This window comes from Bradyrhizobium sp. 1, assembly GCF_023073315.1.
Taxonomy (GTDB): Bacteria; Pseudomonadota; Alphaproteobacteria; order Rhizobiales; family Xanthobacteraceae; genus Bradyrhizobium.
Map to the genome: position 1 here is coordinate 1 of NZ_JADPJH010000033.1, position 194,121 is coordinate 194,121.

Here is a 194,121-nt window from a genome sequence, read left to right on the forward strand (position 1 = left end):
CCTAAGGCCGCCAACGACCAATTCTTGCTCAGCCTCGACGGGCAACGCAACGACTTGTAGCCCTTACAGCTTCGCCGCGGCAAAGATGCCCGAGATCCAGTCCAGGAACACGCGCAGGCGCAGCGCGAGCTGGCGGTTTTGCGGATACAGTGCGGAGAGCGGCGTTGGCGACGGCGGATAGTCGGCGAGCACCTCGACCAGCGCGCCGCTGGCGAGATCGTCCGCGAAACGATAGCGCGGCGCCTGTGCGAGGCCGAAGCCGAGCCGTGCCAGATCGGCCATGGTGTCGGAATTGTTGACGCGCACCCGGCTCGGCAGCACGACGTGCCGCAGCGCGCGTGCGACGGAAAATTCCAGCGGCAACACATCGCCGGTGCGCGAGGAGAGGAAGGCGACCATCTGATGCCCATCGAGCGCATCGGGCGCCACGGGCATGCCGTGGCTGGCGATATAGGCCGGGCTCGCCACCGTGATCTCCGCGATCGTGCCCAGTCGGCGCAAGATCATCCCGCTGTCTTCGGGCTCGCCCGAGCGGATCACGCAATCGATGCCCTCGCGCACGAGATCGACCAGGCGGTCGCCCTGCCCGATCTGTAATTCGAGCTGCGGATAGCGCGCCAGAAATTCCGGCAGATGCGGTAGGATGAAGGTGCGGGTCAGCAAGGGATGCGCGTCGATGCGCAGCAGGCCGCGCGGCTGCGCATCGCGCATCGCGGCTTCCGCTTCCTCGACCTCCGCCAGGATGGCGACGCAGCGGCGGTAATAGTCCTCGCCGTCGAGCGTCGGCGTGACATGCCGCGTCGTCCGTTCGAGCAGACGCGCGCCGAGACGCGCCTCGAGACCGCGCAGCACCTCGCTCGCCGTCGAGCGGGGAATGCCGAGATCAGCCGCCGCAGCCGTAAAACTCTGCCGCTCGACGAGGCGGATGAACAGGCGCATGGCGTCAAAGCGGTCCATGGCCAATTGTTCACCACAGCCGACAAGTGATGGCAAGTCCTGGGCGATTATCCGGACACAACGATCAGGTATCTCTCGGTCAGACCACACCTGAGGAGAGCTGCCATGACCAACCAATCCCAGCGCGCGGCCATCGTGACCGGCGGCTCCCGCGGCATTGGCGCTGCCATCGCCCGCCGGCTGGCGCAGGATGGAATTGCGGTTGCGATCAACTATGCCAGCGGCCGCGACGCTGCCGAGGCGCTCGTTGCCGAGATCGAAACCGCGGGCGGACGCGCCGTCGCCGTGCAGGCCGATCTTGCCGATCCGGCAACCTCGGCGCGGCTGTTCGATGCGGCCGAGCAGGCCTTCGGCGGCGTCGACATCCTCGTCAACAATGCCGGCGTGATGGAGCTCGCCCCGCTCGCCGAGGTGACCGACGAAGCGTTCGCGCGGCAGACCTCGATCAACCTCGACAGCGTGTTCCGGTCCTTGCGCGAAGCCGCGCGGCGGCTCCGCGACGGCGGACGCATCGTCAATTTCTCCTCGAGTGTCATCGGCCTCTATCAGCCCGGCTATGGCGCCTACGCCGCGACCAAGGCCGCGGTCGAAGCCATGACGCACATCCTTGCCAAGGAGCTCGGCAACCGGCGTATCACCGTCAACGCGGTGGCGCCCGGGCCGGTCGAAACCCGGCTGTTCCTCGAAGGCAAGAGCGAGCAGCAGGTGCGCGCCATCGCCGCCATGAATCCGTTCGGCCGCCTCGGCCAGCCCGACGACATCGCTGGAATCGTCGCCTTCCTCGCCGGACGAGACAGCGGCTGGGTCAACGGCCAGGTCATCCGCGCCAATGGCGGCGTGGTCTGACACACCGCACGACACTTCAACACGGAGAAAACCATCATGCCTTTCGCCAACATCAAGATCCCGCAGGCCGCGCTGTCGCGCAGCCAGAAGGCGGAGATCGTGCATAACCTCACCGCGCTGTTCGTCCACTATTTCGGCGAAGCAGCGCGGCCGCACACGATGGTGCTGATCGAGGAAGTGCCCGATGGCGGCTATGGCCGCGCCGACGAGGTGTTCGTGGTTCCCGACGCCTATCGCGCCAGCGACGCGGCCTGACGGCTCACCTCACCTTGAGCGACAGCTCCGTGCCGCCCTTGAGCCGCCCGCAGCAACCCACAACTCCGTGATCGGGTACCTCTGCGCGACCCTTCCGGGGCCAATGCCGGCGGGCGCAGCGCTACTCGGCGGCTTCGCTGTGGGGCACGCCCTGCTCGACTTCGAGCTGGAGAATGTCGTTGAAGCGGTTGAACGCGCCGCACAGCGCGATGCGCCATGTCAGCTCCACGATCTGCGCTTCCGAGAAATGCGCGCGCAGGCGGGCAAAGATTTCGTCGCGGGTCTTGTTCCAGTTGTTGGTGACGGCAATGGAATATTCGACGACGAGCCTGTCGAGCTCATCGAGCTCAGGGTGATCCTTGTAGTCGACGAGGCGCGCGGCGCCCTCCTCCGACACGCCCTGGATTGCCAGCTTCGGCGCGTGGTGCGAGACGCAATAGTCGCATTTGTTGAGCAGCGAGACCGTGACCAGCGCCAGCTCGAGATGGCGCTTCGACACCTTGCCTTCCTGGGCGAGATCGACGAGCAGCGACCACATGTGCTTGAAGATCGGCGCGCGATGCGCCATGACGCCGGCCTGGTTCTCGAACGCACCGTAGGTCGTCATCTTGTCCCACAGCGGCCTCAGCGCCTCCGGCAGATCGTCCCTGGTCTTGATCGAAACCCGCGACATGGCAATTCATCCCTGGTTGGCAAGCGTATGCTGCCATAAAGATGAGCCTTGCGTCTCGGGTGCGATCGCATGACACCCAAGACATTCGAAACGCGCTGCCTGCGCCTGCCCGCCGCCACCAAGGTGGTGCAGTGGGAAGGCACCTCCGTGTTCAAGGTCGGCGGCAAGATGTTCGCGCTCGGCGGCGGCTTTGCCGCAAGCTCCGGCGGCTACATGTTCAAGGTCTCGGACATGGCCTATGCGATGCTGATCGAGCACGGCGTTGCGCGGCCGGCACCGTATCTGGCACGCGCCAAATGGGTGCAGCTCGTCGGCAACAACGCGCTGCCCGATGCGGAGCTGACCGCCTATCTCGCGCAGGCCCATGCCCTGATCGTCGCAAAACTCACGCGCAAATCGCGCTGGGCGCTGGGGCTCGACTGAGTGGGAGCACCCGGGGCCGCGTGAGCCGGCGGGCGACCGGGCTTGTTCCCTCTCCACAACGTGATGAAATGGTCCTCATCCTCCCACTGGCATCATGCTGCACTGCAACTAGCTCAATGGAAAGTTCATTCCAGTTGGAGATTTCCCATGAGCAAGTTCAGCACTGCATCCACCAAGACCCATCGCTACGAACTGGTGCACGGCGAAGGCGCCGACTTCGTCGCCTATCAGCGCCGCCGCGAGGACGGCCTGTGGCAGACCTTTGCGACGTGGATGATTCCGCACGCCATCTGCAACTAGCGCGCGCTCATCCTTCGCTTGTGAAGTGAACATGCATTGACTGGGGACAATATCTGACTAAAGTCAGGTATATGCTCGACCCCGTCTCCCGCGTCCGCCGCTTCAACCGTGCCGTCACCTCCGCCGTCGGCGCGCTCGACACCTCGTTCCTCGGGCGCGGCCGGCCCCTTGGGGCGGCGCGCGTGCTCAATGCGATCGGGCACGGACGCTCGGACGTGGCCGAGATCCGCGACTATCTCGCTCTCGATTCCGGCCTGATGAGCCGCCTGCTGCGCAGCCTCGAGGACGAAGGCGTGGTCGAGACCATCGCGCACGAAGACGATGCGCGGCGCCGTGTGGCAAAGCTGACGCGCGCGGGCCGGCGCGAGTTCGCGGCCTATGAGGCGCTGTCCAACACGCAGGCCGAGAGCTTCCTTGCGCAGCATTCGCAGCGCGAGACGCTGCTGGCGGCAATGGACCTGATCGCCTCGGCGCTGACGCGCGAGCGCGTCGCGCTCGCCGAGATGGATCCGCAGAGCGAGAAGGCCCGCTACTGCCTCGGCGAGTATTATGCCGAGCTCGGCCGCCGCTTCAAACAGGGGTTTGACGTTTCTCTTTCAAGAGACCCGGATGCCAAGGACATGCGCCGTCCGCGCGGCGCCTTCATCGTCGCGATCTCGGACGCGCTGCCGATCGGCTGTGTGGGCTTGAAGGGAACCGATCACGGCTACGCCGAGATCAAGCGGCTCTGGGTCGCCCCTGCGGCACGCGGATTGCGGCTCGGCCGGCGCCTGATGGACGCAGCCGAGGATGCAGCGCGCGGGCTCGGCATGGCGCTGCTGCGGCTCGACACCAACAGCGCGCTGCCCGAGGCCGGCCAGCTCTACCGCACCACAGGCTGGATCGAGATTCCGCGCTTCAACGACGATCCCTATCCGGATTTGTTCTTCGAGAAGCGCCTGTGAGCTGAGCCCACTTCCCTTCTTCCGCGTTGTCACCGAAGCCTTGGGAGCTTCGATATGGCCAGAGACGATCTCGCCGACATCTACCGCGATTACATCGCCTGCCTGAACCGGCAGGATTGGCCGACGCTTGGACGCTTCGTCCATGATGACGTCGCCCACAACGCGCGGCCGCTTGGCCTCGCCGGCTATCGCGCGATGCTGGAGCACGATTTTCGCAAGATTCCAGACCTGCGTTTCAACATCGAGCTGCTGATCGCCGATCAGTCCAACATCGCGGCACGGTTGAAGTTCTGTTGCGCGCCGGTCGGGACATTTTTGGGACTCGCCGTGAACGGCAGGCGCGTCTCCTTCTGCGAAAACGTGTTCTATGAATTTCGCGATGGAAAGATTTGGCAGGTGTGGTCGGTCATCGACAAGGCGGCGATCGAGGCGCAGCTCTGACGCCGCGCCTCGATCGTCGCATTCACGCCGTCGCGGGTGCCGCTGCCTCGCCTTGCGGCTTGGCAAATGGCCGGAAATTCATCGCCATCAGGAACGCACCCAGGCCCATCGCCCAGGAGGCGATATAGAGCCAGGCGTAGCTGGAGAACGCGTCGTAGATCAGGCCGCCGGCAAGCGGACCGGTCGCCATGCCCAGGCTGCCGGCCATCGCGGTGCCGCCGATCACGGTGCCCATCATCCGAAGCGGAAAGTTTTCGCGGATCAGCACGGCATAGAGCGGCATGGTCCCGGCATAGATGAAGCCGAATACGGCCCCGACCGCGTAGAACGTCGCGAGTTGATGCGCGAAGACATAACCGAGCGCGCCAAACGCCTGCAGCAGGAGCCCCGAGACCAGCACGCGCTTGGCGCCGAAGCGGTCACCCATCAGACCGAAGGCGATGCGTCCGCCGAGGCCGGCAAAGCCCTCGATGCTGTAGATCGTCACCGCCGCGACCAGCGGAATGCCGCAGCTCACGGCATAGCTGACGGTGTGGATGATCGGTCCGGAATGGGTGGCGCAGCAGAAGAAGTTTGTCGCGAGCAGGATGAGGAACTGCGGCGAGCGCAGCGCCTCGCTCATCGACATCTCGCCTTGCGGCGCGCCCTTGCCCGTTGGTGCGGCCACGGCCTGCGCGAGCGCCGGCGGGCGCCGCACCAGGAACGAGACCGGGATCATGATCGCGCCGACCACCAGCGCCACGATCTGCATCGCGGTGCGCCAGTCATGGTTGGAAACAAGCCACGCCGCGAGCGGCGCCATCGTCATCGGCGCCACACCCATGCCGGCCGATACCAGCGACACGGCCAGGCTGCGATGCGTATCGAACCAGCCGGTGACGGTCGCCATCATCGGGGCGAAGATCGCCGCGCAGGAGGCGCCGACCAGGAGGCCAAACACGAACTGGAACGCCAGCAGCGAGCTCGCATGGCTCGCCGCGAACAGGCTCAAGGCCAGCACGCAAGATCCCGTCAGCACAACCGGCCGCGGCCCGAAACGATCCGTCAGCGTGCCCCAAGCCATGCTGGTGAAGGCCATTGCCAGAAAGCCGATCGTCATCGCGCTGGAAATGCCGGTCACCGACCATCCGGTGTCCTTGGCAATCGGCTGCAAGAACACCGGCAGCGAGAACATGCCGCCAATCGCGACGCAGCCGAGCAAGCCGCCGGCGGCGACGATCACCCAGCGATAGGAGGAAGCGTTCATTTTGGTCTCCCGTCAGGTCTGTCTGGGTGGAAGACGAATGGGAACGGCGCGGGCCGACATGACGACCGTACTTTAATTTTCCCGCCGGCGCACCGCCACCCGGCTGTTCCGCCATCACCGCCTCTGGTGCACTGCGCCCGCACCACATAACTTCGAGCGCAAAATTCCGGGGAACAGCTCATGCCAAAGATCGACATCGCTGCCGTCCCGGCCCGCAAGGGCTCCGGCTATCCCGCGCCCTTCGCCGCTCCTTGCACTGATCGTATCCGCAAGCGGCTCGGCAATGCCGGAGGCCTCTCGGATTTCGGCGTCAATCTGATGCGACTGCCGCCGGGCAACTGGTCGAGCCAGCGGCACTGGCACTCGCATGAGGACGAGTTCGTCTATGTGCTCGAAGGCGAAGTGACGCTGATCGAGGACGGCGGCGAAACCGTGCTGCGCGCGGGCGACTGCGCCGCCTTCCCGAAGGGCAGCGGCAACGACCATCACATGATCAACCGCTCGGATGCGACGGCCGTCTATCTCGAAGTCGGCTCGCGCGCTGCCGACGACCTCACGACGTGCTCCGACATCGACATGATGAGCGCCAATTCCGATGGAAGGTTCGTGCACAAGGACGGCACGCCCTATCCGGACTAATTCGCCAGCCCCTGCTTCCCGATCCAGTCGTTGACGAGCCGCGCGACGTCGTCCGAGTTGCGGTCCATCATCATCATGTGGGTGTTGCCCTTGATGCCCATCTTGGGAAGCTCGAACGTATCGACCTTGCCGCCCGCGGCCGCAACCGCCTGCCCCCATCTGGTCGGGTTGACCACGAGTTTCGACCACACCGGGACCTTGTCGAGGAAATCGCCCCAGACGATCAGATGCGGCACGCCCTTGAGTTTTGCCGCATCGGCCTTCGCCGGATCCGGCGCGCCCGAAGGTTCGATGGTGATCAGCGCCTTCACCTTGTCAGGCGCATTGAGCGCGGCGGTGAAGCCGAAATTGCCGCCCTGGCTGTGGACCAGGATGATGCACGGGCACACTTTCTGCACCAGCGCGTCATAGGCTTTTTGCGTGGCCGCGTCGTTCGTGGCCCAGCGCGGAATGCCCTGCTTGGCAAACTGGTCGAAAGCCTCGATCGGGAATTGCTCGCCCTCGAACGCCTCGCGCTTGCCGCCGACCTCGTAAGCAGGCCCGATCCGGAACAGCTCCCACGCCTCCTTCTTGGGCCGGAAGAACGGCTCGCTCTTGAAGATCTCGGGATAGCGCGCCCAGGACGCACGTCCGCGCTCGACCGCATCGGAGACGTAGACGTCATAGCCGGCATTGAGGAAGAACTGCTGCCAGCCCGGCTTGCCGTCGGGCTTGGTCTCCCATGTCACCCCCGAGAGCCCGCCGCCATGCCACAGCAGCAGCGGCAGCTTGGATTTCGGCGCGGCCTGCCTGACGAACTGGACGTACATCTGCTCGACCTCGAACTCGCCGTTCGGATCGACCTTGATCGGCGGGGCGCCCGGCGAGAACACGATCTCCTTGGATGCAAGTCCGCTCAAGGTTTCGGTGTGACCGCCGATGTGAAAGCTGCCGACTTCCTTGACGAGATAGTCGGCAGCGGCCGGCGTTGCCGCTGCGATGGTTGCCGCCAGTGCGATTGCGATCCTGCGCATGAAGTTTCCTCCGACTCTTGTTGTTGGCGGCATTGTTGCCAACAACAATCTCGAAAACAACCCCATGCCATCGCATCATCCCAACTGCGCCCGCCTGGCGCGCTGGCGCCATGCGCTGACGGTGAGCCACACCGCCGAAACCAGGAAGTAGACCGCACCAACTGCGGCATAGCCCGCGACGTCAGCGATCGTCGGAGACATCGGCGTCGTGGCCTGGAAGATAAAGAAGCCGCCGGCGAGCGCTGACTGGCCGCCGCTGAGCACCATCGCCCACTGCGCGCCAAAACTCTTCCAGCGCCGGATGGCCGTCCCGAGCTGAAGCAACCCTGATAGTATCGCCCAGGCGCCGAACACGCCGAGCACCAGGTTCATGCTCATCTGCAAGGCGACGAGAACGGCGACGGTGGTCGCGAGGCTGACCACGACGTTCAGCGCCTGCGTGCGGTTTTGAGTGAGTCCGCCGCTGCGCAAGCCATCCACGAAGTTCGCTGCGGCGTCCCATGAGGGATAGAGCACGAGCAAGGCGCCGGCGATCACGGGAGACGATGCCCCGACAGCAAATGCAGCAATGACCCAGGCGACGGAGAACGCCGCCCGGATGAAGTAGTATTGTTTCAGCCATTGCTCGCGATCGGTACGAACGGGGTCCAATTGATAATGCGACACGGCACTTTCTCCTTTACCTACTGGTTGGTAGTTTGCGCGCAGCGAGCTGCGCTCACCCACGCCTGCCTGCGGGATGTCGTGATCGTCTCGCCGATGTCTCTCAGTGTTTTGTGGACAGCCGCTCCAGCAACGGGGCGGTGATCACACCGAACATTTTTGGATCGCCATAGGCGCGTGCCGACAGCATCGCGCCGTGAACGGTCGCCATGAATCCTTCCGCCTCGACCTTCGCCGTGCTGGATAGATACAGCCGCCCCTTCCGTCTGCCGCGCTCCATCACCGACGTCAGCCAGGATGCGAGTGAACGGAAATGCGCACGAACTTCGAGCGCGACTTCCTCCGGCAAAATCGGAAGCTCGCTGGCCAGCAGTGCGCAGACGCAGAAAGGCGCCGACGCATCCGCGATGCACGCCTCCCAATAGCCGACATAGCTTTTGAGCTGGTCGCGCGGATCCGGAATGTTGCGCTCGAGTGCGGCCAGTCCCGCTTCGGCTTCCTCGCGGTAGCGCGACACGAGGGTGCGGACCAGATCGACCTTGCTGGCGAAATGGTGGTGGATACTCGGTTTGCGGATGCCGACGATTTCGGCGATGTCGGCGTAGCTGAAGCCGTTGTAGCCGCCCGCAATGATCAGGGTGCGCGCGCAGGCCAGGATGTGGTCGGCGGTCGAGGAAACGTTGGTCATGACCATTAACTACCTTCCAGTTGGTAGGCCGTCAAGAATGGGGTGCTTCAACCATCCGTGAGTGGTAGGAGCCCCGCATGACCATTCGCCCGATCGTCCGCTATCCCGACCGCCGGCTCGCGATGCCGGCCCGCCCCGTCACGGTCTTCGACGACAGCTTGCGCGAGCTCGCAACGGACCTGCTCGATACCATGCGCGCCGCCCCCGGCATCGGCATCACCGCGTCGCACATCGGCGTGCCCTTGCGGGTCGTCGTGCTGGAACTCGACGCCAAGGACGGCCCGCAGACCTACGTCAATCCTGAGATCAGTTGGGCCTCGCCCGAGATGATCCTGCACAAGGAAGGCAGCGTCTCGATGCCCGGGGTCAACGACGAGGTCCAGCGCCATACGCGCGTGCGGATCAGCTATCGGGATCTCGACGGCAACATGCAAAGCGAGGAGTCCGACGGCTTGCGCGCCGTGTGCCACCAACACGAGATCGACCAGCTCGACGGCCTATTCTGGATCCAGCGGCTGTCGCGGCTGAAGCGCGAGCGGCTGGTGAAGAAGTACGAGAAGATGGGGCGCGGCGTGTAAACAGCGTACGGCGAATTGGTAGTCCGCGGCTGCGCGAAGCGCAGTCCGCTGGCGTAATCCATCTTTCATCGCGCCCTGTTGACCGATGGCGGATTACGCTTCGCTAATCCGCCCTACGCGCTCGAACCACAAGGCCGGGCAGATTCGCTCGTCACCGCACCGCACCGATCCCCGCCAGGATCAAATCGATGCCCGCAAGAAACTGCGCACGGTCGTCGTGATCGCGGAGCTGCGTCGCCATCTGACGTACGAAGGGATATTTCGCGGGATCGAGTGCCGCCCACTTGCCGGCGACACCTGCGAGAAAGGTCGATCGGTCCGTCCCGGGTGCAACAAGGCGGGCGTTGGCGGCGTTCTGTCCGGCGACGCCGAGGATGTAGTGCACGAGCGCGGACGCGGAGTCGAACAATGCGGCCGACGACACGCCGAGCGCCTGGAGGCGTCCGCCGACGCTCTCGATGATCTCCAGCGTTGCGGGCCGCCATGGCTCGCGGAAGAGCTGGGCACCGACCCAGGGATGGGCGTCGATCGCGTCGAACACCCCGAGTGCAACCGCACGGATCGCCTCGCGCGGCGCCGTATCACCCGCCACTTTGGACATGACACGGGCGATGACCTCGTCGGTTGCCGCGGCGAGCAACTCGCTCTTGTCGGCGACGTGCCAATAAATCGCGCCGCTGCCGGTCGCGAGATGCGCCGCAAGCGCACGGACTGTCAGCGCGCCCTCGCCGCCGCTGTCGAGGATTTCGATCGCAGCAGCGATGATGCGCTCCCTCGATAACGCGTCGGTGCGCCGTTCAATCCGATGAGCCTTCTTTGCCATGGACGTCATCTTGACATGAATGGAACGTTGCTCCAATACCATGGAACGGCGTTCCAATGGGTATGATGAAGGGTTTCCGATGGCGACTCCGGTCACGATTGTCGGTGCAGGCCTCGGCGGCCTCACCCTCGCCCGCGTGCTCCACCTGCATGGCATTCCCGTTCATGTCTACGAGGCCGAAGCCTCGGCGATGGAGCGGACGCAGGGCGGGATGCTCGATATCCACGACGACAGCGGACAGCTCGCCCTCAAGGCCGCAGGCCTGTTCGAGCAATTTCGTAAACTCATCCACGCCGGTGGCCAGGCCTCGCGCGTGCTCGACCGGAATGGCAAGGTGCTGCTCGATGAGCCCGACGACGGCACAGGCGGTCGGCCCGAAGTGAACAGGGGAGCCCTGCGGGGCATCCTGCTGGATTCCCTTCCGCCAGCGACGATTCAATGGGGCAAGAAGCTCGCGAGCGCCGTCGCGCGCGGCGACGGGCGGCACAAGCTGACTTTTGCCGACGGGTCCAGCACAAGCACGGAAATTCTCGTAGGTGCTGACGGCGCGTGGTCGAAGGTGCGGCCGCTGCTGTCCGACGCGGTGCCACGCTATGTCGGCACGTCGTTCATCGAGGCTTATCTGCGCGACGCCGACATCAGGCACGCCGCGACAGCCGAAGCGGTCGGCGGCGGTGGGCTGTTCGCGCTCGCGCCCGGCAAGGGCATTTTGGCGCACCGCGAGCCCGAGAGCGTGCTTCACGCCTACATCGCACTGAACCGCTCCGCCGAATGGTTTGCCGCCATCGACTTCAGCGATGGCGGCGCAGCAGTCGCGCGCATCGCGGCCGAATTCGACGGCTGGGCGCCTGATCTCACCGCGCTGATCACCGAGGCCGATATGCCGCCGGTGCTGCGCATGCTCCACACGCTGCCGAACGGCCATCGCTGGGATCGTGCACTCGGGGTGACACTTTTGGGCGACGCCGCGCATTTGATGCCGCCGGCCGGCGACGGCGCCAACCTCGCGATGCTCGATGGCGCCGAGCTCGGCCAGGCCATCGCTGCCAGCCCCGATGACGTCGAGACTGCGTTCGCGGCTTACGAAGATGCGATGTTTCCCCGCAGCCAATCAGCCGCGGTGGGCGCGCATCAGATTCTCGAACTCTGCCTCGGCGAGCGCGCGCCGTTCAGTCTGGTGGAATTCTTTACCGGCATGCGCGGTTCGTAGGCGGATTAGCCGCAAGGCGTAATCCGCCATCTCTCATCAGGGCGGCGGTCAAGATGGCGGATTACTTCAGCGGCAGAAAAACGTCCGCCACCGTCTCGTGCTCCGGCACTTCCGGGAAGAAGCTCAGCCGCTGGCAATAGATCGGGAAGTCGCGCACCTCCTCGCCGCTGGCCGGTAGCCAGTCGCGATAGAGATAGAGCGCGGCGGGCTCGAGATTGTCGGTGTAGCCGACGACACGCAGCACCGCGCAGCGGCCGCCCGGGATCTCGCCGGGCTTGATCCCCTCGCCGTTCGCCGCGATCGGCTGGTCGGTCCCGACACAAAGGTCGATGCGATAAACGGCAGGCGGGACGGGACGCCGCTCGGAATGCCAGACATTGAAGGTCGGATTTGTTTTGGGGTGCAGGCCGGCGGCCTTGCGCCACGCGATGAACCGCTGGATGGTGGCACGAAGCGTCTCGGGGCTGCCCCGATGCTCCATGATCGCGACCTTTGTGGTGGACACGTCGCGGATCGTCACGTCGTCGGTGGTAAAGGTTGTCTTCATGAGCTTGCTCCTCGCGTTGTCGAGAGGCCCGAAGGCCGCAAGCCACGGCTCCCAGTCCGGCGATTTCCGGAACGACGACGGCGATTGCCCGACCCGTTGCCGAAAGGCGCGGGCAAAGGCGTCAGGCGCGTCGTAACCGGCATCCATCGCGATATCGGTGACGCTTTGGGCGTCACTGTAGGCCAGCTGATGCGAAGCACGCTTCAGACGGACCAACTGAACATAGCGATGCACTGATAACCCGAAGGTCGCCGTGAACTGCCGGTGGAAATGAAATTTCGAGAAGGACGCAACGGCGCTGACCGTGTCCAGGTCCAGATCAGCGTCGAGATGCCGGTCGATATGGTCCAGCACCCGCCGCATCCGGGCCTGATAGTTTTGCAGCGCCGCCTTCATCGTCCTTCCTCCGTGGCGGCTCCAATTAGGCGCCGATAGCGATGACGCGCTCGACCGATCTTGCGGTTTGGCATGGATCCCATCGACCTCATTCGTGAGCGTGACAGGCAACTACGCAAGGATCAAGACGGCGGCCACTCGGCAGGGATGACGCAAACGAAGTGTGTTGACATCGCCAATAGTGTGTAATAGTGATGGTTACACACAAACGAGATTGTCATGCCGACCAGCACCCGCTTCGCCGTCGCCGTCCATATCCTCACCGCTCTTGCCGTCAGCGACGGAAAGCCGCTTCGGTCGGAGGATATCGCCTATTCAGCCAACACCGGTGCCGTCGTCATCCGCGGGCTGTTGTCGCGTCTGAGCGATGCCGGGCTGACGCGTTCGCAACTCGGAGCGGGTGGCGGCTCCTTGCTGGCCAAACCGGCAAGGAAGATTCGGCTGCTCGATGTCTATGCGGCGGTCGAGGACACCGAGCTGTTTTCGCTGCACCGGACACCGCCTTGCGAGAGCTGCGCGGTCGGCGGCAACATCCTCGAAGCGATACAGCCGGTTCTGGACCGGGCGCGCAAAGCGCTTGAGGCTGAACTCGCGAAAGCGACGGTGGCGGATGTTGCGGCCGAGGTCGCGCGGCTGGGCAAGTTCTCCATCCCGCTCGTCTGGTAATAGATCTTGCGTTTAAATGTCGTCATGTCATTGACACATAATCATTCGGTATCGACCGACGTCGATCAGCGAACGGCCGACCAGCCTTCGGGGCGCTGGCGGTTTTTCTTTTCAAGCCCCTCACCTCACAGGAGTCCATCTTGAGTATTGGTATCATCGGTTCTGGCGCCCTCGGCTCAAACCTCGCACGTGCCTTGGCCAAAAAAGGAATCTCGGCCACGATTTCCAACAGCCGCGGACCGGAATCCTTGGCGTCGCTGGTCCAGGAATTCGGCCCTTCGATCAAGGCCGGCACCGTGGAAGCGGCAGCAAGTGCTGATATCGTCATCGCCGCCGTGCGCTGGGTCGATGTGGAAAAGGTGTTCAGCCGCTTGTCGGCCTGGAACGGACGCATCGTCGTCGACGCCACCAACCCGGTGGAATTCCTCGATCCCAATTCGCCGGATGCGAAGGACCCGAGCAATCCGCTGGCGGCCTACGGCATCAAGGCCGTCGATCTCGGCGACAAGCATTCGAGCCAAGTCTTCAGCCAGTTCGTTCCGGGCGCCCGCGTGGTCAAGGCGTTCAACCATAACGACGTCGCGGCGCTGTCCGAGCCGGACGTGGCGGGTGGCCAGCGCGTGCTGTTCTATTCGGGCGATGACGCGGCCGCAAAGGTGGAGCTTCGCAAGCTCATCGAAGGCACCGGCTTCTTCCCGGTGGATCTGGGCTCGCTCAACGTCGGCGGACGATTGGCAACACTGCCCTTCGGCGCGCTGGCCGCGCACAACTTCATCAAGATCTAGCAGGCGCCGGAACGAAAAAGGGGAGCCCGCATGTCGCGGGCTCCCTCTCGTATATACCGACGTCAGCCGGCTGTCAGTGGCCGGCAGGCTCCAACGCCTTCTGCACCATCGCGGTGTCGACATATTGGGTCATGCTGGCGATCTTGCCGTCCTTCACCAGATAGAGATGCGCGAACGCGGCGCGCATGGATTTGCCCGTTGCCTTGTAGGTCCCGGAGTAGACGCCGAAGGCGGCGACGCGGTGGCCGTCTTCGAGGTAGGTGTGAACCTCGGCGCGGTAGCCGATCCATTCAGCGGCGAGACGCCGGAACACGCCTGATATGATCGCGTCGGGTCCGACATAGGTGCCCGCATACGGAAACCCTTCCGCTTCGGTCCACGCGGCGTCGGGAGCGAGAGCGGCCAACAGGTTGCGGCCGTTCTCTTCCGACGACGATCCCTCATAGGTGGCGCGGATCAGGTCGAGGTTCGCCCCCATCTCAACCCCATTTCATCTCGCCGGTGGCGACCTTGGCGCCGATGTCGAGCGCAACGCCCATGCCAAGGCCGGGGAAACGCGCTTCCATCGCCGCCTTGAGCGCGGCGGAATCCTTGGCCTTGGCCAGCTCTTCGTCGAACGCCTTGAGGTAGGCGATGGTGTGCTCGACACCGGACAGGTCGGTCTTCGCATCCACCGACAAATGGCCGGGCACGACGATCGCCGGCTTGCGCGCCGCGATCTTTTCGAGATTGGCGATCCAGGCGGCGCGCTGCTCCTTGGTCGGCGTGTCGGCGGTCCAAACATGGACGCCGGAGAAGATCAGTACGCCGCCGAACACCGCGTTGAGCGAGGGCACGAACAGATAGCGCCGGTTGACCAGCCCCTCTGCGCTGACGATCTCGATGGTCTCGCCGTCCACGCTGAGCGTCTTGCCGTCGAATGCTTCGGGGATGACCACGTCGGCCAACACCTGCGGGCCGTTCTCCTTGAGTTGCGGCCCCCAGACGGCAAGCTTCTTTTCGACGCTGGCGTTAATGGCCGCCAATGTTGCCGGGGCCGCGATCACGCGGGCCTCGGGGAAGACCGCCTTGATGGCGCGGAGGCTGAAATAATAATCCGGGTCCGACTGGCTGATGTAGATCGTGGTGAGCTTCTTGCCGGTTGACTTGATCGCGTCGGCGACAGCCTTGCCGTCGGGCAGCGTGAAGCCGCCATCGATCAGCACGGCTTCGCTCGGCCCGGACACCAGAACGGGAGCCCGGAAGAAGCCTTTCTGTCCGGCTGGAAAATGCTTCCAGGTGAGCCCGCCGGCGGCATGGCCGAAGCCCGCGGGTGCGAAGACGGCCGCGGCGCCCGCGGCGAGAGTGGTTTTCATGATGGTTCTCCTTGTCTGCATGTTGGTCTCCTGGTGCTGGTCTGCGATCGCGAAATTCAAATGGGATGGTCTCGACTGTGTTGATCGCTGCGCTCAGGCCGCCTTCAGTCCGTCGATCAGGACGTCCAGGCTGCCGAACAGCGCGCTCGCCTCCACAAGGCGGCGATCATTGCCGGTCCCAACGATCAGGGCTGGGACGCCGTTAGCGCCAAGCCGGCGCATCTCGGCACGCGCGGCCTCAAGGCGCGCGCGGTAGGCGACGATCAATGCGGCGTCGGGTGTCGCCATGCGCGCGGCGACCTCCGGCAAATTGGTCGCGCGCAGCACATCCGACAGAACGGCCATGTCCGTGCTGTCGCGGCCTTCGATATAGCGGACCAGCTGAAAGGCTTTCAGCGCCTCGAACTCCCGATCAGGCGCCCTGAGCGCAACTGCCGTGAGCGCCAATGTTGCCGGGCCGGAATCGAACAGGCGCGTGCGGTCGCCCAGCACATCGCGGCGATAGGCTTCGCTGAAAGACTGGCCGCTCAAGCGCGAAATCCGCTGGTCGTTGCTCCAGGCGTAGGCCGCAAAACCATCGTCCATCGGACGGGCGCCCTCGCCGGCGAACAGGCCTGTCGGCGCAAGTTCGACTGCGAAATCGGCTCGGGCGACGAGCTGTTCGAGCAGCGGGGCGGCGCCGTAGCACCAGCCGCAGAGCGGATCGAACAGGTAGGTGACGGGAATGGGCGCGGACATGGCGATCTCCTTCAATCGCAATGTGGCACGCGCACATTGGTAGATAAATATCAACAAAATAGACAGAATGTATGTTATAGACTAACAATTGAACTGACCGGGCTAGCCCATGAACCTGAACCGACTGGCCTATTTCGCAGCCGTCGTGGACACCGGATCGTTCACCCGGGCAGCCGAGCGGCTCGGCATCACCAAGGCCGTGGTGAGCCAGCAGGTGGCGCAGCTGGAGCGCGACCTCGGCACCAGCCTTCTGGTGCGCACGACGCGCCGGGTTCATCCGACCGAGGCGGGCCGGACGTTTCATGCGCGCTGCGTCATGATCCTGCGCGAAGCGGAGGATGCCTTCGACGAGCTCGCCCAGGCGGCCGCCGAGCCGACCGGCACATTGCGGATCACGGCGCCCAATGACTACGGCACGACCGTCGTCGTCGCCGTCGTCACGGCCTACGCCGCCCGCTATCCCAGCTGCCGGGTGGAGTTGACGCTCGAAGATCAGACGGTCGACCTCGCCTCGGGCCAGATCGACATGGCGATCCGTGTCGGCTGGCTGGTCGATTCCAGCCTGCAAGCGCGCAAGATCGGATCGTTCCGGCAAATTCTGGTCGGCGCTCCCGCATTCGCGGATCGGATCGCCGCCGCGCGCGATCCCGACGATCTCGTGACGTTTCCGTTCATCGCCAACATGGCGCTGCGCGAGCCGCTGCTGTGGCAGTTCTCGCGCGGCGATCTCGATCGACGCGCCGTGCGCCTGCAGGCGAGCATCGCCATCGACACGACGCCGGGGGTGCTCGCGGCCGTGCTCGCCGGCGGCGGCCTGTCGGTGCTGCCGGATTTCCTGGTGGCAGACGATCTGGCGGCGGGGCGCCTCATTCACATCCTGCCGCCATGGCAACTGCCATCCGGCGGCATCCACACGGTGTACCCAGCGGCCCGCTTTCGTCCGCCCAAGGTGACCGCGTTCGTGGAGATGCTGATCGCGGCTCAGCGACGGGCGGGTTCGATCTTATGAGCCGTATGGCTTTGCTTATTGTTTGAAGCAATGCTCTCGGTGCCACTTCAAGAAGTGCGGATGCGGCCGATCTGATGCCCGGCGCGGCGCAAGAGCGCGCCCCGTCTTGTTGATGATCGATCGCACTCCATCCAGATCGTTTGTCTGGCGCGAGATCAATATCTCCAAATTATCCGCGAAACCGATGAGACCACGATCAAACATCCAATGTGCGGTGCCCGAAAGAGCAACCCCATTGCTGATGATATCCGGCCCGTTTGCCTCCACCGGTCGTATGTGAGCCGCCTCGACCTCCGCGCGCCCCATTCCATTGATGAGCTTGAGGCCGGTGACGGCGCAACGCTCGTCATAGGCGCGGAGGACGACCCGGCGAAAAACTCGATCGCGCAGAATTCTCGAGATCGTCACGCTAACACGGTCGCGCTGCTGCTCAGCCGCGAACGGCACCTGCAGCCGGTCGTTAAGCTCGAGCGATGGAGTGTCGCCGTCGCGCCGCGGCAGCACCGGCGCGTTCTCCGCGAAACCAAGCTCGCATATTCTATTGAAATCGTCCGGAGAAATTGGGCGGACTGCGGACTGAGCGCGTCCTGAGATACGTCCCTGCTCGTTGAGGACGCCGCGCTCTACTGGACCTGTCGGTCCGTTGAAAGGGACGGGATTGGCAAAATCGAGATAGCTTCCTGGTTCAATTAAAGCGAGATACATCCCGGAAGTACCGGGATCGGGAATAACCTGCTGAACCCGTGCAATTGCAAAGTAACCGCGCGTTTCAGCGACCTTGCTCGGTTCGTAATATATTATCCAATCGCCGACGCAGGCTTCAACGCGATGGAGATACTGACTGGGAAATTGGTACTGCTCAGCGGGGCTGTCATCGTAGATCGAGTCCAATCGATGGATGAATACCCCAAATCCCATGACCTAAGCGGCGTTGCCTATCCAGGAAACAACACCCAGCGATGTTGGACCAATAGCCGTCACTACCCTACTCCCAGTCGATTGTTCTGAAGCACGATAACGCATCGATCTGTCGAGGCCAATCTTTCCTCCCGCGACCCGCCAGCGTCAGTCGCGCGAGATGGACAGCCCCGCGAGAAGCGGCGCGTACGCGGCAAGCCTGCGGGATACGAACTCCGTGAAGAGCCGCACGCGCTTGGTCTTGCGCGTCTCGCCCTGGGTGAGAAGCCAGAGCGTACCGTACATGTGCAAGTCTGTGCCCGGCACTCTCACCAGCAGCGGGTCGGCATCTCCGACGAAGCACGGCAGTGTCGTGATGCCGAGCCCTTGCCGGACGGCTGCAATCTGCGCCCCGGCGTCCGAGGTCCTGAATGGAACACCGGTGGTGCGAACCTCGCCCTCGCCGGCCCAGTCCGGGATGCCATGCATGCTGATGACGATCCAGCGGATCGGATCAGGCGCGCCGGCACGCCACGCGGCCAGTCGATCCCGGGACATGTAGACGGCGCCGAACAGCTCCGGTCCTTTCACGCCGTGAAGATTGAGCGGCAGGGTCTTGCGGTCGTAGACGACGCGGATCGCAACGTCGGCCTCCCGGTTGGTCAGATTTGCCAGCTCGCCGAACGACAGGATGTCCATCTCGATATCAGGATGCAGGCGCGCGAAATCGGCGAAATCAGGCATCAGCAGGTGCGTCACCAGCGGCGGCGCCAGCGTCACCCGCAGACGCCCGCGCACGCTCTGGTCACGCCCGAACACGCGCGTCTCCAGCTGGTGCGACGATGCTTCCATCTGGTCCGCGAACTCGAGGACCTCCTCGCCCGCGGCCGTCAGGCGGTAGCCCGAAGGCAGCTTTTCGAACATGTGGACCCCGAGGCGCTCCTCGAGCTGGGCGATGCGTCGCAGCACGGTCGCGTGGTTCACGCCGAGTTGCTCGGCGGCAGCCCGCACCGAGCCTCCACGCGCGACGGCCAGAAAGTAGCGAACGTCATCCCAGTCGATCATGGTGCAATCCCGCACCACGCGGTGCGCCTTCCAAAGCCCGTATCTGATGCATCTAACAGCAGTACGGCGATCATCATAGCCAGTTCCGACCAGAACGGCCCAATTCCGAACGGCGCACACTAATCGTCGCGGCCGACCTCAGTCGTCCTGCCGGATCGATTTCGCACCACCGATGTGCGCGCATCCGCACTCAACGCCTGACGCCGGCGGACCTATGTCGGGGACCTCGGGGACAGATGCTGTCCCGACACCACGACAGGAGAAATTATGGGAAAGCTTGACGGCAAGGTTGCGGTCATCACGGGTGGCGCTACCGGCATCGGCCGCGCCGCGGCCAAGCGCTTCATCGAGGACGGCGCCTTCGTCTTCATCTTCGGCCGCAGGCAGCAAGCGCTCGACGCGGCTGTCGCCGCCCTCGGGCCCAATGCCCGCGCGGTGAAGGGCTCGGTCTCGGATGAGGCCGACCTCGACCGCCTCTATGCGGCGGTGAAGGCCGAGCGCGGAACCCTCGATATCGTCTTCGCCAATGCCGGAGCGGGAAGCCAGCTTGCGCTCGGCAAGATCACTGCCGCGCACATCGACGAAACCTTCGACACCAATGTGAAGGGTACGATCTTCACGGTCCAGAAGGCGCTGCCGCTGATGAGCCGGGGCGGTTCGATCATCCTGACAGGATCGAGCGCCGGCACCACCGGCGCGCCGGCCATGAGCGCCTACAGCGCCAGCAAGGCGGCCGTGCGCAACCTCGCCCGGACCTGGGCGGAAGACCTGAAGGGCAGCGGCATCCGGGTCAACGTGCTGTCGCCCGGGGCGACCGCGACCGAACTCGCGAAGGAAGCGCTTGGCGAGGAAGGCCAGAAGGTCTTCGCCGCGATGACCCCGCTCCAGCGCATGGCCGATCCCTCGGAGATCGGGGCCGTGGCTGCCTTTCTCGCCTCGTCGGACAGCAGCTTCATGACAGCCAGCGAAGTCGCCGTCGACGGCGGCCTGGCGCAACTCTGACGCCGGCGCGATCCCGCGCCTGGCCCACACACAACGCAGGATCAAACATCATGAAAAAACTAGAAGGCAAGATCGCAATCATCACCGGCGGCAGCAGCGGGATCGGGTTGGCCACAGCCCAGCGTTTCGTGGACGAAGGTGCGCACGTGGTGATCACCGGGCGGCGCGAGAAAGAGCTGAAGGAGGCCGCGGTCTTCATCAAGACAAACGTAACGACGGTCATCGGCGACGTGTCGCGCCTGGAAGACCTGGACCGGCTCTATGCCGTCGTGAAAGAGAAACATGGTCACATCGACATCCTCTTTGCGAACGCGGGCGCGGGAACGATCGCACCGCTCGCGCTAGCGACCGAGGCCCATTTTGACCAGACCTTCGACGTCAACGTGAAGGGGCTGTTCTTTACGGTGCAGAAGGCCCTTCCCCTCTTTAGGGATGGCGGTTCGATTATCCTGAACTCTTCGGTCTCGAACGTGAAGGGGCTGCCAGGGTTCAGCGTCTACGCCGCGAGCAAGGCGGCGGTGCGCAGCTTCTCGCGCGCGTGGACGTTGGAGCTGAAAGACCGCAAAATCCGCGTCAATACGATGAGCCCCGGACCGACCGAGACTCCCGCCCTGGAAACGACGACGGGCCTGACCCGCGAGCAAGCCGAGCAAGCCGCCGCCGGATTTGCTTCACAGGTCCCGATGGGTCGCAGGGGCAAGCCGGAGGAAATCGCGGCTGCCGTCACGTTCCTCGCCTCCGATGAAAGTTCTTACATCACCGGCGTGGATCTCGCCGTCGATGGCGGCATGGCGCAGGTCTGACCCGGCATCAACACAGAATCGGAGACACATCATGAGCTACGCAATCATCGGCTTCGGCAAGATCGGCCAGGCTCTTGCCAAGGCGTTTGCGCGCAACGGCATCGAAGTATCCGTTGCAACCACGCGCGATCCGGAAAGCTTTGCAGCCGATGCGGCCGCGATCGGATCCACGATCATTCCCAAAAAGCTCGCGGACGCCGTCAAGGCGGACGTCGTCTTTTTGGCCGTCCGTTTCGAGTCGCACCAGGATGTCGCGAAGGCGCTGTCGACCTGGCAGAGGAAGACGATCGTCGATGTGACCAACGCCTACGGCGTGCCCCCTGAGACACTGGGGGGACAACCTTCTTCCAAGGCCGTCGCGCAAGCCTTCACCGGCGGACGACTGGTCAAGGGCTTCAATCATCTGGGTGCTGCCGTCCTCGGCCAAGATCCGACCGTCCAAGGTGGCAGGCGCGTCGTGTTCCTGGCGAGCGACGATGACGACGCCGCAGCGGAGATTGGCGCGCTTGCGGAAAAGCTCGGCTTCGCGCCGATCAAACTTGGGGGGCTTTCGGAAGGCGGACTGCTTGTGCAGGCGCGCGGAAATAGCTGGGGTCACCTGATCTTCAAGGATCTGGTCAAGTTCGACTGAACAACACGACGCGCCCCACCGTTGGGGATACGACGCACGCGATCGGATCGAGCGCGATCCGATCGGACTAAATGGAGAAACGACCATGAGCACCCAGGCAAACGTGCAGACCGTGAAGGACTTCTTCGCCGCGATCGGCCGCGGCGACAAAGAGGGTCTGCTGGCGCTGGTCGCCGAAGACATCGAGTGGATCATCCCCGGCGAGGACTGGCCACTGGCCGGCACGCACCGCGGGCACGCGGGATTGGCGGCTGTGCTTCAGAAGGCGTCCGAAGAGGTGGAAACGTCCACGGAACCCCGGGAGTTCGTAGCGCAAGGCGACCGGGTCCTGGTCGTCGGCTTCGCGAAGGGAAAGATCCAAGCCACGAACAAGACGTTCGAGGACGACTGGATCTTCGCCATCACCGTCCGCGACGGCAAGCTGACGAACATCCGGGAGTACATCGACACGCAGGCACTGGCGCGGGCCTCGCGCGCGTCGAATGCCCAGCGGTAACGGAGATCGCCAATGTACGACCAATCCAAATTATCCGAGTTGATCCGGTTCGCACGAATAGAAGCGGGCTCCACCGTCATCGACGTCTACCCGGGCGACGGCGACTGGACCCGTCTCTTCTCCGAGATCGTGGGAGGCGAAGGACGGGTCTACAGCTTCGTGCCGGCTGAGGTCGCCCACTTCAAGAACGGTCCGGTCGGCCTCATGCGGACGCTTGCAAAGGAGCCGGGCCGAGACAACGTCGAAGCCGTCTCGGCGGACCTCGTGGCGATGCCGCAGGCCACGCCACCAGCGGATGTCCTGTGGCTGCATTTGTTCTACCACGATCTCCACACCGCGCTGATGCAAGCCACGGGCGCGACGGCGGCTCACTTCAATCGCGCCGTCTACGAGCGGCTGAAGCCCGGCGGGTCCTACATCATCATAGACCATGCCGCCGCCGTCGGGGCGGGCACGAGCGACGCCCAGTCGCTGCATCGAATCGAGCCTGCCTCCGTTCGCGCGGAGGTGGAGGCGGCCGGCTTCGTGCTGGACGCGGAAAGCACCCTGCTCGCGAACAAGGACGATCCGCACGCGATCAAGGTTTTCGATCCCTCGATCAAGGGCAACACCGATCGCTTCGCCTATCGGTTCGTGAAGCCCTGACAGGGTCCGAGGCCGGGCGTTCGCCGGCGCAGCTCTGCGCTATGGCGCGCCGATTTCGGCAAGCCCTCGCATGAGGTTCGGCGTCGACCAACTCGCGACGCCAGTCCCCGCAAAATCGCGGTCGGTCGTCCAAACGTCGGCATCGACACTCCAGGCCAGCGCCAGCACGTGCGCATCGCGCACTGATCCGTTGCGGCTCGGCACCGCCTCGCGAAGGGCCTCTTCGCAGCGGGGAACAACAGGCTCCAGTGCGGCGACAGGAACCACCGTGAGCAGCTCAGCGAGATCGTCGAGGATGGAGAGCAGTTCCGGGCGTTTCAACCCGAGTTCGATGCGCCGACGTGCTTCCTGAACGACACGGTCCGTCGTGACCAGGATCGCGCTCCCGGCGGCTTTCAGCATTGCGCCAGAACTTCGACCGCGCACGGCGGCTATCAAGATAGCCGCATCGACGACCATCGTCGTGGAGGGCCGCTTCACGCCTTCAACTTGCGGGACTTGCCGGGCTTGCCCGTCAGGGCGTTCACGGCGGCCACCGACCAGTCAACCGGATCGACCTCGCCGAATGGCGCCAGCGCCGTGTCATCCGCGGCCGCGTCGCGCCCCTTGGCCAGTGCTTCGGCCCGCTTCAGGACGGCGGCAAGGCGAGCCGGATCGGCCGACTTCAGCGGGATCAGCAAGCCCACCGTCCGATCACCGGATTTCACCGGCGTCGGGCCGGGCAACGCACCGATGGCTTCGCCGGAAATCTTCTGGAGATCGCGGATGCTGATGTGGGCCATAGGGATTACATACGCTTATATGTAATTGATTGCAAGATTCGTGGATCGACCCAGGCGAAGAACACGCACTGTCACCGGATCACTTGTTAGTCGTGCCCTCAGATGGCTGCGCTGCCGACCCGCCGATTTTCTTCGAGACCAAATAGACGTCGACGCCGCTCATCGAGCATTCCTCGCTTGATGCCTGGCTGTTCGTGATGACCTCGATCGTCTTGCCATCCCTGGTGTGAAACGTGATCTCGTAGACCTGCTGGTGGAGGTCCTTGCCGATCTTTTCGGATGCGAGACGAACGGCCTTGGTCTGCGCCTCGATCACTGACGGGATATCAATCAGGCCGGCGTTCTTGAGGTGCACGAGGGCCATGTTGGTGGGCCAACTCGCGCAGTCCGGAGACTTCGCCAGAGCCACCGCAGCCGGCATGGCAAATATTGCGGCCATCACCACTTTCAACGCGGCGCGCATCAATGCACCACCTTGCTGGTGTGGTCGCCACTTTGCCGGATCTGCTTGCGCCTGTTGATGGGCAGGACGGCAATAGACATGCCGTCGCGGTCGCCGCGCCTGTCAAGCGTCTCGCCAGGCTTGAGCTTCTGAAGTCCCGCATCGGTCAACAAGGTCTTCTCCGTTCGATTCGCCGCCAGATACCATCATGGGACAGAACCGACCGAAACGGAGCCCCTAAAAACGTGCCCAAGCGTTGGCAGCCTCTTCGCGGAAAGAACTGTTTGACGTTGGGCAAGATAAAGGTGGTTCTCAGACACCTCAGCATCTCGATGCCGCTGCCTACTCCTCGGCGTCGAGCGCTAGCTGAACCGCAGGCCTGGCCATGACCCGCTCGGCGTGCGCGACGATGTTGGGAAACGGCGAGAGATCGAAGCCAGTGAACGCTCCCCATCGCTGGATCACGAAAAGATAGGCGTCGGGGAGAGTGAAGGCCGAACCGGTCAGGAACGCCCCTCCATCGGCGAGCTCCTGCTCGATCAGCGCAAACCTGCGATTCAGGTAGGCTATGGTCGAGGCACGGGCGTCAGGGGTCAGCGCTGGATCGAACAGCCGCCCGAACGGCTTGTGCAACTCGGTGCTGATATAGGTCAAATAGCTGTTGATCCGTGCCCGCTCGATCGTGCCGGAGAGCGGCGCGAGTGTGCCAGGCGCGTATCTGTCGACGAGATACTGCGTAATCGCAGGACCTTCGGTGAGAACCTCCCCGTCATCGAGCTCCAGCGCGGGCACGTAGCCCTTCGGATTGATCGTCAGATAGTCGTTTCCCGACTCGGTTCGCTTGGTCACGGGATCGACGCGGTCGAGCGTAAAGGGCAGATCGAGTTCGCGCAGCACGAGGTGCGGCGACAAAGAGCATGAGGAGGGAGAGTAGAACAGCTTCATTGGATGTACCTTCGAAAGAGAGAGTAGATCAGCTTCATGAAATCGGCTGCCCTGCGAGATCGGCGAACACCAGCGCTTGGCGCCATCCGGCAGGGCTCGTCCTCATGGCCTGGCGGAACGCGTCGGCCATCGTCTCTGCCAGCCACGCCGCGGCCAGCCCCCCGAGATCAACCGCGGCCAGCCCGGCACCCGCCGCCAGCGCGGCAGCCACCCTCTTCGCTTCCGCGTCGTCGCCGGCGAGGAACACCTGCGCCCCTGACGCCGTCAGCCGCTCGGGGTTCTCCCTCAGCAACCGCATCACCACAGTATTGAACGCCTTCACCACGCGCGCCCGCGGTGCGGCCGCCTGCAGCTGCTCGGCGAAGCTTGGTCCCTCGGGACGCGGTGAGGCGTAATCGCCAGCCGAACCGGGCTCTCGGTTGTTCGGGTCGAGTACGATCTTCCCGGCGAGCATGTCCGGGTTGGCGGGCATGACGCCGCGCGGCGTCCACAAGACAACCTCGCCGAACGCCGCAGCCTGGTCCTGTGTGGTCGCTCGCGCACCGGCAAGTCCCAGCACCGCCTCGGCCGCCCGAGCCGGGTCGCGCGAGCCGAAGGCCACTTCGTGACCCGCCCGCGCCCAGATGGTCCCCAAGGTCTGCCCCACCGGCCCAATGCCCACGATTCCAATGCGCATCATCGTTCTCCAGCTTCCGATACTCCCAACGTAAGGGCGCGTGGCCGCGCAGGGCAGGACAAATGGTGTTGCGGCTGAAGCAACCAAATGTATTGAATAAAGCATGGACACTCTGCGCGCCGCCGTCGTCGTTCTCCGTGTTGCCGAGGCCGGCTCCTTCGCCGGGGCCGCGCGCGAGCTCGGCGTGACCCCGGCCGCAATTGCCCGCCTCGTCGGCCGCTTCGAGGCCACGCATGGTGCGCGCCTGTTCCGCCGCTCGACCCGCGCACTCTCCCTCACACCCGACGGTGAGCGCTTCCTCGCCGAGGTCCGAGGCCCGGCCCTCGCACTCGCGGCGGCCGCCAGCCGTCTCGGCGCACCAGTAGGGGTCGCGGGTACGGTGCGCGTGACCGCAGCCGCCTCCCTCGCTCCGCCCCTGCTGCGCGCCTTGGCCTCGCTTCTGGAGCGCTACCCGGCCCTGCGCGTGGAGTTGGCCCTCGATGACCACTTCGCCGACCTCGGCGGCGGCCGCTGGGATCTCGCGGTGCGGATCGCGCCCCGGATCGCCGACGCCAGTCTCCTCGCCCGGCGCCTTGCGCCGTTGCCGCTCGTCACCCTTGCCGCGCCCGCCTATCTCGCCAGGCACGGGATGCCTCTAACGCCTGATGATCTCGCAAAGCACCGGCTGATCGGCCTGCGTTTTCCGGCGACGGGACGGGTGATGCCCTGGCTGTTCCGCGCACCGGGCGGCACGCGTCGCCTCCAGCCCGATTTCGCACTGACCGTGGACGGTTCGGATGCCCTGCGCGCAGCGACGGTGCTTGGGGCCGGGATCGGGCAGGTTGGCTCGGAGGGAACGGCAGCCCTCCTCGGCGCGCGCGGTCTCGTGACGGTCCTCGACGCCTACGCACCGCCTCCTTGGGCCGTGTGGATGTTGCGCGCACCGGGGCCCGCAGGATCGGCGCTTGCCGCAGTCATGGACGCGTTCGTCACGGCGTTTCGGCGGAAGAAGAAATGACAACAGAGGCGATGGGCCGTGCCGGACGGGCGGACGCTTACCGGCCTTCCACTTTTCGTCATTCCACGGGCGGGCGGCCCACCGTGCTGCAGTGTTCAGTCAAGGGCAGTGCCACACGAGCCGGATGATGGACGGGACGGCAACGTACACGCCGTCGCGGTCGCCGCGCCCACCCGGTGCAGCACGTCGATGCTGTCGGTGGTCTCCTCCAGCATGTTTGCGAATGTCATGGGGCCACCCGTCCATCCATCATGGTCGAGATCGACGCGCCGATATCATACCACTCCCAGGGTAGCACCAATGCCCCGCCCCGAACATTCACGGTCGGCACCAGCTGGCCGATGTCGCTCAAGACCCAGCGGAGTTCGGGGAAGCTGCGGAAGGAGCCGTTCTGGAAGGTGATGGTGCGGTCCGGGGACGGCCGGAAGCCGCGCATTCAGCCGAGAGGCTCGGGATCGTGGAGGTGGAAAGTGGTTGGGTGGAGACGGCCGACATGGACACAGGCTCCGGAAAGGCAACGCCAAGTAGCACGGCGCAGCAGCCTGCGTCCAAATGGCGAAGCAGACAAATTAACGAACCACGTACGCTACCGCGCTTCCGCTTTTTTTCCCGAAGGCACTACTCATTGGTTGCAACAGCCTCTAATCTCACCCTGTGTCAGGCAAAAAAACGCAATTCGGTCAGTTCGTGCACTCCGCTCCAGCATTGGCAGGCGGAATCGGACTTACCCACGTTACTGATTGCGTAAACCTAAGCAGCGTACTGGATTCCGGCAAACTTGAGCCACGTCCTTGCGGCATGTTCAAGAAAGAACTTCTCTACCTTTTCTATGGTCGGCCAGCCTATCGCCGCAACTGGGATGGAGAAGCAACTTCAAATCTCGGCTATGCCCGCATTTGCTTTATCTTTCGTGAAGATGTCGCGCAAATGGCCAGCCGCATTTTTCCCTTTGACAGCGGCGGCTTTGAACGTTTCAAGCACGCGTTCCACGACACGCTTGAGATAGGAGATTTTGAGGTCGATCCCAGCGTTTCACCCCGTCAAGTCATTGCCGCGTTTTATGATGATTTCGTTGGATACTATTGGATGAAGCCTACCCAAGGCCGGACCTTTCCTTTGAGTCAGAATGTGGCTGAATCATATTACAAGCTGATCACGGGCAACCTGAAGGAACAGTTTGACGACCGTTGCGCGGCAATCGAGGTACAACTGGAACAACCCCTCCCTCTTGCTGATAAAGTCCTTGCTGTCATAGGCCCCAACCAAATGTTCGATGACGATACTCTAATGAAGCAATTGAAAGCATGGGGGGCCGAACCAAGAGGTTATAAGCTGCCAACACTATTCAATCCGGCAGAAATAGGAGGAAGATTGGTCGACGAAGTTGAGCGCTTTTTGCTTGAAAAGGGCTACCTATGACGGATGCCCCAAACACCGCCAAAGCAGTTGGCGGCTTCAATCTCACCGCGCAACCCCTGGGATTTCTTCAGCCGTTGTTTGCCGGTGATTACGGGGACAATAAAACGTACATCCAACGTCTCGATGATCTTACGACAATCTCTTGTTTCGATGCGGTTGCATGGCCGGAGCGTGACACCGTCGTATTTGATGATCCAGCATTTGGGACTGTGAACGAAGAGAGCCTGTGGTCTTTCGCATTCCCGAATGAACGCCCGCTTGTTCTACCTTGGACCAAATTCCGCGAGTTTATTGCTGAGCGCATTGAGACAAGTGCTTTCGCCGACCATCCACTGCTTCAATTTGACCTTGTCCAGACTCTCGACCTTAACGAAAGCAAACCGGCAATCTTCAGCCGCGCATTTCGTGCCTACTCCCGCGCGGGCGAAGATGTAGCCGAACGATGGCGAGATCGCGCAATAGCGGAGCCCGAGCTAATCCATGCACTTCGTGCCGCCGGCATCCACTCACCAGACCTAAAACGCTCGCTCAGGACAAGCATTGAGGGAGGGGTTGCGAGGATTGAGTTATCAAATTTAGAGCCGGCGGCGGCAGCACTTCTCGAAAAGGCGTACAGGGCCATTGCACAACGCTACGAACAAATATTTCCGAAGGTGCAGACAGTTGAGATACTACCAAGGCGCAGAAGCGAGAGTCTTCCAATTCGCGAAGATAAGCCGATTACCATTATTCTCATCGGCAAGCTAGGCGGCGGAGAGTTTGACGGTTCAGCCGTCTACGACCGAGAGATCGACGTCATCAGGGCCGATCATCTATCAAGCCATCTTCGTCGAAGAAAACCATCCTCGCTATTAATCGCGCTCGGCCGTCAAACAGATTGGCCGCAGATCGTGGATGTTGGGCACAGCATCAAGCACCTTCGTTCTCTGGCCGTAATCCTAAGCGCCGCGAACGAGCCGATGGCAAGCGACGGTGATCTCCAACTAGAGATAGCGATTCCATCTATATTAACCTTCGCCCTCGCTCCCAAATTTACCCGAAAGGCGACCCCACTCAAATCGATCAGACCGTTGCTTGATATCTTTTCTCTCTCGAGCCGACGATCGCGGACATCTTTCGAAATTGAGCGAATGCCCGCGAGGCACTGCCTGCTCTTACGCGAAGAGATTCGTCACGACATTGACGCCAATGAGATTGGGTGCCGACTAGCAGCACGAGCAATTAGAGGCGGGGTGCGCCCGGGAGCTCGTATTGAGGTCTTCGCTGACGAATCGCCAACGAAGACTAAGGTCGATGATTGGGAAAGCATCTTCGAACCCATATTTTTAACATCGTACCCTAGCGAGGGACCGCTACCCAAACATGGAGCCCAGTCCTATCTTACTTTGCTCGCTGATCGCTCGTTCTCAAAACCGATATCTCAAGCCGAGGCTCTGCGAGAGGGTATCGCAGAGCTTTTGATGATGAGAGGATGGCGCGTCAAAAGGGATGAGAAGCATCTCGATATCTCCGCCGAAAGCAGAGAGTTTTCTGCAATTATTGTTGAACGACGAGAGGACATACCGGCAGAAGGCCGCGCCTTGCAGCGCCCGTCGTTTGGTCGTTCACATCTTCTGGTTATCCACGTAAGCCCCAATCGAGAGGCACTCCTTATTGGCAATCGCGGGCAATATAGTCACATAACAATCGAGGACATTTCGCTGATGCGGCCGGACTCGCAATGGCTATGGCCCGTGCTCCGTCGGCAGTTAGATTCCCGTCCTGCTAAAGCTTCACTTGCGGCGCTGCGCTTAGCATCATCATTGGCTGTGGAAGCCATTAGCATGGAACGAATTGTATATTCTGCCAATCACCGGGACGGCTCACTTGATCAGCTTGTATCTCTTCTTGAAGCTGATGATTGCGAGCGTTTCGTCAGTTTTATTCCAAAAGGTTCCGATCGGGATGAAGGTTTGCGCCTTCTAGTGCGAGGCCGCGAATTGTCGACGACCATCGCTGTCGACCCAGAGTTGATCTTGAGCATTGAGGACGATGGCCCAGCGATCGTTCTCGACTGGTGAAACCTCGCGATCCAATTCCCTACTCCCACTCAATCGTCCCAGGCGGCTTGCTGGTCACGTCGTACACCACCCGGTTCACGCCCTTCACCTCGTTGATGATGCGCGTCGCGGTCTCGCCCAGGAATTTCATGTCGAACTGGTAGAAGTCCGCGGTCATGCCGTCGGTTGAGGTCACCGCGCGCAAGCCCACGACGAAGTCGTAGGTGCGGCCGTCGCCCATGACGCCGACGGTCTTGACCGGGAGCAGCACGGCAAAAGCCTGCCAGATGTCGTCGTAGAGGCCGTGCTTGCGGATCTGGTCGATGTAGACGGCATCGGCCTTGCGCAGGATGTCGAGTTTTTCGCGGGTGATGTCGCCGGGGCAGCGGATGGCAAGGCCCGGGCCCGGGAACGGGTGGCGGCCGACGAAGATTTCGGGCAGGCCGAGCTCGCGGCCGAGCTTGCGCACCTCGTCCTTGAACAGCTCGCGCAGGGGCTCGACGAGCTTCATGTTCATGCGCTCGGGAAGGCCGCCGACATTGTGGTGCGACTTGATCGTCACCGAGGGGCCGCCGGTGAAGGAGACGCTCTCGATCACGTCGGGGTAGAGCGTACCTTGCGCCAGGAAGTCCGCGCCGCCGATCTTCTTCGCCTCCGCCTCGAACACCTCGATGAAGAGGCGGCCGATGGTCTTGCGCTTGGTTTCGGGGTCGGTGACGCCTTCGAGCTCGCCGAGGAATTGCTTGGACGCATCCACATGCACGAGCGGGATGTTGTAGTGATGGCGGAACAGCTCGACCACGGTTTTGGCTTCATCAAGACGCAGCATGCCGTGATCGACGAACACGCAAGTGAGCTGGTCGCCGATCGCTTCGTGGATCAGCACGGCGGCCACGGCTGAATCGACGCCGCCGGAGAGGCCGCACAGCACCTTGCCCTTGCCGACCTGGGCGCGGATCTTTGCGATCTCCTCCTCGCGGAAGGCGCGCATGGTCCAGTCGCCGGAGAGGCCGGCGATCTTGCGGACGAAATTGCGGATCAGTTTTGCGCCGTCGGGCGTGTGCACCACTTCGGGATGGAACATCAGGCCGTAATACTTGCGCGTCTCGTCCTGGATGATCGCGAACGGCGCGTTCGGCGAGGTGCCGGCGACGGAGAAGCCCGGCGGCATTTTCGTGATGCGGTCGCCATGGCTCATCCAGACCTGATGTTTGCCACCGAGAGACCAAGTGTCCTCGAACAGCTTGCTCGGCGCCTTGACCTCGACATCGGCGCGGCCGAATTCGCGGTGATGGCCGCCCTCGACGGTGCCGCCGAGCTGCTCCGCCATGGCCATCTGGCCGTAGCAGATGCCGAGCACGGGCACGCCGGAGGCGAAGATCAATTGCGGCGCGCGGGGCGAGCCGGCCTCATGCACCGACTCGGGGCCGCCGGAGAGGATCACCGCTTTCGGCTTCATCTCGTTGAAGGCTTGTTCGGCCTTGTTGAACGGGACGATCTCGCAATAGACGCCGTCCTCGCGCACGCGACGCGCAATGAGCTGCGTCACCTGGCTGCCGAAGTCGACGATGAGAATCTTGTCATGCGCCGAGGCCACGGAGGGCGTCGACGCGGAGCGGTCGTGCTGTGCTGCTGTCATGGCAAGCAAATACGCGACGGGGGCTTTTCCCGCAACCGCGCGCGCCGCGCGCCCACATCCTTCTTTGGGCATGGACAAGTGGATATAGGTCAGTATTATTGACCTATATGTGCCAGACATCACATAGGCACAATCAGGGAGCCCATTTATGTCACTGCACCATCAGCCATCGACGCTTGCCGCGCTCGGCCGGACCTGGGTCGCGGCCTGGAATACGCGCGATCTCGAGCGTGTGCTCGCGCTCTATGCCGAGGACACCGTGATGACGTCCGACCGGATCCCGGAGTTGGGGTTCGATGCCAGCGGCACCGTGCGCGGCAAGGAGAGCTTACGGGCCTATTGGGGCAAGGGGCTCAAGCTGATCCCGAACCTGCATTTCACGATCATCGACGTGTACGTCAGCCCGGATAGCCTCGTGGTGTTTTACGAGAACGAGCGCGGCAAGAAGATCTGCGAGTATCTGCGGGTGAACGATGCCGGGCTGATCGTGCAGGGGTCGGCGAACCATCTGCCGCATTGATTTCGCGATCCCGGCTAAGGAAGGGCGGCGCGACTTCAGCGCTTGCGCGCGCCGGCCTTTCGCACCCGGGTCTCAGACCATGTCAGCGGCCGGCCGGTCCGCGACGGCAGCACCAGCTGCCCGACCGGCTGGCCCGCCTGATCGACCAGGTCGGAATGCGCTTCGCCGCGCGCGTAGAGATGTGCTTCGCCCCATTGGCGCAAGCCGACGATCACCGGAAACAGGTCCCGCCCCCGCTTCGTCAGCGCGTATTCCTGATAGGCGCTGCCGTCGGAGGCCGGAACCAGCTCGAGCACGTCCAGCTCCACCAGCTTCTGCAGACGCGCGCTGAGCATGCCCTTGGCAATGCCGAGGTTCTTCTGGAAGTCGCCGAACCGCCGCAGCCCGTCGAGGGCGTCCCGCACGATCAGCAGCGACCACCAGTCGCCGATGGCGTCCAGCCCACGCGCCACCGGGCAATCAGCTTTGGAAAAACCGGTCCTCTTCATACTCTCCTCCAGCCTGGTCCTAAAATAAGACTAGACAGGGCGGCACGCAACTGGTCCTATTATAAGACCAACCTGGACGTGCCGGAGACGACGCATGACAAGCAATGATCTCGCCAAAGGAGACCCGAAGACCATTGCCGGAGCGGCAGGGCGTGGGCTTTCCCCCGCGATGGCGCTGCTGTTCGCGCTGGCCTGCGGCCTCAGCGTCGCCAACATCTATTTTGCCCAGCCGCTGCTGGACGCGATCGCCCGCGACCTCGGCATCACCCCCGCCGCGATCGGCATGGTGGTGACCTTCACGCAGATCGGCTACGCGTTGGGCCTGATTTTGATCGTGCCGCTCGGCGACCTCTGGGATCGCCACCGCCTGATCGCCGGCCAGATCGCGCTGTCGGCGATCGGCCTCGTGATCGTCGGCACGGCCTCGCACGCCGCGGTGCTGCTCGCGGGACTGACCTTGGTCGGCGTGCTCGCCGTCGTCGTCCAAATCCTCGTCGCCTTTGCCGCGACGCTGGCGACGCCGCACGGGCGCGGTCGTGCCATCGGCACCGTCACCAGCGGCGTCGTCGGGGGAATTCTGCTGGCGCGCTTCGTCTCGGGCGCGCTGGCCGATATCGGCGGCTGGCGCATGGTCTATCTGGTCTCGGCCGGGTTCATGCTCGCCATGGCTGTATTGCTGCTGCGTATCCTGCCCCGCGAACCGCAAGCCACGCTGGCCGGCTCCTCGTATCTATCGCTGTTGCGGTCGATGGCGGCGCTGTTCGTTGCGGAACCGATCCTGCGCGAGCGCGCGCTGTTCGCGTTCCTGATCTTCGCCGATCTCAACGTGTTCTGGACCTCGATCGTGCTGCCGCTCTCGGCGCCCCCTTTCGCGCTGTCGCACACAACGATCGGGCTGCTCGGAATAGCAGGCTTCGCCGGAGCACTCGGGGCGCGCAATGCCGGGCGCCTTGCCGATCTTGGATGGGCCCAACGCACCACCGGACTGTCGCTGATGCTGATGCTCGCCGCCTGGGCCGCGATCGCCTGCCTGCACACCTCGCTCTGGTTCCTCATTGCCGGCGTGATCATGCTGGATCTCGGGCTCCAGGCTGTCCATGTGACCAGCCAGAGCCTGATCGTCGCCGCGCGTCCCGACGCGGCAAGCCGGCTGGTCGGGGGCTACATGGTGTTCTATTCGATCGGCAGTGCGGTCGGCGGACTGGCGTCGACAATGGTGTATGCCGCGGCCGGCTGGACCGGCGTCTGCGTGCTCGGTGCCGGGCTCAGCGCCGCCGCGCTGCTGGTCTGGGTGATCACCGCGAGCAGGATGCGAATGCCGGCGGGCTGCGCGCTGGCGCCTTAGCCGCGCCTGCAAGGGACAAGACTTGCGGTGGGCGCATGCGCTAACACTCCGTCCGCCGGCTCTGACACAGGATTCCCCATGAAACTCCCCACCTCCCCCTTCACCGTCACCGACTGGAGCAAGGTCGAGCCGACCACGCATGCGGGCGAAACCGGCCAAGCGCTGTGGCGCACGCTCAATATCGGCGAACTCCGGGTGCGGATGGTCGAGTATTCGCCGGGCTATCTCGCCGACCATTGGTGCGACCGCGGGCACGTGATCTACGTGGTCAAGGGCGAGCTCTGTTCGGAGCTGCGCGACGGGCGCAAGTTCAAGCTGAGGGCGGGGATGAGCTACCAGGTCTCGGACTTCGGCGATGCCGCGCACCGGTCCTCGACGGCGTCAGGCGCGACGCTTTTCATCGTCGATTGAGGCACGCGGAACGGTTAATTTGCACTGCAAAATAGCAAAGTCATCCGATGTACCGGGTGACGGGTGGTGCCTTGAAGTGGCCCAAAATCTCGCTATAATGTGATCATCGATACTTGGCCGAACGACTGGGCCGCTTCGCCTCGTCTAAGACAGGCGCGCACGCCAGATGACTTCTCCAAAACATCGACTCATCAGGGTTATGGGCGCAGTGGTGCGTACCGGCTCGCGTGCGTACCCTCATCTAACTAACTAAGGAAAATTCCCATGGCTATGGGCACCGTGAAGTGGTTCAACACCCAAAAGGGTTATGGTTTCATCCAGCCGGATGACGGCCAGAAAGACGTGTTCGTGCACATCAGCGCCGTCGAGCGCGCTGGCCTCTCCTCCCTCAACGAGGGTCAGAAGGTCTCGTTCGACATCGTCGCCGATCGTCGCAGCGGCAAGTCGTCGGCTGACAATCTCCGCGTCGGCTAATCGCCCGCGCCATGGCGTTCTGACCACGGACGTACCGGCAGAGCGCCAGATTTAGAAAGCCCCGCGAGCTTCGGTTCGCGGGGTTTTTGTTTGTGGGGATGGTGGCGCGTCATACGCGGTGCCGTAGGGTGGGCAAAGGCGCGTTCTTGGCGCCGTGCCCACCACTTTTCCACTGCGAATGGTGGGCACGCTACGCTTTGCCCACTCTACGGACCTACGCCTTCTTCAACATCGAGACAAAAAACCCGTCCGTCCCGGTGCGGCGCGGCGTCATCAGCCAGCCCTCCGCCGACTGCATCGCGGCTTGCGCAAAATCTTCCGCCTTGTCCCAGAGCACGCTCGCGGTCTGCTCGGGCGGCACGACCGCGAATTCCGGATGGCGGCCGATGAACGCCCTCACCTGCTCGCCGTTCTCCTCCGCCAGCACCGAGCAGGTGATGTAGGCGATGCGACCGCCGGTCTGCACCAGCGGCACCGCGCGCTCCAGCACCTCGACCTGGTCCCGCAGGCGGATCTCCAATGCGCCCGGACGCATGCGCCATTTGGCGTCGGGGTTGCGGCGCCAGGTTCCGGTTCCCGTGCAGGGCGCGTCGATCACGACGAGGTCGGCTGAAGCACGAATGTCGGCCAGCGGATCGGCATCGCCCTTGGGCGTGCGGACATCGGCATTGTGGACGCCGGCGCGCGACAGGCGTTCGTGGATCGGTACGAGCTGCCGCTTGTCGCTGTCGGTCGCGATCAGGCGGCCCTTGCCCTGCATCATCGCCGCGAGCGCCAATGTCTTGCCGCCGGCACCGGCGCAGAGATCAATCACCTGCTCGCCGGGTTTTGCTGCGGTCAAAGCGGCCGCCAGCTGCGATCCCTCATCCTGAACTTCAACGGCGCCCTTGATGAAATCCTCTTCCGCCTGGACGCCGGGGTTGCGCGCATCAGCCGAAAGCGCGATGCGCAAGCCGTTTGCGGACCACGGCGTCGGTTCAGCATGAAGATGAGCCAGCGCCTTCAGCACCTTGTCGCGGTTGGACTTTAGCGTGTTGACGCGCAGATCGAGCGGCGCCCGGCTCGCCATCGCGGTTGCCTCCGCAATGCGGTCCCCGCCAAACACTTTTGCAAAGTACGGATCAAGCCAGTCCGGATAGTCGCCCGCGACCGCGGCCGGCGCATCCTTCAGGGAGCGCGACGCGAGCGCCGCCTGCTCGGCCTCGGTCAGCGGCGCCGGCGCAAAGCGGCCACCGTCGAACAAGGCGGCCATGGTCGCCGCGTCCATGTTGCGCTCGAGGCGGAGCATGCCGATCAGTCGCGCGCGTGCGGTATCGGCGTCCATCAGATACGCGCTCGAGGCGTAGCGGCGCAGCACGTCCCAGACGAGGCCGGCGATCGCGGCGCGGTCGCCCGAGCCGGCGAAGCGGTGCGCGGTGCCCCACTCCTTCAGCGCCTTGGCGGCGGGCACGCGGTCCTTCTCGATGGTGTCGATCAGTTCGATGGCTGCGGACAGCCGGGCAGCGGGAGTCATTTGAATCTTTCGGTTCAGGATTGGCGCGCAAGCGTCAGATCAGCAACAGCATCTTCAGCGCGAAGTAGATCCACATCGCGAGCAGCACCAGCACACCGGCGAGCCAGACCGTGGAGCGGCGGCCGAGATCGTTCGAGGAGACGAACACGCCGGCATGGGCAAAGCGCGTCACCACGAACACCCAGGACATCAGCACGATGAAGAGATCGGCATGGCGCAAGGGCAGCGCCAGCGCGATCAGGGTGTAGAACAGCAACGGCAGCTCGAACTGGTTGCGGTAGCAATTGGCGATCTGGGTGGCGCCCTGCGGCCAGTTCGGCTCGCCAAGCGCAATGTCGCGGATCTTGGTCTCGCCCGAGACCAGCGCCTTCCGGCGCCCGAACACCATGCCGATCAGGAGCGCGAAGGTAAGGCCGACCTGCACGAAGACAGGCAGCAGGACCATTTGGATGGACATCGGAACTTTCCCGTAAGGCGGAATGCCGCGAGCCGTCATTAGCCGCGACCGCTGGCGCTGACAATCAACGAGTTGAACCGGCGTTCCATATCTTGCGACCAACCACCGATAGTTAAAGCGATTTTGGTCCCTTTTCGGGGCCTGAGGCGAGCATCCGCCATGAACACCCTTCTCAGCCAGATCGCCGGCCTGATGAGCTCTTTGGCCGAATCCGCTGACGGCCAGCTCGGCATCCTGATGTCGGCGCTATCAGGGATCGCGACGGCGCTGGCAGTTGCGCTGGCGCTGACGGTTTATTTCCGCATGGGCTACCGCACATGGCGCGACGTCGTCAGGCATGGCCTGGCTACGCTCACCGCCGTCGCCCTGTTCGGCTTCGCCGCCTACGACATGCGCCACGCCGCGCTGGCCTATCTCGGCCTCAATCCATCCAAACCCGCGGTCGAGTTCGAGATCCGCATGCCCAGGGAGACTCTGACCGCGGCGTCCGATAGCCAGATCGAGCTGCACACCGACCGCAACCAGACGCTGGCGCTGGTCGACGGCGTGCGCGACCTCGCCGACGGGCGCGCGGTGTTGCGCGGCGCGGTGGCGCTCAACCACCGCACCGCCGACCGCGTGCTGGTCGTGAACCTGCCCGGCAAGGGCACGTTCGAATTCCGCCTCCGCCTGTCCGCCGAACCGCATCGCTCCGAGCAGTTCGGCCCCTGGCATCTCGCCGACCGCATCGCTTCGCCGGGCGCGGGCGCGGCCGTGCAGCAGGACGCCTACACTATCCGCTATCGCGTGCTTTAAACTTTGTTCGATCACGGATGACGCGTGCGCGTCATCGTTCCGACGTTTGGCCGCGCGATACTTCGTGCATGTCCGAATTTCGCCTCACCCAGATTTCCGACACGCATCTCGGCCGGCGCTTTCCCGGCCTGATCGCCAACTTCCAGCGCGTCTGCGAGCACATCGATGCGAACAGACCCGATCTCGTCATCAACACCGGTGACGTCTCCTTCGACGGGCCCACAAGTCGCGACGATGTCGAATTCGCGAAAAGCCTGCACGACGCGCTGCCCGTCGCCTGCCGCACCATCCCCGGCAATCACGACATCGGCGACAATCCGACCGCGATCGGGCCGGCGCCGAAACCGCCGGTCACGGAGGCGCACCGCCGGCAATTTTGCGACATCATCGGCGAGGATCATTGGTCGTTCGAGGCCGCGGGCTGGCACTTCATCGGCCTCAACACGCTGGTGATGAATTCGGGCCTCGCCTTCGAGGCCGAGCAGTTCGACTGGCTGGCTTCGGAAGTTGCGCGTGTGAACGGCAAGCCGGTCGCGCTGTTCCTGCACAAGCCGCTGTTCCTCAATTTGCCCGACGACCCAGAGACGCCGGAGACCTCGATCCGCTACGTGCCGCAGCCGGCGCGCGCGCGATTGATCGAGATGTTTGCGCCCATCGATCTGCGCCTCATCGCCAGCGGCCACGTGCACCAGCGCCGCGACTTCACCTGGCGCCACACCCGCCACATCTGGGCGCCGTCGGCCGGCTTCAGGATCAACGACGCGCGTCAGGATCGGATCGCGATCAAGGAGACCGGCCTCGTCGAATACCGCTTCCAGCCCGACAGCTTTGAGGTTCGTCACCTCCGCGCGGCAGGCCAGGTCGATGTCGATATCGAGGAGCTGCTCGTGCAGATGGGCAGCGAGCATTAGCCTAGGCGACGAGCACCATTGCCTACCTCGACACCTCGTTGCATCAAATATGGCCCGGGACTGACTAAAAGAGCCTAATGACAACGTTGTCATTCCGGGATATCGTTCCCTTCAGCGGCCGAGGGCCGCCGAGGGAGCGACGATGCAGTTCTTGTCCCGGTGGGATGGCCAACGCCTTTCGACGACCATTCGGGGCATTCCCCTGGTCGATGGCCTGGCCCCTGAGGACCTCGGCAGTCAGCGATGGTCACCCTCGCGCGGCGATCTTGCCCTGCCCGCCCTTACCCTCGACGAGGCCGCCTTCGCGGCCAATCGCGACCTCTTCCTGACATGGTGCGCGAGCGCCGGCGTTGCGGTTGCGCCCCACGCCAAGACGCCGATGTCGCCGGAACTCGCCCGCTCGCTGCGTGCGGCCGGCGCCTGGGGCACGACGGTCGCGAACATCCAGCAGGCCGCCGTGCTGCTCGCGAGCGGCGAGCGACGCCTGCTGCTGGCCAACGAGATCGGCGGGCTCGCGGCCGGCCGGCGGCTCGGCGCGCTGCTTGGCGCCTATCCCGACGTCGAGTTTCACGCCTTCGCGGATTCACCGGCCGCAGTCGCAGCGCTCGCTGAAGCGGCGCGGGTCGCAAAATGCAGCGAATTGTCCGTGCTGGTCGAGCTCGGTGCGGGCCGCGCCGGCGCCCGTGATCGCACCGCGATCGAGGCGACGATCGCGGCCGTGCTCGCCGCCGACCGGCTCGTGCTCGGCGGCGTCGCGACCTATGAGGGCGCCGCTGCAACAGCCGATGCCGACGCAACGATGCGCGCAATCGCGGCGCTGATGAAACGCACCATCGAGGCCTTCGCCATGGTCCGCGCCGCCGCCCCGCGTCGGCCGCTGATCGTCAGCGCCGGCGGCTCGGCCTATTTCGATGTCGTGACGCGCGCGCTCGCACCGATCGCGCAGGCCGATGGCAATGCCACCGTCCTGTTGCGCTCGGGCGCGCTGTTCTTCGCCGATCACGGCATCTATGCACGCGCCTTCGCCGAGATCGACCGGCGCGGCGGTCTTGTCATCAACGGCGCACGACATTCTGCGTCCGACAGTTTTCGCCCGGCACTCACGCTCTGGGCCGAAGTGCTGTCGCGCCCCGAGACCGGGCTTGCGATCGTCGGCTTCGGCATGCGCGATGCCTCCTTTGACCAAGGGCTGCCGGTGCCGTTGCGCGTGTTCCGCGATGGCATCGAGCAGAACGGGCTCGCCGAAAGCCTGTCGGTCACACGCCTCAACGACCAGCACGCGTTCCTCTCCGTCGCGCCCGAAGCAGCGCTTGCCGTCGGCGACATCATCGCCTTCGGCATCTCACATCCCTGCACCTGCCTCGACCGCTGGCGCGTGATCCTCGCCCTCGACACAGACGGCGTCGTGACGCGCGCCCTCCCCACCCAGTTCGGCTGAGCGCAGCGATGAATTTCCTGCCGCTCTGGCGCTATCAGAACCAGCTCATCGACGGGGCCATCGTCACGCTCGAGCTGACGGTGATCTCGGCGGTATGCGGCCTCCTGATCGGCGTTGCCGGCGCGGTCGCGCTGAACGGCCACATCACGCCGCTGCGCTGGCTGGTGCGCGGTTACATCGAGCTGTTCCGCAACACGCCGTCGCTGATCCAGCTCTTCATCGTCTTCTTCGTGCTGCCGAACTTCGGATTGAAGCTGCCGGCGTTCGAGGCCGCCAGCGTCGCGCTCTCGCTGTATTTCGGCGCCTATTCGGTCGAGATCATCCGCGCCGGCCTCGACTCCATCCCCCGCAACCAGGTCGAAGCCGGCCAGTGCCTCGGGCTATCGGGATGGCAGGTGTTTCGGCACATCGTGCTGCCGCCGGCACTGCGCAACGCCTATCCGGCCGTGACCAGCCAGTTCGTGCTGCTGCTGCTCGGCACCTCGCTGGCCTCGCAGGTCGCCACCGATGAGCTGTTTCATGTCGCGGGCTTCATCGAGAGCCGCACCTATCGCAGCTTCGAGGTCTACGCGGTGATCTGCGTGGTCTATTTCGCCATGGCGATGTCGTTCAAGGCGCTGTTCGCCATCATCGGTGCGGCGGCCTTCCGCTGGCCGCGGCGGCGCTGAGGGCGATCGATGCGATCCTTCTCCCTCATCGATCTCGTCTCGCTCGTTGAAGCCCTGCGCTGGACCGTCGCGCTGGTCGTGCTCGCGCTCGGCTTCGGAGTGCCGCTCGCGCTCGGGCTTGCCATGGGGCGGATCAGCCGTTTCGTAGGCCTGCGCTGGACCATGGCGGCGTGCATCCAGATCATCCAGAGCGTGCCGCTGCTTGGGCTGCTGTTCTTCTTCTATTTCGGCATGCCGATGTTTCTGGGCATCCAGGTGCCCGCGATCATTGCCGTCACCGTCGCCTACACGCTCTACACCGCCGCCTTCCTCGGCGAGATCTGGCGCGGCGGCCTCGAGGCGGTGAAGCAGGCGCAGTGGGAGGCAGGCAGTTGCCTTGGCCTCTCGGCCTGGCAGCAATTCCGCCACATCATCGCGCCGCAGGCGCTGCGGCTGTCGCTGCCGCCGACCGTCGGCTTCCTGGTGCAGCTCATCAAGGGCACCTCGCTCGCCTCGATCATCGGCTTCGTCGAGCTTGCCCGCGCCGGCCAGGTGGTGAGCGCGGCGACGTTCCAGCCACTGCTCACCTACGCGCTGGTCGCTGCGATCTATTTCGCGCTGTGCCTGCCGCTCACGCTCTGGTCCCGCTCTCTGGAGGCCCGCCTCGATGGCTCTCGTTGAAATCCGCGACGTGCACAAGACATTCGGCAAGGTCGAGGTGCTCAAGGGCGTCTCGCTCGACGTCGAGGAAGGCGAGATCGTCACGATCATCGGCCGCTCCGGCTCCGGCAAGTCGACGCTGCTCCGCTGCATCAATGCGCTGGAGAGCGTCGATTCCGGCGAGATCCGCGTCGAGGGCGAGAGGGTCCATGCCAAAATGCCGGACCTGAAAAAGTTTCGCCAGCGCGTCGGCATCGTGTTCCAGGCCTTCAATTTGTTTCCGCATCTGAAGGTCGAGCGCAACATCACGCTCGCGCCGCTCCTCACCGGCCGCACCGAGAAGGCAAAGGCCCGCGCCCTCGCCGAAGACGTGCTCACCCGCGTCGGCCTCGCCGACAAGATCGACGCCTGGCCGGAGCAGCTATCCGGCGGCCAGCAGCAGCGCGTCGCCATCGCGCGCTGCCTCGCGATGGCCCCTCACCTCATGCTGTTCGACGAGGTGACATCGGCACTCGATCCCGAGCTCGTCGGCGAAGTCTTGAAAGTGATGGAGGCGATGGCGAAGCAGGGCATGACCATGATCCTCGTCACCCACGAGATGGGCTTTGCCCGCAACGTCGCCGACCGCATCGTCTTCATGCATCAGGGCCGCGTCTGGGAACAGGGCCCACCAGCAAAACTGTTCGCCAACCCCGAGACCCCCGAGCTCGCAAGCTTCATCGCTTCCGCGAAATGATCAACCCAGCCATCCGCCACCAGGAGAGAGTCATGAGACAGCTGAAGTCCCTCTTTGCGATCGCAGTCACCGCGCTCGCCGTCATTGCTGCGCCGAACCTTGCTCACGCCGACAAGCTGCAAGACGTGCTCGGCTCCGGCAAGCTCCGCATCGGCATCCTGACCGATGCCGCGCCGTGGGGTTTCAAGGACGACAAGGGCGAGATCGCCGGCCTCGATGCCGATCTCGCCAAGCTGATCGCCGCCGACATGGGCGTGAAGCTCGAGCTCGTGCCGGTGACCGGCGCCGCGCGGATCCCGAGCCTGCTCTCCGACAAGATTGACATCCTGATCGCGGGCCTCGGTGCCACGCCCGAGCGCGCCCAGCAGGTGATGTTCTCACAGCCCTACGCGGTGGTGAATCTCGGCGTCTACGGCGCCAAGTCGATTCCGGCTGCCACCGGCAAGAAGCCCGACAATCTCGACGGCCGCAGCGTTGCCGTGGCCAAGGGCTCGACGCTCGACGTCTGGCTCACCGACAACGCGCCGAAGGTGAAGCTGGTGCGCTTCGAAGACACGCCGGCCGCGCTCGCCGCCTACCTTGCAGGACAGGCCGACACCTTCGCCGAGAACAGCGCCATCGCGCTCAAGGTGCAGGACCAGAACCCGACCAAGGAGGTCGAGCTGAAATTCCTGATCCGCCAGTCGCCGGCCCATGTCGGCGTGCGCCAGGGCGAGCAGAATCTGCTCAACTGGATCAACACCGATATCTTCTTCAACAAGCTCAACGGCAAACTCGGCGCGCTGCAATTGAAGTGGTTCAAGGAAGAGCAAACGCTGCCGACGCTGTAAGCCAGCATACGCTCCCGCGCGCGTCGCGGGAGCCACACCTTCACGAGGAGATTTTCAGATGATCAAACGTTACGTCGTGGGTTCGCGCATGAGCCAGGCGGTTGCTGCTGGTGGCATGGTGCATATCGCCGGCCAGGTTGCTGATGACCGCAAGGCCGGCATCGTGTCGCAGACCCAGCAGGTGCTCGCCAAGATCGACGCGCTGCTGAAGGAGGCCGGCTCCGACCGCTCCAAATTGATCGCGGTCAACGTCTTCCTGCCGCACATCATCGACTTCGACACCATGAACTCGGTCTATGACGCCTGGATCGATCCGGCCAATCCGCCGGCGCGCGCCTGCGTCGAGGCTCGCCTTGCCGATCCCGATTTGCGCGTCGAGATGACCGCGGTCGCCTTGCTCTGAAGAGCGTTTCTTCCAACCTTCGGCCGGCGTCGGCGACGACGCGGCCCCGAGGCCTCCCATGCATACCGGACTGTTCCACGACATCGACTTCGAGAAGGACCAGAAATGGTCCGGCCATCTCGGCATTCCCTTCTCGATCGACCGCTCGCCCTACTATCAGCTCAAGATCCCGATCTTCCGGATCAAGAATGGCGCCGGTCCAAAGCTGCTTCTGATGGCCGGCAATCACGGCGACGAATATGAGGGCGAGATCACGCTGACGCGGCTGTATCGCCGGCTCGATGCTGCCGCCATCAAGGGCGAGATCACCATTCTTCCCTTTGCCAATTGGCCCGCCGTGATGGCGGCGCGCCGCCGTTCGCCGCTCGACGAGGGCAATCTCAACCGCGCCTTCCCCGGCGATGCCGCGGGCACGCCGACGTTTCGTCTGGCACATTTCCTCGAGCACGAGCTGTTTCCGCGGCATGACGTCGTGTTCGACATCCACTCCGGTGGCACCTCGATGGCGCACGTGCCTTGCGCGCTGATCGAGCGGCAGGGCCCGCCCGAGATGTTCGGCCACGCGCTGCGCCTGATGGAAGGCCTCGGCATGCCCTTCGCCTTCGTCGCCGAGAACGGCGCGACCGCGCCGACCTCGATGGCGGCGACCGCGCGCGCCGGCGCAATCGGGCTATCGGGCGAATTCGGCGGCGGCGGCACCGTCACGCCGCAGACCATGGCGCTGACCGCGCGCGCGGTCGACCGGCTGCTGCTCGCACTCGGCCTGGTTCAGGCGCCGGTGCTGGGGCCGCATGCGCCGGTCGAGCGCGCCACCGAATTGCTGGCGCTGCAAAGCCACGCACAGGCGGTGTTCGCGACACGGCGCGGCTGGTTCGAGCCCGCCGTCACCGTCGGCGCGCGCGTCGAGGCCGGCGACATCGCCGGCTGGTATCACGACTTCGAGCGACCCGAACTGCCGGAAGAGGTGCTGCGCTTCCCCGCCAACGGCATCGTGATCTCGCAGCGCCTGCACACCGACAGTCAGAGCGGCGACTGCCTGGTCCAGGTCGGCCGTGCCTTGAAGCGCGAGGAGGTTATGACGACAGGCTGAGTTCGATTAGCCTCCTCTTGCATCACCGATCAGGATTCGATGACCGATCCGGCAAAGCCAGGCTATGACGACGTGGTGCGCATTCCGGCGCCGCCCGGCCGCGCCAGCGCGACCGGACGGCCGCCGCGCATCGGGGAGGTGGCGGAGCGCGCGGGCGTGTCGCCGATCACGGTGTCGCGGGTGTTGCGCCACCCTGAGAAGGTCAATCGCGAGACCCGCGAGCGCATCCTCGAAGTGATCGAGGCGACCGGTTACGCCTCCAACCCGCACGCGCGCGCGCTGCGCTCGGGCCGCTCGAACGTGGTCATGGCGTTCGTCTCCAACATCCTCAGCCAGCAGTTCGGCCTCGCGGTGCGCAGCTTCGCGGCGACGCTGGAGCCCGAGGGTTTCGAGGTGCTGGTCGGCCAGACCTCCTATTCCTATGCCAAGGAAGTCGCGATGATCCAGTCGCTGCGCGGCATCCGCCCAGCAGCCGTGCTGTTCACCGGCGTGATCGAGCTCGAGGAGAACCGCGCAGCGCTGGCCGAGCTCGGCATTCCCGTGATCGAGACCTGGGCGTTTCCGCGCGATCCCATCGACATGCTGGTCGGGCTGCCCAATGCGGATGCCGGCGCGATGGCCGCGCGCAGGCTGGCCGCGGCCGGATATCGCCGCGTCGCCTTCGTCGGACGCAGCAGCGGCCGTGGGGCGCTGCGCCGCGACGGTTTTCGCGCGGCGGCGGCCGAGCTTGGGCTCGAAATCGTGCACGAGATCCTCGTTGGCGAAGTCACGGGGCTGGTCGATGGCCGCGCCGCATTCACCGCCCTACTCGACCGCGGCGGCCGCGTCGATGCGGTGTTCTGCGCCAACGATTTGCTTGCGACCGGTGCACTGATCGAGGCCCGCGCCCGCGGACTTTCCGTGCCGCGCGATCTCGCTGTGCTCGGCTTCGGCGATAACGACGTCGCCGATCAGATCACGCCCGGCCTCACCACCATCTCGTTCGATGCGGCGGCGGTGGGGCGCATCGCGGGCGAGCTGTTGCTGGCGCGCCTGTCCGGCACGGAACTGCCCGAACAGCGGGTGGCCGTAAAACTGTTCCTGGTGGAGCGCGGCAGCGTCTGAGCGTGCTACGCGACCCTCTTGAGATCCTGCTGGATCGCAGCCAGCAAGGATTCCAGCGCGGCGCTGTTCACCGGCTTCGCTTCAGCGATCGCGGGCTGGATATTGGCAGGCCGAACGGCCTTGACCGGGCGCTTCGGGAATGGCGGCGTTGGCGCCTGCATCGAGGCTTGGGTGAAATCGCCCTCCTCGGCATGAACAAACTTGCCATGGATGACGTCGTCGCGCCGGCCCATGACGAACATCGTCGCCCAATAGCCGGCGGCCAGAAGAATTACGCAGAAAATACCGATCTCAATCATCGCAGCACCTAAAATATGCGCGATAATTCAATGCCTTCGCCCGGACGTCAATGAACCCTCGGTCACACTCTGCGCCTTTTACGGGCAAGTGTGGCCGATCGGTCACTCTTTATTAACCACCGATGTCCGAGGTCTGACACCGGTGCAACTACAACGCGCTCCGGCCCTCAGGAGACGCTCCAGGCCGCGGGATTAGGCCTTATCCTGCCCCACCCGGACCAGCTGCTTGCCGAAATTGGCGCCCTTCAGGAGCCCCATGAAGGCACCGGGCGCGCTCTCGAGGCCCTCGGTGACGAATTCCTTGTACTTGACCTTGCCGTCGCGGACCCAGCCGGACATGTCGCGCAGGAAGTCGCCATGGCGCGAGGCGAAGTCGGAGACGATGAAGCCGCGGAAGGTCAGCCGCTTGGTCAGGGTCGCGCGCATCATGCTGCCGGCCCATTTCGGCGGCTTGGCCTCGGTATCGTTGTAATGGGCGATCAGGCCGCAGACCGGCACACGCGCGAAGGGATTGAGCAGCGGGAACACTGCCTCGAACACGGCGCCGCCGACATTTTCGAAATAGACGTCGATGCCCTTCGGGCAGGCGTCCTTCAGCTTGGCGGCGAGATCGGGATCGCGGTGGTCGATGCAGGCATCGAAGCCGAGCTCCTTCACCACGTAGTCGCACTTGTCCTTGCCGCCGGCAATTCCAACTGCACGCGCGCCCTTGATCTTCGCGATCTGGCCGACGGCCGAGCCGACCGCACCGGAGGCGCCGGCGACGACGACGGTCTCGCCCTCTTGCGGCTTGCCGATGTCGAGCAGGCCCGTGTACGCCGTCATGCCGGGCATGCCGAGCACACCGATCGAGGTCGAAATCGGACCGAGTTTCGGATCGACCTTGATCAGGCCCTTGCCGTTCGAGATCGCATGCGACTGCCAGCCGGTACGAGCTCGCACGATGTCGCCCTTGGCAAAATCCGGATTGCTGGAGGCCGCGACCTCGCTGACCGCCTCGCCCTCCATCACGCCGCCGATCGGCACCGGTGCGGCGTAGGACGGACCATCGCTCATGCGGCCGCGCATATAGGGATCGAGCGACAGCCAGATCGTGCGCAGCAGGATCTCGCCGGCGCCGGGCGTCGGGACCGCGAATTCCTCCAGGCGAAAATCGGACGGCTTTGGCTCGCCGACGGGACGCGCGGCGAGAACGATGCGTTTTGCTTGGGACATGATGGCTTCCTCCGGATTTTGTTTCGAGCCGAACGGAAGCGGAGGGAGGCAGCTGCGTCAATACAAAAGCGGTGGAGCGGCTGTTCTGAGACTGCGCTCACTCTCGTGTCCCGGACGCGCTGCGGCGCTCTTTGCGCTGCTGCGCAGAGCCGGGACGCAGAAGGCCACATGCGATCCAGCGGAGAGATGGGTCCCGGCTCTGCAGCGCATCACCGAAGAGGTGCTGCGCTGCGTCCGGGGCACGAGGGCGGAGCGAAGGAGCGCGAGGACTAACCTCCGCCCGGATAGTTGGGGGCTTCGCGTGTGATGGTGACGTCGTGGACGTGGCTTTCGCGCAGGCCTGCACCGGTGATGCGGACGAAGTTCGCCTTCTCGTGCAGCTCCTTCATGTCCTTCGCGCCGACATAGCCCATGGCAGCACGGAGGCCGCCGGCGAGCTGGTGCATGACGTTGCCGACCGGGCCCTTGTAGGGCACCTGGCCCTCGATGCCTTCAGGCACGAGCTTGAGCGTGTCCTTGATGTCCTGCTGGAAGTAACGATCGGCAGATCCGCGCGCCATCGCGCCGACCGAGCCCATGCCGCGATAGGCCTTGTAGGAACGGCCCTGCCACAGGAACACTTCGCCGGGCGTCTCGTCGGTGCCGGCCAGCAGCGAGCCGACCATGGCAATATCTGCTCCGGCAGCGAGCGCCTTGGCGAGATCGCCGGAGAACTTGATGCCGCCATCGGCGATGACGGGAATGTCGGCCTTCTTCGCCGCTTCCACCGCATCCATGATCGCGGTGAGCTGGGGAACGCCGACGCCGGCGACGATGCGCGTGGTGCAGATCGAGCCCGGACCAATGCCGACCTTGATGCAGTCCGCGCCCGCATCGATCAGCGCCTGCGTGCCCTCTGATGTGGCGACGTTGCCGGCGACGACCTGCACGGAGTTGGAGAGACGCTTGATGCGGTTGACCGCATGCAGCACGTGGCGGGAGTGGCCATGCGCGGTGTCGACGACGACGAGGTCGACGCCGGCATCTATCAGCCGCTCGGTGCGCTCGAAGCCGGTATCGCCGACCGTCGTGGCGGCGGCAACGCGCAGTCGCCCCTGCGCATCCTTGCAGGCGAGCGGATGGGCGACTGCCTTCTCCATGTCCTTGACGGTGACGAGGCCGACGCAGCGATATTGCTCGTCGACGACGAGCAGCTTCTCGATGCGGTGGTGATGCAGCAAGCGCCGCGCCTCGTCCTGGTTGACATTCTCGCGCACGGTGACGAGGCCGTCATGCGTCATCAGCTCTGAGACTTTTTGACGCCGGTCGGTGGCAAACCGCACGTCGCGGTTGGTGAGGATGCCGACCAGCTTGCCGGGCGTATTCTTGCTCGCACCGGTGACGACGGGAATGCCGGAGATGCCGTGGTCGCTCATCAGCTTGAGCGCGTCGTCGAGCGTGGCGTCGGGGCTGATGGTGAGCGGGTTCACCACCATGCCGGACTCATAACGCTTGACCTGCCGCACCTGGGCGGCCTGACCTTCGGGATCGAAATTGCGGTGGATGACGCCGAGGCCGCCGGCCTGCGCCATGGCGATCGCCATGCGGGCTTCGGTGACCGTGTCCATGGCGGAGGCCATGATCGGGATGTTGAGCGGAATGGCGCGGGTGACGTGGGTGCGGATGTCGACCTCGCCCGGCATGACGTCCGACAGGCCCGGCTTCAACAGCACGTCGTCGAACGTAAAAGCTTCGCGGATGCCCTGAACCGTGGCCATATGCCAACTCCTTCCTGCGGCCCTGCCGCAAAATACTTATGGATGAGCGCCGCCCTCGGCGTGCCTTGCGGCATCGCCGGAGATTCGGAGCCCATCGGTGGGGTTGACGCGGGTCGATAGCATGCCCGCGTGACGAATCAAAGCAATTCGGCCCGCTGGCCAGCCATGCACAGGCTTTTTAAGTAAATTCAGCGTGGATTGGCCGTGCACGACCGACCTGCCGTCATTCCTCGCGCGCGCCAAGGGGCGGCCGGGGAATGACGAGGGAGCGAGCGCAACCGCCTTTGGGGGTCACACCGTTGTTACGCGGGATTTAGGTGCTATGCGTCGATCCGCAATGGTCCCGGCCGAGTCGTGGTGTTAAGCCGCAATTCCACCCCTCCTTCCGATCTCCATTACCAATCCATCATGGTCGACAAGCAACGCATCATTCCGCTGATCGTGGCCACTGCTCTCTTCATGGAGAACATGGACTCGACTGTCATCGCCACCTCGCTGCCGGCGATCGCGGCCGACATCGGCACCAGCCCGCTGACGCTGAAGCTTGCGATCACCTCCTATCTGCTGTCGCTGGCCGTGTTCATCCCGGCGAGCGGCTGGACCGCCGATCGCTTCGGCGCACGGATGGTGTTCGCGATTGCGGTCGGCGTGTTCATGGTGGGATCGATCGGCTGCGCGCTGTCAGGCTCGGTCACCGATTTCGTGTTCGCGCGCATCCTGCAAGGCATGGGCGGGGCGATGATGACGCCGGTCGGGCGCCTGGTGCTACTGCGCTCGGTGGACAAGAGCGCGCTGGTCAATGCGATGGCCTGGGTGACGATCCCTGCCCTGATCGGCCCGGTGATCGGCCCGCCGCTCGGCGGCTTCATCACGACCTATGCGTCGTGGCACTGGATCTTCCTGATCAACATCCCGATCGGGTTGCTCGGCATCTTCATGGCATTGAAGTTCATCGATCCCATCAAGAGCGACGAGCGCGAGCCGTTCGATTTTTACGGCATGGTGCTCGCAGGGCTGGGGCTCGCCGGCATCGCCTTCGGCCTCTCCGTTGCCGGCCTCAATTTGCTGCCGTGGAGCACGATCGCGGCCCTCGTCGTGGGCGGTTCGATCTCGATGACGCTCTATGTCATTCACGCGCGACGGACGGGATCGCCCGTGCTCGACTTCTCTCTGCTGAACCTGCCGACGCTGCGCGCGGCGATCCTCGGCGGCTTCCTGTTCCGCCTCGGCATCGGCGCGCTCCCGTTCCTGCTGCCGCTCCTGATGCAGATCGGCTTCGGCCTGTCGCCATTCCACTCCGGCCTCGTGACCTTCGCCTCCTCGCTCGGGGCCATGGGCATGAAGACGCTGGCCGCGCGCCTCATCCGCACCTTCGGCTTCCGCAATCTAATGACGGTGAACGCGATCGTCAGCGCGGTTTTCCTCGCGGCCTGTGCGCTGTTCACGGTGACGACGCCGCTGCTGATCATCATGATCATCCTGGTGGTCGGCGGCTTCTTCCGCTCGCTCGAGTTCACCGCCATCAATACGGTCGCCTATGCCGACGTCGAGCCGCCGCAGATGAGCCGCGCCACCACGCTCGTCAGCGTCAACCAGCAGCTCGCCGTCTCCGCCGGCGTCGCCGTCGGCGCGGCCTCGGTGGAGACGACGATGTGGCTCAGCCATGTCAGCGAGCTCAACGCCACCGTGTTCGCGCCCGCCTTCATCGTGGTGGCGCTGACCTCGGCGGTATCGAGCTTCTTCTTCTGGCAGATGCCCGCCGATGCCGGCCACGAGATCTCCGGCCGCAAGGCGGTGGATATTTCCAGCCGCAAGGGTGCGGCGAAGAGCGCGGCGAGCGCCGCCGTCAAGACGGCGACCGAGGACACCCAGGACGTGCGGGACCAGCGGCTAGGGTGACTGCCGTTCGATGCGGTAGAGCACCACGCCGAGTCCCAGCGGCGATGCGCTGCTGATTGCGAGCTGATTGTCCGATACTAAGCCAGTGGTCTGGCCAACGAGTTGCAGTTCGGGTGAAGGGTGCGTGCCATCCGGCTTCAGGAAGGCGGAGGATTGCTCGTATCGGCATCGATCAGATACCGTTTGACCGTCACGCGCTCGCGAGAGAATTCGACTGCTATTCTCTGTCCGCCCCGCCGCGAAACCCCGTCGCCAGCACGTAGCGCTCCGAGGAATCCGCACGGCTCGCGGCGGGCTTGACGTGACGCACCGTCGCAAAATCGCGCTTGAGCTGAGCGAGCAGCTCGGCGTCGGCGCCGCTCTGGAACGCCTTTGCCAGGAAAGTCCCGCCGGGCTTCAGCACGTCGCAGGCAAAGGCGGCGGCGGTCTCGATCAGGCCAACGATGCGGAGCTGATCGGTCTTGCGGTGGCCGGTGGTGTTGGCGGCCATGTCGGACATCACGACGTCCGCGCCGCCGTCGAGCATGGCCTTGAGCTTGTCCGGCGCGTCATTGTCCATGAAATCGAGCTGAGCGAACTCGACGCCGGCAATCTCGGGGATTTCCAACAGGTCGATCGCGATCACCTTGCCCCTACCGTCGGCGGAGCCGACACGCTTGGCAGCGATCTGGCTCCAGCCGCCTGGCGCAGCACCAAGGTCGACCACGGCCATGCCTGATTTCAGCAACCTGTATTTGTCGTCGATCTCGAGCAGCTTGAATGCTGCGCGCGAGCGATAGCCCAGCGCCTTCGCCTTGACGACGTAGGGATCGTTGAGCTGCCGCTCCAGCCAGAGTTTCGACGACAATTTGCGCTTGCCGCCGGTCTTGACCTTGGTTTTGACCTGGACGTGCAAGCGGCCGGTGGTGTCCTTGGCCATCTCACCAGCTCCTGAGCGCGCCGTCTTCGCGCATCATCTCGACCAGCATGCCTTCGCGCAGGCCCCGGTCGGCGACGCGCAGGCGCGGCAGCGGGAACGCGCTCCTGATAGCATCGAGGATGGCGCAGCCGGCCAGCACGAGATCGGCGCGCTCGACGCTGATGCAGCTATTCGCGGCGCGCTCCTCGTAGCTCATGCCAAGCAGCTTGTTGATGGTCGCGGTGAGGTCGGAATCGTTCATCCAGATGCTGTCGATGCGGCGGCGGTCGTAGCGCGCGAGATTGAGATGGATGCCGGCGAGCGTCGTCACGGTGCCGGAGGTGCCGAGCAGATGCATATCCGCGAGTTCGCCGCCGTGCTGTTCGGCGAACGGTGCGACGTGGCGCGCGACCTCGCGCTCCATCGCGGCGTAAATCTCCGGCGTCACGTCGCGGCCGCCGAACTGTTCGGCAAGCGTGACCACGCCATGCGGGATCGACATCCAGGCTTTTATGCGCGGCTCCGGATTTTGCGGGTCGCGCTCGATCCGCACCAGCTCGGTCGAGCCGCCGCCAATATCGAACAGGATCGCCCCCCTGCCCCTGGGGTCCACCAGCGGCGAGCAGCCGAGCACGGCGAGCGAAGCCTCGGTCTCGCGGTCGATCACCTCGAGTTCGATGCCAGTCTCGGCCGCGACGCGGCTGCGGAAACCTTCGGCGTTCGAGGCCGCCCGGCAGGCTTCGGTCGCGATCAGACGCAGCCGCCTGGCTTTGCGCAGGTTGATCTTGTCGCGGCAGATGCTGAGCGCGACGATGGCGCGCTCGATCGCGGCCTCGCTGATGCAGCCGGTCGCCGAGACGCCCTCGCCGAGCCGGATGATGCGCGAGAAGGAATCGACCACGCGAAAGCCATCGCTGGTCGGACAGGCAATCAGGAGCCTGCAATTGTTGGTGCCGAGGTCCAGCGCCGCGTAGACGCCGGTTCCCGCTTGCGCGGGGACGGCCGGTTCGGGGGCCAACGCCACCGCCGCCATCGACCCCTCCAGCTCACCGTGCGGCACAAGGCCGTCGCGGAGCCGCGTGTGGTCATTCATACAAACTGTCTTTCCGCGGCCGGTCGGGCCGGTCTGGAATTGCTTTTTCGCCTGAAACCTTAGCAGCGCGGCAGGCCTGCGCAACAACGCATCACATAGGACCATGCCCATTCGTGCGTTGTCGTGAACGGGTCCGTGGGCTATTTTTGAGGGGTCCGGTCCCCCCAAGCGCCCCCAACCGCGCAATTGCCGGCTTTTCAGGTCAATTCCATGCAAGAACACACCAAATCGTCCACGCTCGAAAACGCTATTGCACTGCAAAAATACGGCGTCGGGCAGCCGGTCCGCCGCAAGGAGGATGACACGCTGGTGCGCGGCAAGGGCCGCTACACCGACGATTTCAACCTGCCCGGCCAAGCCTATGCCGTGGTCGTCCGCTCGACCCATGCCCATGGAATCATCCGCAGCCTCAACACCGACGCCGCCAGGGCGATGCCGGGCGTGCTCGGCGCGTGGACGGGCAAAGACCTCGACGCCGCCGGCTACGGCCCCTTCACCTGCGGCCTGCCGCTGAAGAGCCGTGACGGCTCGCCACTGCTCCAGACCAACCGCCAGCCGCTCGCAACCGACAAGGTCCGCTTCGTCGGCGATCCCGTCGCCTTCGTGGTGGCGGCAACGCTGGCGCAGGCGCGCGACGCGGCCGAGGCCGTCGAGGTCGATATCGAGCCGCTGCCGGCGGTGACCGACCCCGAGGAAGCCACCCGGCCCGGCGCGCCGCTTCTCTACGACCACATCCCGAACAACGTCGCGCTCGACTACCATTATGGCGACATGGAGAAGGTGAACGCGGCCTTTGCCGGCGCCGCCCATGTCACAAAGGTCGACATCGAGAACACCCGCGTGGCCGTGGTTTCGATGGAGCCGCGCGTGGGACTGGCCTCCTACGACAAGACAACCGAGCGCTACACCATCCAGATGCCGACCCAGGGCGTCGCGGGCAACCGCGCCAACCTCGCCAAGAACCTGAAGGTGCCGAACGAGAAGGTGCGTATCCTCACCGCCAATGTCGGCGGCTCCTTCGGCATGAAGAACGTCAACTATCCCGAATACATGTGCATCCTGTATGCGGCGAAGGCGCTGGAACGGCCAGTGAAGTGGCTCGACGAGCGCTCCACCAGCTTCCTCTCCGACAGCCACGGCCGCGCGCAAAAAATCCATGCCGAACTCGCGCTGGATGCCGAGGGCCACTTCCTCGCGGCAAAGCTCTCGGGCTACGGCAATCTTGGTGCCTACATCACCGGCGTTGCGCCCAGTCCGCTCTCGCTCAACACCAGCAAGAACTTTTCCAGCGTCTATCGCACGCCGCTGATGGCCGTCGATATCAAGACGGTTTTGACCAACACCACGCTGATGGGCGCCTATCGCGGCGCCGGCCGGCCCGAGGCGAACTACTACATGGAGCGGCTGATCGACCGCGCTGCCGACGAGATGGGCATCAACCGCCTGACGATGCGCAAGCGCAACTTCATCAAGCAGAGCCAGATGCCGTTCGCGGCGTCCTCCGGCGTCACCTATGACAGCGGCGACTTCCAGGCCGTGTTCAACAAGGCGCTCGAGATCTCCGACCACGAGAACTTTGCCAAGCGCAAGAAGGACAGCAAGAAGGCCGGCAAGCTGCGCGGCATCGCGGTCGGCTCCTATCTCGAGGTAACCGCGCCGCCGAGCCCCGAGCTCGGCAAGATCGTGTTCGATGCCGATGGCAGCGTGCAGCTCATCACCGGCACGCTCGATTACGGCCAGGGTCACGCATCCGCATTCGCTCAGGTGCTGTGCTCGCAGCTGGGCGTGCCCTTCGACAGCGTCAAGCTGGTGCAGGGCGACAGCGACATCGTCCACACCGGCAACGGCACCGGCGGCTCGCGCTCGATCACGGCAAGCGGCCAGGCCATCGTCGAGGCCTCGAAGCTGGTGATCGAGAAAGGCAAGCGAGCGGCTGCGCACATGCTGGAGGCGTCCGAAGCCGACATCGAATTCGCCGAGGGCAGTTTCACCATCGCCGGCACCGACCGCAGCATCGACATCATGGAGCTCGCCAAGAAGCTGCATGACGGCAAGACGCCGGACGGCGTCCCTGACTCACTCGACGTCGATCACACCAGCGAGCCGGTGCCGTCCGCGTTCCCGAACGGCTGCCATGTCGCCGAAGTGGAGATCGATCCGGAGACCGGCGTCGTGCAGATCGTGCGCTACAGCGCGGTGAACGATTTCGGCACGGTGATCAACCCGATGCTGGTCGCTGGCCAGCTCCATGGTGGCGTCGTCCAGGGTATCGGCCAGGCGCTGATGGAGCACGTCCGTTACGACGAGAGCGGCCAGCCGATCACGGGCTCGCTGATGGACTACGCCCTGCCCCGCGCTGAGGACGTGCCGTTCATGGAGGTCGGCGATCACCCGGTGCCGGCGACAACCAATCCGCTCGGCAGCAAGGGCTGCGGCGAAGCCGGCTGCGCCGGCAGCCTGTCGACGGTGGTGAATGCCGTGGTCGATGCGCTGTCAGACTACGGCATCAAGCACATCGACATGCCGCTAACCCCGGAAAAGGTGTGGCGCGCGATCCAGGATGCGAAGGGCGCGGCATAGGGGAGACCCCGCCTTCCACTTCCACAAACTCCGCTGTCATCGTCCGCGAAGGCGGACGATCCAGTATTCCAGAGACGGTCGTGGGATACGGAGAAGCCGCGGCGTACTGGATTCCCGCCTTCGCGGGAAATGACAGCGAATGTGAGGACGCGCGGTGCCTCTTATCTAAGCCGCCGCCTGCTCGCGCGGCTGGTAGATCGCGGTGTGCTGGCAATGCGCCAACGGCGTCGTGCCGTTGGCGACGACGAGCGCGTCGAGCTCGACGAAGCGGTGGCCTTTCTTCTCGTAGTTCGCGGTGACCTTCGCCCGCGCGACCATCTCGTCGCCGGCGCGTGCGGCGGACAGCAGCTGCATACGGCTGCCGACATGGATCCACGGGCCCAGAATGGTGTTGTCGACGAGGACGCGGTTCATCACGCGCTGGATCAGCCCGGGATGGCCGAGCCCCTCGCGCGCAAAGACCGGATCGGTCTCCCTGATGTCGGCGAGATAGTCGGTCGCATCCTGCCCGGCCCAGCGCCGGGGCGCCGTGCCCAGCCATTTGCCCGTCTCGAACGTCGCGGGGCTAACCGGCTTGCGCTCGGTGACAGGCGGGACCGCAACATAGTCGCTCAGTGACACCAGCGGGGCGGCGGCTGGCAGCGAGGCCGTTCCGGTGGCACAAAGCTCGGTGCGGCTGAACACCTCGATCGTGAGCAGGCCGTTGTGCTCGGTCGCATCGACGTCCGCGGTCTCGCCGTCATAGACCGGCTTGATGAAGCGGGCCTCGACCAGCCCGCGCGACAGGAAATCTCGCCCCCAGCGCGCCACCGGCACGTGCATCATATAGGCGAAAACATCGACGCCCGGGACCAGCCCACCGGAAAAGCCGAAGCGGCGTGCGACCGTGTCGTCATGCATCTTGTTTTCGGACTGTTTGGCGGTGTTGTAGGCCTCGACACGCCAGGTTTCGAGCCGGTTCGGCATGGGGTCACCCTTCCTCATTTTTTGCCTGTATTCTTGTTGTTTCGGGACCGATGGTAGGCCCCGAGGAACCGGGGTCAATCCCCTCGCCTTTGCGCTCCGGATGGGGTACCACGCGCGGGCTGCGGAACCGCTTCGCAAGCCCCATTTACGGATAATGACGAACCCTCAAAACACCACCCGTATCTACGTCGACGCCGACGCCTGCCCCGTCAAGGACGAGATCTATCGCGTCGCCGGCAGGCACGGCTTGCCGGTGAGCGTGGTCGCCGGCAATTTCATCCGCGTACCGCAAGACCCGCTGATCGAGCGGGTGGCCGCGGGTGCCGGCATGGATGCCGCCGACGACTGGATCGCGGAACGCGCGGGTCCCGGCGATATCGTCATCACCTCGGATATTCCGCTCGCGAGCCGCTGCGTGAAAGCCGGGGCCGATGTGATTGCATCGAACGGCAAGCCGTTCACCGAAGAATCGATCGGAATGACGCTCGCGGTCCGCAACCTGATGACGGATTTGCGCTCGGCGGGCGAAGTCACGGGCGGTCCGAAATCGTTTGCACCACGCGACCGCTCGACGTTTCTGTCGACGCTCGACCAGACCATCCGCCGCATTCAGCGCCGCCGCGCCGATCAGGCCGCAACAAGACAGGACTGAGACACCGCATGGCGCCACCGCTGATTCAACTGCGCGACATCAAGCTGACTTTTGGCGGCACGCCGCTTCTGGCGAGCGTCGAACTGTCGGTTTCGACCGGCGAACGCGTCTGCCTGATTGGCCGCAACGGTTCGGGCAAATCGACGCTGCTCAAGATCGCCGCCGGCCTGGTCGAGCCTGATGGCGGCAGCCGTTTCGTGCAGCCCGGCGCCACCATCCGCTATTTGCCGCAGGAGCCGGATTTTTCCGGCTTCTCCACCACACTGGCCTATGTCGAGGCCGGCCTTAATGCCGGCGACGATCACTATCAGGCGCGCTATCTGGTCGAACAGCTCGGTCTCAGCGGCGAAGAAGATCCCGCGCATGTCTCCGGCGGCGAAGCGCGCCGCGCCGCGCTGGCGCGCGTGCTGGCGCCCTCGCCCGATATCCTGCTGCTGGACGAGCCAACCAACCATCTGGATCTGACGACCATCGAATGGCTGGAGGGCGAACTGGAGAGCCGCCGCTGCGCGCTGGTGATCATCAGCCACGATCGGCGCTTCCTCAGCAATCTCTCGCGCAGCACTGCCTGGCTCGACCGCGGCCAGATCCGGCAGATCGACCGGGGCTTCAGTGCGTTTGAGGCCTGGCGCGACGAGGTGCTCGCGGAGGAAGAGCGCGACCAGCACAAGCTCGACCGCAAGATCGTCAACGAGGAGCACTGGTTGCGCTACGGCGTCTCCGGCCGTCGCAAACGCAACGTCAAGCGGCTTGGGAACCTGCACGCGCTACGCGACCAGCGCCGCACCCATCGCGGCGCGACCGGCAGCGCCAACCTCGCGGCTGCCGAAGCCGACAAGTCCGGCAAGCTCGTCATCGAGGCAAAAAATATCAGCCGGTCCTATGGCGAACGAAAGATCGTCGACGACTTTTCGATCCGCGTCCAGCGCGGCGATCGCATCGGCATCGTCGGCCCGAACGGTGCCGGCAAGACCACGCTGATCGAGATGCTGACCGGCGGCAGCGCACCGGACAGCGGCAGCATACGGCTCGGCGCCAACATCGAGATGGCGACGCTCGACCAGCATCGCGAAAGTCTCGATCCCAAATCGACGCTGGCAGAGGCGCTGACCGGCGGCCGCGGCGACCACGTCATGGTCGGCGGCAAGCCGAAGCATGTCGTCAGCTACATGAAGGACTTCTTGTTCGCCCAGGAGCAAATGCGCACGCCGCTGGAGGTGCTTTCCGGGGGCGAGCGCGGCCGGCTGATGCTGGCACGCGCGCTGGCGAAGCCCTCCAACCTCCTGGTGCTGGACGAGCCGACCAACGACCTCGACCTCGAGACCCTTGACGTCCTCGAGGAAATGCTCGGCGACTACGAGGGCACCGTGATTCTGATCAGCCATGATCGCGATTTTCTCGACCGCGTGGTGACGTCGGTGATCGTGCCCGAGGGCAACGGACGCTGGCTCGAATATGCCGGCGGTTACACCGACATGCTGGCCCAGCGTGGCGTCGACTTGAAGCGCGCCACGGCGAAGGTCGCCGAAGAGAAACGAGAGTCGCGGTCAGTCGCGCCTTCCGGTGTCACGAAACGGCGGTTGACCTTCAACGAGCAACACGCGCTGGAGACACTGCCCAAGACCATCGCCAAGCTGCAGGCCGAGATCGCCAAGCAGCAGCGCTTCCTTGACGACCCCGATCTCTTCCGCAAGGATCGCAAGCGCTTCGACCAGGCCTCTGACGCTCTGACGAAGGCGCAAAAAGAACTGGCCGAGGCCGAGGACAAATGGCTGGAGCTCGAAGTGCTCCGCGAAGAAATCGAACAGGCTTAAATCATGACCACGACCCTCGCCGCAAAGATCGCACGTGAATACGGCACTCCCTGCGCCGTCATCGACATGGACAAGGTGGAGCGCAACATCGCGCGGATCCAGAAGGCCTGCGACGACGCCGGCGTCGCCAACCGTCCCCACATCAAGACGCACAAGAACCCGACCATCGCAAAAATGCAGGTCGCGGCCGGTGCCAAGGGCATCACCTGCCAGAAGCTCGGCGAAGCCGAGATCATGGCCAATGCCGGCATCGACGACATCCTGATCAGCTACAATCTGCTCGGCGAAGAGAAGATGGCGCGGCTCGGCGCGCTCCAGGCAAAAGCCAACATGACGGTCGCCGCCGACAATTCGACGGTCGTTGCCGGCTTGCCGAAGGCCGCCGCGGCCTCGGGCCGTCCGCTCTCGGTCGTCGTCGAATGCGACACGGGCCGCAAGCGCGCGGGCGTCGAGACGCCGGCCGAGGCGATCGCGCTGGCCCGCGAGATCGCCGCGTTCCAGGGGCTGCAATTCGCGGGCTTCATGATGTACCCGACCGAGACCGGCTGGGGCGATGCGCAGACGTTCTTCGATGAGGCGCTGGCCGGCGTGCGTGCGCATGGGCTCGATGCAAAAATCGTCTCGACCGGCGGCACGCCGAACCTGAAGAACATCGGCAAGCTCAAGGGCGGCACCGAGCACCGCTTCGGCACCTACATCTATAACGATCGCATGCAGGTCGCGGCCGGCTCGGCGACCTGGGACGATTGCGCACTCCACATCTATTCGACGGTGGTGAGCCGCGCCGCGCCCGAGCGCGGCATTCTGGATGCCGGCTCGAAGACGCTGACCACGGACACCGGCGGCCTCGACGGCCACGGCCTGATCCTGGAGCATCCCGAAGCCAAGATCGCGCGCTTCGCCGAGGAGCACGGCTTCCTCGACCTCTCCCGCAGCAACACGCGGCCGAATGTCGGCGACGTCGTGCGGATCGTGCCCAATCACGTCTGCGTCGTCGTCAATATGATGGACGAGGTGGTGATGGTCCGCGGCGAGGAGATCATCGGCACGCTGCCGGTGGCAGCGCGCGGCAAGCTGCGGTAGGTGCCGTAGGGTGGGCAAAGCGAAGCGTGCCCACGACTTTCTCGCCGTGACCGCGAAAGCTCGTGGGCACGGCGCTTCGCACCTTTGCCCACCCTACGGTTTTTGCGATTGGGCGAGCCACACCAGCGCCCCCCTGCCCGCAGCAGCACCCGTCGCAAACGACGCCTGCAGCAGATAGCCGCCGGTTGGCGCCTCCCAGTCGAGCATCTCGCCGGCAGCAAACACGCCAGGCAATTTGCGCAGCATGAAGTTTTCGTCGATCTCATCGAACGCAATCCCGCCTGCAGTCGAGATCGCACGATCAATCGGGGCTACGCCCGTGAGCTGAACCGGAATCGCATTGATCAGGTGCGCGAGCTCGGCCGGCGAAAATCCCGCCAGCGATCGGCCGGACGCAATAGCGGCCTCCTGCATCAGACCGATGCCAACCGGCGACACTTGCGCAGCCTTGCGCAGGAAATTCGCGAGGGATTGCTTGCCGCGCGTGCCCGACAGGCGCGTGGTCAGCGCGGCTTGGTCGAGATCAGGCCGCAATGCAATTGTCAGCGTCGCATGCCCGAGCCCCAGCACCGCCTCGCGCAGCTCGGCCGACAGCGCATAGATCGCGCCGCCTTCGATGCCGCTCCGCGTGATCATCGCTTCACCACGCACCGTGTGCGCACCGATCGTCAGCGCCACGCCCTTGAGCGGCTGGCCCTCGAAGCGATCACGGAACACATCGGACCATGCGACCGTGAAGCCGGAATTGGCCGGCCGCAGCTTTGAGATGGCAATGTGCTTCGCGGCGAGGATATCGACCCAACCTCCGTCCGACCCGAGTCGCGGCCAGCTCGCGCCGCCGAGCGCAAGCACGGTGGCGTCGGCAGTAACAATGGAGGCACCATTGGGTGTTTGAAACAGTAGCCGTCCCTCGTCGTTCCACCCGGTCCAGCGATGCCGAAACGCAAATTGCACGCCGGCAGCGTCGAGCCGCCGCAGCCAGGCGCGCAGCAAGGGCGAGGCCTTGAACGTTTTTGGAAATACCCGCCCGCTGCTGCCGACGAAGGTCAGCTGCCCAAGCGCCGCGCTCCAGTCGCGCAATGCGTCGGGCGAAAACGCCTCGATCGCAACGCGCAGATGCGGCATCGCTTCGCGGTAGCGGGCGAGGAAATCCGGCAGCGGCTCGCTGTGGGTGAGATTGAGCCCACCCCGGCCAGCCATCAGGAATTTGCGGCCGGCGGAAGGCATTGCGTCGTACACGGTGACGCGGGCGCCACCCTGCGCCAGCACCTCCGCCGCCATCAGCCCGGCGGGACCGGCGCCGATGACGGCGACGGCGGTCAGAGCTTGATCCCCGCCCGCGCCGCCGCCTGGGCCACATACTTCTGCGTCTGCTCGAACGCACCCGTCAACGCCCTCGCCTTCGACATGTCGCTGATCTCGGCGAAATGCGCGGCGACCGCGTCCGGCGTCCATTCGGATTCCGGCAGATTGATGCCCTCGCTCTCGACAATCTTGATCACGGCAAACGAACCTGCACCGGCGCCCATGATCGTGCGGGTCGGCGCGTCCTCGCTCAGCATGTACTCGACGGCGGGTGTGATCGCATTCGGCTTCATCAGTTGCAGCGCCTGCGGCGGCAGCAGCTCTTCGGTCATGCGGGTCGCCGCCGTCGGCGAGATGATGTTGACGCGGATGTCGGTCTTGCGGCCCTCTTCTGCGAGCACGTTCATCAAGCCCACCATGCCGGATTTTGCCGCGCCGTAATTGGCCTGGCCGAAATTACCGTAGAGGCCGGAGGACGACGTCGTCAGCACGATGCGGCCGTAATTGCGGTCGCGCATGCCGGCCCAGGCCGCCTTGCAGCAATAGAAGGTGCCGACGAGGTGGACATCGAGCACCTTCTGGAAATCGGCTGCTTCCATCTTGCCGAACGATTTGTCACGCAGGATGCCGGCATTGGCGCACATGAGATCGACGCTGCCCCACTCCTTGGTGGCGCGCTCGACCATGGCGGTGACCTGCTCGAAATTCGACACGTCGGCGCCATCGGCCATCGCGGTGCCGCCGGTCTTGCGGATCTCCTCGACCACGGCTTCAGCCGGCGACAGCGAGCCGCCGCTGCCGTCGCGCGCGCCGCCGAAGTCGTTGACCACGACCTTGGCGCCGCGGCTGGCGAGCCCAAGCGCGTGCGCCTTGCCGAGACCATTGCCCGCGCCGGTGACGATGGCGACGCGTCCGTCGAACCTGATTGCCATGAGTATGCTTCCGGATGTTGGATTGTCATGGCCGGGTTTGCCCGCGGCCATCCATCAAATCGACAGGCTTTTGAGCAGCGATGGGTGGCCGGGTCAAGCCCGGCAGCGAGGCCTCAAGTCAGGCGAAATAGATCAGCCCCAGCCATTCGGCGACCAAAGCCGGCTTGCCCTCACCTTCGATCTCCACCGTCACATTGGTACGCGACAGCAATTCGTTGGACTTGCGGAGCTTGGCTTCAGCGAGCACGAACCGCCCGCGGACGCGCTTGCTCGAGCGCACCGGCGAGATGAAGCGCAGCTTGTCGAAACCGTAATTGACACCCATCGTGGTGCCCGCGATGACGGGCATCACCTCATAGGACATGATCGACAGCAGCGACATCGTCAGGAATCCGTGCGCGATGGTGGTGCCGAAGGCAGTCTCTTTCTTCGCGCGTTCCGGATCGACGTGGATGAACTGATGATCCTCGATCACATCGGCATAGGTGTCGATGCGCGGCTGGTCGATCAGGTGCCACGACGATACGCCGATCTCCTTGCCGACCATGGCCTGATAGGCGTCCAAGGGAATCGGCGGCTTCTTCCAGACTTCGTTCACTTAGGTCTCACTCCGGGTTTTCGACAGCTCCGGAAAATCCTCCTCGCGGAATTCCCGGCCGCGCAGCGGATCACTGCGATCATCGTCGCGTTCGAGCCTGCGTAGCTGCACGCGGCGGATTTTTCCAGAGATCGTTTTCGGCAGCTCGGTGACGATTTCGAGGCGCCGGATGCGCTTGAATGGCGCAAGCCGCGTGTGCAGGTGCTTGAAGATGGAGAGCGCGGTCTCCGGCGTCCGCTCGGCGCCTGACGTCAACAGTACGAACGCCTTGGGAATCGCGAGCCGGATCGGATCGGGGCTCGGCACCACCGCCGCTTCCGCTACCAGTTCATGCTCGAGCAGCACGCTCTCCAGCTCGAACGGGCTGATGCGGTAGTCGGATGATTTGAACACGTCGTCCGAGCGGCCGACGAAGGTGAGATAGCCGTCGTCGTCTTCGAACACCACGTCGCCGCTGCGATAGAGCTCGCCTTCGGCGCCTGCCAATTGGCCGTCGTCGCCCTGATAGCCCTGCATCAGGCCGGCGGGACGGTCATCGCCCAGCACCAGCGCGACCTCGCCCTCCTTCGCCCGATAGCCGTCGGCGTCGCTAACCTGCACGCGATAGCCCGGCAGCGGCCGGCCCATCGAACCGATCTTGATTTTTTGTCCGGGCGAGTTGCCGGCAAGCGCCGTGGTTTCCGTCTGGCCGTAGCCGTCGCGGATGGTGAGGCCCCAGGCGGCCTGCACTTGGTCGATGACTTCAGGATTGAGCGGCTCACCTGCGCCGCAGACCTCGCGCAAACTCACTTTGAAGGACGCAAGGTTCTCCTGGATGAACAGCCGCCACACCGTCGGCGGCGCGCACAGCGTGGTGACGCCGCAGCGGCCGATCGTGGCGAGCAGCGCCTTGGCATCGAAGCGGGGCTGATTGACCACGAACACGGTGGCGCCAGCATTCCACGGCGCGAAGAAGCAGCTCCAGGCGTGCTTGGCCCAGCCGGGCGAGGAAATGTTGAGATGGACATCGCCGGGCTTCAGCCCGATCCAGTACATGGTGGAGAGATGGCCGACAGGATAGCTGCGCTGGCTGTGCAGCACGAGTTTTGGTTTTGCGGTCGTACCCGAGGTGAAATAGAGCAGCATCGGGTCGTCGGCGTTAGTCGGGCCGTCGGCTGTCAAACTCTCCGAAGCTTTCGCCGCCTCGTCGTAAGCCAGCCAGCCATCGAAGGCCGCGCCAACGACGATGCGCACGACATTCTCGGCGCCCAGGCTCGCGAACTTCGCGACCTGATCCTGCGCAGCCACCACCGCCTTCGCCTTGCCGCGGTCGAGCCGGTCGCGGAGCTCGTCGGCGGTGAGCAGCGTGGTCGCGGGGATCACGACGATTCCGAGCTTCATCGCAGCCAGCATCGTCTCCCACAGCGGAACCACATTGCCGAGCAGCAGCAGGAGATGATCGCCGCGCTTGAGGCCCTGCGCGCGGAGAAAGTTCGCGACCTGATTGGAGCGCTTCGAGAGCGCCGCGAAGGACAGTTTTGTCTGCTTATCCTGCGCGGCATCGACAATCCAGAGCGCGGGCCGGTCCTTGCTGTCCGCATTCGTCGCCAGCTCGGCGTCGAACCAGTCGAGCGCCCAGTTGAAGGGAACCGGATCGGGCCAGCGGAAGTCCTTGACCGCTGTCACGTAGTCCGTGCGGTGCGTGAGCAAAAACGCGCGCGCTTCCTGAAATGTCGTCATCAAGCTTTCCCGGCCAGCTCCCTAACGTGCTTGATAATTCCGGAAAAATCCACCCCACCCTGACCTGCCTTGTCGAAGGCCTGGTAAATCTCCTGCGCATGCTGGCCGAGCGGCGTCGCCGCGCCCGCGGCCTTCGCGGCGTCCTGCGCAAGCGTCAAATCCTTCACCATCAACGCCGAGGCGAAGCCCGGCTTGTAATCGTTGTTGGCGGGCGACGTCGGCACCGGGCCCGGAACCGGGCAATAGGTCGTCAGCGACCAGCACTGACCCGACGAGGTCGAGGCGACGTCAAACAGCGCCTGATGCGAGAGGCCGAGCTTTTCAGCCAACGCAAACGCCTCGCTCACCGCAATCATGGAAATGCCGAGGATCATGTTGTTGCAGATTTTTGCCGCCTGGCCCGCGCCGGCGCCGCCGCAATGGACGATCTTCTTGCCCATTTTTTCCAGCACGGGCTTTGCCGCCGCGAACGCGCCCTCCTCACCGCCGCACATGAAGGTGAGCGTCGCGCCCTTGGCGCCGCCGGTGCCGCCGGAGACCGGTGCGTCGACTGAGAGCACGCCGTTCTTCCCCGCAAGCGCATGCGCCTGCCGCGCACTCTCGACGTCGATGGTGGAGCTGTCGATGATCAGCGCGCCCTTGGTCATAACAGGAACGACCTCGTTCCAGACGCCGAGCACGTGCTTGCCTGCGGGGAGCATGGTGACGACGACATCGGCGCCCTTCACCGCGTCCGATGCGTTGTCGGCGATACCAGCACCGTCGGTCTTGGCCTGCGCGCGCGAGGGCTCAGCGAGATCGAACGCGACGACCTTGTGGCCGGCCTTGACCAGATTGGCGGCCATCGGGCCGCCCATGTTGCCGAGACCGATGAATGCGATCGTGGCCATCTTCGTTTCCTCCGCTTGAACGTTGTTAGTTGAATTTGAGTTCGTCGGCGCCGATCTCGGCGAGATACGGCGCCAGCATCTGCGGTGTCACATGCTCGATCCGCGGCGGCGAAAAGCTCGGATTGCGGTCCTTGTCGATCACGGCGGCGCGCACGCCCTCGCGGAAATCGTCGCTGCGGAAGACCTCCAGCGCGGCGCGATATTCACGCACCAGACATTCTTCCAGGCTCGACGCGGTACGCGCGAGACGCAAGAGCTTCAGCGTCACCACCATGCCGCGCGGCGACTTTTCATTGAGCGTCTTGAGCGTCGCCAGCGCGAACTCTGAGCCGTCGCGCTGGAGCGCCGCGAAGATATCCTCCATACGGTCGAAGCCGAACAGCGTGTCGATCATCGCCTGCTTCGCCGCCACCGGCCCGGCGGCATCGCCTGTCGCAAAGCCGTCGATGAGCTTGCTGACGTCGGCCGCAGTCACACCGTGGCGGACATGCGTCAGCGCCTCACGCAGCTCCGGCCATTTGGCAGCCGGCACCACGGCGTCGGCGAACTTTGCGTGGATCGCGTCAGGACCGTTCATGGTCTGGCCGGTAAGACCAAAATAAGTGCCGATCTCGCCGGGTGAGCGCGACAGTAGCCAGGTGCCACCAACATCGGGGAAGAAGCCGAGCCCGACCTCGGGCATCGCGAGTCTGGTGCGATCGGTGACGACGCGATGGCTGGCATGGCCGGACAAACCGACGCCACCGCCCATCACGAGGCCGTCCATGAATGCGACATACGGCTTCGGATATCTCGCGATCCGCGCATTCATGACGTATTCCTGGCGCCAGAACCGCGCGCCAAGGTCGCCGCCTTCGCGCGAGCTGTCCCAGAGGCTGCGGATATCGCCGCCGGCGCAGAGGCCGCGTTCGCCGGCGCCCTCAAGGATGATCACGGCCACTTCCGGATCAGCCTCGAATCTGTCGAGCGCCGCGTCGATGCCGATGGACATCTCCAGCGTCATGGCGTTGATCGCCTTGGGACGGTTGAGCCGGATCACGCCCGCCGCACCCTCGCGGCGAACGATGAGATCGCCCTCTTCTACTCCACTCATCGCGCGCCCTCGATCAATTTGCGCGCCACGATGAGCCGCATGATTTCATTGGTGCCTTCGAGGATCTGGTGCACGCGCAGATCGCGGACGATCTTCTCGATGCCGTATTCGCTGAGGTAACCGTAGCCGCCATGAAGCTGAAGCGCATGGTTGGCGACCTCGAAGCCGACGTCTGTGCCGAAGCGTTTTGCCATCGCGCACAGCATGGTGGCGTCGGGGTCCTTGCGGTCCAGCGCCGCGGCGGCGCGCCACAAAAACGTGCGCGCGGCCTCGAGCTCGATGGCCATGTCGGCGAGACGGAATTGCAGCGCCTGGAATTCATCGAGGCGTTTTCCAAACGCCTTGCGTTCCTTCATGTAGCTGCGCGCCTTGTCGAGCGCGGTCTGCGCGCCGCCGAGCGAGCATGCCGTGATGTTGAGCCGGCCGCCATCGAGGCCGGCCATCGCGATCTTGAAGCCGACGCCCTCCTCGCTCAACCGGTTGGCGATGGGCACGCGGGCATTCTCGAAGATCACGGCGCGGGTCGGCTGCGCGTTCCAACCCATCTTGCGCTCGTTGGCGCCGAACGAAACGCCTGATGTCCTGCCGTCAATGACGAGGGTCGAGATGCCGCCGGGACCATCGCCGCCGGTGCGGACCATCACGACCAGCAGATCGGTGCCGCCGGCGCCCGAGATGAATTGCTTCTGGCCGTTCAAGACGTAATGATCGCCATCGCGCACCGCACGGGTGCGCAGTGCCGCCGCATCGGAGCCGGCGGCCGGCTCGGTCAGGCAATAGCTCGCGATCAGCTCCATCGTACAGAGCTTTGGCAGCCATTTGTGGCGCTGGGTGTCGCTGCCGTAGCCATCGATCATCCAGGACGCCATGTTGTGGATGGAGATGAAGGCCGCGGTGGTCGGGCAGCCCGTCGCCAGTGCCTCAAAAATCAGCGCGGCGTCGAACCGTGTCATGGCGGAGCCGCCTACGTCCTCGCGAATGTAGATGCCGCCCATGCCGAGCGTCGCGGCTTCGCGCATCACGTCGACGGGGAAATGCTTTTCCTCGTCCCAGCGCAGCGCGTGCGGCGCGATCTTCTCCGCCGCAAACGCCAACGCCATGTCGCGAACCGCGACCTGATCCTCGTTCAGAGCGAACTGCATGCTGGGCTGCTCATTTTTCTCGTCATCGCGAGCGAAGCGAAGCAATCCAGCATCCCTCCGCAGAGACAGTCTGGATTGCTTCGTCGTAAGGGCTCCTCGCAATGACGGCTGAGGAAATTACTTCATCAGCGGGATCGAGAACTCCGCGCCTTCCTTGACGCCGGAAGGCCAGCGCGAGGTCACCGTCTTGGTCTTGGTGTAGAAGCGGACCGAATCCGGACCGTGCTGGTTGAGGTCGCCGAAGCCGGACTTTTTCCAGCCGCCGAAGGTGTAATAGGCGATCGGCACCGGGATCGGCACGTTGATGCCGACCATACCGACATTGACCTTGGCCGCGAAGTCGCGGGCGGCATCGCCGTCGCGGGTGAAGATGGCAACGCCGTTGCCGTAATCATGCTCCGACGGCAGCGCCAGCGCTTCCTTGTAGTCGTGCGCGCGCACCACCGAGAGCACCGGGCCAAAGATCTCTTCCTTGTAGATTCGCATGTCCTTGGTGACGTTGTCGAACAGCGAACCGCCGAGATAGAAACCGTTCTCGTAGCCCTGCATCTTGAAGCCGCGGCCGTCGACAGCGAGCGTCGCGCCTTCCTTGATGCCGATGTCGATATAGCCCTTGACCTTCTCGACCGCCTCGCGCGTCACCAGCGGACCGTAATCGGCCGACGGATCGATCGAGGTGCCGATCTTGAGCGACTCGACGCGCGGGATCAGCTTTTCCATCAGGCGGTCGGCGGTGGACTTGCCGACGGGAACGGCGACGGAAACGGCCATGCAGCGCTCGCCGGCCGAGCCGTAGCCGGCGCCGATCAGCGCGTCGACAGCCTGGTCCATGTCGGCATCCGGCATGATGATGGCGTGGTTCTTGGCGCCGCCAAAGCACTGGCAGCGCTTGCCGGTCTGGGCCGCGCGCTCATAGATGTACTGCGCGATCGGCGTCGAGCCGACAAAGCCGACGGCCTTGATGTCGGGGTCGTCGAGGATGGCGTCGACCGCTTCCTTGTCGCCGTTGACGACGTTGAGGATGCCGGCCGGCAGGCCCGCCTCGATCATGAGTTCGGCGAGCATCATCGGCACGCCCGGATCACGCTCGGAGGGCTTCAGGATGAAGGCGTTGCCGCAGGCAATCGCGGGTGCGAACTTCCACATCGGGATCATCGCCGGGAAATTGAACGGCGTGATGCCGGCGACGACGCCGAGCGCCTGGCGCATGGAATAGATGTCGATGCCTGGGCCGGCACCTTCGGTGTACTCGCCCTTCATCAGATGCGGGATGCCGCAGGCGAATTCCGCGACCTCAAGGCCGCGCTGGATGTCGCCCTTGGCATCGGGCACGGTCTTGCCGTGCTCGCGAGCGAGCATTTCGGCGAGCTTGTCGTAGTCGCGCTGCACCAGCTCGACGAATTTCATCATCACGCGGGCGCGGCGCTGCGGGTTGGTCGCGGCCCATTCGGGCTGTGCGGCGCGGGCGTTCTCGACGGCGGCGCGAACTTCGGCCTTGGACGCCAGCGCCACCTTGGCCTGGACGTCACCGGTCATCGGCTCGAAAACGTCGGCGGTGCGGCCCGAGGTGCCCTTGACCTCCTTGCCACCGATGAAATGTCCGACTGCGCGCATGGAAAACTCCTTAGGTCCCGGTCTGATCGCTTTGACAAATCCTATCGACCTGCATTTTATAGGATTCAAGTCTGAGATAATGCACCATAGATGTGCGAAAATGCTGGATCAAGGCGCTATCGACTGGGACGACTTTCGCTTTGTGCTGGCCATCGTAAGGGGCGGCTCGGTTTCGGCTGCGGCAAAGCAGCTCGGGGTCGATCATGCCACGGTGATCCGCCGCGTCGACCGGCTGGAAAAGCACCTTTCCGCGAAGCTGTTTGACCGGCGCAAGACCGGCTATCTCCTCACCGAGGCCGGCCAGCGCGTCGCCGACAGCGCGGAAGCCATGGAATCGACCATCGTCGCCAACCAGGAGCAGGTCGGCGGTTCGGTGGCCCGGCTGACCGGCACGGTGCGGATCGGTGCGCCAGACGGGTTCGGCACCGCCTTCCTGGCGCCGCGACTGGCCCCCTTCGCCGACCGGTACCCCGATCTCGATTTGCAACTTGTGGCCACTGCGCGGCTGTTCAGTCTCTCCAAGCGCGAGGCCGATATCGCAATCAGCCTGACCATGCCGAAGGAAGGCCGCATCGTCGGCCGCAAGCTGCTGGATTACCGTCTCGGGCTTTACGCCGCCCCTGGCTATCTCGACCGCTTCCCGAAAATCACCTCGCGCGAGGTGCTGCCGCAGCACCGCTTCGTCGGCTACATCGAGGAGCTGCTGTTCACGCCTGAGCTCGACTATCTGCCGCAGGTATCACCGCGGATTTCCGCGCGCTTGCGCAGCGCCAATTTGATCGCGCAGCTCAACGCCACACTGTCAGGCTTCGGCATCGCCGTGCTGCCGCACTTCATGGCAAGCGACTATCCGCAGCTTGTGGCGGTGCTGCCCGAGGAGATCTCGATCACGCGGACGTTCTGGATGCTGATGCACGCAGACAGCAAGGATCTCGCGCGTATTCGCGCCGTGGCGGATTACATCGGCGAGATCGTGGAGCGCGATCGCGCGTTGTTTGCGGGGCGGTAGACGACGGTGTCGTAGGGTGGATTAGCGAAGCGCAATCCACCTCTTTCGTCTCCGCAGAGAAAACAGTGATGGGTTACGCTTCGCTAACCCACCTACCGCATCACGCCATCTCGCTAATTCTGCTTCGCCTTCTTCGCAGCCGTCACCTTCGGCTCGCGCTTCGCACCATCGAGCGCGCTGTCCTTGCCGGCCTTCAGCACCTCATCCGACAGCTCACTCGAGCCTGCGATACGCGCCAGCAGCATCGTGCCGGCCATGGTTGCCAGCGTCGCGATCGCCTGCTTGCGCGCGGCCTTGCGCGGCAGGTTCGGGATGTAGTCGGTCATCATCTCGACCATCTCGTCGAGCTTGCCGGCAAACGCCTTTCGCGTCTTCGGGCTCTCGCGGGCGATCTCGGCACCCAGCGCAGGGATCGAGCAGCCATGGCCGGGATTGTCGCGATGCAGCGCGGAGAGATAGGTTTCGACCATCTGGGTGAGCTGCTTCTCGGGTGCGACCTGGTGGGACTGCTTGCGCCAGTTTTCCATCGCGCGGTCCATGGCATAGCCAAAGGCCTCGATCACCAGCGCCTCGCGGGAATCGAAATGCGCGTAGAAACCGCCATGGGTCAGGCCTGCCTCCTTCATAAGGTCGGCGACACCGATGCCGTGAGCACCTTTTTCGCGCAGCCGCACCGAGGCTTTCTTCACGATGCGATCGTGGGTTTCCTGCTTGTGTTCCGGGGAATAGCGCATGCGGATCTCATTGAATGTCGGAGATCATCTCATAACACAGAAATGGACCGGACGATGCATTAATTCAGGTTAAGTTATTGCCGATCATGGAAAAGGTTGCAGTTGCATGGACCGCGAGCGCGCCCTTGCCGTCGCAGACAAAACCCTCGGTGTAGCTGGTCTGGCGCCCCAGTTTGATGATTTTGCCTTCCGCCGAGATCAGCCCGGAACGGACCGACAGCGGGCGCAGAAAGGTCATCTTCAAATCGAGCGTGACGGACGACTGCCCAGCCTCCAGCCGCGTCGAAATCGCGCAGCCCATGGCGGTGTCGACCAGCGCCGCCGCAGTCGCGCCATGCAGGAGCCCGATGGTATTTTCGAGATCCTCGCGCGGCTCCAGCTCCATCACGATCCGGCCCGGCTCGACCACCGCCATGGTGAAGCCGATCAGCTTTGCGAAGGGCGGCGGTGGCAGGCGGCCGTCACGGATGCCGAGCATGGCGTCCATGCCCGACAGACCCATCGCCACTTTCGCGACCGGCGCCGGCACCTGCCAGTCCACCACACGCTCGCGCCGCTGCGCCGGTGAAAACAGGTCCAGCTGATCGATGTCGGTCATGGCCGCCTCTTTGAATGATGCGCATCATACTATGCTGCGAACTTCGTGCTGGCAACTCCGTCTCCCAGGACCGCTTGACAAGCAGGACATTTCGGCCCGGAAGTGATGCCGACGCGCGCGCCTCGCGCCTGTCCACGAAACCTTCGAGATCCCCGATGGAAATGCTCAACAATTACTGCGGCGTGACGCGCGATGCGCGCGGCGTCGTTCATGTCGCGATCTGCAACGCCGGCTCGCTGAACATTCTGGGCTCGCCCGTCACCGACGCGGTCCGCGAAGGCTTGCAGCAGCTTAGCTCCGACCGCAGCATCCGCGTGGTGGTGCTGCGCGGCCAGAGCGAGAAGAGCATGATCGGCGGCGCCGACATCAAGGAGATGGCCAAGCTCGACCAGACGTCGGCTGAAGCCTTCATCAGCCGCCTGCGCGATCTCTGCGAAGCCGTGCGCCAGTTCCCCACCCCCGTGATCGCGCGCATGCCCGGCTGGTGCCTCGGCGGCGGGCTCGAGGTCGCAGCTGCCTGCGATTTCCGGATCGCGGCGCACGATGCGCATTTCGGCATGCCGGAGGTCCGCGTCGGCATTCCCTCGGTGATCCATGCTGCGCTGTTGCCGCGCCTGATCGGCTGGGCCCGCGCGCGCTGGCTGGTGATGACGGCGGAAAACATCGACGCGCCGACAGCGCTGGCTTGGGGACTGGTCGACAAAGCCGCCTCCGAGGGTGGTCTGGATGCCGAGGTCGAGCATCTCGTCAACGCGCTGCTCGAATGCGGCCCCGAGGCATTGCGGTCGCAGAAGGCGCTGCTCCGGCAATGGGAGGAGTTGCCGCTGACGGAGTCGGTCAACCTCAGCGTAAAAGTGTTCGGCGAGTCGTTCCTGACGGATGAGCCGACGCGCTTGATGCAGGCGTTTGTAAACAGGAAGCGGTAGGCCCGCGACAAAGGCGGTGTCATGCTCCGCGAAAGCGGGGCATCCGGTACGCCGCAGCCCCTCCTTATTCCCGTACGGCCTCTGGAATACTGGATCACCCGCTTTCGCGGGTGATGACAGTGTGCCCTGAGCAAGTGCGCCCTCCAATCGAACGACCAATTCTCATCCGAACCACGACATTTTCTCATGCCGGCCGCGGTTGCATTTTTTGCACCGCATCATATGATGATCATAATCTCAAACGTCATCGCAGGGAGTTTTCGTCATGGCCGAAGCCGCCGATCCCGTCGTCATCGTCTCCGCCGCCCGCACCCCGCTCGGCCGCTTCATGGGCGAGCTGTCGCCGCTCCCCGCTCACAAGCTCGGATCGCATGTGATCGGCGCGGCGCTCGAGCGAGCGAAACTCGCGCCCGAAAAGGTCGACGAAGTCTTCATGGGCTGCGTGCTGCCGGCCGGACAAGGTCAGGCCCCGGGGCGCCAGGCCGCGCGTGCGGCGGGCCTCCCCGATGCCACCGGCGCGACCACGGTCAACAAGGTCTGCGGCTCCGGCATGAAGGCGACCATGCTGGCGCACGACATCATCCGCGCCGGCTCGGCTGAGATCGTGGTCTCCGGCGGCATGGAGAGCATGAGCAATGCGCCCTATCTCCTTGCGAAGGCGCGCGGCGGCTACCGCGTCGGCCACGACCGCATCATAGACCACATGATGATGGACGGGCTCGAGGACGCCTACGAGAGCGGCCGCTCGATGGGCGATTTCGGCGAGGCCACCGCGGAAGCCTATCAATTCACCCGCAAGGACCAGGACGCCTATGCGATGGAGACGCTGAGCCGCGCGCGCAAGGCGGTCGAGGGCGGTGCGTTCAAGGCCGAGATCGCGCCGATCACGCTGGCCGAGAAGGCCGGCCCGCGCATCGTCGCCAATGACGAGCATCCGCTGAAGGTCGATCCCGCAAAGATCCCGGGCCTGAAGCCGGCCTTCCGCGCCAATGGCACCATCACGCCCGCCGCCTCCTCCGCCAATGCCGATGGCGCCGCCGCACTGGTGCTGACGAAACGCTCGCTCGCCGATCGCAATGGGCTACCTGTTATCGCCGAGATCAAGGGTCACGCCACCCACAGCCAGGAGCCGCAATGGTTCACCACGGCCCCGATCCCGGCGATCCGCAAGCTGCTCGACAAGGTCGGCTGGAGCGCTGGCGATGTCGACCTGTTCGAGATCAACGAGGCCTTCGCCGTGGTGGCGATGGCGGCGCAGCGCGATCTCGGCATTCCCCGCGATAAGCTCAACATCAACGGCGGCGCCTGCGCGCTCGGCCATCCCATCGGCGCCACCGGTGCGCGGCTGATCGTGACGCTGCTGCATGCGCTGGAAGCCAACAATCTCAAGCGCGGCGTCGCCGCGCTCTGCATCGGCGGCGGTGAAGCCACGGCGATCGCCGTGGAGCGCCTCGCGCGCTGAGAAAGTCTGTAAATGAGGGAAGTCTGTCATTTCGGACTTCCCGCTTCCATGCCAGACTGCAACAATGACGCGGGTCTCCCTGAGACCGCCAACCACGATTGAGGGGCAATGATCTCGAACTGGCTCGCGGCAGCGCTCGGCCGCCGCAATATCCACTACGGCTGGGTGATGGTCGGCGTGACCTTCCTTGCCGCGCTGATCAGCGCCGGCACGGTCGGCGCGCCCGGCGTGTTCATCATTCCGCTTCAAAAGGAGTTCGGCTGGAGCACGGCGGAGATTTCGTCGGCACTCTCGATCCGCTTCATCCTGTTCGGCTTGATGGCGCCGTTCGCCGCTGCGCTGCTCAACCGTTACGGCCTGCGCAACGTGACGCTGTTAGCCCAGCTCATCGTCGTCTCGGCGCTGATCGCCTCGCTCGGCATGACCCAGGTCTGGCAACTCGTGGCGCTGTGGGGCGTGGTGATCGGTATCGGCACCGGCATGACTGCGCTGGTGCTCGGCGCCACCATCGCGACGCGCTGGTTCGCGGCGCGGCGCGGCCTCGTCATCGGCATCCTGACCGCGAGCGTCGCTACCGGCCAGCTCGTGTTCCTGCCGCTGCTCGCGAGCATGACCGAACGCTACGGCTGGCGGCTCGCGCTCGGCTTCGTCTGCATCGCGCTCTGCGTTTCCGCCCTCGCGGTGCTGCTGGTGATGCGCGACCGGCCGAGCGATGTCGGCCTGCGCCCGTTCGGCGACGAAGGCACCGCGCCCCTGCCTGCCCCGCCGGTGAACCACGGCTCGATCACGGCCGTGGCACTTGGCACGCTGCGCGACGCCTCGAAGTCGCGCGCGTTCTGGATCCTGTTTGCGACCTTCTTCGTCTGCGGCGCCTCGACCAATGGCCTCGTGCAGGTGCATCTGATCCCGATGTGCCTCGATTTCGGCATCCCGCAGGTGCAGGCTGCAAGCCTGCTCGCGGCGATGGGCATCTTCGATTTCTTCGGCACCATCATGTCGGGCTGGCTGTCGGACCGCTACGACAACCGTTACCTTCTGTTCTGGTACTACGGCCTGCGCGGGCTCTCGCTGATCTTCCTGCCCTTCAGCGATTTCTCGTTCTACGGGCTCTCGATCTTCGCGATGTTCTACGGGCTCGACTGGATTGCGACGGTGCCGCCGACGGTGCGTGTCACCGCGCAGAAATTCGGCCCCGAGCGTGCCAATCTGGTGTTCGGCTGGATCTTCGCCGGCCACCAGCTCGGTGCTGGCACCGCCGCTTTCGGCGCGGGCCTGTCGCGGACGCTGCTGCAGAGCTATCTGCCCGCCTTCTTCATCGCCGGCGCGCTCTGCGTGTTCGCCTCGCTGATCGTGCTGGCGCTGTCGCGGCAACCGAAGACCGAGCCGAAGCCAGCAATGGCCTAATACCTGATCGTGGTGGTGACGCCGAACACTGCGGCGTCACCGATCCTGGAAACCCCGGTCGGATCGTTCGGGTTCGGAATGCCGCCTGAGGGACGAAACACATACTGGAAGTAAGGCGCGATCAGCCAGCCCGGCTTGATATGCGCTTCGTAGATCATCTCGATCAGCGTCTCGTTGCTGCGAACCGGGCTCTGCACACCGGTGAAGGCCTGCGTGTCGATATCGAGATTGCGCGCGGTGTTCGAAATCCGCATATAGGCCGCCGCCACGCCGAAGCGGTCGAGCGGACGACCGGGAACGAAGCCGACGAAGCCGATGCCGCCGTCGAGATAGAGGTCGATCAGATTGCGGTCCGGCGGACTGTAAGCGATGCGGCCGAACGCGGTGACGCCCGGGATCGAAGCCGAGGTCGTGTTGTCGTTGACCTCCGGCGGGCGATACAGCACCTGCTCGATGACGGCGAAGATGCCGTAATTGCCGCGGAGCTTTGCCGGAATGCCGCTTCCGTCGGGATCGGCGACCGACTGGCCTTGCACCGTAAAGCGCTGGCTGTCGAACGAGCCGTAATGCTTCCAGGCGCCGGGCGTGACGTTGCCGGCGAGCGGGCGACCGCCGATATCGATGTCGTAATCGAACCTGACCTGCCCGATCAACCACGGCGGATCGTTGACGCGAAACGCGAGGCCATGATGGTCGCGCAATTGCGGATCGGCATCGCCCGGCCCGGACGGATCGCCGTTGAAGACAGCGCCGAAGAGGGTGATCTTGTCGGTCAACGCCGCCTTGACGCGAAGGCCGGGCACCGCAATCGGCGGCGCAGGACCGCCGGCCGGAAGATTGGAAGCCTTGATCGCGGGCCAGCCGAAGGTGCCGTTGATGAAGAGGTCGTCGGTCTGGCTGTCGAAGAACTCGACATCGGCGGCCTGCTGACCGGCCCTGATGTTCAGCCTTCCGTCGAAGAAGCTCTGTTCGAAATAGGCGTTGTAGAGCCGCTGATCCGGCAGCGCCTCGATCTCGCTGATGGTGGCGAGGTTCATGACGTAGTTGCGGGAGAGCCCCCGGCCATAAATCACGAACGCATTGGCGTAGAAGCGGCCGCCGGTCCAGCCGACCAGCTTGTCCAGATCAGCATCGACCGACAGATCGAGCCGACCGAAATGGACGGCGCCACGAGCAACCCCGCCGGACACGTTGCCGATGTTGTCGGCGATATAGGTCGCGCCGAAATTCAGGCCCTTGTTGGCGAGACCGTCGTGCCACTCGTTGAACCATTTCGGGGCCAGCCAGTCGGCCGCGCTCTCGTCCTTGGCACCGGCGAACGCGCTGGTGCTCACCGCCGTGCAGACCAACGCAATCGCGGTCGCGCGTCGCAACGAAGATTGATGGGCACCGCAACTCACGATCGATACGCTATTTCTTGAAAATGCCCGTGCGCCGCATGAACAGATAGGCCGCGCCGATCGAGGCGGCCATCAGCACGGCGGCATAAATGAATCCTTCCTCGACGTCGGTGAGCGGCAGCCCCTTGGTGTTCATGCCGAAGATGCCGGTGATCAGCGTCGGCGGCAGCAGCAGCGTCGTCACGATCGAGAGCGTGTGCAAATGACGATTGCTCTCCTCCTCGTTCTTGAAGCGCAGCTCCTCCTCGAGCAGGCGGCTGCGCTCGCGCAATTCGACGATGTCGTGATCGAGGCCATCCAGCCGCTGCGCCAGCTTGCCGGCCTGAATGCGCAGCTCCGGCGAAAGATGATCGGTATTCTTCTGGTCGAGCCGGTGGAACAACGTGCGCAGGCCCGTGAGCTGACGATGCAGCCTGACGCAGGTGCGGCGGAGACGGCCGAGATCGCGGCGCATCTCGGGTTTCACATCATCAGCCAAAATCCGTTCCTCGATGCCGTCGATCTCCTGGCCGAGCTTGTCGGCCATGCGGTCCAGCGTGTCGGCGACCTCGTCGACGATCTTCTCCAGCAGATGGGCGACGTTGTCGACGCGGTAGCCACCTTCGAGCACCCGGCGCGTCGCATCCGCCGAGCACAGCGCCTGATGACGGCCGCTGACCAGAAGGCGCTCGGTCATGGCGAAGCGCAGGAAGGCGGTGTCCTCCGTCGCACTGTCGATATCGCGCACGAGGTCGGAGAACACGCCATAGACGCAATGGTCGATGACATGGAGCTGCTGGAACGTATCGTTGGACAGCAAGAGCTCGCGCGCGAGCGGCGGCAGCTGTGACGCCGCGATCCACGGCCGTGTGCGCGTATCCGTGAGGTTGAAATGCAGCCAGAGCCGGCCGTCATGGCTGAACTCGATCGGCTGGTCGATCGCGAGCGGCTCGGCGCTGCCGTCGCTGTGCAGGCGAAACGCCCACACCAGGCCGGGAATGGCAGGTTCGGTATTCGATATCGCGCTGGCAAGCTTTGCCGGCTCGGCCATGGCCAACCCCAACCGTCAACAGATGCCCCGTCTCCGGAAGATGGCTGACGGCATCCTCCGGATCACGGGTACTCAATTACGCCAGTGTTACAGTTTGATGATGGCGCCCTACTCCGCGGCCAGCCCCGTCGCGGCGGCCACCTCGGCTTCCCTGATATAGTCATGCACGACCCGGCCGAACGGCAGCGTCAAATCGGCGATATAGTGGTGCGCGCCGAGGCAGCGGCGGACCGGGAAATCGGCAACCGGCGCATTGACATGCGGCACCAGATGCAGCCGGCCCGGCCCGATCCAGGATCCCTTCGGCACGATGTCGATCAGGTTGATCGCGACGAGCTGGCAGATCTCGAGGCGGCCATCGACGCCGGGGATCATCTTCAGATTGATCTGCGTCTTCGACAGCGTGGCGCGGGTGAGATCGCCGTTGCCGGCCATGCTCTCGTGCTTGTAGCCCATCGTGCCCATGGCAACGAGCTGGCCGGCATATTCCAGCGTGCCCGTCAGCGTGTCCTTGACGATCTCGAGTTTTGGGTGGGCGTACTTCTTGGGAAAACCCCAGATCTCGCGGCCGGCGGCGATCGGCGGATCATCGTCGAGATACATCTGCGAGACGAAATTGACCTCCTCGCCGTTGAGGCGCGCGGGGATGACGAGGCCGGATTCGGTATAGCTGCCGAAGCCGGAGGAGTCCGGCATCTTGATCCATTCGTAATGCACGATCGGCTGGTCGATCGGCTCCAGCGGCTCGGGCAGTCCGGCGCGGATCAGGTCCGGATCGGTCTCGTAGGTGATGACGAGGAATTCGCGGTTGACGAAGCGATAGGGCCCGGCCGGGTAGCTCGGCCCGGCGGCCGGCATGGACGGAAGTCTCAGCAAATCTTCCCTGCGCATCGCTGGTCTCCTGTGTGATGTCTGTGATGTCCGCCCGGCGGCGTCTTGCCCGATGCAAATTGCTAGCCGCGCTCATTGACTGCGGTGTGAAGGATTTCCGTCAGGCGCACGACCCGCTGCCATTCTCGCTGCGGCCAGCCTGCATGCAGACGATGCATCGGCGCCACCTTTGTCATCACGCCGTCACCGCGGGACGCAATCGTTTGGTGAAGGCAGGAGGCATCACCATGGACGCCCGCACATCGCAACCGGCTCATCAGACCCATCAGCCTCCCCAAAAGGGCTGGCGGCCCGAACGCTGCGATCGTGTCGCGCTGGTGCTGCAAGGCGGCGGCGCGCTCGGCGCCTATCAGGCCGGCGTCTACCAGGCGCTGCACGAGGCCGGTATCGAGCCCGACTGGGTCTGCGGTGTTTCAATCGGTGCAATCAATTCCGCCATCATCGCCGGCAACAAGCCGGACAAGCGGCTGGAGGCGCTGCGCATCTTCTGGGAGCGCATCACCAACCGCAAGATCTGGCACTACACGCCCGACGGCGACATCTTCCGCCAGTGGCGCAATCTCACCAGCGCCTGGATGACCTCGGCGATGGGCCAGCCCGGCTTCTTCACCCCGCACCAGATGAACCCCTGGCTCAGCCCGGTCGGCGCGAAGACCGCCACCAGCTATTACGACACGGCAGCGCTCAAGGAGACCCTGCTGGAGCTCGTTGACTTCGATCTCATCAACGAGAAGAAGGTCCGCTTCGCGGTCGGCGCGGTCAACGTGCTCTCCGGCAATTTCATCTATTTCGACAACGCACACGACGAGATCGAGCCGGAGCACATCATGGCCTCCGGCGCCCTGCCCCCGGCGCTGCCGATGGTGCGGATCGGCACCGATCATTTTTGGGACGGCGGCATCGTCTCCAACACGCCGCTGCAGCATCTGCTCGACCAGGAGGACGCGCTCAATTCGCTGGTGTTCCAGGTCGACCTGTTCAGCGCCCGTGGCGTGCTGCCGCGCTCGATCCAGGACGTGATGGCCCGTCACAAGGACATCATGTATTCCTCGCGCACCCGCCACAACACCGACGTCTACCGCCGCACCCACAATCTCAAGGTCCTGCTCTACAAGGCCCTGGCGAAGCTTCCCGACGAGCAGCTCTCCGACGAGGATCGCAGCCTCAAGGCCAGCCTGCGCAACATGCCGGAGATCGCGATCCTGCATCTGATCTACCAGCAGAAGGCCTATGAGGGCGACGCCAAGGACCACGAGTTCTCGGGCACCTCGATGCGCGAGCACTGGACCTCCGGCTACGAGGACACCAAGCGCACCCTGAAGCGCCGCGACTGGATCAAGATGCCCGACGAAGGCATGGGGCTCGTGGTGCACGACGTGCACCGGGAGACGGAGAGCGCGTAAACGCCTCGCGGGGGAGGCTCCAAACAAAAAATGCGAAAACAACCCCATGCACAGTAGCCGCGGCGTGGCGGATCAATGACTTACGTCTTTTCCGAAAATCGATTTGACTCGTCGGGCAAAACAGGGGTAGGATGCCATCATTGGGCATCCCCATCATCGTCCTCCTCAACCTGCAAAATTGTCTCCGATAGCAGCGCCGCGGCCTTTTGCAGCGGCGGGATGAACCGGTCCAGCTCGGCGAAGCTCACGCGCGCCACCGGCACGGAGACGCCGAGGCAGGCAATCAAGTCCCGATCCGGGGACAGGATGGGGACGGCGCATCCCACGACGCCCTTCACGTATTCTTCGTTCGTCTTGGCCCAGCCGCGTTGCCTTGTGTCCGCGAGCACCTTCATCAGCCCGTGGACCTCGACGATGGTCGTTTCCGTGAACTTTGTGAGAGGCAGGGCGCGGCACAAATCCGCCCGCGTCCGCTCGGGCAATCTGCTCATGTAGATCTTTCCCGTGGACGTGCAGTGGAGCGGCGCCGCTTCGCCTGGATTGAATTGAAGACCCTGCGGCTCCGACACGCGGACGCTGTCGACATAGGCAACGACATTATCGCGCACGACACCGATCTCGCACTGCTCGCCGATTTCTCCCGCGACCGCCCTCAGCACGGCGTGCCGCCGCGCGGTACGGAAGGCCGCTCCTATCACAGAGGCGGACAGCGTGACGAGCTGGTTACCCACGACGTAACGCTTCGTGCCCAATGCTCTCTGAAGCAATCCGCGGTCCTCGAGATTTCCGATCAATCGGTGTGCGGTCGGAAGAGGCAGCGACAGAGCCTTTGCGATCTCTGCCGCCGAGACGGCTTTGCGTTGGTCGGCAACGTGCCGCACGATCGCGAAGGCACGATCCAACGGCCCATCGTTCTCGGTTCGCTTCGTCATTGTCCTACCGGCTGGAATTGGCAGCGAAATCAAGCTCAACGTCTATCATTATCATTTTTCGGAATAAAAAATATTGAAATTCGACAAATATCGTTGTGCCAAATGTGAAAGCTCATATTCTTGGCGTCGCCGGCGATTGACTAGAAATTACGCAACGCGGTCTCGCCGCTGCGAAAATCCCGCTCCGCCGCCTGGCCGACGGCCAGGTCCTGACGGCGCCAACAGGAGATGTGCATGTCTCGTCACTACGACGTGGACGCCGTGAGGAAGGAATTCCCCGCCGTCGAACGAATGGTCTACCTGGACGCCGGGTTTCAAACACCGCTCGCGCGTCCGGTGAAGGCCGCGATCGAGCTTTTCCTCCGCGAGGGTTTCGAGACGGCCGGTCCGAAGAGCGTCTGGCTCGACCGGGTCGAGCAGACCCGTGCGAAGGTCGGCCGCCTTCTCGGCGTGACGGCTGATGAGATCGCCTTCACCAAGAACACGTCGGAAAGCATGAACATTGCGGCCAACGCGCTGCCGCTTCGGGCCGGCGACAACGTCCTGATGATCCACGGCGATCATCCCAACAACGCCTACGCGTTCCTCAACCTGCAGCGGAAGGGCGTCGAAATGCGGTTCATCCCGATGACCGACATCGTCGATGCCGACAGCTTTGCTCCCTTCATCGACGACAGGACCCGTGCGATCTCGATGTCGCATGTCACGTTCCACGCCGGTCACCGCTTCGACATCGAGAGCGTCGGCGCGCTGTGCGCGAGGAGGAAGCTCTACTTCGTCGTCGACGTGATGCAGGCAATCGGCGTGGTGCCCATTAACGCGAAGGCGATCGGCGCCAGTTTCATCGGCTCCGGAAGCCATAAGGGATTGCTCGTGCCGCAAGGACTCGGCCTGCTCTACTGGGACAAATCCCTCGGAGAGCTCGAACCGGCCTATCTCGCCGCCGCGAGCCTTGCCGAGATCCCGAACGATCTCATCGCGCGTCCCGACAGGATGGCGCCCTCGCCGGCGGCAAGGCGATTCGAGCTCGGCAATTTCAATCTGCCCGCGGTCCACGCCCTGGGCGCGTCCCTCGACATGATCGAGCAGATCGGGGTGCAGAACATCCAGAACCACTGCTTCGACCTCGGCGATCACCTGATCGCGCGGCTGGACGAATTGGGCGTGCGCCTCGTCGGCCCGCGCGATCGACGACATCGTGCTCCGCACATCTATGTCATCGCCCTGCCGGCCGCGGACTGGCTCGGCCATTTCGAGGAAAACGGCGTGCGCGTGTCGCCCGAGCGCGACGGCATTCGCGTCTCGCTCGGCATGTTCAACATCACCGACGACATCGATCGCCTGATCGAAATCATTCGCCGGCGCGGGCTCGGGCGCCCGTCGGTCGCAGCTTGAATTCAGCAAATGAGGGGAAGGCAAAAACCATGAAGAAGCTCGTTCAGGTGCTGGGACTTCTCCCGGGCCTCCTGGCTGTCGGCGCAAGCCCGTCCATGGCCACTGACAGCCCGACGCTGGACAAGATCAGATCCAGCGGCGCGATCACCATCGGCTACCGCGAGGCCTCGATTCCATTCTCCTATCTCGGGCCCGATCAGAGGCCTGTCGGCTTCTCGCTCGATCTCTGCGCGGCGATCGTCGATCGCATCAAGAATGAGCTGAAGTTGGCCAGTCTCAAGGTCAACTACACCCCCGTGAATTCCTCCAACCGGATACCGTTGATCCAGAGCGGGACCGTCGACATCGAATGCGGCGGCACCGCGAACGACAAGAAGCGGCAGGAGCAGGTGTCGTTTTCGGTCGCCACGTTCGTCAGCCAGCCGCGATGGCTCGTCAAGGCAACCAGCGGCGTCAAGACCGCCGGCGAACTGAAAGGCAAGACGGTGGTGGTCACGCAAGGCTCCAACGCGGTCGGTTTTGCCCAGAGCGTCAACGCCAAGGAACAGCTCGGCCTCAGCATCGTCCAGGCCAAGGACCATGCGGAATCCTTCCTGATGCTGAACACCGGCCGTGCCGTCGCCTTCATGGAGGACGATATCCTGCTTGCCGGGCTCAAGGCCGCGGCGCCGAATCCGGACGCGCTCCTGTTCCTTCCCGAGGGTTACGCCAAGATCTACTACGGGCTGATGTTCACGAAGGGTGATGCCGGCTTCAAGGCCCTGGTCGACGACGTGCTGTCCAAGCAGATGGCGTCCGGCCAATTCGAGAAGACCTACGCCAAATGGTTCACCAAGCCGATCCCGCCCAAGGGTGAGAACCTCGCATTTCCGCTCACCGACGAATTGATGAACCGGATCGCGCATCCCAGCGACGCCGTCGACTGACCGACGGAGCCGATCGTCTGGTCATCCTCGTCCGCACCTGCAACCTTGAGGACTCGCGATGTTCGGAGTGCTTTTTGAACAGGCGGCAGACGGCCAGCGCTACATCGATTGGCTGCTGTCGGGTCTCGGCTGGACACTCGCTCTCGCCTTCTTCGGCTGGTGGATCGCCTTCGGCATCGGCGTGATCGTCGGCGTGGGCCGCACGGTGCAAAATCGCGTCTTCGCGATACCGGCCCGGCTCTATGTCGAGATATTCCGGAACATTCCTGTCCTTGTGCAGATGTTCCTCTGGTACTTCGTCTTCCCGGAGGTGGTGCCCAGCGCCCTCGGCGATGCGATCAAGCGGATCCCGCCGCCCTGGGCATCGTTCTTTCCGGCACTCTTGTGCCTGGGGCTCTATACGGCGTCTCGCATAGCCGAGCAGGTCCGGGCGGGGATCGAAGCGTTGCCGAAAGGACAGCTCGAAGCGGCCAATGCTCTCGGTCTCAGCGGTTATCTCACCTATCGGCACGTCATCGTGCCGCAGGCCTTGCGCCTCATCGTGCCGAGCCTCACCAGCGAGGTGATGGGCATCTACAAGAACACCTCCGTCGCGCTCACAATCGGCCTGATGGAGCTGACCGCCCAGGCTCGCCAGATCAGTGAAGCGACGTTCCAGACATTCACTGCCTTTGGCGCGGCGACCATCGTCTATCTCTGTCTGGCATTGATTGCCTATCAAGCCATGGCGCTGATCGACAAAGCCGTCCGGATTCCCGGCAGCGCGCCCGCCAGGCTCCCGGTCGACCAGGATCTCGCCATTGAAGTGCAGCAAGGCGCCTTGCCCGGCGCCATGGAGGCCGCGAAATGAACGCCCTCGATTTCTCCATCGCGGCGCAGGCCTGGCCCTATCTCTGGTCGGGGCTGATCTTCTCGCTGTCGCTCACGGCGGCCGCGTTCGCCATCGGCATGGTTCTTGGGACCTGTCTCGCGCTGGTCCAGCACTTCGAAATCCCCGTGCTCGCCCAGCTCGTCCGCGGCTACGTTGCGGTCATCCGCTCGATCCCGCTGATCCTCGTTCTGTTCTGGTTCTTCTTCCTGGTGCCGATCGTGCTCGGGCATCTCATCGGCAACGGCCGCCCGATCCCGATCGGGGCCAACGCTACCGCCTTCATCACCTTCGGCTTATTCGAGGCGGCCTACTATTCCGAGATCATCCGCGTCGGGCTGCGGGCCGTGAACAAGGGCCAGTTCGAGGCATGCCAGGCGCTCGCGCTGTCCACCTATGACACCTACCGCCATATCGTCCTGCCGCAGGTGTTGCGCGTGGCCAGCCCGATCATCCTGAGCCAAACCATCATCCTGTTCCAGGACACCTCCCTCGTTTACGTCCTTTCGCTGACGGACCTTCTGGGCGCCGCTTCCAAGCTCGCACAACTCAACGGCCGCCTCGTCGAGATGTACCTCGTCGTGGCCGTGACCTACCTCGCCATCAGCTCGGCGGCGTCGCAATGTGTCGCGGCCCTTCGCAAGCGATACGCCGTTGCCACATCGCGATAACGCCTCGTATCGGGAGACCAACATGCCTCAGGAGACCGTGAGCAATACCGCTCAGACGGCCGCCATCGTCGTGGTCGAGAACGTGATGAAGCGGTTCGGCGCCTTCACCGCGCTGAACGACGTCACTCTCAGGGTCGGCAAGGGCGAGAAGATCGTGCTGTGCGGGCCATCCGGCTCCGGCAAGTCGACGCTGATCCGGTGCATCAACCATATCGAGAAGCACGACGGCGGCCGGATCGTCGTCGACGGTGTCGAGCTGAGCCATCGCGTCGCCGACATCAACAGCGTTCGCTGTGAAGTCGGAATGGTGTTTCAGAGCTTCAATCTCTTTCCGCACCTCACCGTCGCCGAGAACTGCATGCTGGCGCCAATGAAGGTTCGCGGCCTTTCGCAAGCCGAGGCGCGCGATCGCGCACTTGGACTGCTGCAGAAGGTTCGGATTGGAGATCAGGCCGACAAATATCCTGCACAATTATCCGGCGGCCAGCAACAGCGCGTCGCCATCGCGCGGGCATTGTGCATGCAGCCCAAGATCATGCTGTTCGACGAACCGACATCCGCGCTCGACCCCGAGATGGTGAAGGAAGTGCTGGACACCATGATCGAGCTGGCGCGGGACGGAATGACGATGGTCTGCGTGACGCACGAGATGGGATTTGCCCGCGAGGTCGCCGACCGGGTCGTCTTCATGGATCGCGGAAGCATCATCGAGGAAGCAGATCCCGAGACGTTTTTCCGGGCGCCCCGGACCGAACGGGCGAAAGGCTTCCTGAATCAGATCATCCACTAGGAGGCAAGACAGGGACGTCTAGCCACACTTGCCAAATCGCACGACAGATCGGCTCCGCGCCAATCCGCGACATTGGCCGGACATCACAGCATGCCATAGACTGCTGATCCGAGACGTTGGAGGCGAGCTTGCGCCCGGTCAGCGAAGGCGCTTATTTCTTTGACGAGTATCGATTTTTTCCCCGGAGGCAGTTGCTCCTTCGGGGGCAGGTCCCTGTCCGGGTCGGCGCGCGCGCGCTCGATCTGCTTCAGATGCTGCTTGAACGTCAGGGCGAGCTCGTCAGCAAGGCCGATCTGATACGGTTCGCATGGCCCGACACTTTCGTGCATGAGAGCAATCTGAAAGTGAATATCGCGGCACTGCGCCGGTCGCTCCCGCAGGACCGGCCCGACCTTCCCTACATCGTCACCGTTCCCGGCCGCGGTTATCGCTTCGCCGCGCCGGTCCGGTTCGAGACGGCTTCTGTCTCATCCGGAACGCCCTCGCAGGGTGGCGGCGGCTTCGACCGGCACCCGCAAGGACTTCATCTCCTGATCGGGCGCGAAGACGACGTCGCCGAACTCACAAAGCGGGTTTGTGATCGCGGCTTCGTCACTATCGTCGGCCCCGCCGGTGTCGGCAAAACAAGTCTCGCCCTCGCGGCCGCCCGGGAAGTCGCCGAGCGGTTTGGCGACGGTGTCTGCTTTGTCGATCTCGCCGCGATCAACGATCCTCAGCTGGTGTGCGCGGCCATCGCCTCCGCCCTCGGATCCGGCGCAGGGCTCGTCGATCTGCTCGTCGGCATCGTCGAAGCCTTGCGGTCGAAGGACATGCTGCTGATCCTCGACAATTGCGAGCATGTGCTGGCCACCGCGGCCCTCGTGGCCGAGCACATTCATCTCGCGCTGCCCGATGTCGTCATTATCGCAACCAGCCGCGAGCCGTTTCGGTCGAAGACGGAGAATGTGTACCGGCTGTCGCCGCTACGCTGTCCCGAAGATCACATGCGCCTGGACGGACGACAGGCCATGGCGTTCCCGGCGGTCGAGCTGTTCGTCACGCGGGCCCAGGAGGCGGCAGCTTATGGCCTGAGCAATCGCGACGCGCCTGTGATTGCCGATATCTGCCGGCGGCTGGACGGAATTCCCCTCGCCATCGAGCTCGCGGCGCCGCGGCTGAAGAGCCATGACCCGGCCAGCCTGCTCCGGCACCTCAACGCGAGCTTTGACCTTTTGAACTATGGTCCGCGAACCGCGCCGCTCCGCCACCAGGCACTTCAGGCGACGCTGGACTGGAGCTACCGGCTCTTGTCCGAGGCCGAGGCGTCGCTGCTGCGTCACCTGTCCGTGTTTTCGAGCGTCTTCACGACCGAGGACGTCCTCGGCATCACCAGCGACGTCGTGGCGTCGCCGGGCGAAACCGCCGCATGCCTCGAAAGCCTCGCATCGAAGTCGCTGGTCTCGCAGACCCTTCCGGACGGCAAGGCTACGTACAAGGCTGCGTACCGGCTGCTCGATACGACCAAGAGCTATGCTGCTGAACGGCTGCGCAGCGAAGGCGAGTATCGACGTGCCTGCGAGGGCCATGCCACCTACCTGCTCGACCTGTTCGAACGGGCCGAAGCGGAATGGAAGTGGCTGGCGCGAGAGGAGTGGATGGTGACTTACGACCGGCGCGCCAACGATCTGCGCAAGGCGATCGATTGGGCATTTGGCGCGGATGGCAACATCGAAGCCGGATTGAGACTATCCGCCGCGGCCATTCCGCTTTGGGATGAACTCTCATCGGTGGCCGAATGCCGGCAACGCGTGCGCACGGCGCTGGACGCCGCGAAGCAGACGGCTCATCCGGATCTCGAATTGCAGATGAAGCTGGCGACGGCTTACGCCCGCAGCCTCTCCTTCACCGCGCAGCTGGAACCTGAGGCGGAAGCGGCGTGCCTCGAAAGCGTACGGCTGGCCGATCTGAAAGGCGATGCGGATTATCAGCTGCGCTCGGTATGGGGCCTGGCCGTGCTGCAATCCTTCGCCGGCCGTCACCGCGACGTCCTGGCGAGCCTCGATCGCTTCGATGCGATCAGCGAGCGCGCCAACGATGGCGCGGCTGCATCTTCCGGCGCACGGTTTCGGATCATGACGCAGTTCTATCGCGGCGACATCGTCGGTGCGCACGAGGCCCTGAAGCGGCTCGCCAGACAGCACGACAGTCCTGCCGAGCGCGCGCGCATATCGCGCTTTCAGGTCGATCCCTACGTCGTGATCCGCGTCTCGCTTGCCTTCGTCGGGTGGGTGCGCGGGGATACGGTCGAAGCCATGAAAGCCGCAAGAGCCGCGGTCGATGGCGCGACCGCAACCGAGCATCTGGTTTCGCAGTCGAACGCCCTCGCTTTGGCCTTCATTCCCGTCGCCATCTGGACGGGCGACATCGATGCGGCCGAGCGGCACCTGAACCTGCTCGACGACAACCTCAACCAGAGGAACCTTGCAAGCTGGGCACCGCTCAGCCACTTCTTCCGTGCCGCGATCCACCATCAGCGCGGCAAGGCGGATGCGGTGGAACAGATGCGCATCGCCGCTGGCGAGATCCTCGCCAGCAAATTCCTGATACGCGCACCAATCTATCTCGGCATGCTCGCGGAAGCAGCGCTTGAGCGCGGCCGGATCGACGTCGCGCGCGCGAGCATTGCCGCCGCGCTGACGCATGCCGAACAGCTGGATGAGACTTGGTGTCAGCCCGACCTGCTGCGCGTGCTCGGGCGTATCGAATATCAGCACGGCGATCGCGGGCGCGGGGAGCAAGCCTTGATCCGCGCGGTGCAGACGGCCGCCGAGGCAGGCGCCCTCTCCTTCCAGCTCCGCGCCGCAACCGACCTTGCGAATGTGTGGGCGGAGACCGGAGCGCCTTCGGTGGCGACCGCCCTGCTCGATCCGATCTGTCGGATGTTTGCCCCTGATGGCGCGGACAAGGATATCGCAAGGGCGCGGCGTTTACTGGATCTTCTGCTCTGAGAATTCCAGAACCCAGGTTCCACTTCATCCCGGCCGTACGCTTTTACCACATTTAACCGCGGCCCTCTCGACACCTCGCTAGACTTGGCGGGACGGTCGGGATTCCGCCGTTGCCGAGGCGGCAATGGCTGCGCTTGGACCGGTACCTCGGCCGTGTGGACGGCAATATTTCGAAGGACGCACCGAGATGATCGAGCTCACCGTCAATGGGACCAAACGTCGGGTCGATGTCGTTCCCGAGATGCCGCTGCTTTGGGTTCTGCGCGACGAACTCGGCATCACCAGCCCCAAATACGGCTGCGGGGTCGCGCAATGCGGGACCTGCACCGTCCACATCGACGGCATGGCCGTCCGGTCATGTCAGGCGCATATCGGCGAGGTCGCGGGCAAGTCGGTCGTCACGCTCGAAGGTTTGGACAACAAGGACCAGAACCCGGTGATCCAGGCCTGGCTCGAACATCAGGTGCCGCAATGCGGTTACTGCCAGACCGGCCAGATCATGCAGGCCATCTCGCTGCTCGACCTGATTTCCAATCCCACGGACGACGAGATCAATCAAGTGATGTCCGGCAATCTCTGTCGCTGCGGCACCTATCCGCGCATCCGCGCTGCGATCCATGCGGCCGCGGCCAAGAAGATGGCGGAGAAGTGAGATGGGCCATATCGAAAACCTCTCCCGCCGCGCGTTCGTTTTCGGCTCCGCGGCCATCGCCGGCGGCATCGCTTTCGGCGCCTTTGGCAATGCTGATGCGGCCACGACCGCGAGTGACAATCCGCTGGCGGCCGGGCTCGGGCCGAACTCCGTGACCTTCAATCCCTGGGTCGAGATCAGCCCGGACAAGATCACGCTGATCGCGCAGCACGCCGACATCGGCCAGGGCGTCGGTTCGATCCAACCGATCATGATCGCCGAGGAGATGGACCTCGATCCCGGCCAGTTCGAAGTTCGCTTCGCCGGCCCCAGCCCCGCCTATTTCAACACCGGCTTTGCCGACGAACTCGCGCCGTTCGTCGCTGCGGACCAAAGTCCCGCCGCGGAGGAAGCGCGCGCCAAGTCGCTCGAATGGCTGAGACAGGCCGGCCTGCAGATGACCGGCGGGTCGAGCACGCTGCCGGACACCTATGAAAAGCTCCGCGTGGCCGGCGCGGTCGCGCGCGAGACGCTGAAGGCGGCTGCCGCCAAGCGCTCGGGAATCGCTGTCGCCGACCTGCGCACCCAATCGGGTCACGTGATCCTGCCCAACGGCACCAAGATCGCCTATGTCGATCTCTCCGTGGACGCCGCAAAGATTCCGCCGGTGCTCGATGCCAAGCCGCGCGATCCCTCAAAATGGCGCATGCTGGGCAAGCCGATGACGCGCCTCGACATCCGCGACAAGGTCATGGGGGAGCTGAAGTTCGGCATCGACATGAAGATGGACGGCATGCTGTATGCCGCCGTCAAGCTGAACCCCGGCAAGGGCCAGCCGCTGAAATCCTACGATGCCAGCAAGGCGCGCGGGATGCCGGGGGTCAAGACAATCCTCGAACTCAAGACTGGCGTTGCGGTGATCGCCACGAACAGCTGGTACGCCATGAAGGCGGTCGACGCCGTCATTTGCGAGTGGGCGCCCTCGGCCTATCCCGCGGAGCAGGCCGACCATTGGAAGGTACTGGAATCCTCGTTCAAGCCTGAATTCCTCGGCAAGGAGTGGCGGAAGACCGGCGATATCGACGCCGCGCTGAAGACGGGCAAGCTCGTCGAGGCCGAATATCGCGCACCTTACGTGGGGCATCAGCCGCTCGAGCCGTTGAACGGGATCGGCCTCGTCACCGACAAGGGGATGGAGATCTGGGTCGGCCATCAGAGCCCCCGCTTCGTGCAATATGTCGCGGCAACAGCGATCGGCCTCAAGCCGGAACAGATCACCTTCCACAATCAGTGGACCGGTGGAAGTTTTGGCCATCGTCTCGAATACGAGAATGTCCGCGTCCTCGCCGAGATCGCCAATCAGATGAAGGGCACGCCGATCAAGCTGGTGTTCTCGCGCGAGGAGGATTTTCTCCAGGACATTCCGCGACAGATTGCAATCGCCCGGCACCGCGGCAGCGTCGACAAGGGCAAGATCGTCGCAGCCGATTTGCAAGTCGCCTCGACGGCTCCGTTCAAGGGGCTGCTCGAGCGTTCGGGCACACCTTCAAAGGATCCCGACGGGCAATTAGCCGCCGGCCTGTGGAACGTCTATTACGACATCCCCAATTTCCGGGGCACGAGCTACGAGGCGCAGGGACTGTCGCCGTGCACCACATGGCGTTCGGTGGGCGCCTCAACATCGGGCTTCTTCACCGAAAGCTTCATCGACGAGCTGATCCATGCGGCGGGTCTCGATCCCATGAAGGCGCGCATCGCGATGTGCAACGTGCCGCACTATCGCAAGGTGCTGGAGACGGTCGCGGAGATGTCGGACTGGAAGGGGCCGCTCGGCAATGGCCGAGGGCGCGGCGTCGCGTTCGTCGAGTCGTTCGGGACGCCGGCGGCCGAAGTCGTCGAAGTCTCGATGACGGACAGCGGCATCCGGATCGACAAGGTCTGGGTCGCGGTCGACGTCGGCAAGGTGGTCGATCCCGTCAATTTCGAGAACCAGGTGCAGGGCGGCGTGATCTGGGGGCTTGGCCACGCCATCAACTGCGAGCTCACTTACGCCAAGGGCGCGGTGCAGCAGACCAATTACAACCATCACGAAGCCATGCGGATTTACCAATGCCCCGTCATCGAAGTCCGCGGGCTCGAGAACGATCCCAAGGTGAGAGGCGTCGGAGAACCGCCCGTTCCCCCTGCCGCGCCCGCGCTCGCCAACGCGATCTTTGCGGCGACAGGCAAGCGCATCCGCGAAATGCCCTTCAACAAGTTCATCGATTTCGTCTGAGGCACGCCATGAAGAGATCTCTGATCGCGGTCGTCTTCGCGGCCTCGTCAATCGCCGCCCTCACGGGCATAGTCGTGGCCAAGGACGAGCCCGCCAAGGGCGTACTGCCGCCGGGCAGCGTCAGCCGCGCCGAGGGGCTGGAGGCCTGGAAGCGGATCGAAGCGGTGGTGACGCATCCGCGCTGCGCCAACTGCCACGTCGATGCCAAGGCGATTCCGATATGGACGCCGGCGGGCGAAACCAGACCCCGCGTGCACGGCATGAACATCCATGGCGGCGAGAGCCGGATCGGTGCTGAAGCGATCCCCTGCTCGACTTGTCACATGACCTCCACCCAGGCGAACGAACCGGCGCCGTCGCCGCCGCGCGCCGGCATCGACTGGCAGCTTGCCCCGGTCGCTTTCATCTGGTTCGGCAAGAGCGGCACCGAGATTTGCGCGCAACTGAAGGATCCCAAGCGCAACGGCGGGCGCGACGCCGCCGGCCTCGTCGAGCATCTGCGGCACGACGCATCGCTGAACGGCTTCATCCCTCGTGGATGGGCGCCCGGCGCAGGCCGCTCGACGCCGCCGGGCAGTTTCGAGGAGCACGTCAAGGACATGGCGCTGTGGGGAGCAGCCGGACAGCCCTGCCCGAATTGAAATCCGTGCGTCCGACTCGTTCTCGACCGCGGTTCAAGGCAGATTGCCGTTAGACTCCACGGCACAAACGTGGAGAATACCCCGAAGCACGTCACGTGCGCAGTACACATCAAGATGTACCCAGGGGAAACAAAATGCCGGCTGCCTTTCCGTCGTCCGCACCCATCATCCCGACCGCGCCCTTGACCGCCCAGATGCGCGATGCGTTGCGCGCGATCGTGGGCGAAAAAGGTTTCATCGAGGACGAGCACGGCAAGCAGCCGTTCGTGACGGACTGGCGTGGACTGCTGGTTGGAGGTGCCGGCGCCGTCATTCGTCCAGGTAGCACCGAGGAGGTCTCGAAGGTCGTGCGGCTCTGCCATCAGCACGGCGTCGCGATCGTGCCGCAGGGTGGCAACACCGGCCTGATGGGTGGGGCCACACCGTGGCCCGCGCATACCGGCATCGTGTTGTCGCTGGGCCGCATGAACCGCGTGCTCGACGTCGATCCCGTCGGCTATGCGATGACGGTCGAGGCCGGCTGCGTTTTGCAGACGCTTCAGGAGACCGCGGCCAGCCACGACAGGTTCCTGCCCCTGAGCCTTGGCGCCCAGGGCTCGTGCGTGATCGGCGGCAATCTCTCGACCAACGCCGGCGGCGTGCAGGTGCTACGCTATGGCAGTGCTCGCAATCTCGTTCTGGGGCTCGAAGTCGTCTTGCCCAACGGCGACGTCTGGGACGGATTGCGTGCGCTCAAGAAGGACAACACGGGCTACGACTTAAAACACCTCTTCATGGGCGCCGAAGGCACGCTCGGCATCATCACCAAGGCCGTCCTCAAGCTGTGGCCGGCACCCAAGGACGTCTGCACGGCATGGCTCGCCGTCCGCGATCCCCGCGCGGCGCTGGAGATCCTGTCCGAAGCGCATGCGGCCTCCGAGGACAATGTGGGCTCCTGCGAGCTGATGAGCCGCAGCGCCATCGACATGGTGCTGCGCCACATCCCCGGCACCCAGGATCCGCTGAGGGCGGACACGCCATGGTACCTGCTGCTGGAATGGTCGTCCGCGCGGGCACGCCAGGACGGGACCGAGGGCATGTCCGAGAAGCTGGAGCAGTTCCTCGCCGATCAGCTCGAGGCGGGCCGCGTGCTCGATGCGGCGATCGGGCACTCGGTCGGTCAATCACGCAACATGTGGCGCATCCGCGAGGGTGTCGCCGAGGCGTCGCGGGCTGAAGGTCCGGGGATCAGCTACGACGTGTCGGTGGCGATCTCCAAGATTCCTGATTTCATCGACAAGGGGTTGAAGGCCGTGCTCGAGATTCTCCCGAGCATTCGTCCCTATCCGCTGGGCCATATCGGCGACGGCAATCTGCACTTTTCGTTCATGGCACCGAAGGGGATGGATCAGCAAACGCTAACCCAATACTCGGCTGCCATCACGCGGGCCGTGAACGATCTCATCACCTCGATGGGCGGCTCGATCTCGGCGGAGCACGGCATCGGCATCGACAAGCTCGACGAGCTCAGCCACTACCGGTCGAAGACCGAGCTCGACATCATGCGCACCATCAAACGCGCGCTCGATCCTGAGAATATCATGAATCCCGGCAAGGTGCTGCGGGTGTGACCGATGCCGAGCACCCTGCCATGGTCTCAGCCGCGCGGATTGACGACCGTGTAGCCCCGCAGCGAGCGCGCGTGCATGCGCGTGGCGTGACCGCCCGAATTGGCGTCATATGCCATCCACGTGTCGCCTCCGAGGTGCTGCTCAAGAACGAAGACATGCCCGTGCCGCGCTGCGACCATTCCGGGCGCCGGCGCCGTGCGCGGGAAGCGCAGCCAGTTGGACGCGAGGTTCAATTCCGGCACGACACGGCCGAATACGCGCAGGGCCGCGCCGCAGCCGCAAAAAGAGGAAGGGCAGCCGGCCGGACGACCGCCGACGACGCGATCGCCGGTGGTGCTCATCGTCATGGCGGTGCTTCCCGTATCGCTCACCGTCATTTGCGCTGAGCGATAGGCCTGCAACGAGGCCCTGGAAGCCCGTTCGCGGCGCGGTTGCGCATACGAGAAATCGCAGGGCATGGTGATGTTGCACTCGGGCGCTTGATGAGTGCGATAGGGCCGCGCTTCCGCGGCGGCGAAGCTGACAATAACGAAGATGCACGCAGAAAGAACTCGCTTGATCATTGCAGGACTCTGAGTTGGAGGGTCCTGCCCCGATCGGGAGAAACCAATGTAGGTTTGTCCGAAATGGGCCTGAAGGGCGGCGGAAAATGGCGGTCAGTGCGCGTAGTTAACCTGGATCAACTTTCCCGGCCTGGAACCACAACTTATGCGCGACCGTCGTCGCGCCTACCGAAGCGAGGATGCAAGCCAGATAGAGGTTCGTGCAAGGACCGCCGCGTTTCACGGCCTAATCGAAAAGTTCTCCGGCGGCCCTGCCTTCCGCAGCGGCTCGGCGAGCCTTGCGAACTCGCACAGCAGTGACCTCGTCTTCCTGGGATCGATGATCTCCTCGACCCAGAATTTTTCGGCCGAGCGGAACGGCGAGCGGAGTTTGTTGAGACGCCCCTGGATCTCCTCCAGCTTCGCCGCCTTGTCCTCGGCCGCGTCGATGTCGGCGCGGTAGGCGGCTTCGATGCCGCCTTCGAGTGGCAGCGAGCCCCAATAGGCCGACGGCCAGGCGTAACGGATCGAGAAGCGATCGGCCGGCTGATGCACGACACCGGCGACGCCGAAGGCGTTGCGCAGGATCACGGTGCACCAGGGCACGGTGGTCTGGTTGACCGCGGCCATGGCGCGGACGCCGTGGCGGATGGTCGCCGCCTTCTCGGCATCGAGGCCGATCATGAAGCCGGGGCAGTCCATGAGATAGACGATCGGCAGATGGAAGGTCTCGGCGAAGTCGACCCAGCGCACCACTTTCTGGCAGGCATCCGCCGTCCACGAGCCGCCATAGTGAAAGCTGTCGCTGGCGAGCACCATCACCGCCCTGCCCTCGAGCCGCGCCAGGCCGACGATGAGCGGCTTGCCGAAGTTCTTTGCGATCTCGAAGAACGAGCCCTTGTCGACGACCGATTCAATGATCGGCCGCATCTTGTAGACCTGCTTGCGGTTGCGCGGCACCGCGTTCATCAGCGCTTCTTCGCTGCGCTCCGGATTGTCGGTGCAGGGCAAGGTCGGCGGCAGCTCGTAGACTGATGACGGCAGATAAGAGAGGAAACGCCGCGCGCAGGCGAACGCTTCCTCTTCGGTGTCGACGGCATGATCGACCGCGCCGGCCCGGGTCTGGATGTCGGCGCCGCCGAGCTCTTCCTTCGAGAGGTCCTGCCCCAGCGCCTTCACCACCGGCGGCCCCGCTACGAACATCGCAGACTTCCGGGTCATGATGGAATAGTGGCTGGCGGCAAGACGGGCGGCGCCGAGGCCCGCGACCGAGCCGAGGCCGAGCGCGACGACCGGCACGCGCGACAGGTTCTCAATCGTGAAGCGATACCAGCGGGTGCCGCCGATGCCGCCCGGCAGATTCGCCGCGCCCTTGGTCTCGATGGTCTTGACCGAGCCGCCGCCGCCGGAGCCTTCGATGATGCGGACGATGGGCAGGCGGAAGTCGTGCGCCATCTCCTCCGCCATCAGCGGCTTTGCCGAGATCGACGCATCAGCCGAACCACCGCGGACCGTAAAATCGTCGCCGACCACGACCACGGTGCGGCCGTCGACGCGCGCGCGGCCGAACACGCAGTTCGCCGGCGTCAGTTTCTGCAGCTCGCCGCTGGAATCGTACTCACCGATGCCGGAGACGGCACCGATCTCGTGAAAGCTGCCCTTGTCGGTCAGTCCCTCGATACGCTCCCGAACAGTCAGCCGGCCCTGGTCATGCTGGCGCTTGACCTTGTCAACGCCGCCCATCTCCCGCGCGAAGGCTTCGCGCCGGGCGAGCTCGTCGAGTTCCGGCTTCCAGTTCATCCACTCCCTCCGAATTGATCGGCTTGTTATTGTTATGCACGGCCATTGCGACCGGTTTGCGCGAGATGCGGTTGTTGAAGACGTCGCCTTCCGCGCCCTCGAGCAGGCTGCCGAGCGAGCGACCGAGCGCGACCATCAGCGGCGCGACCTCGGCATGCAGACGCTGCTCGTCGTACATCGACGACAACAGACCGATCGTGATGACGACGAAGGTCTGGTACTGCGGCGACCAGATCGGCACCGCGAGACCGTTGATGTGCGGGCTCCAGATGCCGCAGGCCGTGACATAGCCGCGCTCATGCAGCGACTGCCGGTTAGCCTCGATGCGGGGCCTCAGGATCTTTGCGGCCTCGGGCGCTTCACGCTCCATATCGGTGATGAAGGCGTCGCCGAGTTCTGGCGCCAGCGCCGCCGTGTAGGCCGCGCCCGCGGCGGTCGAGGCCATCGAGATGCGGCTGCCGGTGCCCTCATGCAGGCCGAGCGCAGCAGCCGAGCGCGCGAACTGGAGATAGACCAGATGGAAGCGATCGGGCACGACGAAGCCGACCGTGCCCGGAAGCTGCTCGGCGACTTCCTGGAGCCGCTGCCGGATCATGCTGCGCAGCTGCGCGCCCTTCATCATCGAAGCGCTCATCGCCACCGCGCTCGGGCCGATGCGATATTTTTGGTCACGCGGCAGGTAAACCAACTGCCCCATCCGCGTCAGCGTGTGCGTGAGCCGCGACACGGTGGAGCGCGGCAAGCCGCAGCGATTTGAAATCTCGAGATTGCCGAGCCGCGCCTCGTGGCCCTCGAAGCATCGCAACACGTCGAACGCACGCGACACCACCTGGATGACATCACCCTCACCGGCGTCGCCAGCGAGCGCGCCTTGCCTACTCAACCGCTCCGAACGTCGTCCCATCTGTTCCCTACCGCTTGTTCCGCTGTGCGGAATTAAATTCCACTTGCAGACGACGCTACCTCAGGCATTTTGCGACGACAACAAAAAGGCGATGGCATGCCAGAAATAAAGATCGTCACGGAAGTCGCGGGACGCATCTGCGCAACGCCCGTGCAAGTTGGAGGAACCGTTGCGGATGGTGACGACGTTGTGGTCGTCGAAGCCATGAAGATGGAAATACCCGTATCCTCACCTGCGAGCGGCACGATCACATCGCTGCTCGTCAAGCTCGACGATGTCGTTACCGAAGGACAAGCGATCGCGATCGTCGTGAGCTGACTGCATTAACCCCGGGCTTCCGCGACAATCTGTCTGCCGCTTTCCTGCGTTCACGGTACGGCGTTGCCATCGCCCGGTCGCGATGACATGATCCGCCTCAAACAAGATCTGTTTCAAACAAAGAACGAAAATCTTCGCGGCCAACGCGGGGGTCATTGGAGGGAAACATGTTTCGTGGGCTGGTCATGCTCGCGCCTGCCTTGGTTGCGGGCATTTCTTTTGCGTCTACACGCTATGCATGCGCCGAGGACATCAAGCTGCCGGCGACATTGACGTTCACCGCCTATGACACCGGCACTGCCGGCTTCAACATCGCGGTCGGCGTCGGCAAGATGATGAAGGACAAATACTCAACCGATGTGCGCGTGCTCCCCGCGGGCAACGACGTCGCGCGGCTTGCACCGCTGCGCGCCAAGCGCGCCGCCGCATCGGCGATGGGATCGGGCTCCTATTTCGCGCAGGAAGGCGTGTTCGAGTTCGGCTCCAGGGAATGGGGCCCGCAGCCGCTGCAGATCATGCTCTCGAGCGTCGATTGCAATTGCGGTTCGCTTGGCGTTGCCGCCGATAGCGGGGTGAAAGATCTGAAAGACCTGAAAGGCAAGCGCGTCGGCTTCGTGGTCGGCTCGCCCGCGCTGAACCAGAATTCGCTCGCGGTGCTCGCCTTCGCAGGCCTGACGCAGAAGGACGTCAAGATCGTCGAGTTCGCAAGCTACGGCGCGATGTGGAAGGGCCTGATCAACAACGACACTGATGCAGCCTTCGGCACGACCATCACCGGCCCCGCCAAGGAAGCCGAGACCTCGCCGCGCGGCCTGGTCTGGCCGCCGCTGCCCGCCAAGGACAAGGAAGGCTGGGCACGGATGCAGAAGGTCGGCTCGTTCTTCTTCCCGCAGACCGCCACTTGCGGCGCCGGCATTTCGCCCGAGAAGCCGATCGAGCTTGGCAACTATCCCTACCCGATCTTCGTCGCCTACGCCTCGCAAGCACCCGATCAGGTCTATGCGATGACCAAGGCGATGATCGTGAACTACGACGCCTACAAGGATTCCGCGCCCGGCGCCGGTGGGCTTGCCGCCGACCGGCAGACCAAGAACTGGGTGGTGCCCGTGCATCCCGGCGCGGTGAAGGCTTTGAAGGAAGCGGGACAATGGAGCGATGCGCAGGATGAGCACAACAACAAGCTGATCAAGCGGCAAGAGGTGCTTGGCGCGGCGTGGGCGGAGTACGGCAAGTCCAATCCGCCGGCCGATGACAAGGCATTCCTCGACGGCTGGATGAAGGCGCGCGCGGCGGCGCTGGCCAAGGCCGGCATGCCGAACGGGTTCGAGGACTAGTCTCGCAATGGGACCGATGGTTGCCAGGACGACAGTGCGCCCCCTCTCCCGCTTGCGGGAGAGGGCTGGGGAGAGGGTGGGTCCGCGGTGGGATTCCCCCAGAGGAAAGAGCCCTCACCCGCGCCTTCGGCGCGACCTCTCCCGCAAGCGGGAGAGGTTCAGAGCCTGCGGCCACATTCGATTCTCCAACGGCCATTCGCCCTAGTCAGCAATTAGCAGCCCACGCGCAGGGTCGATCATGTCGTCTGCTTCAATCTCCACGGCCCCCAAGGATGAGGCCAAGCGGATCGTGTTCGACGATCCGCACGGCGCTGCCGGCAACATGCAGGAAGCGGAGGTTACGCGCGTGCGCACCTTGCGCGGCGCCTGGCGCTGGACGCTGATCGCTGCGACCGCAGCGACGATCCTGCTCTGCATCAACCAGCAGTTCTCGCTGCGATTCTTCATTGGCTACACCCAGCTCAACACGGAGTATTTCTACCTCCTGATCGCCTTGATGCTGCCGTTCACCTTCCTGATTTTTCCAGGCACGGCGCGCGCGCCGCTCGACCGCATTCCCTGGTATGATCTCGTCTTGTTCATGGGGACGTTTGCTGCGGCATTGCTGCTGATGTCGAACGTGCGCAAGGCGGCCGAGGCCGGCTGGGAATTCGGCGGCGCACCGAACACCGTGATCGCGGCGGGCCTCGTGATGTGGGCCATGCTGATGGAGGCGCTACGCCGCACCGGCGGCTGGAGCCTGTTGCTGAGCGTCTTCCCCTTCACCGTCTATCCGCTGTTTGCAGAATCCGGCTGGCTGGGTCCGTTCCGCGGTACGCAGTCGACGCTGGAGCAGGCGACGGCCTATCACGTGCTCTCGGGCGAGAGCCTGCTCGGCATTCCCATCCAGGCCTTTGCCGACACCGTGATCGGCTTCCTGGTGTTCGGCACGGCGCTGATGATGACCGGCGCCGGCAAATTCTTCATCAACCTCGCCTTCGCGCTGTGCGGCACCTTCCGTGGCGGCGCGGCAAAGGTCTGCATCTTCGCCAGCGGCCTGCTCGGCATGATGTCAGGCTCGATCATCTCCAACGTGCTGACCGCCGGCACCATGACCATTCCTGTCATGAAGAAGAGCGGCTTTCGCGCCTCCTATGCCGGCGCGATCGAGGCCTGCGCCTCCACAGGCGCGGTGCTGGCGCCGCCGGTGATGGGCGCGACCGCCTTCGTGATCGCGCAGTTCCTCAATGTCAGCTACGCCGATGTCGCGATCGCCGCGATCATTCCGGCGGCACTCTATTACATCGGCCTGTTCATGCAGGTGGATTCCTACGCCGCGCGGCACGGGCTGAAGGGCATTCCGCGGGCCGAGTTGCCGCGGATCATGGATACGATCAGGGACGGCTGGTACTACGTCTTCGTCATCGCGCTGCTGATCGTGATGCTGCTGTATTTCAAGCGCGAGAGCCATGCGCCGTTCTATGCGACCGCGCTGCTGCTCGTGCTCAACCAGCTGTTCTCCAGGGACACGCGCTGGACGCTCGCGACCATCGGCAAGTTCCTCGAGGTCAACGGACGCACCTTCGTCGAGCTCGTCGGCATTCTCGCCGGCTGCGGCCTGCTGATTGGCGCGTTCTCGATGACCGGCGTGGTATCGAGCCTCGCCAACGATTTGCTGCGCATTGCGGGCGACAATCCGTTCCTGCTGCTCGGCATGTGCGCCCTCACCAGTCTCATTCTCGGCCTCGGGCTGACGACGACGGCCTGCTACATCTTCCTCGCCATCCTGGTCGCGCCCGCGCTGGAAAAGCTCGGGCTGAACAAGATGGCCGTGCACATGTTCATCTTCTATTGGGGCATGCTGTCGTCGATCACGCCGCCGGTCGCGATCGCCTCCTTTGCGGCCGCCGGCATCGCGGGCTCGCCGGCGATGAAGACCGGTTGGGAATCGATGTGGGTCGGCAGCATCATCTATTTCATCCCGTTCTTCTTCGTGCTCAATCCGGCGCTGGTGCTGCAGGGGCCGAGCCCTTATCTTGCCGGCCTCGGCCTGATGGCGCTTGCCGCGTTCGGGACGCTGTTCATCTGCGGCGGCATCCAGGGCTACCAGCCCTTCGTCGGCGATCTCCGCGGCGCGGGCGCGCTGGAATGGCCGATCCGCGTGCTGCTGGTGATCGGCGGCTTCGTCGTCGCCACGCCCGGCGGCGGCATCATGCCGCTGTCACAGATGCAGGTGACGCTGCTCGGCCTTGCCATCCTCGTGCCGACCGTTCTGATCGCCCTGCTGCTGGTGCGGCGGCAACCGCCGCTGCCGGACGGGTTGCGCGCACCCTGATTGCGTTGCACAAGAGGGGCGATGACCAACTCGCCGCCCGCCTCTGCCTGGATCCGCTCAAAACCGCCCTTGCTGCGGTTTCTGAACACTTGCCTCAACGAATTCTCCGCCGAGATGTCAGGCCATGTCGCCGACTACATTCCCGAACTGAGCAAAGCCGACCCTGCCTATTTTGGCATCAGCCTCGCGACGCTGGATGGCCATGTCTACGAGGTCGGCGACTCCAGGGTGCCCTTCACCATCCAGTCGATGTCAAAGCCGTTCGTGTTCGCGCTGGCGCTGGATCTTCTGGGCGCTGGCAAGGTCGAGAGTGCGATCGGCGTCGAGCCCTCGGGCGACCCCTTCAACTCAATCCGCCTCAACTCCGACAACCATCCGTTCAACCCGATGGTCAATGCCGGCGCGATCGCCTGCACCGGGCTGATCTACGACAGCAAGGGCGCTGATGCCTTCGAGCAGATCCGCCTCGCGCTCAGCCGCTTTGCGGGGCGCGATCTCGCTGTCGACGAGGCGGTCTATTCATCGGAGAGCCAGACCGGCGACCGCAACCGCGCGATCGGCTATCTGCTCAAGACCAACGCGGTGATCTCGAAGAATGTCGCAGGCGTCCTCGACGTCTATTTCCGGCAATGCGCGGTGCTGGTCACGGCGCGCGACATCGCGGTGATGGCGGCGACGCTTGCCAATCGCGGCGTTAATCCGGTGACGGGCGAGCAGGTGCTGACGCCGTATGCGATCTCGCGCACGCTCTCGGTGATGACGTCCTCCGGCATGTACGACTATGCCGGCGAATGGATCTACCGGATCGGCATTCCCGCCAAGAGCGGCGTCGGCGGCGGCATTCTGGCGGCGCTCCCTGCCCGCCTGGGCCTCGGCAGCTATTCGCCAAAACTCGACAAGCACGGCAACAGCGTGCGCGGCATCAAGGTCTGCGAAGCCCTGTCCTCGCATTACGATCTGCACATGCTCAACCGCAGCGACGACGCCCGCAACGCCGTCATCGCCGACTACGACATCGGCAAGAGCCCGTCGCGGCGGGTGCGCCGGCCGCAGGAGCGCGAGATTTTGGCCGCGCACGAGCAGGAGGTGCGGATCATCGAGCTGGTCGGCACGCTCTCGCTCTCGGCGGTCGACTACGTCTCGCGCCGGCTCGCCGGACGGCCACGGCCGCAATTCGTGATCTTCGATCTCCACCGCGTCACCTCCACCACGCGCGCCGGTGCGCGGCTCGTGGCCGAAGCGTTCGAGGAGCTCGCCGCGCTGAATGTCACCGTGGTCTTGTCCGGTGTCAGGCGCGCCTCCAAGGAATGGAATACGCTGCGGGAGTGGACGGCGGAGCTGAAGAACGTCCGCGACTTCTATCTGCTCGACACCGCGATCGAATGGGCGGAGGACCAGATCGTCTACCGCTATGGCGGCTCGATCGACTTTCACGAGACCACCGAGCTTGCCGAGCAGCCGCTGCTCGAAGGCCTCAGCGCGGAGGAAGTCACCGAGCTCGGCGCGATCTGCACCATCAGGACCTACCAGTCCGGTGCAAAGATCCTCACCACCGGCGATCCCGCCGATTCCCTGTTCTTCCTGCGCAGCGGCGCCGTGCACGTCACCCTGCCCGATGGCGTCCGGCTGGCGACGCTGACCGCCGGCATGGCGTTCGGCGAGATGGCCCTGATCGAGACCACCCGCTCCGCCGACGTGTTCGCCGACATGGCCGCGACCGCGTATGAGGTCCCCTTGAAACATTTTGAGCACTTTCGCGAACAGCACCCGCGCGCCAGCGAACGCATCATGCGCAACCTGGCGCAACTACTGGCCGATCGGCTGATCGTCGCCAATGCCAAGGTGGATATTTTGACCTCGACTTGAGCGCGACGGTTGCAGCTCAGCGGCTCGCCGCCTCGCTGATCCGCCGATTGATCTTGGCCGCACTCGCCTTGAGCAATTCGGATGGCTGCTGGCCGGTCGCGGCGCACAGGCAGGCCCAGTAATAGATGACATCGCCGAGCTCTTCGACGAGACCCGCCTTGTCGAGCCAGTCATCGCGCAACAGCTTCTTGATGTGCTCGGCCACCTCGCCGGATTCACCGGCGAGGCCGAGACCGAGATAGGACAGCCGCTCGTTGGACGGATGCTCATCGACTTTCGCAATGCTCGCGGCCCAGGCCGCATATTCATCGATCGTCATCGGCAGACCTCGCCGCGGTTTTTGAATCAGCCCACCACTTCCGTGACCGGCTGGAGATCGATCTCGAACGTCTCCAAAAATTTCGACGTCATGATGTAGAAACCGACCGAGAGCTGCAACTCGACCAGTGCGCCCGGCGTCAGCTTTGATGCGATCGCCTTGAAGGTCGCATCCGTCGGCTTGTTGAGCTTCACGATCTCGTCGGTGAAGGCGAGCGCGGCGCGCTGCGTCTCGTCGAAACAGGCCGCCGCCTGCCAGTTCTCGAGCGCCTCGTTCTGCTCGTCGGTGACCCCGACATTCTTGCCGATGCGCTTGTGCGCGACGATCTCGTACGGCGCCTCGCACAAAATCCCGGTGCGCGTGATCGCGAGCTCGCGGACGATGGGATCAAGTTCGCCCTTATGCCTGATAGCACCGCCGAGACGGCAATACTGCTCAAAATAGCTCGGCGAATGCGCCATCATACGAAAAATATTGGCGTGGCGGTTCTTGTCGAGGATTTCGCGGGTGCGGTCGGACGCGTTGATCGGGTCGCTGTAGATGATACGGGCCATCAGTCACCTTGGGTCTTGTTGTCGTTTTTTGGCAGTCCCCAAGACTATTCGTGCACCGCCCCAAGAGCAACATCATGCCGAGGAGTTCGGCGCTGGAAACGGCGTCGAATCGGCAAAGCGCCTGACGATGTTGGTCACCAGCAGGGCCGCCACATTGTTGTAGCCGTCGACCGGCAGCGCGCCGATGAAATTCATCGAGCCGACCGAAAACACCGCGCCGCCATTCGGCGTCTCGAAGAAGGTCAGGTCGGAGCGGATGATGTCCTCGCGCGACGCCGGCCAGACATGGTCGTAGCGCTCTTCATTGACGGGTTGATAGGTCGGATCGTCGAGAACAGCCCGGCCGATGATGATCGCATGATGCGGCGTGCCGAGGCGCGTGTCCGCACGGTCGAGTTCGTGGCCGGCGGCGCCACCGCCCATGAAGCCGCGCTCGCCGAGCTTGGCACCGGGGCTCGCCAGATCCTCGATCCCCTCTCGCATGAACGCGACGCGGGGATCGAGAATGCCGTCGAGGAAGGTGTAGGGGAAACCCTTGTATTCCCCTTGCGTGCTGAAGCCGACGCCGACCAGCGCCTGCGGCGGGCGGCCGAGCCGTCGCCAGAGTCCGCCATAGGAGCCGTCGAACGCATGATAGCTCTCGCCGGGCAGCGTCTCCCAGAGCCGGATGCCGCCCTCGGCGCGCCGCAATTCGAAAGCCCAGGTGCCCGTCGCGTGTGGCACCACCTTCCAATAGAAGCCGTTGCCACCGAGATACATGAAGCGGCCGCCATTTCCGATGTAAGCACCGAGCGCATCGAGCGTCTCGTGCGTATGATATTCCGGATGCTGGCCGGTCAGAACGACCGAATATTTCGACAGCAGCTCGACGCCCTCGGCATGGACGTCGTGATCGGTGATGACCTCGAAGTCGATACCTTTGCGCGTGAGAAGATCGGTGATGGCGCTGTCGGCAGAGATCCAGTAGAGACCGGAACCGTATTCGCTGGGATCGACCAGATGAATCTGGTTGACGCGCTTGTCGATCAGCGGCCGGCGCATGGTCGACATCACCACACCACTGCCATCCGAATGGAAGTTGTAGGGCGAGACGCCGTATTCCGGATGGCCGTCCGGCGCCTGGGCCAGCGCGCCCCAGGCCAGCGACCGTTCCGTGATCAGGGCCTGCCTGCCCTTCTTCTGATACTGGCTATAAACCGTGTAACTGAAGGTCGGCGCCAGGAATGCCACCCTGGCCTGCGATCCCGGTATTTTGGCGCGGACATAAAAGACGATGTTATCGCGCACGCCATCTTTTTCGAGGTGCAGCGCATAGACGCCGCTTGTCCAGTCCTCAGGCACGGTAAAGCTCAGCGACGGCTGCCAGCCGGAATCACCGATATCGTCGTCGTGGAAATGGATCGCGCCCCAAAGCTTGGGATCTTCGGTCCAGCGATGCGTCACGCCGCCGGTCCAGCGCGAGCCCGTCATTGCGCGCGTTGGCAAATTGATGCAGGTGCCGTGCGCCTTGGCGGCGCCGATATCGGTCGCTGTGTCGGTCGGAATGCCGATGGAGAAATCCCATTCAGCAATGGCGGGTGCCGCCGCTCCAGAGGCCTGCGCGGCGATGACGCCGTCAAGGCCGGTGCCGCCATCGGTGATGCGCGGCCGTTCGATCTTGCCGTTGAAATGGTGGACCACCCTCTGGCCAGCGCGCTCCGCCGCAATCGCCGCCGCGCCCGTGCCGGCCAACGCAGCCTTTCGCGCACTCAGCGTTTTCATCGCGCGCTCGTCGCGGTCGAGCCTGATCTTGCGCGGCGCCTGTGCGATCGCCAGCGATCCGGTCGCGGGATCGAACAGGCAGGCGATATCGTGCCAGGCACGCTCGGTCAGCGCGACGCCGGTCTCGACCTCGACGGTGCCCTCGCCGGTGACGAGCCGGGCGAAAGCACCGCTTTCACTGATGCCGAGCGTCAGCGAACCGCCGGAGCCCGCAAAATTCAGCACGGCCTGCTTGCCCGCGGCGAGCAAGGTCGGCCACACGGTCGCAGCAAAGGCGACCGGACCCGCCGGCAACGCCAGTGCTGGTACATCGACCCATGAGCCCTTGGCGATGGTCTGCTCGATCCCATCGTGCTGGCCTTCGAGATCCCACTTGACCGGAATCTCGCGATAACCGGGCCCCTTCGGATTCGGGTCGCCACAGATCACGCGTGCGATCCGCGCCGAATAACGGCCGCCGCCCTTGACCGCGATCATGAACTTGATGTCGTCGCCGGGGCGCACGCTCCAGCGGTCTGCGTAGCCGGTGATTGGAAGCATCGAAAATCCTTCAGGCGCCGCGCACGTTCCAGAACAACGGCAGGCCCTTGAGTATGCCCGTCAAGCTCTTCTTGTAGGCGGTCGGCTGATAGAACACACCCAGCGGCACATAGGGAACATCGATAAAGCACTGCTTCTGCATCTCGATGCCAATCTTGGTCTGCGCGGCGGCATCGGGCGCGGCGAACCAGGAATCCCGGAGCTGCTCCAGCTTCTCGCTCTTGGCCCAGCCGAACGTCGCCTTGTCGCCGCTGCCGCGGATGAAGTTATGGGCCGACGGGTTCAGTTGCGTGACGCCGGCAGAATAAGTGCAGAACGCGCTGTATCCACCCTTGTCCGGAATCTCCCGGTTGCCCATGCGGCGCAGCATCGAGCCCCAGTCCATCATGACGTAATCGAGATTGAAGCCGAGCTTGCGGAACAGATCGGCGGTGACCTCGCTCATCTGTCCGATGACGGGGAAATCGCCCGGCGCCATCAGCAGCACCTTCTCGCCCTTGTAGCCGGCGTCCTTGATGGCCTTGGCGGCGGCGGCGATGTCCCGGGGGCTGGTCAGCGCGTCCATGCCGGCATCGTTCGCCATGACGCCACCGGGCGCGAAGTAACCGACCTTGTCGCGCCAGAGACTGGTGTCCTCTCCCGCAACCGCGGACATGAATTCCTTCTGGCTGATGGCGGAGAGCACCGCGCGGCGGATGGCCGGGTTGTCGAACGGCGGCTGCGTGTGGTTGAAGCGGAGCACGCCGACATTGCCGATGGGGTCGAGCAGTTCGACGTTCAGCGACTTGTTGCTCTTCAGCTTCGGCAACAAGTCGACGATGGGCTGATCCCACCAGTCGATCTCGCCTTGCTGAAGCGCGGCCGCGGCCGTCGCGGGATCCGGCAGGACCTGCCACTCGACCCGATCGAAATAAGCGACTTTCGGACCAGCAAGCAGGCTCGGCGTTCCCTCGGGGCGTGGCACATAGCCCTCGAAACGCGAGTAAACAAGACGCGCGCCGGGCACGTGCTGATCGGCCTGGAATTTGAAGGGACCGGAGCCGATCAGCTCCTTGACCGGCGTGACGCTGTCGGTCAGCGCCAGACGCTCCGGCATGATGAAAGCGATGATGGCACCGACCTTGCCGAGCGCTTCCGGCAGCAGCGGAAACGGCGACTTGAGCCGCCAGCGCACGGTCTTGTCGTCAGGTGCGGAGAGTTCGTCGACCAGAGTGAAGAGCGAATTACCGAACGCATCGCGCGAGGCCCAGCGCTTCAGGCTCGCCACCACGTCGCGTCCGCGCACGGGCTCGCCGTCGTGGAATTTCAAGCCGTCGCGCAAGATCATGGTCCAGAGCTTGCCGTCGTTCTCGATCGTGTGGCCGGCGACCATCTGCGGCTGAGCCTGGAATTTCTCGTCGACGCCGTAGAGGGTATCCCAGATCAGGAAACCGTGGTTCCGGTTGACCAGACCGGTGGTGATCATCGGATCGAGAATGGCCGCATCGGCCTGCGGCACGAAGCGCAGCACGCGCGAACCCTGCGCACGAGCCAACCGCGGCATTGGAAAAGTTGAGCTGAGGGCGACGCCGAGACCGGCGCCCAGGGTGGATCGGAGCAGGTCTCGACGGCGCATGTGATGGTCTCCTCAACGGATTACGAAGATGGACGGTTCTCGGCAAGCTTGGCTTCGGCGCTGGACAAGGTCCGCGCGAACAGGTCGAGCGCCTCGTCGACCCCGGCTTCGTCGATGATCAGCGGCGGACAGAACCCGATCGTGTCGCCCATCGCGCGGATGATCAGGCCATTCTCGATCGCAAGCGCATCGAACATCGCGCCGACCTTCAGCGCAGGATCGAACGCGCGGCGCGTCGCGGGGTCAGCGACCAGCTCGACGCCGATCATTAGTCCTTCGCCTCTGACCTGGCCGACGATGCGCGAATCCCGCGCGATCTGCTCGAGCCCTGAGCGGAGCCTGCCGCCCATGCGGCGCACATGCGGCACCACATCCATCTCGTGATAGATTTTCAACGTCTCGAGCGCGATGGCCGCGCCGACCGGGTGTCCGGAATTGGTGAAACCATGGCCGAACAGCTCGCCACCCTTGTTCATTTCGGCAAGCGCATCCCGGATCGGACGTCCGAGCAGTACGGCCGACATCGGGAAGTAGGACGAGGTGATGCCCTTGGCGAGCGCCACCATGTCCGGCTTCATGCCGACGGTCTGGCAGCCGAACCAATTGCCGGTGCGACCAAAACCGCAGACGACCTCGTCGCCGAGCACCAGAACGTCGTGACGGCGCAGCACCGCCTCGATCGCAGCGAAATATCCATTCGGCGGCACAACAATGCCGCCGCCGGCGTTGATCGGCTCGGCGATGAAAGCTGCAATCGTGTCCGGTCCCTCGGCCATGATCAGCGCTTCGAGATCCGCTGCAAGGCGATCGACGAACGCCGCCTCGTTCTCGCCAGGCCTGGTGCCGCGATAGGCATCCGGGCAATGCGTGTGCAGGAAGCCGTCGAGCGGCAGGCCGAATTCGCGATGCATGCGGGGCAGACCGCACATCGAAGCGGCAACGATCGTCGAGCCGTGGAAGCCGCGGTCGCGGGCGATGATCTTACGCTTCCCCGGCTTGCCATGGACCGCGTGATAGACCCAGGCGAGCTTCACCATGGTCTCGGTGGCTTCCGAGCCGGACGTGGCGAAATAGGCCTGCGCATCCGGGATCGGCGAGATCTCGACCAGCTTCTCGGCGAGGTCGATCGTGTTGTCGGGCGTCTTGTGATTGAAGCTGTGGTAGAAACCGAACTTGTCGTAGGCCGCAGCGGCCGCCGCCTTGAGCCGCGTCTCGGAAAAGCCGAGCGAGGTGCACCAGAGCCCGGCCATCGCCTCCAGATAGCGCTTGCCGCTTGCGTCGTAGACATGGACGCCCTCGCCGCGCGCCATGATCAGCGGTCCGGTTTCTGCATGTCGCTGAGGATTGGTCTGCGAGTGCAGATGGAATGCGATGTCACGCGCCTCGGCGGAATTCAGTCTTCTGTCGGACACGCGCGGACGCCCCGTCTTCCCCGCCGGTGATAGAGATCCGGCGTCAGTCGATCCCAATTGGTCAGGCCAAATTGGTCTGACCAGCTTGGCTTTCGTGCGGCAGCTTGTCAAACTCAAAAAAACAGCTGATGAGCACGAAGATGTTGCACGACCCTCCGTCCAGGCCTGAACGCAGCTTCGAGATCGTCGCGCGGCGCATTGCTGCAATGATCCAGGCGAGTTACCGCATCGGCCAGCGTCTGCCGGCCGAACGCGATCTCGCGAAGACGTTCGGCGTGTCGCGGCCGACGGTGCGCGAGGCCATCCTGTCGCTGGCGATGGCGGGGATGCTGAAGGTCCGCAGCAACAGCGGCGTCTATGTCATCAGTCGTCAGGAAGCGCCGGACGTGCATGTGCTCGAAGGCTTTGGGCCGTTCGAGAATCTGGAGGCGCGTCAGCTCATCGAGCCGCAGATCGCCGCGATCGCGGCGCAGCGCGCCTCGGAGGCCACCTTGGCGCAGCTTGCCGAAGCACTCGCCATGATGCGCTGGGAACATTCGCAGGGACGCGAGGCCGACACGTCGGACCACCGCTTCCACATGGTGCTGGCCGAGTCGACGGGGAACGGCGCGCTGGTGTCGATCAGCGACTCCCTGTGGCGCGCGCAAACCGAGTCCGGCATCTGGCAGGAGATTCACAACCACATGCAGATGGAGGATTATCGTCCCATGTGGCTCAGGGATCACGAAGCCATATTCCAAGCCGTGCAAGCGAGGAGCGCTCGCAAGGCGAGCCACGCGATGACGCGTCACCTCAACAATATCAGGGATGCGCTGATGGTGGCTTCGAAGGCCAAATCGATGGCCACGACGAAACCCGCGAACCCTCGCGGAAAAATCCGATAATTTATCGCGGTTGAAGAAAGTTCCCGCACACTCTGTGCTGCACGACCGCAACAGCAACATCATCGAGTCAAAATGCCGCCGCATTGCTGAACGACCTTGGCACAGTCGATATTCGCCGCGTGGGGACAAATCGCGGTGAGTACTCGCAAGGGGTGTTCCGAGTAAAAACAATTGGCCGTCGGGTGCGCGAGTAGCGCACACGATGAGTCACGCCCAGGTCTAGGGAGAAAAAGGCATGAAGGAAGCCACCAAGGGGGCGGCCTCGGAAGCGCTCGCGCATATGCTGGCGGTGATGGCAATGCTCGTCATCGCCAGCATCTTGTTCTACGGGCGCTAGTAAGAGTTGCGTGAGAGTTTTCGTCATTCCGGGGTGGCTCTCCCGGGACCGCGCAAAGCGCGGCCCTAGCAGGCCAGGCCCAGAATTCCCGTTCCAGGCTCGGTCCTTTGGACCGCCCCCGAATGACGAATCCCACTACTGCTTCTTCGAGAAGAACGGCACCAGTTTTCCGGCAAACGGCTTGAAGCCCGCGATCACTTCATCGCCGATGGCGAGATTGTTCTCGCCATGCGCCATCATGCGAAAACCCTCGGCGCAATCCACCAGCAAAATATTGTAGGGCACGTGCGCGCGCGTCTCGGGCGTGGCGGCGCGACAGACCAGCGAAGTCGCATAGACCCTGCCCTGGCCGCTGGCGCGCGCGTCGCGCGGGCCGGATGAGCCGCAGGCCGCGCAGAAGGCGCGATGGAAATATTGCACATGGCCGCATGAGGTGCAGGTCTGGTAGGTGATGGCTTGCTCGCCCTTGGTCCAGTCCGCCAGACGCTCGCTCATCGCACCTGCTCCAGAAACATGCTGACATGCGACGACAGCACGCCGCCGTCGCCGTGCAGCAGCGCGATCGAGGCGTCCTTCACCTGACGATTCGCCGCCCGCCCCGTCATCTGCAAATGCGCCTCGACCAGATGCGCCATGGCGCCGCCGACGCCGCAATGGCCATAGCTGAGCAGGCCGCCATGGGTGTTGAGCGGCATCGCGCCGTCGCGGCTGAAATGACCGGCGCGGACGCGGGCCGCTGCTTCGCCGCGAGCCGCGAGGCCGAGGTCCTCCAGCAACATGGCGAGCGTGATGGTAAAGCTGTCGTAGATCGCGGCGTAGCGCACGTCGGAGATCGCAAGGCCCGTGGCCTCCTTGGCGCGGGCGATGGAGATCTCGGCGCCAAGCTCGCTGAGTGCGGGCGCAGCCGTAACATGCTGATGCGTATGGGCCTGGGCGCAGCCGCGGATGCGCACGCCGGCCTGTCCAGTCCGCTCGCGGCTGATGACGAAAGCGGCGCCACCGTCGGACACCGGGCAGCAGTCGAGCAGTTTTAGCGGCATCGCCACCGGCTTCGAGGCCATGATTTCCGCGACCGTGATGGGATCGTGGAATTGCGCGCCGGGATGGGTGCAGGCGTGCGCGCGCATCAGCACGGCGAACTCGGCGAGGTCCTCTTCGGTCACGCCGTATTCATGCATGTAGCGCGTGGCGACCAGGCCGTAATAGGCGGGAATGGTCGGCCCGAGCGGCACCTCGTAGTCGGGATGGCCGACCTGCGCCAACGCCTGGATCGAGGCATCGCGGCTCTGCCCGGTGAGGCGGTTCTCGCCGGCGACGACGAGCACGTTGCGCGCAACGCCTGCCTCGACGAGGTGATGCGCCAGCATGGTCATCGCGAGCCCGGTGGCGCCGCCGACCTGGACGGCGTGAGCGTAGGACGGGCGGATACCAAAATGCTCGGCGAAGACGGTGGCGAGCATGATGTGTGGCGAGACGGTCGAGTAACCGCAGAGGATGCCGTCGATCTCGGCGCGCTTGAGCCCGGCATCATCGAGCGCGGCTTGCGCGGCCTTGCTCATCAGGTCGAGGGAGGATGAGCCTTCATGCTTGCCGAAGGGCGTGAGGCCGACGCCGGTGATGAAGCTCATGGCCGCACCTGCGCATCGTCATTCAGCGGCGGCGAACGGGTGACGCCATCGCGGACCATGGCGGCGATCTCGTCGGCGGAATAGCCGATCTCGCGCAAAATCTCCGCGCCGTGCTCGTTGAGCTGCGGTGCCAGCCGCGCAGGCTCCGCCCCCGTCTCCGACCAGGTCGCGGTCACCTTCATGCTGCGGATCGGACCTTCGGTCGGATGGTTGACGACCGGGAAGAAATTCGTCGCCTCCAGATGCTCGTCATGCAGCATCGACGCGAGGTCGTGCATCGGCATCACGGGCACATCGGCCTTCGTGAGCAGGTCGATCCATTCGGCCGTGCTGCGGGTCTCGAAGATGCGCGCGAGCTCGGCGTAGACGACGTCGATATTGGCGGCACGGCCCGCGAAGGTCGCGAACATCGGATCGGCGCGCAGATCGTCACGGCCGGTCGCCTCGAAGAAACTATTCCACTGCTTGTCGTTGTAGACGATGACGCTGAGATAGCCGTCCGAGGTCTTGTACGGCCTGCGGTCACGCGAGAGATGGCGGGCGTAGCCGCCCTTGTCGAGCGGCGGCTCATAGGTGAGCCCGCCCATGTGGTCGCCCATGACGAAGCCCGCCATGGTCTCGAACATCGGGATGTCGACGCGCTGACCACGCCCGGTGCGGTCGCGATGCACGAGGCTGGCGCAGATCGCGCCGACGGCGGTGAGGCCGACGATGCGGTCGACCAGCGCGTTCGGCACATAGCGCGGCACGCCGTCGCCGGTCTGCGCCATCAATGCGGGGAGCGCCGTCGCGCCCTGGATCAGATCGTCATAGGCGGGTTTTGCGGCATAGGGCCCGTCCTGACCAAAACCGAACACGCCGGCATAAACGAGACGCGGATTGATTTTTGAGACGACGTCGTAGCCGAGCTGAAGCCGCCCCATCGCCTGCGGACGGACGTTGTAGACGAGAACGTCGGCGTCCTTCAGCAGCCGCAGCACGGCATCGCGCCCCGAGGGCTTCTTCAAATCGAGGCAGATCGAGCGTTTGCTGCGGTTGGTGTTGAGGAACACCGGGCCCATGCCGGCGTGGCGCATCGGGCCGATCAGGCGGGTGACGTCGCCGTCGAGCGATTCCACCTTGATGACATCGGCACCGTAGTCGCCGAGCATCTGGGTCGCATAAGGCCCCATCAGCACGGTGGTCATGTCGACGACCTTGATGCCCTTCAGCGGCCCCATTCGTTCGCTCCCGATTGCGCGGGCTCAAATGAGCTCCGCGATTTCGGTCCAGCTAAAGGCAGTGACGCCCCACGCGCAAGGGCGGCCGGCGTATGGCCGCATGCGCGGCTGTACCCCCGCTATTTCTTCTGGCGGGAGTCGCGGATCTTGATGAGCCGGTCGAGATCTTCGTTCTGCTGGTTGATGCGATCGGCGATGCGCGACTCGTTCTGCTCGCCGGAGGCAGCCGCGGCCTGCTCGATGAGCTGGCGGATATTGTCCTCGAGGATCGCGATGCGATCGTTGAGTGCGTCGAGAGAAAGGGAGTCTTCGTAGTCATTGCTCATGATGCTTTTCCCGCAAATCACTCAGGAGCCGTAGGGTGGGCAAAGCGAAGCGTGCCCACCATGATCCAGCGCAAGGAAAGCGGTGGGCACGGCGCTTTCGCGCCTTTGCCCACCCTACAGCACCGAGTCTACTTCAGCGGCTCCAGCACGGAAACGTAATTGGCGACGGCCGCGCCGCCCATGTTGAAGATGCCGCCGAGTTTTGCGTTCTTGAGCTGCATGCCCTCGGGTGCTTGGCCGGCGAGCTGCATCGCGGTCATCACGTGCATGGAGACGCCGGTGGCGCCGATCGGATGGCCCTTGGCCTTGAGGCCGCCGGACGGATTGACCGGCAGCTTGCCGTCCTTGAGGGTCCACCCTTCCTTGATGGCGCGGGCGCCCTGCCCCTTCGGCGTCAGGCCCATCGCTTCGTATTCGATCAGCTCGGCGACCGTGAAGCAGTCATGGGTCTCGACGAAGGAGAGATCGGTGAGCGCGATACCCGCCTGCTCCAGCGCGCGCTGCCAGGCAACCGTGCAGCCCTCGAACTGGAGGATGTCGCGCTTGGACATCGGCAAAAAGTCCTGGGCGTGCGCGGTGGCGCGGAAGCCGATCGACTTGCCCATGCCCTTGGCGGTCTCGGCATCGGCCAAGATCAGCGCCGCGGCGCCGTCGGAGACCAGCGAGCAGTCGGTCCGCTTCAGAGGGCCGGCGACATAAGGGTTCTTCTCGCTCTCGGCGCGGCAGAAGTCGAAGCCAAAGTCCTTGCGCATCTGGGCGTAGGGGTTGGCGACGCCATTCTTGTGGTTCTTGGCGGCGATCAGCGCCAGCGCATCGGACTGGTCGCCGTATTTCTGGAAGTAGGAGCTGGCGATCTTGCCGAACACCCCGGCGAAGCCGCCCACGGTGTCTCCATCCTCAGGCAGATAGGATGCCTTGAGCAGGTTCTTGCCGATCTCCGGTCCCGGCGTGCGCGTCATCTGCTCGACGCCGACGACCAGCACGATCTTGGCGGCACCGGCTGCGATCGCGCGAACACCCTGGTGCACGGCGGCAGATCCCGTGGCGCAGGCATTCTCGACGCGGGTGGTCGGCTTGAAGCGCAGTTTCGGGTCGGCCTGGAGCACCAGCGAGGCGGTAAAATCCTGCGCCGAGAAGCCGGCGTTGAAATGGCCGAGCACGATTTCGTCGACATCGGAGGCCGAAATGCCGGCATCGGCCATCGCCTCATTGGCGACGCGGGTGACGAGGCTTTCGACGGTTTCGGTGTCGAACTTGCCGAACGGGGTATGCGCCCATCCGACGATGCTGGCGGTCATGGTCTCTTCTCCCTGGGGTCTCTGCCTGAGCTAAGTCTTAGCCCAGGGTTGGCAAGACTTCACGCGGGTTTAAGGGCCTGGAGGGTGCGCTGGCAGATGGCAGTTATGCCGGCCCAGTTCCCGGCCTTGATCTCCGCCGCCGGGCACAGCCAGGAACCGCCGACCGCGACCACATTGGGCTCGGCGAGCCAGGTCGCCGCATTGGCCTCGCCGATGCCGCCGGTCGGGCAGAACCGCACGTTCGGGAACGGGCCGCCGAGCGCACGCAGCCCCTTGATGCCGCCGGCCTGCTCGGCCGGGAAGAATTTTGCGACGTCGAGGCCGTAGGACAACGCCATCATCAGTTCGGACGCAGTGGCGATGCCCGGTGCGAACGGCAAGGAACTGTCGGCAGCGACCTTGAGGAGATCGGGGGTCATGCCCGGGCTGATGCCGAACGCGACGCCGAGCTTCTCGACGCGGGTGAAGTCGGCCGGATTGAGGATCGTGCCGATGCCGACCACCGCCTCGGGGACCTCGGACATCATCGCCCTCGCCGCCTCGATTGCAACGGGGGTGCGCATGGTCACCTCCAGCGTGCGGACGCCGCCGGCAACCAGCGCACGCGCCAGCGGCACGGCGTCCTGGATACGCTCGATGGTGAGGACGGGAATGACGGTCGCGGCCTTGAAGAGCGCGACAAGGTGGTTCTGTTGAGCGGTCGTGGTCATCTCTTGGATCTTACCTTGGTCTCGATCTCACTTGGTCGCTTGGCGAGAGGTCGCCGGCCGGTGCCGCTTCTTCGGCGGCATGGCATAGCCCGGAACGATGGCGCCAGCATAGCAGATCACGAGGCTGGCGAGGCGATGTCCGGCCTGGGCCGCCTCGACCGGATCGGAACCGGCAAGCCGGGCCGCGATATAGGCCGCGGCAAAGCTGTCGCCGGCGGCCGTGGTATCAACGACCGGTTTTGTCATGGGTTCGGCACGGACTTCACTCGTGCCGCCGGGGAAGCGCAGCAGGCTGACGGGCTCGGCGAGGCGGAACACCAGTTCGGGCGTGGGAATGCGCGCCATCAGCTGGTCATGGCTCTCGCCGGGATACAGTGCGAGCAGATCCTCGGTCGAGGTCAGAACGATGTCGGCGGCCGCAAAGGCTGCGGCAAACACCTCGCGCGCGACATCGCGATCGGGCCAGCCGCGCGCGCGGAAGTTGGTGTCGAACACGAAGCGGGTGCCGAGCAGGCGCGCGCGCTTGATCGCCGCGAACAGGCGATCGCGCCCGGCCGCATCGTAGATCGAGAGCGTGATCGCCGAGAGATAGACGATGTCGTAGCTCATCAGCGAGTTGAGCAGCTCGTCCGTCTCGGGCAAGCTCATCAGCTGGCGCGCCGCCGCACTGTCGCGCCAGTGGAAGAACTGGCGCTCGCCCTTGGCGTCCAGCTGGATCATGTAGAGGCCGGGCAGCTTGCCCGGCAGCCGCATGACCCGCCTCGTGCCGATGCTCTCGGCATTCCAGGCCGCGATCATCTCATCGCTCAGGGCGTCATCGCCGAGCGCGGTGAGATAGTCGACCTTGACCTCGAGCCGCGCGAGATACACCGCCGTGTTGAGGGTGTCGCCGCCGAAGCCGCGCGAGTACAGGCCACCGCCCTGCCCGGTGGATTGTCCACCCTGGGCCTGCCGGAGCTCGACCATGCATTCACCGATGCAAGCTACGCTCGCCATCGTCATATCCACGCTGTTCATCTGATACGATCAGGCGACGAAATTGCCGCCGAGCTCGTCGTCGATGTGAATGCGGATGATATCGTCGAAGGTCTTTTCTTCGGTGGTGAAGCCGAGCTCGCGCGCCCGCTTCGCCTCGAAATTGCGCGGCCAGCCGCCGACGATGCCGGCGATGAAGGGATCGAGCTCGTGCTTGATGCGCGCGGCGACCTTGTCGCCGGCGACACGCTTGAGCGCGGCGATCTGCTCGCCGACCGTTGCCGAGAAACCGGGCATGGTCAGGTTACGACGCGGACCGACCTTGGCGAGGTCCATGGTGCCGGCATGGAGCAGGAAGCCGACGGCGGAGCGCGGCGTGGCGTGCCAGTGGCGGACGTCCTCCGAGACCGGGAGAACCGCTTCCTTGCCGGCCAGCGGCTCGCGCAGGATGTTGGAGAAGAAGCCCGATGCCGCCTTGTTGGGCAGGCCGGGCCGGATGCAGATGGTCGGCAGGCGGATGCCGATGCCGTCGAGGAAGCCGCGGCGCGAATAGTCGGCCAGCAGCAATTCGCCGATCGCCTTCTGGGTGCCGTAGCTGAGCAGCGGCGTGTGGAAGAACTCATCGCCGATGGCGTCCGGGAACGGCGCACCGAACACCGCGATCGAGGACGTGAACACCACGCGCGGCTTGTAGCCGCCGCCGACGAGCCTGACGGCGTCGAGCAGCATCCGCGTGCCGTCGAGATTGATGCGGTAGCCCTTATCGAAATCGAGTTCGGCTTCGCCCGAGACGATAGCCGCGAGATGGAAGATCGCGTCCGGACGGCCCGCGACCAGCTTCTCGGCCGCGCCCGGGATGGCGAAATCGCCCGACACCGTCTCGACGGCAAAGGGGGCCTTGTCCGGCTTCTTCGGCTCGACCACGTCATGCATGGTCAGCTTGGTGATCTCGCTCTTGCCGAGCCGGCCGTCGCGCAGCAGCCGTTCACACAGTTTACGGCCGACCATGCCGGCGGCGCCCAGAACCAGAATGTGCAAGAGCCTACTCCTTCTTATTGGCCGGGACGCACCGCTCCTGACGCGCCCTCGGCAGGCCCCGCGATCATTCCTTCACGGCGCCGGTCATTGCCGACACATAGTACTCCACGAAGAAGGAATAAAGGATAACTACGGGGACCGAGCCAGTCAGGGCCGCCGCCATCAGCGCGCCCCAATGGTAGACGTCGCCGTTGACGAGCTCGGTGATGGCGCCGACGGGGATGGTCTTGTTCTCGGACGAGGAGATGAAGGTCAGCGCGTAGATGAACTCGTTCCAGGACAACGTAAAGGCGAAAATTCCCGCCGAGATCACCCCCGGAAGCGACAGCGGCAGCGTAATTTTCATCAGGATCTGGAGCCGCGTCGCTCCGTCGATCAGTGCGCACTCCTCCAGCTCGTAAGGAATGGTACGGAAATAGCCCATCAGCAGCCAGGTGCAGAACGGGATCAGGAAGGTCGGATAGGTCAGGATCAGCGCCAGATTGCCGTCGAACAGGCCGAGCTGGAACACGGTCGCCGCCAGCGGAATGAACAGGATCGACGGCGGCACGAGATAGCCCAAGAAGATCGCAAGGCCGACATAGCGCGAGCCCTTGTAGCGCAGACGTTCGATCGCATAGGCGGCGCAAACGCTGGCAAACAGCGAGATGAAGGTCGAGGACACCGAGACGATCACGGTGTTCCACATCCAGAGCGGATAGTCGGTGTCGAAGAACAGCTTCTTGATGTGCTCGAATGTCGGGTGCACGATCCAGAACGGATTGTACTTCTCGTAGTCGTACATCTCCGCGTCCGGCTTGAACGTCGCGATCGCCATCCAGTAGAACGGGAACAGCAGGAAGCAGATGATCAGGCCGAGCGGAAGGTAGACGCGGAGAAACCTCCGCGGGAAGCTCTCGAGGTAGTCCATTCCGACGCTTTGGTCGTCCGTCGTGGTCATGGTCAGTCCCTCCCGCCCTGCTGCCAGCGGGAACGCTGAAGCCCAAAGAAGCTGAGCAGGATCGCCGCGACAAGGAACGGAATCATCGCATTCGAGATCGCCGCGCCCTCCCCGAGATTGCCGCCGGTGATGGCGCGCTGGAACGAGAGCGTCGCCATCAGATGCGTGGCATTGATCGGCCCGCCCCGCGTGATGGTGTAGATCAGCTGGAAGTCGGTGAACGTCATCAGCACCGAGAACGTCATCACGACCGCGATGATCGGCGACAGCATCGGCAGCGTGATGTGGCGGAAGCGCTGCAGATTGGTGGCACCGTCGAGATTGGCGGCCTCATAGAGCGAGGGCGAGATGGTCTGTAGTCCGGCCAGCAGCGTGATCGCCACGAAAGGTACGCCGCGCCAGATATTGGCGGCGACGACCGACCAGCGCGCATTCCAGGGATCGCCGAGGAAGTCGATGTAGCGTGTGATCAGGCCAGCCTTGAGCAGCACCCAGGAGATGATCGAGAACTGGCTGTCATAGATCCACCAGAACGCGATTGCAGAGAGCACCGTCGGCACCACGAAGGGCAACAGCACGATGGCGCGGATCATCGACTTGAACGGCAGCCGCTCGTTGAGCAGCAGCGCGAGGTAAAGACCGATGGCGAATTTCACGATGCTGGCGGCGAAAGTGTAGAAAATGGTGTTGAACACCGAGAGCCAGAACACCGAATCCTTTGCCAGCGAGACGAAGTTCCCAAAGCCGATGTAGCGCCCGACCCCGCCGATCTTGGTATCGGTCATGCCAAGCCAGAGGCCCAGCGCCAGCGGGTAAGCCAGAAACAGAATGAGAATGGCGATCGCCGGCACCATGAACATCGCGCCGAGAAAATTTCGGCTCTCGAATGCTCTGGTCCACATGCTGCTGCGCTTGACCTGCGCAACAGCGGACTCGGCCATAACTGCCATCTCGGATTCCCTCTCAACGAATAGCCACGGCGTCCGGCGAACCGGACGCCGCGCAGATTGGAGCTGATCAGACCTGGTAGTAGCGCTTGGCGCGCTCGGCGGCGCGGGCTGCGGCTTCCTTCGGCGTGGCCGAACCGGTCGCCGCTTCAGCGAACATATCAACCACGACGAAGTCGCCCATGACGGCGGCCGAGGCGTAGCCGAGATCGCCGGCATAGCCGTTGTCGCGGCAACGCTTCAGGCAGTCGCGATACGGCGTGATCTTGGGATCGGAGACCCAGACCGGATTGTCGTTGTAGGCCGGCAGCGGCGGCGAGACGTAGCCGTTGGAGGCGACTTCCCAAGCGTCGTAGTTCTCCTTGTCCATCATGAACTTGATGAATTCCTTCACCGCCTTCGGATACTTCGAGTGCTTGTAGCCGTAGTAGACCAGGATGTTCTGCTGCTCGGTGGACACGCCGACGGGACCGATCGGCATCGGCGCGTGGTTCATGTCCTTGGCGATCTCCTGCTGCTTCGGATCGGGCGAGTTCTTGCCGACCGTCCAGATCGAGATGCCGTTCAGGGTCAGACTGAGTTCGCCGTTGAGGAACGCCTTGTTGTTGTTCGAGTCGTTCCACGACAGCACACCCGGGATAAACGTCGCGTAGAGCTGCTTGACGTATTCGAGCGCCGCAATGGTCTCCGGCGAGTCGATCACGACCTCGTTCTTGTCGTTGACGACCTTGCCGCCGAACGCCCACAGCGCCCACTGGCACCAGCCGTTGGCGTCGCCCGTGGCATGGCCGAGCGCGAAACCGGCCGGCGTGTTGTTCTTCTTCAACGCCTGGCACAGCTTGAGGAAGCCGTCGGTGTCCTTCGGGAATTCATCGAAGCCCGCGGCCTTCACGTGGCTGATGCGGTAATTCAGGCAGCCGCCGGTCGCGCCCTGCGGAATGGCGATCCAGCTGTTGCCCTTCTTGCCGTAGCGCTCGGCGACCGGATACCAGCCGCCATACTGCTTGCCGAGATAGTCGGCAACGTCAGTCATGTCGATCAGCTTTTCCGGGAATTTGTGCGGATCGTCGAGCGTGCCGATGATGAGGTCGGGACCGGCGCCGACATTGGCAGCGACCGCGGCCTTCGGCCTGATGTCATCCCAGCTCTCGGCCTCGAGCTTCACCTTGACGCCGGTCTTTTCGGAAAACTTCTTGGCCTGCTCGGCGAACTTGTCGTACTCGGCCTGGATGAACTGCTTCCAGCGCAGCACGCGGATGGAGGCGTTCGCCTCCGGCACATTGGTCCACTCAGCCGCATGCACCGGGACGATGCCCGGGCCGGCCAGCAACGCTGCGCCGCCCAGGCCAGCTTTAAGCACACTTCGCCTGTCGAAATTGCTCATCGTTCTCTCCCTGAATTTTATATTTGTATTGTTTGGTAGTTCGGCAGTCCTTCGGCGTCGCTACAGGCGTTTGCCCGTCGCGTCGTCGAACAGATGAACCAGCGACGGTTCAGGCTTCAGCTTGACCTTGTCGCCCGGATTGAACTGATGACGCTCGCGGAAGACCGCGACGACCTGCTCGCCGCCGACCTTCGCGAACACCTGTGTCTCCGAGCCGGTCGGCTCGACCACGACGATCTCGGCATCGGCACCGTCGTCCGCGATGGTGAAATGCTCCGGACGCACGCCATAGACGACAGGACGCCCGTCGGACGCCGCCGGCGCGCTCTTGAGCGGCAGCTTGACGCCGTTCGGTCCCTCGAAGGTTGCAACGCCGTTGACGCGCACATGACCCTTGAGGAAGTTCATGGCGGGGGAGCCGATGAAGCCGGCGACGAACTGGTTTTCCGGCTTGTCATAGAGCTCGAGCGGCGTGCCCATCTGCTCGACGATGCCGTCATGCATGACGACGATCTTGTCGGCCATGGTCATGGCCTCGATCTGGTCGTGGGTCACGTACACGGTCGTGGTCTTGAGCCGCTGATGCAGCTCCTTGATCTCGGTGCGCATGGCGACGCGGAGCTTGGCGTCGAGGTTCGACAACGGCTCGTCGAACAGGAACACCTGGGGATCGCGCACGATGGCGCGGCCCATCGCGACGCGCTGGCGCTGGCCGCCGGAGAGCTGGCGCGGATAGCGATCGAGCAGCGGCGACAGCGCGAGGATTTCGGCGGCGCGCTTGACGCGCTTGTTGATTTCGTCGGAGCCCGCGTTGCGCAGCTTCAGCGAGAAGCCCATGTTCTCGCCGACGGTCATGTGCGGATAGAGCGCGTAGTTCTGAAACACCATCGCAATGTCCCGCTCCTTGGGCTGGACATTGTTGACGACGCGGTCGCCGATCGAGATCGTGCCGGAGGTGATGTTCTCGAGGCCTGCGAGCATGCGCAGGAGTGTCGACTTGCCGCAGCCGGAGGGGCCAACCAGGACGACGAACTGGCCATCCTCGATCGGAATCGAGACGCCGTGCAGGACTTCAAAATTGCCAAACGATTTCCGCACGTCGCGGATTTGCACAGACGACATCCAGCTTCCTCCTCGAAAGTCGACGACGCCTCTAGCGCCGCGACCGTCTTGTTTTTTCAGACTTCACCGACGAAGCCCGATCTTAGCAGGCGACATTGTCGGCAGTTTGTGCGGTTTTGGCAATTTGTCTTTGGTTAGTCGTTGCTGGTAGCGCTGTCAACGATCCTTTGGTTTCGGGAATGGCTATGCTATGAGCAACAAATGGGTCGAAAACGCACCAAGTCAGGCAAAATCCGGCTGGCGGAAGTCGCCGAGCTTGCCGGCGTCAGCCCGATTACTGCGTCCCGCTTCTTCCGTAATCCGGAGGCGCTATCGGTCGCCAAGCGGACCCGGGTCGAGAGTGCGGCCAACGAGCTCGGCTATGTGCCGAACCTTGCGGCACGCGCGCTGGCCTCGCAACGCACCGAAGTGATCGGTGTCTTGATTCCGTCACTGACCAACAACGTGTTTTCCGACGTGCTGCGCGGCATCTACGATGCCTATGAGGGCAGCCGCTACTCGATCCAGTTGTCCAACACACGCTACAGTATTCTCCAGGAGGAGAGACTGCTGCGCCTGTTTCTCGCGCAGAAGCCGGCCGGGCTGATCGTCACCGGCATCGACCAGACCACGGAATCGCGGGCGATGCTGGAGGCGGCCGACTGCCCGATCGTCCAGATCATGGAGATCGGCCCCAACCCGGTCGACATGATGATCGGCTTTTCGCACTATGATGCAGCGCGTGCGGCGATTGCGCACCTGTTCGCGCAAGGCCACCGCAAGATCGGTTTCATCGGCGCGCGCATGGATCCGCGGGTGCAGCGGCGGCTGGACGGATATGTCTCGGCGATGAAGGAAGCGGACCTGTTCGAGCAGCGCCTCGTCGTCACGACCGCGACGCCGACTTCGGTCACGCTCGGCGGCACCCTCTTCACCGATCTGCTGGGACGCGAGCCCGGCATCGATGCGGTGTTCTGCGCCAACGACGACCTTGCGCTCGGCGTTCTGTTCGAATGCCGGCGGCGGGAGATCGCAATCCCCGAGCAGATCGCGATCGTCGGCTTCAACGATCTCGAATTCATGGCCTCCGCCGTCCCGACGCTGACCAGCGTGCGCACCAACCGTTATGAGATGGGCAAAACGGCCGCCACCATGCTGATCGAGGCGATCGACGGACGGCGCCCGGAGCAGCCGGTGCTCGACCTCGGCTTCAAGGTGATCGAGCGGCAAAGCTCATCGTCGCGGCATCAGGACAGCAGACCGGCCGCATCAGGCGGCGGCGCGCAGAACAAAATGGTAGCGTTACCAAGTGGCCATGACTAGTATCGAACTTGTGAGGAAACGACCCATCAACGGGCAGGCAAACCATCGCTCACGCCGTTGGGCATCGCACAAGCCGACAGCTTAAGACCCGACGCCAGTGCGTTTGCATTGCAGGAGAAACCAATGACAAAAAAGCCAACCAATGGGCACGCGCCCGCCGGTAACGGCACCCGCCGCCACCTCCGCTCGCAGGAATGGTTCAACAATCCGCATAATCCGGGCATGACCGCGCTCTACATGGAGCGCTATCTGAACTACGGCCTCACCCGCACCGAGCTTCAGTCCGGCAAGCCGATCATCGGCATCGCCCAGACCGGCAACGACCTCTCTCCCTGCAACCGCCACCATATCGAGCTGGCCCACCGCGTCCGCGAAGGCATCCGCGAGGCCGGCGGCATCGCGATGGAATTCCCGACCCATCCGATCCAGGAGACCGGCAAGCGCCCGACCGCGGCGCTCGACCGCAACCTCGCTTATCTCGGCCTGGTCGAGATCCTCTACGGTTATCCGCTCGACGGCGTGGTGCTGACCACCGGCTGCGACAAGACCACGCCGGCCTGCATGATGGCCGCGGCGACCGTCAATTTGCCGGCGATCGTGCTGTCGGGCGGCCCGATGCTGAACGGCTGGCACAATGGCGAGCGCACCGGCTCGGGCACCATCGTCTGGAAGTCGCGCGAGCGGCTCGCCGCCGGCGAGATCGACTATGAAGAGTTCATGGAGATTGTGGCGTCCTCGGCGCCCTCGGTCGGGCATTGCAACACCATGGGCACGGCGTCGACCATGAACGGCCTGGCCGAAGCGCTCGGCTTCTCGCTGCCGGGCTGCGCGGCGATCCCCGCCCCCTATCGCGAGCGCGGCCAAATCGCCTACGAGACCGGTAAGCGCGCCGTCGAGATGGTCTGGGAAGACCTCAAGCCCTCGGACATCCTGACCCGCGAGGCGTTCGAGAACTGCATCGTGATCAATTCCGCGATCGGCGGCTCGACCAACGCGCCGATCCACATCAACGCGCTGGCGCGCCACATCGGCGTCGAGCTGTCGATCGACGATTGGCAGAAGGTCGGCCACGACGTGCCGCTGCTGGTCAACATGCAGCCGGCCGGCTTCTACCTCGGCGAGGAATTCCACCGCGCCGGCGGCGTTCCGGCCGTGGTGCGCGAGCTGATGAAGCACAAGCGCATCCACGAGAACGCGGTCACCGTCAACGGCCGCGGCATCGGCGAGAACTGCAAGGATGCGCCCGCACCCGACAACGACGTGATTTATGCCTACGACAAGCCGCTGGTGAAGGACGCCGGATTCCTGGTGCTGAAGGGCAATCTGTTCGACTCCGCGATCATGAAGACCAGCGTGATCTCCAAGGAATTCCGCGACCGCTATCTCAGCAACCCCAAGGACCTCAACGCGTTTGAAGGCCGCGCCATCGTGTTCGAGGGTCCGGAGGATTATCACGCGCGGATCGATGATGCTTCGCTCGACATCGACGAGCACTGCGTGCTGTTCGTCCGCGGTACCGGTCCGATCGGCTACCCCGGCGGCGCCGAAGTCGTGAACATGCAGCCGCCGGCAGCCCTGATCAAACGCGGCATTCACTCCCTCCCCTGCATCGGCGACGGCCGCCAGTCCGGCACCTCGGGCTCTCCGTCAATCCTGAACGCCTCGCCGGAAGCCGCCGCCAATGGCGGGCTTGCGATCCTCAAGACCGGCGACAAGGTGCGCGTCGACCTCAACAAGGGCAGCGCCAATATCCTGATTTCGGACGACGAGGTGAAGAAGCGTCACGCCGAGCTGATGGCCGATGGCGGTTTCAAGCATCCGGCGAACCAGACGCCGTGGCAGGAGCTTTATCGCAACACCGTCGGGCAGCAATCGACGGGTGCCTGCATGGAGCTCGCGACGCGCTACCAGAACGTCGCCGGCACGTTTGGTGTGGCGCGGGATAATCACTAGCAGCCACACCGTCATTGCGAGCGAAGCGAAGCAATCCAGAGATATCTCCACGGAGACAGTCTGGATTGCTTCGTCGCAAGAGCTCCTCGCAATGACGTGGGGTTAGCATTGGAACGACATAAAGGAGAAAAAAATGGCAGACCGCCTCAAGGGAAAACGCGCCGTCATCACGGCTGCCGCGGCCGGCATCGGGCGCGCATGCGCCATCGCATTCGCGCGTGAAGGCGCAACCGTCATCGCCACCGACATCAACGAAGCCGGCATCGCGGGCCTGACCAAGGAAGGCATCGCCGAAGTCGCAAAACTCGACGTGCGCAACACCGCCGACGTCAACGCCTTCGCCAAGCGGATCGGCAAGATCGACATCCTGCTCAACGCGGCGGGATTCGTGCACCACGGCACCATCCTGGAATGCTCGGAAGAGGATTTTGATTTCTCGTTCGATCTCAACGTCAAGTCGATGCACAGGACCATCAGGGCCTTCCTGCCCGACATGCTCGCGGGCGGTGGCGGCAGCATCGTCAATATCTCGTCCTGCGCCGCGCTGCGGCCGCCGGCCAACCGTTACGTTTACAGCTCGTCGAAGGCTGCTGTGTCGCTGCTGACCCGCGCAGTCGCGCTCGACTTCATCACCAAGGGCATCCGCTGCAACTCGATCTGCCCCGGCACCGTCGAGACGCCGTCGATGCTCGGCCGCGCTGCCGCGCAAGGGCCGCAGGGCAAGGAGATGTTCGTCTCCCGCCAGAAGATGGGCCGGCTCGGCACCGCCGACGAGATCGCATCCATGGCGGTCTATCTCGGCAGCGACGAGAGCGCCTTCACCACCGGTGTCGACCTCGTCGTCGACGGCGGCTACATGCTCTGACGCCAGAGGCCCCCAGCATGAACAAGATCGATCTCAACGGCCGCGTCGCTGTCGTCACCGGCGGCGCGCAGGGCTTTGGCCGCGCCATCACCGAGCGCTTTGTCGCCTCAGGCGCCAAGGTCGCGATCTGGGATTTTGACTCTGGCCTCGCCGAAAAGACCGCAAAAGAGATCGGCGACAACGTCCGCGTCTTCAAGGTCGACGTCACCGACACCGCAGGCGTCGAGCAGGCCCGCGATGCGACGCTGGCCGCCTTCGGCAAGATCGACATCCTCGTCAACAATGCCGGCATCGCCGGGATCAACAAGCCGGTCTGGGAGACCGAGCTGGAGGAATGGCGCAAGGTGCTGCGCATCAACCTTGACGGTCCCTTCATCGTCTGCAAGGCCATCGTGCCGACGATGCTCAAGCAGAAATACGGGCGCATCGTGAACATCGCCTCGATCGCCGGCAAGGAGGGCAATCCCAACGCCTCGCATTATTCGGCCTCCAAGGCCGGCCTGATCGCGCTGACGAAGTCGCTCGGCAAAGAATTGGCCGCACACGACATCCTCGTGAATGCGGTGACGCCGGCAGCCGCGAAGACCGCGATCTTCGACCAGATGACGCAGCAGCATATCGACTTCATGCTGTCGAAAATTCCCAAGGCACGCTTCGTGCTGGTGGAAGAGCTCGCCGCAATGGCGGCCTGGCTCGCATCCGAAGACTGCGCGTTTTCGACCGGCGCCGTGTTCGACATCTCGGGCGGACGCGCAACCTATTGAGGCGGCCATGATCCGGGAAGGTGGATGCCTGTGCGGCGCGGTGCGGTTCAAGGCGGAAGGCGAGCCGCTCAACGTGCGCATCTGCCATTGCCGCATCTGCCAGAAGGCGATGGGCTCGCCCTATTTTGCTCGCGCGCAGTTTGACCAGCGTGCACTGACTGTCGAGGGCGACACCGAGCGCTATGCCTCGTCCGAGAACATCGACCGCGTGTTCTGCAAGCGCTGCGGCACGCGCCTGTTCTCCTGGCGGCGCAACGGCACGCTGGCGGGCGTCTCGCTCACGACCTTCGACGACCGCAACGCCTTTGCGCCGACCGAGCACATCTGGGTCTCGGAGAAGCTGGCGTGGCTGAAACTCGAAGACGGCCTGACGCAATATCCGGGGACGATTCCGGCATAGATCCGGTCCTGTATAAATTTGCACGGCGGCGCGCTGGGGCGATTTCCTTGCAACGTAGTATTTCGGAACCCGCGACCCTATCTTGAGCTGACGGGTTGCCCCCACCACCGGATCGGCCGGGTTGGCTGCAAGGCCGCAAGCGAACCGGGACGGACGAGCGTGAACGTTTCCCTTTATGAACTCTCCGTGTGGGTGCTGCCGCTGGTGCTCGCGATCACTTTTCACGAGGCCGCGCACGCCTTTGTCGCGGACCGCCTCGGTGACAACACGGCCGCTCAGCTCGGCCGGGTCAGCTTCAACCCGCTGCGCCACATCGATCCGTTCGGCACCGTGATCCTGCCGGCGATGCTGCTGTTCGCGCATTCGCCGTTCCTGTTCGGCTACGCCAAGCCGGTGCCGGTGAATTTCCGCAAGCTCAACAACCCCAGGCTCGACATGGTCTGGGTGGCGCTGGCCGGGCCCGCCACCAACATCCTGCTGGCGCTCGCGGCGGCCCTCGCCCTGCACGCCCTGCCCTTGGCACCGGCCGGCTCGGCGCAGTGGATCTTCGACAACCTCAAGAATGCGCTGCTGATCAACGCGGTCCTGGCGGTGTTCAACATGATGCCGATCCCGCCGCTCGACGGCGGGCGCGTCGCGGTCGGGCTGCTGCCGCGGCCGCTCGCCCTGCCGCTGGCCCGGCTCGAGCCGTACGGGATGCTGATCCTGATCGGCCTGTTGATCCTGCTGCCGCTCGCGGGCTCGCAGTTAGGTCTAAATCTTGATGTTATTTCAGCAATACTGCGAACGTTGACCGGTTATGTGATTCAGGCTGTTCTCTTTCTGACCGGCAATGCGTAGTTGATCAGAACACCCGAATACAAAGCCGAAGGGCCAGAGGCCGACTTGGTCAAAGCTGCCGATATGCTGATCGCGCGACGCGCGGATACCCGTGCCCGCGCCGATTTTGCCACCTGGAAGATGATGGCCAAGCTCAACGGCTCGTCTGCGCTGCCTCCGGAGGCCCAGGAATTCCTCGCGAGCTACAAGAACCTGCTGGCGCAGATGAGCGAGGGCGCGGCCACCGAGGCCACCATCGGCGCGATCTACAAGGCCTATTATGCCGAAATGGGCGGCGCGGGAACCCCGCCGGACGTCCGCACCCGCGCGGCTGAGCCGGCAGCGGACAATGTTACCGCCTTCCGCCGCCCGGAATCGAAGCCGAAAAAAACTGGCTTCTTCGGGAAGATGTCATCCGGCGGAACCCAGCCACGGCCACTCCCGGTGGCACTGATCTTCGCCTGCCTGGTCGTGGTCTATGTCGGGATCCGGCTTTACTGGCGCTGAGCCGACTTCTTCTTTTTCTTCTCCTCCGACGGAGGCTTGAAGACGATCTCGACCGTGCGCTCGATCCGATCCTCGGTCAGCCCGGCCGGCGGCTGCGGGAACGGGTCGGACTTGCGGACCATGGCGATCGCGGCGGCATCGTAGGCCTTATCCCCTGACGACGTCGCGATATCGACCGACAGCACGTTGCCCCTCCGATTGAGCGCAAAGCTCACCTTGGCCGTCTCGTTGTGAGGGTCCTTGCCCTCCGGATTGACCTTGTGCGCCGAAAGATGCGCGCTGACCTTGCGGTTCCAGTCGGCGGTCAGCTTCAAAAGGTCCTTGCCGATGCCGAGCACCGGCGCCATGGCCTTCTCGCCCTCGCGCGTGGCATCCTCAAAAGTCTGCCGTTCCATCGCAACCGACTTCTGCGATGCCTCCATGGCCGGCGTCTCGACGGCGGCGATCTTCGGATCCTCGTCCTGCTCCTTCTTCGCCTTGTTCTCGGTGACGAGGCGATCGGCTTCCTCGACCTGTTGCGGCCGGTCCTGCGGCAGGTCCGTCTCTTTGACCTCAGCCTTCTGCTCGGGCATCTCCGGGCGCTCTTCCTGCTCCTCGGAATCCTGGGGCCCAGGCGCCCTGTCGGACTCCTGAGCCGGCGGCGACGTCATCTCGACCGCGAACTCCGCTCCCGCAGCGCCCAGCCCTTCGTCGCCATCGTTGGCCTGCAGCTTGGCGAGTGCGAGCGCAGCGCCCCCGACATGGAGGACGATGGCCGCCATAGCCGCCAGGATCCAAAGCCGCCGGGATGATCTGGGTTCGAGCTCGAGGTCGGACATGACAAGTCTCTAAGGCTGGGGAGTGCCCGCGGCAGGCGCTCCAGCCGCCGTGGGAGGCCCCTCAAGCGCAACCAGCTTCACCTTCGTGTAGCCGCCGGAGCGCAATAGCTCCATGACGCCCATCAGCTCGCCGTAAGGAACGGACCGATCAGCACGCAGGAAGACATACTTGTCCTTGCTCATGTCGGACATCGAGTCGAGGGTCGCGATCAGTTCGGCCCGGTTAACGGAATCCTCGCCGATCGCAAGCGCCATGTCACTCTTGATGCTGAGATAGGTCGGCTTGTCCGGCTTCTTCTGCGGCATCGCGCTCGACGTTGGCAGATCGATCGGCAGGTCGACGGTAGACAGCGGAGCTGCGACCATGAAGATGATCAGCAGCACCAGGATGACGTCGATGAACGGCGTGACGTTGATGTCATGCGTTTCCGAGAAATCGTCGTCGTCATCGTTGTCCGTGAGCGAAACGGCCATGGGTCACTCCGCCGCGCGCGAATGCACGCTGCCGTGGCTGCGATCGAGATCGCGCGAGAGCAGCCGCCCCGCCGCGCCCGAGGCACGGCTGACGAGCTCGAGATAGCTCTTCGTCACGCGCGAGAAGTGATTGTAGATGATCACCGCAGGGATCGCGGCGACGAGGCCGATCGCGGTCGCCAGCAGCGCCTCGGCGATGCCGGGCGCGACCACCGCGAGGTTGGTCGTCTGCGATTTCGAGATGCCGATGAAACTGTTCATGATGCCCCAGACCGTGCCGAACAGGCCGACAAAGGGCGATGTCGAGCCGATGGTCGCGAGCACGCCCATGCCGATGCGGATGCGCCGCGCCTCCGCGCGCACGATCTCCTGGAAGCTCGAGGCGGCGCGCTCCTTGATGCCGGTATCGCTGGACAGGCCCGCCGACATCCGCGCCTCGCGCAACGCCGCCGCCAGGAAGGACGGCAGGATGCCTTCCTTGGCGCCGAGCGCCATCTGCGCTTCCGCAAGCGAACGCACCTCCGCGATCTTCTTCAGCGCCGAACGAAGTTTTGCAGACGCGACCGACAGCTCGACCGACTTGGCGATGAGGACGGTCCAGGTCATCAGCGATGCGAAGGCGAGCCCGATCATCACCGCTTTGACGATGATGTCCGCCGACATGAACATCACCCAGGGTGACAATTCCTTCATGGCCGGCACACCAATAGACACCGTGTCGGGCTTCGCGGCGGGGGCTGCTCGCGATGCCGTCTGGGCAGAGGCAGCGGTCGAAGCCGCAGGCGCCGTTGCCGATGGCACGGAAGCCGGGCTGGCCGGGGACGACTGGACCTGCGCCGGCGCCGTCGGCGCAGGTGGTGTCTGGGCGGAAACAGGCGCCGCGAGCCAGGCGGCCGCCAGAATGGCGGCTGCGGCAAGGCTTGCTTGGAAGGACATGATCTTCATACTTCGGCCCAGTAGCGAATGAGGTTGTGATAGATACCCGTCAATTTGACCGTTTCGGGATCGTCACGCCCGAGCCGTCCCACCAGCGCCTGTATCGCGGTGTCGAGGTCAAAGATCATGCTCCGGGCTTGATCGTCCCGTATCATGCTCTGAAGCCAGAAGAAAGACGCAACCCGTACTCCCCGGGTCACCGGCGTGACGAGATGCAGGCTGGTCGAGGGATAGAGCACGCAGTCCCCTGCTTGCAACTTGACTTCGTGCGAACCGTAGGTGTCCTCGATCACAAGTTCGCCACCGTCATATTCCTCGGGCTCGCTGAGGAACAGGGTGACCGACAGATCCGTGCGGATGCGAAGGCCGGTCAGGCGGTCGCCGCGGATGGCATTGTCGACGTGCAGGCCGAAATGATGGCCGCTGTTCGCCGCATAGCGGTTGAACAGCGGCGGAAAGATCTGGAGCGGGATCGCCGCCGCCAGGAACCGCGGGTTCGCCGTCAACGCCGAGATGATGCGGTTGCCGAGCTTGCGCGCGACCTCGCTATCCGGCGGCAACTGCTCGTTGCGCTTGACCATTGCTGACTGCGCGCCCGCGGTGGAACGGCCGTCTTCCCATTCGCTGGCGTCCATAATGCGGCGGAACTCCGCCACATCTTCCTTGCTGAGAACGCCAGGCAGACACGTCAACATGTTCAGAACTTCGCCGTCGTCACGATGTAGAACGCCCTGCCCGGCGCGACCGCCACGAACGGCGCCGCACTGCGATAGAGCGTGTCGTAGTAGAGCTTGTTGGTGAGGTTCTGCGCATAGAACTTCATGGTCCAGTTCTTGTCGATCTTCTTCTCGACGAACGCATCGAAGCGCCAGTAGCTCGGGATCAGCGTGCCGGTGTTGGCGCCGAAGGTGCCGCCATAGACCTTGGAGCGGAACACCGCCTGGCCGCCGACCTCCCAATCGCCGTCGAACTTGTACTTGGTCAAAAGGCTGAACGACTGGTGAGCGACGTTGGCGAGCTGCAAGCCGACATTGCCCGGGATGTTGCTCTTGGTCACCTTCGAGTCCATCAGCACGATGCCGCCAAAGATGCTCCAGCGGTCGGTCAGCTTGCCGCTGGCCTCGATGTCGATACCCTGGATCTGGTACGCTGCACCCGACGTCAGCGTTGTTCCGACAGTCTCACGCGCATTGTCCTTGGTGGTCCGGAACAGCGCGCCGCTCACCAGCAGGTGACGGTCGAACAATTCCCATTTGGTGCCGACTTCCGCCGCCTTGTTCTTCTCGGGTCCGAGGATCGTGGTGTTTGTCGGCGAGTTCGAGCCATAGTCAGCGCCGGTTGCATCGAGCTCGGAGCCGAACGGATTGGTCGATGTCGCATAGGCCGCATAGAGGCTGCCGATCGGAACGGGCTTGTAGACGATGCCGGCGTTGTAGTTGACGAAGTCCGAGTCGACGCTGCTCGAAGCCGCGGCAATCGACGATTTCAGCTTATAGCTGTCCCACCGCACGCCGCCGTTCAAGATGATGGTGTCTTCCCAGTTCGCGGTGTCCATCGCGTAGACGGCGCCACTGTCGACGTTGTAGCGGGTCGGATCGCCGGTCAGCACGGGGTTGAACGGGCCGGGGCTGTAGGTGTAGCCGGGCGAGTACATGTTCTGGAGGGGCAGAGCTCCACTGCTGCTGAATCCCGATCCAAACGCCTCCGACGCAAGCCCGTTGTAGCGGCCGATTCCGATGCGCTCGTTCGAGACCTCGAGCCCGGTCACCGCCGTGTGCTTGACCGATCCGGTGTTGAACTTGAACGTGGCGTCTTCCTGGTTGGCGATGACGTCGACCCACTGATTGCGGCTCTGCGCGCTCGCGGTGATCGTCCACTTGGTCGGATCGGGGTCGGTCGTGATGGGCGACTGCGGCAACGTCCCGATGTATTCCAGCGTCGACTGCTCCATGCGAGTCCGGCTGGTCAGGGTGATGTTGTTGGTCGGCTTATATTCTGCCGTCAGCGTGCCGAAATCCTGCCGCGCGGTCTGGAAGTCGCGATTGAGGAGTCCGTACCAGGTCCCACGCGGAATGCCTGCTTCAGTGGCCGGCGCGTTGCCCTGCTTGTAGTAGGGCACACCGAAATCCGGGTAGCCGCTGAGGTCGGTGTGGACGTAGTTCGTGGTGATCTTGAAGTCGTTGGTTGGGGCATATTTGGTCGAGATGAAGGTGCCCCATCGATTGTCGGTCACGTAGTTGCGACCGGCGACATTGGCGTCCTGGAACAGGCCGCCGACGCGCACCGAGAAGGTCGGGTCGATGACCTGGTTGACGTCGATCGTGACGCGCTTGGTCATGTCGGTGCCGAAGGTGGTCTCGGCGTTCTGGAAGTTACGATCGGTCGCCTGTTTGGTGACGATGTTGATGGCGCCGCCCGCAGTACCGCGGCCCGCATAGGACGAGGCCGGGCCGCGCAGGATCTCGAGCTGCTCGGTGAAGAAGTTCTCGCGGATGGACACCGCGGGATCGCGGATGCCGTCGATGAAGACGTCGTTGCGCGCATCGAAGCCGCGGATGAAAAAGCGGTCGCCGAACGCATTGCCGCCTTCGCCCGAGCCGAGCGTCACGCCGGCAGTCGAGCGCCCAACCTCCCTCAGTGACGTGGCGTTCTTGTCGTCCAGCACTTCCTTGCTGAGCACAGTGATAGTCTTCGGCGTGTTCAGAAGTGGCTCAGGAAACTTGCCCGAGGCCTGGACACGGTCGATCTTGTAGGGCGCCGCCGGATCGGCATAGGGATTGCCGTCGGGGGCACCCGACGGCGTGGCGGGAGCAGCCTGCTGCGCCGCCTGCTGGCGCTGCGCGGCGCGGCGAAGCGCGTTGCGCGCGCGGACCTGATCCGCCGTGGGCTTGGAAGCCGTCGGACGTGGACGCGCGACGGGAGCATCGACCGTCACCGGCGGCAGGTTCGACTGCTGAGCCTCTGCACCGCTCGACACCGACGCCACCGCGATCAGGCTCGCGACGGCCGAGACCTTCCTGCCGGAAATGCCCGCGGACTTCTCGTCCACCGGATTGAACGCTGCCACCGCACGCAACGACTTCGGTGCGACCACCTGCCCCATTACACCACGCCCCATCTTCATGTTCGCTCATTCACTTCGATGAGCGATTAGGCTGTTGGTATCGGTGGCAAAATAGTGGGTCAATGCGGGCAAGCCGCGAGAACGCTTGAATAAGTCCAGATCAAAACGATTCTAAACTGTAGTTTGAAACGGTTCTAAACGTAGATTGGACTCGTTCTAAAACGAACGCGAGAAATGCCGCTGAATCAGCGCTCGCGTGCAGCCGTCAATCGCTGCTCGGCGGCTTCATCAGCGAGAACAATTCGTCGATGCTCTTTTGCGCCACCGCGCGCACACGATCGCTGTTGTCCATGCCGGCGATGTTGACGCCGTTGACGACCGCTTTGATCTCATCGCGGAAGTCGGTGAGGAAGCGCAAGGGATCGCGCTGCTCGTTGGCGACGCGCGCGATCAATCCCGTGATCAAGATCTGACACGCGATCAGCTTGCCGTTCAGTTCGTCCATCATACGCTCCCCTTGTAGCGGGGCCGATATGACCGATGCCGATTTTCCTGACAACCGAAACGCCGCCCACCCGACTTAGAACCGTTCTCGAAAAGCGCAAATGCTGCGGCTCCGGGTCAAGCGATGCGCGACCTTCTCCAAACCCGTTCCGCTCCATCCACACCGTCTACGAGTGCTGCCTAATTTTTGCACGCTGATGGTTTGCGCCGGGAAAATGCAGCCTGCACACCGACGCGCCAGACGGTTGCCTAAGCAGTGCAAAGCTTTCCAATTGTTTAGGATTCTCAGCCGATAGTGCTGTTTACACTGGAACTTGGCGTGTATTATACAAGCGCGCTGGAACCCTATGATTGCCCCACAATTTGTCGTTTTGGGCATACGAGCCAACGAGCCGATATGAAAAAATCACGGCCGATACTCTGGATTGTCATCATCGCGGCCGTGGGTACCGCCGGTTACTACGGTTGGCAGAAATACGGCTCGCCCGAGGCCGGAAAAACCCAGACCGCACAGAAAGGCCCGCCCCGCCCGGCCGCCATTCCCGTGAGCGTCGCACCGGTCCAGAAGGCCGATTTCCCGGTCTACCTGACCGGTCTCGGCACGGTGCAGGGTTTCAACACCGTACAAGTCCGGACAAGGGTTGACGGCCAGATCGACAAGATCGCCTTCACCGAAGGCCAGATGGTCAACCAGGGCGACTTGCTGGTCGAGATCGACCCGCGCCCGTTCCAGGCCGTGCTCGACCAAGCCAAGGCCAAGAAGCAGCAGGACGAGGCCAATCTCGCCAACGCCAATCTTGATCTTCAGCGCTACACCAAGCTCGGCGAATTCGCGACGCGGCAGCAGACCGACACCCAGCGCTCCACCGTCGCCCAGCTCACCGCCCAGATCGCCGCCGACGAGGCCTCGATCTCCAACGCCCAGACCCAGCTCGACTACACCCAGGTCAAGGCGCCGATCACCGGCGTCGCCGGCCTGCGCCAGGTCGACATCGGCAACATCGTCAATTCCTCGACGCAGACCGGCATCGTCACGATATCGCAGGTCGAGCCGATCTCGGTGATCTTCACCGCACCGGAGGATCAGCTCCCCTATATCAGCGAAGGCCAGAAGGCCGGCGCGCTGAAGGTGATCGCGTACACCACCGACGGCAAGAAGACGCTGGCCGAAGGCAAGCTTGCCGTCATCAACAACCAGGTCGATACGTCCAGCGGGACTATTCGGCTCAAGGCGGTGTTCGACAACAAGGACCACACGCTGTGGCCCGGACAGTCGGTTTCGACGCGCCTGCTGGTCCGGACGCTGAAGGATGCGACTGTGGTTCCGGATGACGCGGTTCAGCATTCGACCAATGGCCTCTACGCCTATACCGTCAATCAGGACAACAAGGCCGAAGTGCACAAGATCAAGGTGAGCTACGCCATCGACGGACGTTCGGTCGTCGACGAAGGCCTCACGCCCGGGCAGCAGGTCATTACCGGCGGCCAGTTCAAGGTGCAGCCCGGAAGCGTTGTCTCGACGGCCGTGGCTAGCTCGGATCCAAGCCAGAACAAGGTACGACAGGAATGACCGAGGGCGGGATTTCGGCACCTTTCATCCGTTATCCCATCGGCACCTCGCTGCTGATGGCCGGCATTCTCTTCGTCGGTCTCGTCGCCTATCCCCTGCTGCCGGTCGCGCCGCTGCCGCAGGTGGACTTCCCGACCATCCAGATCACGGCCAATTTGCCGGGCGGCAGCCCGGAGACGATGGCCTCGTCCGTGGCGCAGCCGCTGGAGCGCCAGTTCGCGCAAATCCCCGGCATCGCCCAGATGACCTCGACGAGCTATCTCGGCACCGCCTCGATCACCATCCAGTTCGACCTCAACCGCAGCATCGACGGCGCCGCCAACGACGTGCAGGGCGCGATCAACGCCGCCAGCGGCCAGTTGCCGAAGAACCTGCCCTCGCCGCCGACCTATCGCAAGGTCAACCCGGCCGACGCGCCGATCCTGCTGCTGTCGGCGACGTCGGAGACGATGCCGCTCACCAGCGTCAGCGACGCCGTCGACGCCCAGCTTGCCCAGCAGATCAGCCAGCTCTCCGGCGTCGCGCAGGTCTTCATCGGCGGCCAGCAGAAGCCCTCCATCCGCATTCAGATCGACCCGGCAAAACTCGTCGCCAAGGGCCTGTCGATGGAGGACGTGCGCAGCCAGATCGCGATCACCACGGTCGATAGCCCCAAGGGCAACATCGACGGACCCAAGCGCGCCTACACGATCTACGCCAACGACCAGCTCACCCAGTCCAAGGACTGGAACGACGTCATCATCGCCTATCGCAACGGCGGCCCGTTGCGAATTCGCGACATCGGCCAGGCGGTCAGCGGCGCCGAAGACGCCAAGCAGGCGGCCTGGGCCAACGGCAAGCGTGGCGTGTTCCTGGTGGTGTTCAAGCAGCCGGGCGCCAACGTCATCGAGACCGTCGACAGGATCAAGGCGACGCTGCCCCGCCTCGTCGCGGCGATCCCGCCCGCGATCAAGATCGAGCTGATCAGCGATCGCACCACGACGATCCGCGCCGCCGTCGAAGACGTCCAGTTCACGCTGCTCCTGACCATCGGCCTCGTGGTCATGGTCATCTTCGTCTTCCTGCGCAGCTTCTGGGCGACGGTCATTCCCACCATCACGGTTCCGCTGGCGCTATTGGGCGCGTGCGCCCTGATGTGGGTCTGGGGCTATTCGCTCGACAATCTGTCGCTGATGGCGCTCACCATCGCGGTCGGATTCGTCGTCGACGACGCCATCGTGATGCTCGAGAACATCACGCGTTATATCGAAGAAGGCGAATCGCCGATGGCGGCGGCCTTCAGGGGCTCCAAGGAAATCGGCTTCACCATCGTCTCGATCAGTATCTCGCTGGTCGCGGTGCTGATCCCGCTGCTGCTGATGGGCGGCATCATCGGGCGCCTGTTCCGTGAATTCGCCGTCGTGCTGGCGATGACCATCTTCGTCTCGATGTTCGTGTCGCTGACGTTGACGCCGATGATGGCCTCGCGCTTCCTGCGCGCCCATGGCGAGGTCACCCACGGCAAGTTCTACCAGTGGAGCGAAGCCGCTTTCGACGGGATGCTGCGCGGCTACGAATATGTGCTCGACCATGCGATGGCCTGGCGCCGCACCACGCTCACGATCTTCTTCGCCACGCTCGCTTTGTCGGTCTATTTGTTCATCCTGATTCCGAAGGGCTTTTTCCCGCAGCAGGACGTCGGCCTGATCACCGCGACCTCCGAAGCCTCGCAGGACATCTCCTTCGCCGAGATGCAGCGGCGCCAGGTCGAGCTCGGCAAGATCGTGATGGAAGATCCCGATATCGCCACGATCGCGATGAACATCGGCGGCAGCGGCCGCGCCGGCAACAACGGCAACATGTTCATCACGCTGAAGCCACGCGACCAGCGCGAGGCCTCGGCACAGCAGATCATCGCGCGACTGCGTCCCAAGCTCGAGAAGGTGTCGGGCGCCCGCCTCTACATGCAGGCGGCCCAGGACGTCCGGCTCGGCGGCCGGCCGACGCGCACGCAGTTCGAATTCACCCTGCAGGATGCCGATCTCGTCGAGCTCAACGACTGGGCGCCGAAGATTCTCGCCAAGATGGCGACGCTGCCGGAGCTGCGCGACGTCGCGACCGACCAGCAGACGCAAGGCACCACGGTCCAGCTCAAGATCAACCGCGACACCGCCGCCCGCTACGGCATCCAGCCGCAGCTGATCGACGACACGCTGTATGACGCTTTCGGACAGCGGCAGGTCACGCAGTATTTCACCCAGCTCAACACCTACAAGGTGATCCTCGAGATCCTGCCCGAGATGCAGGGCAGCCTCGAGAGCCTGAACAAGCTCTATCTGAAATCCCCGCTGACCGGCGACCAGGTGCCGCTGTCGACCTTCGCGACCTGGTCCACCGATCCGGTCCGGCCGCTCTCGATCAGCCACCAGGGCCAATTCCCGGCGATCACGATCAGCTTCAATCTCGGCCAGGGCGTCGCGCTCGGCCAGGCCACCGAGGCCGTGCAGAAGGCGATGGCCGATCTCGGCGCACCGCCGACGCTGAATTCGAGCTTCCAGGGCACCGCACAGGCGTTCCAGCAGTCGCTCGGCACCGTGCCGCTGCTGATCCTCGCAGCCCTCGTCGTGGTCTATCTGATCCTCGGCATTCTCTACGAGAGCTACATCCATCCGATCACGATTCTATCGACCCTGCCCTCGGCCGGCGTCGGTGCGCTCGCGATCCTGATGGCGGCCGGCTTCGAGTTCAGCCTGATTGCCTTGATCGGAGTCATCCTGCTGATCGGCATCGTGAAGAAGAACGGCATCATGATGGTCGACTTCGCGATCGCCGCCGAGCGCGACGGGAGGACACCAGAGGAATCCATCCGCCAGGCCGCGCTGCTGCGCTTCCGCCCGATCATGATGACCACGATGGCCGCGCTGCTCGGCGGTGTGCCCTTGATGCTCGGCCACGGCACCGGCGCCGAAATCCGCCAGCCGCTCGGCTACGCCATGGTCGGCGGCCTGATCGTCAGCCAGGCGCTGACGCTGTTCACGACGCCCGTCATCTATCTCTATCTCGACAGGCTCAACAACTGGTTCTCTGACTGGGGCCGTTCGGATGACGACGAAGGCCACGAGACGCCCGAGCACGGCACCGTCAAGCAAGCCGCCGAGTAAGCTTGCACCACGGCTCCCGCGACGCTACAGCGGGGCCCTCGGTTCACGCCAACGTGGTTTCGTCATGCTCATGCAATTCCGACTTGTCGCCCTCGCCGCCGCGCTCCTGTTGTCGACGGGCACCGCTTATGCCCAGCAAGGCGCCAAGAAGAACGCTGCCCCTCCTGCCCCGGCCGCGCAGCCCGCGCCCGCCCCGACGCAGCCACAGGCTGACGGTGCTCCGGCGCAGCAGGCGGGCTGGGTCGTACGCTGCACCAGCGTCAGCCGCGATGCGCCGCTCGAATGCGCGATGGAGCAGAACGCGGTGCTGACCAAGACCGGCCAGACCATCGTTCTGATCAACATCCGCATCGCGCCCGACACCCGCACGCCGGTGGCGCTGCTGCAATTGCCGCTCGGCCTCAACCTGCCCGTCGGCGCAAAACTCCAGGTCGACGAGGGCAAGGCGGTCGACCTCCAGATCCAGACCTGCGAGAACCGCGGCTGCTACGCCTCGACGCCGATCGCACCAGACCTGCTCGCAACCTTGCGGTCAGGCAAGCAGTTGAAGGTCGCCTTCCAGAACATGGCCAAGGAGACCATCGCGATCCCGATGCCGCTGGGTGATTTCGGGGCGGCCTACGACAAGATCAAGTAAGCCGCGCTTTCCGGTAGCGCCGGGCGGCTTCCCGAGCCGCCCTTGCTGGTCTACCCTGCCGCCGCAGTCAGGTCCCCTGCGTCGGCGGTGAAGCATGGCAAACCAAAGGTCAGATCCCAATCGGCTTGGTCTTTTGATCATCCTGCTTGGAATGATTGGCGTGACCGAGGTCGCCGAGGCGCAGTCGCAGCCGCCGGCTCCGCCTACGATCAATAACGTCAAGGTCCGGCCCAGCTACGAGCGAACCGACAGTGGTTGGTCGCCGACACCCTATGTCGGCAAATCGCTGCCCGCCTCCGATGTGAAGCACGTTCGCACCTCACACGAACGAATGACGGGAAGCGGCAATGGCATTCTCAACGCCTCAGACGCCAACCGCATTCGCACGACGCGCGAGCGCGCGACCGATGATTCCACTCCTCCGGCTTTCGCGCCGCTGATCCCGCCTCCCGGCCAGCAGTAAGTGCGCGTAGTGCTTACTGCCGTGCCATCTGCGCATTGCCGACGGCATCGCCGTCGAGCTTCTGATCGTTGTGCATGGTGACGGTGACGCGCGAGAGCCTGCCCTCGAATTCGAACGGCGCCTCATAGTGCGACACCGGGCTGCCGCGGTCGCGGCCGATGTCGAGGCCGGACCACGAGATCAGCGTGTGGAAGCCGAGCTGGGTCTGGAGTGAGCCCACCGCCTCGCCGTCGATCAGCAGCGTGTATGCGGTGAGGCCGGTGCGCGAGCCTTTCGCGGGCGGCTCCTTGCGCAGGAGACGCTCGACGTGCACCCCGAGCCGCCGCGCGCCTGACGGCACTGTGTGCTCAGAACGCACGATCTGGTGGCTGCCACCGATGTTGAGGTCGTGCACGAGATGGCCATCGCTGACATAGAGGCTGTAGCCCGAGGTCGCATCGCCATGCGAGATCAGCACGCCGTCGGCGCCCTGCTCGTCGATCTCGACATGCGCCTCGATGGTGTAGCTGCGGCTGCGAACGTCGGGCGCGACGTCGGTCGGCACGTGCCCCATGCCGGCGTGGAAGACGAAATGGTGACGCGCACCGTGGAAGCGCGCGGCGTTCTCGGCAAAGCGAGGGCCGAAGCGATCGTCGAGCGGCAGCACCTTGTGCTTCTCGGCCTCCGCCCACCATGTCGCGATCATCGTTGTCAGCCGCTCCGGCTCCTTGGCCGCAAGATCGTTGGTCTCGGAGAAGTCCTCGTCGAGATGGAACAGCTCCCATTTGTCGCTCTCGAACGGCGTGCCCGACGGATGGAAAGCAACCGCCTTCCACCCCGCCTGCCAGAGACCGCGATGACCGAACATCTCGAAATATTGCGCCGAGCTTTTTGAGGGCGCGGACGCATCGTTGATCGAGCGCGCAAAGCTCTCGCCTTCAAGCGGCATCTGCGAGCAGCCCGCGATCGTCTTGGGCGGCTCGATGCCGATCAGTTCCAGCAGCGTTGGCGTGAGATCGCTGGCGTGGACGAACTGGTGCCGCAGCTCGCCCTTGGCTGCGATGCGCTTCGGCCAGTTGACGACGAAGGGATCGCGGATGCCGCCGCCATGGGTGTTCTGCTTGTAGCGCCGCAGCGGCGTATTCGACGCCATCGCCCAGCCGTGCGGGAAATTGCTGTGGGTGTCGGGCCCGCCGATATCGTCGATACGGCTGAGCTTTTCCGCGATCGGCTCCGGCTTGAAGTTGAACGGCCCCATCGCGTTGACGAAGCCGAGCGGCCCACCCTCCTGGCTCGCGCCATTGTCGGACATCACGATGATCGCGGTGTTGTCGCGGATGCCGGCCGTCTCCAGGAACGCGACGAGGCGCGCGAGATGGCGATCGGAATGGTCGAGCATGCCGGCGAAGGCTGCCTGCAGGCGGGTAAAGACGCGACGTTCATCGGCCGAATGCTCCTCCCAGCCCTTCACGCCGTCATTGCGCGCCGGCATCCGCGTATCCTGCGGCACCAGCCCCATCGCTTTCTGACGCGCGAGACGCTGCTCGCGCTCGACGTCCCAGCCGTGCGCGAACGAGGCGTCGTAGCTCGTGATGATGTCCTTCGGCGCCTGATGCGGCGCGTGGCAGGCGCCGAGCGCGACCCAGGTCAGCCAGGGAACGTCCGGACGATCGGCGACGTGATCGCCGATGAAGCGGATCGACTGGTCGATCAGATCCTCGGTCAGGTGATAGCCGTCGGCATAGGTGCCGGGCGGATCAATGTGCGTGTTGTCGGAGACGAGCTCGGGTGCGTACTGGTCGGTCTCGGCGTCGAGGAAGCCGTAGAAGCGGTCAAAACCGCGCCCGAGCGGCCAGCCGTCGAACGGTCCGGTGGCGCCGCTCTCGGTCAGCGGCGTGACGTGCCATTTGCCGACCATGTAATTGCGATAGCCGTGCACGCGCAGCATCTCGGCGAGCGTCCCCGCCTCGCGCGCGATCTTGCCGCGATAACCGGGATAGCCCGAGTCGAAATTGGCGAGACAGCCGACGCCGACCGAATGATGGTTGCGCCCGGTGAGCAGCGCCGCGCGCGTCGTCGAGCACATCGCCGTGGTGTGGAAGCCGCTGTAGCGCAGGCCCTCCGCGGCGAGCCTGTCGATGGTCGGCGTCTTGATCGCCGAACCGTAGCAGCCGAAATCGGAGAAGCCGACATCGTCGAACAGCACGACCAGGATGTTCGGCGCGCCTTCGGGTGGCCTCGGCGCTTCCGGCCACCAGGGTTTTGAGTCAGCAACCGTCTTGCCGACGATGCCACGGAACGGCGTGCCGCTGCCTGCGCTCATCTGCTCCTCCCTGTGCATTTGGCCGCCGCGGTTGACCTGCGGCATGCTCCTGAATTATAATCCGAATTATGATTAGGATTTAGCGCGAATGCAAGCACGGATGCGGCCATTTTCGAAGGAGTCCGGGGCACGCGATCTCGACCTGCCGGGCGTCGCCCCGTCACGGCAGAAGCGCAGCCGCGAGACCACGCTCGCGCTGCTGCGCGCTGGCGCCGACATGCTGCGCACGCGCAGCCTCGCAGAGCTGTCGATCGAGGCACTCTGCACCGAGGTCGGCGCGACCGTCGGCGCCTTCTACAGCCGCTTCGAGAGCAAGGAGGCCTATTTCAATGCCCTGATGGCGCTGGCCGCGCGCGACGGCGAGCAGCGGCTCGGCGACATCAGGCGGCCGTCGCCGGATACGAGCCTCGACAAGCTCTGCCACATCATCATCAGCGGCATCATCGGCTGGATACGCAATCACGAAGGCGTCCTGCGCGCCGCGCTTCAGCACGACGACACCCGCCCGGACAAATGGACGCCGTTCAAGGCGCTCGCGAAAGCCACCACGATGCGTGCGACCCCTCTCCTGCTGCCGGCCATGGGCAAAGGACGCAAGGCCGCAAAAACCCGCGCCATCGCAATTGGCTTCCAAATCGTGCTGGGCACGCTGGTGAATGCGATCCTCAACGATCCCGGACCGCTGTCGCTGCGGTCGAAGGAGATGGAGACGCGGCTGGCCGGTTGCTTGTTGTTGCTGCTTGAGGCGGAGGTCGGTCAGCCCACCCCGAGATAGGCCTTCTGCACCTGCGGGTCCTGCGCGAGCGCGGCAGCCGTCCCTGACAGCACGCTCTTGCCGACCTGGAGCACCGTCGCAAAGTCCGACACTTCCAGCGCGAGTTCGATCGACTGCTCCGCGAGCAGGATGGTCAGGCCCTCGCGATGCAGGCGGCCGAAGGTTTCGTACATGGACTCGACCACCGCCGGCGCAAGGCCGAGCGAGGGCTCGTCGAGCATCAGGAGCTTCGGGTCGCTCATCAGCGCGCGGCCGACCGCGAGCATCTGCCGCTCGCCGCCGGACATGGTGCCGGCGCGCTGGTTGCGGCGCTCTTTCAGGCGCGGAAAGAATTCGTAGACGCGTTCGAGCAGCACGGCCTGACGCGACTTGTCGTGCAGCGGCGTCGCGCCGAGCACGAGGTTGTTCTCGACGCTCTGCTGCACGAACAGGCGCCAGCCCTCCGGCGACAGCGCGAGGCCCTTGCGCACGATCGCAAAGGCCTTTTGCCCGGCGATGTCCTCGCCGCGAAAGCTGATCGAGCCCGAATGCACAGGAATGAGGCCGGCGATCGCGTTCAGCGTCGTGGTCTTGCCGCCGCCATTGGAGCCGAGCAGCGCGACGACGCTTCCTTCAGGCACCTCTAGCGAGACGTCGGAGACACCGATGAGGTCGCCGTAGCGCACTTCGAGGTGCTCGATCCGCAGCAGCGCCCCGCTCATAGGTCCGGCCCGCCCATCAGTTCGACCGGCGTATGGCCGGCAGCGGCTTTTGCGGCGCGCTTGCCGAGATAGGCCTCGATCACCGCCGGGTTCGAGGTGACCTCGCGTGGTGACCCGCGCGCAATCTCCTTGCCCTGATGGAACACCATCACGCGGCTCGCGAGCGACATGATCACTTCCATGATGTGCTCGACGATGACGAGCGTGATGCCGGAGCGGTGAATGTCACGCACAAGATCAATCGCGAGCCTCACCTCATGCGCATTAAGACCGGCCATGGCCTCGTCGAGCAGCAGCACTTTTGGCTCGGTCGCTAGCGCGCGGGCGATCTCCAGCCGCTTGCGGCCGGGCGTCCCGAGCGAGCGCGCCGGCGCATCGGCGAGCCTGATCATGCCGACGCGCTCCAGCACCGCACCTGCCTTGGTTTCGGCCTCCTTGCGATGTGAAGTGCGCAGGAAGGCGCCGATCATGACGTTTTCGAGCACCGTCATGCCCTCAAACGTCTGCGGCACCTGGAAGGTGCGGGCGAGCCCGAGTGCGGCGCGCTGCTCCGGCGTGAAATCGGTGATGTCGCGCCCCTCGAACAGCACGCGCCCAGAGGTGGCCTTGAGGTCGCCGGTGAGACAGTTGAAGAAGGTCGACTTGCCGGCGCCATTCGGGCCGATCAGGCCGAGAATGTCGCCCTTCTCCAAGGTCACAGAGGCATCGTCCACCGCCTTGAAGCTGCCGAACGCTTTTGTGATCCCGCGCGCTTCAAGGAGCATGGCCGGCTCCCGTGTCGCTCTTGGATTTTCTTCGCTGCGTGAACAGGCTGAGCAGGCCGCCCGGCTGGAAACGCGCGATCAGCACGATGATCGCGCCATAGACCACGAAGGTGAGCCCGGCGCCCTTGCCGCCGAGCCAGCTGTTGGAGATCTCCTCCAGCGGCACGAGGATCGCCGCGCCCACTAGCGGGCCGAACAGCAGCCCCGCCCCGCCGAGTGCTGCCATGATCAGGATCTTCACCGAGATCAGGATGCCGAGGCCGGACTCGGGATCGACGAAGCCGAACATCATGGCGTAGAGCGCGCCGGAAACGCTCGTCAGTGCCGCACTCAACATGTAGGCGTAGAGCTTGGTGCGGCTGGCAGGCGCGCCGAGCGAGCGCGCGGCGCGTTCGGAATCCTTGATCGCGCGCAGGTAAAACCCCATCCGGCTGTTGGTCATCCACCAGGTGATGAACAGCGTGATCACGAGCACCAGCAGGAAGAGATAGTAATACGGCAGCGATGACAGGAACGAGAGATCGAAGATGTTGCGCGGCACGGTCGGCCCCGAGAGGCCGACCGCCGCACCCAGCCAGTCGGTGTTGGTCACGATCAGCCGCATCGTCTCGGCGACAGCGATCGTCGCCATGCTGAAATAATGGCCGGATAGCCGCAGCGTTGGGACGCCGACGATCGCGGCGAGCCCTACCGCGATCACGATGCCGCTGGGAATACCGAATAGCGGCGACAGGCCGAATTTGGCGTAGGAGCCCATCGCGGCATAGGCACCGCAGCCGAAGAACACGACGTGACCGACCGAGACCTGGCCGGCGTAACCGCCAACGATGTTCCAGGCGGACGCTGCGATGGCATAGAGCAGCACCAGAGCGCCCAAGCGCTGCTGGAACGGCGAGGACAGCAGCAGCGGGTAGGCAATCGCGAAGGCTGCGACGACCGAGAGCCAGATCCAGCGCCGCATCACAGCTTTCTCATCAGATCTTGCCCATCAGGCCCTGTGGCCGGAACCAGAGGAAGAGCAGGAACAGGACATAGACGACGATGTCCTTGTAGATCGCGCCGATCAGATACCCCGACAGCGACTCGATCACGCCGATCAGGAGGCCCGCGACGAGTGCGCCCGGCACGCTACCAAAACCGCCGAGCGACACCGTGACGAAGGCGACGATGCCGAGCGTCTCGCCGACCGTCGGCACGATATAGAAGAAGTTCGCGATCAGCGCGCCGGCAAGGCCGGTGGCGCCGGCCGCAATCGCCCAGGCAATCGCCTGCATGGTATCGGGGCGGATACCCATGAGCTGGGCCGCGGTCTGATCCTCCGCCACCGCCAGCATTTTCGAGCCGAGCGAGGTGCGGGTCAGCAGCAGGTGCAGCCCGAGTGTCACCAGCAGGGCGACGACGCCGGCAAGCAGCCGCGAGGCCTCGATGCGCAGGCCGGCAAACGCGTAGGTGCCGCCGACGATGTCCGGCGGCATCGACAGGAAGTTGGCGCCGAACCACCAGAACACCGAATAGCGCAGCAGCAGCGCGAGCCCGAAGGTGCCGAGGATCTGCGCCAGCATCGGTCCCTTCATGATGTCGCGGATCAGGGCGAAATAGACGACGACACCGACGGTCGCGAGCACCAATGTCGCCAGCGGCGCACCGAGGAGCGGCCCTCCCCCCATCAGGGTGTAGACAACATAGGCGACATACATTCCGAGCATGACGAAGTCGCCATGCGCGAAATTGACGATGTTCATCATGCCCCACACCAGCGTGAGGCCAGAGGAAAACAGGGCATAGACGGCGCCAAGCAGAAGCCCGCCGACGATCACCTGCACGAGAACAAAGGACATGAGCTGCGTTGCTCTGATCAAATCATTTTGGGAAAGGCGGGACGCACGGCCCCGCCTTCAAAGAATCTCACCAGCCCTTGTAGGGCAGCACCGGCGCCTTCTCGGCATTGGCCTTCGGCCACACCGCCGTATAGTTCTCGCCATCCTGGAGCTGGATGATGAGGCCGGAGGCGAGCGTGTTCTGGCCCTTGTCGTCGAACTTCACGCCCTTGTAGCCCATCATCAATTGCTCGGGCTTCAGGTCCGTCGCCTTCAGCGCGGCCTGTATCTTGGCGGGGTCGGTCGAGCCCGCGCGGTCGATCGCATCCGCAAGCACGAAGAAGCCCTGCATCTGGCGACCGACGGTGTCGTCCATCTCCTCGCCGCTCTTCTTCTTGTACATGTCGGCGATGATGGCCGACGGCGAACCTGATGGGCCCACCGACCAGGACGAGCGGTTGAAGACGCCTTGCGAGATCTTGCCGACCGCCTTGATGAAGGACGGATCGGAATAACCGGCGTCGTCAGCGAGCAGGATAGCAGGCTTGTAGTCGAGCGACTGCATGGTCTTGGCGAACAGGATCGCATCCGACGTGTAGCTGATCATGATGATGACGTCGGGCTTCTTGTCCTTGAGCTGAAGCACCTGGCCCTGCAAATCGGTCGCGTTGACGGGATAGGCGACGTCGAGCGCGACGGGCTGGCCCTTCTCCTTGAAGGCGCCGGCGATCGTGTTCGCGACCGAGGTGCCGTATTCGGTGTTGTCGTGAACCAGCGCGATCGCATCGGTCTTGGCACCGGACGCCTTCATGTCAGAGAGGAAGTCGACATAGGCTTTTGCAAAATCGGTCGCGATCGGCGTCGTGCGGAAGAACCATTTGAAGCCGCGTTCGGTGAGATTGGCGGCGACCGACTCCGAGTTGAGATAGGGAATGCCGTATTTCTCGGCGATCGCGCTCGAGGTCAGCGTGATGCCGGACTGGTAGGCGCCGAACACGGCCGCGACCTTGTCTTCCGTGATCAGGCGCAGTGCCTGGTTCTGGCCGGTCGCCGGGTTGCCCTGGTTGTCGGCGATGACGACCTCGATCTTGGCGCCGCCGAGGCCGGCAAGCCCTGCATTCTTCGCCAGCGGCAGATTGCCGAGTTCGGGATGGGCGTTGTTGATGATATCAGTGGCGACCTCGAGCGCCGCCTTGGCATGCGCCCCGATCGAGGCAGTGCCGCCGGACATCGGCAGGATCACGCCGATCTTGACGATTTTGTCCTCGGCCCACGCGCCTGAGGCCAACACAAGCGACATCGCGGCCGCGCAAAGCAGCCCGGTGACGTGCTTCAAATTCATGAAATCAGACCTCCCAAAGGGTTTCCCCGACCAAGTTTCTTTGGAAGGCTTGGGCGGGCCGCCCGCTTCCGTTTGATTATGCCTGGCGGCGAGAGGATGGCATGCCAGCCGGATTCCGGCAAGGTGAAACGGATTGCGACGATGCTGCAGAAGCAAGCATCGATTACACGACCCGTGCGCGGTGTTCTATCTGGCGTGGCTTTATTCGAGTGAGACAACCCGAAGAGCGGGCGTAATCTACCACTGTCTATTTCCGCGAACGAAAGAGGTGGTCGCTAATCCACCCCACGAAGCGTGCGCTCAGCTGCCCATCTCGCTCGCCCGCAGCAGCGTCGTGAAGCCGCCATAGATCATGCGCTTGCCGTCAAACGGCATGTCCGCGCCCTTGAACCGCTCGTCCGCCATCACCTTCTTGATGACGGCATCGCGCGTCTCCCGGTCGCGGTAGACGATCCAGGAGAACACCACGACCTCGTCCTCCTTCGCCATCACCGCGCGCGGAAACGACGTCAGCTCGCCATACGGCACGTCGTCGCCGATGCATTCGACATAATCGAGCGCGCCATGCTCCATCCAGACCGCGCAGGCTGTTTTCGCCAGGGCCTTGTAGGCCTCGATCCTGTTCTTCGGCACGGCCAGCACGAAACCATCGACATAGGGCATCTTGGATCTCCTTGGGGTTGCGTGTCCCAAGGACGACGGAGCGCGCGGCGATCCGACCCGGAAGATGCGATTTAAGATGAGGCAAACCGTCGCGACGGCCGGCGCGGCGAGCCAGGGCTTTGCAGCCGTCGGCAGGATCGGATTGGGCAGGATCGGATTGCAGTCGGTGAGAAGCGCCCGGAATTGGCTGGGGAACTAGGATTCGAACCTAGACAAACAGAGTCAGAGTCTGTTGTGCTACCGTTACACCATTCCCCACCGGAATAGCCGAACAAATTCAACGACTTGATCATTTGCCCGACTGTCGCCGGAAGCGCGTTTAGGCGCAAATCACGGCTCAGGCGTGGCAGCGTTCTACCCGCTCGCATCTGGGCTGGCAAGCACTGCGGTGCACGGGCCTGTTCACCGCCGGCGGATCCGCACACGCCTATTCCGGCGCAAGCGTCGCCAAGCCGGCTTCGACGATCGTGATCTCCTGGCTGACTTGCGCGATGGCCTGCCTCGGGTCCACACCGGTGACCGACACCAACTGCCGCAGCAGATCCTGCCGGTGCGACAAGATATCGTGAAGCGCATCGCGATCGTTCAGCCGGACAAATCCTGCAACGATCAATTCAAGGGAACGGGACATCGTACTCTCAAGACACGGGTTACTCTCCGGATATCTAAAATATCCTGATCCGGTCCCGGTGTGTGCACGACGTCGCGTCAACCTTGACCGGTAAGGCTAACGCGCGGGGGCAAACCGCAATGCACCCAGATCGCACCACCTTCCCGGCCTCCCCGCTAGTGTGGACGCCCGACATTGACGACGATTTCGCCCCTGCAGTGGGCAATCATCACCTGGCCGTACTCGTCCTGCGGCGGGCTTTCCTCGTAGCGCAGCGGAATCGTGGTGATCTCCTCCTGCGTCGCGCCGGCCGGCTGGTGCGCGCTCACGTCGAGGATCAGGATCTTCGGATTGATCCCCTGCGGCGAGCGCTTGGTCAGCCGGGCCTGCCAGCCATTGGTCGGCACCCGCACGTCGCCGGTCATGACCAGCTTGGGCGGCCCACCCGGCGCGCGGTCGATCCAGGCCTTGAAGGTGTCTCTCAGCAGGACAGTCGTCACGAGTCCCTCCCAAGCCAAGTTGCGCGATCCTTCGGTCACGGACGCAGCATAGGCCGGCGAAGCGAAGCGAAACGTGAATGGCCCGTGAATCCGATATGATATCCTGACGACGTGAGGACTGACGGGCCTGCTCACCGCGCTCGCGCCACTCTCCACGGCACACCCGACCGACGGATCGCGGTTCGTCGCTCCCGGGCAGGATCGATTCACGTTCAAATCACGTTGCCGAAAATAGGATCGCCCGTGGCTTTGGGAGGTCAACAATGGGCAGACATGGTGGCGGCTTCTCCATCGCGCGCGAGCAACTCGGCGGCGACACGGGCGCGAGACGGGCCGGGACCGGCGACCACCAATTGTCCGCTCCGCTGAGGCCCGACGCATTGCCGGCGGCAGCATCCGCCCTGCCCGAGCCAGGCATTTCAGGCTTCCGGCATTTCCTGTCCGACCTCGACACATTGCCGCTGGAAAAGCGTTTCAAGGTCGACGGCGACGATCCGCTCAGATCGGACGAGAGCAAGGAGCGGCTACGGAGCCTGATGGAGCGCCTGGCCAAACGCATGCTCGTCGCCCCGGTGTGGGAGGGCGGCCAAGGCCCGCTCGAAAATGCCGACATTCCCGCCGGATATACTTATCTCCTCCAGTTGGTCGCGCACGACCTCGTCCAGACGTCATTCCCGCTGTCGGTGCTCGAAAATACGACAACCGGCGCGCGCAACGACCGGGCCTATCGGCTGAAGCTGGATACGATCTATGGCGGCGGTCCCGAAGTATGCCCGTTTGCCTACGAAGCCAAGCCGAAGGCCGCGCGCTCAAGGCTGCGTCTGGGCGGCGGCGGGGTCAACAGCGACGATCCGGTCGCGATGAATCCGAAAGGCCGCGATATCGCGCGCGTTGCGTGCCCCTGGGATCCGAACAGCCAGCCGCAACGGCTGACCGATGTCATGATTGCCGACCAGCGCAACGACGATCATGCGATCCTGTCCCAGCTCACGACGCTGTTCCACCATCTCCACAACGGTCTCCTGGCCCGGCTCTCCCCGCCGACGGCCGGCACGACCGAGTCCGACACGGCCGCAACCTACAAGGCATTTCTCTGCGCACGCGGCGCAGCCACGCTGATCTATCGCCACATCATACGCCGTGACGTGATGCGCAGGGTCCTCAACCGCAAGATCTACAACAAGTACAATGTCGATCAGCCTCACCTGATGAGTGCCTCTTCCGCGCAGCAGCCCTCTCGTGGGTTGTCGATACCGCTGGAATTCACCCATGCCGCGTTTCGCTTTGGGCACGCGATGGTTCGCGACAGCTACCAGATCAACCCCGCCAACGCCTTCGCGCTCGGCGAGGTGCTGCGCGCGACGTCCTATTCCGCGCCTGGCAATATGCCGTTGCATCGGAAATGGATCGCGAGCTGGTCGCACTTCTTCGACGTGCCGGGCAGACCTCGACCGCAATCGAGCATGCGCATCAGCCCTCATTTCAGCGGCCAGCTTTACGACAGGACGCTGTTTCCGCCGATCGTGCGCGACGGCGCATGGGGCCTCGCGTACAGGGATCTGATGAGTGCCGCTTTCGCCGGCCTGTGGTCGGTGAACAGCCTCGTCGACGAGATCCGATCGCGCCAGCCGTCCCTGATCGGCAGCGATCCGCTGCTTGAAGATCGCGGCTACCGCGTGGCGCAGCTGCGGGCCTGGCTCGAGCAGAACCGCGGCGAGCTGACCGATGCCGACATTGAGACCCTCGCAAACGACCCGCCGCTGTCCTTCTACATTCTGTTCGAGGCAGCCGCGGGCTCCAATGATCCGGCGAGACAGGGCAAGACACTTGGCGCGCTGGGCTCGATCATCGTTGCCGAGGTCGTTTTCGGGGCGATGCACGAAGGCAGAATACCGGACGAAACCGCATCGAGCCCTCTCAGAGAGGCGCTGTCCCGCCTGTCGTCGCGCATCTACGCCGCCAACCGCCTCGACTTCGTGCCGGAGCTCGACAACATGGGCGACCTCGTCCCGTTCATCGCCGACATCGCAAACCTGCGAGATGCTGATCCGACGTTTATTTGACAGCCGGCAATTCCGCCGGTCGCATACCAAAGGAGATTGCCATGCAAACCGAGATGTTCGATATCGTGAACTATGACGTCTGGGGCGACCTCGTGAAGAAGTGGGCGCGCGATCCGAAGACGCGCCCGGCCACCATCGCCGAATTCCAGAAACAGCTCAACGATTACGGCGTGATAGCAACATTCCCCCGCGCATTCACCGAGATCAACTTCATCCAGCCCAGCTACAAGGACGGCACGCTGCTCATCAAGCTGCCGGACGCCGACGTGCTCGCCGAGACCGAAAAGGCATTGATGGGCTCGGCCAACTATCCGCTGCCGCTGTTCTACACGGATGACATGAAGGACAGCAATCTGGAGAACGACACCCCCGACGGCAGGCTGCTCTTCCATTCCAAGCGCGTTGGCGAGTACACGATCAAGTTCTGCGGTTGAGCCGACGCGTGCTCACCACGCGTGATGCCTGAGGTCGACAACTGGAACGCCTGCGCCGCCTATTCCGTCGCGCAGGCGCTCCCAATCCTCGCGTCTGGCAATCGGATGAGCATGGAGCAACCAGAGTGCGATCTCCCGGTCGTTGGGAGATTTGCCGAACCACGTCGCGCGGATACCGTCGAGGAACTTCCTGGCCTCGAGGCGCGCCTCCTCCGTCCTTCCCAGATGAAACAGTGCGGCCGCCTTCCAGCCCGGGAGCGTTTTCGCCACGTTGCTGGCGCGATCGATTCCCTCGATTGCCTCCTGGTAGTTGCCTCGCATGAATTGGAGCACGGCCCTATAGGGCCAGTGCAGCGGCGGCGGCGTCCACGATACCTTGAGAGCCTCCGCCACGAGCTCGGTGCCACGCTCGAAATTGCCGCAAAAGCCCTGGCAGGAGGCCGCCGACAGCAACGTCCATGGATCGTTGCCGTTGAGCTCGCAAGCGAGATCGATATGGCCGCTGGCGTCCGAATATTGCATCAGCATCGCCTGCGACCAACCGAGGCAGAGCTGCGCCCGGGAATCGACGGGGTCGAGCTGCACCGCCGTTCGGGCAAGCTCGAGCGTGGACCTCGCCTTCGTCAAATCGCGGAACAGGCCGGGAAAGACCAGATGCTCGGTGTTGTTGAGTTGAACCAACGCGCTGTAGCAGGGAGAGAAGTTTGGTGCGACATTGATCCCCTCAGTCAGGAGCGCGATCGACTCCCGCCAATTTTCGGCGCTGAAGCTGCCAAAACTCGCCTGCGCGCGAAGCCAGCGGTCATATATGTCCAGCGACACGTCCGGCGCGGTGGCCACGCGTGTCAGCCTCTCGGTGGACAGGTAGACATTCACCGACAACGCCGTACGCTGAACGATCCTCTGTTGTACCTGGAACCAGTTCTCGAGCTTCAGTTCGAACGTATCGCTCCAGATGTACACGCCGGTATTCGTCTCGCGCAGCGTCAGCACCATGCTGATCGTGTCACCGGCCTGATAGGCGGTTGCCGCCACGCTATAGCGCGAAGCTGCCGCACGCTCTCGCGACTCCAGCGGCTGCTGCGCGGTGCCGTCTCCGACATACCATTCGCGAAATTTGGTCAGGCAGGCGATGAGGTGATGGCGGAAGCCTGTTACAAGATGGACGCGATCGGCGCTCACGCCGTTCATGCTGAACGGATCGACCAGGATTGCGATCTTGGCAATCGTCCGTGACGATGCCGGCGATTGTCGCAGCACCTCGTCGGACGGCGGTGCCGGGGCGCCGTCCCGCAACCCGAGTTCGCCCGCAATGGACACGACCTCACCCTCGAAATGACCGTTCTTGATGTCGGCGATCAATTGCTGGGTCTTGGCCGAGGGCTCCATGCCGTATTCTTCGTCGAGGATATTCCACAAGGTCCTGTAGGCGCGGAGCGCACCGGACAGATCTCCTTCCTCCGCGCGCGTCTGCATCGCGTAGCGGCACGCCTCCTCGTGGGTCGGATCGAGGCTGAGCATCGCCTCCGCCAGTTCGCGCCTGTTTGCCGCGGCAAGCTCGACGCTCCTGAGGCCGCCCTCGAGGGCACGCAGAATTCGATCGTGGAAGGTCTGCCGCTTGGCGAGAAGCCAGACGCGGAACGAAGGGTCGATATCGTCGAGGCCTTCGAGGAGCGTCTCCATGAGTCCGGGCGCACTCATCAGGGCTGGATGCGCGTGTTGGGCTTCGGCCTCCCGCAAGGCCTCCCAGAGATCGACGTGAAGCCGCTCGCGCTCCAATTCGACGAGCATCTTTCCGATCTGCAACCCATCGTATCCCGCTTCCAGGAACGTCTCCCGCAACTCATGGAGGACCTGGCGAAGAGATGCACGCGCCCTGTACTCGTCGGACTCGCTCCACAGCAGCCCAACCAGACGCTCACGCGTTTCGTGGTGGCGGTCCATCAGAGCCAAATAGCCGAGAACCGCGCGCGACTTTCGGCTCTTGATGCGAATGTCCCGGCCCGCGAAAGCAACGGACAGGCCGCCCAAAACAGAAATTGTCAGGCTTTCGCGCGGCTTGGGAATTCCACCGTCCCTTGCAAGGGACTCCGGGAGAGGTGCTCGAGCGCTCAAATCGGATCCGCCTCGATAAACCGCACGTACGAAGTGCGGCAACTATAGCAAACTGACCCCGCGTGTATAGATGTCGCCCCCGCCGGCCCGGCTTCGCGCGGATAACAGGCGTTCGGTCGCGACTTCGGACGGCTCCATCTGGAGCGCCGGCGCGGCGATCCGCACGACCGGAATACCGAACATGGGACGGGTCAGATCGATGGCAAACGTCTCGACGCCTCTGGCCGACAATCTCGCGATCAGTGCGTCGAGCTGGCGCGCCGGGGAGCCCGGGCTGAACTCGGCAATGGGACGACCCGGCGCGACCGGATGCAGCAATTCGCAGCTTGCCGTATCGATCAGCGTGCTGCGGGCGACGTGGCGACGATCATATTCGTTCAACGCCGCCTCGCCTCCTTCCCGCCGCTTCTGCTCCACGACGATATAGGCCAACTCCATCTGGCACATCTCCATCAGTGCGGAGCGGACAGCAGTCTCGACGCTCAGACGGGCCGCGAGCCCGCAGGCGAAGCCTCGTCCGTCGATGCGGCAGGACATCGCGACGATGCAGGGAGTGTCCAAGTCGGTGGTGATGTCGAGAAGCCAGGTCCTCCTCGTCGTGACGCCGCGGCGTGCTTGTGCCACCAACGCTGCGGCCGTCGCCATCGCATGTCCTTCGAGCGTAACCAGCCGTCCGCGAACGCCGCCGCGCCACCAGAGACTGGCGGCATCCCTCTCGACCAGCTCCAGCATCCCATGCAATGCGGCCGCCTCAAACGAAGGTCCGGCCGCACAGCCTGAGCTCAGGCTGAATGGCGGCGTGAGCGCGCTCCGCTCCGGCGTGCGCCGCAGGCAAAGGTCCGCGGGAAATGGCACCGACCGGCCGCTCGATAGCTGCGTCGCATCGATCCAGTCGACGTCATTATGCGCGGACAATCGCATGACCTCGGCAAGGACCGCCCGCGATGGAGGATCAAAGATGGCAAGACGATCTTCGATCGCGCCGCGCTGAAGCCGATCCGACGCCGTCTCAAATTGTGAGAGATACTCGACCCCCTCCCCGACACATGATTCGAACGCCTGACGAAGCGACAGACCGGCGCCGGACGCGCTCAAGCGAGCCTGATGCGAGAAGGTGGCATCGACACCGGCCGCACTGATGTCCGCGCCGAAGAACATCACTCCCGGCGCGTCACGGGAGACCAGCTGGAAGACGTCGGAAAATTTGGCCGCTGCCTGGAGCAGCGCAATGCGGTTCCGTACGTCTGACGGCTCCGCTGCGCCTGCCGGAAAATATTCGAGTTTCTCAAGAATGGCCTCGAGGTCGCCATCGCCGCCGGACGTCGACGGGCCCGCCAGATATGCGGCCAACCGCTCGAACTGACTGGTTGCGTTCGGTGCGTCCATCGGTCGAGTTCCACGACCCCGGCAGGGTACAGGTTCGCCCCAGCATGCCACCAAGGCCCGGCGAAAGGTTGAAGAAATCGTGCGAATTCATCGCAACCGTGCGAATTCACGCTGGCTTCACGCGCCGGCATGATGATCCGGACCGACCGCAAGAGTTCAGATGGCCGGCATGTGGAAAAATGGTTTTGTCGTTGCAATGGCTGCGGAATTCTCCTTTGCAGCCTATCACCGACCGATTGCGATCCGACGCAAGACCGGGCGATGGATCATCGTATCGCGCTGCGGTCCAAGCTCGGAGTTCATCACCATCGCAAGTGCGGCGGGCAAGGTCGAGCTCGATGCCGACGCCCCGATCGGCCTCGTGCCGATCAACACGGCCGTTGGCATTCTCCTGTCGGAAACAGCAGAAGAGATCACGTTCCTGATGGTTCGGCAGCAGCCGACCCATTTTCCAATCGCAGGCACATTTCTCCCGACCGACGGCTATTGTCGGATTTTCGAGTCACACGGTAAGCTTCAACTGCGGAGCGAAGGACGCCACGCCCACAGCGCGAGGCAGCCGGATAGCCGTGCCCGCAGCGACATGCCGGATCCCTTGCCGAACCCGCGGCGCGCGCTCGGCTGGCACGTCGAGGCTGTCAGGCACAACTGGATCGGCGAGTTCATCAGCTGAACATCGAACCGCCCTACTCCAGCTTGATGTTCGCGGCCTCGATCACCTTCCTCCACCGCGCGGTTTCCGCGGCGATGTAGGCCTTGAACGGCTCCGAATCCACCGCAACCGCGGTGGCGCCGAGCTCGGCCATCTTCTGCACCGTCTCCGGCTGCTGCATATAGGCGCGAATCTCGGCGGAGAGCTTTTCGACGATCGGCTTCGGCGTGCCCGCAGGCGCGAAGAAGCCGTGCCAGGCGACCGCCTCGAAGCCCGGCAGGAATTCGGCCACTGCGGGGACTTGCGGATCGAAGTCTGCACGCTTCGGCGTCGCGGTCGCCAGCATCGCAAGCTGGCCCGTCTTCACCTGCGGCAGCAGCAGCGGCACGTTGTCGAAAGCGAGATCGATCTGGCCGCTGAGGAGGTCCGTCAGCATCTGGCTCGAACCCTTGTAGGGCACGTGCACCATCTTGGTGCCGGTCATCTGCTGAAACAGCTCGCCGGACAGATGCTGCGAGGTGCCGACACCGGCCGACCCGAACGAGACCTTGTCCGGGTTCGCCTTCAGATAGGCGATCAGCTCCGGCACGGTCCGCGCCTTGATCTTGTCGGGGTTCACCACGAGAACGTTGGGCACGACGCTGATCTGGGCGATCGGCACCAGATCCCTGTCCGGCTGGTAGCTGAGCTTCGGCCCGTAGAGCGTGGGATTGATCGCGAGCGCGGAGGTGCTGGCAAGGCCGAGCGTGATGCCGTCAGGCGCCGACTTCGCCAGCCGCGTCACGCCGAGGATCGAGCCGGCACCGCCGACATTCTCCACCACGAAGGGCTTGCCGAGCTTCATCTGCAAATGGTTCGAGACCATGCGCGCGAAGATGTCGGCGGTGCCGCCGGCGGCGAAGGGAACGATCACCGTCACCTGCTTGGACGGATAGCCCTCCTGCGCCTTCGCCGGCGACGCCGCCAGCAGCATCACTGAGGCAAGACCAAGCCACATCGATCTCATCGAAGTTTCCTCTACTTTCACTGTGTTGTTGATTGGCTGCCGCGGCGCGGAAGCGTCAGAACGCGACCTCGTACATCCCGAGGATCGCATCCCGGCTCAAATCGCGCGGGTTGTTGTCGAGCAGGCGGCGAATGGCGTGCGCCTCGTCAGCCATCACGCCGAGATCTCTCTTGGGCACACCGAGCGCGGACAGCCGCATCTCGATGCCGAGGTTCTTGCAGAATTCATACGTCGCGTTGAACGCGAGCTTCGGATCGCTCTGCTCCGGCAGGCCGAGCGCACCCAGCACCGCGACCGTCTTCGCCTCGGCCGCCGGCATGTTGAAAGCCAGCGTGTGCGGGAAGATCACGGCGCAGGCGAGCCCGTGCGCCACATGGTGACGCGTGCCGAGCGGATAAGCCACGGCATGGCCTGCGGTGGTGTTCACCGGTCCGAGGCAATAGCCGCCATAGAGCGAGGCCAGAGAAAGACCGGCGCGGGCCTCGCGGTCCTCGCCATCGGCCACCGCGCGGGCGAGATAGCGTCCGACCAGCCGCGCGCCCTCGAGCGCATAGAGGTCGATCGTTGGATGCGCCTTGCGGCTGGTATAGGCCTCGACGCAATGCGCCAGCGCGTCGACGCCGGTTGCCGCGGTGACCTCCTTCGGCACGGTCATGGTGAGATCGGGATCGACGATGGCGATATCGGCCAGCATGAAACGGCTCTGCACCGCCTGCTTGTTCTGGCTGACGGGATCGGTGACGAGCGCGCGGGTGCCGGCCTCGCTGCCGGTGCCCGAGGTGGTCGGGATCTGCATCAGCGCGACGCTGCGGCCGGCGACCTTCTCCGGTCCGACGATGTCGGCAAAGGGCACGTCACTCGTGCACATCACCGCGACCAGTTTGGCGAGATCCATCGCGCTGCCGCCGCCGAAGCCGACGACGAGATCCGGCTTGGCCTCGCGCGCCATCGCCACCGCTTTCGCCAGATTGGGCAGGTCCGGCTCGGGCTTGACGTCGCCGAACACTTTTACGGCGCCCGGCAACGCCAGCGTGTCGACACGGCGCGCGTTGAACGGATCGGAGATCACGAGCGGCCGCTTGGCGCCGATCCGCTCGGCAAAGCGCGCCGCAGCAGTGATCGTGCCATTGCCGAACTCGAGGATCGTGGGACGCTGGATCTCGATGGGCGTGAAAGCGTTGGTCATAGCTGGGCTCGATCTCATGACTTCGATGCAGAGGCGCCGGCGGCCAGCCGCTCGGCATAGTCGATGGCCTCGATCAGGCTGTGCTCGTTGGCGATGCCCTTGCCGGCGATGTCGAAGGCGGTGCCATGGTCGACGGATGTGCGGATGATCGGCAAGCCCAGCGTGATGTTGACGCCGGACAGTTCCTGCCAGCGGCCGGTCGCGGGATCGATCTGGAAGCCGAGCAGTTTGACGGGAATGTGCCCCTGGTCGTGGTACATCGCGACCGCCGCATCGTACTGGCCGGCGCGCAGCTTGACGAAGATGGTATCGCCGGGCACGGGGCCGACGACGTCGAGACCGTCGGCGACCGCTTTGGCGATCGTGGGCGCGGACACGTCGATATCCTGCCGGCCAAACAGACCGCCCTCGCCGGCATGCGGATTGAGCGCGGCGATCGCGATCTTCGGCTTGGCAATGCCGAGCCGCAGCAAGGCATCGTTGGTGAGGTCGATCACCATGCGCAACCGCTCCGGCGTCAGACGCTTCGGCACGTCCTCCAGCGCGACATGGGTCGAGACATGGCTGACGCGCATGTTGCCGTGGGCGAGCAGCATCACCGAGCCGCGCACGCCGGTGAGGTGCGCCAGCATCTCGGTATGGCCGGGGAAGTGATAGCCGGCCTTGTTGAGCGCTTCCTTGTTGAGCGGTGCCGTGACGATGGCTCCAGTCCGGCCGGCCTGCGTCAGGCGCACGCTCTGCTCGATCGCCTTGTAGGCAAACCGGCCGCCATCGGCACTGAGCACGCCCGGCTTGATCGGATCACCCTCGGCATCGGCTTGCAGGTAACATAGATTGGGCCACTCGCGATCGTCGGCCGTCACTTGCGGGATCGCGACGTTGACGCCGAGCGCGGCCTTGGCGCCGTCGAGCGCCGCGCCGCTGCCGATGATCAGCAAGCGCAGATCGCCCGTTGCGATCCGGTCCTTCAGCCCGATGCAGGCCTTGACGATGATCTCCGGCCCGATCCCGGCGGGATCGCCCATGGTGATGGCAAGATGACGAGAGGTCATATCGGACTCTCCATTCTGAGCAGATGATTGTCCCGGAGCAGGTCGCGCCACAGCTCGCTGGGACCGAATGCGCCGGATTTCGAGATGATGTCGACGCCGGCCCAGCGGCCGCCTTGCAGCACCGAGCGCGGCAATCCCGGGACGATACGCCCCGTCACCTGGAGCGCATGCGCGCCGAGCGCAACGCATACGGCCTTCAGGGTCTCGCCGCCAGCGACGATCAAGGTACCGGGCGGATCGAGTGTCGCAATCAGCGTCGTCAGCTCGCGCGCGATGCGCTGCGCCGCTTCGACGCGCGACAGGCCGTCCGCGAGTGCGAATTTCACCAGCGCCACGCCGTCGTCGACCAGCTTGCGCTGGACGCGCGCCGTGCCCTCGCCCTCCGCAAGCGCGACGGTCGCCTCGCCACATGCCGCGAGCTGTGATGCAGTGGCCGCCTGGTCGGAACCGAACAGCCCCAGCACCGGCAGTTTCAGCTGCGACGGCTCAGCGGCACCGTGACCGCGGGCAAGCGCGCCGGCCAGCCCTCCGCTTCCGCACCAAAGCAGCGGCCCCGGCATGCGCCGCGCCATCTCGACAACGCGGTCGAGATCAAGATCGCTCTCGGCATCGAACACCTGAACGCCGCCTTGTGACAGTGTATCGGGACCGCCCGGCCGCGCCTCGATGCCGTCCTGTCTCAATTGATTCAGCAAATTGTCGCCGACGCGATGCCACTCGCCTTGCACCGTGCGCGCAAATTGCTGGCCACCGACGGTGCGACGCCCCTGATAGTCGAAGGCAGGCGCGACCACGCAGGACGCCCAATGACTACTGCGCAGGCAGGCGCCAAGCTCTGCCGCCCACGCCCCACGCAAGAGGCTGTCGACCTTCTTGTAGGCGATCGTCGCCCCTTGAAGCTGCGGCGCCAGCCGTCCGACGATCTCGACGCTCTCGGCCTTCGATCGTTCACGGGTACCGCTGTCGATCGCAAGGCTGCCGGAACGTTGCGCCCCGGGCGCCTCCGGCCAGGTGACGTCGAACGGACCGCACAGGCCGACGAACTCCGCCGCGGTATCGAGCGCACCGGTGAGATCGTCAGCGAGCAGGCGGACACTCGTCATCGTCCTGCTGCTCCCTCGCCGAAAATCTTGCCCGGATTCATCAGACCGTTGGGGTCGAGCAAGCGCTTGATGTCGCGCATCAGCTCGATGTCGAGCGGATCGGCGACGCGGGCGAGCCGGCTGCGATTGGTGATACCGATGCCGTGCTCGGCACTGATCGCACCGCCTTGCGCTGCGGTCTCGTCATCGACGATTTCGTTGATCGTAGCCACCAGTGCGGCAGTAGCATCCGGGTCCTGGCAATGCACGCGATCAATCAGGGCGACGACATGGATGTTGCCGTCGCCGATATGGCCGTGCATGACGACGTTCGCATGCGAGACGGCGGCCTTGATCCGGGCTTCGACATTGTTGACGAAGGCCGCCTGGCGCTCCAGCGGCACCACGCTGTCATGCGACACCACATAGCCGCTGCGCTTGTTGCCTTCGGACACGCTGTGCCGGACAGCCCAGATCGCCTTCGCCTGCGCGAGGTTGGTTGCGAGGATCACGTCTTCGGCGAGCCCGGCTTCCATTGCTTCCGCGAGCACCGTAGCCAGCGGCTCGTCGAGATCGACGCCTGCGAGCGTGTCGGTCAGCTCGACGATCAGATACCACGGCGTCGTCAGCTCGAAGGGCACGGTGACGTGCGGCACCGTCGCGGCAATCGCCTCGATCTGCGAGCGCGACATGATCTCGAGACTGCCGAGCCGGTCGCCGACCGCGCCGCGCAGGCGCGCCATGATCTCTAGCGCCTGCTCGACGCCCTGTAGTTTCAGGAGCGCCAAAGCCGAGCTGCGCGGCGGCGCGAACAGTTTCAGCACTGCCGCGGTGACGATGCCGAGCGTGCCCTCCGCACCGATGAAGAGCTGCTTCAGCGCGTAACCGGTGTTGTCCTTGCGTAGCGCGCGCAATCCGTTGAAGACGCGGCCGTCCGGCAGCACGACCTCCAGACCGAGCACGAGATCCCGCGTCGGACCGTAGCGCAGCACGGCCGTCCCGCCGGCATTGGTCGAGATATTGCCGCCGATCTGGCAGGAGCCCTCGGCCCCTAAGCTCAGGGGAAAATAGCGGTCGACGTCCCGCGCCGCATTCTGCACCTCGGCGAGAATGCAGCCGGCCTCGACCGTGATCGTGTTGGCGAGCGGGCTGACGTCGCGCACGACCCGCATGCGATCGAGCCGGATCACGACATTGCCCGCGCGATCATCGGGCGTCGCGGCCCCGCACATGCCGGTGTTGCCGCCCTGCGGTACGATGGCGAGCCGCCTCGCCGCGCAGAACTTGACGACGGAGGCGACCTCGGCGGTCGAGCCCGGCTTCACCACCGCAACCGCGCGGCCGTGATAGCGTCCGCGCCAGTCCAGCACATAGGGCTCCTGGTCCGGTCCAGGCGCAATGACGTGCTTGTCGCCGACGATCGCAGCGAGCCCGGCCAGCGCATCCTCAAATGAGTCGGACATCGGATAGCCTCGTCGCCCGCACCAAGTCTAGACGGCAGCGGCCGCAAATGCAGCGGCATCCGCAAGCAGCTCTTTCACTTGCGCCGGCGGCAGGGATTCCAGCGGCGGCCGCAAGCGCTGCCATCCGGCATGACCGGTGCGCTCGGCAACGATGGCCTTCAGCGAGGCCATCTGCGGGAAGCGCGAGACCAGCTCACGCGCCTTGACGATGCGCGCCTGTGCCGCCTTGAGCGCCGCATCGTCGTCGCTGTCGCGAAAGTGCTTGTAGACATAGGCGAGGTCACGCGCGATGAGATTGGAGGTCGCGGTGATGCAGCCCGCCCCGCCCTTGCGCAGCAGCGGCAGAAGCAACGGATCGGCGCCGACCAGAACCGCAAAGCCCGGGAAGCGATCGACCATCGCGGTCATGTTGGCGAAGTCGCCGGAGGAATCCTTGATGCCAACGAAGGTGGCCGGATAGGCCGCGCGCAGCCGCTCGATCAGCGCATGCGAGATCGGCTGCGCCGACATCTGCGGAATATGATAGAGCACGACCTTGAGCCTGGCATCGCCGATGCGCTGCACGACTTCGCTATAGGAGGCGAAGATGCCGTCGTCGCTGACGCCCTTGTAGTAGAACGGCGGCAGCATCACCACGGTGTCGACGCCGACCGACAGCGCGTGACGCGTCAGCGCGATCGTCTCGGTGAGCGCGGCAACGCCGGTGCCGGGAAGCAGCCGCTGCGGTGCGATGCCGGCAGCCACTACTGCCTCGAGCAGTGCGGTGCGCTCGGCGGCCGAGAACGAGTTCGCCTCCCCGGTCGTCCCGAGCAGCGCAATGCCGTCGCAGCCTTCGTCCAGCAGGTAACGGCAATGCGCGATGAAGCGCGCATGATCGGGGGCGAGCTCGGCGTCGAGCGGCGTCAGCGCGGCGGAGAACACGCCATGAGGGTGCAGCGATGATGTCGACAAACTTCCTCCGATCGTCAAATCGATATTGTTCGGATTGCGAACATTTGTTATGATCTGCCACGTTGGTAGGATCAGGCCGCCGCCGCGTCAAGCGGCAACGGCTGTCATGGCAGAGCATTCGAGAGTGGCCAAGGTCGAAAAGAAGGCGGAAAAGAAGGCTGCAAAGCGCGCGGCGGAAACGACGTCGAAAAATCCAAAGAATTACGTCGCTTCGGTCGGCAAGGCGTTCGCCGTGCTCCAGAGTTTCACCAGCGAAGCCTTCGAGCTCACCCTGAGTGAGATTGCCGCACGCGCCGATCTCGATCGCGGAACCGCGTTCCGTCTGATCCAGACCCTGGTCGAGCTCGGCTATGTTCAGGCGGTGCCGCAGAGCCGCCGGTTCCGCCTCGGCCTCGCCTGTCTCGACCTCGGCTACACCGTGCTGTCGCATGGGTCGCTCCGGACCATCGTCGAGCCGCTGTTGCGCGGCCTCGTGCCTGATGTGGGCGATGCGGCCTCGCTCGGCATTCTCGACGGCGGCGATGTAATCTATCTTGCGCGCATCGGCGCCGGCCTCGACCGCCACAAGATGGATCGCCGGCCGGGCTCGCGCATTCCCGCCTATAGCGCCGCGCTCGGCCATGTCATGCTGGCGCACCTGGCGCGGGACGAGCAGGTCGCGCGGCTGGAAGCGCGCCCCCGCGTCAAACTGTCGGAGCGAACGCTGACCGATCTCGACGGCCTGCTCGCCCGGCTCGATCAGGTGAAGAAGAAAGGCCATGCCGTCTCCGATGGCGAGAACGCCTATGGCTTGCGAACGCTGGCAACGCCGATCTTCGACGCCCAGGGTCTCGTGATCGGCGGATTGAGCGTCACCGTCGATGCGATGCGCATGGACTTGCCGGCGTTTCGCGACCAGGCGCTGCCGCGACTGATGCAAGTGACGACGCAGGTGCAGGATATCGCGATCAAGTCGGGATTGACAGGCTGAGGGCTCGCCGCGACTAGATCACGATGTGGTCGAAGTCGGCGGCGATCCGCGTGTTCGGAAAGACCTTTGCCGCCTCAGTCAGGATCTCGTCATCGAGATAGCGCCCCGACATATGGACCAGCACGAGCTGCTTGACGTTGTTTGCAGCCGCAAACGCAGCGGCTTCGGCTGCCGTGAGATGGCCGTAATCCCGTGCGGTCGCGGCGTCGCGATCCAGGAACGTCGCCTCGATGACCAGCATGTCGGCGTCGGCGGTATTTTTCGAAAGCCCATCGGTGGTTTCGGTGTCGCCGATCACGACGAGCTTCTTGCCGCCGCCGGGCGGCCCCAGAACATCTTCCGGATCGATCGTGCGGTCGCCGATCACGACCGGTCGTCCCTGCGCCAACTCACCGCGCAAGGGACCGTCGGGGACACCAAGCGCCGCGAGGCGATCGGACAAAAGGTGGCGGCGTGCGGGGCTTTGGAAGACGAAGCCAAAACTGTCGGTGTCGCGGTGACGGACCGGAAAGCAGTCGATGGTGAACTCACCGGCCTCGATGAATCGTCCTTCGGTCAGCGCCGCGAACTCCACCGGGATCGGCGCCCTGCCCTCGCCCCAGATGCCTGCCAGCATGCGGATGACGATATCGAGCGTATCCGCGCCGCCATGAATGGTCATCACATCGGAGCTCTGCCGCAAGCGCAGCGTCGAGAACAGACCGGGGATGCCGAGCACGTGATCGAGATGACCGTGCGTCAGCAGGATGCGGTCGAGCCGCCGAAAGCCGGCGCCACTGCGCAGCAACTGGCGCTGCGTGCCCTCGCCGCAATCGACCAGGATGCGCTGGCCGGCGGCTTCCACGAGAAGCGCTGGATGGTTGCGCTCTGCGGATGGGACGCTGGCCGAGGTCCCAAGAAACGTCAGGGTGAACATTGCCTATTATTGTGCGAGGTCTCGGGGCTTGTCTGCCCTTATACGATCTGCGCGCTCAGAGCAGAAATCCTTTCATAGCTCCGAGAAACTGCCGCGGCGATTGAAGCTGCGGCACGTGCGCGCATCCAGGAATGATCTTGAGTTCGGCGTGCGGCAAGCCTGCGGCCAGCTCATGCGACATCGGCGGAGGCGTTGCTTCGTCGTGCTCACCGACCACAACGAGCACCGGCACTTTCACCGCGGAAAGTTCAGAACGGAGATCGAGGCTTGCCAACGCGTCGCACGCGGCGCGAAACACGTCGGGATCCGTCCGCAGGAAGGCTGCACGACGATCCTGCATCAGCTCCCCGTGCTGCGCCTGAAACTTGGGCGCGAACAGGCGCCGCATCGCGACATCAGTGATTGCCTCCAGGCCTTTCTCGCGCGACGCCTTCGCCATGTTGCGAAACGCTTCGCGGCCGGGCTCCGAGAAGGCAGCACCGCAATCGGCGAGGATGAGCTTGCTGGCGATCTCCGGATGGCGGATCGCCATCTGCAAGGCGACGAATCCACCGTAGCCATTGCCGAGCACGATCGCCGGTGCGCCGGCCGCAGCATCCTTCACGGCCTCGGCCATTCGGTCCGCAACCGCGATGAGCCCGCCCTCGACCGCGCTTGAACGGCCGAACCCCGGCAGCTCGGGCACGATGGTTCGAAACGATCTCTCGAGGTCAGGCACGATCGCATCGAAGCTCGCGCGATCGGATAGCAGCGAGTGGAACAGGAACAGCGGCGCCCCCTCGCCCGATCGGGCGGCGTTGACGGTCCCGTTGGCAAGAAGCCTGTCCATGTCCGGTCTTTCCCTAATTTATCGGTAGTTTGCATGCCGTGGAGGCCCTGACTGATAAATCAACTGTCGGGGAATTCAAGCTTTTAGCTCTTGACGTGAAATATCACGATAGAGATATTAGGCGCCAGGAGACACCAATCAACATGCTTTTGCGCGAAAACATCTATGATCGTCTCAGGTCTGATATTTTAGCCTGTCATCTCGCGCCGGGTGATGAAATGCGTGAGCAGGAACTGGCCGAGCGCTATGAGGTCAGCCGGCAACCGGTCCGGGATGCGCTTTTGAGGCTGCAGCGCGAGCACCTCGTGACGGTGCAGCCGCGCCAGGGCTATCGGGTCACCCCGATCTCGCTCTCGGATGCCCGCGACCTGCTGCGCTTCCGTCTCGCGCTGGAGCCGGCCTGTGTCGCGGAGGCGATGGAGCGCGCGCCTGACAGCGTTCTGAAATCGCTCGACGCGTTTCGCCGCTTCTCCGGCAACCACGAGGACTTCATCGCCTACAATCGCGGCTTCCACACTGCGCTCGCGCATGCCTCCGGCAATCGCCGCATGGCGACGGCGTTGTGCGACCTGATCGGCCAGGCCGACCGGCTGGTCCGCGTCAGCGTCTCCAACCTGAAAGGCCACGATCCCGCAAAACTCGTCGCCGAGCACGTCGCACTGATCGACGCCATGCAGAGCCGCGAAACCCGAACCGCAGCACGCATCATCAAGGCCCATATCGGCGCCACCGAAAAACGCGTCCTGCCGGCGCTGAAGCGCAACGCCGTCATCGTTGAAGAGAGGTCATCATGAACATTTCCTCGAAACCTGCGTCCATCGACGTCGAAATCCACGGCAACTTTATCGACGGGCGTGAAGTCGAAGCCGGTAACGGCACGATGCTGGATGTCCGCAATCCCGCGACCGGCGACGTGATCGCCCGCATCCCCAATTCGACCGCCGAAGACATCGACCGTGCCATGAAAAGCGCGCGTGCCGCGTTCGAAGGCAAGGCCTGGGGCGGCATGGACACGCGCGCGCGGGCCCGGCTGGTCAACAAGCTCGCCGATGCGTTCGAGGCCAATCTCGACAGCCTGTACCGGCTGGAGACCCTCAACAACGGCCGCCCGATCAACGAGACCCGCGCGCAGCTTTCCCGCCTGCCCGATTTCTTCCGCTACTTTGCCGGTGTTGCGCTGGCGCGCCGCGACTCCGTGATCCCCGTCGAAGGCGCGTATCTGAACTACACGCTCCGCACCCCCATCGGCATCGTCGCCAATTGCACGCCGTTCAATCACCCCTTGATGATCCTGTGCAAATCGCTCGCCGTGGTGCTGGCGACCGGATGCGTCACCGTGGTCAAGCCGTCCGAATACACGCCGCTGACGACCCTGAAGCTCGCGCAGATCTTCACCGAGGCGGGCCTGCCGCCCGGCGTCTTCAACATCGTGCTGGGCCTCGGCCAGAGTGCCGGCAAGATGCTGGCCGAGCATGGCGACATCAACAAGCTGGTCCTGACCGGCGGCACCGAGGCGGGCCGCATCGCCGGCAGCGCCGCCGCAAAAGTGTTCGCGCACCAGACCATGGAGCTCGGCGGCAAGACCCCGGTGATGGTGTTCGACGATTTCGATGTCGACCGCGCGGTCAACTACGCCGCGTTCGGCGCCTTCATCGGCGCCGGACAGACCTGCGTCTGCGCCTCGCGCCATATCGTGCAGGCCTCGATCTATGACGAATTCGTCGAGAAGCTGCAGGCCAAGACCCGCACGATCCGCGTCGGCGATCCCTTCGATGCGAGCACCCAGATGGGCCCGGTGATCTCCGCCCGGCAGCGCGACCGTGTTCTCGCCTACGCGGACTACGGTCATGCGGACGGCGCGCGTCTCGTTACCGGCGGTGTCGCGGCGAAGGTGCCGGGTCACGACAACGGCTATTTCGTCGAGCCAACGGTATTCGCCGACGTCAAATCCGACATGCGCATCTTCCAAGAGGAGGTGTTCGGTCCCTTCACCTCGGTGACGCCGTTCAAGGACGAGGCCGATGCGCTGCGGCTCGCCGACGACTCGCCGTTTGGACTTGCCGCCGCCATCCGCACCCGCGACGTCGCCCGAGCTCACCGTGTCGCCGCGTCCGTCAAGGCCGGCATCGTCTGGATCAACGATCACCACCGGCTCGACCCGGCCTCGCCCTGGGGCGGCGTCGATGATTCCGGCATCGGCCGCGAATGCGGTACCGAAAGTTTCAGCGACCATTTCAACACCAAGAGCGTGATGGTCGCGACCCATGAGCAGCCTTTCGACTGGTACCGCGACACGGCCAATCAGAAGCGATTGAACTAGCGAAAAATCACAACCGGCAGATCGCTCATAGAAGCGGGCCGCATCAACCAGAATAACAGTCAGGGGAGAGCGCAAATGTCGACATTGGTGAACGCAGGCGGCCGTCTTGATCGGCTGCCGGTCGGGCCATTCCACCGCCGCATCATGCTGCTGATCGGCATCGGCATGTTTTTCGATGGCTTCGACATCTATATCGCGGGGACCGTGCTCAGCGTGACGCTGAAGACGGGCTTCTCGACGCTTGCCCAGAACGCAGCCTTCATCTCCGCAACCTTCGTCGGCATGATGCTGGGATCGTTCGGCACCGGCTTCCTCGGCGACCGCTACGGACGCCGCTTCACCTATCAGTTCAATTTGCTTCTTTTCGGCATCGCTTCGCTCGCCGCCGCATTCTCGCCTGATATGGCCTTCCTGATCGCCTGCCGCTTCGTGATGGGCGTCGGGTTGGGAGCCGAGAACGTCGTGGGATATTCGACGATGACGGAATTCGTGCCCGCGCGCACCCGCGGCAAATGGCTCGGCTTCACGGCCGTGTGCGTAGTGACGGGCCTGCCCGTGGCGCTGCTGGTCGCATCCGTGCTGGTGCCGCAATTCGGCTGGCGCTCGATGTTCGTGCTCGGCGGCATCGGCGCGCTGGTCGTTTGGTACATGCGCAAGTCGCTGCCGGAATCGCCGCGCTGGCTGGAAGCCGTCGGGCGCACCGCGGAAGCGGAAACGCTGATGCAAGCGATCGAGAAGGAAGCGGCGCAAGGTCAGCCCTTGCCTGCCCCGGCAGCCACGACACCTGCCCCGGTCGCCCCCGATCTCGGCACGCTGTTCACCGCGCCTTTGCTGTCGCGGATGATCGTCGGCGCGGTCTGCCTGATCACGATCAACACACTCCTTTACGGCTTCGTGACCTGGCTTCCCGTGTTTTTCGTCAAGCAGGGCCTCTCGATCGCGACCTCGTTCGGCTATTCGCTGCTGATGGCGCTCGGCGCGCCCGTCGGCTCGGCCATCGGCGCACTGACCGCCGACCGCTGGGGCCGCAAGCCGACCATCATCGGCGCGTCCCTTGTCACGGTGACGCTGGGAATTCTCTACCCCATGATCTCGGATCCGATCCTGCTACCGGCCGTGGGCTTTGCACTGACGGTGCCGATCTACGTCCTGGTCGCGCTGCTGTTCGGCATCTACATCCCCGAACTGTTTCCGACCGAGGTCCGCCTGCGTGCTTCCGGCATCGTCAACACGCTGGGGCGCGGCGCCACCATCGTCACGCCGTTCCTCGTGGTGTCGCTATTCGAGACGCGCGGCGTGGCCGGTGTGATGGCGCTGATGATCGGGTTGCTGGTGGTGCAAATCATCACGGTCTGGGCGCTGGGGATCGAGCCCAGGCATCGCAGTCTCGAGGAGATGAAGGCGGAGGAAACGGCGGCACCGGTGCTTAAGGAAGCTTCCTGACGATTGTTCGCCTGCAGTGCGGACGCTCCGATGCTCACGTCGGAGCGTCGTGCGTTGCTGCGCTCACTGATCGCGACCTCATTCCGCGCCGATCGCGCCTTGAGCGCCTGCACGGCGACGTTCGCCCCCAGCCGCCGCGAAGAATCCACGCCGGCGAGGTTGCCTCCTCGATCCCGGTTTGCACAATGCCATGCTTGGCCAGTCTATGGATCGCGCCCGGCAGACTTCGGCAATCGAGGTGAAAAATGACGTTCCGCAGAAGTGATGGTGTGTGGCTAAATGAACCGGAACGATGGACGGCAGAGGGCGACAGTCTCCGGATCGTCACTGACAAAGGCACCGACTTCTGGCGCGAAACCTACTACGGCTTCAATCGCGACAGCGGGCATTTCCTAGGCTTTCCAACCGGCGCGGCGTTCACCGCCAGTTTGCGCGTTCAGGGTCACTTCCAGGCGCTCTACGATCAGGCGGGCATCATGGTGCGCATCGACGCGCACCATTGGGTCAAGGCCGGGATCGAACTCTCGGACGGCCGCGCCATGCTCGCGAGCGTGCTAACGGATGGGCGATCGGACTGGGCAACGGCGCCCTATGAGCATGATGCCGGTGACTTCTGGATGCGCGCAACCGTCACCGGCGGCGTCCTTCGTCTGCAAGTTTCGGCCGACGGCAAGTCCTGGCCTCTCATGCGGCTCGCGCCGTTTCCGAGTGCAAGCTCATATCTTGTGGGGCCGATGGCCTGCACACCCGAACGCGCGGGGCTCGACGTCCTATTCTCGACGTTTCGTCTGACGCCGCCGCTTGGAAAGGACCTACACGACCTGAGCTGAGCGGTTGCCAGCACCCGCGTGCGCAGATGGTCGTTCACCCACGGAGCCCTGCCGCTCGCCTCTCCTCAGCCACCGACTGCGCCTCGACCGCCTGCACGGCGACATCAGCCACTTGCCGCAGCGCGTCGCGATCGGAGCCAGAAGACGCCATCACACCCATGCCGACGGCGACGGCCGAGACGTAGCGCGCAAGCGCAGCGGGATCGGAGGTCGCCTTGAGATCGCCCTCCGCCTTGGCGCGAATAAAACGGTCGCGGAGCTGGTCTTCGTTCTGGGCGCGGCGGGCGGCGAGTTCGAACGGGACATTCTCTGAGCCGGAGCCGCAGGCGATGCCGCCCTGCACGAGCAGGCAGCCGGGGGGATTGGCGGGATCGGTTTGCTTCTCGGCGATGCCCAACAGCATTCGCTCGGCGACGTCGCGGGCGGTCGGTGCTGCCACCACCTCGTCCATCCAGACGCCGCGCAATTTGGTGTAGCGGTCGAGGGCGGCCTTGAGCAGGCCTTCCTTGTTGCCGAAGCAGGCGTAGAGGCTGGGAGGATTGATGCCCATGGCCTCGGTGAGCTGGGCGATTGTGGCGCCCTCATAGCCATGGCGCCAAAACACTTCCATCGCCTGGTCCAACGCCGTTTCGGCGTTGAATTCGCGGGGGCGTCCCATGCCCATGTGCCTGTTCTCCTTGGAATTGGCGTCGTCGCTCAATTTAACGCCTGATCCTATCTATTTGTTCTCGCTTTATTTTCTGTTCCGCCTTCCCATTCTTGCGGTAGGTGGCTACAATTTTCTTAGTGAACGGTACATAAGTATCTTGCGCTGCGATATCCAGCTCCACATCTGTAGTGAACACTACATATCTGGAGCGCGCAAATGCCCCCGTCCCAAACCACCTCTCGCCCGAGCCGTGTCCGCCGTCTTCTCGGCGGCGTCGCTATCGTGGGCGCCCTCGCCGTGACAGGTTCGATCGCGACAGGCCACTATTTCCGTGCAGCCCAGGCGACCGCCACGGCCGCCGCGGCTGAACAAGCTGTCCCCGTCACCGTCGCGCTGATCGAACCAAAGCAAACCGTGCTGTGGGATGATTTTTCCGGCCGGCTCGAGGCCATCCAGCGCGTCGAGCTTCGCCCGCGCGTCGCGGGTGCGATCTTGTCGACCAATTTTACCGAAGGCGCGCTGGTGAAATCCGGCGACGTGCTGTTCAAGATCGATCCGGCGCCTTACGCAGCCGAGGTCGACAAGGCCAACGCGCAACTCGAAGCCGCGAGAGCGCGCGTCGTGTTCACCCAGAGCGAACTCGAGCGTGGCGCGCAGCTGGTCGGCAACGCCGTGGTCACGCGGCGCGACTACGATCAGCGCGACAACGCCAATCGCGAGGCTATCGCGAACGTGAAGGCGGCGGAAGCGACGCTCCAAACCGCAAAGCTCAATCTCGATTACACCGAGGTGCGCGCGCCCGTGGACGGCCGCGTCGGCAAGTTCGAGATCACCGTCGGCAATCTCGTCGCGGCCGGCACCGCCTCCCCTGTGCTGACCTCGCTGGTCTCGGTCAATCCGATCTACGCCTCGTTCGATGCCGATGAAGAGGTGGTGCTGCGGGCACTGAACTCGATCGCCGATAGCACCGGCCAGCGCGGCAAGCTCGACCAGATCCCGGTGGAGATGGCGACATCGGGTGGTCTTTCGGCGAAGGGCCACATCCAGCTCATCGACAACCAGGTCAACGGCCAAAGCGGTACCATCCGCGTCCGCGCCGTGTTCAGGAACGAGGACGGGCGTTTCATCCCCGGCCAGTTCGCCCGCGTGCGCATGGGGCAGCCGAAGCAGCAGGTGCTGGTGATGATCGACGAACGCGCGATCGGCACTGATCAGGACAAGAAGTTCGTGATGGCGGTCGGTGACGACAGCCGCGCCGTCTATCGGCCGATCACGCTCGGCGGCGTAGTCGATGGGCTTCGCATCGTCACCGCGGGCCTGAAGCCCGGCGACCGCATCGTGGTCAACGGCTTGCAGCGCGTGCGTCCCGGCGCCCTCCTCAAGACGGAGGTCGCAGCGATGGGCGCGCGCGGGCCGCAGCAAGCGACCAACCACAGCAACCAGGACGTGGTGCAACGCTAGTTACCTCTTTCCGGGCCGCGCGCTCGGAATGACGACGTTACAGACCAAGACATCGCATCCCGATGCCGGATTCGCGGGCTTCGCCCGTGGCCGGTGACGGGAGAGCTGTCTCTCGCGCAGGGGCAAGGCCATGAATCTCTCGAAATTCTTCATTGATCGTCCGATTTTCGCCGGCGTGCTGTCGGTCCTGATTTTTCTCGCAGGGCTGATCTCGCTGTTCGCGATGCCGATCTCGGAATATCCCGACGTGGTGCCGCCCTCGGTACTGGTGCGCGCGACCTATCCCGGCGCCAATCCCAAGGTGATCGCGGAGACGGTGGCAACGCCGATCGAGGAGCAGATCAACGGCGTCGAAGGCATGCTCTACATGTCGAGCCAGGCGACCACCGACGGCGCCATGACGCTGACGGTGACGTTCCGGCTCGGCACCGACCCCGACAAGGCGACGCAGCTGGTGCAGAACCGGGTGCAGCAGGCGGAGCCGCGGCTGCCGGCCGTGGTGCGTCAGCTCGGCATCATCACCAAGAAGTCGTCGCCCGACCTCACCATGGTCGTGCATTTGCTGTCGCCGAACGGCCGCTACGACATGACTTACTTGCGCAACTACGCGGTGCTCAACGTCAAGGATCGGCTGGCGCGGATCGACGGTGTCGGTGACGTCCAGCTCTACGGCGCCGGCGACTATTCGATGCGGGTCTGGGTCGATCCGCAGAAGGCGGCCGAACACGGGCTGACCGCAAGCGACATCGTCAAGGCGATCCAGGCGCAGAACGTCGAGGCCGCCGCCGGCGTGGTCGGCTCCTCCCCGAACGTCAGGGGTATCGACCTGCAAATGTCCGTCAATGCGGAGGGACGGCTGGCGAACGAGGACCAGTTCGGCGACATCGTGGTCAAGACCGGCACACGTGGCGAGGTCGTGCGTCTGCGCGACGTCGCGCGCATCGAGCTTGGCGCGTCCGAATACGGCCTGCGCTCGCTGCTCGACAACAAGCAGGCCGTCGCCATCCCGATCTTCCAGGCGCCCGGTTCCAACGCGCTGGAGATTTCCGACCACGTCCGCGCCACCATGGCCGAGATCAAGAAGAACATGCCGGAGGGCGTGTCCTACCAGATCGTCTACGATCCCACCCAGTTCGTGCGCTCCTCGATCGAGGCCGTCATCCACACGCTGCTGGAAGCGATCGCGCTGGTGGTGCTGGTGGTGATCCTGTTCCTGCAGACCTGGCGCGCTTCGATCATTCCGCTGCTGGCCGTGCCGGTGTCGATCGTCGGCACCTTCGCGGTGATGCACCTGTTCGGCTTCTCCATCAACGCGCTCAGCCTGTTCGGCCTGGTGCTCGCGATCGGCATCGTCGTCGACGACGCCATCGTCGTGGTCGAGAACGTCGAACGCAACATCGAGGGCGGGCTTTCGCCGCGCGACGCCACCTATCAGGCCATGCGCGAAGTCTCAGGCCCGATCATCGCGATCGCGATGGTGCTGATCGCGGTGTTCGTGCCGCTCGCCTTCATCTCCGGCCTCACCGGACAGTTCTACAAGCAATTCGCGCTGACGATCGCGATCTCGACCGTGATCTCCGCCGTTAACTCGCTGACGCTGTCGCCGGCACTGTCGGCCTTGCTGCTCAAGGGCCACAACGAACCAAAGGATCGGCTGACGATCATCATGGAGAAAGGCCTTGGCTGGTTCTTCCGCGGCTTCAACAAGGCCTTTACGCGCTCGTCGGAAAACTACAGCGGCACCGTCACCAAGGTGATCTCGGGCAAGGCCGCGGTGATGGGGCTTTATGTGGTGCTGGTCGGCGTGACCGTCTTCCTGTTCCAGCAGGTGCCGAGCGGCTTCGTGCCGGGTCAGGACAAGCAATATCTGGTCGGCTTCTCGCGGCTGCCCGATGGTGCTGCGCTCGATCGCACCGAAGAGGTGATCCGCAAGATGAGCGACGTCGCGCTGACCCAGCCCGGCGTCGAGAGTTCGGTCGCCTTTCCTGGCCTGTCGATCGCCGGGTTCACCAACTCCTCCAATGCCGGCATCGTGTTCTCGACGCTAAAACCGTTCGACGAGCGCAAGGGTCCGGAACTGAGCGGGAATGCCATCGCCGCTGATCTCAACAAGAAATACGCCGGCATCCAGGAAGCCTTCATCGCCATGTTCCCGCCGCCGCCGGTCAACGGCCTCGGCACCATCGGCGGCTTCAAGCTCCAGATCGAGGACCGTGCTGGCCTCGGCTATGAGGCGCTGAACGAGGCAACGAAAGCGTTCACGGCGGCGATGCAGAAGGCGCCGGAGATCGCCGGCGTGTTCTCGAGCTTCCAGGTCAACGTGCCGCAACTGTTTGCCGACATCGACCGCACCAAGGCGCTCCAGTTGGGCGTGCCCGTGACGGAAGTGTTCAATACGCTGCAGATTTATCTGGGGTCCTACTACGTCAATGACTTCAACAAATTTGGCCGCACCTACTCCGTCTATGTCCAGGCCGACGCGCCGTTCCGCGCCCGTGCCGATGACATCAGGCAGCTGAAGGTGCGCTCGTCCTCGGGCGATATGGTGCCGCTGTCGGCATTGCTGACGATACGCCAGAGCGCGGGCCCCGAGCGCGCGATCCGCTACAACGGTTTCCTGTCGTCCGACATCAATGCGGCCGCAGCGCCCGGTTTCTCATCGGGCCAGGCGCAGGAAGTTGCGACGCGGATCGCGGCGGAGACCTTGCCGCCCGGCTTCGCTTTCGAATGGACCGACCTGACCTATCAGGAGTTCATCGCCGGCAATTCCGGCCTGTGGGTGTTCCCGCTGGCGATCCTGCTGGTGTTTTTGGTGCTGGCCGCGCTCTATGAGAGCCTGACCCTGCCGCTCTCGATCATCATGATCGTGCCGATGGGCCTGCTGGCAGCGATGTTCGGCGTCTGGATCTCGAAGGGCGACAACAACGTCTTCACCCAGATCGGGCTTATCGTTCTCGTCGGACTCTCGGCCAAGAACGCGATCCTGATCGTCGAATTCGCGCGCGAACTCGAATTCGCCGGGCGCACGCCGATCCGGGCCGCAATCGAGGCGAGCCGCTTACGGCTACGTCCGATCCTGATGACGTCGATGGCGTTCATCATGGGCGTGCTGCCGCTGGTGCTCTCGACCGGCGCTGGCTCGGAGATGCGGCGCGCGATGGGCGTTGCGGTGTTCTCCGGCATGATCGGCGTCACCGTGTTCGGCCTGTTCCTGACGCCGGTGTTTTATGTGCTGCTGCGGACCGTCACCGGCAACAAGCCGCTGGTGCATCACGGCAGCGACATCAGCGCGGCGCCGGTTCAGGGCACAAGTCACTAGACCAGGGAAATCCCTGAGAGCAGCAACAGAACGAGCACGGCCTTGCGAAAGATCGTCTCGTTGACCCGGTGAAAGGCGATCACGCCGAGCGCGGAGCCCGCAAACAGCGCCGGCAGGCTGATCGCGAGGTCGACGAACACCTTTGACGAGAGGTCCTGGTGTCCGACCAATAGCGCGATGGCAAAGACCTGCATCGCGGCGATGAAGGGCTGCACCAGACCGCGCTGCTCGCTTTTGGGCATGCCGCGCATGTCGCACCAGATCGTCGGGATCGCGCCCGGCATCGCGGTGAGCCCGCCGACCAGCCCTCCTCCGAACCCGATCAGGGCGACCCAGTGCCGGCCGACGGCTACACTGGCCGTCACCAGCGTCGGCCGCAGCAGCATGTAGGCCGCATAGAGCGCGACGATGATGCCAAAACCGCGCCGGAGCAGATGCGTGTCGGTGGACTGCAGCAGCGACACCGCGATGGGAACACCGATCAATCCGCCGACGATCAACAGCAGGCTGCCTTCCCAGCGAATGTTGCGCCGGAGCGCCCACAGATTGGTGGCCTGCACGCCGATGCTGCACGCCATCATCAGCGGCACGGCCTCCAGCGGCTGAAACACCCGGAGCAGAATTGCGCCCGCCACTGCGGAGAAGGCGAAGCCCGAGAGACCCGAGACGAAGGCGCCTGCGAACACGGCGACGCTGAGCAGAAGACTGGTTGCGATGTCAGGCACGATGCGTCCTTTCGGATCAATCGTAATGCAACTGTGGCACGGGGACCTCGACGCTGCCGGTGCAGAGCACAGGCTCGCTCCCGCTCACTTGCGACGACGAGACCGGCTGCGCGTGAGACCGTTCCAGCATCGCGAGTCCGACCAACTGAAGCGCGACCAGTGCGGCGGTCATCGCGACCGCCACGATGTTGGCGTTACGCACGTTCGAACGCCGCGTGGCCGGCGGCGCGCTCGCGCGCATCAGATCCGTGGGCATGGCCTGAAATTTCCTTTTCGTTGCTGACCGAAATGATTTCATTCAAAGGCAATGTGTCGTGCGGCTGCTCCAGCAGATGGCGATAGCGCTGCAACGCGCGCCGCGCCTCGATCTCGCGCTGCTCGCGGAACGCCGCTCCGACCCGCGCGGCGATGCTGCGGAACTTGCCAGCCAAATTCGGGAACCTTGTTCGCATGACAATCTCCTCTCAACCTGTGGGCGAGATTGACGGGATTCACTTCCGCTTGCAGTGAGTTGCTTCACACAAAGATTCGACACGCCGAACAAGAGATCGTGTGACGTCTCGTAAGTGAGAACGACGAAAGTCGCGTCATTCAATCGAATGACGCGCGATAACTTTCTAATGATGCTTCTGTTTGAACCTATTTCGAACTGGCGCGACTCGCCACGCGCGTTAGAAGCGCGTCAGTGCACGAGCGGATTGGAGAATCCTGCCGCGAGCTTGACGAGATCGGCCTGTCGCGAAACGCCTGTCTTGGCGAACACGCGATGCAGATGCGTCTTCACCGTCGTCTCCGCGATGCCGAGCGCGACCGCCGTCTCCGGTACACCGCCGACGTCGACGATCGATTGCAGAACCCTGAGTTCCGCAGGCGTGAGTTCGAACGTGCGGTCGATGACGCCGGCACATGAGCGGCCGTCAAGTTCCGCCTTCCAGATGAACAGGGCTCCGACGGCCGATGTGCGCTCCACCGCGCCTTCGCGCAGCAGCGACGGCAGCGCGATGACGTGCGCGACGTAGTAGGACCCGTCATGCGACATCAGCGGGATCTTCCGTCCCGAATCCGCCGCCAGGGCAACCTCGCCGGCGTCACGGAAGATATCGCGCAGGGCTGAACTCGCAGCAGTAGACCTTGCCACCAGCCGGCCTGCGACCGACCGCAGAATATCGTCGGCGGCCAAAATCGTCTCCGCGGCCGGATTGCTGTGGACGATATGGCAGGCCTTATCGAGCAGGATAACGCCGGCATTCAGCCGATCGACGACATCGGCGAGCGCAATCGCACGCCGCTGCTTCCGCTCGATCGCCTTGTTGATCAGCAGCGCCCGGCTCGTATGCGGAACCAGGGACTGCATCCGCGCGCGCTGTTCCGCGTCGAGCATCTGCCTGCCCGGGATCACGGTCATCAACATCGGACAGGGCGACTTCGACTGCTCCAGCACAACGTTGGCGACATCGATGCAACCCTGGGGACGCAGCCATTCCTGGTAGAAGCGGCCACGGCGATACTCGTCGAAATCCACGAGATCCGGAATGTTCCGCACCTCGCCGTACCGGGGAAGCCGCGCCAGCGGATCGTACTGGGCGTAGGTCTCCGCATAGAGCTGGATATAGTGCGGATCGACGCCGCAGTAATAATGCGTCGCGCCGGATTTGCTGATCGGGTCCTTCGAGATCAGGCCGCAGGCCTGGCTGCCGACGAACGCGTTGAGCATGACGACGACATCGCCCCACAACTCAGCGTGGAGACCCGCGTCATAGATACTGTCGATCAACTCGGACTGTTTTGGGGCTCGGGGCATCACAAGAACCAATGGTCACATGGAGACAGCGAAATGTTCTTCGTGCCCGGCGGCTTCTGTGAGTCGATCACGAGAGCAAAAGGTTCAACTCCGGCGGCGATTCAGCGATCAATGGACCAGCGGATTGGAGAATCCTGCCGCGAGCTTGACGAGATCGGCCTGCCGGGACACGCCGGTCTTGGCGAAGACGCGATGCAGATGCGTCTTCGCGGTCGTTTCCGCGATTCCCAGCGCTGCCGCCGTTTCCGGAACACCGCCGATCTCGACGATCGAGAGGAACACGCGCAGCTCGGCCGGGGTGAGATCGAAGGTCCGCGCAATCAACTCGCCATAGGACTGCCCACCGATCGATACCTTGCGCAGCAGCAGGGCACCGACAGCATCGACCACGCGCTCGCTACCGTTTCGCAGCACGGACGACAGCGGCAAAATATGCGCGACATAGCGCTCGCCTGTGGGTGACAGCAGCGGAATCGCACGGTCCCGTGCGGCAAGTAGGGTAACGTCATTGCGCGTCGCGAATGCCTCGCGCAGCGTCTGATTGGCCTCAGGGCTGCAAGTCACGAGCTGCCCTGCGACGGAGCGAACCACTTCATCGGCCGCGAGCAAGACATGCCCCGCGGAATTGGCATGCACCAGGCGGCAAGACGCATCGAGCAGGAAGATGCCGGATGCCAGATTGTCCAGGACGTCGGCCAGCGCCGTCACCAGGGTCAATTTCGAATCGATGGCGCGATTGATCAGCAGCGCGCGGCTGGCGTGCGGCACGATCAGCGAGAGACGATGCTTCATCGCGGGATCGACCATGCGCCGGCCGGACAGCACCGTCATCATTACCGGGCAGCTCGCATTCGACTTGTCGAGCACGACGTTAGCCGCATCGCTGCACCCCTGTGGCTGCATCCATTCCTGGTAGAAACGCCCGCGCCGATATTCATCGAAATTGACGAGCTCGGGAATGCTGACGATCCGGCCGTGTGGGGGCAACACTGTCAGCGGGTCGAACTTCGAATGGGTCTCGGAATAGAGCTGGATGTAGTGCGGGTCCGCCCCGCAGTAATAGTGGGTGACACCGAACTTGCTGATCGAATCCTTGGAAAACAGCCCGCAGGCCTGACCGCCGACGAAATCGCGGATGCCGGTGACGACGTTGTCCCACAACGAGGGATCGAGCCCTGCGTCATAGATGGACTCGACCAGGTCCGGCAGCTTCCGAGGTCCGTGCATGGCTTGAAATGGCCTAAGTGATCAAGATCACCAAGCATACCACAACCCATGCATGCGACATCCTCCGATCGGAGGAGGCGCCGGCCGGGCGGATGGTGCCCGGCCGGCGGGCGTCGCGTTCAAGCCGCCGGGGCTGATGCCGGCTTAGAACGCGACGCGAACACCCCCTCTCGCGGTAGCGGTGCGGCTCTGGTCCCCTTGATCTTCGACCCCGGCAGCAGGGTCAGCGTATCGGAGGCGTTTGATAGCCGGATCGCGGTGCCGCCAGTGCCGGTGACGGTACCGGAATTCATGATTGTCGCCGCGCCCGCGGAGAAGATGCCAAGGTTACTGACAATGGTGCCGGCGTTGTAGACCTCGAGGATTCCACTCGTACCCACGACGGCAGTACCGTTACCGGCGGTGGCCTGAATGAGACCTGTATTCTGGACGTTGGCCTGGTTTGCATTGATGCCCTGCGTCAATCCGGTGATCGTTCCGGAATTGTTGACGGTTGCTGCGGCAACGCTGATGGCCTGGATTCCGGCCACCGTCCCTGAATTATCGAGATTGAGCGCAGTGGCGCCGATGCCGACACCATTGCCTGCCGAAATCCCTCCCGTATTGATCAGATTGATCGTCGGAGCGGAGATCCCGATATTCGTGCCGCTGATGATGCCGCTGTTGACCACGTTTGCGAGAAGGCCCACGCGGATGCCATAGGTGCCTCCGCCGATAACGCCAGCGTTGGTGCCCGTCGCCTTTGCGTCGGCCAATACACTGTCGACCGTGCCAGTAATCGTTCCGGAGTTCACCACCACCAGCTTCGGGCTGTTGACGGCTACGCCGTCAACACCGGTCGCCCGGATGACTCCGCCGGCGACGTTCGTCACATTGGCCGAGTTCGCACCCCGGACGCCATATGCCGGCGCCTCGATCGTGCCCGTATTAGTGATCGTGACTGCATCGGCCGAGACCCCGACGCCACCGAGATCCATCGCTCGAATAGTGCCTCTGTTGGTGAGGGTGACGGACGCAGCATCGATTCCGAAAAAACCATTGCCCAGAATGGTACCGGAATTTTCGACCGTCCCAAAACTGAGAAGCAGGCCGGAATTGTCGCCCGTGACCGAGGCCCCCTGAACGATCTCATAGGTGTTGTCTCTATCATTTACGGTGCCGTAGCCTGCCGTCCCGTTGGCATTGAGCGTCGCCCCGGTGCAGGTCACGTTCGCATCGTTGATCGGCGCCGGCGGCGAGCAAGAGGCCTCGGCTCTCCCGGCCATCGCCAACAACGCGAGCGAAAGGGCCGGCGCGAGACCACGCCGCAGCCAGACGCGGATTAAGGCAGTCACGTTCATTTTGACTTCCCAGCCGGCGCTATCGCACCTCAGCGGGGCACAGCGCGCTCGCATTTCGTCCTCCGATCGCATGAGACCGGTAGCGGCGATCTCTGGAATCAGCGAGAGCCACGCTAGAAAACGTGGTCGCACCCAACTTGGACGGAAGCGACCTTGTCTCGGCTCAGAACGAACCGCTGCGGTTTTGTAAGCGGGTGGTGCTTAGTAGTGACACCACCGACGGGACTACGCTTGATCCCAGCCGACCTTTTCCGTGCTCTCCGACCAGACCGCGGCACGATAGATCTCGCGTCCGCCGGAATCCCTGACGCGGATCCAGGCGTCGCGGTCGCGCAGATCGTCGCGCCAGACGAACAGATGCCGCGCCATCTCGTCGGCAACGACGAAGGTCGCCTTGGCCTGCTCGAACACCATGCCGCCCGGGTCGATCTTCACGACATTGTCGACCAGGAGATCAAAGAAGAAACGGTACATTCCAAACTCCAACTGCCGGCGCCGCCCGGAGGGCGGTGCCACGACTTGCTCCGCGCGCCAGAAGACGTTGTCGGCCGAATGGATCGCGCTGGAATAGGCGATCCCGGATCATGTCGAATTGTTCCCTGCTGAAACCGGTTCCGCCGAAATTCAGCTATGCGCGGTCACAGCACGCCGCCGCTCCTGACGTCGCTCGGCGTCGCGCCATAGGCACGCCGGAAGCAGCGGTTGAAATAAGAGAGGTCGCCAAAACCGACGTCGTAAGCGATCGAGCTCACCGGACGCTCGGCGAAATCGGGTTCGCGCAGCATGCGATGGGCACGCTTGAGACGCTGCTCGGTCAGGAAGGACGAGAAGGTCTTGCCGTCGGCCTCGAACAGCCGCTGGAGATAGCGCGGAGTTACGCCAAGCTCATGGGCAACGGTCGACACCGAAATATCCTGCTGCCAGCAATTGTTGACGATGAGGAATTTCGCTTTCTGGAGTCGGGCCGCCTTGATACCGCGCCGTCCGGTCGATTCCCTCGCGTGATCCGTGGCACCGAGAACGAGCGCCAGGAGATCATGCAGATGGGCGACGCCGAACTGTCGCAACGCCGGCACCGCTAATGCTTTTTCGTGCACCAGTGCCATCGCATAGTCGACGAGCAGCCGAAGCCCCGTGGCGCTCTCCGGGAGGACGCGCATCACCACATCGTCCACGTCCACGATCATCGGGGCCAGCACGCGTCGGGGCACGCGCAGCGAGAAACCACTTCCCAGCGCGAGACGCTCGAAAGTCGTGACGTCCTCCGCGCTGGTCAGGACCGCCTCTCCAGCCTGAAGCCTCAGATCGTGTCCGCGCTCGGATATCCCGAGAACGCCGGACCTGTTCAGGATCAGGGCGAGACTGTCGTCGCCATCTGCAACCAGCTGCTTCGTCCGAATGACCCGCGCTCCGCACAATCCTCCGATCAGCAACTGGGCCTCCGGCAGGACATGCGACGTGAAGTTTGCCGCGGCCGGCCTTCCCTCCTTGGCCTCGACCTCCGCCTTCAGCACGCCACGGCAGTAGAACTCGCGCAGCAGCGAAACGCGCTCGTCTTCGGGAATGTGGTCCGTTGAAACATTGAAAATAGAAAATTCATCCTTGCCGCTCACTGCAACCTCTCCAACCAACGAGCAAGCCTCGGCCATGCACCACCGCCCCGCCTCGCGTTCGATACCCATCGGCATTGTCTCCGTGGCGCACGCGGCCCTACCCATTTCGGGTGGGGCGCGATATACGAAAGTATCAAATGACGCGCGTCCTACGTTTGGAGGACGGGCCGATCTTGCTCATCACAATGGATTGAGATCGCGCAGTCTTACGGTTCACGATGTGAAATGGATCACACCGCGTCGTTGCCGCTGCCCATTCGCTGAACAAACGGTGCAGCAAAACCGGCCGCGATCTTGACGAGGTCCGCCTGCCTGCCGGCGCCGGTCTTTTCGAACAACCGGCCGAGATGCGTCTTCACCGTTGTCTCGGCGATGCCGAGCTTGGCCGCAATGTCGGGAACCCCGCCGATCTCGACAATGGCCATCATGACGCGCAATTCCGACGGTGTCAGCCTGAACGCCGCAGCGATCGCATCGGGCACGAGCGATGACACCATCGAAGCCTTCTGAACGAAGAGCACGGTGGCCGCGATGTCCCGCGGCAGGTTGCGTTCCCGCTTCAGGGGAGAAGCGTGAAGCAGATAATGCTCGCCGTCGATCGATGTCGCGAGCCCGACCTGACGGCGCGGTGCTGAATCAATTTCGCTGCTTGAGATGATTTCGAGCAGGCTACGGAATATTTTGTCGGTCTGGGTGTTGCGGGCCACGATCCGGTCGCCGACCATCGCGAGCAGATTGGCATCGGCGAACAGCCGGCGGCCTGCCGCGTTGGCATGCACGACCCTCCCGTCTGCGTCGAGCAGGCAGATGGCCGTGCTCAGCCCGTCCAGGACATCGGCAAGATCGTCCACGGTATGCGAGCGCGCCCTGATCTGGCGGCCCATGACCCTGGAACGCCGGAGGTGAGGCGCGAGCAGCCGCATGCGCTCGCGCATCGCCTCGTCGACGGTGCCGCGCGACCGGTGACGCAGCACCTGCAGGATCGTGGTGCGGGCATCCGATCTCTCGAGCGCGACGGTCGCAAGGTCAATCGCGCCCTGCGGCTCCACCCACTCGCGATAGAAGCTGGTCGCGACGAAATCCGAATGCGGCATGACGTCGGTCACGCCGACCGTCTGGTCCGCAGCGAGATAGAGATGACGATCGAGCAGCGGATCGAGCTCCACATATCTGTCGCGATAGAGCTGACGGAAGCGGGGATCAGTCCCGAAATGCTGGTGGATCTCGATCGAGCGTCCGCTTGCGTCCCTGGACAGGATGGTCGCGGCACATCCGCCGACGAAATTCGAAACCTGCTCCAGGGCGGCGCTGCGCAGCGCCGGATTGGCCGCCGCATCGTAGATCTCGCCGACCAGCGACGAAAACCGGTTTGCCTGCAGGATCGTCATCGGGAGAACAATGCGATTTGCGTGTTGCCCCGGTGACGAACGAGGCAGGCGCATCCGGAATTGGTGAAGCAAACAGGATGGCAGACCGCCATCCTCAGCGCGAAAAAGACGTTGCAGCGAGATGCTGGAATATCGAACATCGTCCTTGCGTAACGTCAACCGCAGGGTGCGGCTTGGACGTTTTCGCCAAAGACTAGGATAAATGCGCACAGCGCGCGGACAGTGTGCGTTGGATCACGCGCTCGCGCGCCGCTGCCGGATTTTATTGCCACCAATTCCCGCCGGCCTCGCGGCGGTGTCGGCAATTCACTTCCGATTCTCCTCGCAGAATTTCAGCGCGGCGAGCGCCTCGCCGGCACGCGGGATTTGCATCTCGATGCTGTCGTCGTCATCGTCCTCGAAATCGAGCGACAGGCGCTTGGCTTTCGTGAGCCGGTCCATCATCGACTGGTCGTATTCGAAGATGCCGCGCACGGTGGTCTTGTCCATCACCTCCCACTTCGCCTTCTTCATGATGTCGGCGTCGTCGGTGCTGACATCGGCCCGGAGGATCTCGCCGACGTTGTCCCACTCCCAGCCGTCATAGATCATCACGATCACGATCGCCTTGTCGGAATAGGTGATGACGATGACGTAGTCGCGGTTCTCGTCGTCCTTGTCCTTGTAGCCGCGGCTCGCATTGCAATGCGTGTCCTGCGTGCGCTTCTCGATGGTCCAGTCGCCGACCTTGGATTGTTGCGCGAGCGCGGGCCTTGTGGTCAAGGCGGCTGCGCTCAAGGCGCCCGCGAGCATGCCGGCGGCGAAAAGCAATCGTTTCATATCAGCCTCCAGCGTGTTCCCCACGCGGAGATGATCACCTCTGCCAGTGGCCCGCAAGGGTTTCAGGCGCCGCGGGCAAGGCCACGGGCAAGGCCAATGGTGAACGATCTGCCTAACCCCGCCGTGGCACGATCGCGATCGGGGTGAAGGTGTAAACCTCCTCGCCGTTCTGGTTGAACATCGTCCATTTCACCAGTGCGATTCCTTGCGGCTTTGACTTCGACGGCGTCAGGCTCATGACCACGCCGACCAGATGCAGGCGGTCGTTGGGTCGCACCGGGATGGTCCAGCGCAGGCCGTCGACGCCGGCGCCGATCAGCGGATGCGCGCCGAACGGGCGGGCCTGGATCGCAAGGTTCATGGCAATCGCCGCGGTGTGCCATCCTGACGCGGCGAGCCCGTTGAACAGGGTCTGCTTGGCGGCCTCATGGTCGAGATGCATCGGCTGCGGATCGAACTCGGCGGCAAAGCGCTTGATGTCGGCCTCGCTGACCTCGACCTCGGGCGATTTGAACCGCATTCCGACGGTGAGATCGTCGAACCACTCGACTTGCGCCATGATTTTGCCTCGTAATGTGATGCGCCGCCCGCCCGACGCGCGCGGCTGAAGGAACTGACCAAGAGTGGGACATAGCGGCTTCGCGCCGCACAAACCAGCCCAGGGCTCCCCCACGAAACCGCATTCCCGGTGCGACGAAACACGCCTGAAACAGATGGCCGGTTAAGTCGTTGTCAAAATAAATACAGGGACGGCCACCATGCAATTCCTCCTCGAACTGATCTGCGGTTATTCGTGCTGCCGAAACCTCGTCGCCCAGCCGTTGGGGGAGGACGAGCTATGATCGAGATGATCTCAGCCCTGCTCGTGCTTTGCAGCGTTGGCGTCTTTGCGGCGCATGCGCTGGATGCCTATCGCACCACGCACACCTGAAGGCCTCGCCTTCCTGAAGCTAGAACGGCCGCCGGTAAAAGTGCTCCGAATGCGTCGCGGGCGGAAAGCGGTTGGCGAGGGCCAATGCGCCCTTCTCGTCCGTCTCGAGCGCGATCTTCTGCGCGAGCATTACGTCGCCGGGCACGAGGAAGCCTGACGGAACGAAGCACCACCCCATTGTCGCAAGTCCGGCATCGTCGATCTCGTGGACATTGGCGGCGGTGCCGTAGTGGATGCGATATCTCTTGCCGGTGTCGCAGCCGATCACGTCGAAATACCGGTACTGCTCGAACTGGGCGCGCTGCTCCGGCGACAGCCACTCGGCCAACAGTCGGCGGCCGCGCGCATCCGGCGTGTTCTCGCCGAAAAAGCGCCGGTAGAGTTCGCGCAGCGCATGCAGACGCGCACGCGCCGGCGCGTGGAACCACAGTGCCGCGAACATGAGCAGCTCAGATCAACCGCCGACCAGGCGGGGATAGAACAGCGTTTCTTGCGCGGTCGGGTCGAACGCTTTGATACGGGTCACATCGCCGGGCCCGGTACGGAAGGCGGCGGTAAAGCCGGCTCCGGTCAACTCCCGAAAACGCTGTTCGGCCCGCGCCAGCGCTTCGGCATTGCCAGGATCAAACTCGTAGCGGGTATCGCCAGTCTGATCCATCACGATCTGGGTTGCCATCGTTGAGTCTCCTCATGTCCAGCCCCGAACCTGATCAAAGCAAACCTCGTGCCGTCAGTTCCTGATGGCAACAACTTTCTCGTGCCGGCGCATCACGCCTTGCTGAGCCGTAGCGTTCTCGGGACTCGACTCAGCGCGAAGCAGCCGCCCCGCCCTCGTCGATCTGTCGTCCCATCAGCGCAATTGCCTTCTGGTACACGCCGGCCGCATTCCAGGCCTCAATGGCGGCAAAGTTCGCCTCGCCCGGCTGGTAACCGGCTCCCGCACGCCAGCCATGGGCCTTGAGGAAATTCGCGGTCGAGTTCAGGGCGTTCGCCGCAACCTCGAGATTGCCGGTGCCATAGGCCAGGATGTTCTTGGGCATGAACTGGGTCTGGCCGACCTCGCCATGCATGGAGCCGCGGGTCGCCCCTGAAAGCGTGCCGCGGTCGATCAGCTTCAGGGCGGAATAGAGCTGGTCGGTGAAGAACTCGGGACGGCGGCAATCATAGGCAAGCGTTGCGATCGACGAGAGCATGTTCTGGTTGCCGCGCTGGCTGCCGAAGCCGGTCTCCATGCCCCAGATCGCGATCAACGGTCCGGGCGGAACGCCGTAGCGCTGCTGGATCGAGGCGAACAAGGCTCCTTGCGAGTTCTTGAGCTGCCGCCCCTTGGCGACGATGGTGGTGGCACCGCGCTTGGCCAGGAACTGATCGAGCGACAGCTGGAAGCTGCGCTGGCCGCGGTCGGCGGCGATCGTGGCGCTGGCGTAATTGGCCTGCATCAGGGCCGAGATCGCAGTCTGGCCGATGCCCTTGCCCTGGGCTTCCGCAGAAAACTCGCGCTTCCATCCTTCGAAACCGCCGGGCCCGTTGCCGCAGGTGGCGGCCTCCGCCACAGGCAGAGAGAGAAGCAGCGCGGTAGCGCCGATCACCGCCGTCGCGACTGTCCTGCTCTTGATCATTGCTCGTTCCTATCCCTGGGGCGCGACCGGCTCGCGCGCGCGCATGATCCTACGTCAGCTCTGATCGCTCAAGCCCCGGCAGGACCAATCGATCCAAGCAAAGCGCTTGACACTGGCAACTCACGCGCCGTCGGTTCCGAGCAGGAAATCCACCATGATGCTCTGATGCTGCCGGTACATATCGGTGCCCGTCCCGGTGACGCAACCGATCTTCCGGGCCGCCGCGATAAAGGGCGAGATCTCGGGTTTGGTGATAACGCAGCCGCAATAGGCCGACGGCGCGAGCCGCGCGACATCGACCGGCAGCGGATCGCCGTCCTTCATCCCAGCGGGCGTGGCATTGGCGACAAAATCGAAGCCCGCGGGATCGCTGGCGCCGACCCGCACCGGCGCCTTGCCCAGCCCGTTGAGCTGGCTGATCAGCGCGTCGCGGCGCTCAGTCGCACTGTCGTGAATGGCAAGCTCGCTCACACCGGCCTCGACCAGCGCGAGTGCGATCGCCGATCCCGCGCCGCCGGCGCCGACCAGGAGCGCCCGCATGCCGCTGGGACCGATCCCCTTCGTCCGCGCCGCGCCGACGAAGCCGAGACCATCCACCATGTCGCCATGCCATGCGCCATCGGCGCGCCGGCGCATCAGGTTCACGGTGCGCAGGACATGCGCCCGCGCGGTCGCGCTCGTGCAGGCCTGGTAGCAGGCAAATTTATGCGGGATGGTCACGACGATGCCGTCGAGATTTTTCAGCCGCGTTGCCACCGACAGGAAGTCCGGCAAATCCGCCGGCACCACCTGGACGGGCACAAGAATCCCGTCATGCCCCCGCGCGGCAAAGGCGGCCGACACGCCCGCGGGCGAGCGCACCTGCGCGATGGGATCGCCGACGATGATATGGAGCCGCGTGGCGCCCGTTGGTGCCGGGATCATGCCGTTCAAACCGGGGCCGGGGAGCCCGCCTCCGCGGCCGCTCCGTAAGTCAATTCCAGCCCCTCCAGCTTGCCCTCCTTGCGCCATCTGCCAAGCAATCGCAGGAACGCGACCGGCCCGCGCCAGTATTGGCTGTTTCTTGCGGCGATCGGATCGAACACGCCTTCATTGTTGTAATAGCCGGGCGTGCATTCGGCGAGATAGGTCTGGCGGCCGATCGCGGCCTTGACGACCTTCTCGACCCAGGCGTTCTCGGCAGCGAGCGTCGGCTCCAGCGTTCTGGCACCCCGCTTGCGCGCCTGATCGATGACATAGGCGATGTGCTGCGACTGCTCGTCGATGATGTGGGGGAAGTTGGCGCTCTGGCCGGCCTGCACCGTGACGATCTGGAAGCAGTTCGGAAAGCCGCGGCTGTAGAAGCCATGCATCGTCTTGACGCCGTCGCGCCAGCGCTCGGTCAGGCTCGTACCGTCGCGGCCATAAACCTCAAATCCCATGCGGCGCGCGTAATCGGTGCCGATCTCAAAGCCGCTGGCATAGATCACGCAGTCGAGCTCATAGGCCTTGCCGTCGACCACCACGGCATTCTCGGTGATGCGTTCAACGCCCTGCCCTTTGGTATCGACGAGATGCACATTGGGACGATTGAAAGTGTCGAGATATTCGTCGTGAAAGCAGGGCCGCTTGCAGAACGCCTTGTACCAGGGTTTTAGCGCCGAAGCGGTCGCCTCGTCCGTCACGACCGCATCGACGCGTGCGCGGATCTCCTCCATCTTGCGGTAGTCGGCCTGCTCGATGACCTTCAGCACCTCCTCCGTCGAGGTCACCGGCTGCGGCTGACGGCGCGGCGCGAGCAGGATCTCGCCGAGCAGACCGGTCCAGCCGTCCTGCACCAGATCCCGATCGAATGGCTCGCCGGAGATCACCGCGGTGAAATTGTCCATGCGCTCGCGCTGCCAGCCGGGCGAGAGACTCTGCGCCCAGGAATGATCCGTTGGCCGGTCGTCACGCACGCCGATCGCCGACGGCGTACGCTGGAAGACGTAGAGCTCCTTGGCGGAACGACCGAGATGCGGCACGCATTGCACGGCGGTGGCGCCCGTGCCGATGATGCCGACCCGCTTGTCGGCAAGGCCGGTGAGTCCGCCCTCGGCGGTGCCGCCGGTGTAGCCGTAATCCCACCGGCTCGTGTGGAAGCTGTAGCCTTTGAAACTTTCGATGCCGGGAATGCCCGGCAGTTTCGGGCGGCTGAGCGGTCCGCCGGCCAGGATGACGAAGCGCGCTCGGATGCGATCGCCGCGATCGGTCTCGACCAGCCAGCGCGCATCATCCTCCTGCCATTCCATCCGCGAGATGACGGTCTGAAACAATGCGCACTCGTAGAGCCCGAAGTGACGGCCGATACGGCGGGAGTGTTCGTAGATCTCGGGTGCTCGCGCATATTTGCGCACCGGCATGTAACCGGTCTCTTCCAGCAGCGGCAGATAGATGTAGCTCTCGGTATCGCAGGCCGCGCCGGGGTACCGATTCCAGTACCAGGTACCGCCGAAATCGGCAGCCTTTTCCACGATCCGAAAATCGTCGATGCCGGCCTCGCGCAGACGCGCTCCGCACAAGAGACCACCGAAGCCGCCGCCGACGATGAGCACTTCGGAGTCTTCGCGGACGGCCTCGCGCGCAAATCCCGGATCGGCCCAGGGGTCCTCGAGGTAACGGCCGAAATCGCCTTTCACCTCGACATATTGCGACTTGCCCTCGGCACGCAAACGTCGATCGCGCTCGTCGCGATAGCGCGCACGGAGTGAGGCAATATCGACCGTAGAGTCGCCGGCTGCACCGGTCTTGTGTCTTTCCGCTGACATCGATTTCCTCCACGGCGAATGCTGCTTCGCCGGCAGCTCACCTCAAATTAGCCCTGAAAAAGCGGCGCATGCAATCGCGTCCGCCGTTTTTTGCGTGGACGTCCCGCGACGTTCCGCTAACCTCAGGCGCAAATCACAAGCGTGCCATGCAACGACGTGGCGATCCGGAGGAAACCATGCAGGGATTAATGATGGACATGCCGCTGCTGATCAGCGGCCTGATCCAGTATGCAGCCGACTATCACGGCGAGGCCGAGATCGTCGCGCGCGAGATCGAGGGCGACATCCATCGCTATACTTATGCGGACGCCCATCCGCGCATCAAGCGCATGGCGCTGGCGCTCAAGCGGCTCGGCATCAAGCAAGGCGACCGCGTCGGCACGCTGGCCTGGAATACCCACCGCCATTTCGAGATGTTCTATGCCGCACCCGGTATGGGCTACGTGCTGCACACCGTCAATCCGCGGCTGTTTCCCGAGCAGCTCGTCTACATCATCAATCATGCCGAAGACCGCCTGCTGTTCGTCGACCGCGCCACGCTGGCCATCGTCGAGGCGATCGCGCCGCAGCTGACAACGGTCGAGGCCTACGTCGTGATGTCGTCGCGCGAGCGGATGCCGGAGACGAAGCTTCCCAATGTCCATTGCTACGAGGACTTGCTGGAGAAGGAGAACGATGGCGGTTTCGCCTGGCCTGAGTTCGACGAAAAATCTGCTTCCACCATCTGCTACACCTCAGGGACGACCGGCAATCCCAAGGGCGTGATCTACTCGCACCGTGCTGCGATCCTGCAGACCATGACCTGCTGCAGTTTCGATTTCCTGCCGGGGCATGCCGAAGGCGTGCGCGAGGTGATGATGCCGATGGCGCCGCTGTTCCACGGCAATGGCTGGAACATGCCGTTCACCGCGCCCTATACCGGCTCCAAGCTGGTGCTGCCCGGCCGCAACTACGAGCCCGACAAGCTCTATGAGCTGCTGGAAGGCGAGAAGGTGACGCTCTCGGCCGGCGTGCCGAGCTTCTGGCTGATCCTGCTCGACTGGCTCGGCCGCACTGGCAACAGATTCTCCACGTTGCGCGCGACATTGTCGTCCGGCTCGGCCCCGCCGCGCGCGATGGTCGAAAAGCTCAAGCGCGAGTACAACGTCGACTATATCCAGGCCTGGGGCATGACCGAGGCTCTCGGCTGCTCGATGCCGGGCCTGCGACCTGGCTCGGAGCATCTCGGCGACAAGGAGAAATTCGACCGGCGCCAGGTCTCGGGCCGCGCCTGTTTCGGCACCGCCTTGCGCATCGTCGATGATGGCGGCGCTGAGCTGCCGCGCGACGGCAAGACTGTCGGCCATCTGCGCGCCCGCGGGCCGTGGGTCGCCTCCGGCTACATGAAATTGGAGGAAGGCCTCGACCGCGACGGCTGGCTGATCACCGGCGACATGGCCGTGATCGACAGCCAAGGCCACGTCACGCTGACGGACCGTTCCAAGGACGTGATCAAGTCCGGCGGCGAATGGATCTCATCGATCCAGCTCGAGGATGTCGCGCTCTCCCATCCCGATGTGCTGCAAGCCGCCGTCGTCGCGATTTCGCACGAGAAATGGCAGGAGCGCCCCCTGCTCCTCGTCGTCCGCAAGAAGGGCGCGACCCTCGACGGCAAGACCCTGCTCGACCACATGCGTCCGAAGATCGCGAACTGGTGGATGCCTGATGCCGTCGAATTCCTCGACGAATTCCCGATGACCGGCACCGGCAAAGTACTGAAATCGGCGTTGCGCGAAAAATTTAGGGAATACCGCGTCGCATGACGACACCCGGTCGCGTGCGGACAATTCCGCGCGCAGCCTTCATCTTTTGGTAGACTCGGCGGCGATATATCTCGGCATCGCTAACTCCTTATCGAGGACACCATGGCGTTTTCCGGATTGGGCCTGCATCTCGGCAATCTGTCGCGCCTGTCGAACGCGCAGACGCGCTCGATCAGCCCCGAGAATTTCACCGGCGAGAAGGGCAAGGGCGGCATGTCCGTCGACGGCCCGGCGGCACGCCAGGCCCGTGATCTCGGCCAGGGCTGGAAGGTCTCGCCCTATGTCGCAATCGAGCCGGGCGCGACCTTCACGCTCGCCGACATCACCGGCCAAGGCGCGATCCAGCAGATCTGGATGACGCTGGCGCGTGGACGGCTGCGCCACTCGATCCTGCGCGTCTACTGGGACGACCAGGAACATCCGAGCGTGGAATGCCCAGCCGGCGATTTCTTCGCGTGCGGCTGGGAGGAGTTTGCGCAGGTCTCCTCGCTCGCGGTCTGCGTCAATCCCGGCCGCGCCTTCAACTGCTATTGGGAGATGCCGTTCCGCAAACGCGCGCGCTTCACGCTGGAGAACCGCAGCGATGAGCAGCTGACCGTCTACTATCAGATCAACTACACCCTGACCGACGTGCCCGAGGATTGCGCCTATTTCCACGCGCAGTTCCGGCGCATCAACCCACTGCCCTACAAGGAGGTCTACACCATCCTCGATGGTGCGGCGGGCGCAGGCCACTATGTCGGCACCTACATGGCCTGGGGCGTCAACAACAATGGCTGGTGGGGCGAAGGCGAGATCAAATTCTTCATCGACGGCGACGGCGCATTCCCGACCATCTGCGGCACCGGCACCGAGGATTACTTTTGCGGCGCCTATAATTTCGATCCCCATGTCGCGCATGCCGGCCAGGGGCAATCCCGCTATTTGGAGTTCACCACACCCTATGCCGGCCTGCCGCAGGTGATCCGCCCAGACGGCGTCTACCGATCACAGCAGCGCTTTGGCCTGTATCGCTGGCACATCCCCGATCCCGTACGCTTCCGGAGCGATCTGCGCGTGACGATCCAGGCGCTGGGCTGGCTGCCCGGCGCCAAGGACGGAAAATATCTTCCGTTACAGGACGACATCGCCTCCGTCGCGTTCTGGTACCAGACGCTGCCGACGGCGCCCTTCCCAATGCTGCCCGGGCCGGACTATCTCGAAATCGCATAGGCGGCCGATCGCTCAAGGAGACGAAGATGCTCTACCCGATGTCGCCCAAAGTCATCGAGCTCAAGCGCAAGCTCGAAAGCTTCATGGACCGGCACATCTATCCGAACGAGGAGCGCTTCTATCGTGAGGCGGAGGAGCTCGGGCCCTGGAAGGTCTATCCCGTCGTCGAGGAGCTGAAGCCGCTGGCCCGCGCAGAGGGTCTCTGGAATTTGTTCCTGCCGGAGTCCAGCCACGGCGCCGGCCTGACCAATCTCGAATATGCTCCGCTGTGCGAAGTGATGGGCCGCTCGCATCTGGCGCCCGAAGTATTCAATTGCTCGGCGCCCGACACCGGCAACATGGAGGTGCTGGAGCGTTACGGCACGAAAGAGGACAAGGAGCGCTGGCTGAAGCCGCTGCTCGCAGGTGAAATCCGCTCCTGCTTTGCCATGACCGAGCCCGCCGTCGCCTCGTCAGACGCGACCAACATCGAAAGCTCGATCGTGCGTGATGGCGACCACTACATCATCAATGGGCGCAAATGGTACACGACGAACGCGACCGACCCGCGCTGCAAGATCTGCATCTTCATGGGCAAGACCGATCCTGACAATGCCGACCGCCACAAGCAGCAGTCCATGATCCTGGTGCCGATGGACACAGCGGGTATCGTGGTGAAGCGCCCCCTGCCCGTGTTCGGCTTCTACGGCGTGCCTGACAGGGCCTCCGAAGTGATCTTCACCAACGTGCGCGTGCCCAAGGAGAACATGCTGCTCGGCGAAGGCCGCGGTTTCGAGATCGCGCAGGGCCGCCTCGGCCCCGGTCGCATTCACCACTGCATGCGCCTGATTGGCCTCTCCGAGCGCACGCTGGAAAAGATGTGCCGTCGCGTGCGCAGCCGCGTCGCCTTCGGCAAGCCGGTGTCCGAGCAGACGGTCACGCAGGAGCGCATCGCCGAGGCCCGCATCATGATCGAGCAGGCCCGGCTGCTGACGCTGAACGCGGCGTATGCGATGGACACAGTCGGCAACAAGGTCGCGAAAGCCGAGATCGCGATGATCAAAGTCGCCGTGCCCAACATGGCGTGCCAGGTCATCGACTGGGCGATCCAGGCCCATGGTGGCGGCGGCACATCGAATGATTTCGGGCTGACGCAGGCCTATGCGACGGCGCGACTGCTGCGTCTCGCCGATGGACCGGACGAGGTGCACAGAAACCAGATCGCGCGGTTCGAGCTGAAGAAATATTCGAACGCTTGAGGTACTGCCGCTCTAACGCACAGGCGACGGTGGCAGTTGCTCTTTCCTTCTCCCCTTGTGGGAGAAGGTGGCGCGAAGCGCCGGATGA

190 protein-coding genes and 1 tRNA gene are annotated in these 194,121 nt (G+C 64.1%); 84 read left to right on the forward strand and 107 right to left on the reverse strand.

All coding sequences use genetic code 11. The features are described from left to right. Positions 1-63 precede the first annotated feature (63 nt). Entirely contained in the window at positions 64-957 is an 894-nt protein-coding gene (locus IVB29_RS24970; protein ID WP_247506062.1) for a LysR family transcriptional regulator, read from the reverse strand. Positions 958-1,062: 105 nt separating this feature from the next. Here IVB29_RS24970 and IVB29_RS24975 point away from each other — a divergent pair, with 105 nt between their 5' ends. Both IVB29_RS24975 and IVB29_RS24980 read left to right on the forward strand, forming a co-directional pair. Continuing rightward, positions 1,063-1,803 carry an SDR family oxidoreductase gene (locus IVB29_RS24975; protein WP_247506063.1) on the forward strand — a complete coding sequence of 247 codons (741 nt, stop codon included), beginning with the start codon at positions 1,063-1,065 and terminating at the stop codon, positions 1,801-1,803. Between the two features lie 36 nt (positions 1,804-1,839). After that, on the forward strand, positions 1,840-2,058 hold the full coding sequence (locus IVB29_RS24980; protein WP_247506064.1) for a 4-oxalocrotonate tautomerase family protein: 219 nt from the start codon (positions 1,840-1,842) through the stop codon (positions 2,056-2,058). Positions 2,059-2,179: 121 nt separating this feature from the next. On the opposite strand, the gene IVB29_RS24985 is transcribed toward IVB29_RS24980, so the two are convergent. Further along, on the reverse strand, positions 2,180-2,731 hold the full coding sequence (locus tag IVB29_RS24985) for a carboxymuconolactone decarboxylase family protein (protein WP_247506065.1): 552 nt from the start codon (positions 2,729-2,731) through the stop codon (positions 2,180-2,182). 69 nt (positions 2,732-2,800) lie between these two features. Here IVB29_RS24985 and IVB29_RS24990 point away from each other — a divergent pair, with 69 nt between their 5' ends. The 4 genes from IVB29_RS24990 (at position 2,801) to IVB29_RS25005 (ending at position 4,839) form a co-directional block, all read left to right on the forward strand. Beyond that, complete coding sequence (locus tag IVB29_RS24990; RefSeq protein WP_247506066.1) at positions 2,801-3,154, forward strand: MmcQ/YjbR family DNA-binding protein; 354 nt, start codon at positions 2,801-2,803, stop codon at positions 3,152-3,154. Positions 3,155-3,301: 147 nt separating this feature from the next. Then, a complete protein-coding gene (locus tag IVB29_RS24995) occupies positions 3,302-3,454 on the forward strand; it encodes a hypothetical protein (RefSeq protein ID WP_247506067.1) in 153 nt (50 codons plus the stop codon). Positions 3,455-3,525: 71 nt separating this feature from the next. After that, the gene (locus tag IVB29_RS25000; RefSeq protein WP_247506068.1) at positions 3,526-4,398 is read left to right on the forward strand and encodes a bifunctional helix-turn-helix transcriptional regulator/GNAT family N-acetyltransferase; all 873 of its coding nucleotides are present in this window, start codon (positions 3,526-3,528) and stop codon (positions 4,396-4,398) included. A 54-nt stretch (positions 4,399-4,452) separates the two neighbouring features. Continuing rightward, complete coding sequence (locus tag IVB29_RS25005) at positions 4,453-4,839, forward strand: ester cyclase (protein WP_247506069.1); 387 nt, start codon at positions 4,453-4,455, stop codon at positions 4,837-4,839. Positions 4,840-4,861: 22 nt separating this feature from the next. Here the strand turns inward: IVB29_RS25005 and IVB29_RS25010 are convergent, their stop codons facing one another. After that, positions 4,862-6,085, reverse strand: a complete 1,224-nt coding sequence (locus tag IVB29_RS25010; RefSeq protein WP_247506070.1) for an MFS transporter — start codon at positions 6,083-6,085, stop codon at positions 4,862-4,864. A gap of 180 nt (positions 6,086-6,265) precedes the next feature. Between IVB29_RS25010 and IVB29_RS25015 the strand changes: the two genes are divergently transcribed. Beyond that, complete coding sequence (locus tag IVB29_RS25015) at positions 6,266-6,724, forward strand: cupin domain-containing protein (RefSeq protein WP_247506071.1); 459 nt, start codon at positions 6,266-6,268, stop codon at positions 6,722-6,724. Here IVB29_RS25015 and IVB29_RS25020 read toward each other — a convergent pair. From IVB29_RS25020 to IVB29_RS25030, 3 genes are all read right to left on the reverse strand, one after another. After that, entirely contained in the window at positions 6,721-7,737 is a 1,017-nt protein-coding gene (locus IVB29_RS25020) for an esterase (protein WP_247506072.1), read from the reverse strand. The two genes, IVB29_RS25015 and IVB29_RS25020, sit on opposite strands and share 4 nt — an antisense overlap. 75 nt (positions 7,738-7,812) lie before the next feature. After that, the gene (locus tag IVB29_RS25025; RefSeq protein WP_247506073.1) at positions 7,813-8,403 is read right to left on the reverse strand and encodes a DUF308 domain-containing protein; all 591 of its coding nucleotides are present in this window, start codon (positions 8,401-8,403) and stop codon (positions 7,813-7,815) included. A gap of 100 nt (positions 8,404-8,503) precedes the next feature. Then, positions 8,504-9,088 carry a TetR/AcrR family transcriptional regulator gene (locus IVB29_RS25030; RefSeq protein ID WP_247506971.1) on the reverse strand — a complete coding sequence of 195 codons (585 nt, stop codon included), beginning with the start codon at positions 9,086-9,088 and terminating at the stop codon, positions 8,504-8,506. Positions 9,089-9,165: 77 nt separating this feature from the next. On the opposite strand from IVB29_RS25030, the gene IVB29_RS25035 reads away from it, so the two are divergent. Beyond that, on the forward strand, positions 9,166-9,666 hold the full coding sequence (locus tag IVB29_RS25035; RefSeq protein ID WP_247506074.1) for a peptide deformylase: 501 nt from the start codon (positions 9,166-9,168) through the stop codon (positions 9,664-9,666). A 151-nt stretch (positions 9,667-9,817) separates the two neighbouring features. Here the strand turns inward: IVB29_RS25035 and IVB29_RS25040 are convergent, their stop codons facing one another. Next, positions 9,818-10,489: a TetR family transcriptional regulator gene (locus IVB29_RS25040; protein ID WP_247506075.1), complete on the reverse strand. Its 672-nt coding sequence runs from the start codon at positions 10,487-10,489 to the stop codon at positions 9,818-9,820. A 79-nt stretch (positions 10,490-10,568) separates the two neighbouring features. Between IVB29_RS25040 and IVB29_RS25045 the strand changes: the two genes are divergently transcribed. Next, the gene (locus IVB29_RS25045) at positions 10,569-11,699 is read left to right on the forward strand and encodes an NAD(P)/FAD-dependent oxidoreductase (RefSeq protein ID WP_247506076.1); all 1,131 of its coding nucleotides are present in this window, start codon (positions 10,569-10,571) and stop codon (positions 11,697-11,699) included. A gap of 61 nt (positions 11,700-11,760) precedes the next feature. Here the strand turns inward: IVB29_RS25045 and IVB29_RS25050 are convergent, their stop codons facing one another. Beyond that, a complete protein-coding gene (locus IVB29_RS25050; RefSeq protein ID WP_247506077.1) occupies positions 11,761-12,642 on the reverse strand; it encodes an AraC family transcriptional regulator in 882 nt (293 codons plus the stop codon). 219 nt (positions 12,643-12,861) lie between these two features. On the opposite strand from IVB29_RS25050, the gene IVB29_RS25055 reads away from it, so the two are divergent. After that, the gene (locus IVB29_RS25055; RefSeq protein ID WP_247506078.1) at positions 12,862-13,308 is read left to right on the forward strand and encodes an Rrf2 family transcriptional regulator; all 447 of its coding nucleotides are present in this window, start codon (positions 12,862-12,864) and stop codon (positions 13,306-13,308) included. Positions 13,309-13,448: 140 nt separating this feature from the next. After that, positions 13,449-14,093, forward strand: a complete 645-nt coding sequence (locus IVB29_RS25060) for an NAD(P)-binding domain-containing protein (RefSeq protein ID WP_247506079.1) — start codon at positions 13,449-13,451, stop codon at positions 14,091-14,093. Between the two features lie 73 nt (positions 14,094-14,166). On the opposite strand, the gene IVB29_RS25065 is transcribed toward IVB29_RS25060, so the two are convergent. The 3 genes from IVB29_RS25065 to IVB29_RS25075 all read right to left on the reverse strand — a co-directional run bounded on the left by IVB29_RS25065 (position 14,167) and on the right by IVB29_RS25075 (position 16,186). Then, complete coding sequence (locus IVB29_RS25065) at positions 14,167-14,571, reverse strand: nuclear transport factor 2 family protein (RefSeq protein ID WP_247506080.1); 405 nt, start codon at positions 14,569-14,571, stop codon at positions 14,167-14,169. Between the two features lies 1 nt (position 14,572). Next, positions 14,573-15,469, reverse strand: coding sequence for an MBL fold metallo-hydrolase (locus tag IVB29_RS25070; protein ID WP_247506081.1), 897 nt, complete (start codon positions 15,467-15,469; stop codon positions 14,573-14,575). A 72-nt stretch (positions 15,470-15,541) separates the two neighbouring features. Beyond that, positions 15,542-16,186, reverse strand: a complete 645-nt coding sequence (locus tag IVB29_RS25075) for a DsbA family protein (protein WP_247506082.1) — start codon at positions 16,184-16,186, stop codon at positions 15,542-15,544. A 109-nt stretch (positions 16,187-16,295) separates the two neighbouring features. Here IVB29_RS25075 and IVB29_RS25080 point away from each other — a divergent pair, with 109 nt between their 5' ends. After that, the gene (locus IVB29_RS25080; RefSeq protein ID WP_247506083.1) at positions 16,296-17,195 is read left to right on the forward strand and encodes a LysR family transcriptional regulator; all 900 of its coding nucleotides are present in this window, start codon (positions 16,296-16,298) and stop codon (positions 17,193-17,195) included. Between the two features lie 15 nt (positions 17,196-17,210). On the opposite strand, the gene IVB29_RS25085 is transcribed toward IVB29_RS25080, so the two are convergent. Next, positions 17,211-18,113 (reverse strand): HNH endonuclease, encoded by a 903-nt coding sequence (locus IVB29_RS25085; protein WP_247506084.1) that lies wholly within the window; start codon positions 18,111-18,113, stop codon positions 17,211-17,213. 147 nt (positions 18,114-18,260) lie between these two features. Beyond that, a complete protein-coding gene (locus IVB29_RS25090; RefSeq protein ID WP_247506085.1) occupies positions 18,261-19,157 on the reverse strand; it encodes a LysR family transcriptional regulator in 897 nt (298 codons plus the stop codon). 267 nt (positions 19,158-19,424) lie between these two features. Between IVB29_RS25090 and IVB29_RS25095 the strand changes: the two genes are divergently transcribed. The 5 genes from IVB29_RS25095 (at position 19,425) to IVB29_RS25115 (ending at position 22,734) form a co-directional block, all read left to right on the forward strand. After that, the gene (locus IVB29_RS25095; RefSeq protein WP_247506086.1) at positions 19,425-20,159 is read left to right on the forward strand and encodes an SDR family oxidoreductase; all 735 of its coding nucleotides are present in this window, start codon (positions 19,425-19,427) and stop codon (positions 20,157-20,159) included. 50 nt (positions 20,160-20,209) lie between these two features. Further along, entirely contained in the window at positions 20,210-20,962 is a 753-nt protein-coding gene (locus tag IVB29_RS25100) for a glucose 1-dehydrogenase (RefSeq protein ID WP_247506087.1), read from the forward strand. Positions 20,963-20,993: 31 nt separating this feature from the next. Continuing rightward, positions 20,994-21,593, forward strand: coding sequence for an NAD(P)-binding domain-containing protein (locus tag IVB29_RS25105; RefSeq protein WP_247506972.1), 600 nt, complete (start codon positions 20,994-20,996; stop codon positions 21,591-21,593). Positions 21,594-21,678: 85 nt separating this feature from the next. Then, positions 21,679-22,089, forward strand: coding sequence for a nuclear transport factor 2 family protein (locus tag IVB29_RS25110; protein ID WP_247506088.1), 411 nt, complete (start codon positions 21,679-21,681; stop codon positions 22,087-22,089). 12 nt (positions 22,090-22,101) lie between these two features. Then, entirely contained in the window at positions 22,102-22,734 is a 633-nt protein-coding gene (locus IVB29_RS25115) for a class I SAM-dependent methyltransferase (protein WP_247506089.1), read from the forward strand. Positions 22,735-22,773: 39 nt separating this feature from the next. On the opposite strand, the gene IVB29_RS25120 is transcribed toward IVB29_RS25115, so the two are convergent. The 6 genes from IVB29_RS25120 to IVB29_RS25145 form a co-directional block, all read right to left on the reverse strand. Continuing rightward, on the reverse strand, positions 22,774-23,193 hold the full coding sequence (locus IVB29_RS25120) for a PIN domain-containing protein (protein ID WP_256466917.1): 420 nt from the start codon (positions 23,191-23,193) through the stop codon (positions 22,774-22,776). Positions 23,194-23,210: 17 nt separating this feature from the next. After that, entirely contained in the window at positions 23,211-23,516 is a 306-nt protein-coding gene (locus tag IVB29_RS25125) for a hypothetical protein (protein ID WP_247506091.1), read from the reverse strand. 79 nt (positions 23,517-23,595) lie between these two features. Continuing rightward, positions 23,596-23,979: a hypothetical protein gene (locus tag IVB29_RS25130; protein ID WP_247506973.1), complete on the reverse strand. Its 384-nt coding sequence runs from the start codon at positions 23,977-23,979 to the stop codon at positions 23,596-23,598. After that, positions 23,979-24,131, reverse strand: a complete 153-nt coding sequence (locus tag IVB29_RS25135; RefSeq protein ID WP_247506092.1) for an integrase — start codon at positions 24,129-24,131, stop codon at positions 23,979-23,981. The genes IVB29_RS25130 and IVB29_RS25135 overlap by 1 nt, the downstream gene beginning before the upstream one ends. 169 nt (positions 24,132-24,300) lie before the next feature. After that, the gene (gene gstA / locus IVB29_RS25140; protein ID WP_247506093.1) at positions 24,301-24,903 is read right to left on the reverse strand and encodes a glutathione transferase GstA; all 603 of its coding nucleotides are present in this window, start codon (positions 24,901-24,903) and stop codon (positions 24,301-24,303) included. A gap of 34 nt (positions 24,904-24,937) precedes the next feature. Continuing rightward, the gene (locus IVB29_RS25145; RefSeq protein WP_247506094.1) at positions 24,938-25,582 is read right to left on the reverse strand and encodes an NAD(P)-binding domain-containing protein; all 645 of its coding nucleotides are present in this window, start codon (positions 25,580-25,582) and stop codon (positions 24,938-24,940) included. 100 nt (positions 25,583-25,682) lie between these two features. Between IVB29_RS25145 and IVB29_RS25150 the strand changes: the two genes are divergently transcribed. Then, positions 25,683-26,576: a LysR family transcriptional regulator gene (locus tag IVB29_RS25150; protein WP_247506095.1), complete on the forward strand. Its 894-nt coding sequence runs from the start codon at positions 25,683-25,685 to the stop codon at positions 26,574-26,576. 226 nt (positions 26,577-26,802) lie between these two features. On the opposite strand, the gene IVB29_RS25155 is transcribed toward IVB29_RS25150, so the two are convergent. Then, on the reverse strand, positions 26,803-27,012 hold the full coding sequence (locus tag IVB29_RS25155) for a hypothetical protein (protein ID WP_346731301.1): 210 nt from the start codon (positions 27,010-27,012) through the stop codon (positions 26,803-26,805). A gap of 362 nt (positions 27,013-27,374) precedes the next feature. Between IVB29_RS25155 and IVB29_RS25160 the strand changes: the two genes are divergently transcribed. Both IVB29_RS25160 and IVB29_RS25165 read left to right on the forward strand, forming a co-directional pair. Further along, on the forward strand, positions 27,375-27,995 hold the full coding sequence (locus tag IVB29_RS25160) for a hypothetical protein (protein ID WP_247506096.1): 621 nt from the start codon (positions 27,375-27,377) through the stop codon (positions 27,993-27,995). Next, complete coding sequence (locus IVB29_RS25165; RefSeq protein ID WP_247506097.1) at positions 27,992-30,055, forward strand: hypothetical protein; 2,064 nt, start codon at positions 27,992-27,994, stop codon at positions 30,053-30,055. The genes IVB29_RS25160 and IVB29_RS25165 overlap by 4 nt, the downstream gene beginning before the upstream one ends. A gap of 19 nt (positions 30,056-30,074) precedes the next feature. Here IVB29_RS25165 and guaA read toward each other — a convergent pair whose 3' ends face one another. Then, positions 30,075-31,673 carry a glutamine-hydrolyzing GMP synthase gene (gene guaA / locus IVB29_RS25170; RefSeq protein WP_247506098.1) on the reverse strand — a complete coding sequence of 533 codons (1,599 nt, stop codon included), beginning with the start codon at positions 31,671-31,673 and terminating at the stop codon, positions 30,075-30,077. A gap of 148 nt (positions 31,674-31,821) precedes the next feature. On the opposite strand from guaA, the gene IVB29_RS25175 reads away from it, so the two are divergent. After that, on the forward strand, positions 31,822-32,193 hold the full coding sequence (locus IVB29_RS25175) for a nuclear transport factor 2 family protein (protein ID WP_247506099.1): 372 nt from the start codon (positions 31,822-31,824) through the stop codon (positions 32,191-32,193). A 35-nt stretch (positions 32,194-32,228) separates the two neighbouring features. On the opposite strand, the gene IVB29_RS25180 is transcribed toward IVB29_RS25175, so the two are convergent. Continuing rightward, on the reverse strand, positions 32,229-32,681 hold the full coding sequence (locus IVB29_RS25180; RefSeq protein WP_247506100.1) for a helix-turn-helix domain-containing protein: 453 nt from the start codon (positions 32,679-32,681) through the stop codon (positions 32,229-32,231). A gap of 94 nt (positions 32,682-32,775) precedes the next feature. On the opposite strand from IVB29_RS25180, the gene IVB29_RS25185 reads away from it, so the two are divergent. The 3 genes from IVB29_RS25185 to IVB29_RS25195 all read left to right on the forward strand — a co-directional run bounded on the left by IVB29_RS25185 (position 32,776) and on the right by IVB29_RS25195 (position 34,911). Next, on the forward strand, positions 32,776-34,026 hold the full coding sequence (locus IVB29_RS25185) for an MFS transporter (protein ID WP_247506101.1): 1,251 nt from the start codon (positions 32,776-32,778) through the stop codon (positions 34,024-34,026). A 78-nt stretch (positions 34,027-34,104) separates the two neighbouring features. Further along, entirely contained in the window at positions 34,105-34,437 is a 333-nt protein-coding gene (locus IVB29_RS25190; protein ID WP_247506102.1) for a DHCW motif cupin fold protein, read from the forward strand. A 264-nt stretch (positions 34,438-34,701) separates the two neighbouring features. Continuing rightward, positions 34,702-34,911 (forward strand): cold-shock protein, encoded by a 210-nt coding sequence (locus tag IVB29_RS25195; protein WP_008141931.1) that lies wholly within the window; start codon positions 34,702-34,704, stop codon positions 34,909-34,911. A gap of 214 nt (positions 34,912-35,125) precedes the next feature. On the opposite strand, the gene IVB29_RS25200 is transcribed toward IVB29_RS25195, so the two are convergent. Together IVB29_RS25200 and IVB29_RS25205 are read right to left on the reverse strand one after the other, a co-directional pair. Continuing rightward, the gene (locus IVB29_RS25200; RefSeq protein ID WP_247506103.1) at positions 35,126-36,424 is read right to left on the reverse strand and encodes an RsmB/NOP family class I SAM-dependent RNA methyltransferase; all 1,299 of its coding nucleotides are present in this window, start codon (positions 36,422-36,424) and stop codon (positions 35,126-35,128) included. A gap of 34 nt (positions 36,425-36,458) precedes the next feature. Continuing rightward, positions 36,459-36,881, reverse strand: a complete 423-nt coding sequence (locus IVB29_RS25205) for an MAPEG family protein (protein WP_247506104.1) — start codon at positions 36,879-36,881, stop codon at positions 36,459-36,461. A gap of 159 nt (positions 36,882-37,040) precedes the next feature. Here IVB29_RS25205 and IVB29_RS25210 point away from each other — a divergent pair, with 159 nt between their 5' ends. The 10 genes from IVB29_RS25210 (at position 37,041) to IVB29_RS25255 (ending at position 45,495) form a co-directional block, all read left to right on the forward strand. Next, positions 37,041-37,676, forward strand: a complete 636-nt coding sequence (locus IVB29_RS25210; RefSeq protein ID WP_247506105.1) for an acriflavin resistance protein — start codon at positions 37,041-37,043, stop codon at positions 37,674-37,676. A 68-nt stretch (positions 37,677-37,744) separates the two neighbouring features. After that, positions 37,745-38,587 (forward strand): metallophosphoesterase, encoded by an 843-nt coding sequence (locus IVB29_RS25215; RefSeq protein ID WP_247506106.1) that lies wholly within the window; start codon positions 37,745-37,747, stop codon positions 38,585-38,587. A gap of 142 nt (positions 38,588-38,729) precedes the next feature. Next, entirely contained in the window at positions 38,730-40,025 is a 1,296-nt protein-coding gene (locus IVB29_RS25220) for an alanine racemase (protein ID WP_247506107.1), read from the forward strand. A gap of 8 nt (positions 40,026-40,033) precedes the next feature. Next, positions 40,034-40,693 carry an amino acid ABC transporter permease gene (locus IVB29_RS25225; RefSeq protein ID WP_247506108.1) on the forward strand — a complete coding sequence of 220 codons (660 nt, stop codon included), beginning with the start codon at positions 40,034-40,036 and terminating at the stop codon, positions 40,691-40,693. Positions 40,694-40,702: 9 nt separating this feature from the next. Then, positions 40,703-41,353, forward strand: coding sequence for an amino acid ABC transporter permease (locus IVB29_RS25230; RefSeq protein ID WP_247506109.1), 651 nt, complete (start codon positions 40,703-40,705; stop codon positions 41,351-41,353). After that, positions 41,340-42,068: an amino acid ABC transporter ATP-binding protein gene (locus IVB29_RS25235; protein WP_247506110.1), complete on the forward strand. Its 729-nt coding sequence runs from the start codon at positions 41,340-41,342 to the stop codon at positions 42,066-42,068. Before IVB29_RS25230 ends, IVB29_RS25235 begins: the two co-directional genes overlap by 14 nt. A gap of 32 nt (positions 42,069-42,100) precedes the next feature. Next, the gene (locus tag IVB29_RS25240) at positions 42,101-42,898 is read left to right on the forward strand and encodes a transporter substrate-binding domain-containing protein (protein ID WP_247506111.1); all 798 of its coding nucleotides are present in this window, start codon (positions 42,101-42,103) and stop codon (positions 42,896-42,898) included. Positions 42,899-42,956: 58 nt separating this feature from the next. Continuing rightward, positions 42,957-43,301 carry a RidA family protein gene (locus tag IVB29_RS25245; protein WP_027557462.1) on the forward strand — a complete coding sequence of 115 codons (345 nt, stop codon included), beginning with the start codon at positions 42,957-42,959 and terminating at the stop codon, positions 43,299-43,301. A gap of 58 nt (positions 43,302-43,359) precedes the next feature. After that, entirely contained in the window at positions 43,360-44,391 is a 1,032-nt protein-coding gene (locus IVB29_RS25250; RefSeq protein WP_247506112.1) for a succinylglutamate desuccinylase/aspartoacylase family protein, read from the forward strand. Positions 44,392-44,430: 39 nt separating this feature from the next. Further along, complete coding sequence (locus IVB29_RS25255; RefSeq protein WP_247506113.1) at positions 44,431-45,495, forward strand: LacI family DNA-binding transcriptional regulator; 1,065 nt, start codon at positions 44,431-44,433, stop codon at positions 45,493-45,495. Between the two features lie 5 nt (positions 45,496-45,500). Here the strand turns inward: IVB29_RS25255 and IVB29_RS25260 are convergent, their stop codons facing one another. The 3 genes from IVB29_RS25260 to guaB all read right to left on the reverse strand — a co-directional run bounded on the left by IVB29_RS25260 (position 45,501) and on the right by guaB (position 48,766). Further along, positions 45,501-45,794 carry a hypothetical protein gene (locus tag IVB29_RS25260; RefSeq protein WP_247506114.1) on the reverse strand — a complete coding sequence of 98 codons (294 nt, stop codon included), beginning with the start codon at positions 45,792-45,794 and terminating at the stop codon, positions 45,501-45,503. Between the two features lie 192 nt (positions 45,795-45,986). Beyond that, on the reverse strand, positions 45,987-47,009 hold the full coding sequence (locus IVB29_RS25265; protein WP_247506115.1) for an NADP-dependent oxidoreductase: 1,023 nt from the start codon (positions 47,007-47,009) through the stop codon (positions 45,987-45,989). A gap of 269 nt (positions 47,010-47,278) precedes the next feature. After that, the gene (gene guaB / locus IVB29_RS25270; RefSeq protein ID WP_247506116.1) at positions 47,279-48,766 is read right to left on the reverse strand and encodes an IMP dehydrogenase; all 1,488 of its coding nucleotides are present in this window, start codon (positions 48,764-48,766) and stop codon (positions 47,279-47,281) included. Between the two features lie 408 nt (positions 48,767-49,174). Between guaB and IVB29_RS25275 the strand changes: the two genes are divergently transcribed. Further along, on the forward strand, positions 49,175-50,665 hold the full coding sequence (locus tag IVB29_RS25275) for a DHA2 family efflux MFS transporter permease subunit (protein ID WP_247506117.1): 1,491 nt from the start codon (positions 49,175-49,177) through the stop codon (positions 50,663-50,665). Positions 50,666-50,882: 217 nt separating this feature from the next. Here IVB29_RS25275 and IVB29_RS25280 read toward each other — a convergent pair whose 3' ends face one another. Further along, positions 50,883-51,584, reverse strand: a complete 702-nt coding sequence (locus IVB29_RS25280) for an RlmE family RNA methyltransferase (protein ID WP_247506118.1) — start codon at positions 51,582-51,584, stop codon at positions 50,883-50,885. Position 51,585: 1 nt separating this feature from the next. After that, positions 51,586-52,656 (reverse strand): Ppx/GppA phosphatase family protein, encoded by a 1,071-nt coding sequence (locus IVB29_RS25285; RefSeq protein WP_247506119.1) that lies wholly within the window; start codon positions 52,654-52,656, stop codon positions 51,586-51,588. Between the two features lie 210 nt (positions 52,657-52,866). Here IVB29_RS25285 and IVB29_RS25290 point away from each other — a divergent pair, with 210 nt between their 5' ends. Next, positions 52,867-55,236, forward strand: a complete 2,370-nt coding sequence (locus IVB29_RS25290; RefSeq protein ID WP_247506120.1) for a xanthine dehydrogenase family protein molybdopterin-binding subunit — start codon at positions 52,867-52,869, stop codon at positions 55,234-55,236. A 165-nt stretch (positions 55,237-55,401) separates the two neighbouring features. On the opposite strand, the gene IVB29_RS25295 is transcribed toward IVB29_RS25290, so the two are convergent. Then, entirely contained in the window at positions 55,402-56,202 is an 801-nt protein-coding gene (locus IVB29_RS25295; RefSeq protein ID WP_247506121.1) for a hypothetical protein, read from the reverse strand. 154 nt (positions 56,203-56,356) lie between these two features. Between IVB29_RS25295 and IVB29_RS25300 the strand changes: the two genes are divergently transcribed. From IVB29_RS25300 to IVB29_RS25310, 3 genes are read left to right on the forward strand one after another with little or no spacing between them, the layout of a single operon-like run. After that, positions 56,357-56,854: a YaiI/YqxD family protein gene (locus IVB29_RS25300; RefSeq protein WP_247506122.1), complete on the forward strand. Its 498-nt coding sequence runs from the start codon at positions 56,357-56,359 to the stop codon at positions 56,852-56,854. Positions 56,855-56,862: 8 nt separating this feature from the next. Beyond that, positions 56,863-58,668, forward strand: a complete 1,806-nt coding sequence (locus IVB29_RS25305) for an ATP-binding cassette domain-containing protein (RefSeq protein WP_247506123.1) — start codon at positions 56,863-56,865, stop codon at positions 58,666-58,668. Between the two features lie 3 nt (positions 58,669-58,671). Then, positions 58,672-59,751 carry a D-TA family PLP-dependent enzyme gene (locus IVB29_RS25310; protein ID WP_247506124.1) on the forward strand — a complete coding sequence of 360 codons (1,080 nt, stop codon included), beginning with the start codon at positions 58,672-58,674 and terminating at the stop codon, positions 59,749-59,751. A gap of 93 nt (positions 59,752-59,844) precedes the next feature. On the opposite strand, the gene IVB29_RS25315 is transcribed toward IVB29_RS25310, so the two are convergent. The 8 genes from IVB29_RS25315 to IVB29_RS25350 form a co-directional block, all read right to left on the reverse strand. After that, a complete protein-coding gene (locus IVB29_RS25315) occupies positions 59,845-61,074 on the reverse strand; it encodes a TIGR03862 family flavoprotein (protein ID WP_256466918.1) in 1,230 nt (409 codons plus the stop codon). Next, positions 61,071-61,988 (reverse strand): SDR family NAD(P)-dependent oxidoreductase, encoded by a 918-nt coding sequence (locus IVB29_RS25320; RefSeq protein WP_247506126.1) that lies wholly within the window; start codon positions 61,986-61,988, stop codon positions 61,071-61,073. The genes IVB29_RS25315 and IVB29_RS25320 overlap by 4 nt, the downstream gene beginning before the upstream one ends. 118 nt (positions 61,989-62,106) lie before the next feature. Then, on the reverse strand, positions 62,107-62,586 hold the full coding sequence (locus tag IVB29_RS25325; RefSeq protein WP_247506127.1) for a MaoC family dehydratase: 480 nt from the start codon (positions 62,584-62,586) through the stop codon (positions 62,107-62,109). Then, on the reverse strand, positions 62,587-64,305 hold the full coding sequence (locus tag IVB29_RS25330; protein WP_247506128.1) for an AMP-binding protein: 1,719 nt from the start codon (positions 64,303-64,305) through the stop codon (positions 62,587-62,589). Then, positions 64,305-65,195: a 3-hydroxyisobutyrate dehydrogenase gene (gene mmsB / locus IVB29_RS25335; protein WP_247506129.1), complete on the reverse strand. Its 891-nt coding sequence runs from the start codon at positions 65,193-65,195 to the stop codon at positions 64,305-64,307. Before mmsB ends, IVB29_RS25330 begins: the two co-directional genes overlap by 1 nt. Before the next feature lie 25 nt (positions 65,196-65,220). Next, positions 65,221-66,288, reverse strand: a complete 1,068-nt coding sequence (locus IVB29_RS25340; protein ID WP_247506130.1) for an enoyl-CoA hydratase/isomerase family protein — start codon at positions 66,286-66,288, stop codon at positions 65,221-65,223. After that, positions 66,285-67,430, reverse strand: coding sequence for an isobutyryl-CoA dehydrogenase (locus IVB29_RS25345; protein ID WP_247506131.1), 1,146 nt, complete (start codon positions 67,428-67,430; stop codon positions 66,285-66,287). Before IVB29_RS25345 ends, IVB29_RS25340 begins: the two co-directional genes overlap by 4 nt. Before the next feature lie 117 nt (positions 67,431-67,547). Continuing rightward, positions 67,548-69,044, reverse strand: coding sequence for a CoA-acylating methylmalonate-semialdehyde dehydrogenase (locus IVB29_RS25350; protein WP_092025427.1), 1,497 nt, complete (start codon positions 69,042-69,044; stop codon positions 67,548-67,550). A gap of 100 nt (positions 69,045-69,144) precedes the next feature. On the opposite strand from IVB29_RS25350, the gene IVB29_RS25355 reads away from it, so the two are divergent. Further along, the gene (locus IVB29_RS25355) at positions 69,145-70,053 is read left to right on the forward strand and encodes a LysR family transcriptional regulator (protein WP_247506132.1); all 909 of its coding nucleotides are present in this window, start codon (positions 69,145-69,147) and stop codon (positions 70,051-70,053) included. Between the two features lie 113 nt (positions 70,054-70,166). Here the strand turns inward: IVB29_RS25355 and IVB29_RS25360 are convergent, their stop codons facing one another. Both IVB29_RS25360 and IVB29_RS25365 read right to left on the reverse strand, forming a co-directional pair. Further along, complete coding sequence (locus tag IVB29_RS25360; protein WP_247506133.1) at positions 70,167-70,787, reverse strand: TetR/AcrR family transcriptional regulator; 621 nt, start codon at positions 70,785-70,787, stop codon at positions 70,167-70,169. Between the two features lie 64 nt (positions 70,788-70,851). Beyond that, on the reverse strand, positions 70,852-71,385 hold the full coding sequence (locus IVB29_RS25365; RefSeq protein WP_247506134.1) for a PaaI family thioesterase: 534 nt from the start codon (positions 71,383-71,385) through the stop codon (positions 70,852-70,854). Positions 71,386-71,540: 155 nt separating this feature from the next. On the opposite strand from IVB29_RS25365, the gene IVB29_RS25370 reads away from it, so the two are divergent. From IVB29_RS25370 to IVB29_RS25380, 3 genes are all read left to right on the forward strand, one after another. Beyond that, complete coding sequence (locus IVB29_RS25370; RefSeq protein ID WP_247506135.1) at positions 71,541-72,311, forward strand: enoyl-CoA hydratase; 771 nt, start codon at positions 71,541-71,543, stop codon at positions 72,309-72,311. Between the two features lie 265 nt (positions 72,312-72,576). Continuing rightward, positions 72,577-73,773, forward strand: coding sequence for an acetyl-CoA C-acyltransferase (locus tag IVB29_RS25375; RefSeq protein WP_247506136.1), 1,197 nt, complete (start codon positions 72,577-72,579; stop codon positions 73,771-73,773). A 108-nt stretch (positions 73,774-73,881) separates the two neighbouring features. Beyond that, complete coding sequence (locus IVB29_RS25380; protein ID WP_247506137.1) at positions 73,882-75,177, forward strand: MFS transporter; 1,296 nt, start codon at positions 73,882-73,884, stop codon at positions 75,175-75,177. Here the strand turns inward: IVB29_RS25380 and IVB29_RS25385 are convergent. From IVB29_RS25385 to IVB29_RS25395, 3 genes are all read right to left on the reverse strand, one after another. Next, positions 75,174-76,577: a carbohydrate porin gene (locus IVB29_RS25385; protein WP_346731302.1), complete on the reverse strand. Its 1,404-nt coding sequence runs from the start codon at positions 76,575-76,577 to the stop codon at positions 75,174-75,176. The genes IVB29_RS25380 and IVB29_RS25385 overlap by 4 nt on opposite strands. 10 nt (positions 76,578-76,587) lie before the next feature. Next, a complete protein-coding gene (locus tag IVB29_RS25390; protein ID WP_247506139.1) occupies positions 76,588-77,607 on the reverse strand; it encodes a transporter in 1,020 nt (339 codons plus the stop codon). Positions 77,608-77,715: 108 nt separating this feature from the next. After that, positions 77,716-78,498: an acetoacetate decarboxylase gene (locus tag IVB29_RS25395; RefSeq protein WP_247506140.1), complete on the reverse strand. Its 783-nt coding sequence runs from the start codon at positions 78,496-78,498 to the stop codon at positions 77,716-77,718. A 227-nt stretch (positions 78,499-78,725) separates the two neighbouring features. On the opposite strand from IVB29_RS25395, the gene IVB29_RS25400 reads away from it, so the two are divergent. Beyond that, positions 78,726-79,901: a patatin-like phospholipase family protein gene (locus IVB29_RS25400; RefSeq protein ID WP_247506141.1), complete on the forward strand. Its 1,176-nt coding sequence runs from the start codon at positions 78,726-78,728 to the stop codon at positions 79,899-79,901. A 137-nt stretch (positions 79,902-80,038) separates the two neighbouring features. Here IVB29_RS25400 and IVB29_RS25405 read toward each other — a convergent pair whose 3' ends face one another. After that, on the reverse strand, positions 80,039-80,833 hold the full coding sequence (locus IVB29_RS25405) for an IclR family transcriptional regulator (protein ID WP_247506142.1): 795 nt from the start codon (positions 80,831-80,833) through the stop codon (positions 80,039-80,041). A gap of 234 nt (positions 80,834-81,067) precedes the next feature. Here IVB29_RS25405 and IVB29_RS25410 point away from each other — a divergent pair, with 234 nt between their 5' ends. The 10 genes from IVB29_RS25410 to IVB29_RS25455 all read left to right on the forward strand — a co-directional run bounded on the left by IVB29_RS25410 (position 81,068) and on the right by IVB29_RS25455 (position 93,627). Further along, positions 81,068-82,228 (forward strand): aminotransferase class V-fold PLP-dependent enzyme, encoded by a 1,161-nt coding sequence (locus IVB29_RS25410; protein WP_247506143.1) that lies wholly within the window; start codon positions 81,068-81,070, stop codon positions 82,226-82,228. A 29-nt stretch (positions 82,229-82,257) separates the two neighbouring features. After that, positions 82,258-83,154, forward strand: a complete 897-nt coding sequence (locus IVB29_RS25415; RefSeq protein ID WP_247506144.1) for an amino acid ABC transporter substrate-binding protein — start codon at positions 82,258-82,260, stop codon at positions 83,152-83,154. A 58-nt stretch (positions 83,155-83,212) separates the two neighbouring features. After that, on the forward strand, positions 83,213-84,004 hold the full coding sequence (locus IVB29_RS25420) for an amino acid ABC transporter permease (protein WP_247506145.1): 792 nt from the start codon (positions 83,213-83,215) through the stop codon (positions 84,002-84,004). Beyond that, entirely contained in the window at positions 84,001-84,693 is a 693-nt protein-coding gene (locus IVB29_RS25425) for an amino acid ABC transporter permease (protein ID WP_247506146.1), read from the forward strand. The genes IVB29_RS25420 and IVB29_RS25425 overlap by 4 nt, the downstream gene beginning before the upstream one ends. Positions 84,694-84,715: 22 nt before the next feature. Beyond that, complete coding sequence (locus IVB29_RS25430) at positions 84,716-85,483, forward strand: amino acid ABC transporter ATP-binding protein (RefSeq protein ID WP_276576865.1); 768 nt, start codon at positions 84,716-84,718, stop codon at positions 85,481-85,483. Positions 85,484-85,674: 191 nt separating this feature from the next. Beyond that, positions 85,675-88,470 (forward strand): winged helix-turn-helix domain-containing protein, encoded by a 2,796-nt coding sequence (locus IVB29_RS25435; RefSeq protein ID WP_256466908.1) that lies wholly within the window; start codon positions 85,675-85,677, stop codon positions 88,468-88,470. A gap of 187 nt (positions 88,471-88,657) precedes the next feature. Further along, entirely contained in the window at positions 88,658-89,122 is a 465-nt protein-coding gene (locus tag IVB29_RS25440; protein WP_247506148.1) for a (2Fe-2S)-binding protein, read from the forward strand. Between the two features lies 1 nt (position 89,123). Continuing rightward, a complete protein-coding gene (locus tag IVB29_RS25445) occupies positions 89,124-91,376 on the forward strand; it encodes a molybdopterin cofactor-binding domain-containing protein (protein WP_247506149.1) in 2,253 nt (750 codons plus the stop codon). Positions 91,377-91,384: 8 nt separating this feature from the next. After that, positions 91,385-92,017, forward strand: coding sequence for a hypothetical protein (locus IVB29_RS25450; RefSeq protein ID WP_247506150.1), 633 nt, complete (start codon positions 91,385-91,387; stop codon positions 92,015-92,017). Between the two features lie 134 nt (positions 92,018-92,151). Next, positions 92,152-93,627 (forward strand): FAD-binding oxidoreductase, encoded by a 1,476-nt coding sequence (locus IVB29_RS25455; RefSeq protein ID WP_247506151.1) that lies wholly within the window; start codon positions 92,152-92,154, stop codon positions 93,625-93,627. A 26-nt stretch (positions 93,628-93,653) separates the two neighbouring features. Here IVB29_RS25455 and IVB29_RS25460 read toward each other — a convergent pair whose 3' ends face one another. The 3 genes from IVB29_RS25460 to IVB29_RS25470 all read right to left on the reverse strand — a co-directional run bounded on the left by IVB29_RS25460 (position 93,654) and on the right by IVB29_RS25470 (position 96,873). After that, positions 93,654-94,190, reverse strand: a complete 537-nt coding sequence (locus IVB29_RS25460; protein WP_247506152.1) for a hypothetical protein — start codon at positions 94,188-94,190, stop codon at positions 93,654-93,656. A 219-nt stretch (positions 94,191-94,409) separates the two neighbouring features. Beyond that, positions 94,410-95,969 carry a carboxyl transferase domain-containing protein gene (locus IVB29_RS25465; RefSeq protein WP_247506153.1) on the reverse strand — a complete coding sequence of 520 codons (1,560 nt, stop codon included), beginning with the start codon at positions 95,967-95,969 and terminating at the stop codon, positions 94,410-94,412. Next, a complete protein-coding gene (locus IVB29_RS25470) occupies positions 95,899-96,873 on the reverse strand; it encodes a helix-turn-helix domain-containing protein (RefSeq protein WP_247506154.1) in 975 nt (324 codons plus the stop codon). Before IVB29_RS25470 ends, IVB29_RS25465 begins: the two co-directional genes overlap by 71 nt. A 96-nt stretch (positions 96,874-96,969) precedes the next feature. On the opposite strand from IVB29_RS25470, the gene IVB29_RS25475 reads away from it, so the two are divergent. The 4 genes from IVB29_RS25475 (at position 96,970) to glsA (ending at position 102,705) form a co-directional block, all read left to right on the forward strand. Next, a complete protein-coding gene (locus tag IVB29_RS25475) occupies positions 96,970-97,191 on the forward strand; it encodes a biotin/lipoyl-containing protein (protein WP_247506155.1) in 222 nt (73 codons plus the stop codon). 167 nt (positions 97,192-97,358) lie between these two features. Beyond that, positions 97,359-98,525 (forward strand): TAXI family TRAP transporter solute-binding subunit, encoded by a 1,167-nt coding sequence (locus tag IVB29_RS25480; protein WP_247506156.1) that lies wholly within the window; start codon positions 97,359-97,361, stop codon positions 98,523-98,525. Between the two features lie 238 nt (positions 98,526-98,763). Then, entirely contained in the window at positions 98,764-100,839 is a 2,076-nt protein-coding gene (locus IVB29_RS25485; RefSeq protein WP_247506157.1) for a TRAP transporter permease, read from the forward strand. A 21-nt stretch (positions 100,840-100,860) separates the two neighbouring features. Continuing rightward, positions 100,861-102,705, forward strand: a complete 1,845-nt coding sequence (gene glsA / locus IVB29_RS25490; RefSeq protein WP_247506158.1) for a glutaminase A — start codon at positions 100,861-100,863, stop codon at positions 102,703-102,705. Positions 102,706-102,721: 16 nt separating this feature from the next. Here the strand turns inward: glsA and IVB29_RS25495 are convergent, their stop codons facing one another. The 5 genes from IVB29_RS25495 to IVB29_RS25515 form a co-directional block, all read right to left on the reverse strand. Continuing rightward, positions 102,722-103,024 (reverse strand): nucleoside triphosphate pyrophosphohydrolase family protein, encoded by a 303-nt coding sequence (locus tag IVB29_RS25495; protein WP_247506159.1) that lies wholly within the window; start codon positions 103,022-103,024, stop codon positions 102,722-102,724. 26 nt (positions 103,025-103,050) lie between these two features. Further along, on the reverse strand, positions 103,051-103,578 hold the full coding sequence (locus IVB29_RS25500) for a carboxymuconolactone decarboxylase family protein (RefSeq protein WP_247506160.1): 528 nt from the start codon (positions 103,576-103,578) through the stop codon (positions 103,051-103,053). Positions 103,579-103,650: 72 nt separating this feature from the next. Continuing rightward, on the reverse strand, positions 103,651-105,879 hold the full coding sequence (locus IVB29_RS25505) for a N,N-dimethylformamidase beta subunit family domain-containing protein (RefSeq protein ID WP_247506161.1): 2,229 nt from the start codon (positions 105,877-105,879) through the stop codon (positions 103,651-103,653). 10 nt (positions 105,880-105,889) lie between these two features. Further along, a complete protein-coding gene (locus tag IVB29_RS25510; RefSeq protein WP_247506162.1) occupies positions 105,890-107,494 on the reverse strand; it encodes an ABC transporter substrate-binding protein in 1,605 nt (534 codons plus the stop codon). 20 nt (positions 107,495-107,514) lie between these two features. After that, complete coding sequence (locus IVB29_RS25515) at positions 107,515-108,906, reverse strand: aspartate aminotransferase family protein (RefSeq protein ID WP_247506163.1); 1,392 nt, start codon at positions 108,904-108,906, stop codon at positions 107,515-107,517. Positions 108,907-109,034: 128 nt separating this feature from the next. On the opposite strand from IVB29_RS25515, the gene IVB29_RS25520 reads away from it, so the two are divergent. After that, positions 109,035-109,790: a FadR/GntR family transcriptional regulator gene (locus IVB29_RS25520; protein ID WP_247506164.1), complete on the forward strand. Its 756-nt coding sequence runs from the start codon at positions 109,035-109,037 to the stop codon at positions 109,788-109,790. 472 nt (positions 109,791-110,262) lie between these two features. Here the strand turns inward: IVB29_RS25520 and IVB29_RS25525 are convergent, their stop codons facing one another. The 12 genes from IVB29_RS25525 to ugpC all read right to left on the reverse strand — a co-directional run bounded on the left by IVB29_RS25525 (position 110,263) and on the right by ugpC (position 121,715). Next, a complete protein-coding gene (locus IVB29_RS25525) occupies positions 110,263-110,622 on the reverse strand; it encodes an OB-fold domain-containing protein (RefSeq protein WP_247506165.1) in 360 nt (119 codons plus the stop codon). Beyond that, entirely contained in the window at positions 110,619-111,755 is a 1,137-nt protein-coding gene (locus IVB29_RS25530) for a thiolase family protein (protein WP_247506166.1), read from the reverse strand. Before IVB29_RS25530 ends, IVB29_RS25525 begins: the two co-directional genes overlap by 4 nt. After that, positions 111,752-112,975, reverse strand: a complete 1,224-nt coding sequence (locus IVB29_RS25535; RefSeq protein WP_247506167.1) for a CoA transferase — start codon at positions 112,973-112,975, stop codon at positions 111,752-111,754. Before IVB29_RS25535 ends, IVB29_RS25530 begins: the two co-directional genes overlap by 4 nt. Positions 112,976-113,094: 119 nt before the next feature. After that, positions 113,095-113,301 (reverse strand): hypothetical protein, encoded by a 207-nt coding sequence (locus IVB29_RS25540; RefSeq protein ID WP_247506168.1) that lies wholly within the window; start codon positions 113,299-113,301, stop codon positions 113,095-113,097. 128 nt (positions 113,302-113,429) lie between these two features. Next, positions 113,430-114,599, reverse strand: coding sequence for an acetyl-CoA acetyltransferase (locus tag IVB29_RS25545; RefSeq protein ID WP_247506169.1), 1,170 nt, complete (start codon positions 114,597-114,599; stop codon positions 113,430-113,432). Positions 114,600-114,658: 59 nt separating this feature from the next. Beyond that, positions 114,659-115,309 (reverse strand): bifunctional 4-hydroxy-2-oxoglutarate aldolase/2-dehydro-3-deoxy-phosphogluconate aldolase, encoded by a 651-nt coding sequence (gene eda, locus IVB29_RS25550; protein ID WP_247506170.1) that lies wholly within the window; start codon positions 115,307-115,309, stop codon positions 114,659-114,661. 27 nt (positions 115,310-115,336) lie between these two features. After that, positions 115,337-116,305 carry a sugar kinase gene (locus tag IVB29_RS25555; protein WP_247506171.1) on the reverse strand — a complete coding sequence of 323 codons (969 nt, stop codon included), beginning with the start codon at positions 116,303-116,305 and terminating at the stop codon, positions 115,337-115,339. Positions 116,306-116,335: 30 nt separating this feature from the next. Beyond that, entirely contained in the window at positions 116,336-117,322 is a 987-nt protein-coding gene (gene denD / locus IVB29_RS25560) for a D-erythronate dehydrogenase (protein WP_247506172.1), read from the reverse strand. A gap of 64 nt (positions 117,323-117,386) precedes the next feature. After that, complete coding sequence (locus IVB29_RS25565) at positions 117,387-118,262, reverse strand: carbohydrate ABC transporter permease (RefSeq protein ID WP_247506173.1); 876 nt, start codon at positions 118,260-118,262, stop codon at positions 117,387-117,389. A 2-nt stretch (positions 118,263-118,264) separates the two neighbouring features. Next, the gene (locus IVB29_RS25570) at positions 118,265-119,203 is read right to left on the reverse strand and encodes a sugar ABC transporter permease (RefSeq protein ID WP_247506975.1); all 939 of its coding nucleotides are present in this window, start codon (positions 119,201-119,203) and stop codon (positions 118,265-118,267) included. 76 nt (positions 119,204-119,279) lie between these two features. Continuing rightward, positions 119,280-120,593 carry an ABC transporter substrate-binding protein gene (locus tag IVB29_RS25575; protein WP_247506174.1) on the reverse strand — a complete coding sequence of 438 codons (1,314 nt, stop codon included), beginning with the start codon at positions 120,591-120,593 and terminating at the stop codon, positions 119,280-119,282. A gap of 60 nt (positions 120,594-120,653) precedes the next feature. Continuing rightward, positions 120,654-121,715, reverse strand: coding sequence for a sn-glycerol-3-phosphate ABC transporter ATP-binding protein UgpC (gene ugpC / locus IVB29_RS25580; RefSeq protein WP_247506175.1), 1,062 nt, complete (start codon positions 121,713-121,715; stop codon positions 120,654-120,656). Between the two features lie 201 nt (positions 121,716-121,916). Between ugpC and IVB29_RS25585 the strand changes: the two genes are divergently transcribed. The 7 genes from IVB29_RS25585 (at position 121,917) to IVB29_RS25615 (ending at position 128,325) form a co-directional block, all read left to right on the forward strand. After that, positions 121,917-123,017: a LacI family DNA-binding transcriptional regulator gene (locus tag IVB29_RS25585; RefSeq protein WP_247506176.1), complete on the forward strand. Its 1,101-nt coding sequence runs from the start codon at positions 121,917-121,919 to the stop codon at positions 123,015-123,017. Positions 123,018-123,140: 123 nt separating this feature from the next. Further along, the gene (locus IVB29_RS25590) at positions 123,141-124,970 is read left to right on the forward strand and encodes an IlvD/Edd family dehydratase (RefSeq protein ID WP_247506177.1); all 1,830 of its coding nucleotides are present in this window, start codon (positions 123,141-123,143) and stop codon (positions 124,968-124,970) included. Positions 124,971-125,103: 133 nt separating this feature from the next. Next, positions 125,104-125,835 (forward strand): SDR family oxidoreductase, encoded by a 732-nt coding sequence (locus tag IVB29_RS25595; RefSeq protein WP_247506178.1) that lies wholly within the window; start codon positions 125,104-125,106, stop codon positions 125,833-125,835. Between the two features lie 17 nt (positions 125,836-125,852). After that, positions 125,853-126,599, forward strand: coding sequence for an SDR family NAD(P)-dependent oxidoreductase (locus IVB29_RS25600; protein WP_247506179.1), 747 nt, complete (start codon positions 125,853-125,855; stop codon positions 126,597-126,599). A gap of 7 nt (positions 126,600-126,606) precedes the next feature. Next, a complete protein-coding gene (locus IVB29_RS25605) occupies positions 126,607-126,999 on the forward strand; it encodes a GFA family protein (protein WP_247506180.1) in 393 nt (130 codons plus the stop codon). A 159-nt stretch (positions 127,000-127,158) separates the two neighbouring features. Next, positions 127,159-127,839, forward strand: coding sequence for a site-2 protease family protein (locus tag IVB29_RS25610; protein WP_247506181.1), 681 nt, complete (start codon positions 127,159-127,161; stop codon positions 127,837-127,839). A gap of 63 nt (positions 127,840-127,902) precedes the next feature. Beyond that, positions 127,903-128,325, forward strand: coding sequence for a hypothetical protein (locus IVB29_RS25615; RefSeq protein WP_247506976.1), 423 nt, complete (start codon positions 127,903-127,905; stop codon positions 128,323-128,325). Here IVB29_RS25615 and IVB29_RS25620 read toward each other — a convergent pair. The 6 genes from IVB29_RS25620 to IVB29_RS25645 form a co-directional block, all read right to left on the reverse strand. Next, complete coding sequence (locus IVB29_RS25620; RefSeq protein ID WP_247506182.1) at positions 128,313-129,143, reverse strand: TonB family protein; 831 nt, start codon at positions 129,141-129,143, stop codon at positions 128,313-128,315. The two genes, IVB29_RS25615 and IVB29_RS25620, sit on opposite strands and share 13 nt — an antisense overlap. A 9-nt stretch (positions 129,144-129,152) precedes the next feature. Further along, entirely contained in the window at positions 129,153-129,617 is a 465-nt protein-coding gene (exbD, locus tag IVB29_RS25625; RefSeq protein ID WP_247506183.1) for a TonB system transport protein ExbD, read from the reverse strand. Between the two features lie 3 nt (positions 129,618-129,620). Further along, on the reverse strand, positions 129,621-130,562 hold the full coding sequence (gene exbB, locus IVB29_RS25630) for a tonB-system energizer ExbB (protein WP_247506184.1): 942 nt from the start codon (positions 130,560-130,562) through the stop codon (positions 129,621-129,623). Further along, entirely contained in the window at positions 130,559-131,248 is a 690-nt protein-coding gene (locus IVB29_RS25635; RefSeq protein WP_247506185.1) for a Fe2+-dependent dioxygenase, read from the reverse strand. Before IVB29_RS25635 ends, exbB begins: the two co-directional genes overlap by 4 nt. Before the next feature lie 2 nt (positions 131,249-131,250). Further along, entirely contained in the window at positions 131,251-133,671 is a 2,421-nt protein-coding gene (locus tag IVB29_RS25640; RefSeq protein ID WP_247506977.1) for a TonB-dependent receptor, read from the reverse strand. Positions 133,672-133,882: 211 nt separating this feature from the next. After that, positions 133,883-134,122 carry a hypothetical protein gene (locus tag IVB29_RS25645; RefSeq protein ID WP_247506978.1) on the reverse strand — a complete coding sequence of 80 codons (240 nt, stop codon included), beginning with the start codon at positions 134,120-134,122 and terminating at the stop codon, positions 133,883-133,885. 396 nt (positions 134,123-134,518) lie between these two features. Here IVB29_RS25645 and IVB29_RS25650 point away from each other — a divergent pair, with 396 nt between their 5' ends. From IVB29_RS25650 to IVB29_RS25665, 4 genes are all read left to right on the forward strand, one after another. After that, a complete protein-coding gene (locus IVB29_RS25650; protein ID WP_247506186.1) occupies positions 134,519-135,691 on the forward strand; it encodes an efflux RND transporter periplasmic adaptor subunit in 1,173 nt (390 codons plus the stop codon). Next, positions 135,688-138,831, forward strand: coding sequence for an efflux RND transporter permease subunit (locus IVB29_RS25655; RefSeq protein ID WP_247506187.1), 3,144 nt, complete (start codon positions 135,688-135,690; stop codon positions 138,829-138,831). Before IVB29_RS25650 ends, IVB29_RS25655 begins: the two co-directional genes overlap by 4 nt. A 64-nt stretch (positions 138,832-138,895) precedes the next feature. Then, positions 138,896-139,468, forward strand: coding sequence for an invasion associated locus B family protein (locus IVB29_RS25660; RefSeq protein WP_247506188.1), 573 nt, complete (start codon positions 138,896-138,898; stop codon positions 139,466-139,468). A gap of 160 nt (positions 139,469-139,628) precedes the next feature. Then, positions 139,629-139,931 (forward strand): hypothetical protein, encoded by a 303-nt coding sequence (locus tag IVB29_RS25665; protein ID WP_247506189.1) that lies wholly within the window; start codon positions 139,629-139,631, stop codon positions 139,929-139,931. A gap of 13 nt (positions 139,932-139,944) precedes the next feature. On the opposite strand, the gene IVB29_RS25670 is transcribed toward IVB29_RS25665, so the two are convergent. Next, complete coding sequence (locus IVB29_RS25670; protein ID WP_247506190.1) at positions 139,945-142,233, reverse strand: arylsulfatase; 2,289 nt, start codon at positions 142,231-142,233, stop codon at positions 139,945-139,947. 88 nt (positions 142,234-142,321) lie between these two features. Between IVB29_RS25670 and IVB29_RS25675 the strand changes: the two genes are divergently transcribed. Then, entirely contained in the window at positions 142,322-143,008 is a 687-nt protein-coding gene (locus tag IVB29_RS25675; RefSeq protein WP_247506191.1) for a TetR/AcrR family transcriptional regulator, read from the forward strand. On the opposite strand, the gene IVB29_RS25680 is transcribed toward IVB29_RS25675, so the two are convergent. The 9 genes from IVB29_RS25680 to IVB29_RS25720 all read right to left on the reverse strand — a co-directional run bounded on the left by IVB29_RS25680 (position 142,990) and on the right by IVB29_RS25720 (position 149,405). Next, positions 142,990-143,709 carry an ABC transporter ATP-binding protein gene (locus tag IVB29_RS25680; protein ID WP_247506192.1) on the reverse strand — a complete coding sequence of 240 codons (720 nt, stop codon included), beginning with the start codon at positions 143,707-143,709 and terminating at the stop codon, positions 142,990-142,992. The two genes, IVB29_RS25675 and IVB29_RS25680, sit on opposite strands and share 19 nt — an antisense overlap. Continuing rightward, positions 143,706-144,473, reverse strand: coding sequence for an ABC transporter ATP-binding protein (locus IVB29_RS25685; RefSeq protein WP_247506193.1), 768 nt, complete (start codon positions 144,471-144,473; stop codon positions 143,706-143,708). Before IVB29_RS25685 ends, IVB29_RS25680 begins: the two co-directional genes overlap by 4 nt. After that, on the reverse strand, positions 144,463-145,434 hold the full coding sequence (locus IVB29_RS25690) for a branched-chain amino acid ABC transporter permease (protein ID WP_247506194.1): 972 nt from the start codon (positions 145,432-145,434) through the stop codon (positions 144,463-144,465). Before IVB29_RS25690 ends, IVB29_RS25685 begins: the two co-directional genes overlap by 11 nt. A gap of 13 nt (positions 145,435-145,447) precedes the next feature. Then, positions 145,448-146,311 (reverse strand): branched-chain amino acid ABC transporter permease, encoded by an 864-nt coding sequence (locus IVB29_RS25695; protein ID WP_247506195.1) that lies wholly within the window; start codon positions 146,309-146,311, stop codon positions 145,448-145,450. A 67-nt stretch (positions 146,312-146,378) separates the two neighbouring features. Further along, positions 146,379-147,632 (reverse strand): ABC transporter substrate-binding protein, encoded by a 1,254-nt coding sequence (locus IVB29_RS25700; protein WP_247506196.1) that lies wholly within the window; start codon positions 147,630-147,632, stop codon positions 146,379-146,381. A 300-nt stretch (positions 147,633-147,932) separates the two neighbouring features. Then, entirely contained in the window at positions 147,933-148,295 is a 363-nt protein-coding gene (locus IVB29_RS25705; protein WP_247506197.1) for a DUF1428 family protein, read from the reverse strand. Between the two features lie 184 nt (positions 148,296-148,479). Then, positions 148,480-148,553: transfer RNA gene (locus tag IVB29_RS25710), tRNA-Gln, on the reverse strand. Between the two features lie 169 nt (positions 148,554-148,722). Then, positions 148,723-148,926: a hypothetical protein gene (locus tag IVB29_RS25715; protein WP_247506198.1), complete on the reverse strand. Its 204-nt coding sequence runs from the start codon at positions 148,924-148,926 to the stop codon at positions 148,723-148,725. A gap of 155 nt (positions 148,927-149,081) precedes the next feature. Beyond that, entirely contained in the window at positions 149,082-149,405 is a 324-nt protein-coding gene (locus IVB29_RS25720; RefSeq protein ID WP_247506199.1) for a hypothetical protein, read from the reverse strand. A 263-nt stretch (positions 149,406-149,668) separates the two neighbouring features. Between IVB29_RS25720 and IVB29_RS25725 the strand changes: the two genes are divergently transcribed. Both IVB29_RS25725 and IVB29_RS25730 read left to right on the forward strand, forming a co-directional pair. Next, positions 149,669-151,468 (forward strand): peroxidase family protein, encoded by a 1,800-nt coding sequence (locus IVB29_RS25725; protein WP_247506200.1) that lies wholly within the window; start codon positions 149,669-149,671, stop codon positions 151,466-151,468. 41 nt (positions 151,469-151,509) lie between these two features. Then, entirely contained in the window at positions 151,510-151,902 is a 393-nt protein-coding gene (locus tag IVB29_RS25730) for a hypothetical protein (RefSeq protein ID WP_247506201.1), read from the forward strand. Positions 151,903-151,914: 12 nt separating this feature from the next. Here IVB29_RS25730 and IVB29_RS25735 read toward each other — a convergent pair whose 3' ends face one another. After that, positions 151,915-153,693 (reverse strand): BTAD domain-containing putative transcriptional regulator, encoded by a 1,779-nt coding sequence (locus tag IVB29_RS25735; RefSeq protein WP_247506202.1) that lies wholly within the window; start codon positions 153,691-153,693, stop codon positions 151,915-151,917. Positions 153,694-154,059: 366 nt separating this feature from the next. Beyond that, positions 154,060-155,403, reverse strand: coding sequence for a YcaO-like family protein (locus IVB29_RS25740; protein WP_247506203.1), 1,344 nt, complete (start codon positions 155,401-155,403; stop codon positions 154,060-154,062). A gap of 160 nt (positions 155,404-155,563) precedes the next feature. Between IVB29_RS25740 and IVB29_RS25745 the strand changes: the two genes are divergently transcribed. After that, positions 155,564-156,076 carry a hypothetical protein gene (locus IVB29_RS25745; RefSeq protein ID WP_247506204.1) on the forward strand — a complete coding sequence of 171 codons (513 nt, stop codon included), beginning with the start codon at positions 155,564-155,566 and terminating at the stop codon, positions 156,074-156,076. Between the two features lie 13 nt (positions 156,077-156,089). Here the strand turns inward: IVB29_RS25745 and IVB29_RS25750 are convergent, their stop codons facing one another. From IVB29_RS25750 to IVB29_RS25775, 6 genes are read right to left on the reverse strand one after another with little or no spacing between them, the layout of a single operon-like run. After that, on the reverse strand, positions 156,090-157,061 hold the full coding sequence (locus IVB29_RS25750; protein ID WP_247506205.1) for a tripartite tricarboxylate transporter substrate binding protein: 972 nt from the start codon (positions 157,059-157,061) through the stop codon (positions 156,090-156,092). 55 nt (positions 157,062-157,116) lie between these two features. Next, on the reverse strand, positions 157,117-158,247 hold the full coding sequence (locus IVB29_RS25755; protein ID WP_247506206.1) for an iron-containing alcohol dehydrogenase: 1,131 nt from the start codon (positions 158,245-158,247) through the stop codon (positions 157,117-157,119). 14 nt (positions 158,248-158,261) lie between these two features. Next, the gene (gene pdxA / locus IVB29_RS25760) at positions 158,262-159,299 is read right to left on the reverse strand and encodes a 4-hydroxythreonine-4-phosphate dehydrogenase PdxA (RefSeq protein ID WP_247506207.1); all 1,038 of its coding nucleotides are present in this window, start codon (positions 159,297-159,299) and stop codon (positions 158,262-158,264) included. After that, positions 159,296-160,402, reverse strand: a complete 1,107-nt coding sequence (locus tag IVB29_RS25765) for a four-carbon acid sugar kinase family protein (protein ID WP_247506208.1) — start codon at positions 160,400-160,402, stop codon at positions 159,296-159,298. The genes pdxA and IVB29_RS25765 overlap by 4 nt, the downstream gene beginning before the upstream one ends. Beyond that, a complete protein-coding gene (locus tag IVB29_RS25770; RefSeq protein WP_247506209.1) occupies positions 160,399-161,844 on the reverse strand; it encodes an FAD-binding oxidoreductase in 1,446 nt (481 codons plus the stop codon). The genes IVB29_RS25765 and IVB29_RS25770 overlap by 4 nt, the downstream gene beginning before the upstream one ends. 27 nt (positions 161,845-161,871) lie before the next feature. Next, positions 161,872-162,795 carry a dihydrodipicolinate synthase family protein gene (locus tag IVB29_RS25775; RefSeq protein WP_247506210.1) on the reverse strand — a complete coding sequence of 308 codons (924 nt, stop codon included), beginning with the start codon at positions 162,793-162,795 and terminating at the stop codon, positions 161,872-161,874. Positions 162,796-162,919: 124 nt separating this feature from the next. Between IVB29_RS25775 and IVB29_RS25780 the strand changes: the two genes are divergently transcribed. Next, entirely contained in the window at positions 162,920-163,765 is an 846-nt protein-coding gene (locus IVB29_RS25780) for an IclR family transcriptional regulator (protein WP_247506211.1), read from the forward strand. A 13-nt stretch (positions 163,766-163,778) separates the two neighbouring features. Here the strand turns inward: IVB29_RS25780 and rnz are convergent, their stop codons facing one another. Further along, positions 163,779-164,681, reverse strand: coding sequence for a ribonuclease Z (gene rnz / locus IVB29_RS25785; protein WP_247506212.1), 903 nt, complete (start codon positions 164,679-164,681; stop codon positions 163,779-163,781). A gap of 55 nt (positions 164,682-164,736) precedes the next feature. Further along, entirely contained in the window at positions 164,737-165,510 is a 774-nt protein-coding gene (locus tag IVB29_RS25790; protein ID WP_247506213.1) for an alpha/beta fold hydrolase, read from the reverse strand. A gap of 143 nt (positions 165,511-165,653) precedes the next feature. Here IVB29_RS25790 and IVB29_RS25795 point away from each other — a divergent pair, with 143 nt between their 5' ends. The 4 genes from IVB29_RS25795 to IVB29_RS25810 all read left to right on the forward strand — a co-directional run bounded on the left by IVB29_RS25795 (position 165,654) and on the right by IVB29_RS25810 (position 170,103). Continuing rightward, entirely contained in the window at positions 165,654-166,304 is a 651-nt protein-coding gene (locus tag IVB29_RS25795; RefSeq protein ID WP_247506979.1) for a GntR family transcriptional regulator, read from the forward strand. After that, positions 166,301-167,830, forward strand: coding sequence for an aldehyde dehydrogenase (locus IVB29_RS25800; RefSeq protein WP_247506214.1), 1,530 nt, complete (start codon positions 166,301-166,303; stop codon positions 167,828-167,830). The genes IVB29_RS25795 and IVB29_RS25800 overlap by 4 nt, the downstream gene beginning before the upstream one ends. A gap of 75 nt (positions 167,831-167,905) precedes the next feature. Further along, positions 167,906-169,273: an MFS transporter gene (locus IVB29_RS25805; RefSeq protein ID WP_247506215.1), complete on the forward strand. Its 1,368-nt coding sequence runs from the start codon at positions 167,906-167,908 to the stop codon at positions 169,271-169,273. Between the two features lie 245 nt (positions 169,274-169,518). After that, positions 169,519-170,103: a DUF1349 domain-containing protein gene (locus tag IVB29_RS25810; protein WP_247506216.1), complete on the forward strand. Its 585-nt coding sequence runs from the start codon at positions 169,519-169,521 to the stop codon at positions 170,101-170,103. Positions 170,104-170,137: 34 nt separating this feature from the next. Here the strand turns inward: IVB29_RS25810 and IVB29_RS25815 are convergent, their stop codons facing one another. After that, the gene (locus tag IVB29_RS25815) at positions 170,138-170,767 is read right to left on the reverse strand and encodes a TetR/AcrR family transcriptional regulator (RefSeq protein ID WP_247506980.1); all 630 of its coding nucleotides are present in this window, start codon (positions 170,765-170,767) and stop codon (positions 170,138-170,140) included. A 201-nt stretch (positions 170,768-170,968) separates the two neighbouring features. On the opposite strand from IVB29_RS25815, the gene IVB29_RS25820 reads away from it, so the two are divergent. Further along, positions 170,969-172,213, forward strand: a complete 1,245-nt coding sequence (locus IVB29_RS25820) for an efflux RND transporter periplasmic adaptor subunit (RefSeq protein WP_247506217.1) — start codon at positions 170,969-170,971, stop codon at positions 172,211-172,213. Positions 172,214-172,343: 130 nt separating this feature from the next. Beyond that, positions 172,344-175,532 carry a multidrug efflux RND transporter permease subunit gene (locus tag IVB29_RS25825; RefSeq protein WP_247506218.1) on the forward strand — a complete coding sequence of 1,063 codons (3,189 nt, stop codon included), beginning with the start codon at positions 172,344-172,346 and terminating at the stop codon, positions 175,530-175,532. Here IVB29_RS25825 and IVB29_RS25830 read toward each other — a convergent pair. The 16 genes from IVB29_RS25830 to IVB29_RS25905 form a co-directional block, all read right to left on the reverse strand. Further along, positions 175,529-176,257 carry a sulfite exporter TauE/SafE family protein gene (locus IVB29_RS25830; protein ID WP_247506219.1) on the reverse strand — a complete coding sequence of 243 codons (729 nt, stop codon included), beginning with the start codon at positions 176,255-176,257 and terminating at the stop codon, positions 175,529-175,531. The genes IVB29_RS25825 and IVB29_RS25830 overlap by 4 nt on opposite strands. Positions 176,258-176,273: 16 nt before the next feature. Further along, positions 176,274-176,459, reverse strand: coding sequence for a hypothetical protein (locus IVB29_RS25835; protein ID WP_247506220.1), 186 nt, complete (start codon positions 176,457-176,459; stop codon positions 176,274-176,276). Then, complete coding sequence (locus tag IVB29_RS25840; RefSeq protein WP_247506221.1) at positions 176,452-176,688, reverse strand: hypothetical protein; 237 nt, start codon at positions 176,686-176,688, stop codon at positions 176,452-176,454. The genes IVB29_RS25835 and IVB29_RS25840 overlap by 8 nt, the downstream gene beginning before the upstream one ends. 251 nt (positions 176,689-176,939) lie before the next feature. Then, entirely contained in the window at positions 176,940-178,058 is a 1,119-nt protein-coding gene (locus IVB29_RS25845; RefSeq protein WP_247506222.1) for a helix-turn-helix transcriptional regulator, read from the reverse strand. 108 nt (positions 178,059-178,166) lie between these two features. Then, complete coding sequence (locus IVB29_RS25850) at positions 178,167-179,285, reverse strand: helix-turn-helix transcriptional regulator (protein ID WP_247506223.1); 1,119 nt, start codon at positions 179,283-179,285, stop codon at positions 178,167-178,169. A 119-nt stretch (positions 179,286-179,404) separates the two neighbouring features. Continuing rightward, complete coding sequence (locus IVB29_RS25855; protein ID WP_247506224.1) at positions 179,405-180,625, reverse strand: hypothetical protein; 1,221 nt, start codon at positions 180,623-180,625, stop codon at positions 179,405-179,407. 225 nt (positions 180,626-180,850) lie between these two features. Further along, positions 180,851-181,099: a hypothetical protein gene (locus tag IVB29_RS25860; RefSeq protein WP_247506225.1), complete on the reverse strand. Its 249-nt coding sequence runs from the start codon at positions 181,097-181,099 to the stop codon at positions 180,851-180,853. 164 nt (positions 181,100-181,263) lie between these two features. Next, positions 181,264-182,238 carry an AraC family transcriptional regulator gene (locus IVB29_RS38550; RefSeq protein WP_247506226.1) on the reverse strand — a complete coding sequence of 325 codons (975 nt, stop codon included), beginning with the start codon at positions 182,236-182,238 and terminating at the stop codon, positions 181,264-181,266. Positions 182,239-182,468: 230 nt separating this feature from the next. After that, positions 182,469-183,626 (reverse strand): LuxR C-terminal-related transcriptional regulator, encoded by a 1,158-nt coding sequence (locus tag IVB29_RS25870; protein ID WP_247506227.1) that lies wholly within the window; start codon positions 183,624-183,626, stop codon positions 182,469-182,471. Between the two features lie 306 nt (positions 183,627-183,932). Then, complete coding sequence (locus IVB29_RS25875; protein ID WP_247506228.1) at positions 183,933-184,445, reverse strand: hypothetical protein; 513 nt, start codon at positions 184,443-184,445, stop codon at positions 183,933-183,935. A gap of 112 nt (positions 184,446-184,557) precedes the next feature. Beyond that, positions 184,558-185,004 (reverse strand): MaoC family dehydratase, encoded by a 447-nt coding sequence (locus tag IVB29_RS25880; RefSeq protein ID WP_247506229.1) that lies wholly within the window; start codon positions 185,002-185,004, stop codon positions 184,558-184,560. A gap of 391 nt (positions 185,005-185,395) precedes the next feature. Next, the gene (locus tag IVB29_RS25885; RefSeq protein WP_247506230.1) at positions 185,396-185,818 is read right to left on the reverse strand and encodes a hypothetical protein; all 423 of its coding nucleotides are present in this window, start codon (positions 185,816-185,818) and stop codon (positions 185,396-185,398) included. 12 nt (positions 185,819-185,830) lie between these two features. Further along, positions 185,831-186,052: a hypothetical protein gene (locus tag IVB29_RS25890; protein ID WP_247506231.1), complete on the reverse strand. Its 222-nt coding sequence runs from the start codon at positions 186,050-186,052 to the stop codon at positions 185,831-185,833. Between the two features lie 130 nt (positions 186,053-186,182). Further along, positions 186,183-186,995 (reverse strand): lytic murein transglycosylase, encoded by an 813-nt coding sequence (locus tag IVB29_RS25895; protein WP_247506232.1) that lies wholly within the window; start codon positions 186,993-186,995, stop codon positions 186,183-186,185. A 120-nt stretch (positions 186,996-187,115) separates the two neighbouring features. Continuing rightward, positions 187,116-187,919, reverse strand: coding sequence for a shikimate dehydrogenase (locus tag IVB29_RS25900; RefSeq protein ID WP_247506233.1), 804 nt, complete (start codon positions 187,917-187,919; stop codon positions 187,116-187,118). Between the two features lie 5 nt (positions 187,920-187,924). Next, the gene (locus tag IVB29_RS25905) at positions 187,925-189,781 is read right to left on the reverse strand and encodes an NAD(P)/FAD-dependent oxidoreductase (RefSeq protein ID WP_247506234.1); all 1,857 of its coding nucleotides are present in this window, start codon (positions 189,779-189,781) and stop codon (positions 187,925-187,927) included. 176 nt (positions 189,782-189,957) lie between these two features. On the opposite strand from IVB29_RS25905, the gene IVB29_RS25910 reads away from it, so the two are divergent. From IVB29_RS25910 to IVB29_RS25920, 3 genes are all read left to right on the forward strand, one after another. After that, positions 189,958-191,583, forward strand: a complete 1,626-nt coding sequence (locus IVB29_RS25910) for a long-chain fatty acid--CoA ligase (RefSeq protein ID WP_247506235.1) — start codon at positions 189,958-189,960, stop codon at positions 191,581-191,583. A 102-nt stretch (positions 191,584-191,685) separates the two neighbouring features. Continuing rightward, positions 191,686-192,795, forward strand: coding sequence for a glycoside hydrolase family 172 protein (locus IVB29_RS25915; protein ID WP_247506236.1), 1,110 nt, complete (start codon positions 191,686-191,688; stop codon positions 192,793-192,795). Positions 192,796-192,821: 26 nt separating this feature from the next. Further along, on the forward strand, positions 192,822-194,033 hold the full coding sequence (locus IVB29_RS25920; RefSeq protein ID WP_247506237.1) for an acyl-CoA dehydrogenase family protein: 1,212 nt from the start codon (positions 192,822-192,824) through the stop codon (positions 194,031-194,033). Positions 194,034-194,121 lie beyond the last annotated feature (88 nt).

Excerpts from the sequence above, each read along its gene's own strand:
- IVB29_RS24970 (WP_247506062.1), bottom strand. The coding sequence starts at position 957 with ATGGACCGCTTTGACGCCATGCGCCTGTTCATCCGCCTCGTCGAGCGG.
- IVB29_RS24975 (WP_247506063.1), top strand. The coding sequence starts at position 1,063 with ATGACCAACCAATCCCAGCGCGCGGCCATCGTGACCGGCGGCTCCCGC.
- IVB29_RS24980 (WP_247506064.1), top strand. The coding sequence starts at position 1,840 with ATGCCTTTCGCCAACATCAAGATCCCGCAGGCCGCGCTGTCGCGCAGC.
- IVB29_RS24985 (WP_247506065.1), bottom strand. The coding sequence starts at position 2,731 with ATGTCGCGGGTTTCGATCAAGACCAGGGACGATCTGCCGGAGGCGCTG.
- IVB29_RS24990 (WP_247506066.1), top strand. The coding sequence starts at position 2,801 with ATGACACCCAAGACATTCGAAACGCGCTGCCTGCGCCTGCCCGCCGCC.
- IVB29_RS24995 (WP_247506067.1), top strand. The coding sequence starts at position 3,302 with ATGAGCAAGTTCAGCACTGCATCCACCAAGACCCATCGCTACGAACTG.
- IVB29_RS25000 (WP_247506068.1), top strand. The coding sequence starts at position 3,526 with ATGCTCGACCCCGTCTCCCGCGTCCGCCGCTTCAACCGTGCCGTCACC.
- IVB29_RS25005 (WP_247506069.1), top strand. The coding sequence starts at position 4,453 with ATGGCCAGAGACGATCTCGCCGACATCTACCGCGATTACATCGCCTGC.
- IVB29_RS25010 (WP_247506070.1), bottom strand. The coding sequence starts at position 6,085 with ATGAACGCTTCCTCCTATCGCTGGGTGATCGTCGCCGCCGGCGGCTTG.
- IVB29_RS25015 (WP_247506071.1), top strand. The coding sequence starts at position 6,266 with ATGCCAAAGATCGACATCGCTGCCGTCCCGGCCCGCAAGGGCTCCGGC.
- IVB29_RS25020 (WP_247506072.1), bottom strand. The coding sequence starts at position 7,737 with ATGCGCAGGATCGCAATCGCACTGGCGGCAACCATCGCAGCGGCAACG.
- IVB29_RS25030 (WP_247506971.1), bottom strand. The coding sequence starts at position 9,088 with ATGACCAACGTTTCCTCGACCGCCGACCACATCCTGGCCTGCGCGCGC.
- IVB29_RS25035 (WP_247506074.1), top strand. The coding sequence starts at position 9,166 with ATGACCATTCGCCCGATCGTCCGCTATCCCGACCGCCGGCTCGCGATG.
- IVB29_RS25040 (WP_247506075.1), bottom strand. The coding sequence starts at position 10,489 with ATGGCAAAGAAGGCTCATCGGATTGAACGGCGCACCGACGCGTTATCG.
- IVB29_RS25045 (WP_247506076.1), top strand. The coding sequence starts at position 10,569 with ATGGCGACTCCGGTCACGATTGTCGGTGCAGGCCTCGGCGGCCTCACC.
- IVB29_RS25050 (WP_247506077.1), bottom strand. The coding sequence starts at position 12,642 with ATGAAGGCGGCGCTGCAAAACTATCAGGCCCGGATGCGGCGGGTGCTG.
- IVB29_RS25055 (WP_247506078.1), top strand. The coding sequence starts at position 12,862 with ATGCCGACCAGCACCCGCTTCGCCGTCGCCGTCCATATCCTCACCGCT.
- IVB29_RS25065 (WP_247506080.1), bottom strand. The coding sequence starts at position 14,571 with ATGGGGGCGAACCTCGACCTGATCCGCGCCACCTATGAGGGATCGTCG.
- IVB29_RS25070 (WP_247506081.1), bottom strand. The coding sequence starts at position 15,469 with ATGCAGACAAGGAGAACCATCATGAAAACCACTCTCGCCGCGGGCGCC.
- IVB29_RS25075 (WP_247506082.1), bottom strand. The coding sequence starts at position 16,186 with ATGTCCGCGCCCATTCCCGTCACCTACCTGTTCGATCCGCTCTGCGGC.
- IVB29_RS25080 (WP_247506083.1), top strand. The coding sequence starts at position 16,296 with ATGAACCTGAACCGACTGGCCTATTTCGCAGCCGTCGTGGACACCGGA.
- IVB29_RS25085 (WP_247506084.1), bottom strand. The coding sequence starts at position 18,113 with ATGGGATTTGGGGTATTCATCCATCGATTGGACTCGATCTACGATGAC.
- IVB29_RS25090 (WP_247506085.1), bottom strand. The coding sequence starts at position 19,157 with ATGATCGACTGGGATGACGTTCGCTACTTTCTGGCCGTCGCGCGTGGA.
- IVB29_RS25095 (WP_247506086.1), top strand. The coding sequence starts at position 19,425 with ATGGGAAAGCTTGACGGCAAGGTTGCGGTCATCACGGGTGGCGCTACC.
- IVB29_RS25100 (WP_247506087.1), top strand. The coding sequence starts at position 20,210 with ATGAAAAAACTAGAAGGCAAGATCGCAATCATCACCGGCGGCAGCAGC.
- IVB29_RS25105 (WP_247506972.1), top strand. The coding sequence starts at position 20,994 with ATGAGCTACGCAATCATCGGCTTCGGCAAGATCGGCCAGGCTCTTGCC.
- IVB29_RS25110 (WP_247506088.1), top strand. The coding sequence starts at position 21,679 with ATGAGCACCCAGGCAAACGTGCAGACCGTGAAGGACTTCTTCGCCGCG.
- IVB29_RS25115 (WP_247506089.1), top strand. The coding sequence starts at position 22,102 with ATGTACGACCAATCCAAATTATCCGAGTTGATCCGGTTCGCACGAATA.
- IVB29_RS25120 (WP_256466917.1), bottom strand. The coding sequence starts at position 23,193 with ATGGTCGTCGATGCGGCTATCTTGATAGCCGCCGTGCGCGGTCGAAGT.
- IVB29_RS25125 (WP_247506091.1), bottom strand. The coding sequence starts at position 23,516 with ATGGCCCACATCAGCATCCGCGATCTCCAGAAGATTTCCGGCGAAGCC.
- IVB29_RS25130 (WP_247506973.1), bottom strand. The coding sequence starts at position 23,979 with ATGCGCGCCGCGTTGAAAGTGGTGATGGCCGCAATATTTGCCATGCCG.
- gstA (WP_247506093.1), bottom strand. The coding sequence starts at position 24,903 with ATGAAGCTGTTCTACTCTCCCTCCTCATGCTCTTTGTCGCCGCACCTC.
- IVB29_RS25145 (WP_247506094.1), bottom strand. The coding sequence starts at position 25,582 with ATGATGCGCATTGGAATCGTGGGCATTGGGCCGGTGGGGCAGACCTTG.
- IVB29_RS25150 (WP_247506095.1), top strand. The coding sequence starts at position 25,683 with ATGGACACTCTGCGCGCCGCCGTCGTCGTTCTCCGTGTTGCCGAGGCC.
- IVB29_RS25155 (WP_346731301.1), bottom strand. The coding sequence starts at position 27,012 with ATGCGCGGCTTCCGGCCGTCCCCGGACCGCACCATCACCTTCCAGAAC.
- IVB29_RS25160 (WP_247506096.1), top strand. The coding sequence starts at position 27,375 with ATGTTCAAGAAAGAACTTCTCTACCTTTTCTATGGTCGGCCAGCCTAT.
- IVB29_RS25165 (WP_247506097.1), top strand. The coding sequence starts at position 27,992 with ATGACGGATGCCCCAAACACCGCCAAAGCAGTTGGCGGCTTCAATCTC.
- guaA (WP_247506098.1), bottom strand. The coding sequence starts at position 31,673 with ATGACAGCAGCACAGCACGACCGCTCCGCGTCGACGCCCTCCGTGGCC.
- IVB29_RS25175 (WP_247506099.1), top strand. The coding sequence starts at position 31,822 with ATGTCACTGCACCATCAGCCATCGACGCTTGCCGCGCTCGGCCGGACC.
- IVB29_RS25180 (WP_247506100.1), bottom strand. The coding sequence starts at position 32,681 with ATGAAGAGGACCGGTTTTTCCAAAGCTGATTGCCCGGTGGCGCGTGGG.
- IVB29_RS25185 (WP_247506101.1), top strand. The coding sequence starts at position 32,776 with ATGACAAGCAATGATCTCGCCAAAGGAGACCCGAAGACCATTGCCGGA.
- IVB29_RS25190 (WP_247506102.1), top strand. The coding sequence starts at position 34,105 with ATGAAACTCCCCACCTCCCCCTTCACCGTCACCGACTGGAGCAAGGTC.
- IVB29_RS25195 (WP_008141931.1), top strand. The coding sequence starts at position 34,702 with ATGGCTATGGGCACCGTGAAGTGGTTCAACACCCAAAAGGGTTATGGT.
- IVB29_RS25200 (WP_247506103.1), bottom strand. The coding sequence starts at position 36,424 with ATGACTCCCGCTGCCCGGCTGTCCGCAGCCATCGAACTGATCGACACC.
- IVB29_RS25205 (WP_247506104.1), bottom strand. The coding sequence starts at position 36,881 with ATGTCCATCCAAATGGTCCTGCTGCCTGTCTTCGTGCAGGTCGGCCTT.
- IVB29_RS25210 (WP_247506105.1), top strand. The coding sequence starts at position 37,041 with ATGAACACCCTTCTCAGCCAGATCGCCGGCCTGATGAGCTCTTTGGCC.
- IVB29_RS25215 (WP_247506106.1), top strand. The coding sequence starts at position 37,745 with ATGTCCGAATTTCGCCTCACCCAGATTTCCGACACGCATCTCGGCCGG.
- IVB29_RS25220 (WP_247506107.1), top strand. The coding sequence starts at position 38,730 with ATGCAGTTCTTGTCCCGGTGGGATGGCCAACGCCTTTCGACGACCATT.
- IVB29_RS25225 (WP_247506108.1), top strand. The coding sequence starts at position 40,034 with ATGAATTTCCTGCCGCTCTGGCGCTATCAGAACCAGCTCATCGACGGG.
- IVB29_RS25230 (WP_247506109.1), top strand. The coding sequence starts at position 40,703 with ATGCGATCCTTCTCCCTCATCGATCTCGTCTCGCTCGTTGAAGCCCTG.
- IVB29_RS25235 (WP_247506110.1), top strand. The coding sequence starts at position 41,340 with ATGGCTCTCGTTGAAATCCGCGACGTGCACAAGACATTCGGCAAGGTC.
- IVB29_RS25240 (WP_247506111.1), top strand. The coding sequence starts at position 42,101 with ATGAGACAGCTGAAGTCCCTCTTTGCGATCGCAGTCACCGCGCTCGCC.
- IVB29_RS25245 (WP_027557462.1), top strand. The coding sequence starts at position 42,957 with ATGATCAAACGTTACGTCGTGGGTTCGCGCATGAGCCAGGCGGTTGCT.
- IVB29_RS25250 (WP_247506112.1), top strand. The coding sequence starts at position 43,360 with ATGCATACCGGACTGTTCCACGACATCGACTTCGAGAAGGACCAGAAA.
- IVB29_RS25255 (WP_247506113.1), top strand. The coding sequence starts at position 44,431 with ATGACCGATCCGGCAAAGCCAGGCTATGACGACGTGGTGCGCATTCCG.
- IVB29_RS25260 (WP_247506114.1), bottom strand. The coding sequence starts at position 45,794 with ATGATTGAGATCGGTATTTTCTGCGTAATTCTTCTGGCCGCCGGCTAT.
- IVB29_RS25265 (WP_247506115.1), bottom strand. The coding sequence starts at position 47,009 with ATGTCCCAAGCAAAACGCATCGTTCTCGCCGCGCGTCCCGTCGGCGAG.
- guaB (WP_247506116.1), bottom strand. The coding sequence starts at position 48,766 with ATGGCCACGGTTCAGGGCATCCGCGAAGCTTTTACGTTCGACGACGTG.
- IVB29_RS25275 (WP_247506117.1), top strand. The coding sequence starts at position 49,175 with ATGGTCGACAAGCAACGCATCATTCCGCTGATCGTGGCCACTGCTCTC.
- IVB29_RS25280 (WP_247506118.1), bottom strand. The coding sequence starts at position 51,584 with ATGGCCAAGGACACCACCGGCCGCTTGCACGTCCAGGTCAAAACCAAG.
- IVB29_RS25285 (WP_247506119.1), bottom strand. The coding sequence starts at position 52,656 with ATGAATGACCACACGCGGCTCCGCGACGGCCTTGTGCCGCACGGTGAG.
- IVB29_RS25290 (WP_247506120.1), top strand. The coding sequence starts at position 52,867 with ATGCAAGAACACACCAAATCGTCCACGCTCGAAAACGCTATTGCACTG.
- IVB29_RS25295 (WP_247506121.1), bottom strand. The coding sequence starts at position 56,202 with ATGCCGAACCGGCTCGAAACCTGGCGTGTCGAGGCCTACAACACCGCC.
- IVB29_RS25300 (WP_247506122.1), top strand. The coding sequence starts at position 56,357 with ATGACGAACCCTCAAAACACCACCCGTATCTACGTCGACGCCGACGCC.
- IVB29_RS25305 (WP_247506123.1), top strand. The coding sequence starts at position 56,863 with ATGGCGCCACCGCTGATTCAACTGCGCGACATCAAGCTGACTTTTGGC.
- IVB29_RS25310 (WP_247506124.1), top strand. The coding sequence starts at position 58,672 with ATGACCACGACCCTCGCCGCAAAGATCGCACGTGAATACGGCACTCCC.
- IVB29_RS25320 (WP_247506126.1), bottom strand. The coding sequence starts at position 61,988 with ATGGCAATCAGGTTCGACGGACGCGTCGCCATCGTCACCGGCGCGGGC.
- IVB29_RS25330 (WP_247506128.1), bottom strand. The coding sequence starts at position 64,305 with ATGACGACATTTCAGGAAGCGCGCGCGTTTTTGCTCACGCACCGCACG.
- mmsB (WP_247506129.1), bottom strand. The coding sequence starts at position 65,195 with ATGGCCACGATCGCATTCATCGGTCTCGGCAACATGGGCGGCCCGATG.
- IVB29_RS25340 (WP_247506130.1), bottom strand. The coding sequence starts at position 66,288 with ATGAGTGGAGTAGAAGAGGGCGATCTCATCGTTCGCCGCGAGGGTGCG.
- IVB29_RS25345 (WP_247506131.1), bottom strand. The coding sequence starts at position 67,430 with ATGCAGTTCGCTCTGAACGAGGATCAGGTCGCGGTTCGCGACATGGCG.
- IVB29_RS25350 (WP_092025427.1), bottom strand. The coding sequence starts at position 69,044 with ATGCGCGCAGTCGGACATTTCATCGGTGGCAAGGAGGTCAAGGGCACC.
- IVB29_RS25355 (WP_247506132.1), top strand. The coding sequence starts at position 69,145 with ATGCTGGATCAAGGCGCTATCGACTGGGACGACTTTCGCTTTGTGCTG.
- IVB29_RS25360 (WP_247506133.1), bottom strand. The coding sequence starts at position 70,787 with ATGCGCTATTCCCCGGAACACAAGCAGGAAACCCACGATCGCATCGTG.
- IVB29_RS25365 (WP_247506134.1), bottom strand. The coding sequence starts at position 71,385 with ATGACCGACATCGATCAGCTGGACCTGTTTTCACCGGCGCAGCGGCGC.
- IVB29_RS25370 (WP_247506135.1), top strand. The coding sequence starts at position 71,541 with ATGGAAATGCTCAACAATTACTGCGGCGTGACGCGCGATGCGCGCGGC.
- IVB29_RS25375 (WP_247506136.1), top strand. The coding sequence starts at position 72,577 with ATGGCCGAAGCCGCCGATCCCGTCGTCATCGTCTCCGCCGCCCGCACC.
- IVB29_RS25380 (WP_247506137.1), top strand. The coding sequence starts at position 73,882 with ATGATCTCGAACTGGCTCGCGGCAGCGCTCGGCCGCCGCAATATCCAC.
- IVB29_RS25390 (WP_247506139.1), bottom strand. The coding sequence starts at position 77,607 with ATGGCCGAGCCGGCAAAGCTTGCCAGCGCGATATCGAATACCGAACCT.
- IVB29_RS25395 (WP_247506140.1), bottom strand. The coding sequence starts at position 78,498 with ATGCGCAGGGAAGATTTGCTGAGACTTCCGTCCATGCCGGCCGCCGGG.
- IVB29_RS25400 (WP_247506141.1), top strand. The coding sequence starts at position 78,726 with ATGGACGCCCGCACATCGCAACCGGCTCATCAGACCCATCAGCCTCCC.
- IVB29_RS25405 (WP_247506142.1), bottom strand. The coding sequence starts at position 80,833 with ATGACGAAGCGAACCGAGAACGATGGGCCGTTGGATCGTGCCTTCGCG.
- IVB29_RS25410 (WP_247506143.1), top strand. The coding sequence starts at position 81,068 with ATGTCTCGTCACTACGACGTGGACGCCGTGAGGAAGGAATTCCCCGCC.
- IVB29_RS25415 (WP_247506144.1), top strand. The coding sequence starts at position 82,258 with ATGAAGAAGCTCGTTCAGGTGCTGGGACTTCTCCCGGGCCTCCTGGCT.
- IVB29_RS25420 (WP_247506145.1), top strand. The coding sequence starts at position 83,213 with ATGTTCGGAGTGCTTTTTGAACAGGCGGCAGACGGCCAGCGCTACATC.
- IVB29_RS25425 (WP_247506146.1), top strand. The coding sequence starts at position 84,001 with ATGAACGCCCTCGATTTCTCCATCGCGGCGCAGGCCTGGCCCTATCTC.
- IVB29_RS25430 (WP_276576865.1), top strand. The coding sequence starts at position 84,716 with ATGCCTCAGGAGACCGTGAGCAATACCGCTCAGACGGCCGCCATCGTC.
- IVB29_RS25440 (WP_247506148.1), top strand. The coding sequence starts at position 88,658 with ATGATCGAGCTCACCGTCAATGGGACCAAACGTCGGGTCGATGTCGTT.
- IVB29_RS25445 (WP_247506149.1), top strand. The coding sequence starts at position 89,124 with ATGGGCCATATCGAAAACCTCTCCCGCCGCGCGTTCGTTTTCGGCTCC.
- IVB29_RS25450 (WP_247506150.1), top strand. The coding sequence starts at position 91,385 with ATGAAGAGATCTCTGATCGCGGTCGTCTTCGCGGCCTCGTCAATCGCC.
- IVB29_RS25455 (WP_247506151.1), top strand. The coding sequence starts at position 92,152 with ATGCCGGCTGCCTTTCCGTCGTCCGCACCCATCATCCCGACCGCGCCC.
- IVB29_RS25460 (WP_247506152.1), bottom strand. The coding sequence starts at position 94,190 with ATGATCAAGCGAGTTCTTTCTGCGTGCATCTTCGTTATTGTCAGCTTC.
- IVB29_RS25465 (WP_247506153.1), bottom strand. The coding sequence starts at position 95,969 with ATGAACTGGAAGCCGGAACTCGACGAGCTCGCCCGGCGCGAAGCCTTC.
- IVB29_RS25470 (WP_247506154.1), bottom strand. The coding sequence starts at position 96,873 with ATGGGACGACGTTCGGAGCGGTTGAGTAGGCAAGGCGCGCTCGCTGGC.
- IVB29_RS25475 (WP_247506155.1), top strand. The coding sequence starts at position 96,970 with ATGCCAGAAATAAAGATCGTCACGGAAGTCGCGGGACGCATCTGCGCA.
- IVB29_RS25480 (WP_247506156.1), top strand. The coding sequence starts at position 97,359 with ATGTTTCGTGGGCTGGTCATGCTCGCGCCTGCCTTGGTTGCGGGCATT.
- IVB29_RS25485 (WP_247506157.1), top strand. The coding sequence starts at position 98,764 with ATGTCGTCTGCTTCAATCTCCACGGCCCCCAAGGATGAGGCCAAGCGG.
- glsA (WP_247506158.1), top strand. The coding sequence starts at position 100,861 with ATGACCAACTCGCCGCCCGCCTCTGCCTGGATCCGCTCAAAACCGCCC.
- IVB29_RS25495 (WP_247506159.1), bottom strand. The coding sequence starts at position 103,024 with ATGACGATCGATGAATATGCGGCCTGGGCCGCGAGCATTGCGAAAGTC.
- IVB29_RS25500 (WP_247506160.1), bottom strand. The coding sequence starts at position 103,578 with ATGGCCCGTATCATCTACAGCGACCCGATCAACGCGTCCGACCGCACC.
- IVB29_RS25505 (WP_247506161.1), bottom strand. The coding sequence starts at position 105,879 with ATGCTTCCAATCACCGGCTACGCAGACCGCTGGAGCGTGCGCCCCGGC.
- IVB29_RS25510 (WP_247506162.1), bottom strand. The coding sequence starts at position 107,494 with ATGCGCCGTCGAGACCTGCTCCGATCCACCCTGGGCGCCGGTCTCGGC.
- IVB29_RS25520 (WP_247506164.1), top strand. The coding sequence starts at position 109,035 with ATGAGCACGAAGATGTTGCACGACCCTCCGTCCAGGCCTGAACGCAGC.
- IVB29_RS25525 (WP_247506165.1), bottom strand. The coding sequence starts at position 110,622 with ATGAGCGAGCGTCTGGCGGACTGGACCAAGGGCGAGCAAGCCATCACC.
- IVB29_RS25530 (WP_247506166.1), bottom strand. The coding sequence starts at position 111,755 with ATGAGCTTCATCACCGGCGTCGGCCTCACGCCCTTCGGCAAGCATGAA.
- IVB29_RS25535 (WP_247506167.1), bottom strand. The coding sequence starts at position 112,975 with ATGGGGCCGCTGAAGGGCATCAAGGTCGTCGACATGACCACCGTGCTG.
- IVB29_RS25540 (WP_247506168.1), bottom strand. The coding sequence starts at position 113,301 with ATGAGCAATGACTACGAAGACTCCCTTTCTCTCGACGCACTCAACGAT.
- IVB29_RS25545 (WP_247506169.1), bottom strand. The coding sequence starts at position 114,599 with ATGACCGCCAGCATCGTCGGATGGGCGCATACCCCGTTCGGCAAGTTC.
- eda (WP_247506170.1), bottom strand. The coding sequence starts at position 115,309 with ATGACCACGACCGCTCAACAGAACCACCTTGTCGCGCTCTTCAAGGCC.
- IVB29_RS25555 (WP_247506171.1), bottom strand. The coding sequence starts at position 116,305 with ATGGCGAGCGTAGCTTGCATCGGTGAATGCATGGTCGAGCTCCGGCAG.
- IVB29_RS25565 (WP_247506173.1), bottom strand. The coding sequence starts at position 118,262 with ATGACCACGACGGACGACCAAAGCGTCGGAATGGACTACCTCGAGAGC.
- IVB29_RS25570 (WP_247506975.1), bottom strand. The coding sequence starts at position 119,203 with ATGGCCGAGTCCGCTGTTGCGCAGGTCAAGCGCAGCAGCATGTGGACC.
- IVB29_RS25575 (WP_247506174.1), bottom strand. The coding sequence starts at position 120,593 with ATGAGCAATTTCGACAGGCGAAGTGTGCTTAAAGCTGGCCTGGGCGGC.
- ugpC (WP_247506175.1), bottom strand. The coding sequence starts at position 121,715 with ATGTCGTCTGTGCAAATCCGCGACGTGCGGAAATCGTTTGGCAATTTT.
- IVB29_RS25585 (WP_247506176.1), top strand. The coding sequence starts at position 121,917 with ATGGGTCGAAAACGCACCAAGTCAGGCAAAATCCGGCTGGCGGAAGTC.
- IVB29_RS25590 (WP_247506177.1), top strand. The coding sequence starts at position 123,141 with ATGACAAAAAAGCCAACCAATGGGCACGCGCCCGCCGGTAACGGCACC.
- IVB29_RS25595 (WP_247506178.1), top strand. The coding sequence starts at position 125,104 with ATGGCAGACCGCCTCAAGGGAAAACGCGCCGTCATCACGGCTGCCGCG.
- IVB29_RS25600 (WP_247506179.1), top strand. The coding sequence starts at position 125,853 with ATGAACAAGATCGATCTCAACGGCCGCGTCGCTGTCGTCACCGGCGGC.
- IVB29_RS25605 (WP_247506180.1), top strand. The coding sequence starts at position 126,607 with ATGATCCGGGAAGGTGGATGCCTGTGCGGCGCGGTGCGGTTCAAGGCG.
- IVB29_RS25615 (WP_247506976.1), top strand. The coding sequence starts at position 127,903 with ATGCTGATCGCGCGACGCGCGGATACCCGTGCCCGCGCCGATTTTGCC.
- IVB29_RS25620 (WP_247506182.1), bottom strand. The coding sequence starts at position 129,143 with ATGTCCGACCTCGAGCTCGAACCCAGATCATCCCGGCGGCTTTGGATC.
- exbD (WP_247506183.1), bottom strand. The coding sequence starts at position 129,617 with ATGGCCGTTTCGCTCACGGACAACGATGACGACGACGATTTCTCGGAA.
- exbB (WP_247506184.1), bottom strand. The coding sequence starts at position 130,562 with ATGAAGATCATGTCCTTCCAAGCAAGCCTTGCCGCAGCCGCCATTCTG.
- IVB29_RS25635 (WP_247506185.1), bottom strand. The coding sequence starts at position 131,248 with ATGTTGACGTGTCTGCCTGGCGTTCTCAGCAAGGAAGATGTGGCGGAG.
- IVB29_RS25640 (WP_247506977.1), bottom strand. The coding sequence starts at position 133,671 with ATGGGGCGTGGTGTAATGGGGCAGGTGGTCGCACCGAAGTCGTTGCGT.
- IVB29_RS25645 (WP_247506978.1), bottom strand. The coding sequence starts at position 134,122 with ATGGACGAACTGAACGGCAAGCTGATCGCGTGTCAGATCTTGATCACG.
- IVB29_RS25650 (WP_247506186.1), top strand. The coding sequence starts at position 134,519 with ATGAAAAAATCACGGCCGATACTCTGGATTGTCATCATCGCGGCCGTG.
- IVB29_RS25655 (WP_247506187.1), top strand. The coding sequence starts at position 135,688 with ATGACCGAGGGCGGGATTTCGGCACCTTTCATCCGTTATCCCATCGGC.
- IVB29_RS25660 (WP_247506188.1), top strand. The coding sequence starts at position 138,896 with ATGCTCATGCAATTCCGACTTGTCGCCCTCGCCGCCGCGCTCCTGTTG.
- IVB29_RS25670 (WP_247506190.1), bottom strand. The coding sequence starts at position 142,233 with ATGAGCGCAGGCAGCGGCACGCCGTTCCGTGGCATCGTCGGCAAGACG.
- IVB29_RS25675 (WP_247506191.1), top strand. The coding sequence starts at position 142,322 with ATGCAAGCACGGATGCGGCCATTTTCGAAGGAGTCCGGGGCACGCGAT.
- IVB29_RS25680 (WP_247506192.1), bottom strand. The coding sequence starts at position 143,709 with ATGAGCGGGGCGCTGCTGCGGATCGAGCACCTCGAAGTGCGCTACGGC.
- IVB29_RS25685 (WP_247506193.1), bottom strand. The coding sequence starts at position 144,473 with ATGCTCCTTGAAGCGCGCGGGATCACAAAAGCGTTCGGCAGCTTCAAG.
- IVB29_RS25690 (WP_247506194.1), bottom strand. The coding sequence starts at position 145,434 with ATGCGGCGCTGGATCTGGCTCTCGGTCGTCGCAGCCTTCGCGATTGCC.
- IVB29_RS25695 (WP_247506195.1), bottom strand. The coding sequence starts at position 146,311 with ATGTCCTTTGTTCTCGTGCAGGTGATCGTCGGCGGGCTTCTGCTTGGC.
- IVB29_RS25700 (WP_247506196.1), bottom strand. The coding sequence starts at position 147,632 with ATGAATTTGAAGCACGTCACCGGGCTGCTTTGCGCGGCCGCGATGTCG.
- IVB29_RS25705 (WP_247506197.1), bottom strand. The coding sequence starts at position 148,295 with ATGCCCTATGTCGATGGTTTCGTGCTGGCCGTGCCGAAGAACAGGATC.
- IVB29_RS25715 (WP_247506198.1), bottom strand. The coding sequence starts at position 148,926 with ATGTCCCGTTCCCTTGAATTGATCGTTGCAGGATTTGTCCGGCTGAAC.
- IVB29_RS25725 (WP_247506200.1), top strand. The coding sequence starts at position 149,669 with ATGGGCAGACATGGTGGCGGCTTCTCCATCGCGCGCGAGCAACTCGGC.
- IVB29_RS25730 (WP_247506201.1), top strand. The coding sequence starts at position 151,510 with ATGCAAACCGAGATGTTCGATATCGTGAACTATGACGTCTGGGGCGAC.
- IVB29_RS25735 (WP_247506202.1), bottom strand. The coding sequence starts at position 153,693 with ATGCTCGTCGAATTGGAGCGCGAGCGGCTTCACGTCGATCTCTGGGAG.
- IVB29_RS25740 (WP_247506203.1), bottom strand. The coding sequence starts at position 155,403 with ATGGACGCACCGAACGCAACCAGTCAGTTCGAGCGGTTGGCCGCATAT.
- IVB29_RS25745 (WP_247506204.1), top strand. The coding sequence starts at position 155,564 with ATGGCCGGCATGTGGAAAAATGGTTTTGTCGTTGCAATGGCTGCGGAA.
- IVB29_RS25750 (WP_247506205.1), bottom strand. The coding sequence starts at position 157,061 with ATGAGATCGATGTGGCTTGGTCTTGCCTCAGTGATGCTGCTGGCGGCG.
- IVB29_RS25755 (WP_247506206.1), bottom strand. The coding sequence starts at position 158,247 with ATGACCAACGCTTTCACGCCCATCGAGATCCAGCGTCCCACGATCCTC.
- pdxA (WP_247506207.1), bottom strand. The coding sequence starts at position 159,299 with ATGACCTCTCGTCATCTTGCCATCACCATGGGCGATCCCGCCGGGATC.
- IVB29_RS25765 (WP_247506208.1), bottom strand. The coding sequence starts at position 160,402 with ATGACGAGTGTCCGCCTGCTCGCTGACGATCTCACCGGTGCGCTCGAT.
- IVB29_RS25770 (WP_247506209.1), bottom strand. The coding sequence starts at position 161,844 with ATGTCCGACTCATTTGAGGATGCGCTGGCCGGGCTCGCTGCGATCGTC.
- rnz (WP_247506212.1), bottom strand. The coding sequence starts at position 164,681 with ATGTTCACCCTGACGTTTCTTGGGACCTCGGCCAGCGTCCCATCCGCA.
- IVB29_RS25790 (WP_247506213.1), bottom strand. The coding sequence starts at position 165,510 with ATGGACAGGCTTCTTGCCAACGGGACCGTCAACGCCGCCCGATCGGGC.
- IVB29_RS25795 (WP_247506979.1), top strand. The coding sequence starts at position 165,654 with ATGCTTTTGCGCGAAAACATCTATGATCGTCTCAGGTCTGATATTTTA.
- IVB29_RS25800 (WP_247506214.1), top strand. The coding sequence starts at position 166,301 with ATGAACATTTCCTCGAAACCTGCGTCCATCGACGTCGAAATCCACGGC.
- IVB29_RS25805 (WP_247506215.1), top strand. The coding sequence starts at position 167,906 with ATGTCGACATTGGTGAACGCAGGCGGCCGTCTTGATCGGCTGCCGGTC.
- IVB29_RS25810 (WP_247506216.1), top strand. The coding sequence starts at position 169,519 with ATGACGTTCCGCAGAAGTGATGGTGTGTGGCTAAATGAACCGGAACGA.
- IVB29_RS25815 (WP_247506980.1), bottom strand. The coding sequence starts at position 170,767 with ATGGGCATGGGACGCCCCCGCGAATTCAACGCCGAAACGGCGTTGGAC.
- IVB29_RS25820 (WP_247506217.1), top strand. The coding sequence starts at position 170,969 with ATGCCCCCGTCCCAAACCACCTCTCGCCCGAGCCGTGTCCGCCGTCTT.
- IVB29_RS25825 (WP_247506218.1), top strand. The coding sequence starts at position 172,344 with ATGAATCTCTCGAAATTCTTCATTGATCGTCCGATTTTCGCCGGCGTG.
- IVB29_RS25845 (WP_247506222.1), bottom strand. The coding sequence starts at position 178,058 with ATGCCCCGAGCCCCAAAACAGTCCGAGTTGATCGACAGTATCTATGAC.
- IVB29_RS25850 (WP_247506223.1), bottom strand. The coding sequence starts at position 179,285 with ATGCACGGACCTCGGAAGCTGCCGGACCTGGTCGAGTCCATCTATGAC.
- IVB29_RS25855 (WP_247506224.1), bottom strand. The coding sequence starts at position 180,625 with ATGAACGTGACTGCCTTAATCCGCGTCTGGCTGCGGCGTGGTCTCGCG.
- IVB29_RS25860 (WP_247506225.1), bottom strand. The coding sequence starts at position 181,099 with ATGTACCGTTTCTTCTTTGATCTCCTGGTCGACAATGTCGTGAAGATC.
- IVB29_RS25870 (WP_247506227.1), bottom strand. The coding sequence starts at position 183,626 with ATGACGATCCTGCAGGCAAACCGGTTTTCGTCGCTGGTCGGCGAGATC.
- IVB29_RS25875 (WP_247506228.1), bottom strand. The coding sequence starts at position 184,445 with ATGAAACGATTGCTTTTCGCCGCCGGCATGCTCGCGGGCGCCTTGAGC.
- IVB29_RS25880 (WP_247506229.1), bottom strand. The coding sequence starts at position 185,004 with ATGGCGCAAGTCGAGTGGTTCGACGATCTCACCGTCGGAATGCGGTTC.
- IVB29_RS25885 (WP_247506230.1), bottom strand. The coding sequence starts at position 185,818 with ATGTTCGCGGCACTGTGGTTCCACGCGCCGGCGCGTGCGCGTCTGCAT.
- IVB29_RS25890 (WP_247506231.1), bottom strand. The coding sequence starts at position 186,052 with ATGGCAACCCAGATCGTGATGGATCAGACTGGCGATACCCGCTACGAG.
- IVB29_RS25895 (WP_247506232.1), bottom strand. The coding sequence starts at position 186,995 with ATGATCAAGAGCAGGACAGTCGCGACGGCGGTGATCGGCGCTACCGCG.
- IVB29_RS25900 (WP_247506233.1), bottom strand. The coding sequence starts at position 187,919 with ATGATCCCGGCACCAACGGGCGCCACGCGGCTCCATATCATCGTCGGC.
- IVB29_RS25905 (WP_247506234.1), bottom strand. The coding sequence starts at position 189,781 with ATGTCAGCGGAAAGACACAAGACCGGTGCAGCCGGCGACTCTACGGTC.
- IVB29_RS25910 (WP_247506235.1), top strand. The coding sequence starts at position 189,958 with ATGCAGGGATTAATGATGGACATGCCGCTGCTGATCAGCGGCCTGATC.
- IVB29_RS25915 (WP_247506236.1), top strand. The coding sequence starts at position 191,686 with ATGGCGTTTTCCGGATTGGGCCTGCATCTCGGCAATCTGTCGCGCCTG.
- IVB29_RS25920 (WP_247506237.1), top strand. The coding sequence starts at position 192,822 with ATGCTCTACCCGATGTCGCCCAAAGTCATCGAGCTCAAGCGCAAGCTC.